This window comes from Dulcicalothrix desertica PCC 7102 (assembly GCF_003991905.1).
Lineage (GTDB): Bacteria > Cyanobacteriota > Cyanobacteriia > Cyanobacteriales > Nostocaceae > Dulcicalothrix > Dulcicalothrix desertica.
Genome location: NZ_RSCL01000014.1, coordinates 115343 through 311656, shown reverse-complemented (window position 1 = coordinate 311656; position 196314 = coordinate 115343). Strand labels below are relative to the sequence as shown.

At 38.8% G+C, this 196314-nt stretch carries 189 protein-coding genes, 2 tRNA genes and 5 pseudogenes; 103 read left to right on the top strand and 93 right to left on the bottom strand.

Going from position 1 to position 196314, the window contains the following annotated elements:
- Window positions 1-315: 315 nt before the first annotated feature.
- Both DSM106972_RS28560 and DSM106972_RS28555 read left to right on the top strand, forming a co-directional pair.
- Window positions 316-564, top strand: a complete 249-nt coding sequence (locus DSM106972_RS28560; RefSeq protein WP_127083849.1) for a hypothetical protein — start codon at window positions 316-318, stop codon at window positions 562-564.
- 72 nt (window positions 565-636) lie between these two features.
- A complete protein-coding gene (locus DSM106972_RS28555) occupies window positions 637-873 on the top strand; it encodes a hypothetical protein (RefSeq protein ID WP_127083848.1) in 237 nt (78 codons plus the stop codon).
- A 56-nt stretch (window positions 874-929) separates the two neighbouring features.
- On the opposite strand, the gene DSM106972_RS28550 is transcribed toward DSM106972_RS28555, so the two are convergent.
- From DSM106972_RS28550 to DSM106972_RS28515, 8 genes and pseudogenes are all read right to left on the bottom strand, one after another.
- Window positions 930-1304, bottom strand: coding sequence for a group I truncated hemoglobin (locus DSM106972_RS28550; protein ID WP_127083847.1), 375 nt, complete (start codon window positions 1302-1304; stop codon window positions 930-932).
- 78 nt (window positions 1305-1382) lie between these two features.
- Window positions 1383-1457, bottom strand: a pseudogene (locus DSM106972_RS53940) (hypothetical protein); the annotation flags it as partial.
- 95 nt (window positions 1458-1552) lie between these two features.
- Entirely contained in the window at window positions 1553-1945 is a 393-nt protein-coding gene (locus tag DSM106972_RS28540; RefSeq protein ID WP_127083846.1) for a DoxX family protein, read from the bottom strand.
- A gap of 11 nt (window positions 1946-1956) precedes the next feature.
- Window positions 1957-3000 carry a hemerythrin domain-containing protein gene (locus tag DSM106972_RS28535; protein ID WP_127083845.1) on the bottom strand — a complete coding sequence of 348 codons (1044 nt, stop codon included), beginning with the start codon at window positions 2998-3000 and terminating at the stop codon, window positions 1957-1959.
- A 20-nt stretch (window positions 3001-3020) separates the two neighbouring features.
- Window positions 3021-3581, bottom strand: coding sequence for a general stress protein (locus DSM106972_RS28530; RefSeq protein WP_127083844.1), 561 nt, complete (start codon window positions 3579-3581; stop codon window positions 3021-3023).
- 144 nt (window positions 3582-3725) lie between these two features.
- Window positions 3726-4604: an isoaspartyl peptidase/L-asparaginase family protein gene (locus DSM106972_RS28525; RefSeq protein WP_127083843.1), complete on the bottom strand. Its 879-nt coding sequence runs from the start codon at window positions 4602-4604 to the stop codon at window positions 3726-3728.
- Window positions 4605-4697: 93 nt separating this feature from the next.
- Entirely contained in the window at window positions 4698-5945 is a 1248-nt protein-coding gene (locus tag DSM106972_RS28520; RefSeq protein ID WP_127083842.1) for an ATP-grasp domain-containing protein, read from the bottom strand.
- Window positions 5946-6022: 77 nt separating this feature from the next.
- Window positions 6023-6826, bottom strand: coding sequence for a phytanoyl-CoA dioxygenase family protein (locus DSM106972_RS28515; RefSeq protein ID WP_127083841.1), 804 nt, complete (start codon window positions 6824-6826; stop codon window positions 6023-6025).
- Between the two features lie 354 nt (window positions 6827-7180).
- Here DSM106972_RS28515 and DSM106972_RS28510 point away from each other — a divergent pair, with 354 nt between their 5' ends.
- Window positions 7181-7681, top strand: a complete 501-nt coding sequence (locus DSM106972_RS28510; protein ID WP_233787036.1) for a Crp/Fnr family transcriptional regulator — start codon at window positions 7181-7183, stop codon at window positions 7679-7681.
- 33 nt (window positions 7682-7714) lie between these two features.
- Here DSM106972_RS28510 and galE read toward each other — a convergent pair whose 3' ends face one another.
- From galE to DSM106972_RS28485, 5 genes are all read right to left on the bottom strand, one after another.
- Window positions 7715-8704: a UDP-glucose 4-epimerase GalE gene (gene galE, locus DSM106972_RS28505; protein ID WP_127083840.1), complete on the bottom strand. Its 990-nt coding sequence runs from the start codon at window positions 8702-8704 to the stop codon at window positions 7715-7717.
- Between the two features lie 3 nt (window positions 8705-8707).
- Window positions 8708-10933, bottom strand: coding sequence for an SDR family oxidoreductase (locus tag DSM106972_RS28500; protein WP_127083839.1), 2226 nt, complete (start codon window positions 10931-10933; stop codon window positions 8708-8710).
- A gap of 92 nt (window positions 10934-11025) precedes the next feature.
- Window positions 11026-13410 (bottom strand): UDP-galactopyranose mutase, encoded by a 2385-nt coding sequence (glf, locus tag DSM106972_RS28495; protein WP_127083838.1) that lies wholly within the window; start codon window positions 13408-13410, stop codon window positions 11026-11028.
- Between the two features lie 861 nt (window positions 13411-14271).
- Window positions 14272-15057, bottom strand: a complete 786-nt coding sequence (locus DSM106972_RS28490) for a BRO-N domain-containing protein (RefSeq protein ID WP_127083837.1) — start codon at window positions 15055-15057, stop codon at window positions 14272-14274.
- A 60-nt stretch (window positions 15058-15117) separates the two neighbouring features.
- A complete protein-coding gene (locus DSM106972_RS28485) occupies window positions 15118-15405 on the bottom strand; it encodes a hypothetical protein (protein ID WP_233787035.1) in 288 nt (95 codons plus the stop codon).
- Between the two features lie 174 nt (window positions 15406-15579).
- Between DSM106972_RS28485 and relB the strand changes: the two genes are divergently transcribed.
- Window positions 15580-15786: a type II toxin-antitoxin system RelB family anti-toxin gene (gene relB / locus DSM106972_RS28480; protein ID WP_233787034.1), complete on the top strand. Its 207-nt coding sequence runs from the start codon at window positions 15580-15582 to the stop codon at window positions 15784-15786.
- A gap of 326 nt (window positions 15787-16112) precedes the next feature.
- Here the strand turns inward: relB and DSM106972_RS28475 are convergent, their stop codons facing one another.
- Complete coding sequence (locus DSM106972_RS28475; protein WP_233787033.1) at window positions 16113-16763, bottom strand: TetR/AcrR family transcriptional regulator; 651 nt, start codon at window positions 16761-16763, stop codon at window positions 16113-16115.
- Between the two features lie 195 nt (window positions 16764-16958).
- Here DSM106972_RS28475 and DSM106972_RS28470 point away from each other — a divergent pair, with 195 nt between their 5' ends.
- Together DSM106972_RS28470 and DSM106972_RS28465 are read left to right on the top strand one after the other, a co-directional pair.
- Window positions 16959-18425: an amidase gene (locus DSM106972_RS28470; RefSeq protein ID WP_127083835.1), complete on the top strand. Its 1467-nt coding sequence runs from the start codon at window positions 16959-16961 to the stop codon at window positions 18423-18425.
- A gap of 2 nt (window positions 18426-18427) precedes the next feature.
- A complete protein-coding gene (locus DSM106972_RS28465) occupies window positions 18428-19903 on the top strand; it encodes an amidase (RefSeq protein ID WP_127083834.1) in 1476 nt (491 codons plus the stop codon).
- A 183-nt stretch (window positions 19904-20086) separates the two neighbouring features.
- On the opposite strand, the gene DSM106972_RS28460 is transcribed toward DSM106972_RS28465, so the two are convergent.
- The 5 genes from DSM106972_RS28460 to carA all read right to left on the bottom strand — a co-directional run bounded on the left by DSM106972_RS28460 (window position 20087) and on the right by carA (window position 24371).
- Window positions 20087-20389 carry a DUF1816 domain-containing protein gene (locus DSM106972_RS28460; RefSeq protein ID WP_127083833.1) on the bottom strand — a complete coding sequence of 101 codons (303 nt, stop codon included), beginning with the start codon at window positions 20387-20389 and terminating at the stop codon, window positions 20087-20089.
- Window positions 20390-20498: 109 nt separating this feature from the next.
- Window positions 20499-21542: a 23S rRNA (guanosine(2251)-2'-O)-methyltransferase RlmB gene (gene rlmB / locus DSM106972_RS28455; protein ID WP_411675345.1), complete on the bottom strand. Its 1044-nt coding sequence runs from the start codon at window positions 21540-21542 to the stop codon at window positions 20499-20501.
- Between the two features lie 413 nt (window positions 21543-21955).
- Complete coding sequence (locus DSM106972_RS28450; RefSeq protein WP_127083832.1) at window positions 21956-22450, bottom strand: Mini-ribonuclease 3; 495 nt, start codon at window positions 22448-22450, stop codon at window positions 21956-21958.
- A 297-nt stretch (window positions 22451-22747) separates the two neighbouring features.
- Window positions 22748-23110, bottom strand: a complete 363-nt coding sequence (locus DSM106972_RS28445) for an STAS domain-containing protein (protein ID WP_026093148.1) — start codon at window positions 23108-23110, stop codon at window positions 22748-22750.
- Between the two features lie 94 nt (window positions 23111-23204).
- Entirely contained in the window at window positions 23205-24371 is a 1167-nt protein-coding gene (gene carA / locus DSM106972_RS28440; protein ID WP_127083831.1) for a glutamine-hydrolyzing carbamoyl-phosphate synthase small subunit, read from the bottom strand.
- A gap of 143 nt (window positions 24372-24514) precedes the next feature.
- On the opposite strand from carA, the gene DSM106972_RS28435 reads away from it, so the two are divergent.
- Entirely contained in the window at window positions 24515-25576 is a 1062-nt protein-coding gene (locus DSM106972_RS28435; RefSeq protein ID WP_127083830.1) for a retropepsin-like aspartic protease family protein, read from the top strand.
- On the opposite strand, the gene trpD is transcribed toward DSM106972_RS28435, so the two are convergent.
- The gene (gene trpD, locus DSM106972_RS28430) at window positions 25521-26600 is read right to left on the bottom strand and encodes an anthranilate phosphoribosyltransferase (RefSeq protein WP_127083829.1); all 1080 of its coding nucleotides are present in this window, start codon (window positions 26598-26600) and stop codon (window positions 25521-25523) included. The two genes, DSM106972_RS28435 and trpD, sit on opposite strands and share 56 nt — an antisense overlap.
- A gap of 174 nt (window positions 26601-26774) precedes the next feature.
- Between trpD and DSM106972_RS28425 the strand changes: the two genes are divergently transcribed.
- The 6 genes from DSM106972_RS28425 (at window position 26775) to DSM106972_RS55440 (ending at window position 31251) form a co-directional block, all read left to right on the top strand.
- A complete protein-coding gene (locus DSM106972_RS28425; protein ID WP_073622907.1) occupies window positions 26775-27047 on the top strand; it encodes a TIGR02450 family Trp-rich protein in 273 nt (90 codons plus the stop codon).
- A gap of 441 nt (window positions 27048-27488) precedes the next feature.
- Window positions 27489-28355, top strand: a complete 867-nt coding sequence (bchL, locus tag DSM106972_RS28420) for a ferredoxin:protochlorophyllide reductase (ATP-dependent) iron-sulfur ATP-binding protein (RefSeq protein ID WP_127083828.1) — start codon at window positions 27489-27491, stop codon at window positions 28353-28355.
- Window positions 28356-28384: 29 nt separating this feature from the next.
- Window positions 28385-29146, top strand: coding sequence for a DUF5331 domain-containing protein (locus tag DSM106972_RS28415; protein WP_127083827.1), 762 nt, complete (start codon window positions 28385-28387; stop codon window positions 29144-29146).
- 89 nt (window positions 29147-29235) lie between these two features.
- Window positions 29236-30630 carry a ferredoxin:protochlorophyllide reductase (ATP-dependent) subunit N gene (locus DSM106972_RS28410; RefSeq protein ID WP_127083826.1) on the top strand — a complete coding sequence of 465 codons (1395 nt, stop codon included), beginning with the start codon at window positions 29236-29238 and terminating at the stop codon, window positions 30628-30630.
- A 118-nt stretch (window positions 30631-30748) separates the two neighbouring features.
- The gene (locus DSM106972_RS28405; RefSeq protein ID WP_127083825.1) at window positions 30749-31000 is read left to right on the top strand and encodes a hypothetical protein; all 252 of its coding nucleotides are present in this window, start codon (window positions 30749-30751) and stop codon (window positions 30998-31000) included.
- A gap of 47 nt (window positions 31001-31047) precedes the next feature.
- Window positions 31048-31251, top strand: coding sequence for a type II toxin-antitoxin system YoeB family toxin (locus DSM106972_RS55440; protein ID WP_325052223.1), 204 nt, complete (start codon window positions 31048-31050; stop codon window positions 31249-31251).
- Window positions 31252-31289: 38 nt separating this feature from the next.
- Here the strand turns inward: DSM106972_RS55440 and DSM106972_RS28395 are convergent, their stop codons facing one another.
- Both DSM106972_RS28395 and DSM106972_RS28390 read right to left on the bottom strand, forming a co-directional pair.
- Window positions 31290-31820 (bottom strand): hypothetical protein, encoded by a 531-nt coding sequence (locus DSM106972_RS28395; protein ID WP_127083824.1) that lies wholly within the window; start codon window positions 31818-31820, stop codon window positions 31290-31292.
- 311 nt (window positions 31821-32131) lie between these two features.
- Complete coding sequence (locus DSM106972_RS28390) at window positions 32132-33256, bottom strand: sensor protein KdpD (protein WP_127083823.1); 1125 nt, start codon at window positions 33254-33256, stop codon at window positions 32132-32134.
- Window positions 33257-33588: 332 nt separating this feature from the next.
- Between DSM106972_RS28390 and DSM106972_RS28385 the strand changes: the two genes are divergently transcribed.
- Window positions 33589-33768 (top strand): hypothetical protein, encoded by a 180-nt coding sequence (locus tag DSM106972_RS28385; RefSeq protein WP_127083822.1) that lies wholly within the window; start codon window positions 33589-33591, stop codon window positions 33766-33768.
- A gap of 21 nt (window positions 33769-33789) precedes the next feature.
- Here the strand turns inward: DSM106972_RS28385 and DSM106972_RS28380 are convergent, their stop codons facing one another.
- The 4 genes from DSM106972_RS28380 to DSM106972_RS28365 all read right to left on the bottom strand — a co-directional run bounded on the left by DSM106972_RS28380 (window position 33790) and on the right by DSM106972_RS28365 (window position 36835).
- Entirely contained in the window at window positions 33790-34212 is a 423-nt protein-coding gene (locus DSM106972_RS28380; protein WP_127083821.1) for a response regulator, read from the bottom strand.
- A 342-nt stretch (window positions 34213-34554) separates the two neighbouring features.
- The gene (locus tag DSM106972_RS28375) at window positions 34555-35073 is read right to left on the bottom strand and encodes a hypothetical protein (protein ID WP_127083820.1); all 519 of its coding nucleotides are present in this window, start codon (window positions 35071-35073) and stop codon (window positions 34555-34557) included.
- Between the two features lie 153 nt (window positions 35074-35226).
- The gene (locus DSM106972_RS28370; protein WP_127083869.1) at window positions 35227-36393 is read right to left on the bottom strand and encodes an LL-diaminopimelate aminotransferase; all 1167 of its coding nucleotides are present in this window, start codon (window positions 36391-36393) and stop codon (window positions 35227-35229) included.
- 112 nt (window positions 36394-36505) lie between these two features.
- A complete protein-coding gene (locus DSM106972_RS28365) occupies window positions 36506-36835 on the bottom strand; it encodes a thioredoxin family protein (protein WP_073622900.1) in 330 nt (109 codons plus the stop codon).
- A gap of 136 nt (window positions 36836-36971) precedes the next feature.
- Between DSM106972_RS28365 and DSM106972_RS28360 the strand changes: the two are divergent.
- The 4 genes and pseudogenes from DSM106972_RS28360 to DSM106972_RS55005 all read left to right on the top strand — a co-directional run bounded on the left by DSM106972_RS28360 (window position 36972) and on the right by DSM106972_RS55005 (window position 39353).
- A pseudogene (locus DSM106972_RS28360) lies at window positions 36972-37687 on the top strand (DUF488 domain-containing protein).
- Between the two features lie 15 nt (window positions 37688-37702).
- A pseudogene (locus DSM106972_RS28355) lies at window positions 37703-38068 on the top strand (DUF488 domain-containing protein); the annotation flags it as partial.
- Between the two features lie 64 nt (window positions 38069-38132).
- Window positions 38133-38849, top strand: a complete 717-nt coding sequence (locus DSM106972_RS28350) for a hypothetical protein (RefSeq protein WP_325052221.1) — start codon at window positions 38133-38135, stop codon at window positions 38847-38849.
- Window positions 38850-39182: 333 nt separating this feature from the next.
- Window positions 39183-39353, top strand: coding sequence for a hypothetical protein (locus DSM106972_RS55005; RefSeq protein WP_127083868.1), 171 nt, complete (start codon window positions 39183-39185; stop codon window positions 39351-39353).
- Here the strand turns inward: DSM106972_RS55005 and DSM106972_RS28340 are convergent, their stop codons facing one another.
- Window positions 39354-40298, bottom strand: coding sequence for an N-acetylmuramoyl-L-alanine amidase (locus DSM106972_RS28340; RefSeq protein WP_127083819.1), 945 nt, complete (start codon window positions 40296-40298; stop codon window positions 39354-39356).
- A 301-nt stretch (window positions 40299-40599) separates the two neighbouring features.
- On the opposite strand from DSM106972_RS28340, the gene metH reads away from it, so the two are divergent.
- Entirely contained in the window at window positions 40600-44163 is a 3564-nt protein-coding gene (gene metH, locus DSM106972_RS28335) for a methionine synthase (RefSeq protein WP_127083818.1), read from the top strand.
- 342 nt (window positions 44164-44505) lie between these two features.
- Here the strand turns inward: metH and DSM106972_RS28330 are convergent, their stop codons facing one another.
- Window positions 44506-45780: an McrC family protein gene (locus tag DSM106972_RS28330; RefSeq protein ID WP_233787032.1), complete on the bottom strand. Its 1275-nt coding sequence runs from the start codon at window positions 45778-45780 to the stop codon at window positions 44506-44508.
- Here DSM106972_RS28330 and DSM106972_RS55435 point away from each other — a divergent pair.
- The 5 genes from DSM106972_RS55435 (at window position 45674) to DSM106972_RS28305 (ending at window position 48140) form a co-directional block, all read left to right on the top strand.
- The gene (locus DSM106972_RS55435) at window positions 45674-46210 is read left to right on the top strand and encodes an ATP-binding domain-containing protein (protein WP_325052222.1); all 537 of its coding nucleotides are present in this window, start codon (window positions 45674-45676) and stop codon (window positions 46208-46210) included. The two genes, DSM106972_RS28330 and DSM106972_RS55435, sit on opposite strands and share 107 nt — an antisense overlap.
- Window positions 46211-46283: 73 nt before the next feature.
- Entirely contained in the window at window positions 46284-46529 is a 246-nt protein-coding gene (locus DSM106972_RS28320; protein WP_127083817.1) for a hypothetical protein, read from the top strand.
- Between the two features lie 5 nt (window positions 46530-46534).
- Window positions 46535-46939, top strand: a complete 405-nt coding sequence (locus tag DSM106972_RS28315) for a type II toxin-antitoxin system VapC family toxin (RefSeq protein ID WP_127083816.1) — start codon at window positions 46535-46537, stop codon at window positions 46937-46939.
- A 41-nt stretch (window positions 46940-46980) separates the two neighbouring features.
- Window positions 46981-47163, top strand: coding sequence for a hypothetical protein (locus DSM106972_RS28310; protein WP_127083815.1), 183 nt, complete (start codon window positions 46981-46983; stop codon window positions 47161-47163).
- 359 nt (window positions 47164-47522) lie between these two features.
- The gene (locus DSM106972_RS28305; protein WP_127083814.1) at window positions 47523-48140 is read left to right on the top strand and encodes an FMN-dependent NADH-azoreductase; all 618 of its coding nucleotides are present in this window, start codon (window positions 47523-47525) and stop codon (window positions 48138-48140) included.
- A 246-nt stretch (window positions 48141-48386) separates the two neighbouring features.
- On the opposite strand, the gene DSM106972_RS28300 is transcribed toward DSM106972_RS28305, so the two are convergent.
- The 3 genes from DSM106972_RS28300 to DSM106972_RS28290 form a co-directional block, all read right to left on the bottom strand.
- The gene (locus DSM106972_RS28300) at window positions 48387-51161 is read right to left on the bottom strand and encodes a peptidase domain-containing ABC transporter (protein ID WP_127083813.1); all 2775 of its coding nucleotides are present in this window, start codon (window positions 51159-51161) and stop codon (window positions 48387-48389) included.
- The gene (locus DSM106972_RS28295; protein ID WP_127083812.1) at window positions 51110-51868 is read right to left on the bottom strand and encodes a foldase protein PrsA; all 759 of its coding nucleotides are present in this window, start codon (window positions 51866-51868) and stop codon (window positions 51110-51112) included. The genes DSM106972_RS28300 and DSM106972_RS28295 overlap by 52 nt, the downstream gene beginning before the upstream one ends.
- 298 nt (window positions 51869-52166) lie before the next feature.
- Complete coding sequence (locus DSM106972_RS28290) at window positions 52167-52955, bottom strand: TIGR00297 family protein (protein ID WP_127083811.1); 789 nt, start codon at window positions 52953-52955, stop codon at window positions 52167-52169.
- A gap of 257 nt (window positions 52956-53212) precedes the next feature.
- Between DSM106972_RS28290 and DSM106972_RS28285 the strand changes: the two genes are divergently transcribed.
- The 3 genes from DSM106972_RS28285 (at window position 53213) to DSM106972_RS28275 (ending at window position 58808) form a co-directional block, all read left to right on the top strand.
- The gene (locus tag DSM106972_RS28285) at window positions 53213-55105 is read left to right on the top strand and encodes a S8 family peptidase (RefSeq protein WP_127083810.1); all 1893 of its coding nucleotides are present in this window, start codon (window positions 53213-53215) and stop codon (window positions 55103-55105) included.
- A 373-nt stretch (window positions 55106-55478) separates the two neighbouring features.
- Entirely contained in the window at window positions 55479-56924 is a 1446-nt protein-coding gene (locus DSM106972_RS28280; protein ID WP_127083809.1) for a C2 family cysteine protease, read from the top strand.
- Window positions 56925-57374: 450 nt separating this feature from the next.
- Entirely contained in the window at window positions 57375-58808 is a 1434-nt protein-coding gene (locus DSM106972_RS28275; RefSeq protein ID WP_127083808.1) for a S8 family peptidase, read from the top strand.
- A gap of 54 nt (window positions 58809-58862) precedes the next feature.
- On the opposite strand, the gene DSM106972_RS28270 is transcribed toward DSM106972_RS28275, so the two are convergent.
- Window positions 58863-60359, bottom strand: a complete 1497-nt coding sequence (locus DSM106972_RS28270; RefSeq protein ID WP_127083807.1) for a beta-barrel domain-containing protein — start codon at window positions 60357-60359, stop codon at window positions 58863-58865.
- Window positions 60360-60376: 17 nt separating this feature from the next.
- On the bottom strand, window positions 60377-61252 hold the full coding sequence (locus tag DSM106972_RS28265; RefSeq protein WP_127083806.1) for an SDR family oxidoreductase: 876 nt from the start codon (window positions 61250-61252) through the stop codon (window positions 60377-60379).
- A 150-nt stretch (window positions 61253-61402) separates the two neighbouring features.
- On the opposite strand from DSM106972_RS28265, the gene DSM106972_RS51580 reads away from it, so the two are divergent.
- Window positions 61403-61567 (top strand): hypothetical protein, encoded by a 165-nt coding sequence (locus tag DSM106972_RS51580; RefSeq protein WP_158632887.1) that lies wholly within the window; start codon window positions 61403-61405, stop codon window positions 61565-61567.
- Between the two features lie 161 nt (window positions 61568-61728).
- Here DSM106972_RS51580 and xth read toward each other — a convergent pair whose 3' ends face one another.
- Window positions 61729-62511, bottom strand: coding sequence for an exodeoxyribonuclease III (xth, locus tag DSM106972_RS28260; RefSeq protein WP_127083805.1), 783 nt, complete (start codon window positions 62509-62511; stop codon window positions 61729-61731).
- 535 nt (window positions 62512-63046) lie between these two features.
- Between xth and DSM106972_RS28255 the strand changes: the two genes are divergently transcribed.
- From DSM106972_RS28255 to DSM106972_RS28240, 5 genes are all read left to right on the top strand, one after another.
- Complete coding sequence (locus tag DSM106972_RS28255; protein WP_127083804.1) at window positions 63047-64117, top strand: glycosyltransferase family 4 protein; 1071 nt, start codon at window positions 63047-63049, stop codon at window positions 64115-64117.
- A gap of 74 nt (window positions 64118-64191) precedes the next feature.
- Window positions 64192-64368 (top strand): zinc ribbon domain-containing protein, encoded by a 177-nt coding sequence (locus tag DSM106972_RS52280; protein ID WP_170213606.1) that lies wholly within the window; start codon window positions 64192-64194, stop codon window positions 64366-64368.
- Between the two features lie 68 nt (window positions 64369-64436).
- Window positions 64437-65465, top strand: a complete 1029-nt coding sequence (locus DSM106972_RS28250) for a zinc-dependent alcohol dehydrogenase (protein ID WP_127083803.1) — start codon at window positions 64437-64439, stop codon at window positions 65463-65465.
- A 157-nt stretch (window positions 65466-65622) separates the two neighbouring features.
- Complete coding sequence (locus tag DSM106972_RS28245; RefSeq protein WP_127083802.1) at window positions 65623-66687, top strand: J domain-containing protein; 1065 nt, start codon at window positions 65623-65625, stop codon at window positions 66685-66687.
- Between the two features lie 243 nt (window positions 66688-66930).
- Window positions 66931-67524, top strand: a complete 594-nt coding sequence (locus tag DSM106972_RS28240) for a hypothetical protein (protein WP_127083801.1) — start codon at window positions 66931-66933, stop codon at window positions 67522-67524.
- A gap of 87 nt (window positions 67525-67611) precedes the next feature.
- Here the strand turns inward: DSM106972_RS28240 and DSM106972_RS28235 are convergent, their stop codons facing one another.
- The 4 genes from DSM106972_RS28235 to DSM106972_RS28220 form a co-directional block, all read right to left on the bottom strand.
- The gene (locus DSM106972_RS28235; protein WP_127083800.1) at window positions 67612-67956 is read right to left on the bottom strand and encodes a Dethiobiotin synthetase; all 345 of its coding nucleotides are present in this window, start codon (window positions 67954-67956) and stop codon (window positions 67612-67614) included.
- A 100-nt stretch (window positions 67957-68056) separates the two neighbouring features.
- On the bottom strand, window positions 68057-68854 hold the full coding sequence (locus DSM106972_RS28230) for a PspA/IM30 family protein (RefSeq protein WP_127083799.1): 798 nt from the start codon (window positions 68852-68854) through the stop codon (window positions 68057-68059).
- A 202-nt stretch (window positions 68855-69056) separates the two neighbouring features.
- On the bottom strand, window positions 69057-69737 hold the full coding sequence (locus DSM106972_RS28225) for a PspA/IM30 family protein (protein ID WP_127083798.1): 681 nt from the start codon (window positions 69735-69737) through the stop codon (window positions 69057-69059).
- A gap of 63 nt (window positions 69738-69800) precedes the next feature.
- A complete protein-coding gene (locus tag DSM106972_RS28220) occupies window positions 69801-71051 on the bottom strand; it encodes a hypothetical protein (protein WP_127083797.1) in 1251 nt (416 codons plus the stop codon).
- 87 nt (window positions 71052-71138) lie between these two features.
- On the opposite strand from DSM106972_RS28220, the gene DSM106972_RS28215 reads away from it, so the two are divergent.
- Both DSM106972_RS28215 and DSM106972_RS28210 read left to right on the top strand, forming a co-directional pair.
- A complete protein-coding gene (locus DSM106972_RS28215; protein WP_127083796.1) occupies window positions 71139-71690 on the top strand; it encodes a DciA family protein in 552 nt (183 codons plus the stop codon).
- 371 nt (window positions 71691-72061) lie between these two features.
- Entirely contained in the window at window positions 72062-72355 is a 294-nt protein-coding gene (locus DSM106972_RS28210) for a hypothetical protein (protein WP_127083795.1), read from the top strand.
- 224 nt (window positions 72356-72579) lie between these two features.
- Here the strand turns inward: DSM106972_RS28210 and menB are convergent, their stop codons facing one another.
- Together menB and DSM106972_RS28200 are read right to left on the bottom strand one after the other, a co-directional pair.
- Window positions 72580-73413, bottom strand: a complete 834-nt coding sequence (menB, locus tag DSM106972_RS28205) for a 1,4-dihydroxy-2-naphthoyl-CoA synthase (RefSeq protein ID WP_127083794.1) — start codon at window positions 73411-73413, stop codon at window positions 72580-72582.
- Window positions 73414-73585: 172 nt separating this feature from the next.
- The gene (locus DSM106972_RS28200) at window positions 73586-74188 is read right to left on the bottom strand and encodes a hypothetical protein (RefSeq protein WP_127083793.1); all 603 of its coding nucleotides are present in this window, start codon (window positions 74186-74188) and stop codon (window positions 73586-73588) included.
- Between the two features lie 143 nt (window positions 74189-74331).
- Between DSM106972_RS28200 and DSM106972_RS28195 the strand changes: the two genes are divergently transcribed.
- Window positions 74332-75048 (top strand): class I SAM-dependent methyltransferase, encoded by a 717-nt coding sequence (locus DSM106972_RS28195; RefSeq protein WP_127083792.1) that lies wholly within the window; start codon window positions 74332-74334, stop codon window positions 75046-75048.
- On the opposite strand, the gene menD is transcribed toward DSM106972_RS28195, so the two are convergent.
- Entirely contained in the window at window positions 75041-76759 is a 1719-nt protein-coding gene (gene menD, locus DSM106972_RS28190; protein ID WP_127083791.1) for a 2-succinyl-5-enolpyruvyl-6-hydroxy-3-cyclohexene-1-carboxylic-acid synthase, read from the bottom strand. The two genes, DSM106972_RS28195 and menD, sit on opposite strands and share 8 nt — an antisense overlap.
- Window positions 76760-76874: 115 nt before the next feature.
- Between menD and folB the strand changes: the two genes are divergently transcribed.
- The 3 genes from folB to hypE all read left to right on the top strand — a co-directional run bounded on the left by folB (window position 76875) and on the right by hypE (window position 80125).
- Window positions 76875-77237, top strand: a complete 363-nt coding sequence (folB, locus tag DSM106972_RS28185; protein WP_127083790.1) for a dihydroneopterin aldolase — start codon at window positions 76875-76877, stop codon at window positions 77235-77237.
- 518 nt (window positions 77238-77755) lie between these two features.
- On the top strand, window positions 77756-79039 hold the full coding sequence (locus DSM106972_RS28180) for a diguanylate cyclase domain-containing protein (RefSeq protein WP_127083866.1): 1284 nt from the start codon (window positions 77756-77758) through the stop codon (window positions 79037-79039).
- 15 nt (window positions 79040-79054) lie between these two features.
- Window positions 79055-80125 carry a hydrogenase expression/formation protein HypE gene (gene hypE / locus DSM106972_RS28175; protein ID WP_127083789.1) on the top strand — a complete coding sequence of 357 codons (1071 nt, stop codon included), beginning with the start codon at window positions 79055-79057 and terminating at the stop codon, window positions 80123-80125.
- 68 nt (window positions 80126-80193) lie between these two features.
- Here the strand turns inward: hypE and DSM106972_RS28170 are convergent, their stop codons facing one another.
- On the bottom strand, window positions 80194-80379 hold the full coding sequence (locus DSM106972_RS28170) for a hypothetical protein (RefSeq protein ID WP_127083788.1): 186 nt from the start codon (window positions 80377-80379) through the stop codon (window positions 80194-80196).
- Window positions 80380-81133: 754 nt separating this feature from the next.
- Between DSM106972_RS28170 and DSM106972_RS28165 the strand changes: the two genes are divergently transcribed.
- The 11 genes and pseudogenes from DSM106972_RS28165 (at window position 81134) to hypB (ending at window position 90658) form a co-directional block, all read left to right on the top strand.
- Window positions 81134-81529: a hypothetical protein gene (locus tag DSM106972_RS28165; RefSeq protein WP_127083787.1), complete on the top strand. Its 396-nt coding sequence runs from the start codon at window positions 81134-81136 to the stop codon at window positions 81527-81529.
- Between the two features lie 562 nt (window positions 81530-82091).
- Window positions 82092-83156, top strand: a complete 1065-nt coding sequence (locus DSM106972_RS28160) for an AAA family ATPase (protein ID WP_127083786.1) — start codon at window positions 82092-82094, stop codon at window positions 83154-83156.
- Window positions 83146-84930: a vWA domain-containing protein gene (locus tag DSM106972_RS28155; RefSeq protein WP_127083785.1), complete on the top strand. Its 1785-nt coding sequence runs from the start codon at window positions 83146-83148 to the stop codon at window positions 84928-84930. Before DSM106972_RS28160 ends, DSM106972_RS28155 begins: the two co-directional genes overlap by 11 nt.
- Window positions 84931-85466: 536 nt before the next feature.
- Window positions 85467-86456 (top strand): hypothetical protein, encoded by a 990-nt coding sequence (locus tag DSM106972_RS28150; protein WP_127083784.1) that lies wholly within the window; start codon window positions 85467-85469, stop codon window positions 86454-86456.
- Between the two features lie 277 nt (window positions 86457-86733).
- Entirely contained in the window at window positions 86734-87180 is a 447-nt protein-coding gene (locus DSM106972_RS28145; RefSeq protein ID WP_127083783.1) for a DUF6932 family protein, read from the top strand.
- Window positions 87177-87695, top strand: coding sequence for a helix-turn-helix domain-containing protein (locus tag DSM106972_RS28140; RefSeq protein WP_127083782.1), 519 nt, complete (start codon window positions 87177-87179; stop codon window positions 87693-87695). Before DSM106972_RS28145 ends, DSM106972_RS28140 begins: the two co-directional genes overlap by 4 nt.
- Before the next feature lie 141 nt (window positions 87696-87836).
- The gene (locus DSM106972_RS28135; protein ID WP_127083781.1) at window positions 87837-88166 is read left to right on the top strand and encodes a hypothetical protein; all 330 of its coding nucleotides are present in this window, start codon (window positions 87837-87839) and stop codon (window positions 88164-88166) included.
- A 499-nt stretch (window positions 88167-88665) separates the two neighbouring features.
- The gene (locus DSM106972_RS28130; RefSeq protein ID WP_127083780.1) at window positions 88666-89109 is read left to right on the top strand and encodes a hypothetical protein; all 444 of its coding nucleotides are present in this window, start codon (window positions 88666-88668) and stop codon (window positions 89107-89109) included.
- A gap of 10 nt (window positions 89110-89119) precedes the next feature.
- A pseudogene (locus tag DSM106972_RS55905) lies at window positions 89120-89428 on the top strand (DUF2332 family protein); the annotation flags it as partial.
- A 61-nt stretch (window positions 89429-89489) separates the two neighbouring features.
- Entirely contained in the window at window positions 89490-89831 is a 342-nt protein-coding gene (gene hypA, locus DSM106972_RS28120) for a hydrogenase maturation nickel metallochaperone HypA (protein WP_127083779.1), read from the top strand.
- Window positions 89822-90658: a hydrogenase nickel incorporation protein HypB gene (gene hypB / locus DSM106972_RS28115; RefSeq protein ID WP_127083778.1), complete on the top strand. Its 837-nt coding sequence runs from the start codon at window positions 89822-89824 to the stop codon at window positions 90656-90658. The genes hypA and hypB overlap by 10 nt, the downstream gene beginning before the upstream one ends.
- Here hypB and DSM106972_RS28110 read toward each other — a convergent pair.
- From DSM106972_RS28110 to DSM106972_RS28095, 4 genes are all read right to left on the bottom strand, one after another.
- Entirely contained in the window at window positions 90653-91111 is a 459-nt protein-coding gene (locus tag DSM106972_RS28110; RefSeq protein ID WP_127083777.1) for an aspartyl protease family protein, read from the bottom strand. The two genes, hypB and DSM106972_RS28110, sit on opposite strands and share 6 nt — an antisense overlap.
- A gap of 330 nt (window positions 91112-91441) precedes the next feature.
- Window positions 91442-93559, bottom strand: a complete 2118-nt coding sequence (locus DSM106972_RS28105; RefSeq protein ID WP_127083776.1) for a xanthine dehydrogenase family protein molybdopterin-binding subunit — start codon at window positions 93557-93559, stop codon at window positions 91442-91444.
- On the bottom strand, window positions 93556-94539 hold the full coding sequence (locus DSM106972_RS28100; RefSeq protein WP_127083775.1) for an FAD binding domain-containing protein: 984 nt from the start codon (window positions 94537-94539) through the stop codon (window positions 93556-93558). The genes DSM106972_RS28105 and DSM106972_RS28100 overlap by 4 nt, the downstream gene beginning before the upstream one ends.
- The gene (locus DSM106972_RS28095; protein ID WP_127083774.1) at window positions 94536-95258 is read right to left on the bottom strand and encodes a 2Fe-2S iron-sulfur cluster-binding protein; all 723 of its coding nucleotides are present in this window, start codon (window positions 95256-95258) and stop codon (window positions 94536-94538) included. Before DSM106972_RS28095 ends, DSM106972_RS28100 begins: the two co-directional genes overlap by 4 nt.
- Window positions 95259-95723: 465 nt before the next feature.
- Between DSM106972_RS28095 and DSM106972_RS28090 the strand changes: the two genes are divergently transcribed.
- Window positions 95724-96287: an arsinothricin resistance N-acetyltransferase ArsN1 family B gene (locus tag DSM106972_RS28090; protein ID WP_127083773.1), complete on the top strand. Its 564-nt coding sequence runs from the start codon at window positions 95724-95726 to the stop codon at window positions 96285-96287.
- A 66-nt stretch (window positions 96288-96353) separates the two neighbouring features.
- Here the strand turns inward: DSM106972_RS28090 and sir are convergent, their stop codons facing one another.
- Together sir and DSM106972_RS28080 are read right to left on the bottom strand one after the other, a co-directional pair.
- Complete coding sequence (gene sir, locus DSM106972_RS28085) at window positions 96354-98144, bottom strand: sulfite reductase, ferredoxin dependent (protein WP_127083772.1); 1791 nt, start codon at window positions 98142-98144, stop codon at window positions 96354-96356.
- A gap of 301 nt (window positions 98145-98445) precedes the next feature.
- On the bottom strand, window positions 98446-98979 hold the full coding sequence (locus DSM106972_RS28080; RefSeq protein WP_127083771.1) for an outer membrane beta-barrel protein: 534 nt from the start codon (window positions 98977-98979) through the stop codon (window positions 98446-98448).
- A 281-nt stretch (window positions 98980-99260) separates the two neighbouring features.
- Between DSM106972_RS28080 and DSM106972_RS28075 the strand changes: the two are divergent.
- Window positions 99261-100200, top strand: a pseudogene (locus DSM106972_RS28075) (ADP-ribosylglycohydrolase family protein).
- Between the two features lie 59 nt (window positions 100201-100259).
- Here DSM106972_RS28075 and cutA read toward each other — a convergent pair.
- The 4 genes from cutA to DSM106972_RS28055 form a co-directional block, all read right to left on the bottom strand.
- Window positions 100260-100577, bottom strand: coding sequence for a divalent-cation tolerance protein CutA (gene cutA / locus DSM106972_RS28070; RefSeq protein WP_127083769.1), 318 nt, complete (start codon window positions 100575-100577; stop codon window positions 100260-100262).
- A gap of 144 nt (window positions 100578-100721) precedes the next feature.
- Window positions 100722-101756, bottom strand: a complete 1035-nt coding sequence (locus DSM106972_RS28065) for a transposase (RefSeq protein WP_127083768.1) — start codon at window positions 101754-101756, stop codon at window positions 100722-100724.
- A 14-nt stretch (window positions 101757-101770) separates the two neighbouring features.
- Complete coding sequence (locus DSM106972_RS28060; protein ID WP_127083767.1) at window positions 101771-102649, bottom strand: hypothetical protein; 879 nt, start codon at window positions 102647-102649, stop codon at window positions 101771-101773.
- A gap of 131 nt (window positions 102650-102780) precedes the next feature.
- Window positions 102781-103440, bottom strand: coding sequence for an Npun_F0813 family protein (locus DSM106972_RS28055; protein WP_127083766.1), 660 nt, complete (start codon window positions 103438-103440; stop codon window positions 102781-102783).
- A gap of 291 nt (window positions 103441-103731) precedes the next feature.
- Between DSM106972_RS28055 and DSM106972_RS28050 the strand changes: the two genes are divergently transcribed.
- The 6 genes from DSM106972_RS28050 to DSM106972_RS28025 all read left to right on the top strand — a co-directional run bounded on the left by DSM106972_RS28050 (window position 103732) and on the right by DSM106972_RS28025 (window position 109261).
- Window positions 103732-103805: transfer RNA gene (locus DSM106972_RS28050), tRNA-Arg, on the top strand.
- A 352-nt stretch (window positions 103806-104157) separates the two neighbouring features.
- Window positions 104158-105672 carry a hypothetical protein gene (locus DSM106972_RS28045; protein WP_127083765.1) on the top strand — a complete coding sequence of 505 codons (1515 nt, stop codon included), beginning with the start codon at window positions 104158-104160 and terminating at the stop codon, window positions 105670-105672.
- Between the two features lie 284 nt (window positions 105673-105956).
- Complete coding sequence (locus DSM106972_RS28040; RefSeq protein ID WP_186538389.1) at window positions 105957-106220, top strand: hypothetical protein; 264 nt, start codon at window positions 105957-105959, stop codon at window positions 106218-106220.
- A 100-nt stretch (window positions 106221-106320) separates the two neighbouring features.
- The gene (locus DSM106972_RS28035) at window positions 106321-106725 is read left to right on the top strand and encodes a hypothetical protein (RefSeq protein ID WP_127083764.1); all 405 of its coding nucleotides are present in this window, start codon (window positions 106321-106323) and stop codon (window positions 106723-106725) included.
- A 183-nt stretch (window positions 106726-106908) separates the two neighbouring features.
- Window positions 106909-107598, top strand: coding sequence for a conjugal transfer protein TrbI (locus DSM106972_RS28030; RefSeq protein WP_127083763.1), 690 nt, complete (start codon window positions 106909-106911; stop codon window positions 107596-107598).
- A 409-nt stretch (window positions 107599-108007) separates the two neighbouring features.
- Complete coding sequence (locus DSM106972_RS28025) at window positions 108008-109261, top strand: S-layer homology domain-containing protein (RefSeq protein ID WP_127083762.1); 1254 nt, start codon at window positions 108008-108010, stop codon at window positions 109259-109261.
- A gap of 23 nt (window positions 109262-109284) precedes the next feature.
- On the opposite strand, the gene DSM106972_RS28020 is transcribed toward DSM106972_RS28025, so the two are convergent.
- Window positions 109285-110589: a sensor histidine kinase gene (locus DSM106972_RS28020; RefSeq protein WP_127083761.1), complete on the bottom strand. Its 1305-nt coding sequence runs from the start codon at window positions 110587-110589 to the stop codon at window positions 109285-109287.
- A gap of 317 nt (window positions 110590-110906) precedes the next feature.
- Between DSM106972_RS28020 and DSM106972_RS28015 the strand changes: the two genes are divergently transcribed.
- On the top strand, window positions 110907-111224 hold the full coding sequence (locus DSM106972_RS28015; RefSeq protein WP_127083760.1) for a DUF3155 domain-containing protein: 318 nt from the start codon (window positions 110907-110909) through the stop codon (window positions 111222-111224).
- Between the two features lie 396 nt (window positions 111225-111620).
- On the opposite strand, the gene DSM106972_RS28010 is transcribed toward DSM106972_RS28015, so the two are convergent.
- Together DSM106972_RS28010 and DSM106972_RS28005 are read right to left on the bottom strand one after the other, a co-directional pair.
- Window positions 111621-112148 (bottom strand): cofactor assembly of complex C subunit B, encoded by a 528-nt coding sequence (locus tag DSM106972_RS28010; protein ID WP_127083759.1) that lies wholly within the window; start codon window positions 112146-112148, stop codon window positions 111621-111623.
- A gap of 56 nt (window positions 112149-112204) precedes the next feature.
- Window positions 112205-112552, bottom strand: a complete 348-nt coding sequence (locus DSM106972_RS28005; RefSeq protein WP_019492178.1) for a PadR family transcriptional regulator — start codon at window positions 112550-112552, stop codon at window positions 112205-112207.
- A gap of 584 nt (window positions 112553-113136) precedes the next feature.
- On the opposite strand from DSM106972_RS28005, the gene DSM106972_RS28000 reads away from it, so the two are divergent.
- From DSM106972_RS28000 to rpsN, 5 genes are all read left to right on the top strand, one after another.
- Window positions 113137-113697, top strand: a complete 561-nt coding sequence (locus DSM106972_RS28000) for a DUF3611 family protein (RefSeq protein WP_026093157.1) — start codon at window positions 113137-113139, stop codon at window positions 113695-113697.
- 110 nt (window positions 113698-113807) lie between these two features.
- Entirely contained in the window at window positions 113808-115088 is a 1281-nt protein-coding gene (serS, locus tag DSM106972_RS27995; RefSeq protein WP_127083758.1) for a serine--tRNA ligase, read from the top strand.
- A gap of 126 nt (window positions 115089-115214) precedes the next feature.
- Window positions 115215-116282 (top strand): RIP metalloprotease RseP, encoded by a 1068-nt coding sequence (rseP, locus tag DSM106972_RS27990; protein WP_127083757.1) that lies wholly within the window; start codon window positions 115215-115217, stop codon window positions 116280-116282.
- The gene (gene nth / locus DSM106972_RS27985; protein ID WP_186538388.1) at window positions 116279-116950 is read left to right on the top strand and encodes an endonuclease III; all 672 of its coding nucleotides are present in this window, start codon (window positions 116279-116281) and stop codon (window positions 116948-116950) included. The genes rseP and nth overlap by 4 nt, the downstream gene beginning before the upstream one ends.
- A gap of 96 nt (window positions 116951-117046) precedes the next feature.
- Window positions 117047-117349 (top strand): 30S ribosomal protein S14, encoded by a 303-nt coding sequence (gene rpsN, locus DSM106972_RS27980; protein WP_026093156.1) that lies wholly within the window; start codon window positions 117047-117049, stop codon window positions 117347-117349.
- A gap of 67 nt (window positions 117350-117416) precedes the next feature.
- On the opposite strand, the gene DSM106972_RS27975 is transcribed toward rpsN, so the two are convergent.
- Window positions 117417-117749: a DUF8822 family protein gene (locus tag DSM106972_RS27975; protein ID WP_019492172.1), complete on the bottom strand. Its 333-nt coding sequence runs from the start codon at window positions 117747-117749 to the stop codon at window positions 117417-117419.
- A gap of 44 nt (window positions 117750-117793) precedes the next feature.
- Here DSM106972_RS27975 and aat point away from each other — a divergent pair, with 44 nt between their 5' ends.
- Together aat and DSM106972_RS27965 are read left to right on the top strand one after the other, a co-directional pair.
- Window positions 117794-118384 carry a leucyl/phenylalanyl-tRNA--protein transferase gene (gene aat, locus DSM106972_RS27970; protein ID WP_127083755.1) on the top strand — a complete coding sequence of 197 codons (591 nt, stop codon included), beginning with the start codon at window positions 117794-117796 and terminating at the stop codon, window positions 118382-118384.
- A 169-nt stretch (window positions 118385-118553) separates the two neighbouring features.
- On the top strand, window positions 118554-119915 hold the full coding sequence (locus DSM106972_RS27965) for a pentapeptide repeat-containing protein (protein WP_127083754.1): 1362 nt from the start codon (window positions 118554-118556) through the stop codon (window positions 119913-119915).
- Between the two features lie 50 nt (window positions 119916-119965).
- On the opposite strand, the gene DSM106972_RS27960 is transcribed toward DSM106972_RS27965, so the two are convergent.
- Both DSM106972_RS27960 and DSM106972_RS27955 read right to left on the bottom strand, forming a co-directional pair.
- Entirely contained in the window at window positions 119966-120421 is a 456-nt protein-coding gene (locus DSM106972_RS27960; RefSeq protein ID WP_127083753.1) for a pentapeptide repeat-containing protein, read from the bottom strand.
- Window positions 120422-120850: 429 nt separating this feature from the next.
- A complete protein-coding gene (locus DSM106972_RS27955; RefSeq protein WP_127083752.1) occupies window positions 120851-121714 on the bottom strand; it encodes an alpha/beta fold hydrolase in 864 nt (287 codons plus the stop codon).
- Between the two features lie 81 nt (window positions 121715-121795).
- On the opposite strand from DSM106972_RS27955, the gene DSM106972_RS27950 reads away from it, so the two are divergent.
- Window positions 121796-122920 (top strand): glycoside hydrolase family 10-like protein, encoded by a 1125-nt coding sequence (locus DSM106972_RS27950; RefSeq protein ID WP_127083751.1) that lies wholly within the window; start codon window positions 121796-121798, stop codon window positions 122918-122920.
- Between the two features lie 64 nt (window positions 122921-122984).
- Window positions 122985-123392 (top strand): C6orf136 family protein, encoded by a 408-nt coding sequence (locus tag DSM106972_RS27945; protein WP_127083750.1) that lies wholly within the window; start codon window positions 122985-122987, stop codon window positions 123390-123392.
- On the opposite strand, the gene DSM106972_RS27940 is transcribed toward DSM106972_RS27945, so the two are convergent.
- Window positions 123382-124575, bottom strand: a complete 1194-nt coding sequence (locus DSM106972_RS27940; protein WP_186538387.1) for a sensor histidine kinase — start codon at window positions 124573-124575, stop codon at window positions 123382-123384. The two genes, DSM106972_RS27945 and DSM106972_RS27940, sit on opposite strands and share 11 nt — an antisense overlap.
- A gap of 70 nt (window positions 124576-124645) precedes the next feature.
- Entirely contained in the window at window positions 124646-125443 is a 798-nt protein-coding gene (locus DSM106972_RS27935) for a DUF8832 domain-containing protein (RefSeq protein WP_127083749.1), read from the bottom strand.
- 240 nt (window positions 125444-125683) lie between these two features.
- Between DSM106972_RS27935 and DSM106972_RS27930 the strand changes: the two genes are divergently transcribed.
- Window positions 125684-126508: a CBS domain-containing protein gene (locus DSM106972_RS27930; protein ID WP_127083748.1), complete on the top strand. Its 825-nt coding sequence runs from the start codon at window positions 125684-125686 to the stop codon at window positions 126506-126508.
- A gap of 11 nt (window positions 126509-126519) precedes the next feature.
- Here DSM106972_RS27930 and DSM106972_RS27925 read toward each other — a convergent pair whose 3' ends face one another.
- Together DSM106972_RS27925 and DSM106972_RS27920 are read right to left on the bottom strand one after the other, a co-directional pair.
- Window positions 126520-126753, bottom strand: coding sequence for a hypothetical protein (locus DSM106972_RS27925; RefSeq protein WP_127083863.1), 234 nt, complete (start codon window positions 126751-126753; stop codon window positions 126520-126522).
- Between the two features lie 253 nt (window positions 126754-127006).
- Window positions 127007-127351 carry a hypothetical protein gene (locus DSM106972_RS27920; protein WP_127083747.1) on the bottom strand — a complete coding sequence of 115 codons (345 nt, stop codon included), beginning with the start codon at window positions 127349-127351 and terminating at the stop codon, window positions 127007-127009.
- 209 nt (window positions 127352-127560) lie between these two features.
- On the opposite strand from DSM106972_RS27920, the gene DSM106972_RS27915 reads away from it, so the two are divergent.
- Window positions 127561-128460: a DMT family transporter gene (locus DSM106972_RS27915; RefSeq protein ID WP_127083746.1), complete on the top strand. Its 900-nt coding sequence runs from the start codon at window positions 127561-127563 to the stop codon at window positions 128458-128460.
- Window positions 128461-128469: 9 nt separating this feature from the next.
- Here the strand turns inward: DSM106972_RS27915 and DSM106972_RS27910 are convergent, their stop codons facing one another.
- Window positions 128470-129231: a phytanoyl-CoA dioxygenase family protein gene (locus tag DSM106972_RS27910; RefSeq protein ID WP_233787193.1), complete on the bottom strand. Its 762-nt coding sequence runs from the start codon at window positions 129229-129231 to the stop codon at window positions 128470-128472.
- Between the two features lie 533 nt (window positions 129232-129764).
- On the opposite strand from DSM106972_RS27910, the gene DSM106972_RS27905 reads away from it, so the two are divergent.
- Window positions 129765-130631 carry a thermonuclease family protein gene (locus DSM106972_RS27905; RefSeq protein WP_127083745.1) on the top strand — a complete coding sequence of 289 codons (867 nt, stop codon included), beginning with the start codon at window positions 129765-129767 and terminating at the stop codon, window positions 130629-130631.
- A gap of 78 nt (window positions 130632-130709) precedes the next feature.
- The gene (locus DSM106972_RS27900) at window positions 130710-131402 is read left to right on the top strand and encodes a uracil-DNA glycosylase (RefSeq protein WP_127083744.1); all 693 of its coding nucleotides are present in this window, start codon (window positions 130710-130712) and stop codon (window positions 131400-131402) included.
- 656 nt (window positions 131403-132058) lie between these two features.
- Here the strand turns inward: DSM106972_RS27900 and DSM106972_RS27895 are convergent.
- Together DSM106972_RS27895 and DSM106972_RS27890 are read right to left on the bottom strand one after the other, a co-directional pair.
- Window positions 132059-133780 carry a serine/threonine-protein kinase gene (locus DSM106972_RS27895; protein WP_127083743.1) on the bottom strand — a complete coding sequence of 574 codons (1722 nt, stop codon included), beginning with the start codon at window positions 133778-133780 and terminating at the stop codon, window positions 132059-132061.
- Window positions 133781-134056: 276 nt separating this feature from the next.
- Window positions 134057-135184 (bottom strand): P-loop NTPase family protein, encoded by a 1128-nt coding sequence (locus DSM106972_RS27890; RefSeq protein WP_186538385.1) that lies wholly within the window; start codon window positions 135182-135184, stop codon window positions 134057-134059.
- Window positions 135185-135711: 527 nt separating this feature from the next.
- Between DSM106972_RS27890 and DSM106972_RS27885 the strand changes: the two genes are divergently transcribed.
- A complete protein-coding gene (locus DSM106972_RS27885) occupies window positions 135712-138459 on the top strand; it encodes a cation-transporting P-type ATPase (RefSeq protein WP_127083742.1) in 2748 nt (915 codons plus the stop codon).
- A 74-nt stretch (window positions 138460-138533) separates the two neighbouring features.
- On the opposite strand, the gene DSM106972_RS27880 is transcribed toward DSM106972_RS27885, so the two are convergent.
- On the bottom strand, window positions 138534-139670 hold the full coding sequence (locus DSM106972_RS27880; RefSeq protein WP_127083741.1) for an Alr2735 family protein: 1137 nt from the start codon (window positions 139668-139670) through the stop codon (window positions 138534-138536).
- A 270-nt stretch (window positions 139671-139940) separates the two neighbouring features.
- Between DSM106972_RS27880 and DSM106972_RS27875 the strand changes: the two genes are divergently transcribed.
- The 4 genes from DSM106972_RS27875 to DSM106972_RS27860 are packed head-to-tail and all read left to right on the top strand — an operon-like array spanning window position 139941 to window position 142958.
- Window positions 139941-140207, top strand: coding sequence for a helix-turn-helix domain-containing protein (locus tag DSM106972_RS27875; RefSeq protein WP_127083740.1), 267 nt, complete (start codon window positions 139941-139943; stop codon window positions 140205-140207).
- A gap of 31 nt (window positions 140208-140238) precedes the next feature.
- Window positions 140239-141270 carry a FecCD family ABC transporter permease gene (locus tag DSM106972_RS27870; RefSeq protein ID WP_127083739.1) on the top strand — a complete coding sequence of 344 codons (1032 nt, stop codon included), beginning with the start codon at window positions 140239-140241 and terminating at the stop codon, window positions 141268-141270.
- Window positions 141271-141330: 60 nt separating this feature from the next.
- Window positions 141331-142107, top strand: coding sequence for an ABC transporter ATP-binding protein (locus tag DSM106972_RS27865; RefSeq protein ID WP_127083738.1), 777 nt, complete (start codon window positions 141331-141333; stop codon window positions 142105-142107).
- A gap of 2 nt (window positions 142108-142109) precedes the next feature.
- The gene (locus tag DSM106972_RS27860; protein WP_127083737.1) at window positions 142110-142958 is read left to right on the top strand and encodes an ABC transporter substrate-binding protein; all 849 of its coding nucleotides are present in this window, start codon (window positions 142110-142112) and stop codon (window positions 142956-142958) included.
- A 60-nt stretch (window positions 142959-143018) separates the two neighbouring features.
- On the opposite strand, the gene DSM106972_RS51575 is transcribed toward DSM106972_RS27860, so the two are convergent.
- Complete coding sequence (locus DSM106972_RS51575; protein WP_158632886.1) at window positions 143019-143186, bottom strand: hypothetical protein; 168 nt, start codon at window positions 143184-143186, stop codon at window positions 143019-143021.
- A 788-nt stretch (window positions 143187-143974) separates the two neighbouring features.
- Between DSM106972_RS51575 and DSM106972_RS27855 the strand changes: the two genes are divergently transcribed.
- Window positions 143975-144925, top strand: a complete 951-nt coding sequence (locus DSM106972_RS27855; RefSeq protein ID WP_127083736.1) for a hypothetical protein — start codon at window positions 143975-143977, stop codon at window positions 144923-144925.
- Here the strand turns inward: DSM106972_RS27855 and DSM106972_RS27850 are convergent.
- The 3 genes from DSM106972_RS27850 to DSM106972_RS27840 form a co-directional block, all read right to left on the bottom strand.
- Window positions 144863-145198, bottom strand: a complete 336-nt coding sequence (locus tag DSM106972_RS27850) for a hypothetical protein (RefSeq protein ID WP_127083735.1) — start codon at window positions 145196-145198, stop codon at window positions 144863-144865. The two genes, DSM106972_RS27855 and DSM106972_RS27850, sit on opposite strands and share 63 nt — an antisense overlap.
- Before the next feature lie 82 nt (window positions 145199-145280).
- Window positions 145281-145353 (bottom strand) — tRNA-Arg (locus tag DSM106972_RS27845).
- 121 nt (window positions 145354-145474) lie between these two features.
- Window positions 145475-146683, bottom strand: coding sequence for a murein hydrolase activator EnvC family protein (locus DSM106972_RS27840; protein ID WP_127083734.1), 1209 nt, complete (start codon window positions 146681-146683; stop codon window positions 145475-145477).
- 173 nt (window positions 146684-146856) lie between these two features.
- Here DSM106972_RS27840 and DSM106972_RS27835 point away from each other — a divergent pair, with 173 nt between their 5' ends.
- Window positions 146857-147192 carry a hypothetical protein gene (locus DSM106972_RS27835; RefSeq protein WP_019492146.1) on the top strand — a complete coding sequence of 112 codons (336 nt, stop codon included), beginning with the start codon at window positions 146857-146859 and terminating at the stop codon, window positions 147190-147192.
- A 167-nt stretch (window positions 147193-147359) separates the two neighbouring features.
- On the opposite strand, the gene trmFO is transcribed toward DSM106972_RS27835, so the two are convergent.
- Entirely contained in the window at window positions 147360-148670 is a 1311-nt protein-coding gene (gene trmFO, locus DSM106972_RS27830; RefSeq protein ID WP_127083733.1) for an FADH(2)-oxidizing methylenetetrahydrofolate--tRNA-(uracil(54)-C(5))-methyltransferase TrmFO, read from the bottom strand.
- 796 nt (window positions 148671-149466) lie between these two features.
- Between trmFO and DSM106972_RS27825 the strand changes: the two genes are divergently transcribed.
- From DSM106972_RS27825 to DSM106972_RS27815, 3 genes are all read left to right on the top strand, one after another.
- Window positions 149467-149730 (top strand): hypothetical protein, encoded by a 264-nt coding sequence (locus DSM106972_RS27825; protein WP_127083732.1) that lies wholly within the window; start codon window positions 149467-149469, stop codon window positions 149728-149730.
- Complete coding sequence (locus tag DSM106972_RS27820) at window positions 149731-150192, top strand: type II toxin-antitoxin system VapC family toxin (protein WP_127083731.1); 462 nt, start codon at window positions 149731-149733, stop codon at window positions 150190-150192.
- 150 nt (window positions 150193-150342) lie between these two features.
- Entirely contained in the window at window positions 150343-150978 is a 636-nt protein-coding gene (locus tag DSM106972_RS27815) for a hypothetical protein (RefSeq protein WP_127083730.1), read from the top strand.
- Window positions 150979-151184: 206 nt separating this feature from the next.
- Here the strand turns inward: DSM106972_RS27815 and DSM106972_RS27810 are convergent, their stop codons facing one another.
- The 13 genes from DSM106972_RS27810 to DSM106972_RS27760 form a co-directional block, all read right to left on the bottom strand.
- Window positions 151185-151559 carry a hypothetical protein gene (locus DSM106972_RS27810; RefSeq protein ID WP_201800793.1) on the bottom strand — a complete coding sequence of 125 codons (375 nt, stop codon included), beginning with the start codon at window positions 151557-151559 and terminating at the stop codon, window positions 151185-151187.
- A 374-nt stretch (window positions 151560-151933) separates the two neighbouring features.
- Entirely contained in the window at window positions 151934-152596 is a 663-nt protein-coding gene (locus DSM106972_RS27805; protein WP_127083729.1) for a glutathione S-transferase family protein, read from the bottom strand.
- A gap of 105 nt (window positions 152597-152701) precedes the next feature.
- Entirely contained in the window at window positions 152702-153436 is a 735-nt protein-coding gene (locus DSM106972_RS27800) for a glutathione S-transferase (RefSeq protein ID WP_127083728.1), read from the bottom strand.
- 88 nt (window positions 153437-153524) lie between these two features.
- Window positions 153525-154127, bottom strand: a complete 603-nt coding sequence (locus DSM106972_RS27795) for a TetR/AcrR family transcriptional regulator (RefSeq protein WP_127083727.1) — start codon at window positions 154125-154127, stop codon at window positions 153525-153527.
- A gap of 178 nt (window positions 154128-154305) precedes the next feature.
- Window positions 154306-155037: a Rossmann-fold NAD(P)-binding domain-containing protein gene (locus DSM106972_RS27790; protein ID WP_186538384.1), complete on the bottom strand. Its 732-nt coding sequence runs from the start codon at window positions 155035-155037 to the stop codon at window positions 154306-154308.
- Between the two features lie 216 nt (window positions 155038-155253).
- Entirely contained in the window at window positions 155254-155466 is a 213-nt protein-coding gene (locus DSM106972_RS27785; RefSeq protein WP_233787030.1) for a cupin domain-containing protein, read from the bottom strand.
- A 431-nt stretch (window positions 155467-155897) separates the two neighbouring features.
- Window positions 155898-156296 carry a hypothetical protein gene (locus tag DSM106972_RS53930; protein ID WP_233787029.1) on the bottom strand — a complete coding sequence of 133 codons (399 nt, stop codon included), beginning with the start codon at window positions 156294-156296 and terminating at the stop codon, window positions 155898-155900.
- A gap of 25 nt (window positions 156297-156321) precedes the next feature.
- A complete protein-coding gene (locus tag DSM106972_RS27780; RefSeq protein WP_233787028.1) occupies window positions 156322-157275 on the bottom strand; it encodes a transposase in 954 nt (317 codons plus the stop codon).
- Between the two features lie 1295 nt (window positions 157276-158570).
- Complete coding sequence (locus tag DSM106972_RS51570) at window positions 158571-158717, bottom strand: hypothetical protein (protein WP_158632885.1); 147 nt, start codon at window positions 158715-158717, stop codon at window positions 158571-158573.
- Window positions 158718-158764: 47 nt separating this feature from the next.
- Window positions 158765-159346 carry an ATP-dependent Clp protease proteolytic subunit gene (locus tag DSM106972_RS27775; RefSeq protein ID WP_127083726.1) on the bottom strand — a complete coding sequence of 194 codons (582 nt, stop codon included), beginning with the start codon at window positions 159344-159346 and terminating at the stop codon, window positions 158765-158767.
- A gap of 144 nt (window positions 159347-159490) precedes the next feature.
- Entirely contained in the window at window positions 159491-160039 is a 549-nt protein-coding gene (locus DSM106972_RS27770) for an SRPBCC family protein (protein ID WP_127083725.1), read from the bottom strand.
- Entirely contained in the window at window positions 160024-160359 is a 336-nt protein-coding gene (locus DSM106972_RS27765; protein WP_127083724.1) for an ArsR/SmtB family transcription factor, read from the bottom strand. The genes DSM106972_RS27770 and DSM106972_RS27765 overlap by 16 nt, the downstream gene beginning before the upstream one ends.
- Before the next feature lie 100 nt (window positions 160360-160459).
- On the bottom strand, window positions 160460-161614 hold the full coding sequence (locus DSM106972_RS27760) for an iron-containing alcohol dehydrogenase (protein WP_127083723.1): 1155 nt from the start codon (window positions 161612-161614) through the stop codon (window positions 160460-160462).
- A 114-nt stretch (window positions 161615-161728) separates the two neighbouring features.
- On the opposite strand from DSM106972_RS27760, the gene DSM106972_RS27755 reads away from it, so the two are divergent.
- A complete protein-coding gene (locus tag DSM106972_RS27755) occupies window positions 161729-162160 on the top strand; it encodes a DUF6006 family protein (protein WP_233787027.1) in 432 nt (143 codons plus the stop codon).
- Between the two features lie 163 nt (window positions 162161-162323).
- The gene (locus DSM106972_RS27750) at window positions 162324-162680 is read left to right on the top strand and encodes a DUF6464 family protein (protein ID WP_127083722.1); all 357 of its coding nucleotides are present in this window, start codon (window positions 162324-162326) and stop codon (window positions 162678-162680) included.
- Between the two features lie 67 nt (window positions 162681-162747).
- On the opposite strand, the gene fmt is transcribed toward DSM106972_RS27750, so the two are convergent.
- A complete protein-coding gene (gene fmt / locus DSM106972_RS27745) occupies window positions 162748-163749 on the bottom strand; it encodes a methionyl-tRNA formyltransferase (RefSeq protein WP_127083721.1) in 1002 nt (333 codons plus the stop codon).
- Between the two features lie 937 nt (window positions 163750-164686).
- On the opposite strand from fmt, the gene DSM106972_RS27740 reads away from it, so the two are divergent.
- On the top strand, window positions 164687-165967 hold the full coding sequence (locus DSM106972_RS27740; protein WP_127083720.1) for a hypothetical protein: 1281 nt from the start codon (window positions 164687-164689) through the stop codon (window positions 165965-165967).
- A 249-nt stretch (window positions 165968-166216) separates the two neighbouring features.
- Here the strand turns inward: DSM106972_RS27740 and DSM106972_RS27735 are convergent, their stop codons facing one another.
- Together DSM106972_RS27735 and psaM are read right to left on the bottom strand one after the other, a co-directional pair.
- Window positions 166217-166651, bottom strand: a complete 435-nt coding sequence (locus DSM106972_RS27735; protein WP_127083719.1) for a slr1601 family putative cell division protein — start codon at window positions 166649-166651, stop codon at window positions 166217-166219.
- A 225-nt stretch (window positions 166652-166876) separates the two neighbouring features.
- Window positions 166877-166975, bottom strand: a complete 99-nt coding sequence (gene psaM, locus DSM106972_RS27730) for a photosystem I reaction center subunit XII (protein ID WP_019492223.1) — start codon at window positions 166973-166975, stop codon at window positions 166877-166879.
- A gap of 210 nt (window positions 166976-167185) precedes the next feature.
- Here psaM and DSM106972_RS27725 point away from each other — a divergent pair, with 210 nt between their 5' ends.
- The gene (locus tag DSM106972_RS27725; RefSeq protein ID WP_127083718.1) at window positions 167186-168466 is read left to right on the top strand and encodes an FGGY-family carbohydrate kinase; all 1281 of its coding nucleotides are present in this window, start codon (window positions 167186-167188) and stop codon (window positions 168464-168466) included.
- A gap of 217 nt (window positions 168467-168683) precedes the next feature.
- Here DSM106972_RS27725 and DSM106972_RS27720 read toward each other — a convergent pair whose 3' ends face one another.
- On the bottom strand, window positions 168684-169232 hold the full coding sequence (locus DSM106972_RS27720; protein ID WP_127083717.1) for a shikimate kinase: 549 nt from the start codon (window positions 169230-169232) through the stop codon (window positions 168684-168686).
- A 37-nt stretch (window positions 169233-169269) separates the two neighbouring features.
- Complete coding sequence (locus DSM106972_RS27715; protein WP_127083716.1) at window positions 169270-170829, bottom strand: NB-ARC domain-containing protein; 1560 nt, start codon at window positions 170827-170829, stop codon at window positions 169270-169272.
- Between the two features lie 481 nt (window positions 170830-171310).
- Between DSM106972_RS27715 and DSM106972_RS27710 the strand changes: the two genes are divergently transcribed.
- Window positions 171311-171550: a hypothetical protein gene (locus DSM106972_RS27710; protein WP_233787026.1), complete on the top strand. Its 240-nt coding sequence runs from the start codon at window positions 171311-171313 to the stop codon at window positions 171548-171550.
- Window positions 171551-171579: 29 nt separating this feature from the next.
- On the opposite strand, the gene DSM106972_RS27705 is transcribed toward DSM106972_RS27710, so the two are convergent.
- From DSM106972_RS27705 to DSM106972_RS27695, 3 genes are all read right to left on the bottom strand, one after another.
- Window positions 171580-172275 carry a LapA family protein gene (locus DSM106972_RS27705; RefSeq protein ID WP_127083714.1) on the bottom strand — a complete coding sequence of 232 codons (696 nt, stop codon included), beginning with the start codon at window positions 172273-172275 and terminating at the stop codon, window positions 171580-171582.
- Between the two features lie 94 nt (window positions 172276-172369).
- Window positions 172370-172978 (bottom strand): flavin prenyltransferase UbiX, encoded by a 609-nt coding sequence (locus tag DSM106972_RS27700; protein WP_127083713.1) that lies wholly within the window; start codon window positions 172976-172978, stop codon window positions 172370-172372.
- Between the two features lie 224 nt (window positions 172979-173202).
- Window positions 173203-175602, bottom strand: coding sequence for a ribonuclease R family protein (locus DSM106972_RS27695; RefSeq protein ID WP_127083712.1), 2400 nt, complete (start codon window positions 175600-175602; stop codon window positions 173203-173205).
- A gap of 741 nt (window positions 175603-176343) precedes the next feature.
- Here DSM106972_RS27695 and DSM106972_RS27690 point away from each other — a divergent pair.
- Window positions 176344-177402: a slr1353 family protein gene (locus DSM106972_RS27690; protein ID WP_127083711.1), complete on the top strand. Its 1059-nt coding sequence runs from the start codon at window positions 176344-176346 to the stop codon at window positions 177400-177402.
- Window positions 177403-177485: 83 nt separating this feature from the next.
- Here DSM106972_RS27690 and clpP read toward each other — a convergent pair whose 3' ends face one another.
- Window positions 177486-178094: an ATP-dependent Clp endopeptidase proteolytic subunit ClpP gene (gene clpP, locus DSM106972_RS27685; RefSeq protein WP_127083710.1), complete on the bottom strand. Its 609-nt coding sequence runs from the start codon at window positions 178092-178094 to the stop codon at window positions 177486-177488.
- 299 nt (window positions 178095-178393) lie between these two features.
- On the opposite strand from clpP, the gene DSM106972_RS51565 reads away from it, so the two are divergent.
- The 15 genes from DSM106972_RS51565 to DSM106972_RS27615 all read left to right on the top strand — a co-directional run bounded on the left by DSM106972_RS51565 (window position 178394) and on the right by DSM106972_RS27615 (window position 196272).
- Window positions 178394-178546, top strand: coding sequence for a QAALIT motif small membrane protein (locus tag DSM106972_RS51565; protein ID WP_158632884.1), 153 nt, complete (start codon window positions 178394-178396; stop codon window positions 178544-178546).
- A 54-nt stretch (window positions 178547-178600) separates the two neighbouring features.
- The gene (locus tag DSM106972_RS27680; protein ID WP_127083709.1) at window positions 178601-180667 is read left to right on the top strand and encodes a thioredoxin domain-containing protein; all 2067 of its coding nucleotides are present in this window, start codon (window positions 178601-178603) and stop codon (window positions 180665-180667) included.
- Window positions 180668-180679: 12 nt separating this feature from the next.
- Window positions 180680-181294, top strand: a complete 615-nt coding sequence (locus tag DSM106972_RS27675) for a molybdenum cofactor guanylyltransferase (protein ID WP_127083708.1) — start codon at window positions 180680-180682, stop codon at window positions 181292-181294.
- 71 nt (window positions 181295-181365) lie between these two features.
- Window positions 181366-181884, top strand: coding sequence for an acetolactate synthase small subunit (ilvN, locus tag DSM106972_RS27670; protein WP_019492237.1), 519 nt, complete (start codon window positions 181366-181368; stop codon window positions 181882-181884).
- A 1083-nt stretch (window positions 181885-182967) separates the two neighbouring features.
- A complete protein-coding gene (locus tag DSM106972_RS27665; RefSeq protein WP_233787025.1) occupies window positions 182968-185010 on the top strand; it encodes a nucleoside-diphosphate sugar epimerase/dehydratase in 2043 nt (680 codons plus the stop codon).
- A 29-nt stretch (window positions 185011-185039) separates the two neighbouring features.
- Entirely contained in the window at window positions 185040-186419 is a 1380-nt protein-coding gene (murJ, locus tag DSM106972_RS27660; protein ID WP_127083707.1) for a murein biosynthesis integral membrane protein MurJ, read from the top strand.
- Window positions 186416-187567, top strand: coding sequence for a glycosyltransferase family 4 protein (locus tag DSM106972_RS27655; protein ID WP_127083706.1), 1152 nt, complete (start codon window positions 186416-186418; stop codon window positions 187565-187567). Before murJ ends, DSM106972_RS27655 begins: the two co-directional genes overlap by 4 nt.
- A 45-nt stretch (window positions 187568-187612) precedes the next feature.
- The gene (locus DSM106972_RS27650; protein ID WP_127083705.1) at window positions 187613-188716 is read left to right on the top strand and encodes a glycosyltransferase; all 1104 of its coding nucleotides are present in this window, start codon (window positions 187613-187615) and stop codon (window positions 188714-188716) included.
- 73 nt (window positions 188717-188789) lie between these two features.
- Window positions 188790-190037, top strand: coding sequence for an O-antigen ligase family protein (locus DSM106972_RS27645; RefSeq protein ID WP_127083704.1), 1248 nt, complete (start codon window positions 188790-188792; stop codon window positions 190035-190037).
- Between the two features lie 10 nt (window positions 190038-190047).
- Window positions 190048-191241 (top strand): glycosyltransferase, encoded by a 1194-nt coding sequence (locus DSM106972_RS27640; RefSeq protein WP_127083703.1) that lies wholly within the window; start codon window positions 190048-190050, stop codon window positions 191239-191241.
- Window positions 191242-191375: 134 nt separating this feature from the next.
- Window positions 191376-192485 carry a glycosyltransferase family 4 protein gene (locus tag DSM106972_RS27635; RefSeq protein WP_127083702.1) on the top strand — a complete coding sequence of 370 codons (1110 nt, stop codon included), beginning with the start codon at window positions 191376-191378 and terminating at the stop codon, window positions 192483-192485.
- A 121-nt stretch (window positions 192486-192606) separates the two neighbouring features.
- Window positions 192607-193554, top strand: a complete 948-nt coding sequence (locus tag DSM106972_RS27630) for an SDR family oxidoreductase (protein WP_127083701.1) — start codon at window positions 192607-192609, stop codon at window positions 193552-193554.
- A gap of 10 nt (window positions 193555-193564) precedes the next feature.
- Window positions 193565-194719, top strand: a complete 1155-nt coding sequence (locus DSM106972_RS27625) for a glycosyltransferase (protein ID WP_127083700.1) — start codon at window positions 193565-193567, stop codon at window positions 194717-194719.
- Between the two features lie 93 nt (window positions 194720-194812).
- Complete coding sequence (locus DSM106972_RS27620; protein ID WP_127083699.1) at window positions 194813-195508, top strand: sugar transferase; 696 nt, start codon at window positions 194813-194815, stop codon at window positions 195506-195508.
- Between the two features lie 101 nt (window positions 195509-195609).
- Window positions 195610-196272 carry a PIG-L deacetylase family protein gene (locus tag DSM106972_RS27615; protein ID WP_127083698.1) on the top strand — a complete coding sequence of 221 codons (663 nt, stop codon included), beginning with the start codon at window positions 195610-195612 and terminating at the stop codon, window positions 196270-196272.
- Window positions 196273-196314: the final 42 nt, after the last annotated feature.

The window sequence follows — 196314 nt, the reverse complement described above, 5'->3', positions numbered from 1 at the left end:
CTTGTATTTTTTAGTTGTGTTGTTATATATTTAAAAGTATAGCACAACACCCCAAAACTAATGACACGGACTACTAGTAGGCGGATATGAGTTGTTGCGGCTTCACTGCTTGGCGCCTTTGAGTATGCAAAATAACTAGAATTTTAAATAGCTTAGAGTCAATTATGTCAAGATTTGTTAACTTATTGAGGTAAATTAAGCTATCACCCTCAAATTCTGTAAAAATGAATACAGAAATTATTTGGATTACTTCTCTCTAGTTTGATTAAAGGAAAGTTTTTCACAAGTTTCAATGGATTTGACATCAGGAAAGTTATGTCCCTTCAAACAACCCATCCAGTTTGCTCACCAACACCCGCCCTCCTTAGAGCGATAGTTTCAGGTTGGAACCCGGTTTGCCACATCACCTACACTCGCGATACCTGGGTTAAACTATTGCAGGCGCCTAGTGAATACGCATTTGATGAAGCTAAATTACTCTGTCAAGAATCCCCAGACACTTGGGTTGCCTGGGTACCAGACTATGGTGAAGTTATTCTTGATAGAAGCCATTTTTATTGTTAATTAAAGGGTGCGTTCATACAGGACGCTATGACAAGTTAAATCAATATATAAATTATTTATTCTTTGACTGGTATGAACACTGACTTATCTATAGATTGGGATGAAATGTTTGAGTATCTACCGGGAACTATTGTAGAAATCAAAAACGAGCCGGGAGTTTTGCATCAGATTGATTACTATGAAGCTATGATGGTGCCACCAATCTGGTTAGTGAATAATCCGCGTCCACGTTACCCCCATGAATTACGGCTTGTGTCGCGTCGAGAAGTCCAAGTTTGTGAATTAAAGCCCCAACCCGTTTCGGTTTGAGTAGGTTGAAGAATGTTCTAGACAAATTTATATCCCAGAACATTCTCCCATTAGTTTTAATGATTTAAAACATCTTTCTTATGTTGGGGTGCAGCAGCTACTTCAGCAACTTCTGCGAGTAAATCCTGAGAAACTCCCATTTCTTTCAAGGTTTCCATCAAATCTTCTGCAACTGCATCAAAATGTTCGCTGTTTAAACCTTCCTTTTCTACCAGTTCTTTGTGGGCTTCCCGCATATAGCGACCATCATATTTATCCGTTCCACCAAAAGCATAGGTAAGAAAAGCTTTCTGATGTGCCCGTTGCTTTACCATGTTGACATTGGCAAAGAAATGCTTTATGCGGTCGTCCTGCAAGACTCGCTCGTAGAATTTGTCAACTGCTAGGTCTACAGCAGCAGCGCCACCGAGTTTTTCAAATAAAGTAGTCATAATTCTCTTGATTAATGGATGGAAGTTGTCTCGTCTATACTGTTAAGCATAAGCGAACAATTCTTGAAAGTCTTTGACTTAAGTCAAAACAGACCGTTCAGGCAAACGATAAAAGAATAAATTAATTTCTACAGTAGAAAAGTGTTGAGCGTAAAATTGTAGCTGCTAGTCGCTATGCAAATGCATTGGATAGAAAATATCCATCCAATGCTTATAAACCCATCCACTAGTACCTATTTGCAGCTGACTCATTCAGGCGCCTCATTTATATCATCTCTTGTCAACCACCAAGCCCAACTAACTAATAAAGCCAGAAAAGGAAAGCGCAACCAGATTAATGGTGAGTCATGTGGTAATCCTGCAACCTCAATATTATTAATAGCTTGATAAAGATTAGCGGGGAAAATAACAATATAAAATACAGCAAGAAACCGTGCAGCAAAACGGCTGACACTAGGAATTAATAACCCTACGCCAGCCAAAACTTCTAAAAACCCACTACCGTAAACTAATGACAAATGATAGGGAAGAAAATCCGGTACAACCTTCTCAAACCTCTCTGTGTGAGTAAAGTGCAAAATACCAATCACGACCATTGCGATTGCGAGTATGATTTGGAAGACGCTTTTGTACCTTCTCATATTATAAATCTTCACCTTCCACTTTCAGAATTAACATCAGCCATTTGAGAAAGCAGTTTACTTTTAGCTGTTTTAAAATCAGTTGCCATTTGAAGAAGCTGCTTATGATTAAAGTTTTCCCTAAGTTGGGGAAATATCTCGTTTTCTTCTTGATTAATATGAGTTCGCATTGCAGTTCTTAGCTGCTCGATTTTGGGTTTGAATTCAGACGAAGAAGGACTAATAGATTGAATTTCATCTAACATTTCCATTACTTCGCCAGTCTGGTCATATATCTCCTCTGTGTGTTCATAATACGGACGAACTGCTGGGTAAAGAATTTCTTCTTCGGCTGTCCCATGAGCTTTTATGTCTTTGTACAGTTGCCCAAAATACTCTTGGATTTTTTGCGGGTCATCAGTACTAAAAATCTCTGCAAATAGAGTATCAGCCTTGGTATGATCCATTAACAGTAGTTCACGAATACTCATTTCATCATCGGTACGTGTTACTACACTACCGACCACACCAGTTAAAGCAGCAACAGCATCTTGAACTCGTGCCCAAAGTCCCTGTTTTGCTTCTTTTCCCGTCAGTTCCCGAACACCCAAAATTTCTAAAACACCTTTGAGTTGCTCTTGATGCGCGCGGTTTTCAAAGTTAACAGTATTTAAAGGAGTAATTGCAGCTTCGATATCGGCGCCAACAACTTGAGCAGCTTTATGGATAAGCAGTCCAGTCATCGTTTGTTTATGCTTGAGCAATTCATGCTCTTGTACTTTCTCAAACAAACTCAAATCGGAACTTTCCATTAGTTCCTGAACTTGCTCAATCATTTTTTGGGTACTCTTATTAGCCTCACCCTTAACACCGTACTGAACAATTACAGTATCGAGAACACCTATATTTTTGCTATCGTCTTCGAGCATATGCTGTAGGCGCCCGCGAATATCATCATCAGTACAATCATTGATGAATCGTTGCTCATTGCTAATCAGCAGATTTTGAATTAACTTCATATCCGCCAATTTTGCTGCTATTGAAATACGCTTGGTGTCATTAATAGTCGTTACCATTTTTTTACTATTCTGAGCCTTTACACATTTTGAGTTTGCAGAGAATTGTAAATACCCCAATATTCAATATTTTGGTCACGTAGTATTGGTTCCGCGCGATTAATATCTTCTTTTGTACCATCTACTATAAGCATATAATTGCTCTGCTGAAGACGGTCGCTATAAACTCTAGCACGGTCTTCGGGAACACCCAAATCAGCTAGTGCCTTCACCAAATTTTGAGTTGCTGCTGCTCCCACAGCAACACCACCTATACTAGCTACTAATGCCACACCCACAGAACCAGCTGCCAAAATAGCTCCTAAACCAGGAAGTGCCAAACTACTCAACCCCACTAATACACTACCCCAAGTAGCTCCTGCCAGCGTATCTCCTACCACTCCCGTGGTATTGACATTTTGTTCACCAATCTGGTCGCTTAATGGAGCCTCACCAATACTTTCGCCTTTCTCTACATCTTTAGCAATAACAGAAACTTTCTCCATCGGAAAGTCAGAAGCTTTAAGTGCATTAACAGCTTGCTCTACTTTGTCAGTACTAGCAAACACTCCGATTGCATGAATAACGTCTTGATTTGCCATTTTACCCTCACTTAAAATTGTAAATATCTTGTAGCATAGGCCTTCTTCGCCTGTGCGCTTTACTTTTTAATAACCCGATTACATTAAATGCTACTTGTTATTACGATTACATTTCTCTGTCTTTAGGTAAATCGTTGTACAATACTAGTTCTTCTTTGTGAATACAGCTGGTTTTTCAAGTGAATCAGTCATATAACCACATGCCATATCAGATGAATTATGTGCCCAGCCAACACGCCCAGTAGGGTCTATAAGAATACACCCAGCTTCTCCAGTCACTTTAGATTTCAGAGTCTCAATTGCCATTTGCGCCGCTTCATCAGGATGTCTGTCTCCAGCTAAAAAGTCAATTGCTGTCTTTGCTAAAACCACTGGTATAATCGATTCACCATCACCCGTTGTTGAACAGGCGCCATTATTATTATCAGCGTATAAGCCAGAGCCAATTATAGCACTGTCGCCAACTCGACCTTGATACTGGTTCATAAGGCCTCCTGTTGATGTACCCGCAGCTAAAAGTCCTCGACTATCTAACAATACACAACCAACAGTATTAGGACGGTCAATAACTTCTTTCTCTTCTTCCCACTCTTGTCGTAGTTCTTCAACAACTAGGTCTTCTTTATGACACATCTCAATACCGTGTTCTTTGGCAAAGCGTTCTGCACCATGAGATACTAAAAACATCGGTTTTTTATCCATTATCTTGCGCGCGACTGATATGGGATGGGGCACACCTTGAACAGCTGCGACTCCTCCCCAACCGAAATTAGCACCTTCCATAATTGCTGCATCTAGCTCAACTTCTCCTTGGTTATTAAGAACGGCGCCCATTGAAGCGTTAAATGTTGGGTCAGCTTCCAAAACTCGAACTGCGGCTTCAACCGCTTCTGGAGCAGTACCGCCATTTTTCAAGACCTTCCAACCCGCTTCTGTTGCAGCTAAACAACCCGCATTATTAGCTTCTACTTTGTCTTTTGAAATAGTCTTGGCGCCACCATGTACAATAATGCTAATAGTCATAAATTTCTCCTATTATGTATAAAATAAAACTATTGTGGAACATGCGTCCCCGCCTGTTGTCCTTGATTATGTAGGAAATCTCAGACAGATATGCTACAGCGACAAACCCTTATCTTTAAGTCCTTGCTCAATACGCTGCATATCCTCCAAAGTCTCTCCTGTCAAAATTCCATAGATATAGGTGTAAATCTTTCCATAGCTTACCGACTCTTGGGCAGACAGAATAATAAAATCTTTTCGTTCCAATTCTGATTTGAGAGTTTTAAGAGTCGATTCCAAAGTTCCAACAATGCGATAGTCACTTGAATAGTTCGCAACCTCTTTACCTAGCTTCAATAAAGTATGACGCTGCAAACACAGAGGAGTCGAGCCATTAACCCGAAAATTCGCATCAATTACATAAAAATATCCGTCTCGGTCTTGAAGAACATCAAAACCAATAACCCCAAAATAGCCACATGAGTGTGCATACTGACCAATAGCAGCAATCATATCAAAGAATATACTCATGTCATGACGATAATTAATCAATCCTCCGATATAATTACCTTCATCAGTGACTCGCTGATTTGTTACACCAATAAGCTTTATATCTCCCGTCTTACTAATGTAAAACTGGACACAATAATTTTTTACAACATTATTAATGAACTCAGAAACAATAATTGTAGAAAGCAACCTACTTTCGACGTATTTCTTAATTTCAGCAAAGCAATAATCTAAATCACTTTGACTTTGTATAATATAAGTTCCTTCTCCTGAAAGCCCGTGGGATGTTTTAATTAAATATGGAAATTCTGGTAACTCAATGTCATTGATACTTATAGAATCAAGATTATAAGTTTGGTATTTTGGACATGGCACTCCTAATTCAGCTAACGTTGGTTTACTAAGTATGTGGTAATGAGTATCAGGCGCCACTGCGTGTTTTTCAGGTTTGAGATAATCAAAGGGAAATAGAGTGATAAGTTTTTCAATCCGCGCGCTTTCGTTGAGACAATCTAAATAAAGAGATTCTTTTAGTGTTTCAATATTGCTATCCCTACCAAAATGCTCGTGCCAATACTCTAAAAGTAACTTAGGCGCCGGACTAATGACAATACCTGGAATTGCATTACCTAGTACAGCAAGATTTTTCCAAGGTTCTTTTTGACAAATCTGACTATAAGAAGTTTTGCTTGCTTCATCACTGCCGTCTTGAATTAAGTATTTTTTTGTGTTGGGATAAGTTACCCAATTTGCAGTAGCAGGATAATTTAAGATAAACGCATAATTCGCATCTGTAACATCAGCAGCAAACAAATCAGAAAGAGAATTCCCCTGGAAGTAATCAAAGTTCATAAAAAATTTTGGTCTTTTCACATGACCATATTTTAGAGACACCTGGAGTCCAGGCATCTCTATCTTAAAAAAGAAAATTAGTAAGCGAACGACTGATAAACCTCTGTCTCACTCTTATTATCAAGAGATTCAACAACTGGGTTGAAGCGTAATAAATGGCGCCCTCTTTCAGTCAGTGTATCCAAAGCAGCGCGTGGAATTTGAATCGACACTTCAGGACGATATAGCCAACGACGACTATAACCAATTACTACCATTGGACGAGGTATTTCTGTTCGGTTCGGTGTGCCACGGTGAAGACCACGTACATCGCGAATCATCACATCTCCTAATTGCATCGTAATTGGTTCAAGCTCAATTTCACCCGACTTAATACGCCGCAATCCTTCTTCTTTGGACATCATATGTGTACCGCGCGCAATCTCAATCGGTCCATTATCTAAAGTGACATCCACCAAAGGAAAATTGATAGCCAATTGATAAGGGGGAGTCTCCATACCAGTTTCGGGGAAGAGCGGTGGAGTATCCCGATGTGTATCTTGAAACTCTGAACCTAGTAGAGGTGTATCTGTTGCCAATTGGCAGATCACAAAATCCTTACCTACCAAACGTTCGACAATGGCTAAAATCTCTTCATCTTCATAAATACTGGTATCAGCGAATGGAGGTTCAAAAGGTAAAGTTACATAATAGCGGGCTGTGCCTCTATTGAGTAAGTGTCCTTCACGCGCGATATGTTCACTAAGCTTAGGGATAAAAGCAGAGTGCCATGTCTCAAGTGTTGCTTTGGAAAAGTGATTAGGCAACACACAAAAGCCGTCTTTAAGTACCGATTCGGTAAACGACTCTATTTTTTGAGGGTTAAGCAAGTTGGTAATCATACTTTTGATTGTAAACAAAACCAACAAACTAGGCGCCTTTTTGTAACCCAGCTTTATATATAGTCTCTGTACGGTGGGCACTGCCCACCATACTATAGCCAGAAGCCAAGTACTAGTAACGTCAGCTATCTAATAGAGATACAACTGGCGCCTATGAATAGGCTTTTTATGTCATCCCAAAATCTCTATAATTCCAAAAATCGACTCCTTGCTGCGTTACCTCAAGAAGAATACCAACATCTACTGCCTCATTTTGAGTTAGTCTCTTTAGAGTTAAAGTACATAGTTTACGCACCCAATGAACCCATCGAGTAGATATACTTTCCTGAAAACGGTGTTATCTCTTTGATTACTATGATGGAAAATGGTGAATCAATTGAAGTCGGAACAGTGGGTAATGAAGGAATGGCTGGTCTTCCAATATTCCTAGGAGCAACTACCATTCCGGGTGAGGCTTTTTCGCAAGTCCCTGGCAGTGCAATGCGGATGAAGGCTTCGGTATTTAGACGCGAAGTTACTCCAGGTAATGTAATTTATAGTTTGTTACAACGCTACACTCAAGCACTGTTTAATCAAGTTGCTCAATCTACTGCCTGCAACCGTTTACACTCGATTGAAGAACGCTTTTGCCGTTGGATGCTGATGACTCAAGACCGAGTTGGTTCAAACGAGTTTCCTATGACTCACGAGTTTTTGGGACAAATGCGCTTGTGTGCGTCGCGCTTCGATAAGCGTAACTGCTGCGGTTCTTCAAAAAGCGGGAATCATCAAATACAGTCGCGGCAAAATGACAATAACCGACAGTCCGCAAATGGAAAACATCGCGTGCGAGTGTTATGCAATTATCAAGACTGAATACGACCGCTTGCTAGCCAGTAATCAAAATACCTAATTCACATGTCGCTTTTGATGCCATTGCCAAGCGTGGCTAATAATTTGTTTTAAATCTGCATAATTCGGGCGCCAATCTAAAACTTTACGTGCTTTCTCACTACTACCAACCAAAATTGGTGGGTCGCCAGGTCTTCTTTCACGTTCGACTATTTTAATGTCTTTTCCTGTCACTTGCTTTGCAGTTTCTATTACATCTCTGACAGAAAAGCCATTGCCGTTACCTAAATTAAAGACTTCACTATCTCCACCTTTAAGTAAATACTCTAAACCCAGAACATGAGCTTGTGCTAAATCAGCTACGTGAATATAATCGCGCATACATGTACCGTCTTCTGTAGGATAATCAGTACCGAATATAGCAATAGATTCGCGCTTACCTAAAGCAGCAAATAACACGAGTGGGATGATGTGAGTTTCCGGTTCGTGGTCTTCACCTAAGTTACCATCTGGGTCGGCGCCAGCAGCATTAAAATACCGAAAACGAACAGATTTTAAATTATAGGCTGTATCAAAATCAGACAAAATTCGCTCTACCATCCACTTGCTAGTAGCATAAGGACTAATAGGGTTAATTGGATGGTCTTCGGTAAGCGGAATAAACTTGGGTACACCATAAAGCGCACAAGTTGAAGAAAAGATAAATTTCTTAATAGAAGCATCAACCATTGCTTCTAACAGCGTTAAAGTACCTGTAACGTTATTACGGTAATATTTGGCTGGGTCTGTCACCGACTCACCTACAGCAATAAAAGCAGCAAAATGCATCACTGCTGCTATATCATGAGTAGAAAATATTTTATCCAAAAGTGCGCGGTCGTTCGTATCGCCCACTATTAATTTAACCTTTAAAACCTCTTCCACTAGTTCCCGATGTCCATAAGACAAATTATCAAGAACTATAACTTCATAACCTGCATTTAAGAGAGCTAATACCGCATGGGCGCCAATATATCCGGCACCACCTGTAACTAAAATTGTAGACATATATTAACAATTCACTTCTTGGAAGTAACGCTCAATTGCACAATCAAGACTTGGTAGTAACTCACCTCTATTGCTACCAAGAACACTGTAGCTAGGACGAGGAGCAGCTAAACCAAGTTCTTGTGTTGGCAGAGTAATTAAACCTTTAATACTTACACCCGCGCGCTTTGCTGCCAGTCGCGCAAAGTCTGCCCAAGATACGGCGCCAACATTAGCTAAATGCCATATTCCAGACTCACCATCTATTAATAAATCAAGACTGGTATTAACTAAGTCAGGAACATACGTAGGCGAGACAGTTGAATCAAACGCGGCAGTAAATGTATTTCCTGCACTCAACTGACGCAAGGCAATTGTGACAAAGTTATAATCATCCCACGGGCCAAAAAAGGCACTAGTACGAATCACCAACGATGCAGCATTAACTTCTAATACTCCTTTCTCAGCCAAAGCTTTACTACGCCCATATACATTTAAAGGCGCCACAGGATTATTTTCGACATACGGATTAACAACAGTACCATCAAAAACCAAGTCTGAAGAGAAAGTTAGAAAAGCGACATTATGTTGCGCGCACGAAATAGCTAAGTTTTTTGCACCTTCAGTATTTACTCGTAGGCAAACATCAGGCTCTGCTTCTGCGTCGTCTACTCGAACGTATCCAGCAGCATTAATAACTGCCCAAGGTTTCAATTCAGCCAAAACGGCATCTATTGAAGTTGGGTTAGTAATGTCCATTTCTCGACGTGATAATAAACGATATGTAATACCGCGTCTTTCACACAACCGCGCAAAAGCCTTTCCAAGAGTTCCTGTGGCGCCGACAATTACAACAGGAGATAAAGACTTGAGAACAGTAGCTCCCCCCTTATCAAGGGGAGTTGGGGGGGATTCAAAATTACTACGACTCACTGCTGGGTACAATAAACGCTCTTGTCGATGCCACCATCCAGGTGTATCAAGTAGTGGATGATTAGGGTTTTGCCCTGTTGCTAAATCTTGCACCATTTTGGCAATTGCCGTTGGTCTAGGAAATTCCGACCTTAAGTCAAATACCCCTGGTTCGTAATGACCAATAAAACGAGTTAATAAGCTATTCCAATCATAACTACCTAGTAACGACCAGGCAGTAATAGCACGCACATCTACATTTTCTTTTCGTAATTCTTGTACGGCATTCCAAGCTTCAAGAAACCAGCGTAGTTGTTCCTCACGAGTACAACCAAGATGAACTTCTGTAATTGCAAGTGGTAGCTTGTAACGCTCCCATGCTTCTAACAACAATGCTTTATGACCCGTCGTACCTTCTGCACAAACTCGTACTGCTTCCACATCGGCATACTCGTGCTGATTATTACCTCCGTGCAATGAAGCAGGATAAAGTTCTTTACGCTCATCTAAAAAGCGGTCACTTGTTAGGTAATGATTAATGCCTATAATGTCTGGTGGACAAGGATTTTCTAAAAACCATTCAAGTTCAGCTTGAGTTATTCCACAGTAAAGTAAATAACCCCACATTGGATGATTTTGATTAATTCGACCGCACAGTAAATCAAAGCTCAACCAGCGACGTTCGTTTTCAAATTCTGCTTGATAAGCTAATGTTGGTGTACTGTAAATCTTTCCTAAATCATCGGTTTGTACAAGTTTGGCATTTGGGTTTACTTCACGAATAGCTTGCATCGACTTAGCTACACCTTGACATTGCCCAAAAAAAGCGCGTGCGAAAGTACGCTCCGAACGTCCATGAGGATACCAATGTCCGTATAATCCACTAAAGCGCGCTGTTGTTAATGGTTCATTAATTGGTGTGTAATCTGTTACCCAAGGATAGCGTTCTGCAACTGCACGAGCAAAAGTCGCCAGTTTCACAGGAAATTCTGGGTCTACCAAACTTGTGTAACGGGCGCCGCTACCATGATGTACTAACCCTACAATTGGGCGAATACCAAGTGAGTGTAATCTCTCTAACCGTTCATCCGTCCATGACCAGTCTGCATTTTCAACTCCAAGGGGCGCCACTCGTTCCCATAATACTGGGTAACGAATAGCCTGTATACCAAGTTCGGCAAACAAATCTAGGTCAGATAAACGCACATCATGACCATTGCGTTCTAACTGGTCAAAATATTCTTCACCTACACGATTAACCGTACACTCTAAACCAGCCCACATTTCTAACGGCTGTTTTGAAGTATTATCTTTATTTGAATTAGATATAGAAGTCATATTTAGGTGAAAACACTCAAAATTAACTCGTAGCAAACATTACAAAGCCTCAAGCCCCCCTTGTTAAGGGGGGTTGGGGGGATCATCCAGTCTTAAAACGTCTTAACGGCAATTTGCTTGTACATAGCCAAAGCTTGCGCTACACAATGATCCATATTCAGATACTTGTATGTAGCTAGTCTCCCTACAAAGTACACTCCAGATGTCTCATCAGCCAAAGCTTTATATTGCTTGTAAATTTCTTGATTTTCAAGACGCGGTACAGGGTAATATGGGTCTCCCTCAGCTTTGGGAAATTCGTAAACAATACTAGTTTTAGAATGTTCTTGACCTGTCAAATACTTAAACTCAGTAACGCGCGTATACAACTGGTCGTTTGGATAGTTAATTACAGGCGCCTGCTGAAACTTCGGGGTATTATGAGTTTCATGTTTGAAATCTAACGAACGATATGGTAGTTTACCGTAGCGATAATCAAAAAACTCATCTACTGGACCTGTATAAACAATTTCCCGGCAAGGTATTGCTTTTTGAATTTCACGATAATCAGTATTTAGCATCACCTTGATATTCGGATGATTCAACATATTCTCGAACATCCGGGTGAAACCGTGTAACGGCATTGCTTGATAACTATCTGTAAAATATCGGTTATCGCGGTTGGTGCGAGTTGGTACGCGCGCTGTTACTGATTTGTCTAATTCAGATGGGTCAAGTCCCCATTGTTTGCGAGTGTAGTTACGGAAGAATTTTTCGTAGAGTTCTCTACCAACTTTGCTTACTACTACATCTTCGCTAGTACGGATGTGTTCGCGTGGTTCTGCGACAGATTGAAAGAACTCCTCGACCTGAAATGAAGTTAAATTCATTCCATATAGTTGATTGATTGTGTCAAGGTTAATTGGCATGGGAACCAATTGACCATCTACACTAGCAAGAACGCGATGTTCATAAGAGCGCCATTGCGTAAATTGTGAAAGATGTTCAAAAACTTCACGCGAGTTAGTGTGAAAGATGTGGGGACCATATTTATGGACAAGAACACCGTGGTCGTCGTAATGGTCGTAAGCGTTACCACCAATATGGGTACGTTTATCTACTACTAAAACTTTTTTGCCAGACTGGCTAGCAAGTCTTTCTGCAATCACACTACCAGAAAATCCGGCGCCGACAACTAAGTAATCAAATAAAAATTCTCTGGTAATGACGTTTGGTGCAGTTGAGACACTCTTCGGTGTTGAGGCTCTGCTATTGCCCTGAAGTTGGGTGTCTAATGTTTCATTTATTAATTGCATCATCGAGTTCCAAGTTCTATCCCAAGATATTTGTTCTAAGAAAGCATCTACCCGACTCAACCAATTGGATGTTGGGGTATCTTCTTGCATTGCCTTTTCGGCTTCAAGGACAAATTCACTCGCAGTATCAGCTATTCGTACTAAATTTAAGTCTCCATAAGGACGTACCACATCTCGAATTGAAGTTGATACTACAGGTTTAGCTGCGGCAAGATACTCTGGAGTTTTTGTTGGACTAATAAAGCGTGTTGACTCATTACGCGCAAATGGCAACATCGCTAAGTCCCACCCACCAAGATAAGCAGGTAAATCTTGATAATCTTTCCCACCCAGATAATGAATATTTTCGTGTTTGGGTAAAGTTGCTGGGTCTATTTTTACAACTGGCCCAATCATGACTAAATGCCAGTCGGGACGCTCTTGTGCAATACCAGCAAGCAACTCAATATCCATACGTTCATCTATAACGCCAAAAAAGCCTAGACGAGGATGAGGAATATTTGCTTGGTCAGCTGGTTCGTCTTTAATAGTTCGTGCTTGTGCAAAGTGTGGAACATCAACACTGCTAGGAAATGCATAAACGTTTGAATGTTGATTAACCTTAGTTTCGTAAAGGCTTTGTCCTCCAGTAAATACTAAGTCCGCGCGCTGGAATAGTTCTGCTTCGTAATCTCTCAAAGTAGTAGAGGCGCCTTTGAATGCAGCTAACTCATCCATACAATCATAAACTATAGCTTCTGGTTGTAAGTGACGTGTAAAAGCTATAGCCATTGGTGTATAATACCAACAGATATATTTGTTAATCTTATGTTCAGCAAACAACTGATCAATCAGTACTTTTAAATCTTCGTTTACAGCATTAGAGCTTAAATTTTGGGGAAGGTAAGGTACCACAACCCAAACTCCATTTTTATCTTGACTCACTTCAAGGCGCCAGACTTCTTCAGGTGTAAAAATTGGCTCCTCAATAAAAAACACCCTGCTACCAGCAGCACAACGACTGAGAAGATGCTGCGGTCTTTGGTAAACAAAGTTCCAACGCAAATGTGATAGACAGACTATATCTGGTGTATATGAAGCAATTGATCGAAAGCTTTTATTCGATATAGTTTTCGATATACTTTGTTCGGTTTCGACTATATGTGTTTTTCCGTTACTGGTTTGAGGTTTTTGGGCTACCATAAATTTTCTCTATTTTTGATGAATATCGAATCAGAGTATTTTACAAATGATATAAGTTGCAAAAGTTCACAAAATAAGGGCAGACAAGTCCCTGTAAGATATGAAGTGAAGTTTAGTAGTTTTTGATTTTACTTAATTACCTTTGGAAATTCGTGTGTCCTTATTTGAAGTTTTATTCGTAAAGCAATAAACATAAAAGTACTTTACATCAACTTATTTATCGTCTGCCCAAAGTTTTGAACTCTTTTTTTGCAATCTATACCTTTAGTAGTAATTCAACAAACTGTAAATTAATTTTATAATTCAATTTAAATCAATTTCATGAAATTTTTAACATATCATTCAAAACTGCAATAGTTTATTTTGTATCTATAGTCACAAAATGATTTAATATAAATACATTTACTTTTAAGCGATAATATATTCTCTGCGAGACACTAGGTGAACGCATCTCCATAATCTATCGCTAATATAATAATTATTTTTCTAACTTACGAATGAGATTATATTAATTATTTATGTCTTCATCAATAGATGATTTAGGCGCCGAAGTTGAGGCATTACGTCAAAACAAAGAGTTTATAAATTTTTTGGCACAAAAGTTACGCTCGAACATGTCCCAAAGGAATTAGGTATTTTCTGATACACTATAGCTACAGGCGCCTTGTTTATATTGCAAACAGTAAAGTTATGAGCCGTTATCAGCATAAATTCATTAGTATAAATATAAAATATTCAAAAATTAAATAAAGCTGGAATTAATACTAAAGATAAAAATCTCTTCTGCTTTATAGAGAAGAGACTTTTATTTTATCCATATTTGCTGTTATCGTGCCTAAAGGATGTTGTCAAATGAGAAAATCACGGCACCTCCACAATTTCAAGTACCGACTCAAACCATCTCAAATGTTGAACTGTCTTATCACGCCCTTTGGCTGTACCAAGTGTCATTTGTGAATGTGCTTTTCCTTTATCTGTTGGTAGATAATCGGGATTTCCTTCTGAGTTACGCATTTGAAAACCCTTTTCAATCAACAATTTATTAACTCGCTGCGCCGACCATTTTTCATTAGTGCGTTCTGTAAGTATTTCACCTAACTGTTTGGGTGCCAGCAATTTATCTTCCACTGAAATAAGCAGCATTGACTTAGCTTCCTCTGCTTCTTCTCGCAGGTGAGGGTGCCTTTTACAAATTGCATTCAATTTGGCGCCTGCTACTAGTTTTGGCTCAAGTCCAGCTTTACCAAGTGTCAAATCAAGCAAGGTTGAGATTTCTTCCAATGATGGTATTGGAAATTTGGACTGTGGCACCTCAACTTGTGGTAGCTCGTATTTCCCCGTTTTGCGGATGGTTGGAATCACGGAATGAAAAATCCACCGTTGGAATCTTTTAGCTACAGGTTTGCGAGATTTAAAAATTAGCTTATAAAGACCAGCTTCTTTAACAGTCGCTAATTCCTGAATTCCGCCAGGGGTGTATATAGTGCATACACCCTTTTCATCCGAGTCGAACTCTGCTAGATTCTGACGAATATTTTGTATTTCTAACACCTCGCCAACATCGGTTGCAATCCACTCTGGTTCCAACGCTGTACCAACAAAACGAACTTCGCGTGACTCAAAATTGAAAATCGTTAAATTACTCATGATTTTTTACCAAAAAAGAGGCGCAGTAGATGGCACCTCGTAAGTAATAGGTTTGGAAGTTTACGCGCTTTGTAGCTGCGGGTTCTCGTGAATTGCAACAAGAACCAGGATTGCTTTACTCTCAGTGCTAAAGCTGCCCTTGATTGTAGCTTTTGTAGATTGTGCTACCCATTTACCATCAAGTGCTTGGTAAAAAGTTCCAATCAGGCAATAGCTCCTCCAAACGCGGTACAGCTCACCAAAATCAGCATCCTTTACGCCGTCTATCTCATAGTCAGACGAAGCATTACCACCCTGATAACACGTTATTAACGTGTCAAATTGGGCATCAATCACAGATTGCGCCATAATATAGGTGTCCTTTTTCTTAATGTTTTTGGACTTAGAGGAGCGCTTTAGATTGGTAGTCGGGGCGCCTTCTCTATGCTTATTGTGCGTTAACTTTTTCACAGTGTCAACTAATTCACATGAATAAATTCATGTTATATTAATGCTATGAATAAATGTATGGGAGAAAACCACGTGTCTAAAATTGCAAAACTCCGAGAAGAACAAGGCCTAACACAGCGTCAAATTGCTGAAAGGCTAGGGGTTGATGTGTCTACAGTTCGGAACTGGGAAAAAAGCAGAGACGGTGTAAAAATGTTTGTTAGGGTTGCTAGGCTGTGTGAACTGTTTAACTGCCAACCAGTAGATTTATTTGAAGAGGAAAATATAGCGAATGATTAATCCTTCACAAATCAACCTTTGCTCTCTACCGTGGCTGCCCTTAGATGCTCTCATCTGCTTTTCCTAAAAATCCTGTGCGATTACATGATGAATTTTTCTGCTACAAATCTTTTATTGTTTGCATACGCTCCCCAACTAATAAACAACATATATATATAGTGAGGTGAGGAAGCACCTATTTATATATTTTTATATCTTGCTCTAAAAAATTAATGTTGTATATTCCTAGAAATTTCTCTAGGAATGTTTGCTTAGTTGAATTAAACTTTTATTGTAATATTTTATTCTGGTGAGCTATAGTTTATCTAAACATACTTTGCTCATGATTAGCTTGTTGAACGGATATGTTCAATTGCGACCAGCAACGCATCAAGCATCACTTCATAACTTTCATCGGTTGAACGTCCGAGTGTCATTAATCCTGCTTGCTCTATAGAAATAAAACCTGTTATGGCAGCATTGACCATCCGCATTACATCAATTAGTTGATTTTCGTTTAATTCATATAAACGTAGTGAGTTTTTTAAAAAACCAAGCGATTTCTGAATTACTACACCTGCATCTGGGTCACTAGGTTGTAGCTGATATTGCATCATCAACCTGTAAAATGCCGGATATGTGCGTGCAAAGTTACGTGTTGCGTGTCCACCTGCAAGCAACATCTCGCGAGGTGTACTTAATTGTGCGGTTTGTTGTTCACAATACATCAAATATTTTTGCCACACTTCTAACACTACAGCTTTCCGTAATGCCGCGTTTCCATCGAGATGCTTGTAAATCGCGGGTGGTTTAATACCTAACTCTCGCGCGACTCGATTTACACCAAGCGCTGCTTCTCCTTCTTTTTCCAAGCAGCAAATTGCCGCCTCTATTACATCCTGTCGCGTTAACGAATTTTCTTTAGTTGGGCGCCCCATGTCAAAAATAGTTCTGAGTACTGAGTTCTGAGTGCTGAGTTCTGAGTGCTGAGTTAGCACAATTACTAATTAGTTAACACAATTAACTAAAAGTTAATATAATTAACTTAATATCAATTAGAGCGAGTTGCATCAGTTGTGTACGCTCCTCGATCTCCTATGGTAAGGGCGGGTTAACAGATATCCTAAAACCGTATTAAAAATTTTGTAAACCCGCCCTCCCTACGCTAGCCCCCTACGATAATCCAAAACTCTATGAATGATCTAACCTTCATGCCCGTTCACAAGCTTGCTCGAATGATACAAGAACGGCAAACCTCGTCGCTAGAAGTAGTAAATGCTTATTTACACAAAATAGATAAGTATAATTCCGAACTCAACGCAATTTGTACTCTCAATACAGAAAACGCGCTCAAAAATGCAAAGCTTGCCGATGAAGCAACTTCACGTGGCGAAAGTTGGGGAATTTTACACGGAGTCCCCATAACTATAAAGGATGCATTTGAAACTGCTGGGCTTCGTACAACAGCAGGTTACAAACCACTTAAAGACTATATACCCAACCAAGATGCAACAGTAGTGCAAAGAATGCGTGCGGCTGGAGCTATTATTCTTGGCAAAACAAATTTAGCTACCGCAAGCGGAGACTATCAGGGTAACAACGAAATTTTCCCGCGTGTAAATAACCCTTGGAATTTAAATTATACACCGGGTGGAAGTTCAAGTGGTGGCGCCGCAGCAGTTGCCGCAGGTTTATCACCCTTGGATATTTGTTCAGACTTTGGTGGTTCAATTCGTCAACCTGCACATTTTTGTGGCATATTTGGACTCAAACCAACAGACCGAAGAGTTCCAACAACGGGTAATTTGCCTGTTGGAGTTGGAAGCATTCGCTCTATGATGACCGTAGGCGCCTTGACTCGTTCGGTAGAAGATTTAAGACTTTGTTTATCAATAATTGCAGGCGCCGATATTCGTCAACCTGATATTCCACCAGTACCTTTAGATACTCCAAGTCAGCGTAATCTTGAGGATTTACAAATTGGATGGATTGATGAAATATCAATATGGACAGTTGCAGAAGATATTAAATTAGCCATACAAAGCACAATTAAAAAACTTACAAATGCAGGCGCCCAAATTGAGCGCGCTTTATTAGAATTCGACTTTTTAGCAGCATGGCAAATTTATTACGCGCTAGGTACATATATTGTACCACTTACACAAACTCAAGATTTAGATTATTTTCGTCATAACATTAGATTTTTATTCCGTGAAGCAACAACAGGAGATAAAGCACTACGGCAAATCAGCAATATTCCTAACATCGCATTTCCAATTGGTATTAATCCAACTTTGAAAGGATATTTTGAAATTTTACAAGAACGAGATAAGTTGATTTCACAAATGGATAAAGAACTAGAAAAAAGTGATGTATTACTGTGTCCAGTTGCAATAACACCAGCATTTACCCATCGACCTCAAGGAGTAGCTATTGAAGTTGATAATCGAAAAGTGCCATATCAAATGGCTAATGGCGCCTATGCAGTACCATTTAATCTTACAGGTCATCCAGTTGTTGTAATTCCGATTGGACAAACTAAAAATGGATTACCGATAGGAATGCAAATAATAGGTAAACGTTGGCAAGAAATGGAATTACTAGCAATAGCGCAGAAAATAACCGAAGTTATTCAAAGTTTTCAACATCCACATCTTTAATTATGAATAATATAGTTTTTTTACCTGCTCATAAAATAGCAGAAGTGATACGCACACGCGAAGTCTCTGCTGTTGAAGTTTTAGAAGCACATCTAGCTCAAATTTCTAAACATAATTCTAAACTAAACGCCATATGTACACTTGATGAACGCGCACGCACAACAGCGAAACAAGCAGACGAAGCGTTAGCAAGAGGTGAAAACTGGGGAGTTTTACACGGTGTTCCAATGACCGTTAAAGATGTATACGAAACAGCAGGACTAAGAACAACCGCAGGATATAAAAGGCTTAAAGATTATATCCCCGCTCAAGATGCGACTGTTGTAAAAAGATTACGCGCAGCAGGAGCAATTATTATAGGAAAATCAAATCTGGCTAAATTAGCAAGTGATTATCAAAGTACAAATGATTTATTTGAAAGAGTAAATAATCCTTGGAATTTAGATTGTACAGCAGGTGGAAGTTCAGGTGGTAGCGCTGTTGCGGTCGCGACTGGAATGGCGCCTTTAGAAATAGGAGATGATATTGGTGGTTCAATGCGCCAACCAGCTCACTTTTGCGGTGTGTATAGTTTAAAACCAACAGACCGTCGTATATCTACTGCCGGACACATCCCAGAAGTGCCTGGACAGCCTAAATGTATTCGACACATACTCACACCAGGATGCTTTGCTCGCTCAATAGAAGATTTGCAATTATGGTTCTCAATCTCATTAGGTACAGATTCAAGGCAACCTGATGTGGCGCCAGTTCCTCTGGATACTCCATCAAACAAATCTTTACAAAACTTAAAAATTGCTTGGACTGATGGCTGGCAAGAAATTCCAGTTGCTTTAGAAATTCAAGCTGCAATTAAATCATTTGTGAGTAACTTAGCTCAAACAGGCGCCTATGTAGAAAACTGGAGTCCAAAAAAGTTTGATTTAGCAAAAACTTTACAATTATACAACTTACTTGTGGCTCTCAGCATGGGATATGCGAAACCTTGGGACTTTGATGATTTGTGGCAAGTGCTTCCGTTTATGTTTCGCGAAGCAACTCAAGGTGATAAAGCTCTACGCGACCTCAGCAACTTGAGTCAGCTTTTGCCAAACTTATTAAATCCTAATCCTAAGAAATATTTTGAGGTGTTGACACAACGTGACCGAATTATTGCCCAGATGGATGAAGCGTTGGAAAATTGGGATGTTTGGTTGTGTCCGGTTGCAACTTGTACTGCTTTTACTCATCGCGCGAAAGGGTCAGCTATTTATGTTAATGGTAGAAAAATACCATATTTGCTGGCTAGTGGCGCCTATACTATGCCGTTTGCTTTTACTGGGCATCCGGTTATGGTGATCCCCATTGGTAAAGATAATACAGGATTACCTATTGGTGTACAAGTTATTGGTAAACGGTGGAGGGAAATGGAATTATTAAGTATTGCGCGGCAACTTGCTGCATTTACTCAGGGTTTTCTAATTCCACCTGGTTACTAGTTGACTCTTGTGGGATGGGCATCCTTGCCCGTCCTAACAAAAATATACACCTTGAAGGAACAGGCAGGGATGCCTGTTCTACAAGATGTTATTGAAAGGTATCTCAAGTTTGTATTTCTGTGTTGATTAAAGACTTAATGCGTTCCCCAGAGCAAAAGCTGGGAAACGGTAAAAAGCCTTTGGTTACATTTGACCGCTAAAGATAGGCCGAACTTTACGGTCAGTCAATTCCCCCAAGTCATCTGCTACTGTTAAAACACCGGGTTTGCAGCGCTTGACTGTAACAGATACCCCTGTGGCGCCTTCTTGTTCAAGGTCATCGATGTAACCTTTGCGAGAGGCACTAGCTTCTGCTGAAGTTAGGAATGGACCGAAATAATAGGTGCAGCGGGGGGACTGAGTTTTAACCTCGACCCACCACGCCATACCAATATTTTGATATACGTTGATCAACAATTCTTTGAAGTTATTCCAAACGCTTGTCATGGCTTTCACCAAGTAGATGTTTTGAGTAGTGTGTAAAAGGTACGTTGAAAAAAGTGTGTTTACATTTCTTTATACTCTTTTACTCTAACTTTTTCCAAGAATTTGTCGCTTACTTATCAGGATGTAAGGTATTTACCCAACGTTGACGATAAATTTCGTAAAGTGTCATACCTGCTGCTACGGAGGCATTAAGGCTAGGAGTCTTACCGGATAAGGGAATTGACACCAAAACATCACATGCGCGCTGTGTCAGCAAACTAAGACCTTCACCCTCAGAACCAATAACAATAACGATGGGGCTGAGTTTTTTGTCGTCTTTGGGGTTGCCAAAATCAACTGAGTGCAGTGGAACGCTAGCATCATCGGCAGTGCCGTAAATCCAAAAGCCCGCTGCTTTTAAATCTTCTAATGCACGGCTTAGGTTTGTCACCCTTGAAACGGTAAAGTTTTCTAACGCACCTGCTGCGACTTTCATGACAGTGGAAGTGATACCAGCACAACGTCGTTGTGGTATAACCAACCCGTGGGCGCCAATAGCTTCAGCAGTACGAATAATGGCGCCGAGGTTATGGGGATCGGTGATGCCGTCTGCGACCACAATTACTGGTGCATAGCTCTTTTTAAAGGCTTGAGTGATTAAATCATGCAAATCAGCATAGTTATAGGGAGCTACTTGTGCTGCTACACCTTGGTGATTTGCTTGCTCAGTAATTTGATCTAGGCGCCTTGGTTCAACTTCATCGATTACTGTACCATTTTCTTTCGCCTGAAGAATCAACGAATGAAAACGGGGATCATAACGTAAACGAGGAGTAATCCAGATACGGTTGAGATGACGTGTACCTTCTAATGCCGTCAAAACAGGGTGACGACCATAAATCATGTCACTAGTTTCTGACTGTGTATCTGTATCAAATTCGGCGATGTCGTCTTTGACAAACCGACTTGCGGCGCCAATGGAATGTGGAACGACTCGTTTGCCTTTAATTCTCACACCTTGGCGAGTTGGAAGGGCGCTTTCACCTTTTCGAGCCTCAAATTTGCGACCCTCGAATTTGCGACCCTCGGATTTACCCTCAAATTTACCTTCATATTTTCTACCTTCATCTCGCTTGCCGTCGAATTGCTTGTTCTCAACTCGCTTGCTATCAATTGGCTTGACTGATGGAACTGAAAATTTACCGTTTAAGCGAGGACTTGGAACGGGACTATCGATATCTCTATCTCTGTCTCTGTCTCTATCTCTATCTTTATTTTTGTCAAATCCCTTTTTCGATACATTTGGCAGCGATAACTTAGCTTGTGGACGTGGACTAGGAGCGCTACTACCGTTGCCATTAGCTCTTCTTGGAGTTCCAACTGAATTCCCAACTACGCGCTTACCCTTAATTTTGAGGGATTGCCCGCGTTGCTGTTCACGGGGGGCGTTAATTTTTTTGGTTTTGTTAGCCATGATAAGTATGATAAGTCCCTAATTTCATGTGCGTTTCCGGCACTTCTATCACTACAATTCAACCCAAATGCAAGCGCAAGAGGTTATTTTAGGTAGAAATACCACTACTTGTTCTAAATATGTGATTCGATTGATTCGGTCGGTATTTTGTGCAGGAGTTCTACTAAACGCGCTTCGTCAGTTAAATATAAGTAACCAACTAAGGTCTCTAAGCTTGTTGCTTGTTGATATGTTTCGGCACTCACTCGCTTTGGTCTTCCGGTAGTAGCATTGCGGCCTCTACGGACGATTTCTAATTCGTTATCGGTCAATTCTGGTGCTAGCGCTTGCAAATGGCGCGCTTGCATCTCCGCTCGTACTTGTGCAACTACCGAACGATGATAACTATCGATTCGCTGCGGTGGTAGGAGATAGTACATTCTAAAGTACAGTTCATAAACTGCATCCCCCAAATAGGCTAAAGCAGTAGGAGAAATTTGTCGAAGTTCGGCTAGAGATATTTGAGTCGGTAACTTGTTACAAGCAGCTTTCAGTACTTGGTTCCAAGGGTTATCATGACACCTACTCTCTGAGTCATCTTCAAATGGTTGTTCCTCCGATAATTTCACAAATTCATCATTCCTCACTGTTTACATATCGCGATTAACGCAGCACAACTTGGGGGTGGAACCAAACTACTTTGCCCGCAATCTCCCATTACGGGTCAAAAAGGCATCATTAGGGATTACATAAAATTACTTTTAATATCAGGCTTTACGATTCAAGCGATCTGTAGATAACACTTTAGCGCATTATCACACTCTAAACAGCTTATTATATCTAAAATTTACGTAAAAATTAAAGCTATCCAGATTTTTGACATCGGATAGCTGGTTGTAATTTGTCGTTACAATCAAGCAACAAAGCTACTTGATATTCTCTAAAGCCGCGTCAACACTTGTTTGCAGGGCGAGAAATTTCTCTAGACGTACAAGTTTGACTGTTTGAGTGACGCGGGCGTTTGTGACAATTTGTAAGGTTCCTTCGTTATTCTGTGCCTGCTTGGCGAGTTGCACAAGGGCGCCTAACCCAGAACTGTCTACAAAATCAATTTGTGAGAGGTCTAAGATAATATTCTTTGGACCCTCATCAATTTTGCCTCCAATAACCTTGCGGAATGTAGGTTCAGAGAAGGCATCTAATAAGCCTGTGAGACGGAATAGCTGACAGTTATCCCGAACTTCGCGGGTACCTCGCAGGCTAACGGTTAAATTTAGTGGTTCAGCAATAACTCCCTCCTCGTCTTAAAACGAACGCTCAAGTATAGATGAATTTAATGCATTTTGTCTATAATAGACCCCAAACAAAGTTAATTGCCAATGGTCAACAAACATTTGCCGTTTGTGACTGTCTTGCTTTGCTCATTTCTTCCACAAACTGCTCAAACAAGTAGTCAGCATCGTGGGGTCCAGGACTCGCTTCGGGATGATACTGCACTGAGAATACTGGCAGTTGTTTGTGACGAACACCTGCTACTGTACGGTCGTTCAGGTTTAAATGGCTGACTTCGACCTGGGATGTTGGTAGTGAGTCTGGGTTTATGGCAAAGCTGTGATTTTGACTGGTAATTTCTATTTTCTCAGTTAAGCCTGCGGGTTGATTTAAACCGCGATGCCCAAATTTGAGCTTAAAGGTCTCTGCCCCCAATGCGTGACCTAAAATTTGGTGTCCCATACAAATTCCAAACATTGGCTTTTCGGCTTCGAGTAATGCCTTTGTCGTCGCAATACCCTCTAAAACAGTCGCAGGGTCTCCTGGCCCATTCGAGAGAAATATACCATCTGGGTTATATTTTAAAATCTCTTCTGCACTCGTGGTGGCGGGTACTACGACAACACGGCAACCGTAAGAAGCTAATCGTCTCAGAATGTTACGTTTTACGCCAAAATCTAAAGCTACAACTGTAAAACTATTTTTTGAATCACTTTTACATTTAGGGTTAAATTCCCAAACCGCTGTAGTTGGGTCTGACCATTCGTATACAGATTGTGTTGTTACTTCACGCACCAAGTTCAAACCTTCCATATTCGGCGCCGTTTGAATTTGTTCAAGTAATTCGTTCTCGTCGAGAATGGACGTTGAGATACCGCCGTTCATTGCTCCAAAATTACGGATTTTACGAGTTAGTGCGCGTGTATCTATACCGTAAATACCAGGTATTTGGTGCTGCTTTAGATAATCAGACAGTGACTGGGTAGAACGCCAGTTACTAGGACGGTGGCAAATGTTACGAGCAATGGCGCCGCGAACCTGTGGACGGTCAGATTCCTCATCAAGAGGATTGACACCAGTGTTTCCCAATTCTGGATAGGTAAAAAGAACTATCTGACCACAGTAGCTGGGGTCTGTCAGGACTTCTTGATATCCCGTCATACCTGTATTGAAGACTACTTCTCCAATAGTGGTACCAATGGCGCCAAAAGACCAGCCACGATAAGATGTTCCATCTGCTAGTACGAGTAAAGCAGGTATAGCGTCAGACAGTGACATATGCTGCACAGTAAAAAAGTTAAAGTATTTAAGAGCGAATGGTTCCGATGGTTAATTATGCCATAAGTATATTTATTGGATTTTGTGGAACAAAGGAAAGCAGGTAGAATTTAAACTATAAGAGCAAAAATCTAATTACTTCGATGCGTAACTCGTGGTACCTAATATTAGTTACGATAGCAGTCCTGACTACTAGTTGTGACAAGCAAACTCAAATTAAAAGTGAAAGGCAATCTGTTTCAATGTCAGCGACTACAGAGACTGACGGTCAAATAGTGGAAAATTCCACTTCAACATCAGAGTCGGCGCCTCAAACCATAGACCAAGCCAAGACGTTTGAGTTAGGTTTAGATAAAGCGGCTGGTGCATATACTATAAGTCAATCGGCTCAATCGGTTAATGATTGGCTGTTAGTAGCTGGTCAATATCAAGACGCAATTGTGCTAATGAAACAAGTTCAGCGCGATGACCCTTATTATTCAATCGCACAGCAAAAAATTAGCGAGTACCAACAAAGAGCCAAGCAAGCACAACTGAGAACCATTGCAACCGCAAAACCAACCCCACAACCCCAAGTGACTCAAGTTGTTGTCGTTCCTGAAACTATGAACAAACCACAAGTTCAAGCGAACGCCAAAATTGCAACTGCTCCTAAACCTCAAAAAATTATTGCTCCAGTTTACGCACTCAAACCCAAGCAACCACAAGTTGAGCAGCAAGTTCAACCAATTATTCCCCCCGAAGCTTTCATTAACCAAGAAACAGAAGAACAAGTAATTACAGTCCCAATTAAACGCAGGATGGGAGGTACACCAGTTATTGAAGTCAAATTTAACGGCAATCAAAATTTTGAGATGATAGTCGATACAGGCGCCAGTGGAACTGTTATCACTCAAAAAATGGCTGACTTCCTTTCAATCGTACCTGTTGGTCAAGCTAAAGCTAATACGGCTAGTTCCAAAGCAGTAACTTTTCCCATTGGTTATGTAAATTCAATGGAAGTTGGCGAAGTCAAAGTTGGACAAATTCCAGTTGCCATCGCAGGAGCAGGACTAGAAACTGGACTTTTAGGACACGACTTTTTTGGAGACTACGACATAACCATCAAGCGCGATGTCGTCCAATTTCGACCTCATACTCCCACCGATACTAAGACCGTAGAAACTCGACCAAGCATTCCAATTTATCCCAAGCTGCGCCGCTAGCCAAAATATCGAGTGCTAACTCTGTACCTTTTTGATGCTCACCCCAAGGTACAGCATCGCCCACTTCTAGCGCTAACCCAGCATTAAGCGCAACAACAGAAGTTTGTGCGGTTGTGCCTTTACCCTGTAACACAGCTTTCAAAATATCAGCATTTTCTTCAACATCTCCACCTCGCAGTTCCGTAACAGGCGCCTTTACAAGTCCCAAAGCTTGAGGGTCAACAGTTTTCATCTCTACCTTACCATCACTAAGAACCGCTAAATCAGTTAAATCTCCTAAAGAAGCCTCATCAAGTCCTTCACGTCCATTTAAAACAATAGCCTTGTGCGTTCCTAATTGCAGCATCGCATTCGCAATCGTTTCTAGTAATTTAGGGGTATATACTCCCATTACCTGTCCAGTTGGACGCATTGGGTTTACTAGAGGACCTAGCAAGTTAAATACAGTTCTTACCTTTAAATTCTTTCTAATTCCAGCTACTGCCTTCATTGCTGGATGCCAACCAGGAGCAAATAAAAAGCTTATACCTACAGAATCTACAGCAGCTTGCACCTTATCGCCAGGGGCACTTAAATTTACACCTAAATATTCTAGTACATCCGCGCTGCCAACTCGACTTGATGCAGAGCGATTACCATGTTTTGCAACTCGCACACCTGCTGCTGCTGCAACAAATGCTACCGCCGTAGAAATATTAAATGTAGAGGCGCCATCACCTCCAGTGCCACAAGTATCAATTAAAGGAGTAGTTGTAGGTTCTATTGACCCTTCGCTCACCGACAGAGATTGTAGCACCTGTGCCATTCCTGCTAATTCGTCGCAAGACACACCTTTGGCTTGAAGTCCAATTAATATTGCTCCTGATAATTCTAGGGGTATAGCTTCGTTCAACCAGCCCTGCATCAACTCAACAGCTTGTTGGCGTGATAATGATTGATGGTCGAGAATTTGTTGAAGTAATGAAGACCAGTTGACTGTAGTAGATTCAGAAGAAACTTTTAAAGTGGTAGGCGAACTGCTCATAAACCGCACAGGAATAGTTAGATATCGCAGTTATCGTACCTAATAATCAACCTCTGGTGCTTAACTTATATATTGTTTGTGCATATCTAAATTTTCTATAATCACCATTCTTTACTATAATTAATAATACTTAACATTTCTTAATAAAATTTTTGAGTCCAAATTTAAGTAATTATGCCTAAATCAAAAAAACAAAAGTTTCCGTATTTACTCGGTTCAAAATGGACGTCACAAAAAAAAGTTGATGGTTGGCGCCATTTTGAAGTTGTCAACCGTAAAAACCAGGGAAAATGGGTTTATGCCGAAATGGTTTCATCTTGTGACCCGAACGTTCGGTTTTGGACTAACGCAGCAATATTACAAGACCAAGAACTTTGGCGCCCAGGCTGGTTGACTTTAGAAGATATGGAATTGATCCCCCCAACCCCCCTTAATAAGGGGGGCTAAGAACCCCTCTTGTTCCCCCCTTAATAAGGGGGGCTAAGAACCCCTCTTGTTCCCCCCTTATTAAGGGGGGCTAGGGGGGATCGTCAATTGTGATAATTATTTACACTCACTGCATTCTCACTACTATTAACCACACTATCACCCCAAATATATAAGTCTAAAAGGCTTTTACGTTAGGGGTTTTAGCTTTTTGTGTATTGTAACTAATTTTATAAAATACATAATATAAAGATACTTTAAAAACATTTTGTAACCATTATCGCGTGATTTAAGAAGATATGTGACAAAAAAGAATTGAATGAGTACAAGCACTTGGAATTAGACTACTATTCACAGAGCAAGTCCCTTTATTTCCTGAGTGAATTGAACAATAATGACACTCATGAACCATCAAAGCTTCAAGACACAAAGTTTTATAAACAAGAATTAAGAGGTAAAAACGTGAAACTAGCAGTTTATGGAAAAGGTGGCATCGGTAAATCTACAACTAGTTGTAATATTTCTGTCGCCTTAGCCAAGCGGGGTAAAAAGGTATTACAAATAGGCTGTGACCCAAAGCACGATAGTACATTTACTCTAACTGGATTCTTAATTCCCACAATTATTGATACGCTGCAAGAAAAAGACTATCACTACGAAGACGTTTGGCCCGAAGATGTAATTTATAAGGGTTATGGTGGTGTCGATTGTGTTGAAGCAGGTGGTCCACCAGCAGGCGCCGGATGTGGCGGTTATGTAGTTGGGGAGACCGTGAAATTACTCAAAGAACTCAATGCCTTTGATGAATACGATGTCATTTTGTTTGATGTTCTTGGTGACGTGGTTTGTGGTGGTTTTGCGGCGCCTTTAAACTATGCTGATTACTGTATGATTGTTACAGACAACGGTTTTGACGCATTGTTTGCAGCTAATCGCATTGCCGCTTCGGTACGTGAAAAAGCACGCACCCACCCATTGCGTTTAGCAGGGTTGATTGGCAACCGTACCAGCAAGCGGGATTTGATAGAGAAATACATCGAAGCAGTGCCCATGCCAGTTTTGGAAGTTTTACCATTGATAGAAGACATTCGTGTTTCGCGTGTTAAAGGTAAAACATTATTTGAGATGGCAGAGCAAGATCCCTCGTTAAATTACGTGTGTGACTACTATCTCAGCATCGCCGACCAAATTTTAGCGCGTCCGGAAGGAGTTGTGCCTAACGATGCTCAAGATAGAGATTTATTCTCTTTGTTATCAGATTTTTACTTAAATCCGGGTAAACCCGCAGTCACTAATCCGGAAGAGCAATTAGACTTGATGATTGTATAAATCATTATTTCTTTTCGGGATGGGGCTATATGGCATTCTTTTACAGTTTTACAGAATCGTTGAAACAGAAGTGGTTGCAATTTTTTCAGGCTAACCGTGAATGGATAACCTTGCAGATGCAAGTGGAATCGGTTTACACACCTGATGGTGGCAAACGTCCATCGAGTTACCTGATTTTGGGCGTAGCAAACGCGCTAGAGCCGAAATTAGCTCAGTTAATGTTACCCTTTTCAAAATTGAACCCAGATGCCGATACCCTCGTCGAAGTACTAGGTTTACACTTCGACCCAAATGTTGCACTAGGTAATCATTCCATACCTTATCAGCAAGATAGCGATATGGTTATGAACGAATCAATTGAAGAATCAATGGCTGAACAAGAAAGTCAATCAATTGACGTTGATGATGCACCAGGAATTCTTACTAGTGGCTTTGAAACAGGAACAGCTAGGAATAGTTTCTCAATCGATGCTGTTGATACCAGTGAGATACATACTATGTCTCTAAATGGTGTTGGCACCAACGTAGAAGAAACAGCACAAAAATTGTCTTCAGTATCATCAGATGATGATTTTGGTGGTGATATCTCTTTTGACAGTGATTTGCCACTAAAAAATGATAGTTACAACGAACTTGAAGACCTCAACACTTCAGACGACGACCACGGATTTAGCGACGTGTTAATCGACGTTTGGAGCGAGGAAACAAAAACTCAGAATAGCGTTGATGGGGATTTCGGCGCTAGTTTTGAAGAAGACTCAGAAATAGCTCGTCTTTTCCCCAACGGATAAAGCCATTTTGGATTTTAGATTTTAGATTTTGGCTTTAAATCCAAAATCTAAAATTCCAAATCATAAAAATAAGGGGAGAAACTTTTAAAATGACTGTTGCAGAATCACAAGCTTTAACATTCGACTGTGAAACCGGCAATTACCACACTTTCTGTCCAATTAGCTGTGTAGCATGGTTGTACCAAAAAATAGAGGATAGTTTCTTTTTAGTTATTGGTACAAAGACTTGCGGTTACTTTTTGCAAAATGCGATGGGGGTAATGATTTTTGCCGAACCTCGTTATGCAATGGCAGAGTTAGAAGAAGGTGATATTTCTGCCAAACTCAACGATTACGAAGAGTTAAAGCGATTATGTACACAAATTAAACGTGACCGTAACCCCAGTGTAATTGTTTGGATTGGCACCTGCACTACTGAAATAATTAAAATGGATTTAGAGGGTTTGGCGCCTAAGCTTGAAGGTGAGCTAGGCATACCCATAGTAGTAGCGCGTGCAAATGGTTTAGATTATGCTTTTACACAGGGCGAAGATACAGTATTAGCAGCAATGGCAGCACGTTGTCCAGATAAGGCGCCTGTTGCACAAACCGAAAAAGAAGAACGTGGTTTGTCTAAACTACTTAATTTTGGTAAGAAGAAAGAAGAAATAGTTCAAGAAGAATCTGAGTATGTAGCTCATCCACCCTTGGTTTTATTCGGTTCACTCCCCGACCCCGTAGTTACACAGTTAACACTCGAACTGAAAAAACAGGGCATTAAAGTTTCAGGTTGGTTGCCCGCAAAAAGATTTACAGAATTACCAGTATTAGAAGAAGGTTACTACGTTTGTGGTGTTAACCCATTCCTTAGCCGTACCGCTACCACCTTAATGCGGCGCCGTAAGTGTAAATTAATAGGCGCCCCCTTTCCAATTGGTCCCGACGGCACACGCGCTTGGGTAGAAAAAATTTGTTCGGTATTTAACATAACACCCAAAGGTTTAGACGAACGCGAAGCGAAAATTTGGGAAGGTGTAGAAGACTACGTAAAATTAATACGTGGTAAATCAGTATTTTTCATGGGCGACAACTTGCTAGAAATATCTTTAGCGCGTTTCTTAGTGCGTTGTGGCATGACCGTCCAAGAAGTAGGCATTCCCTACATGGACAAACGCTACCAAGCTGCGGAACTAGCAATGTTAGAGCAAGCTTGTAAAGATATGGACGTACCATTGCCAACAATTGTTGAAAAACCCGATAATTACAACCAAATTCAGCGCATTAATGAAAGAAAGCCTGATTTAGTAATTACCGGAATGGCACATGCAAACCCATTAGAAGCACGCGGAATTAATACCAAGTGGTCAGTAGAATTTACATTCGCTCAAATTCACGGGTTTAGTAACGCACGCGACGTCCTAGAACTAGTAACTCGTCCACTACGTCGCAACAACAACCTCAAAGACCTAGGTTGGGACAAACTAGTCAAAGAAGCCCATGTATAAATTTCTCTTCTAGAGCAAATCTTGTGGAACGGGCATCCCTGCCCGTCCTACCCAACCTAGCATAATTAAACTTCAAATATGGTACAATAGCATTAGCTAAATTCAAGATATCAGTTATATGCTTAGTGGAATTAAACAAAAAGCGATAGTAGGGAGAGATGGCAAAATCGAACTATCTACAACTGAATTTGAAGAAGGAACAATTGTAGAAGTAATTGTTTTTGCTGAACCGCAAATAGAAGAGGATGCAACAACCTATCTTTTGAAGTCGGAGGCAAATAAAAAACGACTACTTAAAGCGATAGAAAACGTAAATAAAGGAAACTTAATTTACGTAGATTTAGATGAATATGAAAAAGATAGCCTTTGAACCATTAGCCTTTGAGCAATTTAGCCAATGGGCATTAGGATAAGAAGATTTTCAAAAAAATACTAAAACTTCTTGAAGACATAAAAAGAGATTCCTTTTCAGGAATAGGTAAGCCAGAAGTAGCTCAAATATGGGCAGAAGAAGCTAAATTTCGTAATCAGCAAATGGAGAATGGTCAACTTGCGGGTATTTCTGCTGAGGAAGTATTTGAAAGAATTCGTTTTATAGGCACAACTAACGTCATGCCTTAATAATGTGGAAAATTTAATTTGAAACGACTATCATTGATTTATTTTTTGAAAAGTCGCATTACAGGGTTAGAAGATTTTGAGGTAGAAGTATTTTGTTCACTTTCTACAACAGGCGCCTCGACTGTATCATTTGGGATAATGAACATAACTTTAACTTTATCTGGCTGATTCTCTTCACTAGGATATAACTTTAACCACTCATCAAATTTAATTCCAAGTCTTGATATAGCTTTTATTTCTTCCTGGTAAACTTCAAAACGCTGATTTGTCTCAACCATTGATTCGATAGATTCAAAAACTTGAGGAAGACGAGCATATATATTTGGTTTAGGGTCTTCCCAAAATACTTTTCCTGCCCAATCTGCCTTTGAATCCCAAATAGCTGCTGGTAGAGATTTAACCCACTTGTTAGGGTCTTGAGAAAATGTGATAATATTTTCGCGTTGCAAGTCAAATACAGCATTTTCATCCCAGCTAGGACTTATCCATTTATAAACTTTAGTTAATCTTCTTAAATCTATCTTGCCTTTAAATTGCGGTTGTAAGTAAACGGCAGGATTGCTAGTCAATTCCTTTATGTACTTTGTGGTAAAGTTTTTCTAACTCTGTGTCTCTGTGGTATACTCAAAATGGGTTAGAACTTTACTTTTAAACAAAGTTACAATTTTAAGATGCTACCCTGCGGGAAAACTGCGTTAACGTTCCTCAGCATGACATCAGAATTTTAAGATGCTACCCTGCGGGAAAACTGCGTTAACGTTCCTCAGCATGACATAATGCTTATATTTTAAGCGTTTGCAGTATAAAAATAATAATTCATATGTTAGAAAACTGCACTGCACAGGCAAGATGCCTGTGCCACGTGTATAAAATGTGTGGGTTATTTTTCGGTAGCGATGATGTGTAGGTCTATGTTTTGGTGTCGTATTAATTCCATTAGGCGTTGGGTGAAGGAGCGTTTAAAAAATCGCTTCCATCCTGATTGTTGACTTTCACCGATAACTATTTGAGTAATGTGAAGGTCAGATGCTATTTTGGCTATTTCTGTGGCTACGCTATGACTGTTAGCTTTGACAAATTCACCACCAAATTCTTTACAGAGTTTTTCACAGGTTTCTATGTGTAAACTTTCTTCTTTACTTAAAAAACGGTCGGGGTCTGCAACAAATACTGTGTACAAGCGAGCATTCATATAGCTGGCAATTCTGGCGCCACGACGTAATAATTGCATAGAATTGGGATACGTCGAAATACAAACTAAAACTCTTTCGTGGATATTACAGCTTAACCCAGCCAAGTTAGAAGCGTTTCCATCGTCTTCTACTGTATCTGCAACTTCTCGTAATGCTAGCTCTCGCAATGCAATTAAATTGCGTCGCTGGAAAAAATTCTCTAATGACTGCTCTATTTTATCGAGTCTGTAAATTTTGCCTTCTCGTAGTCTTTCTTCTAAAGTTTCTGGTGTGACATCTATCACTACGACTGCATCCGCTTCATCGAGTAGACGGTCGGGAATACGTTCGCGAACAACAACGCCTGTAATTCTTGCTACTAGGTCATTTAAACTTTCTAAGTGTTGAATATTAACAGTTGAGTATACGTCTATTCCTGCTTGTAAAATAACTTCTACATCTTGGTAACGCTTTTCGCATGCTGAACCAGGGACGTTGGTATGAGCTAGTTCGTCTACTAAAACTAGTTGTGGGCAGCGTTGTAAAACTGCATCGGTGTCAAACTCTTCTAAGGTGACGTTTTGGTAAAAAATGGCTTTGCGTTGAATTGTTTCGAGTCCAGTCGCTTTTTCTGCTGTTTCTTTACGTCCGTGGGTTTCGAGAATACCAACAACTACATCAATTCCTTCTGCCTTGAGTTGATGCGCTTCTTCAAGCATTTTATACGTTTTGCCTACACCAGGCGCCATTCCAATAAAAATTTTATGCTTACCGCGTCGAGCAGGACGAATGTACGTATTGTTAGGGGAAGGGGAGGCTGAGGAATGATACATAGTAGTTTGAGGTAACTAACTTTATATTAGAGCTGCTAGCTTGTCAAAGATTTCGTAAACTAATGTCAGTATTTTTAAAGTACGGTTACTTGCTACCTCAACGGTGCCAACCCGAAGGTCTGCATAGTGCAATATTGTTGATAACTTAGTAATATAGAGGCGTTTGTTTATATTTTCTTGTCAAAACAAAATAAATATATTGCTATGTCTAGTGGGGATTTCGGAAATTTGCGAAAAACCTTGTGATTCGGCGGTTCAACGGATTTATATATTCATACTCAACGTTTATCTTGAATACAGCGACAAATAAAGTTGAATGTGAGGATAGTATCATGAACGTGCAAGAATTTGAATCTCAATACCGCGACGCAATGACTGAAACCCTTAATGAATTACAGACGGCTGTTTTACTACTGGCACAAGTACAGCGTAAAATCTCCCAAATTGGCAGTTCTGTACAGAGCTTGAGTCAAAGCGTCGAAGAATATATTACCAATCAAACACCTGATTAATAATGAGAGAAATTAACTATACTAATTTGAGTGACGAGATAACTCCTCTTCAATTGCTGCCACTAGTTCGTTAAGATTCACAGGCTTTACGAAGTAACGACAGGCACCTAATTTCATAGCTTTATCTTGGTCAGCTTTAAATGCGAAAGCTGAAACAACGATAACAGGTATTTCTGAATACTTTGGCTTCTGCTTTATTTGTGTTAAAATCGAGTAACCATCAATATCTGGCAACTTTAAATCTAAAAGTATCAATTCTGGTTTAAATTGCTCGACTGTTGAGAAAAATTCCGATGCTTCAGGCAAACCAATAACATCGTAATTAAAATAGGCTAAATAATCACTTAGCAACATTCGATTCATGTCATTATCTTCTATTAACAGAATACGTCTAGAAGGATATGACTTGTACTTTTGTTTATTTTCAAGTAATTGCGCTGTCATTTCTCCCTATTCAATTAGGTAAAAACTCAACGATAACTACTGGACTCAAATATAACTGCACAAAACTCGTTGAATTTGTAATATTTAGTTATTTATTTCATGCAGCCTGAAGTAATGACAACAATTTACATATAAAATTATTTATGTTAACCAATATTAACTCAAATTTTAAATTTAAGCAAAGTTTCTAAATTAACTTACTATCCAAGCACAGAAGGCAGTTGAGACGTATTATTGCTTAATACAAAAAATATCAATCTATTTTTCTAAAAAAGGCGATTTACGATAAGAATATCTTATAATTATTCTTTTGTCTTGGCGCCTTGCCCTAAATATTTACAGTTAAAATTTCTGTACCCGTTTTAACGAATATCGTGCAGCAAAAGCAATAAATGCTAATACTAAAGCAAGACCTGTAGAAGGTTCTGGTACTTTTCTTTTTCGTTTTGGTGCTTGTAATTTCCAAGTAACTTGGTTCGCTGGTAAAATATTTGCATTATTACTAAGAGCAACAGGCTTTATCGTTTCTAGCTTATAAAGATATACAGTTTTACCACTAATGTCTTCTTGAATAACTTTATTTGCTTCTCTGACTTCATTTATGGTATCTTTCGCTTCTGCAAGTAAGCGTGATTCAAGTTCATTCTTCTGACTTTCAGGGTTTTTACTGAATGACTTTGAGCCAAAAGGCACTATTTGAATCAATGGAGTATTTAACCTTGTATTATTATTGAGTTTTAATTGTTGTGTAAATGAACCATTTTTTAACGATATTGCTTGGGCTGGTATAGAAAAACTACCCAATATTAAAACTACAAGTATGTTAAGACTTGTTGTAAAAATTGTACTTAAATTTCTCATAAGCAATTAAATTAGCTATAGAAACTTGGTTTCTTTATGTTTAATATAATACGATAATATTCAGTAATCCCTCTGTAGTCTAGCTTGGGAATACTGAAAATTTAGGTAATCTTTATAAACTTATTGTTAATTCCTAATAAAGTATTAGTAAATTTACTTTAGAAATTCGGCTATACGTTGAACCGCTATTTCCAAAATTAGAGGTTCCCGAACAAGCGCAAAACGGACATAACCTTCTCCTGACTTACCAAAACCTGCACCTGGTGATGCAGCTACACCTGTTTCTTGAACTAGTTTTGTACAAAATTCGATTGAGTTATGGCGCCAAGCATCCGTCAGTTTTGCCCAGACATACATTGTTGCTTGGGGTGTTGGTACATGCCAACCAATATTATCTAAAGCACCAATAAAAGCATCACGGCGCCTTTTAAAAGTTGCGACAGCAGTCTGTACTCCTGTTTGGGGGCCAGTCAAAGCAGCAACGGCGCCGTTTAGAATTCCTCGATACTGGTTAAAGTCAACGGCAGCTTTGACTTGACGCAACGCACGAATTAAGTCCGCGTTGCCAATAGCAAAGCCAATACGGAAACCGCCCATATTATAAGACTTCGAGAGTGTAAAAAATTCAATCGAGACGCTTTTTTCTGGGTCAGCTTGAAATATTGATGGGGCTGTTTCGTCGGAGAATATTAAATCAACGTAGGGAAAATCATGAACGAGAACAATATTATGATTTTGGCAAAAGGCAACTGCTTCTTTAAAGAATGATAGTGGCGCCGTTGCAGCGGTTGGATTATGTGGATAACTTAACACCATCATCCGCGCCTTATTAAGCACATCGACTGGAATATCGCTAAATATAGGTAAAAATTCATTTTCCGCGCGCAGTGGCATTGGATAAATTAATCCTGAAGCTAAATAAACTCCACCTGCGTGAGAAGGATAACCAGGGTCTAACAGTAAAGCGTAATCACCAGGGTTAAGAATTGCTAGAGGTAAATGAGCGGTTCCTTCCTGTGAACCAATTAAAGGTAATACTTCAGTTTCTGGGTCAATGGAAATACCGAACTTTTGCTCATACCAAGTTGCCGCAGCAGTCCGAAATGCTATCGTGGCGCCAAAAAGTAAGTAACCATGAGTTGATGGGTCATCTAATGATTTTGCGATAGCATCAATAATATGTGGTTGTGCCGCTAGGTCACTTGAACCCAGCGACAAATCAATTAATTCTTTGGAAGCTGCCAAAGCTTTGGTTTTAGCAGTGTCCATATCCGCAAACACATTACTTTGCAGAGGTTGTAGACGTTTAGCGAACTGCATTTCGGTATCTTGCATAACATTCAACTATATTATGCACTATAGAAACCGGGCTTCTGGAGAAGTATTTTGCTAGATACCTAAATTCCCTTAAAGAAGCCCGGTTTCTCGCAAGCTAATTTAGATGACTATCAATGAAGTTAAACAGCTTGTCTTTACCAATGGCGCCTTCAGTAGCAGCTAAAAGTTGACCATCTTGAACTATCCGAAAGGCAGGTACACCTTCAATTTGGTACTGCTTGACAGTAGTAGGGTTAGGGTCAACTTCCATTTTAACTACTTTCAGACGGTCGCCATAAGTATTGGCGGCATTGTTAACCGTCATAGTCATTAACTTGCAAGGACCGCACCAAGAAGCCCAGAAATAAAGTAATACGGGCTGCTCAGATTTCAAAACTTCTGTTTCAAACTCAGTATCAGTGATAGTAATTACACCCGTACTCATGTGCTTCTCCAATCAGGTGATATCGTTAATAATTTACACATAACTTAATGTATAACAAACTTGCCCATATTCCCAAGCTATTCACGATTTTTTATTCGTTGAGCGAGTAAAATCGTAAACAAAAAGTTTGCATACCATGAATAACCATAAAGAATTATTTACGATTGGTCACTCAAACCATAGTAGCGAAGCTTTTATTCAATTACTCAAGCAACACGAAGTAACAGCCATTGCGGACGTGCGTTCCCATCCCTATAGTCGTCAAAACCCCCAATTTACCCAAGCTGCTCTTAAAGCTACTTTGCTCGAAGTAGGTATTTACTACGTTTTTCTAGGTAAAGAGTTAGGCGCTGTTTGTCAAGTAACCCTAATTGTTATGTAGATGGTAAAGCTTTATACGAAAGAATTGCAGCAACCGAAGAGTTTGCCATCGGTATACAACGTTTGCTCAAAGGCGCCCAAAAGCATCGAATAGCCTTAATGTGTGCCGAAAAAGACCCAATGACATGTCATCGTGCCATTTTAGTATGTCAAAACCTACGTCATCACGACATAAAAATTAACCATATATTAAGTAACAGTACACTTCTTACGCAGCAGCAAATAGAATCCAGACTGTTACAAAAATTCGGACTGCAAGACGAACAAGTTAATCAACCAGTACAGTTATCATTGTTTACAGACACGAATTCTGTAGAAACACCAATGTCAAATAGTACCTTAGAAGACAGACTAAAAATTGCATATCATCAGCAAAGCCAAGAAATTGCATATCAAGAAAAAAATATGACCCATCAAATTAATATATATACAATTGGTTTTACTAAAAAATCCGCTCAACATTTTTTTTAAACTTTAGCTAAAAATGGTATAAAAAGAGTTATAGACGCAAGATTAAATAATAATTCACAACTAGCAGGGTTTACTAAAAAAGCCGACTTTGAGTATTTTTTAAACAAGATAACCAATATTGAATATGTCCACTTATTAGAACTGGCGCCGACTTCAGAAATATTAGACACGTATAAAAAAAATGGTGGTGACTGGCAAACTTACGAACGTCAGTTTTTATCCTTAATGCAACAACGTGCCATAGAAAAGCAGTTCTCACCAGATACCTTCGACAGTGGATGTGTATTATGTAGCGAAGCAACTCCTCAACACTGCCATAGGCGCCTCATTGTAGAATATCTATATGACAAATGGGAAAATATAAATATCCAACATCTTTAAAATCCTCTTGTGGAGCGGGCATCCCTGCCCGCCCCCATAAAATTAATCAAGTAATTAGCCTAGTATGAATTTTACATCAAGTACAAGCTACCATCCACAAGCAGAGGATACAAGTATTGAAGCTGATATCTATTTATTTAATCGATTACGTCAATTATCTTTCAAAGATAGACTTGAGATTTTTGCAGCACATGACCGAGGTGTTAAAAAGCTTTCTCTCGCAGGTGTTAAAATGCGTAATAGAGAGGCGCCTATCGAGACAATACGATTACACTTTGCCCGTGCTGTTTTAGGAGATAAATTTCCAGAAGGGTTTCAACCTAAAGGTACAGATGAAAAAATGTGGATTCAAGATTCTATTGCGCTTGCAGGCGAATTACATCAAATTTTTGAGTCAGTAAATATTTTATATTATGTCAGTGGGGGTGTTGCAAGTTCCATTCATGGTGAAGCACGCTCAACGCGCGATTTAGATTTAGTAATTAGTTTGGAAGTTGGACGAGTAAATATTGTTGTACAAACATTAGAAACTGCTGGTTTTTATTGTCTAGCTTTGTCAGTTGAGAATATCAAACAAGGAAGAGAACGTAGTCTTAGCATTACTCATACTGTAACAATTGCTAATGCCGACCTAATTATAATGGATAATTCAGCGTTTGCAATATCTCAAATGTCGCGACGTATTTTAGCATTAGTCGAGGGTGTTTCCCCATTTTGGGTTGCTTCAAGAGAAGATATGGTGCTGCAAAAGTTGATGTGGGGAAGAGGTAGTCAATCATAAAAACAGTGGCGTGACGTTTTAGGTATAATTAAATTACAAGCTGAAAATTTAGATTATGGTTATCTTGTTGAATGGGCAGAAAATCTAGATTTAGTTGATGCATTAACAAGGGCTTTTGCTGAAGCTGGAGTTTAGTTTCATGTATTGGCGCCTGTATATGATAAAAATAGATTCACTTGACCATCTTGCAAAAATACCGCTTTAATGTAAAACTAGCCAGGTAGTTTTATGAGAACGGGCAAGGATGCCCATTCCACCTTGAGTATGAAATTATTGTAAATTCTTGATTCTAGGTTTGATTAGTCTTAAATTCTGGGAACTGTATAAGTAGTAATCATATATAGATATACAGATAGTATAAATTCAATAATTTTTAGCCAAGATGGAGAATTAATAGCAAGCAGTAGTAAAGATAATCAAATCAAGCTATGGAAACTAATTAAATCACATCAAGAACATTGTGATTACTCTTGTGGAATGGGCATCCCTGCCCGTTCCATATAATTAATTAATAGCAAGTTCTCTAAAAGAGTGGAGTATACTGTAAAACTTATCAAAATCAAAACTTACGGGGTCAATTCTTTGTCCCGAACGGTCAACTGTACGGTGAGTAGTAATGCGTTCATCAGGAACATCGCTTTGTGCGACTAACCAAGCTAATGAATTATATTGCTCATCTGTATAACCGCTATGACTAGATACATTTTTATCCCATGCATCGGGTGGTGTCTCTAGCGAAACATGATAAGCAAAGTTGTTGACAGAAGGTTTTAAAGTTGGGTTAGTTTGTACTGTTTCGGGACCATTAAGACCATCGAATACTGAGTTGCCGGCGCCGAACGCACGTTTATCTGGCGGAACAAGATAAACAACTAACCCATTACGTGCGATTAAAGTATGGTAGCTAACTTGTCTGTTTTCGTCCTGTGAATTATTGCTTCTAAACGTATTAACAGCGCTTTGTGCAGAATTTGTAGTTTCGTGTAGAACTATAATTGGTGGGTTGCTAATAGGAGTGCCATTAATATCAGTAGCGAACCTATCCCCATAATTACTTGGGTCTGCCCAGGCAACTACATATTTAGGTGTGTAACTTTTAAATGCATAAGTAGTAGTGAACGTGCGTTTGGGTGGTTGCTTATTAGTTGGCGCCTTTTTTGGTGCAGCTTGTGCGGCAATAGTTTTGGCAGGAGTTGGTTGTACAGGCGCCTTACTCGCTTGTAATGGTTGATTATTTACAGGTTGGTTAGGTATTTGTGCGGCGGGTGGTTTAAGATCAGATTGGTACTGCACTTTAGCTGGACTCCAATCTGCTTGCTCTGACGAACCAAGTTGCTCGCCTAGCTTATCTGAACTAGAAACGTCTTTGCTACCAATAAAAAACACAATCACACCCAAGACTACTAAAGAAATAGCCAGCATTCTAGTTATCCAAGTGCTATCTCGCATTTCTAATAATTACCCACACTACTCTATGTAATTTTAGTATCAACTCTCTGTTATAAATAGGCAACTTATATACAAGCAAATAAATTTGTTGGGTTACGTTCCTCTACCCAACCTACAATAAAATGTAGCTTATAATACTTTTTTTTTGGATATCAGTATTTAGACGGATAGATATGATTGTTAGGCAAGCAAAATCTTTAAACATTTCAGTAGAAATTCAGTTACTCAAAAGCCCTAAAAATTTAGGAGAATATTAAATAAAGTGGAACAAAACCACAATAACTCAATTTAGTTTGAAAGTATGCCTAATTCCTTTCTCGAACACTTACATAGTCCCAACCGTCCGGTCATAGTGTTTGACGGTGCGATGGGTACAAACTTACAATCACAAAACCTGACTGCTGATGACTTTGGTGGCGCCGAGTACGAGGGCTGTAACGAGTACCTTGTCCACACGAACCCCGAAGCTGTGGCAAAAGTTCACCGTGACTTTTTAGCAGCAGGGGCCGATGTTATCGAAACAGATACTTTTGGTGGTACATCTACTGTACTTGCTGAGTATAACTTGCAAGATCAAGTTTATTACCTCAATAAAACGGCGGCAGAACTGGCGAAACGTTGTACTGAGGAATACTCTACACCAGAAAAACCTCGTTTTGTTGCTGGTTCGATGGGTCCAGGTACTAAGTTACCAACTTTAGGACACATCGACTACGACACGATGAAAGATGGCTTTGCTCAACAAGCCGAAGCGCTTTGGGATGGTGGTGTAGATTTGTTTATTATTGAGACATGCCAAGACGTGCTGCAAATTAAAGCTGCACTCAATGGTGTGGAAGAAGTTTTTGCTCAGAAGGGTGATAGGCGCCCGATAATGGTTTCTGTAACGATGGAAACAATGGGGACAATGCTAGTAGGAACGGAAATTAACGCCGTTGTGACTATTTTGGAACCATATAAAATAGACATTCTTGGTTTGAACTGTGCGACTGGGCCCGACTTGATGAAACCGCACATCAAATATTTAAGTGAGCATTCGCCGTTTATAGTTTCCTGTGTGCCAAACGCGGGTTTACCAGAAAACGTTGGTGGACAAGCGCATTATAAGCTTACACCGATAGAATTACAGATGCATTTGATGCACTTCGTTGAAGACCTGGGTGTCCAAGTGATAGGGGGTTGCTGTGGGACAAGACCGGCGCACATTCAACAACTTGCAGAAATTGCTAAAAAACTAAAACCTGCTGAACGTCATCCACAGTTACAACCTGCGGCAGCGTCTATATACAGCACACAAAATTACACTCAAGATAATTCTTTCTTAATTGTAGGGGAGAGACTCAACGCCAGCGGTTCTAAGAAATGCCGCGAAATGCTTAATGCTGAAGACTGGGATGGACTTGTGTCGATGGCACGCGCACAAGTTAAAGAAGGCGCCCACATCCTTGATGTTAACGTAGACTATGTAGGACGCGACGGTGTCAGGGATATGCACGAGTTAGTATCCCGCATTGTTAATAATGTAAACTTGCCTTTAATGCTTGACTCAACCGAATGGGAAAAAATGGAGTCAGGATTGAAAGTTGCGGGTGGTAAGTGCATTCTCAACTCTACCAACTACGAAGACGGCGAAGAAAGATTTTTTAAGGTGTTGGAACTTGCTAAGAAATACGGCGCCGGAGTAGTTATTGGTACAATTGACGAAGAAGGAATGGCGCGCACCGCTGATAAGAAATTTGAAATAGCCCAGCGTGCCTATAGTGCAGTGATTGAATATGGTATACCTGCACACGAAATATTTTTTGATACCTTAGCTCTACCTGTTTCTACTGGTATTGAGGAAGATAGAGAAAATGGAAAAGCCACTATAGAGGCAATTAAGAGGATTCGTGAGAATTTACCTGGTTGTCACTTTATGCTTGGTGTATCAAATATATCCTTTGGTTTAAATCCAGCCGCGCGGATAGTATTAAACTCAATGTTTTTGCACGAAGCAATGCAAGTAGGAATGGATGGAGCAATAGTCAGTCCCAATAAAATATTACCGCTAGCGAAGATTGAGGAGAAGCATCAAGAAATTTGCCGCGATTTAATTTATGATAATCGCAAGTTTGAGAATGACATTTGTGTATACGACCCCCTCACAATACTCACGACATTATTTGAAGGGGTAACAACCAAGCGCGATAAAGGTGTTGACGAAAATCTCCCCGTTGAAGAGCGTCTCAAACGTCATATTATAGACGGTGAGCGCATAGGATTAGAAGATGCTCTCAAACAGGCACTCTTAAAACACCCAGCTTTAGACATTATCAATATTTTCTTACTCGACGGCATGAAAGTAGTCGGTGAGTTATTTGGTTCCGGACAAATGCAGCTACCATTTGTACTACAGTCCGCCGAAACCATGAAGTCAGCGGTAGCTTTCTTAGAACCGTTCATGGAGAAAAGTGAAACTGAGGATGCAAACAGTGGCAAAGGAACGTTCATTATTGCCACAGTCAAAGGAGACGTTCACGACATCGGCAAAAACCTAGTAGATATTATCTTGTCGAACAACGGTTACAGGGTAATTAACCTGGGTATTAAACAACCTGTAGAGAATATCATCGAAGCATACAACAAATACAAAGCCGATTGTATCGCGATGAGCGGCTTACTCGTTAAGTCAACGGCGTTCATGAAAGAAAACTTGGAAATATTCAACGAAAAAGGCATCACCGTACCTGTAATATTAGGAGGCGCCGCCTTAACACCCAAGTTTGTTTACGAAGACTGCCAAAAAGCCTATAAAGGCAGAGTCGTATACGGCAAAGACGCATTCTCTGACCTCCACTTCATGGACAAACTCATGCCCGCCAAAGCATCCACACAATGGGATGATATAAGTGGCTTCTTGGGAGAATATGCCAGCGAAAACGAAGTAGGCAGAAACGCGCTTAAAGAAGAAGAGAATGCGAAGAAAAAGCCAGAAGAACCAAGGGAAATAGATACTCTTCGTTCTGAAGCAGTCGATATAAACATCGAACGTCCCACACCACCTTTCTGGGGAACAAAACTACTACAAGGAAGTGATATTCCTTGGGATGAAATATTCTGGCATCTTGACTTGCAAGCACTTGTAGCAGGTCAGTGGCAGTTCCGCAAACCCAAAGAACAAACTAAGGAAGAGTATCAAGCTTTCTTAGAAGAGAAGGTTTATCCTATTCTTGAAAAATGGAAAGCGCGTGTTGTTGAGGAGAATTTGCTGCACCCGCAGGTGTTATATGGGTATTTTCCTTGTAATGCTGAGGGGAATACACTATATATATGGGACGGGCAGGATGCCCATTCCACAAGAGAGGATGCCCATTCCACAAGAACAAGTGAGGTTGCTGCATTTGAATTTCCTCGTCAGCGTTCTGGGCGCCGTTTATGTATAGCCGACTTTTTTGCACCAAAGGAGACGGGTATTGTTGATGTGTTTCCAATGCAAGCGGTGACAGTAGGAGAAATAGCTACCGAGTTTGCACAAAAGCTATACAAAGATAACCAATATACCGATTATCTGTATTTCCACGGTATGGCTGTGCAAATAGCAGAAGCTTTGGCTGAGTGGTCACACGCTAGAATACGCCGTGAATTAGGGTTTAGCGCGCAGGAACCCGATAATATTCGCGATATGCTCGCACAAAGATATCAAGGTTCACGGTATAGCTTTGGTTATCCTGCTTGTCCGAATATTCAAGACCAGTATAAACAGCTTGAATTGTTGGGCGCCGAACGTATTAAGATGCACATGGATGAAAGCGAGCAATTGTACCCAGAACAAAGTACAACTGCTATTATCACCTATCATCCAGTAGCCAAATACTTCAGCGCATAAATTTGTATTCGTAGCACAGGCATCTTGCCTGTGCAGTAAATATAATTTTTTACCACAGAGACACAGAGGACACAGAGTAGAGACGTGATATATCACGTCTCTACAGAGATTAAAATAGGCGCCAAATCTGAAAACTAATCACATAAACCTTCCTAAGTGCAATTTCTCCGATTAATTATCTCTAAAGGCAGAATATAATTTTTGAGTTCGAGATATAATTTTAAAAGAAGGAGTCTATACCGGAACACCCTCCGTTTGGGAGAGTTAAGCTACAAAGCTAGGGATAAACTCTTTTATTATATTAAGCATATGAAGGTAATAAACAGTGCCCTAGGTATTGGCTTATTCAATATGTTCAGAAAATAACTCATTCAAAAAAGTATTGCCTGCATATTCAAAATCATCATTAAGTGAAAAAGTTAAACTGCGGATCCGTATATCCCCAACGTACTGGTTTAAAGGCTGCTTTAAAAGAGTTGGATATAGTAAGATAGCTTCTTTACAATTTTTGGAAACAGCATAAGCTATAACTTGTGCAACATCATCGGATGATACGCTTGCTGTATTTTTATATTTTGTATCAATGATAAAGCGAGGAATACTAGTTAAGCTTTCATAAACGACTAAATCAGTTTTAAAATACAAACTTTTGACTATATCAATCCTTTCTTGATACTTTAGCATCAAGTTTTTGGGTAAATTGACTTTAAGCCATTCAGCAATAAATAATTCATATAATCTTGCCATATCCACAAGGAAAGGTAGCGATATATGTTCCCCTTTTTCATGGGTAGGTACAGAATTATCTAAAAATAATCGAGAAAGATTGTGTAACAGTTCATAATCTTGGTTTAAACTATTATAATTTATTCCAATACAATCTTTTGAGCTACAAATTTGTAACGTCACAAAACCTTGTAGTGCATGAAAAGCTCTTCGTACAGTCGAAGATACTTTTTCTGAACACAAACCGCTACGACCGATAATATAAACTGTCCATAGTAAAATTCGGTTTTCTACAATATCTGTAGTCTGTTCCTGATAGTGACATCTGAATTTAACATTCCACGGATTTTTAATTGTCTCTTCAATATCCAAGCGTCCTCTCGAATATGTAAGCTGCTCACTTTTGTGAAGATAATTTTTATATAACCCTCTACGGCAGCGCTCTAAAAGCTTTTGGCAAAGTAAATAAGCAAGCTGACTATAAAAATCCTTTACAGAATCACAATTTATTATTCCTTCTAAAAATTTAAAACTCTTAATAGTGTAAGCATACTCTAGCATTCCAAAAATATTTTTTATAGGTATTTTCGGATTAAGCTTTAAGCAAATATGAGAATTAACAGGAATATAACCTACCCATCCTTTCGCTTTTAATTTCCACTGATTTCCTGTTCTATAATTTGGAAAATCAACCTCCAACTGATTTTTATATTTTTTATACAAGTCAATTCCGACTAACTCAGGTATTTCATCTTTAAGAAAATACTTTTCCTCATACTCTTTAATTTCAATAATTCGTTGCTCACTTAGCTTAATAGTTGTATTTTTTGCTTTTTGGAAATCACCTTTAGAAGAAGCTCCTTTTTGTTTAAATAAAAATTGCCGCAACACTCAAAAAATACATGAATATGTTTTAAAGTTTCACCCAGAACCACATTCAACAGCGTCTTTTTGTCCATTGGGGCAGGATGTAGAGTTTCATAACTATAATGGTGATGCTCAATTGAAAAAAATACTTGGGCAAGTGCTTCACCATCTAGTAATTAATGAAGGTTTTGCAACTAAAGATATTGTAATCCTGACAACTACACGCAAACAAGCACTTCAAAACCAGATGGTAGGGCAATTTCGTATTAAAGCAGAACCTGATATCAGCAGAAAAGAAATTCTATGTAATACAATTTATCACTTCAAAGGACTTGAAAGCAAAGTGGTTATTTTAGTTGAAACCGAGTCTCAAACTCCAAACCATCAGCAATTACTTTATGTAGGAGCATCGCGCGCGCGTCACCATTTGATTATTCTTCAACCCCTATCTTAGATAAAAATAAAAGGCTATAAGCAATAATAATGTATAGGTTATAATATAGTCATCTTTAAGCATTCATAAGAATATGAACACTGTAACAAAACATTATCACGTTGGAGAAGATGGTATTTTACATCTAGATGTTCCTATTGGACTATCTAATGTTGAGTTAGAAGTAACTGTTACGTTCCAACTTATAACGCCAATTAGCCAAAACGTTGGTAAAAAAGCAAAAGGCTGGGCGCCTGGATTCTTTGAAGAAACTTATGGCATTTGTAAAGATGACCCTATTGTAATTGATTCTGAGGGAATTATTGAAGATGTCGAGTAATTATTATGAGATACTTATTAGATACTAACGCATGTATAAGATACTTAAACGGTGAATCTCAAATACTACGTCAACGTTTACAGGAAGTTGATTTAGAAGATATAGTAGTTTGCTCCATTGTAAAAATGGAATTATTCTATGGTGCAATGCGAAGTGAAAATCCTGACTTGTCTTGGCGACAACAGCAAAGATTTCTTCAAGTATTTGTTTCATTACCATTTGATGATATTGCGGCTTTATTCGCTGGAAGAATTCGCGCTCAATTAGCTGCTTATGGTACGCCCATAGGAGCTAACGACTTACTAATTGCTTCAATAGCGCTTGCCCATGATCTAACTTTGGTTACACATAACATCGGTGAATTTAACCGAATTGAAGAGTTGCATATAGAGGATTGGGAAGCGTTGTAAGATATAAAAATATGTTTGTAATCAAATTGTAGAAGTGCAAAATGACTGAAGAAGAAGCGATAAATTTACACCGTAAAATAGAAGCTGGGGTTAAAGCCGCTGTTGCTCAAGCGATTGAAAGGCATCGTCGTCTTGGTGAGTCTATTAGTTTTATGAAAGATGGAAAGATAGTGACTTTGACTGCGGAGGAAATTCCTCAGATACAAGTAGATGAGAAACTATAGGTTTCTACCCCAAATGGCTTTAGCTTGACTTATACAGTTTTACATGTTAAAACGCTACTTTTTTGGAAGAGTTAGATAATAACGATAGTTATAATGAATAAGCAGTAGATATTATAACGGTTTTTATTTAAATTAAGTGCATGAGGGCAGGCAAGGATGCCTGCTCCACAAGAAGCTTTACTAATTAAATCTGTATCTTATGGGCGCCCTTATACTAGTTTTAGTAGGGTAATGCAAATGCTCTACACGCTATAATTTAGTTAAATATCTAAAGAATTGCCTGTTATTACCGAAGGAAATAAACACACGTGTCTAAAATCATTATGTACTATTGTATAGCACTATAACTAGGCTGCACAATGGCAAATATTCTACATGTAGATACAAGTCCTCGTGGTGAGCGTTCGATTTCTCGTGGTTTGACTAAGCAGTTTGTTAGTACTTGGCTTGCTGCTCATCCTGGTGATACGGTGACTTACCGAGATATTGGGCATGACCCTGTTCCTCATGTTGATGAAGCTTGGATAGCAGGCGCCTTTAGTCCAGAAGATCAGCGCACTCCTGAGTTAGAAGCTGCTTTGAAAATTTCTGATGAACTTATTGATGAGTTATTGGCAGCAGATATTTATGTTTTCGGCGCCCCAATGTATAACTTTGGTATTTCCTCTGTTTTCAAAGCATATGTAGACCAAGTAGCGAGGGTGGGAAGAACTTTCGCCATTACCCAAAATGGATTTGAAGGTTTGCTCAAAAATAAGAAGGCTTTTGTTATTACCGCGCGCGGAGGTAGTTTTGCCCCTGGTACACCATTTGCACAGTATGATTTTCAGGAACCTTACCTGCGAACATTTTTTGGATTTATAGGTGTTACAGATGTAACCTTTATTCATGCTGAGAATTTATCGGGTGATGAAGCACGAGAAAAAACTTTAATAGCGGCGAAGGAAGCAATAGAAAGATTAGTTGCTACGCGGTAATTTTAATAGTTTTGGTGGGTAGGGAGTGCAACGGATGTTGGAACGGATGTAATGGATAGTTGATTCGTTTAAGAAAGGCGCCGCAAAATCAAATTTTGTTTATATCAAATAAATCATCCGTTACATCCGCTCTCATCCGTTGCTAATCAACTCCTCTCTGTGCTAACAGTACAAATGCACATAACACAGGCGGGACGCCCATGCTACAAACCCACTCAGCACGAGCGCACTCAGCACTTTCCACTCTTAGACGTTAGCTTGCTGACGTTGATAAAGTGACCAATATAGTCCTTTGTCGCGTAGTAGTCCTTCGTGTGTTCCGCGTTCTGCTATTACTCCGCGTTCCATTACTAAAATTTGGTCGGCGCGCTTCAGTGGGGCGAAGCGGTGAGCAATAATAAAGACGGTACGGTTTTGTGAGACTTTTTGCAGGTTTTGCAGTACTTGTTGTTCGGTTTCGGCATCGAGTGCGCTTGTTGCTTCGTCTAGTATTAATATCGGCGCCTTTGATAAAAATAATCTTGCTAGGGCAATACGCTGACGTTGACCTCCCGACAATGCAGTTCCTCGCTCACCTGCATTTGTTTCGTAACCGTGGGGTAGTTGACTGATAAAGTCGTGTGCAACGGCAAGACGCGCAGCTTCCACTACTTGTTCGGCTGAAATATCGGGGTTTCCTAATGTGATGTTTTCCAAAATGGAAGCGTTAAATAAAAAGTCTTCTTGGAGAACAACAGCTATTTGCTGACGCAATGACGCTAAGTCTACACTCTTTATATCAAACCCATCTATTAAAATACGACCCGATTCGATTGTATATAGTCGCTGGAGTAATTTGGAAAGTGTACTTTTTCCAGAGCCACTGCGACCAACTATACCGATAAATTGTCCTGGTTCTACGTTGAAGGATATTCCACGTAACACAGGTTCGGTACCTTCTTTGTAGCGGAAAAATACTTGCTCGAATGATACTTCACCTTTGAGTGGGGGTAATACTAAGCCAGTTCCTGGTTCCGCTTCTGGCGCCACGTTCAAGATATCACCTATTCTGTCTACAGATAGTAATACTTGCTGCAGGTTTTGCCACAGTTGCACTAAACGCAGTAAGGGCCCGGTTACACGTCCCGAAAGCATCTGAAACGCTACTAACTGACCAATTGTTAGTTTTTGCTCAATTACTAACTTGGCGCCGAACCATAATATTAGCAAGCTTGACAAGTTTGTTAAAAAGTCACCAATATTGCTACTAATATTTTGTGTAGTAGAAGCTTTAAAACCTGTACGAATAAAGCGAGCAAATAATCCTTCCCAACGGTCGCGTGCTACTGGTTCTGCAGCATGGGCTTTGACTGAGTGTATACCTGTAACGGTTTCTACTAAGAATGATTGGCTGTCTGCACTACGGTTAAAGGTTTCGTTCAGCCAGTTACGTAATATTGGTGTTGCAACTAGTGTCAGTGTGGCGAATAATGGTAGTACTGCTAACCCAGCAAAGGTTAAAGGAATGCTGTAGTAGAACATTAACGCCAAATATACGACGGCAAATATACTGTCTAGTACAACAGTTAATGCTGTTCCTGTTAAGAATTGACGTATTTGTTCGAGTTCCTGTACCCGTGCGACTGTATCCCCAACCCGACGTGATTCAAAATACGCTAAAGGTAGCCGCATTAAATGCCGGAATAATTGGGCTGATAAACTTAAATCAAGGCGCCGTGCAGTATGAGTAAAGATAAATAAACGAAGTACACCGAGTAATGCTTCAAATAATGCTACAGACAATAAAGCGATTGCCATAACATCAAGAGTCGGTAGACTCTCTTGCACCATTACCTTGTCAATAACGACTTGGGTAATTAAAGGTGTCGTAAGTCCAAGTAACTGTAATGTAAAAGAAGCTAACAATACCTCAGTTAATAAACCTCGGTACCGCATTACTGCTGGCAAAAACCAACTGAGGTTAAATTTCTCTTGCTTGTTAACTACTTCAGTTTGCCAAAGATTACCATCCCAAGCTTCGACGACCATTTGTTGCGGTAAACTTTCAGTTTTACCCTCTTGATTAAGAGGGTTAGCAACAATGAGTCTATCTCCCTTCATTGCATAAGCAACAACCCAGGCGCCTTCTTTTGTTTGACCTGTGTTCAAACGCATTAAAGCAGGGAAAGATAATTGTCTCAGGTCTGCCCAAGTTACCTGTACTCGTCGTAAAATAAACCCTAGTTTTTCTGCCGCTTCAACCAAATTTTTCGGTTTTTGTCCTCGAAGTTGACGCTGCACCCATTCAAGCTGCACCGGGTTCTTTAGCTGAATAGCTGCCATCGTCAAACATGCTGCTCCTGTATTGTGACTTGCCACAAATGGGTAACCAGACGATGAGTGAGATGATGCAGTTGCAAGCAGTTCGCGCTGAAATTGAGACTGTTGTGTTCGGGTTTGCGGTACAGAATCTTCTCGCTGTGTATCTAATGACTGTTGCGGGTTATATTCAACTTGCTCAAATCTATTTTCATCTTGGCGAGGTGGTGAGTAAGTAGTGATGCTACCATTACCATTACTCTCTTCTGATATTGAATCAGATGTTGAACCTTCCCAAAAAGCATTAATTTCTGGGTTGGATAACTTTTGCCAAACTTCAACACCCCAGCAAACTACTATTACTTCTTTGCTAGCAGCTACAGCTTTACAGTCAACCGCACACAGTAATAAGTCCCCAAACCAATCACCAGCTTCCATTGTTGCCAGTGGTTTGCTTGTTTCTTCCTCGCGCAGCCTAACTTTACCTGCAACAATAAAATAATGTAAGCCAGGGTTCGTTCTAGACCAAATTTTTTCACCTAACCCATAGCGTGATACTTCAGCAGTATTTTTTAATACGCTTTTATTATCAGGTGTTAACCAGCAAAACGGTGCTTCCTGCCAAGGTAAAGATGCTAGCACTTCGGAGTGCAAGTCTTTATCCGTGGTACTTAGCCCACTTGCAGTCTGACTGTAAGCTTTTGAATTTTCTCTGCTAGCCATTTCTCAAACAACTCGTTTTGTAGTGTCTGCTTTAGTTGAGTATCATCTAAGGATGCTGTTAAGAATTGTTCCACACGGAACAACCCAAAACGCCCTTCTAATTCCAAAGGTCCAATTACTGTACCTGTAGAAGCTACATCGACTGCCGCTCTTAGTATATCCGGTAACGTTCCCCGGCTTACTGGTCCCATCATGCCGTTTACAACCTTGTCATCTGCGAGGGAATATTCACGCGCAATTTGCTCAAAACTGGCGCCTTCTTCAACTTGCGCGTGCAGTTCCTCCGCGAGTTCGTGATTCTCAACGATAATTCGGGATAACACTACTCTATCGAGAAAAATCTTACGTTCAATAAAATATTCTTGAAGTTTGGGGTCGGAAATTGCGGCTTTAAGTTTCTCTAATTTAAAGCTAGATGCAACTGACGAGTGAAAAGTCTCGTAATTAGTACCGTTACTTTTCAACCAGTCGTTGAAACGCTGCGAGTCTGTAAGCTGGTTTTTTAAACGAAAATCGATTATCGCTTGCTCTGTTAATGCTGGACTGATAACAACATCAGCGCGGGTGGCAATTTCCTCGTCAATCACGTATTGACGAAGAATATCACCTATGAACTGCCCCAATTTCCCTGACGCTTGCAGGTATTTCACTGCCTGTGCCACAGAAATTGATTGTTCATCGACGGTTATAAATGAAAGAGATTCCATTGACATAAATACGTATTAATTTATACGTCCAAAAATTATACTATTGTTTTTGAGCAAAAATAGGAGTTAATGGAAGCGCGTGAAGCTACAACCTTAGCCCGTTCTATACTTTAAATGCTCTGTTATAAAAACAGCGCACTTTAATCGTAAGCAAGAATCGCCGAAATCAGCAACTGTACGCTTGCTTTAAGTCAAGCCAACTGCTGGCTGTGTAAGTAATATCTACATCGTAATATTAGTCAAGAAATTGCAAAAAAATTAACTTGATTTTTATGATATAGTACTTATGAACTGTATACTAGCGTGTGAAATAGAGCCACAACACCGACAACAGCATTGCGACGGCGGCGCCTATCAATGTATTTAAAATATTTACCAATTCATTTGTCAGCCATGTGTACCTCGATTGCAGTGTTGCCCCAATTACACTTTCAATATTAGTGGCAATAAAGGCAGCGAGAACACACCACAATACATCAAAACCATTAATCAATCCAACAGCTAGCCCTATTAACGCTTGTGCCAAAGAAGCAACTGCTCCAGCAACAGTACCTTCTAAACTAACGGCGCCTTCTGTTCCCCGTGCTACAGGTTGTAGCGTTGTAATTAGAAATGTTCGCTGCCCATATGCTTTACCTATTTCGCTAGCACAGGTGTCCGAAAGCTTAGTGCTGAAACTCGCGACGTAACCTAACACAAACAGCGAGTGAAGATTATCGAATTGTGAATTTAATGAAAGTGAATTTAATGTGAATACGGCGCCAAGCGCGCATAATGTAGCAGTTAATGCTGAACCCCAAACGTTTTCTGGACCTCTTGCCCCCGAACGTTTTTCTGCGATACCCTCCGCTTCCTTCTGCGAATAACCAACTTTTGTAACAAAAGAACCAACTAAGAAATAGAACATTACTACTATATAACCTGAGAAACCAAGAGTTCCCCAAATTAAGACACCCAGTAACCAAGCGTTAAGGTATCCAGCAACAGTCAGCAGTTTTTTTGGCAAAAGCCATGCGACAGCGAGTAAAGCTGTATTGAGTCCGATCGCTATAACCCAAGGATTGAAATCATTAATTAAAGATAGCATTTGATTCGTTGAGTTCGGAATATTAAAATTTTAATGAAGAAAGCCCATTTATAGATATTTTTTTTTCTAAGTAATATCACTTAGAATGTTGTTTAACCGACAAAATTTAAAATGCTGGATTTAAACTATACGTGAAGGCTCAGTAAAAATATGATGTTTTTTTTGTAAATTTAATCACTATTAATTTTTTTTGCCGCCAAAGCAAGCGAATATCGATTTTGATAGTATTTGTATCTCTCCTGAAAATAAACTAACATATGCCTGCTGACGTTCCCGGTACTTTGTTAAGTACAGCACTAGATATTAAAGTTTCTAGCAATGTACAAGTATTCACTGATACAATTAATTCATCGCAATCAAGCGATTTCTACAAATTTGGGTTACAGGGACGTAGTAGTTTTTACTTATCGCTCAATCGCTTTCGGGGTGACTTAGATGTTGAACTAATAAAAGACAGCAATAATAATGGGTTGGTAGAATCAAGCGAAGTAATTGCTTTTTCACGTTCACCTGCCCGTCGAAGAGAGTTTATTGATGCAAACCTTGATACTGGCACCTATTTCATTCGAGTTTATAGTAACGGTGATGCCGACAGCTTTTACAACTTGTCAGTGTCAGCAACTCCTGAGAGTGATGCTTTACCACCAATATCATCTCAGATAAGTGATGTTGCTTTATCAAGTAGTGTAAATACCACTGATAATAGTGCAAATGTACAGATAACTCCACAAAGTGTGGCGCCTGCAACTCCTACTACTTCTTGGAAAGTAGGAAAATTGAGTGCAGAGACTTTTACTTATAACGGAAGCAGTCAAATTACATACGTGTCTGGAAACGGTAATATTGACTTTGGATTGGGTAAGCGCGACACACTCGATTTTAAAACTGCTGGCATTAGTTCGGGGCAAGTTAGTTATAACTGGGCAACTTCAACAGCAGGTGGTGTAGTTGGAAATCCTGGTAATGGTAATCGTGTTTTTGATTTGATTACAATTAATGCTGGCGCCTACACAGGTTATCAAATATTGTTTGAGGGTATCGAACAACTTGAATTTAGCGACCAAACCTTTGACTTGGCTTCTGTAGTTCCTGGTGCTGCTGCTGGCTTTAAGGGAACTATTATAACTAATGACCCAAAGTTCAACGAGCAAGTCAACTTGTTCACAAGCGGAATTCCTAATGCTTGGCGGTTTACGACTGGCAATGACAGTGTACTAATTGGAATTGAGGATTCAGGGTTGGGTGTAGATGCCAGTGGTAATATTCATCCAGATTTGAGAAGCACAATTTTTTCAGGTACTAACTACATAGATGAGTCAGGTACTGATTTCCACGGTACTAAAGTACAAAGTGTAATTGCAGGCGCCACAAATAACGGTATAGGCATAGCAGGAATAAATTGGGCTTCAAGAGTCAAACATATCGACGTGTTAGGTGGAAATGCCGATGACAAAGATTTGGCAACTGCCACGCAATTACTCATCGACCAAGCAACCTTAAACGGTCAGAACCTAATTGTTAACTTGAGTTTATCGGGTGGAGATAGCCCAGCGTTTAGAAATTTAGTTGCTCAAAACTCAAATAAAGTTTTGTTTGTTGCGGCAGTTGGTAATAGCGGTACTATCTCATCCCTTGGCGCCTTGGCTGAAACAAATCCCAACTTTATTACTGTTGGTTCATCGTGGGGTACTGTAGATGACTATGGCTATGCAAAAACACCTGGAACTAGGGTTGATTATAGTCAAAACAATCCCGAACTGACAGCAACTGGGCAGCCACAATCTCCTTACCCAGAATGGTGGCGTAGTAGTTATGTTGATAATACAACTTTCTTAGCTGGTAAAAAGCCACTAACTTTAATGGCATTAACAGAATATCCAGCAGCTAACGCAACTCAAAATTCAAACGGTGCATTTAGCTTTGGCTATAAAGACAAATTTAATGGTACTTCGGCATCTACACCTATTGTTTCGGGTATAGCTTCGCTTGCTTGGAGCTTAAATCCAACTCTTACTGCTGCACAAGTTAAAGAAATTCTTGCACAAACTGCTGTTGATTTAGGCGCCGCAGGTTATGACCAATATTACGGTCACGGTTTTGTTAACGCTGAAGCTGCTGTGCGTGCTGTTGTAGCGATGGCACGAGCATAAAAATAATCAGTAAAGATGTTACATGTAACGTCTCCTACTCCTCTTTATAAAGAGCTTATAAAGGGGAGTTTTTTTGTCAGTTAACATACTGTCACACTCATTATCCGTATGTTATAAAAAAAAGAGTAGAATTTAATACTTTTTTTTCAGTATAAAATTTATTAGCATAATTATTTTTAACCTGGTAATTACTTAGTATATTAGTAAATTTTATCACGTATATTTCGCGTGGCTGTTTGGTAAATTTAAGCAGCAATATAGAAATTCAACAATTTCATGAAGATAGTAGTGGCTGACTAGCAAGTCCCTTTTATTACAAGGGGCATAGGGTGCTTTGTGCTTAATTCATATAATTTATAAAGCAAGAGTAGTTATGTCGGTTAATTTATTTGAACAGAATGTAAGTATTCAAAATTTGAGTATTAATCAAAGTACACAAATTGTCGCAGGTTCTATATCAGCAGCAAATACAGAAGACTATTATCGATTCAATTTTAGTGGTCGTAGTAGTCTAAATCTTGCAGTCAACGGTTTATATTCAAATGCCAACCTACAAGTATTGAACAGCGACGGTCAAGAATTAGCTGGTTCTTACAACCGACGTAAGCGAGATGAATCTGTAAATATAACGTTGGAAGCAGGTAATTATTACATCAAAGTCTTTCGATTCAAAAACGCGACTACCACATACAATCTCCAATACAGTACTAACTTGATTCCAGAAGTCCCACCACCAACTCAAAGCAGTCCTTCTTGGTTAGATACGATATTTCAAGATGCACAACTGCGTGCGGATATAAAATCATTTTCTATCGATGGTGTAATTGACCGTAGTGAAGTAATTAGAATATTACGTGCATCTGAAGATAATGGTGTAGTTGATAGCACTGAATTTAGAGACTTACAGAATTTGGTTAGTAATGCATCAAGACTAGGGATACCAGAATACGTGCAAGTATTAACGAATAAAGTAGTCAACGGTGATGTCGCAAATCAGAGATATCAGAATAATCCATTAGGTAATCTGACTGCGGGTAGTAGTAGTACTCTAATAGACAATCTTGTAAATAAGTGGTTTTTAGGACGTGACTATCCGACAAGTGCGTATACGTACCAGCAGGCAGGCGGTGTACTATTTCAGAATGGTGTAAATTATCAAGATATTAAACAAGGTCTGATAAATGACTGTTTCTTTCTAGTCGGACTTGCAGCAACAGCAATTCAATCACCAACTACGATTGAGAACATGTTTATCGATAACGGTGACAACACTTACACTGTTAAATTCTTCCGTAATCAAGTCGCAGACTACGTTACAGTCGATAAATATTTACCGACAGACTTAGCCGGAAAATTTGTTTATGCTTCTAAAGGTAGTAGCTATAACAATCCTGCGAATGAACTCTGGGTGGCATTAGCAGAGAAAGCATATGCACAACTGAACGAATCTGGATGGATTTATCAAGACAGTACTAATTCTTATTCGGGTATCGGTAAGGGTGGCTATATCAGTGATGCTTTTTCACACATTACAGGTCAAACAGTTTCAATGAGTAATGTTTTAAGCCTAGAATCGCTTACAGACGCAATTAGTATAGGTAAATCAATTGGCTTTGGGTCTAAGTCAAGTGGAGTGGCGCCAGATATTGTTCCTCTTCACGCATATGCGTTAGTAAATTATGATGCTTCGACACAAACATTCACTCTATTCAACCCGTGGGGAATAGAATTATCATCCAAACCCAGCATCTTACAACTCAACTGGAATCAACTTTTAGCCAATTTCAGCTATTGGGATGGCGCCTTTTTAAGCACATAACGTGACGCTACCAGAAACCGGGCTTCTTTATCCATATCTTGTAATCAAAATCATAACTTTGGTCAGAAGCCCGGTTTCTTTTTATATAAGGTTAATAACCTGATCTTCACCATTAACAATAAAATTTTTAAAAAAACTTATTTCATTCAACTGTTTTTGTAAAACTAGCTGCAAATTTAATATTAAATTCCTAGTTATTATTTACTAGGAAATATTAGCTTTTGTTTTAAATATATTGCCAAAATAAATTCAGCAACAATTAAAAGTTGGTGCATAACTCATTTCTTGTGGGGTGGGCATCCTTGCCCGCCCAATAGTTTAAACGGGCAAGGATGCCCGTTCCACAATCTGTTCCACAATATGGATAATTAAATTTTTGGAAGTTTGTTAGCGTAAGTCCTATAAATATTTAATGTCGCCACAGGAAGTAATTTTTGAGGATAAATACCTATGTTTATTAATAATAAGAATAATGATTTAGCATTACAAAATAGTCTAAATCTAACTTCGAGTTCTTCATTTGATAGCTTAACTACTGATACATACACAGATTTAAGGCGCCGCAGTCGTTCTTATAATAATTTCAATGACAATAATAATACACCTTCGTCTCAGTCATACAGTTCTAATAATGGTTACGGGTTAGTGAATGCCGGAGCAGCTGTTGCATCATCTATTGGTCAACAACCTTTTGCGGATGTGCCTGATACAGGTGGTAATGGTTGGGGCGCCGATATGTTGAAGGCTCCTGAATCTTGGGCAAAAGGGTACACAGGCAAAGGTGTTGTCGTTGCTGTTCTAGATACAGGAGTTGATATTAATCACGTAGATTTAAAAGATAATATTTGGATTAATCCCAACGATGACCCAAACGATGGCTATGCAGGAGACATTCACGGTTGGAACTTTGTAGATAACAACTCAGATGTAATGGATAGAGACGGACATGGAACTCACGTTTCTGGAACGATAGCAGGTGAAAAGAATGACTATGGTGTAACGGGAATTGCTTACGATGCCAAAATTATGCCAGTGAAAGTACTTGATGATAATGGTTCTGGTTCGTATGATTCAATAACCAAGGGTATTTACTATGCAGTAGACCACGGCGCCAATGTTATCAATTTAAGTCTTGGTGGTGGTGGTGCTAATCAAACAATGCAAGATGCCCTTAATTATGCCAGTGGAAAAGGTGTCATAGTTGTCATGGCAGCAGGTAATAGTGGTGGAGCATCACCTATTTATCCCGCACGCTATGCCGAAAAGACGGGTGTAGCAGTTGGAGCAGTCGATAAAGATGGTAATTTAGCGGACTTTTCCAACCGTGCCGGAAATCAACAGCTTACTTATGTAACGGCGCCGGGAGTTAGTATTTATTCAACAGTTCCCAATAATAGCTATGAAAGTTACAGTGGCACCAGCATGGCAACCCCTCACGTTGCAGGTGTGGTAGCGTTGATGCTAAGTGCAAACCGTAGTCTTAACGACAGTCAAGTTCGACAAATTCTTGCCGAAACATCTAAAAACTCTGGACAAGGTAACAATACTATTCCAAGCTTCAATTTTGGTGATATATTCTCAGGTTTTAATCCATTCTCCAACAGTCTCAAATCGACCAATCACAGCAGCAACATTTATAATTACACAAGTGGAATAGATACAGCAGAAAACACCATTGTTTTTGACGGTGCCACTAAAAACACCAGCGTTAATAGCACTTCAGCAATTTACCAATACAGCACAGAAAATACAATTTACAAATCTGACGACTACTCAAGTATGACTACCACAGACCCACAAGACCCGCAAAATATCTTTGAGCGCTACGGAAAAATATTTATGGCGCCATATGAACCATACTTACGTTTATTACCTTCTTCGTAGGATATTGGGAGAGACGTTACATGTAACGTCTCTACAACATGTAACGTTTGTAAATTACCTGACAGAGAAAGCTTCGCTAAATCTGCGGGTAATTGGCTCCATAATGAAGGTTAAAATTGATTTTTGGCGAGTTACTATTTCGCCATTCGCGGTCATACCAGGCGTAAATTGTACTTCTTCTCCCCGTACTATCACTGAGTGTCTATTCAGTTTAATTCGGGTCGGAAATACTAATCCCAGTTCTTTATCTACAATCGCATTCGGGCTGACTTTAGCAACCTCACCTTCAATTGTACCGAACTCTTGGAAGGGGAATGTTGCCATTTTGACTTTAGTTTTCATTCCCTGACGGATAAAACCAATATCGCGGTTAAGAACTTTTACTTCCAGCATTAGCTCTTCGCCATCAGGTAATATTGATAATAATTCTTCACCCGCTTGTACTGGACCCTTGGTTGCTTTAACTTTATATACAGTTCCTGCAACTGGTGATTTAATGGTTTCGTACTCGGTTTGTTTACGGGCTTGTTCTAGTTTCCCGCTTATATCTGTATATTCTTCACGGCGCCTGTTGATTTGCGTTAATACTTCGCTTTGACGTTCAGATGCAAGACGGTCAGATTGCTTTTTAGCGGACACAAAAGCAGCTTGCGCTTGGCGTATCTCTTGAACCTGACCGGCAATATCTTTTTGTAGTGAGGTTACTTTATCTTGTGCTTCGGTAATTTTATTTTGGTTATTTGTAATTTCATCGGAAGCACGGGTCGTTTCAGCATTTGCACGGTTGAGTCGGTCTTGTGCTTCGAGGTAGTCTAGTCGTGGAACGGCGCCATTACCTATTAAAGTACGCATACTTTGCTCACGCTGTTTGGCAAGTGCTACGTTTTGATCTACTTTTTCACGTAGTTGTCGAGCGTTTGCAAGGTTTGTTTGAGCATTGGTAAAACTAGTTTGAGCGTTTGCGAAGTTTTCTTGCAAGCGAGTCAACCGAACTTTTGCTTGCTCTATTAAAGCAGCTTGTTTATTTGCTTCAGCTTCCGCAGCAGCTTGTTTTGCTTCAAAATCTCGTAAGCGTGACGCTAAAAGCTCGTCTTGAATTGGATTTCCAGAACTTTTATTGCCTGTGCGCTCGGCATCAAGGCGCCGTAAATCTTGTTGAATAAGTTTAGCAGACTGCGCTAACCGCGTTACATCTAATTTCTGAAATTCTGGGTCACGTTCGACTAATACTTGGTCTTTAACTATACGTTGCCCTTCTTTTACACGTACTGCGGTAATAGAACCATTACCAATTGATGTTACAGGACGTACTTGGGTTGAAGCTATCAGTTCTCCAGGCGCCGTTGCCACTTCATCAACTTTAGAAAAATGTGCCCACGCGATAGTGCCAAAAACTATAGCAGTAATTGTACCAGCTAGTAATCTTGTATACAGAGGTGGTAACTCTTGTACGGCTTTGCCTAATTCAAAAGATAACTGTTCCTCTGGTCGAGCGAATACTTGTTTTGTTTGACGTGCTTGTGCAGCGTTTGCAGCTAAGGGAGAACGCATAAAATTTTTGATTGGTATTATATTGAAAGATAGCGTTTTAAGAAGCTTTCCAACGGTTCCAGGGGGAAAGTGAAAATAGCTTCTAAATTAGTAATTTCTTCAGTTTTACAGAAAAACTCGTTTGCTAGCAATGTTCTAAAGGTTCCCAAGGATTTTTGCGCTTGGGGATTAATCAATCCTAATGCACCCCGGAACCCATCGACTAAAAATAATGGTGCATTGATTATAACTGGCTCTTTATTAAAAATACGACTGAATGTACGCGGTATATCTTCACGGGTTAATATTGAAGGCCCACCGACAGGAAAAATTTGATTACGGGCGCCAATAACACTAACTGAATTAACTGCTATTTTCGCCAAATCATCGGTAGAAACTATCGAAGTTCGATTTTTAGCGTCGCCGATAAGTACATATATCCCGGTTTCACGAAAACGTTCGGCAAGCGGTAATAAATTAGATGCTAAACCAGCCGGACGTAAAATAGTGTAATTTAAGCCACTAGAGACTAAATACTTTTCTACTTCACGTTTTGCCTTAAATACAGGTGCATCTTCATAACCTCTATCTGCACCTAGTACAGAAATAAATACAAAATGCTCTACTCCATTTACTTTGGCTTGGTCAATTAGTTCTATGTTCGCGCGGTAATCTAACGCCAGTGCATCACCATCAGAACCATGAGTACTAATGATATATCGAACACCTTGACAAGCTTTTTTTATGTCGCGCTCAAAACGTAAGTCACCGATAAATAACTCGGCTCCTCGATGTTCTAACTCTCCATAATGTGAACTTAAACGAACGAACGCACGTACTTGTTTGTCAGATTCGCGTAAAAGCCTCACTACGCGGCGCCCGATATCACCAGTTGCTCCTGTTACCAAAAACATAAGGGTTTTAGATAGATTTTGGGTTTGGGGTCTTCATCAATTTTAATAACTTGTAAAAGAATGAGCGAATTAATGCTCCAAGTGCTTTGACTGAACAATGATAGATACAATATTAGCTATCATTACTTTGTTATATACAAATGTATGAGTATGGAACGTGAAGCTGTCGAACGAGAAGTACGACGACGCAAAGCGATTGCTGCACATCAACGAATTGTTGCCCGCAGTGAAATAATTAAAAGCAGAACTGGCTTACAAGAAAGTTCAATCTCACTAATCCGCAATATCAGAGAAGGTCAAGAACGACATGAGTAGTAGTTCATGTCATAAGTTTTGGTGGGTTGTAGAATTAAATCCCCCAACCCCCCTTAATAAAGGGGGCTAAGAATGACCCTATTTTCCCCCCTTACCAAGGGGGGATAGGGGGGATCAAAATCTGTACCAACTCCCCAAAATTAATGACAAAGACCAGTAGATTAAAATTCTACGATGACTGGCGCGTGGTCGCTGGGTTTTTCAAGCTTACGAGGCGCCTTATCAATTACACAACTTACTGCGCGTTCGTATAGTTCGGTTGTTAAGTAATGATGGTCGATGCGCCAGCCCATATTACGACGGAATGCCATTGCGCGGTAGTCCCACCAACTGTAATGACCTGCTTCATTCGTAAATTTACGAAAAGCATCCGCAAAACCTAGTTCAAGAACATTTTTGAGAGCTTGACGTTCGGCATCAGATGACATAATATGATTTTTTATATCGGCTTTTTCGTGAATATCCCTATCTTCAAGGGCAATATTAAAGTCACCACACATACAAATGTTAGGATTCTCTAATAATAAAGCTTGCAGGTATTTTCGCAGTACGGTCAGCCAACCCAGTTTAAATTCGTATTTATCACAACCGACTTCGGAACCATTAGGTACGTAGAGATTTAAAATTCGACAAGAATCAATTACACCTGTAATAACTCGTTTTTGTTCATCCCATATTGGGTCTAATTCGGGAAGTATACTCGTGAAACCTGTACTTACTTGTTCGAGTGGCTTTTTACTGAGTAGCGCAACTCCGTTATAAGATTTTTGTCCATATATATATGTGTGATAACTTAATGCCTCAAACTTGGAGTGCGGAAAGTCTTTGTCAACAACTTTGGTCTCTTGCACGCAAAGCACATCAACAGGGTTTTGTTCTAGCCAGTCGGCAACATGTTCTAAGCGTGTGCGAATTGAGTTAACGTTCCAAGTAGCAATTTTCATTATTTTTTATCTAGGTAATTTTTTATATATTGATTAACTATTAGTATTTTTGATATGACTAATAACGATATATTAATAGCGCTAATATTACAAGTTAGTGATGAAATTTTGTAGTGCATCTGACTAAAATCTTAATTGATATTTGTAAAGTTATATTTTTTTTTCGTAGTTTTTTTGTTGTTCACAGGCGCCTCTCCATTTTGTGAGATTTTGCATAGGGTATAATATTCGCGCGATAAATCGTAATTCATGTTGTTTCGCCTATATTCTCGTGCTGCTTTCAATGATCCCCAGGATAGATGAAGTGTATTCATAGTTGATTGTAATGTTATTAATGTAGTTACCTAATGATTAATGACTGGTTAGCAGAACTCAGTAAATACCGAAAACGTCAAGTACGGTTAACTGGAAAAATCTTTTCTAGTAGGTGCCTTGATTTAATGTAAACTGTTGGTGGCTGAGTATAAATGCTCTACCACATCTGAAATATTGGTTCTGAAATATCAGACCTTTTCACCTGTACCTTTCACAAGTTATGAAAATCGCTCAAGTAGCTCCCTTATGGGAACGGGTTCCACCTCCAACTTACGGAGGCATCGAACTGGTAGTGAGTCGTCTGACAGATGAATTAGTACGTCGAGGTCACGATGTTACTTTATTCGCGTCAGGTGATTCATATACACTAGCGAAGCTCGAAGCGGTTTGTCCGCGTGCATTACGTTTAGACCCAAATTTACGGGAATATTCGGCATACGAAACGCTCGAACTAAGCCAAGTTTATCAGCGCGCTGAGGAATTCGACATTATTCACTCCCATGTAGGGGTTCCGGCATTACTAAGCGCTAACTTTGTACCAACACCAACGGTGCATACGTTGCATGGCAGTTTTAACAGTGAAAATATCAACGTTTACACGCATCATAAAAAGCAACCATTTGTTAGCATTAGCAACACTCAACGTCAAATAGACCTTAATTACGTTGATACAGTTTACAACGGTATTAACCTAGAAGACTATCCATTTATTGCTCAACCGCTCTTAACTAAGCCTTACTTAGCATTCTTAGGACGCTTTTCACCCGAAAAAGGCCCGCAACATGCAATTAACATTGCGCGTGCAACTGGATGGCACCTAAAAATGGCTGGAAAAGTGGATGTAGTAGATGCAGAATTCTTTGAACGCGAGATAGCTCCACATATTGATGGTGAGCATATCGAGTTTTTAGGAGAAGTTAGTAATGCCCAAAAAGTCGAACTTTTAGGTAATGCTGCACTCGCACTATTTCCAATTACATGGCGAGAACCTTTTGGTTTGGTTATGATTGAATCAATGGCAACTGGTACGCCAGTGATTGCAATGAATATGGGCGCCGTACCAGAGGTTATTGCCCACGGAGTGACTGGAATGGTTTGTACTAGTTATGAGGAAATGGCCGCAATGGTTCCTGTCGCGCTGCAACTTAGCCGTCATGACTGTCGCAAACATGTAGAAAACAACTTTAGCGAGCTTCGCATGGTTGATGGATACGAGCAAGTGTATGAAAAAATCATTCAAACTCGCATTAATCAGAACGGACGTATTCACGCAGCCAAAATCAAATTTTAATCAGTTGGGCGTGCATGGCCCTTAAATCAAGAACAAATCAACAACGTCAAATAATTTAAAAGGAGAACAATAGTATGAGTATGAGAGCTAACAGTTGTCCCTGTTGCGGTAGTTCCATGCTGTTGCGTCACGTTCGCCACGGTAAAGTTTACTGGTTATGTCAATCTTGTCGCCAAGAAGTTTCTTTACTAACAGTTAGTCGTGTGCCCACAGGAGAATCTAAAAATCTTGGAGTTGTTTCGCAATCATAGGAGCGAAACCGGGTTTCTTTATTGATATTGTAGTAAAAAAACAATTTCGGGTAGAGACCCGGTTTTTTATGCTCGCTGCTTTACTTTACGGTCAAGAAGATTTAAGACTTGAACACATAAACGACCCCATACCTAATACAGGTGAAGTCGTTATCAAAGTACATGCTGCAACCACTTGTGGCACTGACTTAAAGGTATGGCGCCGGGGTGGTCATGCGAAAATGCTAAAACCTCCGACTTTATTTGGACATGAAGCAGCAGGAGAAATTGTTGCCGTTGGTGCTGGTGTCACCAAATGGAAAATTGGTGACGCTGTGGTTGCTAATAATTCTGCACCCTGCGGCAACTGTTTCTTTTGTAAAAAGCAAGAATTTTCGCTTTGTCCGAATTTAACTTGGAATAACGGTACATTCGCACAATATCTTAAAATTCCTGCTCAGATTGTTGAGCAGAATTTATTATTGCTGCCTGATGTACCATATCAACTCGCAGCAATGACGGAACCGTTAGCATGTGTATTGCATGGTGTTGCCCGCTCGAATATTAAACCAGGTGATAGAGTTGTTTTGCTTGGTGATGGCGCCATTGGTTTAATGTTTGTTGCTAAACTCGTTTTAGACTACTATGCATCAGTACTAGTTTTTGGTGGTAATGATCAAAGATTAGAGATAGCGAAGAAATTTGGGGCAGCAGAAACTTTTAATTATCATGGGGTGCCAGATATTGCAGAAAGAGTCAAAGAATTAACAGATGGTTACGGCGCCGATATAGTTATTGAAGCAACAGGAGATAAAACTGTATGGGAGACAGCTATTGCTTGTGCCCGTCCTGGCGCCACTGTAAACTTATTTGGCGGATGTCCTAAAAATACAAATATTTCTGTAAGTACAGAGGTGTTACATTACAGCGAACTGACAATTAAAGGTGTATTTCATAACACGCCTTATTTTGTACGTGAAGCGTTGTCACTAATTGCGAGTCGTAGAATTCCTTTTGAATTACTAATTAGCGAACAACGACCTTTAAAAGATTTAGAGCAGGTCTTCGTAGACATGCGTGAGCGTAAAGTAATTAAAGTAGCAATAGGGTCTGAGTAATTACTGCTGGAAATAAATTTGTAATTTGGGATTAAAGTAGTACAATAGGCAATACAGTAAAATTAATTTTGTGTTTTGAAAAGTAACTTTTGTAATAATTTGTGTGAATTTAGTTCAAAATGTTCGGTAAACACCCTCTGTAAAACTCGTTGGTCTCATGTCTCGAAAATCTTCACCAACTTTAAAACGCACGACTAGTAGCACTACCGCGACCACCACTTTGGCGCCGAGCCAAGTCCACCTACGTTTGGAAGGTCTTGAAATTGAACACCAAAAGCTGCTGAAGCAAATAAAGAAGAAACGCACGGAGTTAGATAAATTTATAGAGCAAATGCGTACTGTTGCAACAGAAGTGTATGGTCGAGCAACTCCAAATATTCAGAAAATAGCAGTTATTGATAAAGAAATTCACGCGATATTTAATGAAATTCTTAAAAATAAAAAGCTAAACAAGCAAAATAAAAACAAAGTTGAAGAAATTTATCGTAGTTTACAATATGCAGAAATCATTAGTCCTCAGCCTATTGAACTTGAAGAAATAGAAATAGAAGAAAAATTTGATGGTGACGAAGATTTTAATGAATCAAATCAATCACACCAGCACTATTATTATCAATCAGATACAGAAGCACAATCTGCGTCTGCAAGTCGTAGCGAATCTTCTAAAAAAATTCGTCATATATTTTTGCGGTTAGCTGAAGTTTTTCACCCAGATAAAGCTAGTGACAGTGAAACTCAAGAGCGTCATACAGAAATAATGAAAGAAATTAATCGAGCGTATACTGAAGGAGATTTAGCAAGACTTTTAGAAATTGAGCAACAGTATCAAGTTGGAGAACAAATAGATAGTAGTAGTGAAGATGACTTAAGTCGCAAGTGTCTACGTATCGAGCAGCAAAATGGAGTTCTCAAAACGCAATTTGAAAGTTTGAAGAAATCACTTAGAGAAGCGAAAAAGACACCTCAAGGGGGAATGGTAACAGATTTCCGAAAATTTAGAAAACAAGGAGTTGAGCCGCTGGATACAATTACCGAACAACTCGAAAATCAAATCAATATAATATCTCAGATACGTGATTACGCCCAAGACTTTAACCAAAGTAAAATTTCTGTCAAGCAGTTTCTACAGGGGCCTGAGATTTTACGCTCATTACAGCAAGAAATGATGGATGAGCTTTTAGAGGATATGTTTGATGACTTTGATCGGTATGTTAGGTATTGATAGTCTTGTTAAGAGTGCTATAATTCATCTACCCTAAATTATTGCATATGTTCTAGGGCGGACAATTTTATTTTGTCTGCCCTTTCGTTTTGTTATTTATATCGTTGATAAAGTATTTGGTTATGTAGTACATAAAGGTTTTTGCCTGTGTGAAGAGAATTCTATCAAAAAAGGGAAAACTAATATTACCCCATATTGATACCAGGGGTATCTCAGTATAATCCCTTAACTTGATAAAGAAATATGAAACTAAACAAGCAATTAATTTCCCTCTGGCTATTACCTTTTACTTTTTTAGCTTTTACAAACCATGTGCTAGCATTGCCAGGACAAAGTACCGAAGAAGTAGGCGCCTGGTTAAAAGGACATGCTACACTCAAACCGAAGCCAGGTGAACGTTTTTTAATAAACAGAAGTGACACCGCAGCACAACGATTTACTTTCCAAGCATCTGTACTACCTCCAGGCGCCGTTAGTTTTTCCAGAGACCGTAGTAAAATACGTACAGAAAGACTATCAATGTATGATGCTATTAACGGAATGAGTTTTGAGCGTTTACAGGAATCACTAAGAATAATTTATGGTTTAGATGTATATCAAGATTTTAAACGCGCGCAATTAATTTACGATTATCCAAACCAAAGTGCAATAAATTCAGCACGTTTAGCTTCGTCACCTGTTCGTGAAGCATTACGCGGTCAGTTAAGAATGGGAGACCGCTATGCTTACTGGATGGAAATAGCTAAACCCAAAAATGGTAAGGCTTTTACAGGACAGATGACTGTACTATTAAAAAGCGATATCGATAAACTCGAAGCAGAATTAAGAAACCGATAAGAAAGTGAGGAGTAAGGAGTGCGCTCGTGCTGAGTGGAGACGCGCAGTTCTTTGACTTACTACTCAGAACTCAGCACGAGCGCACTTTCAACTGTTTTGCCAAGTTCCAGAAAAAATGCTTTCGCAAGCTGCGGAAATTCTTAGTAAGTCTTCTTTGAATAAAGGAGGCCAGTCAATACCGTTTTTACGCCCAATTGCAAATAACTGTTGTGTTCTTAAAGATAATAGGTATAAAGCATACGTAAGTTCTCGGTCTAAAGTAGTGGCTTCTTTAAGAGCTTCAAACGCCACTTTTAAAGCTAATAGTATGGATGTTATTTGACCTGGAACGGGAGGTTTACCCTGCTGCATTCGTGTCAGCAAGGCATCGGGATTGTCTAAATTTGTAATCGCTTGGTCAATAAGGACTTTGCGCGCGGTGTCGTAATTCATTATTAAAGATTATCGCAGATTAGATAACAAAATCCCACAAATATAACTTTGTGGGATTTAAAAATGAAATATTTTGTAAAAATACAAACTGTATATATTCTTACATGTTGTCTAGTTGTTTACGGAGCGATTCTAGTTCGGCATCAACAACTTCTTCTGATTTTGGCGTTGATGTTGATGACTGTGGTTGTGCGGTGGTTTGTCCGGGTAGTTGGGGTTGATTTGGCGCTTGCGCTGGGCCTAATGTCATTTGGGCTTTGAGTGCAGCTAACTCATCGTCAACGTCGCTACCTGCTTCTAATTTAGCAAACTGAGTCTCTAAATCGGCGCCTGCCAATTCTCCTGCGGACTGAGCGCGTGCTTCTTGCATCAGGACTTTTTCTTCCATCCGCTCAAAAGCTGACATCGCGCTAGATGTATTCATACCGCGCACCATACCCTGAAGTTGTTCTTGTGCTTTAGCTGCGGTAATACGAGCTTTGAGCATCTCCTTCTTAGTTTTGGCTTCAGAAATTTTGCTCTCAAGTTGAATTAAACTACGTTTGAGAGTTTCAACTTGGGTTGTTTGCTGGTCTAAGCTTTCTTTCAGCGCGCTTCCAGAATCTGTAAAAGATTTTTTCCTTTCTAAAGCTTGACGAGCTAAGTTCTCGTCACCCTTTTGTAAAGCTAGCTGTGCGTTACGTTGCCACTTATTGATTTCGTTTTGGGCATCGTTATATTGCTTTTCAGTACGCTTTTGTGCTGCAATAGCCTGTGCAACACCCTGACGTAACTGTACCAAGTCCTCCTGCATTTCCAGAATCGCTTGTTCCAGCATTTTCTCAGGGTCTTCAGCTTTGCTCACCATGTCGTTGAGGTTTGAACTGACCACTCGTCTAATTCTGTCGAATAAACCCATAATTTTTTCCTTTGAGACTTACGCTTACTTTCAAGAACGATTTGGATTTTTACTATTAACTATCTGCCATTCTTTAAATTTAATCTTTCTTATGCGAGATTGTGCAGCAAACACCCCCCTTAATATCTTTCTTCTTAAGATACGCTCAAATTTCCGCACATGCGTATTAATATTATTTTCATCATTACAGTATTATATATTACTAGTCACTCTCAGTAATAGTGCTTTTTGAGATTTGAGCCTTAATTGCTTTAAGTTCAGTATCTATATCATTATTACTTAATTCCAAAGCTAAAAATTTCTTTTCTAAATTATCTTCATGAGTAATATAGGATACTTCTTTTTGAGCTTCGAGTTGTATAATTTTATCTTCAACACGCTCAAAAACGCTTGTAGAACCACTTTCTAGCTCTCCCACAAGTTGTTGGAGACGTAATGACGCTTGTGCCGAACGCGCACGCGCAATATACATGTCCTTTTTAGTCTTGATTTCAGCTATTTTAAGTTCGATAGCTCGCATATCCTTTTTTAGTGTAACAACTACACTGTTTTGTTGCTGAATTTGGGTATTCAGCAAAATTGCGGTATCTTGATAACTCTTGCGTTTAACAAGCGCTTCACGGGCAAGGGTTTCGTTACCTTGTCCAAGAGCAAGTTTTGAACGTCTGTACCATTCTTCGGAAGCTTCAGTAGCATTAGCAGCTTGACGTTCAGTACGTTTTTGTGTAGCAATAGCGCTAGCAACAGCCTGTCGTAACTGAATTAAATTATCCTGCATTTCAATTACGGCAGAAAGCAAAACTTTTTCTGGGTCTTCCGAAGCAGCGGCCCAACTATTGACGTTTGAACGCACCACACGTGTAATTCTATCTAAAAATCCCATAATTATTTCCTACTTTAATAATGAGACGTGAATAATGAGACTGTATGAATACAGTCTCTACATTTATTTGACTCTGCCGTTGAGGCCTTTTTGCCTAACCTCATTAAGCAATTCCTGAACTTTCTCTTTGTTTTTAATTGCTCCGAGATAAATTAACTTGCCATCGGGTGACAAATATGCATCTGGCACTACTTTACGAGCGTTAGCAAAGGCGCCTTCGCTAGTGTTGTCTATAATTACATGATAAAACCCATCACTTGAAGGTTTAATTTCAGAGATAGGAATATCTGTAGGTGTGGGTGTAGGTGTAATAGCTACTGGTGCCTGAGTTGTTGGAACGGATATGGCAGGGACTACAGGAGGCGCCACATTTTGAGGAGTTGGAGGAGGCGCCACAGTTGGAGTAGGTTTTGGTTTGGGGGTCAAGCCAACAACATCATTAGGACTCTTAACCTCTGGGAATTCGTATGAAGCAAGGTTGGGATATCTAGTTATAGGTGTTAGCTGTGGTTGAGCGACTGTTTTTGTATTGCCGTCACTACTTGGGCTACCTATATCACTATTAGTTGCAGTTGAACCATCGCGTTTAAACAAACCACCAAGACTAAATTGTGGCAGAAGTTTTGGATTTAGTACAACAGCGCCCAAAATTATACTTGCCATTAAGAATAATAAAATAGAACCAATACCTAAAGGCGAAAGCAAACTATCACTGTTGCTTTTTGGTCGCTTTTGTGGTTTAGGCGCCTCTTCTGTCAAACTCCGTAATAATGCCTCCGATGACTCTAAATAATCATCGGGTTGATTTTGATGAGTGCTAGACTCTACACTTTCGTCTGTAGAGGCTTTGATTGTAGTAACTGGAACAATGCTAGCACTACTAGATAATGGTGATGGCGCCGTCTCTTTTATTGGGTCAGGTATTGGGTCAGGTGTAACCGCAACTCTGGGACTTGGTGGAGGTGGGGGTGGTGGTGGGGGCGTCGTGGTTATTTCGTTTATATAAGTTACTGGTGTAACATTCGTTTCGGATATAGCAGTTTCACTAATATTTTCGTCTAAACTCGGTATAGCTGTATCAAATGGTATCGTGTCAGCTACCGGAGTTAAATATTGTAGTCCAATTGCACTACTATTTTTGTCTTTTGAGCTTTGGGCAGAAGCACGATATCCACCAGTTCGTGTACGCCTGTATCTTGCTAACTCTCGGTCGAGTTGTACTTCCAAACTAGCTAGTGCTGCTGCTAGTGGTGGTTTCAAGCCGGGTGTTTTAGAAAATTGACTACCCAGATGCATCAGGGGGTTTTGACTCATGAACAACTCACTTTCAAGCTATAAGACTTTAAAAAGTAAAAAAATAATTTACGCTTAGTCTTTATAATATCCCTCAAATTAAATTCGATGGCTTTCAGAACTGTAAGCGATGTATTAAAACTTTTACAAGCGCGGGGTCACTGGCAAACTCCACCTTTACAAATTTTGCTCAAATGCTGGCATGATATTGTCGGTAGTTCTATTGCACTACATACTCGTCCTATTTCTATCCATCGTGATGTTTTGCGGGTTGCAACATCTAGTGCTGCATGGGCACAAACTTTGACGTTTGAGCGCAAAACCTTACTTATAAAGGTAAATCAAAAACTATCGGCACCGTTAACCGACATTCATTTTTCTACTGCTGGTTGGAATAGTAGCACCCGCATCATAAAACCAAGAAGAGCTTCACATCAAGAACATCCATGCTATTTAGAACAAAATATCTCTAAAACTGTAGAGAAGGATATTCCAGCAATAGGTAGTAATGCTGTAAATACAGCTTTTGATAGCTGGGTTAAAAAAGTACAAACTAGTTCACAAAACTTACCACTTTGTCCGCAATGTCAAGCTCCGACTCCTTCGGGTGAACTAGAACGTTGGGGAGTTTGTGCATTATGCGCGGCAAAAAGGTTTTAGCTAGATTTTAGATAAAATATACATACGTCAAATAAGTCAAAAGAGGTAGAAAAAGTTAAAAAAGCTATAAAAATGTAAAAACTTTCTATCTAATGGATGATGAGCGAATTTAGGACAAATCTATAGCGGTAATGTTAGCTTTGATCCCAATTGCTTTTAAAGGGTGATTCCCAAGAGTCTAATTTAGCTTTATGTATCGTAATTGTAACCAAAAAGTTGAAAAATATAACACAAACATAAAATAAATATAAAGGCAAAATTGGCTTGGGGATCGGTAAAACATATGCTGAATAATGGTTTGTTGGCAATAATCCGTATTTGTATCTAGGAGGAAAATAAATAGTGAAAACTATTTGCCTACGGCGTTGACCATGAAGAGCATCAATTTCTTAACTTCTGCCTGTAAATATTGTCGTCATTACAATCCAGAAGGTCGTCGCGGTGGAAACTGTCAGCAGCTAGGGGCGCCAGTTCAAGGACATTGGAAAGCTTGCTCATTGGCTTTACCAGCGTTTGCACCATCTTGGGAAACCTTAGAAGATTCATGGAGCTTGCCAGAAGCCATACCTGTTGTAGCATCAAATTTGAAGCAAGATGTTCTTCCATTAGAAGAGTTAGCAGTTCACCGCGCTGAACTTTCTGTGGCAAAAACAGTATCAGTTTAATACCTCCTATTTATCAAATGTTACATTTTCTTAAATAAATTCTGAGTAAATAATCTGAATCTAGTTAACCTTCCTGGTTACCAATCACCTGGATATACTGATTGGTGCAACTGTGTAAAAAAAGTAAGAAGATACGCTTGGGGCTTCATGTATTTATGTTGATCAAAAAAAATCGCACCTTGAATATAAAGGTGCGGTTTTTAGGATGAAATGTTAAAAAATAATTAAGGTAGCCAAGGAAAAGAACGGAAATTTGGCGGACGCTTTTCTAAAAAAGCTTGTTTACCTTCGGCGCCTTCAAGAGTCATGTAATAAAGTAGAGTGGCGTTTCCAGCAAGTTCTTGTAAACCAGCTTGTCCATCGCAGTCAGCATTAAAAGCAGCTTTGAGACAGCGAATAGCAATGGGACTTTTTTCTAAAATCTCTTTTGCCCACTGAATACCCTCTGCTTCAAGCTGTTCAACAGAAACAATTGTATTGATTAATCCCATTTCTAGAGCTTGTTGAGCGTTATACTGACGGCAAAGGAACCAAATTTCGCGAGCTTTTTTCTGTCCAACGACACGCGCAAGATAACTGGCGCCGAAACCACCATCAAAGCTACCAACTTTGGGGCCAGTTTGGCCAAACACAGCATTATCAGCGGCAATTGTCAAGTCACAAATTAAATGTAGAACATGTCCACCACCAATAGCATAACCAGCAACCAAAGCGATTACAACTTTAGGCATCGAACGAATTAAACGTTGTAAATCTAATACATTTAATCGTGGAGTACCTTCATCATCAATATAACCAGCTTGTCCCCTCACACTTTGGTCGCCACCCGAACAAAAAGCATACTTACCATCAGTATGTGGACCATATCCAGTAAATAAAACAACTCCAATAGTAGTATCTTCGCGAGCATCACAAAAAGCCTCGTAAAGCTCAAATACCGTTTTAGGACGAAAAGCATTGCGTTTATGAGGACGGTTGATGGTAATTTTCGCAATGCCATCAGTTTTATGATAAAGAATATCTTCGTAAGATTTAACAGTTTGCCAATTGGTTTCCATTACAAGCGTTTATTATTGCCGAACCAAAAAATTTTATCGCATAGGGCAACAAGAGCATCAAAGGCGCCAAAATCACATCATTAATTTGTCAGTCTTGTAGCACAGGCCGGAAAGCCTGTGCTGTAAGTAATTATTTTTTACCACGTAAACACAGAGTACACAGAGAATTTTCCTAGAGGATATATTTTAGATGTGATTTATCCTCGCTTGATTTTGGCGCCTCCGTTATGTCAATTTTCCTAGAGGATATATTTGGATGTGATTTATCCTCGCTTGATTTTGGCGCCTTTGCATTAAAATTACCATTGCTATTAACCGTTACTTTCGATGATTGTAAATATTTATCGTAAGCTGCCTCATCACCTCCAAAGGAATCTAGACTAACTACAACACCACTTTCGTAAATAGCTTTTCTAAATTCATCGAGAGATAATGGTACTTGTTCGCAATAAGCAATTATAATTTCTCTAAAACCTGGTATCTCGTTTTTTGGTTCGTAGGTTTCAGCTTCTGTAACAACCCAGTCAGTAGGAATGGTTCTGACTTTAAGTCCCCCTCCTATAGCAGCGCTAACTGTTAAACGTTCTCCTATTTTCACTTGCCGTTTATGAACTGGACGAAAATCATAAGAATCTTGAAGGATGCGGGTACACCGTCCCATCGCTAATAGATTACCGTCAATAGTAATTGATTGCTCCTCATGTTTAGTCATGTAAACAATCAAAGTTTCTCTATCCGTAAGGTGGTCATATATTTCATATGTATCAGTTGTCATAAGTGGTATCCTGCTTTGTTTTAACGCAAATGTAGAGACGCAAAATCGTTATTAAAATATATTTTGGCAAAGGTATTGTTACAAAAGTTAGATTTTTTAATTTTTCGTAAGATAATTAAGTCAGATGCATTTACTTAAAATCCATGTCACAAATATATCCTGGTGAGGTCTTCGCTAACACTTCAGACTTTGACGCTGGTATTCGTCAACTTTTGCCGCGTTATGATGAAATGCTCGAAGTAATTACTCGCTGTGTACCATCTGCAAGTAAAAAAATTCTAGAACTAGGTTGTGGAACTGGGGAGTTAACGCTCAAAATACTTAAACGTTGTCCAGATGCGGAAATTATAGCGCTTGATTATTCGCCACGCATGATTAACTTCGCTAGCTCGAAGGTTAGTTCTTTTGGATGTGAAGAAAGATGGTCGGGACAAGAAGCTGATTTTGGTGAATGGGCAAGTTATCCTGATAAATTTAATATCGGCGCCGATTTTGATGCGTGTATATCGTCACTTGCAATTCATCATCTTACGGATGAAATGAAGCAAAATTTATTTACACGTATTCATGAAAGTCTTATTCCATCTGGTTGCTTTTGGAATGCTGACCCAACTTTACCATCTTGCCCTACTTTAGCAGAGGTGTATAAATTAGCGCGAGAAGAATGGGCAAATCAACAAGGTACTACGCTTGCTGATGTTCGTGCAAGAATAGGAAACAGCACTACTTATGGGTATTCCAATCAAGACCAACTAGCAACTTTGGACGCACACTTACAAATGCTCACGCAAGCTGGATTTTCAACTGTAGCTGTTCCCTGGAAGTACTATGGTTTAGCGGTCTTTGGTGGCATCAAATAATAGCAAATTTGCCTAAATTATCTTTACGCCATTTTGCATCATGTTTACGGTTTGTTGGTAATTCTAAAATCCGAATTCCTGATGTAGGTAATGGATTTAATTTTTCTTTTAATAAATCCCATGATGTAATTATTTCATGCTCAATATCATATGTAGCAGAGAGTTTGGCAAAATCAATCTCTTGGGGAGTTGCAAAAAGTTCTTCAAATGGTGGCTCAAATTGAGAAATTGGTAACATTTCAAAAATACCACCACCGTTGTTATTAATTAAAACAATTGTCAAATGACCTATAAACTTTTTTCTAATCAAAAACCCGTTTGTATCATGTAGTAAAGCTAAATCACCTGTTAGCATAACACTACTTTGGTTACGGTGAGCTACTCCTAAAGCTGTAGATAATGTACCATCAATACCATTGGCGCCTCGGTTAACAAAAGCTTTAATACCAAGATTATTGGGTTTCCAGAAAAACTCAATATCACGTACAGGCATACTGTTGGCAATAAATAAAGGTGTTTTTGGTGGTAGTATCTGTGAAAGTAACCAAGCTGCTTTACATTCAAGCATCTCGCTGCAAAGTTCAAAAGTTTTATCGAGTGTTATGCGCGTTTTCGTTTCAATATGGCGCCAATCTTCAAGGTAAGTAGTAGTTGGTAACGTGGGAAATTCGCTCAATTCACAAATGTCTACTCGCAGGTGTGAAGTTTTTAAGTGCAGCGAATCAAGATTGCGAAAGCTTTTATCGATGATTAGTAATTGGGGTTGGGTTTGCTGTAACCAAGTTCGTAACTCCTTGCTAGTTGGCATTTCACCTATAAGGATGACAAATTCAGGTGCAAGCTTTTCTCTAAAGTCAGCATTACGAAGAATTGAGTCGTAAGTGGAAATTATATAGGGATTTAGATGAGCGTGGTTACGAACGGGAGAAAGTCCTTCTGCCAATACAGGATAATTTAAAGCGTGAGCAAGAAGAGCAATGTGATTACAATATTGCTCGTCTATAAGCGGTTGAGCAATTCCAGCAATAATAATACCGCGAGAAGAAGAGGGGAGGGGGGAGGGGTAAGGTGTAACGGGTAAGGGTGAAAGGGGTAAAGGTTGGCGCCAAAAATCTTCGCTATCTATTTCTAACTGTAAGCTAGTTAAATCAATACCATCTGAAACAGGGGCTAGAGGGTCGCGAAACGGTATATTTAAATGTACGACACCTGGTTGAGGAGATAAACAACGCTCCCATGCATGAATTATTGTTTGCCTTAAATATGTTAGTAGATTTAATGTGGCGCCAGGAATTGCGAGTTCGGCTTGCCAGTTGGGATAATTACCGTATAACTTTACTTGGTCAATAGTTTGTCCAGAGTGACAAAAGCGTAATTCTTGCGGTCTATCAGCAGTCAGTAACAATAACGGTACACAACTTTCAAACGCTTCAATCACCGCAGGATAAAAATTTGCCCCCGCTGTTCCAGAAGTACAAACAACTGCCACAGCTTTTTTGGTCGCTCTTGCTCTTCCTAATGCAAAAAATCCTGCTGAACGTTCATCGAGAATAGGAATCACTTCTATTTTTGGCGCTTTTTGAGCAAACGCAACAGCTAAAGGAGTTGAGCGAGAACCCGGACAAATTACAGCACAAGTCAACCCTAACCTTTTTAGAGTCTCGACAAGGACAAAAGCCCACAGTTCATTTGTATTACGAATTAATGACATTATGGCAGTGGTGAAATCAATATTGCTCTATCTAGTATCTAGTACTTGATTACCATTACCCAATACCTATTACAATCCAACCAGGCAATTTAACGTTTTGACATAATATATGAATATGGACAACATTCATGTGACAGGTATTCGTGCTTATGGTTACACTGGGTACCTACCAGAAGAGCAAGTGCTAGGACAATGGTTTGAAGTAGATGTTAAGTTGTGGCTAGATATCTCGAAAGCAGGAAAAACAGATGCCATTGAAGATACTTTAGATTACCGTAGCGTAATTAGTATAGTGAAGCATTTAATACAAACATCGAAGTTCGCACTGATTGAAAAGCTAATTGCGACAATTGCAGAGTCGATTTTAGCCGAATGTCATTCTATCACACAAGTACAAGTGATTCTCAGTAAACCAGCGGCGCCTATTCCTGATTTTGGAGGCAGAATTAGTCTCGAAGTGACTCGTACTAGAGTTTAAAGTTTTATTACCAAACGTCAAAAGTTGTTCAGCAAACCGGGTTTAATGTTAACCCGGTTTTTTTATACATTAAAACTGTATTGTAAATACAGTTTACTTGTAAGTGTTTGGTTAATATTTTGTTAGTGTATGAATGATTTTCTCTTGGCGTGAGCAGTATATCAAATCAACACATAACTAAATTATATGTTAATATAATATTTTTATTTAGCTAAGTAAAAACCGAGTATTATTGTATTTATGAGGTAATAAATAATAACCCTGGGATGATATTTTTTATACAAGTATATGCTGAATATAGCTTGGAAAACTAGATAATGATTGCACAGATGGATTAGAGGTAAGTGCCGAAATTAACGGTTAATGGAACCCAAATTGCTTAATATAATATTCTGCTTAACTTTGTACTAACGACAGATGTAAGCAGTATGGAGATTGATTATGATAGAATTATTTTCGCTGCCCTATGGTTCGTGTCGTTAATCGCATCTGAACCGATTCAAGCAGGTAATTTTAGTATGGACTGCCCAAAAATCCTAGTTGTGGAGGACTCTAGAGTTCTCGCAATAGACATAATTGATAGTTTGCAGAAATTAGGGTATGCGGTTTCAGATATAATTGATTCAGGGAAAGCAGCTATTGAAAAGGTAGCAGAAACGCGACCTAATTTAGTATTAATGGACATCTGCTTGGCTGGTGATATTGATGCGATTGCGGCAGGTAATATTATCCGGACAAACTTTCACATACCAGTATTATATTTAATGGAGTATACGGTAGAACCGAATTTATCTCAAAATCGCCGGAGCGAACCGTTTAGTCATATATTTAAACCGTTTGCAGAAAAAGATTTATATAACGCTGTAGAAATGGCACTTTATAAGCATCATATTGAAACTAAATTTGAAGTAGAACAGCAGCAGATGCTGTCAGTTATTAACAGTATGGGTAGCGCCGTCGTGATTACTGGTATCAGTGGAGACGTGCAAGTCATGAACCGAATTGCAGAAACTCTAACTGGTTGGAAAGAAGAAGAAGTTATTGGAAAGCACATTACACAAGTATTGAACTTAGTAGATAATGACACAGGAGAAGAAATCGACTATTTGGTAAGGCAAGCAATTAAGCAGGGTCAAGTTTTAAATTTGCCAGAAAACTGCGTGTTAATCAATAAAAATGGCGATTTGATTTCCATTGGAGACAACGTTGCTCCAATTCGCGACCGAGATGGTAATATTACAGGCGCCGTTATAGTATTTCAAGATATATCGCAGCGTAAACAAAAGGAAGAGCATTTAGTACGCAACGCTTTTTACGACGCATTAACATCATTACCAAATCGAGTTTTATTCTTAGACCGTTTAAGGCAAGTTTTCGAGCGTGCAAAAAGAAGGAATAATTATCATTTTGCTATCATGTTTTTAGATTTAGACGGTTTTAAAGGAATTAATGACCGTTACGGACATTCGATGGGAGATGATTTACTAGTTCATGTTGCTTCTCGGTTAAACTCGTGTGTGCGAAGTGGTGACACGGTTGCTCGGTTTGGAGGTGACGAATTTGCCGTGTTATTAGAAGACATCAAGAACGTGAATTTGGCAACAAGTGTAGCAAGACGTATTCAAGAATCTCTCAAAGAACCATTACATCTTAAAGGATACGAGCTTATTGCTACCGCTAGTATTGGAATTGCCTTAAGTTCAAAAAATCATGAAGAACCTCTTAATTTGCTCAACGATGCGGATATTGCGATGTACCGTGCCAAACAGCAAGGCAAAGCACAGTTCGCAATTTTTAGTTAATTGTCCCGCTAATTTATGAAAAACTCGGATTACGGTATTAAACTTAATAAGCGCGCTCAGTTACGAGATAAAAATATAACCCTCGCGCATGGCAGTGGTGGTAAAGCGATGCACGATTTAATCGATGATATTTTTGTTAATACATTTAATAACTCATATTTGGCGCCACTTGAAGACCAGGCAACTTTTGAGATAGCGGCTTTGATGCAACATGGTGATAAACTTGCCTTTACTACTGATTCCTATGTTGTAGACCCGTTGTTTTTTCCTGGTAGTGATATTGGTGAGTTAGCTGTAAATGGCACAGTCAATGATTTAGCTGTAAGTGGCGCCAAACCATTATATTTGACTTGTAGCGTTATTTTAGAAGAAGGGTTTCCAGTAGAAACACTAAGGCGTATTGTTAAAAGTATGCAAAATGCTGCAATTAAAGCAGGTGTACAAATAGTCACAGGTGATACTAAAGTCGTGCCGAAGGGCGCCGCAGATAAAATATTTATTAATACAACTGGTATTGGAGTAATATCTAATAAAGTAAATATATCTACCCAAAATATTCGACCTGGTGATGTAGTCTTAATTAACGGAGAATTGGGTAATCATGGTACATCTATATTAATCGCACGTGGTGAGTTAGCGTTGGATAGTAATATAGAGAGTGACTGTCAGCCTTTGAATGATTTAGTCGCCACTATAATTGAAGCGTGTCCTGATATTCATGCAATGCGGGATGTTACACGTGGTGGTTTAGCAACAGTTTTAAATGAATTTGCTTCAAGTGCCAATGTCAGTATTCGTCTTGATGAAGCAGCGATACCAGTTCAAGAACAAGTTAAGGGTGTATGTGAAATTCTTGGTTTCGACCCTTTGTATTTAGCTAATGAAGGAAAACTAGTAGTTGTCCTCAAACGTGAAGACGCGGATACAGTATTATCAGCAATGAAATCACATCCAGCAGGTTTAAATGCGTGTGTAGTTGGAGAAGTAATTGAGAAACCAGAAGGAATTGTTTTGTTGAAGACTGGTTTTGGCGCCGAAAGAATAGTTGATATGTTAGTAGGTGACCAATTGCCTAGAATTTGTTAGTTTTGGAAATTGCCACAAAAGGACTTGATAGCTTAATATCAATGCTACCAAGCTTATGATATCACTAACTATTCTTCCCACTCTTCAGCTGTAAATCCTATATTCTTTTCATTGGGAAACTTTTTTTCCATTTGTGCGATTGCATCTTCTATAGAGTTAGCTTTGATATAGTGCCCTTGGCGAGAGGCAGTTTCAGTTTTGCGTGCAATATCGTTAATATAAGGTTTATTGCGCGTACATTTGTAAGTTATCATGTATCAATTGTGCTAGTACCTCTACAGTATAGCTTTTTAAGCGATTAAGCGCAAGTTAAAAGCAATTATTATAGAGATTTGAGCGGAATAATGCCCTTGCAAACTATTCTAAGTGAGATTGCGTATATTAATTATCAAGTAAGTTTATTTTAGGGTCGTAATTTAAATGTAGATGCAAGCATAGCTTTATTCTAAATTATTGCTGCTTGTTAGCTTTGCTTTAATCTTCTAACCACAGTCAGTGATTTATAAAAAACTGATATCTTTAAAAGATATATCGAGGATTCTTATCCTAAAATAATATAATTATAGGTTTTAAGATTTTGACTCAAACCCGCATTTCATCAAAATGATAAAGTCCTAATTCTTAAATCAGCACTTGTCAATAATATTTAATAAATTATAATAAACTATATATATGACAGGCGCCGGAATCTCTCGCAGAAAGAGTACAAGTAAAAGGTTGAGGTGGTACAGTATTACAACCAGGATTGATAATGGCACCTAACGATAAAACGCTTTTGATTTGACAACGATGCTAACTTATTTAGTTGTTATGAGCTATTTAGTTGAAATGTATTGTATTTATCAATCCGGCGCCATTCGTGAGATGTCATTTGGCAGGTATAAAATAGAGTGTCGCCTTCTATAGAACAAAATTTCAACCAAAATAATCTAATCGACTTTTCCGTAATAACGAAAACGTGTGCTGAAGAAATTAGTATCAAATTCAACCACACGCATCATTATAAATATGCAAGTTAATTCTAAAACAGTCGCTCAGTTAGTTTTATCCGTTGTTGGTGTCTGCTCGCTTTCACTCCCCTTCGCACAAACCGCTCAAGCTGGAGAAGTTCGTAGTCTATGTGGTAAATACGACAGTACATTTGTTGCGGCTGAGACAAAGAATTTTTTAGTAAGCATCTGTGGAGGTGATACACCACATAATTATGTAGGTTTAGACAAAAAGACTGGTAAAAAGATAAGTCTACCTTTGACCGTAAATGGCGCTAAAAACAGAGGAAGGTACTTTGAAGCTGTTAATGGTGAATATACTTATGGTGTAACTGTCTCCAGCACAAACAAAAACTTGACTGTGAAAAGAAACAACCGCACAATTCTACGCGAAGCAATTGTTAGAGGATTTTAATAGCACTTTTATAAACGTAATTAAGTTTTAAAAGCTATTTATCTAACTCTTTTAAAACTAATTTAATATTCCACATTATTGCACCTTATAGGGAATGTATAATCTACATTCCCTTTTTTTATTGGATACCTAGGTTTAAATCAGGCACATTTAATTGAAGTAGAATGAACCTTTATACTCACCTGTCACGGTTTTTTATGCTTTTTATAGCTCTTATAGAAGCAAGTAACTTAATGTAAGCATAGCTAAATTGTTCAATATTGTGTTATCGTCCATCAGACATTCAAAAATGCATCTCCCAGATTGCTCATAATCTTACCAAAACATACGGCGCCTGCAACCGCAAAACGAGTCACTACTCACGCTTCAAGATAAGCTTCTGACGGAGCAAGCTAAAATCAATATAATGATTTTAGGTTTTGATGCAGTAAGCAACCGGGAGCACGCTATAAGCGATGTATATGACAGACGCCGTTCTAATTAATCCGGAATCATCCTCTTGCAAGGTGTTATAAACAAGATACGCCTACTGTTTATATAAATCTATACAAATTGGTATTGAATGAACCCAGCAATTGCACTTACCCAAAAACAACTATCCGAGTTTCTGTTGAATGTGGCTGTAGTAAGACCAGTGTTTATTTGGGGGGCGCCTGGAATAGGTAAATCATCTTTGGTGGAAGAGTTTGCAAGGGAAGTGGGAATACCTTGTGTTTCATTACTTGGTAGTCAACTGGCGCCGGAAGATTTAATCGGTGTGCCGCAAATTATAGATGGAACCAGTCGCTTCTGTCCCCCAAAAATAATTGCACGCTCAGAACCATACTGTTTGTTCTTAGACGAACTAAATGCTTGTTCTCACGAAGTACAGAAAGCATTTTATAGTCTTATTCACGAACGCCGAATTGGTGAGTATCATCTTCCTGCTGGTTCTATTGTAATCGGCGCCGGGAATCGCGCATCTGATAATGCCATTGTTAAGCCGATGTCTTCTGCTTTGCTCAACCGCATGATTCATGTACATTTAAAAGCTTCGCATCGCGATTGGTTGGAATGGGCAAAAAATAATAACATTCATCCTTGGGTAATAGAATACATTCAAACTCGTCCTGACCACTTGTGGAGTCAACCTCCAAAACATGAAGAAACTTTTTCTACACCACGTTCTTGGCATATGTTAAGCGATGCTCTTCATGAATTTGGTGAGCGTATTACTGATGATTGGCTGGAAGTTTTAGCTATTGGGTGCTTATCTCCCCATCATGCGACCCAGTTTAAAGGGTTTATCAAACAAATTAAAAGTAAGTATCAATTGAGTGCTATTCTTAAAGGAGATATTGGTTGGCCAACAAAGCCTGAAGATAGAGATGTTTTGTATTTCTTGGCACAGTCGTTACGCGCGCAACTTATTAAAGAATTACCTCAAGAACAAAAAATAGCTACAGGTAGTCAAAAAGATTTAGCTCACCGAGCTAAAAGTCTGCTCAAAGACCTCGCATCTATTAGCTTAGAGATAGCACAAATGGTTGTTGCCCAATCAGAAAAAGGTGATGCTTTACCCAGTTGGCTCATGGTAGAAATAGTTAGAGATTTGCCGCGTTTGGTGCAAAAAGAAAATGCCAAGTAAAAAAAATCAACCGGGCAAAGATATTGGATTAATTAATTTTAATGAAGGATGTGGGATTATTCGGTGCCATCCCATGTTTACAGAGCTATTTTATCACGCTAATATTATACGTAGAGAAGGAAATCAATGTCCACCCAAGGGTTGGGCTGTTGTTACAAGTAACGGCGCCATTCATGTACACCCTACCAGACGTGGTTTAGAAGAAGAGTGGGCATATGTACTAGCTCATTGTCTATTGCATTTAGGATTTGGGCATTTTCAGCAAAAAACAAATTTTCGAGAATGGAATGCCGCATGTAACTATTTTATAGCGAAATTTCTAAACGATTTAAAATTAGGACGCGCTCCAGATGAATATAATTTCTCTATAAATGCTTCTACTCGTAATGAAGAAAGCTTATATCAGGAATTTTGTGAGAGTGGGATTCCTGGGTATAACTTTACTGATATGATTATAGAATCCCCCAAAAATAATAATTATTATCTAAATCGTAATTTTGACTGGCAAGCTAGCTTTGGCAGAGGGTTAATTAGTGCTGTGACAAGTGCCGTAAATGTTGCGGGAGGACGCGAAGCTTTTTTGGGAGCAAATATTGAAAAAGATACTCCAGCTAACAGAGCGAAGTCATGGTTCATTAACAGTTATCCACTTTTAGGCGCCTTAGCAGCAAACTTTGAAATTATCGAAGACCCATTAATATGTCAACGTTTAGATATTTCGGTTGCTGCCGTTGATATTCAAAACAAAGAAATTTTTATTAACCCTGCTGCTAAACTCGATGACCAAGAATGCCGATTTGTCATTGCCCATGAGTTATTGCATGTAGGATTAAGACATGATACGAGGCGCCAAGGAAGAGACTTTTACTTTTGGAACGTTGCTTGTGACTATGTAATTAATTCCTGGCTGATAGAAATGGGTTTAGGAGAATTACCAAAATTTGGTTTATTATACGACCCTGAGTTAAAAGGGTTATCTGCCGAAGCTATCTATGACCAAATAGTTACAGATTTACGTCGCTTCCGTAAACTTGCTACATTACGAGGTGTCGGGCAATGTGACATTTTAGAGGGAGGAACACCAGATTGGTGGACTCATGATGATGGTATGGGACTAGATGATTTTTACCGTCGTTGTTTAAATCAAGGACTTATCTATCATCACGAACAAAACAGAGGTTTTCTGCCTTTGGGGTTAGTCGAAGAAATTCGCGCTTTAAATCATCCTCCTATTCCTTGGGATGTGGAATTAGCAAGATGGTTTGATAATTATTTTTCGCCATTAGTTCATGTTAGGTCATATGCTCGCCCAAGTCGGCGCCAATCTTCCACTCCAGACATTCCCCGTCCTCGTTACATACCTGATACTAGTGCCGAAGAAGGTCGAACATTTGGAGTAATATTAGATACTTCTGGTTCAATGGAGCGGGAATTATTGGGGAAAGCTTTAGGCGCCATTGCCAGTTATAGTATTTCTCATGATGTGCCTTATGTACGGGTTGTTTTCTGTGATGCATTTGCTTATGACCAAGGATATATGGCGCCGGAATCTTTAGCAGAACGAGTTCAAGTTAAAGGTCGAGGTGGTACAGTTTTACAACCGGGGATAGATATGTTGGAGAAAGCAGAAGATTTTCCCAAAGATGGCCCCTTACTAATTATTACCGATGGATTTTGTGACCGCTTACACATCCGCCGAGAACACGCTTTTTTACTCCCCGCACAAAGATACTTACCTTTTGTACCCAAAGGGAAAGTTTTTAGAATTAGTTGATAAACTTTATATCATCAATTTTGCAGTCTTGTAGCATAGGCGTCTCGCCTGTGCAGTGATAGAGTTTTTTTACCACAGAGACACAGAGTACACAGAGAGAAGAAAGAGAGATTTAAAATAAGATTTAGCATTGAGAAAATAATTAAACAACCCTCAATATAAATCAAACTTATCTACACCGCTCTAATGCTTCTACACATAAAAAAAGTATAAAGCTGTATCAAAATTACAGCAATTAGTTATATTGACTCTATAAAACAGCGCTTTTTTTGCGACAAACACGTAATTTATAAAAAACTTAGTAATAATTTTTACATCTTTACATCAAAATACTACATTTATTGTTTTCAGGCATATTTTTTGATTATCAACTGCCCTTGATATTGTGTAAAGTGACAAGTTCGCCCTTAAAGCTTCATTAATATATTCTAACTAGCTTACTCGTATAATTTATAAATTTTATTAAGTATTTTAGTGTAATACATAACTATATATATATTAAGATAAATAGTATAAAATTTGCTTGTAGAAAAAATATGAATGCATCGTGCTATCAAGCCAAGGGTGTAGGCAATATAGTTACTTTATTTAAAGCGCGCGAAGCGAAAGCTCCATACAATGTAACTCCCACTCGTAATGTAGTTAAAGTTGAAGTCATTGATTCTGATGACTTATCATATGATGAAGAACAAGAACGGATTATATTAGAAAATCTTGTTGAACGCGCGTTTTATGAAGCGGGGAAGGCATTACGTTGCTTGCGCGACAAAAAACTATACAGAAGTACTCATAAAACTTTTGAAGAGTATTGTAGGAAAAGGTTTGGTTACACGCGCATTGCTGCTGTTTACAAAATAGCAGCAGCTAATGTAGTCGATAATTTGTTAACCAATGGTTATCAAAATCCACCGGATGTACAAGAACCAGATTTGTTAACCAATGGTTATCAAATTCTACCAGATGTACAGGAACCAGATTTGTTAACCAATGGTTATCAAATTCTTCCTACTAGTGAACGCCAAGTTCGCCCTTTGGTTGCTCTTGAACCTGATGAACAACGTAATTGTTGGAAACTCGCAGTGGAAAAGGTTGGTGGGAAAGTACCATCAGGACGAGTAGTAAAGGACATCGTTGACAAGATTCGAGAAAGAACGGAAGTCAAGAACCCTTATCGTAAGGGAGAAATTTGTGTTTTGCTTCCTAAAAATAATCCAGATTTAAAAGGTAAAGGTGGATGCTGGGGTGCCATAACCCATGTTGGCGATTATTCTTGTACAATTGAAACTTGGGATGGTGAGTATACAGTTAAAATCCAGCATTTACTATCACTGAATTTATATGATGATGGATGCAAATTCATGCAAGACTTAGTTTTACGGTTACGACGATTACATGCTTCACCAAACCGTGATTCTGCCACTGATAGCTTGTTAGCATTTTTTGGCAAAGAGCATAAAACATATCTTACAGATGCACAAGAAGAGTTACTTACAATTCTTGAACGTAAGGCAAAATTAATTCAGTGATTGTCAAGAATATTTAATAAAACGTTTTGATATTTTGAAAGCTGTAGAGACGCAGAATTTTACGTCTCTATAGTCTCAAATTGCATGAGTGATTGGTCTTGCTCCTATTCGCCAATTAAATCGCATCTGTGCGTTTTTACATCTACACATCCTTTACAAAACATATCGTATTTAAATATTTGTGATAATTTATATATGTTAATATTGATTTTTGTTGAGTTTTTAACCTAATTTGCCTATTTATATTTGATAATAAAAATATGCTAGGGTGTCATAAATAATTCCAGAATTTGATGAAAATGGAAATTTACCAACAGGGGTACATTTTTGTGAATGGGAAGAATTGGTAGAGAGATTTGGTTATACTGTACAAAGGCAGCGTATGATAACTGGTCTCGAATTGGCAATGAAGCAATTACAAGAAGCTGGTTGTAGAACTATTTATATAAACGGTAGTTTTGTGACTAGTGAACCAGACCCGAATGATTTTGATGCCTGCTGGGACACGGAAGAAGTTGATATGGATTATCTGCGAAAAAATGCGCTTCCGATATTCACATCTTATAATAGTCAAGCACAAAAGGCTAAATATAGAGGTGAATTATATCGGTCAGATGAACCTGTGGGCGATTTAGGCTTAAATTCATTTGATTTCTTCCAGCGTGACAGAATGCAAAATCGCAAAGGAATTATTGCTATTGATTTAATGAGGTGGGAATTATGATAAAGAATGAAAAACAATATAATTATAGTAAAGAATGTGCGAAAAAATTTGAATATTCTATATCAGTGATACAGCAGGATGAAGCTTGGATGCAAAATAATCCTGAAAGCTGGCAATGTGATATTGATGTTAAAAAGTCTCATTTGATGGCTTTACAAAAAGAAATTAATGAATATGAAAGTTTAATCAATTGTGAAAATAAACAACCAATAAGAATAAAAGTAGAAAATTTTAATAAGCTTCCAGACACCCTGATTAAAGCGCGCATTGCTGCAAAGATGAGCCACAAAGAGTTGGCTGACATAATAGGGTTTGAAGAAGAAAAAATTAAAGATTATGAAGCAAAAAATTATAGGTTTGCCAGCTTCAGTGAAATTACTGAAATTAGCACAGCTTTAGGTATTGAGTTTGATAATGCGTTTGTAAAAGTAGATTTTGATGAGATTGAAGAGGTTAAAAAAGTTGCTGAACAATGGCGTAGACGCAGCAAAGGTAAAGAATTACAACCAAAGTAGAAGTTGAGGTTTGCGATAGGCGCCAATCCTTACGATTACTGTTGACTTAACGAAGATGAGAATCTTTGTTTGGCTTGCCCATAGGAATAAACATATATTTTATAGTTACACAACTGAATATTAACGATACAGAACGTACAAATGTTTTTAAGCATTCAACAGTTGGATGAAATCAACGCGCGTGCTTGCGCTCTCTGGCATTATGAGGCGCCACTAAACTTCTATAATTTGAATCCTGATGAAATCGAACAAAACGTACAATACTTTCTTGACCCTCAAAATAACTTCTACGGTATATTTGAGAAGCTAGAATTTATTGGCTTTTGTAGTTTTGGAGAAGACGGGCAAGTTGATGGAGGTAATTACAGCGCGCTTGCTCTCGATATTGGAATGGGTATTCGTCCTGATTTAACAGGGCAAGACCGTGGGAATTACGGCTCTTGCGTACTTAGCGTGCTAAACTTGTGGTAAAATAAGCTTAAAACTCTTGCTGGGTTTATCTTACAGCCATTGTTACCTTCAGAACGGTTTTTTATCGCTTAAATTTAAACTATAAGTGCCTATAAGCCTTGTAAATAAAGCATACTTGTAAATTTTAATTAAAATTTAGCACGCTATGTACGAAAGAACCAGTTTTAGACACTAGTAAGTCTCCTCATACCGATGCCTGATTAAAACAACCAAACGTTTTAAGTCAACCCTCTCAAAAGTGAAAATTATACCGTTTGGGTTGTTGGCGCCCATTATCAATCCGTAAAGTGGCATATTTACTGACGGTGTAACAGTTCAATCTGAATCTTTCCGTAACAAGGAATTTCTGCCACAGCTTGTGGCAGATTTTGAGCATCGACACCTGCAACAATTTTTGGACTAACTCAATAATACATGTTTACTTAACTATGTCGATAGGAGCGAAATTCAAATTCCTTACCAGAAGCTTGATATTAACAGCATATCTGTTAATATTCCGGTGCCACCACAGTTATTACTAGACTGGTTAGGCACCGTACCAGGTGATGAGCAAGCAGCAATATTAAGGATGCGTGAGAAAATTTTGGGTTTTGACACGCGTATCAAAGAGGAAATAGAAAGCAAGAAAACTATTCGATATCAGGGTAAGGGTAAATCAATAGCAGAGTTTTGTTTCTATCGACAACTTAATAAACCTATTGTGTTTGTTTGGTTGCCTACACCACGCTCACTTGTGTTTGAGCATAAAAAACAAACTATTGCTAGAATGCGATTATGGATAAATAATGGCAATGTTACTTATGCTGGTCATATAAGTGAAGGCTTAGGTCGGATGAAACTAGAATCTGAATGGGATGCAATACCTGGAGAAAAAAGGCCTTCTGGGCTAATTTATAGTTTAAGTTACAAGTCATTTTCTCCTGTAGACATAACTATATACTAGGGCAAATGCACTAACAATAATTACTGGAGATGCTCTTGGGCGCCTTCCTGAAATTTTATCATCTGTACCAGAGGATGTAGCATTATGTATTTTTCATACTTTCACTCTTAATCAGTTTTCTTTAGATTCATCTGAAAAGCTTTTCTCTCTTCTTGCTCAACATTCTTTAAAACAGGATTTATTTATAGTTTCTATTGAGATGAAAGCAAAAGCAAAGGCACTGGTTGAAATTAGTTTTTTTGAAAGAGGAGTCAAAACCTCACAATCTTTAGCTTATTGTAGCCCTTATGGAGATTGGATAAAGTGGCTCGTTAATTAAATATGACGATAATATAAATATATGTTGGGTTTCTCTTCGTTCCACCCAACCTACGGTAGATATGCATGAGTTGAGTATTACTCAAAATATTGTAGCGATTGTTTCTGAATATGCTGAAGGTAAGAAAGTACAGCGTATTTTATTAGAAGTTGGTAAGCTATCGGCGATTTTACCTGATGCTATTAAATTTTGTTTTGATATTTGCTCGCAGGGAACTGTTTTAGAAGGCGCCATGTTGCAAATTAGAGAAATCCCTGGTTTGGCAAATTGTCGCAACTGCGGTACACAAATTTTACTTGAAAAGCCTTTTGGTCGATGTACGTGTGGTTGTACTGAGTTAGATTTAATTGCTGGTGAAGAGTTAAAAATAAAAGAAATTGAGATAGAGGAATTATGTGTGTAAATTGTGGATGTTCGGATGATGGAGATGTAAAGGTTACTAATTTAGAAACGGGTAATGTTGCTATGATTGATTTATATCATAATCATACACATGTTTTACCAGATGGTAGTGTGGTTACTCATACACACCATCATGAAGAACCTGCTCATATTCATGCCCAAGTCCACAGCACCACAATATCGCTAGAAGCTGATATTTTATCTAAGAATAATTTACTTGCGGCTCAAAATCGCGGTTGGTTCAAGGGACGAAATATTTTAGCTTTAAATTTGATGAGTTCACCAGGCGCCGGTAAAACGACTTTACTTACTCGCACTATCAAAGATTTAAAGGAAAAGTTACCTATCAGCGTTATTGAAGGCGACCAAGAAACAATTAATGATGCTCAAAAAATCCAAGATACTGGCTGCAAAGTTGTACAAATCAATACTGGAACAGGTTGCCATTTAGATGCAACAATGATTGATAAGGGTTTACAACAGCTTAACCCACCTCTAAATTCTGTTGTGATGATTGAAAATGTAGGTAATCTTGTTTGCCCAGCATTATTTGATTTGGGTGAGAATGGCAAAGTTGTAATTCTCTCTGTAACGGAGGGAGAAGATAAACCTATCAAATATCCTCACATGTTCCGTGCTAGTCAGATAATGATTATCACTAAACTTGATTTACTTCCTTATGTACAGTTCGATATACAAAAATGTATTGAGTACGCGCGTCAAGTAAATCCACAAATTCAGGTTTTTCAAGTTTCGGCACAAACAGGTCAGGGTTTAGATGATTGGTATGATTGGTTATACACAAATATAATGACGGTGCATTTATAAAACTGTAAGATAACTTTGCTCAGAATTCATAGGTAATAATCGCAACTTATGGTTTGTTAAATCTGGCTCAAGTCCCAAACGTTGCATTGGTAACACACTTAATAAAGCATATGGTACTTCTGTTAGCTCTAAGCAGTCAAAAGTACTTTGGCGCCCTTCAATGGACAATTCAGCATTTTTAAATATTCGTCCTTGTTGTAGCCCAGCAGTGGTTTGAACGCTTGCTTCTCCTCGTTGAGCTAAACCTAATTGAGTAATAACAGATGAGGGTAAACATAATAATGTTGCACCTGTATCGACTAAAACATTTGTTAATGTAACGGAACGGACTTCTTCTGGGGAAATAAAACCACGCTCGGCTAAGATTTGATCAATTTGATTGGTTACGTTTAAGGTTATTATTACTTGACCTCTTTGTCTCTCAGGAAAATATGGTATCGATAGCTTCCTCATAATATTCTACCTTTAAGCATTTACTTAATTTTGCAGGGTTGAAAAAATTAACCACCAATGCATAAGTTACACGTTTGTAAGAATTATTAAAAAATTAACATATCAAAATTAATTAAATTAGTTTTAGAAGTAGGCACCAATATATAACTCTTTTAACTCTTATCTTTGTGTACGAGCGTGTCTAAAGAGTGGGAAATTCCTCGCTCAGGAATGTGGTTTATTTCTCTTCTCTCCGTGTCCTCTGCGTCTCTGTGGTAAAAAATTATATTACTGCACAGGCAAGGATGCCTGTGCCACAGCAACATAACAAGGGGATTTTAATTTGTATTTCTACGCTAATAGTTTGTCTGGTGTTAATGGTAAACTTCGCAGGCGCCTACCTGTGGCATGATACACAGCGTTGGCTATGGCAGCAGAAACTCCTGTAATACCTATTTCTCCTACTCCTCTAACTCCCGCAGGGTTAAAGTTTGTATCAGGTTCCCCAACAAATATTACATCTATACGGGGAATATCGGCGTGTGCTGCATAATGATATGTTGCTAAGTCATATACAACGGGATAACCAATGTTGGGGTCAAACTGACATTCTTCCATTAAAGCTTGACTTATACCCATTATCACACCACCACGTATTTGACTTGCTGCGGTTTTGGCGTTGATGACTTGTCCTATATCCATTACTGACAACCAACGAGTTACACGCAGCCTACCAATACTCTCATCAATGGCTACTTCACAAAAATGGGCGCCCCATGATTGAAAGGCAAATTTTTTACTTTCTTCTCCTGGCGCCGAAGATGCTGTTGCTTCAAATGCGGCGCCACCAGTTTCTTCAAGCAGTGCAAATGCTTCTTGGGCTGTTTCAACTCCTGCTTGTTTTAAAACTTCTTGACATGCTGCCATTACAGCAGGCGCCATTGATGCACTCATCATTGAACCACCTGCCATACCTCCATCTGGAAGTCGTGAGTCACCAAGTTCAACACGAATTTTTTCTACAGGTATTTGTAGGGTTTCGGCGGCAACTATTGCTGCTACTGTGTAAGCGCCAGTCCCTATATCATTACCAGCAGTTAAAACATGTGCTGTACCATCTTTTAACAAACGAACTTTGACAGATGCTGCACCGCGTAAACCTGGGAATGTTGATGCTGCCATTCCCCAGCCAATTAACTTTCCATCACGATGTACTTCGCGCGGTTCTTTTGCTCGGTCTTTCCAAGCAAACTTCTGGGAACCAACTTTCAAACAGTCCGCAAAATGTTTTGCACTAAAAGGAAGGTTTTTACGCTGATGAATTTTGGTTTCGTTTTTGAGTCGCAACTCTACAGGGTCAATTTTTAAACTCCATGCGAGTTCATCCATCGCTGATTCTAACGCCCACATTCCTGGATTTTCACCCGGCGCCCGCATAAAAGTGGGTACTCCAACGTTCATTACCGCCAATTCCTGCATTATCTGCAGGTTGTCAGTTTTGTACATGACGGGGGTAATATTTGTGCAAGGCTCAGTGAAAACCTCTACAGGCGATGTTACTGATTTTACTTCATGGTCAATCGCTGTAATCGTACCATCCGCAGTGGCGCCCAAACGAATTGTTTGTTCTGTTTCTGAACGATGTCCAGTTAAAGCCGTCATCTGGCGCCGACTTAAAACTAATTTGAGCGGTCGTTGAATTTGTTTTGCTGCTGCTGCACAAAGAACAGCGTGAGACCAAGGAAAGCCTTTAGAACCAAAAGCACCACCTATATATGGACTAATAATTCGTACTTTTTCAGTTGGTACACCTAGTAATTCTGCGTAGGTACGTTGTGAACCTAAAACGAATTGACTATGCTCATATATAGTAACTCCATCGCCTTCTTGCCAGTCTACGATGATAGCATGAGGTTCCATTGGAGCATGAAGTTCGGTTTCGGTTTGATAAGTTTCAACAACTTTTGCGGTTGCAGTTTCCATTCCTTTCGTAACGTCACCAATAGAAAACTTCATTTCTTCGCCAAAATGTGGTGGCGCCTCTTTGAAGTTTGCAAGACTAGCATCAATTACGAGTGGTTGAGTACTATAATCAACCAGTACACGCGAAGCTGCATCGCGCGCACGCTCAAAAGTATCAGCAACTACAAGCCCAATAATTTGTCCTGCGTAATGAATTTGATTATCAGATAAAGGCAAACGAGCTTCATAAATCTTCGACTTCGCAAAGTTGTTAGTCGGTTTAAATACTTTGGGCGCATTCAAGTGCGTAAATACCGCAATAACTCCTGGTAATTCTTGAGCTTTACTTGTATCAATACTACGAATTTCTCCACTAGCTATTGTCGCAGTTACAAGATACCCGTGAACTAAATTAGCTAGTTGATATTCTGCTGAGTAAGTCGCGGCGCCAGTAACTTTTGCGATACCATCTTTACGACTAACCGATGTCCCTATAATTTGACTCATGCTATCCCACCTCCATTAGCTGATACCATTAATGCGCGACGAATAGCACGTTTGCTCATTTCCACTTTGAACTTGTTATGTTCTAACGGTTGAGCATTACGAAGTGCTAAGTCAGCAGCTTGTTGAAATAATGTTGTATCAACAGCTTTACCAACTAAAAACTGTTCTGCTTCTTGTGTACGCCAAGGTTTGTGTGCAACACCACCTAGTGCAATTCGGGCGTTACAAATCTTGTTATTATCAATATCTAGAATAGCTGCTACTGAAATGAGCGCGAAACTATAAGAAGCACGGTCACGCAATTTCAAATACACTCCCGATTTGGCGTTTATATTTGCTGGTAATATTACAGCAGTAATAATTTCCCCCTCCTCAAGTGCAGTATCACGTTCAGGTTGATTACCTGGTAAACGATGAAACTCGCTAAAAGGAATTTGGCGCCGACCCGAAACACCCTCAACTTCAACAACTGCATCCAAAGCTGCTAATGCCACACACATATCTGAAGGGTTTACAGCAACACATTTATCGCTTGCCCCAAAAATTGCGTGCATCCGATTTATTCCCGTTGCTGCGGGACATCCACTTCCTGGCTGTCTTTTATTACAACTAAACGCAGTATCATAATAATAAGGACAACGAGTACGCTGCATCAAATTTCCACCAACACTAGCAACGTTACGAATTTGCTGCGATGCTCCTGCTAATATTGCTCGTGACAATATTGGATAGTTTTGCCGCACAACAGGAAAGTCAGCTACTTGGGTATTAGTAACCAAGGCGCCTAACCGTAACCCGTCACCAGTAGTTTCAATCTTCTTTAGATCAAGACGAGAAATATCAATAACTTGCGTCGGTTCGTCAAGAAAAACCTTCATCCGGTCAACTAAATTTGTACCACCAGCAATAAGCATTGCTGGTTCCGGTCTATCGACAACATCTTGTATTGTATTTGCCCGTGTGTAGTTAAAATTCTTCATGCTTGTTTTTCTTTTCCTTGCACCATTAAAAACGCAGCTGGTTCTGGTGGCACTTGTCCAGCTACTTGCTGTATTGCCGCGACAATACCGTTATAAGCACTACAACGACATAAATTACCACTCATTCGTTCGCGAATTTCTAATTCTGAAAGATTTGCTAATTGCGGCGCCCCACCCAAAGTTTCAGTAAAATCTTCTGAAACTACACTCGCACAACCTCGCTTAACTTCATCAATTAACGCTACCGCAGCACAAATTTGACCTGGAGTGCAATAACCACATTGAAAACCATCATTTTCAATAAATGCTAACTGCATTGGGTGAAGGTCATCACCTTGAGTCAAACCTTCAATTGTTGTAATTTCTTTACCTTCCTGCATTACAGCTAGCGATAAACACGAATAAACGCGCTGCCCATCTATTATGACAGTACAGGCGCCGCATTGTCCGTGGTCACAACCTTTTTTACTACCTGTTAGCTGCAACCGTTCACGTAAGGCATCAAGTAAAGTTACGCGAGGCTCTATCGCGAGTGTATACTTCTCGCCATTAATATTAAGGTCAACAATGATTTCTCCGACTTCTACTTTCACGCTCTGTTTATCTTGAGTAGCTCTAACTGTTGATGCAAGGGCTACGGCGCCGACTGATGTGGCTGCAACCTGCGTCCTTAATCCTTGCTGTGAAGCTAACTTAAGTCTATCATCGTTGTTACTCATGAATTATCCCACTGCCTTTGTAAGTTTAATATGGTAAATATGTCGCACGATAGATGTTTCAAAAATCTGTTTAGCGCTAACAGTAGCAATAACTCCCTTGTTGTTAGTTCTCTAATATAAATATAGATGATTGCATCAATAAATAACTATTTTCTCTAATGCAAGCTTTTATTATAAGCAACATTCTAGTTTCTTTCCTTCGCGTACTTTGCGGTTCGTTATATAAATACGATTTTTCACGAATATTAAGGACTATTTATTATATCAATTGAATGTTTAATAATTTAGATAAGATATGATTTCTATATCTTAATAAAAAATTTTATTGAATAACAAACTCTGAAAGACGCAAATAAAAATAAATTACTATATTGAAATTTGTGAATTATTAAAAAAGTTGCTAATATGATTGTTCAAAAATGATTTAGGATTGCTATATTAATCCTTTGATATTCTGATTTTTCTATGATTCGCCTTGCCACAGTTGATGACGCTGCCTCTATTCAAGCTATATACGCTCCATTTTGCCTATCATCACCAATAACATTTGAAACTGAGGCGCCTACTATTGAACAAATGCAACAACGTATAACCAAACTGCTTCTTCAGTATCCCTGGCTAGTATATTGTTCTGATAATCAAGTTTTAGGTTATGCTTACGCGGCGCCGCATCATGAACGTGTAGCTTATCAATGGTCAGTAAATGTCAGCGTTTACATACATGAACGCGCACGACGTATGGGAATTGGAAAAAGTTTATATACTACTTTATTTGATGTCTTAAAGCTTCAAGGTTACTACAATGCATACGCAGGTGTAACACAACCTAATATACCAAGTATGCGCCTACATGAATCATTAGGCTTTCAGCACGTTGGTACTTATAAAAATGCCGGATATAAATGTGACGAATGGCATGATGTTACTTGGTTAGGACTAATACTACTACCAACGGCGCCTGACCCGAAACCACCTACTAGCATTAAATTATTGCAAAATACTAATTTGCAACGGATACAACGGATGTAACGGATGAGTTATTCGTGACGAACAAATTTTTGTTCTATAAAATTACCTATCCGTTACATCCTAGAATCATCCGTTGCCAGCTTCTACTCCAGGTTGATAGTTTTCGCTAAAGGAACGAATAGCATCAAAACCAACGCGCGCACAAAAATCACCAAAACTTTCTTTTTTCTTGCGCGACTTTTTGAATAATACAAAAATCGGTTCAAGGAAAGTTTCTAAGTCGTCCACGTGCATTTTTTCGGTGTACGGTTGTGCCAGTCGAGTTTGATTTGGACATCCACCTAACCAAACTTGGTAGGATAATGGCGCACTACCCACAAATCCTAGTTCTGCCATATAAGGACGCGCACATCCGTTCGGACACCCTGTCATTCTAGTAACGAAATGCTCGTTTGGCAAACCGACTTTATCTAATAATGCTCGTATCCGTTGTAAAAAGGATGGTATTGCACGCTCAGACTCTGTTACAGCTAAACCACATGTGGGTAAAGCAGGACATGCCATAGAGAATCTTTCTAACGAGTCAATTTTTTCTAAGTCTGTGACTACACCATTACGATTCAGAATTGCTTCAATTTCTTCTTTGTGTTCAGGTGCAATATTACATAACAGCGCGTTTTGATGCGGTGTTAGATGTATTGGTAAGTTATACTTCTCAACGATTTCGCGCAATGCTGTTTTAAGCTTAAAGTCACCTTCGTCTTTTACACGTCCATTGTCGATGGAAACACCCAAAAATAATTTACCATCGCCTTGTTCGTGCCAACCCAGAAAGTCATGATATCTAAACTTGATGAGTTTCTTAAATGGTTCGACAGGTTTACCAAAATATTCTTCAACTTTCGTGCGGAACTTGTCAACACCCCAATCATGTATTAAATACTTTAATCGAGCATGGCGCCTGTCGGTTCTATCACCATAATCGCGCTGTGTGGCAACAATTGCTTTTACCAAGTCGTAAACGTCTTCTTTTTGTACATAACCGATAGGGTCTGCGGTACGTGCGAAGGTTTCTTCTTTGTTATGAGTTCTTCCTAAACCCCCACCAGCAAATACATTAAACCCTTTAAGCTCACCTTTTTTATTGGTAATGACTACCAACGTCAAATCTTGACTATATAAATCAATTGAATTATCTCCTGGTACTGTCACACTCACTTTAAATTTACGTGGCATGTAGTGCGTACCATAGATAGGTTCTGGGTTATCATGAACAATTGTACCCGTACCATTCTTTTGACGTGCTGCTACGACTTCTGGATTTTCTTCAGCACTAATAGCTTTTTCGCCATCCAACCAAATTTCGTAGTAAGCTCCTGTTTGTGGTGTTAGTAGCTGGGCTATATTTTCGGCATATTCCCAGGCATACTGATAATCGCGTCTATTTTTGAAAGGTGCTGGTGGCGCCATTACGTTACGGTTCACGTCTCCACAGGCGCCTAATGTTGAACCCATGCTTTGAACTATAGCAGCAATCGAAGGCTTGAGATTTTTCTTTAAAATCCCATGTAACTGAAACCCTTGGCGAGTGGTAGCACGTATTGTATGATTACCGTATTCGTCAGCCAGCTTATCTAAAGTCAAATATAACTCTGGTGGCACAAAACCACCTGGGTTACGTGTCCGCAACATCATCTGATAATCTTTCTCTTGACCTTTAGCACGGTTATCACGATTATCTTGCTGGTACGAACCATGAAATTTCAGAATTTGTACAGCATCTTCGCTAAAGTGATTCGTGTCTTGAAGTAACTCAGTAGCAACTGGTTCACGTAAAAAATTACTACGTTCTTTGAGTCCTTCGACTTTAGAAGGTTTGCGGGTTTCAACGGCAGGAGGAGGAGCAGATTGTACCATTTCTGTAAAATAAAGTGTTCTTATTAAGTCATCACTACACGCCGAAACATGGTAAGATTTAGCACCCATTCGGCTACGGATGTACGGTAATCCGGTCGGGATTAAGTTGAATTATTTATATTCTACCACGTCAAAAAGCCGACTTGACTAGTGATGTAACACTAGAACAAACCCGGCAATAATACTTATTAATTATTTATAAATAGTCAATAACTCGTTGCTAATAGTTAATAAGTGGGCAGCAAATACCATTCTATATTGATAAAGTATTAACTATTAGCTAATGGAGAAGGGTAAATTTCTATCTAAAGCGATAGCCAACACCACCGTTAAGGCTAACACCAGAAGCGGAGCTATTCTGATAAGCGTTGACACCAACAGTCGCGTTGCTATAGATAAGGAAATTTTTAGCTACTTCTGATTCAACACCAGCTACAACAGCAACACCGTCTTTGTTTCCACTAGGAGTTGGCTTGCCGTCTTCTTCAACAAATTGATAACCAGCACCAACATAGACGTTAGTACCTTTTGCGACAGGTACGTCTACAGTCAGGTGGGGAATAATTGCGCTTGTTTCGTCACTGAAGTTGATTTGAGTGCGTGCTGATACTGGTCCACCCAAGTTAAGACGACCATGAATATTACCACCAAAAGTTGCAGCGTCTCCATTTTGACCACCATTGGTGACACCAGCAGAAATACCAACACCTACATAGCTTGCATTAGTACCTTTTTTAGGCGCCGCACTAGCGGAACCAGCAGACATAAAAATTGGAGCAATTGCTATCATCGATAATGCAGAAATTGTCACACAAGACTTCATCACACCTTTCATATTTTTAACCTTTTTTGTAAGTATCGCTTTATATTCAATGTCGAAAAAAATACTAAAAGGTTCCAGTTAGTTTTCGACTTTTCGCGCGTCAAACTTGCTATTTAAAATTTGTATTTATCAGTAGATAAAATTACAAAAGTATTATTTATACAGCCTTTTAGCGAAAACACAGGAAAATTATATGTTTCAGATGACACTTTTTAATCTGTCACACTTTCGGGAACAAATAAGTTATAAATGATACGACCATTATTTATATGGTGAGTATCCAAAGAATTATTATGTTAAACAATCAAGTGTTATCTGGTTTAATGGGTGTTTGTGTGGGTGATGCTTTAGGAGTGCCTGTCGAATTTACCAGTCGTGTAGAGAGAACAGCATCACCAGTAACTTCAATGCAGGGTTACGGAACATGGGATCAACCACCTGGCACTTGGTCTGATGATAGTTCCTTGACTTTTTGTTTAGCAGAAAGTTTATGTAATGGTTTTTCACTCGATGCTATAGCTAAGTCTTTTTGGCAGTGGTACCACGAAAGTTATTGGACTGCTAGGGGTGAAGTGTTTGACGTTGGTAATACAACTTTTATGGCTATTGTAAATTGGAAACAAGGCGGCTCACCCGTAGACGCAGGTGGTAAAACTGAGAACAGTAATGGTAATGGGTCGTTGATGCGAATTTTACCAATGGCTTATTTATATAGAGAATTAGAATTTTCTGAATTAATTAAACGAGTACATCAAGTCTCTTGTATCACTCACGCTCATCCCAGGTCACAAATGGCGTGTGGTATCTATATTAGTATTGCAGTTGCTTTACTAAAAGGCGCCGATAAACATGCAGCTTACCTAAAAGGCATAGAAAACGTTAAAGATATTTATAGTACATCTGAATGTAATCTGGAGATGCAGCATTTTGAACGAGTATTTAATGGCGCCATTAATAAACTACCAATAGAGAAAATTAGTTCAAATGGATATGTAATTGACACACTAGAAGCATCACTGTGGTGCTTTTTAAATAGTTCTTCTTATGCCGAAGCTGTACTAAAAGCTGTGAATTTAGGATTTGACACAGATACTACGGCAGGTGTTACAGGTGGGTTAGCAAGTATTTACTATGGTTTTGATAATATACCTAATGACTGGGTAGAACTAATTGCACGTAAAGATGACATAATTGATGCGCGCAAATCGATTTCCTAAAATTATATATAAATAAGATTTCTTCACATTAGGTGCCCAAATTCCTAGAGGATAAATTACGTAAAAATATATCCTCTAGGAAAATCCGGTGTTTTCAGAAATCCAGTTTAAATAGAGTTGTGAACCTGCAATAATGGGAAGAGCGATAATTTCGGGTACTTCGTAGGAGTGTAATTCACGAATTTTAGCTTCTAAGGTACTAAACAGGCGCCTGTCGGTTTTGATAAATAATTGAAATTCAGGTTCATTGTGAACTTTATCTTGCCAAGTATAAATTGATTGAATAGGGAAAATGTTGACGCAGGCGGCAAGCTTTGATTCTACAAGGGTTTTAGCTATGGTTTCTGCTTCTTGCTGTGAACTCGTTGTCACCATTACTACACAGTAATCCATAAAGTATAAAATCTATGGTTTTTATACAAGTAAACAAACAATGAGGGTTAACTGGTTGTCAACCCTCAAGGTAGCGAGCGCTAATAATGTAGTTCATTGCTCATAGCCCATCTCTCGTATTGAGTACTGACTAATGATTAATAACTACACAGAGGATAATGAATAAACCTGACCGTCGATTAACAAGCGGGTTATGCCTTTAGCTTGTAATTGATAGCGGGCTTTGTGCAACATCCGGCTGTCAGGAACTTTAATCACGCGGTCGCGTTTGGTCGAAAACCGTTTGGCGACTCTATGATTATCGAATATGGGTAAGGTACGTTGCTGGGTTTCGGGGTTAGGTATTTGCCCTAAGTCACCAAAATCACGCAATGGACGGGTGATTAGTTCTGCGGCGCGGTCGATAACGAGATAACAAGTTCTAGGTAAGCTAGCTGCTGATAGAGGTAAAACTCTAACTAAGCTATCACCACGTCGAGTTACTAATGGTCGAGGCGCCTCCCATTCTTCATCGTCGTCCTCGTCTTCATCATCGAGGTCGTCCAAATCATCTAGGTCGTCCCCTTGGTCATCGAGTAGTTCCTCGCCAAACATCTCAGCAAAAGTGTTTTGCGTTGCCTCTAACTGCATTGCTGTTGTATCAGCACGTATATCCTCTGGAATATCCTCCTGATATTGAGAATTTTCATAAGAAGGTACATTGGATGATTTTGTTTCTAGCAGTTCTAACTGTTTTGCAACAGGTCGAACAGGAAGAGGCGCCTCTAGTTCTGCGGAAGAGCGTTTTTTACGTACCCTGCGAACCCCAACTTCGCCTTCAATTGCTTCTGTTGGCATCGGAACCTCTGGTTGTGGTTCTTTTAGTGCTACTGGAGGCAGTTTAGTTTTGCGAGGAGTTGCTGGTTTTTCAACTTCTACAACAGGTTCGGGAATTACGGGTTGTAAGCTAAACTCTGGGATATTTTCGTAACTTACCGTAGCTCTTCCTTCTGGTGTACGCGCTGCTCGCTTAAGCGAAACAAGGTACTCATACTCATCTTCGGGTAAAGTACTTTTTAGCAAACGACTAATTGTTGAGTTGCTAACGTCGTACTTCTCCGCTAAGGTTGAAGTTGTTTCAGCACTTTCGCGATAGCACTTAAGTATCTCTTGTTTGTCTGACTCTGTTAGTTTTCTCACGGTAGATACCAAATCTAGGCTCGTTTTTTTGAACGTTCGCGCCGCGAACGATTGAGAGATGCGTCATATTCTAAGACAGCACCCATACCAAATAACACTCCACTCCATACATAGAACACTTCTAGTATCCCTCCACTTTGATAATTTTGTATCCACGTAGTAGCGTATTTTTGCCACATATCTGCGATATATAGCGAAAATGCTGCGGCTGCAATCATTCGCCAAGATAAAGAAACACGCCCACCCCAAAATGCTAGCAGTAAAGCAGTAGCAATGATTAATAACAACACGTCACTAATCACATAAAACCAGTTTAATAGCGGAGCAATTTGAACTGCCCACTCTTCAACCTTGTCTTTTTCTACACCTGCTGGTTGATTTGATATTAACCATGCAAGCGCACTACCACATATAGCAATCATCGCTATGATAATCCATTGCCAAGACTCTAGTTTTATTCGTCTCGAAGCCACTGCTAAAATCATTGCGGAACCCACAACTATATAGGTAATCACGAAAAACACATCGCCAATTGAAGGGAATGGCTCTTGCTTTAAAACAATTTCTGTGTAGCCAAAGAATACTCCTCCTAAAAAGAAAGAAAGCATACCTATGCCCATCAACAGCCAAACATTGCGGTTGCTCACCAAAACTTGGCTGCGCCAATTTCTTAAACATAGAACACCTGCACCAAGATAAGCCACTGCTTCAAAAATATTTGTACCAATTATGTACCAATCCGCGCGCTTTAAACTCCCGTCACTAGAAGGAACCTCAGCGCTAAATAACAGAAAGTACAAAAGCGTCAGCACACCCCAACCTAGACTAGCTAATACGATATTCTGGGTTGAAAACAGCGTAGATGGATACGAATTCTTATAAGTGTTACTCATACTAATTTATTTGTGCTATGCATGTTGTAGTTTTTTTAACTCAGTTTGATTCACTGCTTGCAGTTCAAACCGCTTAAACCCACAATATACTCGCTTTACCCAAACTTAAGCCTAAGTAAAACTACTAAAGACTAATGCCAAATTTTATTCACAGGTGATTGATTGAGCCAACTTATAAAAAACGAACGGTCACTTTCTGACATCTCTTGTAATTTATCAACAACAGGATGAGCAAAGTTTGTGTTCCCAAAATAAACTTTGCCCAACCGATGGAGTTCCTGTAAAAACGTAACTACATGATTTTCCTGCCAAGTTGGCAATTGAGCTGCCTGTAATGGGTTGACGTTTAACAAATATTTAAATAACTCAGGTGAAGATGCTTGGGGATATTGCTTTTGTCTACACACTTCTGCCATATCCTTTTCAAATAATACGGCTTGTCGGGCGCCTAGAAATTCTTCAATGTCAATATGTATCGACTGTAGTAATAAAATACTAGCTACAAGTAAAGTCGTCGTCTTTGTCGAATCTTCAGTTTCTGTACCTAATTGCTCAAGACGAACTTTTCCCCAAACGCTGTAACGGTCTGGTTCTTCGAGAAGAATACAAGCTTTACCTCGATTATCCGTCAACTCACGCCATAATGCCTTGGCTTCTTCTTCTTGATTTGCTCTAAATACACTTATCAACCGAAAAGTTTGCCCCTGGTAATAAAGAATGGGCACCTGCTGGTCGCGCTTTGGGTGCTGAATGGTTGATATTTCAACATCCTGCCGCTTTAAAATGAACATGACAAACGCTTCACTACTCCTGACAGGGGCATTGTTATTTTTTATAAACAGCATACTGACTCTGAAAGCCAATTGCGTTTACTTTGTGTCTTGTATATCAATATACTGGATACAAGTTAGCATATTTTTAGTTTTATTCAACTTAACTATTCACCCGGCGCCTCATCAATGCTATCCTGTGATTATATAAGTAACAATATATCTTACACCTAGATTTTAGTCTGGACTAAAATCTATAAAACCCTATTGCTTTTTTTCAAAAATTGATATAAAATAATTGTAACGTAGACTGGGCGTGTAACTCAGGTGGATAGAGTAATTGCCTTCTAAGCAATCTGCCGCAGGTTCGAGTCCTGCCACGCTCATTTTAAAGGCATTTTAAAGTCTTTGCGAAGCTTTCTTAATTTAGTAATATCGTACCATACTTATGGTAGATTTACCAACATAAGAAGTTTGGTTTAAAAAAAATTGAAGCATCATACAAAAAATAAGGGTTAAATACTGTTGTCAAATAACCTAGGTTTTCCTAGGTTCAATCAACTACAATCAGCGAAAAATAAGAGTAAAAATACGTCTCTATTGAGTCAGCACAACAGATAAAGGTATAAGTGTAATCAAAAAAATTCCAAAAGTTGAACAAAATATCTTGACACAAGCGAAAATATAGAATATATTCAAGAGTGGTGGAAAAATAAATGCACTATAGAAATTCGGAAAATGGTAACACTCACCTATGTGAAAGGATTGCCAACGCCAGAGTCGGAAATGAACCAGCTTGGCTTTACTGAGTTCGAGATGTTTTTAAATGCTTTTTCAACCATATTTAAACAGGCAGTTAGTGAAACTGTAAATGTAATCTTGTCCAAAAAAGATTTTCAAAAAGGCAAGAGCAAGTTTAATACTTACTTACAAAGCAAATACAGTCTAAATAAAAGGCAAGCGACTGGAGTTATTACAAGTGCTTTAGCTAAAGTCGATTCAGCAAAAAAATGTAGATTAAACCATATTAAACAGCTAGAAGGTAAATTAAAGTCTGCTCTAATTTGGTTAAAAAATGCAGAAAAAAGAATAGTTGATAGCCAGAAATTTTACGCTCAGAAAAATTGGGAAAACTCTTTAACAGGATGCAACTTACCACTATGCTGTGATTTGGAGACGGGTCGCTCTAACTGGCATGGTTTAAAGTTTCAGATTCATAACAAAAAACGTTATATTTATCAGTTGTCAAAGAAAATAGCTGATTTAAAAGTTGCGACAATCAAAGTCAGCGTTTCAAGTTCAGAAATATTTATAGTTGGTTCAAAAGATGAATCCTTTGGAAATCAATCTTGTCAGTATGATGGTACGAAAATTCGTTTAAAAGTACCTTATTGTTTAGAATCAAGATTTGGTAAATATATTGAAACAGAAATAGGTAATTTTGATAGAAATATTAATAGACTTCCTTCATTCGGAGCTAAAACTTGGCATTTTTATCGAAAAAATGGTCGTTGGGTAGTAGCTGTTCAATTTACTCCTAAATCAATCAAAGCAGTTAGTAGACCGATTCAATACGGTGCGATTGGAATAGATATTAATCCAAAATCTATCGGCTGGGCTTATGTTGATAGCTATGGTAATTTATTTGATAGTGGCACAATTCCTTTATTAACTGGCTTATCGAGTAACTCAAATCAGCAACAATTAGTTGATGCGTGTCTAGAATTAGCGAAATTAGCCAGTAAATATGCAAGTCCTGTTGTATGTGAAGAATTAGATTTTTCAGCTAAAAAACAAAGATTAAGAGAGAAAGGTAAGCGATATGCTCGTATGCTTTCTGGATTTGCTTACAGTCAGCTATATCAATTGCTAGAAAGTATTCTTTCAAATCGTGGCATTGCTTTATACAAAAAAAATCCGGCATATACAAGTTTAATTGGTTTGGTTAAATACTCTCGAATGTATGGCTTAAGTAGCGAGATATCCGCAGCTTTAGTCATTGCAAGAAGAGGAATGAATTTGTCTGAGAAATTACCCGCATCCACAAACACTTACCTTGAGGTGAATTCGAGGAAACATGTGTGGAGCGGTTGGTCTAAACTCAATAAATTAATTCGTCAAAGCGTTGATGTTGTGTCTAGGCATGACTATTACAATGTTCCTAACTGGAGTGTTTTGGTCAAGGTTCATGTTGAGCGAGTAGCTAGTAGTAATACTAGTAAAAGTCGAGCATGTTCCAAGCGAAAGCGTTAAAACATTTTGACGTCAAGTTACACCGTAGACTTATGCCGAGGTTTACCTAGGTTTTTAGAAGCGGTAGATAAGAATCGTAATCATTACAAACCTTATAAGCCTGATGATTTTGATTATTATGCTTTGTATCTGCCCCATTTAGATAAAGTTGTGATCCATCGATTAGTTTTGCTGGATGTAAGATAACCACTAAAGTACCATTATCTACTCAACCTTTTTATTGGTGGGAAGACTTTACAGAATTTACGCAATCTGCATCAAAACGTACTTATAAAGACTTTGGTGTGGATTTGCGACAAAGAAAAGTGAATCCAGATGCAGGAATTAAACGACGTAAAGTCGAAAGACCATCAAAAGAAGAATTGGAAGTTATGGTCCGGCAAATACCAATGAATCAATTAGCTAAAAAATTCGGTGTTACCCCACAAGCAATAAATAAATGGTGTAAATCTTATGGAATCGAGAAGCCACCAAAAGAACATTGGGATAAAGTCGCTGAAACATTCGCTCAGTTTGGTATTGACCTAAATAATTACTACACCACTTAAGTTTTGTCAAAAAAGTAGAGGCGCCCACAATAGTAACCATTTAGGCAGGCGCCTCTCCCTTATTATTAAGATGGTAAGTCTTAAAAAAGGAGCAGTGATAATGGTTCGGTTAATTGTAATAGCTGTGATGGTAGTGTTACTAAGCGGATGTAACAGTAACCCACTGACACCGACAAACAAATTGGTCAAAAAAGCCATTGCAGTTCAACTAGAGCAGACTCAACAGCAGCTTGAGCTACAGTTAGATTTAGATGTAAAAGGATTTAACGTTAAGCATCTAGCAATTAAACAGCTACAATCTAAAACAATCAACACCTTACCTGCTTACATAGTTAAAGGAACTTACGATTTATCGTTAAAACTGAGCGAGCGCGAACTGACGCAGCCTAAAAAGCCATTTGAAGTTTACATGCAGTTACAAAAGGAAGGCAAGACATGGCGCCTGCTGCAACCACAAAAGAATAGTGACGGTGAAACTGGTTGGTATAGCTATCTAATTGAATAAAGTAAATAAACTAGTTAGCTCTGATATTTTGGAACAACTTTACAATAGTTACGTCTTAGCAGTTACTCAAAAAATACATTCAATAGATATATATCGTAAGACAGGTTGTAAAAATATTAGAAACTTTCGTCAGTACCTCCGCGTCAATAAATTTAACGCTCATAAAATTGAGGAAACTTGAACATGAAAAGCCTTCGCCGTTGGAAATCTGGTGCTGCTGCCATGATGGCAATGGCAATTACCACAGGTACAGTTGCTCCTATATTTATATTGTCACCAGCTAACGCTCAGTATAGAATCGGGCAACCAAGAAACGGTGGTAACTATAACCGTGACATTACAATTAGTTCCGGAGCAAGAATTCCAACTACATACGAAAAAGATAAAATTATTGTATCCAAAGATGAAACTGTAGATATTACCCTTACAGTACCTAATAACATTACTGATAGTAGAGGAAATGTATTGATTCCTCGCGACAGTAAAATTAGAGGTAAAGTTCAGCCAGCTAATAGAAACTCTCAAAAAGGCGCCCAATTTGTCGCGCGCGAAATTGAGTTCCCGAATGGACGCAAGCAACAAATCTACGCAGAATCGAATATTGTTACTAGTACAGAGAAAATTACAAAAAGTTCTAATACTGGTCAAATTCTCACAGATGCGGCATATGGTGCAGGCGCCGGTGCTATTATCGGATTGATTACAGGTAACAGAAAGATTGAAATTGGCGAGTTATTAGCTGGTGGTGGTGCAGGCGCCTTAGCAAGTATCTTACTACGTCGTAACAATGCAGAAGTAATATCTATAGATACACAAAGAGACTTGACGTTAAGACTAACTGGTCCGTTGACTGTATCTTTAAACAACAGATAACACCTCAAAAGCGCACGTGACTTTTAACATCCCTAGAAAGCAGCGGTCGTACTCAACAGAGACGACCGCTTAATTATTGGTATAAGCTCAAAATTTTTTTAATAGCTATGCAACTATTTTTTTTATACTGCGTCATTCAATACATCAGGCTCAGAAAAGAGTCTTAGAAACCGGGTTTCTATGTAAAATTTTCATTTTCATTACAGATATTGGAAAAGAAACCCGGTTTCTAGGGGATTTTTTAATGTCTTTAATAAGCAGGTTTGGTATTTATATATTCAGTACTTCATTAAATAATTACATCTAAATGATATTACTGAAATTAGCGTAAAATTTGGAACATTCAAACCCCAAGAAAGTCAAATTAACTAACAAACAAAAGCAAAAAGTGTTGAGGAGAAATAAAAAAATGGCATACAGAAATCGTTTATCATCGGGTATGGCAGCATTCATGGCTATGGGTATTACCGCAGGTACAATTGCCCCAATGGTCGTATCAGCACCATCATTCGCTCAAACAGCAACTACATTTACTGATGTGCAGTCCGATTATTGGGCAGCGCAGTTCATTCAACAATTAGCGCAACGAAATATTATCGCTGGATTCCCTGATGGTTCATTCCGTCCACAAGCTCCAGTAACGCGCGCTCAATTTGCCGCGATGATAAACAAAGCTTTCCCGAAAAATTCAGTTCGTCAAGGTACAACATTTACAGATGTACGCAGCAATTACTGGGCGAGTAGTGCAATTCAACGAGCTTACACTACAGGGTTTTTGTCTGGGTATCCTAACAATCGTTTCGCTCCAGAAGAACAAATTCCTCGCCAACAAGTATTAGTTTCACTAGCTAATGGCTTAGAATTTAGTCCTCAAGGTAACGTTGAAACCACACTACAAACCTTTAACGATTCTACAAATATTGCGAATTATGCTCGCTCACCAATTGCAGCAGCAACAGAAAACCGAATTGTAGTTAACTATCCTAATGTTCAGTTCCTTAACCCTGAGCAAGTAGCAACCCGCGCTCAAGTAGCAGCATTTATTTATCAAGCATTAGTTAGTACTAATCAGGTTGCTGCCATCAACTCGCCATATATTGTCGCACTTAACGAAGTTGAAAAACCTCCTGTCGCTGTTGTAATTCCTCAAGGTACTACAATTCCAGTTAAATATGACAAAGCAGAAAAAATTCTTGTTACTCAAGATGAAACGGCGCCTTTAACTTTAACAGTTGCTCAAAACGTAGTCACCGATAAAGGAACAATTGTAATTCCAGCGGGTAGCCAAGTTATTGGTCAACTTAAACCAGTTAAAGGTACAAAAGGTTCACAATTTATAGCAGACAAGTTAGTAACTACTACTGGTCAAGAATATAAAATTACTGCTCAGTCTGAAACAATCACTAAAACTCAAAGAATCGAAAAAGGTAGTCGTATTGGTTCTGCACTTAAAAATGCAGCATTAGGCGCCGGAGCAGCAGCAGCAGTTTCTGCCGTAACTGGTGACCGCGCTATTGCAACAGAAGAAGTTCTTGGTGGTGCAGCAATTGGTGGTTTAATCGGCGCCTTCTTTGGTAGAAAGAGCGTTGACCTAATTGTTATCGACCCCGACACCGACCTCCAAATGACTATCGGTCAAAACTTGCAGATTTCCCTCAAATAAGTAAGATGGGCAGTACCCCCAACTTACGAAGCAACTGGCAACCATACAATAAAAGTGGTTCCTACAATGTCGGACGATTTAATTACTGAATTAATTGCAGGGCTTATTACTTGAATTTCGCCCTGCATTTGCTCTATTAACTGTTGAGCAATAGAAATACCTAATCCTGTTCCCGGAATATCTGTTTGTGCTTGCACCCCTCGGTAATGACGTTCACCAAGATGCTCTAAATCTTGTTGTGGAATACCTGGACCCGTATCACTAATCTCTACTCCTTGCATATTCCCCTTAAAAAGCCCCGCTTCAACTAAAACTTTTCCTCCACTAGGAGTATATTTCAAAGCATTATCAATAATATTGCTGAAAACTTCGCGCAATGCTTTACTCGACGCTCGTAACAAAGGTAACTGACTTGGTATATTACTAATTAACTGTAAACCTCGCTCTGCAGCAATGGCATTTGCAGAGTCTAATAGTGGTAAAAGTATATCTTTAACATCGCAATCAGTTTCTAGTTCATCAGAACCAGGTAATAATAATGCTCTTCTTGGTGAATTTGATGAAGGCGCCGAAGCTTGTAATTGTTTATTAGACTGTAACAAAGGAGCAAATTCAGAAGCTCTTAAATCAATCACTTCATCAAATTTCTGAAGCAATTCTTGCAAACGGTCGCTTTCACGCACAATCGATGTCGCAACCTCACGATTTTTATCTCCTGGTTGCAACCGCTTCATTAATAATTTGCCAAAAGTTCGTAATGCAGTTAATGGGTTACGAAATTGATGTAACAAGCTATCTAGTAGATCTTGTTGTTTTTCCTGAATAATTTGAGACGAATGTAACTGAGAATGCAACCAGGCTCGTTTCTGGTCTAAAATGCACGCTATTGCCAGCGTTTGTACAACCCGTTTAATTTCGCCTCGCTCTTGTTCATTCCACATTCTTCCAAGAGTACATGTTGTCACTAAAACGCCCAACATCATATTTTCATGAACCAACGGCAAAACCAACTGGTTATCTATATTATCTATATTAGGTAGAAAAATCGCATTCACATTTTTAGTACTATCAATTGTACTACTATCTGTTGCATTATTCCGTACTAAAGAACTAAAAGTGTTTAAATCATCCTCGTTTGTATCGGCGCCGATTATCGCTGCTGTTTCGGGGAAAATCACCACAGGAACTAATTTTGCCTCAGTTACATGGGCTTCAACAAGTTCAGTAGTCAAATATAAAATACTCAAAGAGGCTCCCAGCCCTTGGGCCAACAGCGCCATCTGCTCCCTTACCAGAGCAATAAACTCCGTACTGGCGGACATTAACATTTTTAGCTACTGCTTGGCAATTACGCTCCAAGCCACAAAGGTACTTAACAATAATAACGCTCTCCGGATTATTGTGTTAACTGACCCAGGCATAGGTTACACCTTCACTCCTACGATATTTTTGTTATCAATCTCAATTTATCAACCTGCTTTGGTATTATTTTTGGACATTCTACTAAAAAAGTTTTACGCCTTGTCCTAAAGAGTTGTATCATTTACTTAAAAACAGTTGATTTTTTAATTTATAAATTTTATAATTACGACGGATTTTGTAGCTATAACTACAATCTTTTTGCTTGAAAGAGGAGGAATTTAGCTTGGCAAGGAGACGCAAGCGGAAGAGCCGTAGGCGCCAGGAAGGACGGCGAATTCTTGAGCACGTGCCTCAATATAGCATCGACAGCGGTGAGGAGAAACCTGTAACGGCAGCCAGAAGGTTCATACAAACCGAAGGTATTCTGCCACCTGCTTTGTTACTCGTAAAGCGTAACGAACATACTACAGATCGATACTTTTGGGCTGAAAAAGGTTTGTTCGGTGCTCAGTACGTTGAAGAGAATCATTTTCTATTTCCTAGCCTGAGAACATTGGAGCCTCCTTTGGGGCAGGAGGTACTGGCTATCGCAGGTAGATAAAAAATCAATTACCAAATGTCAAGGACAGTTGATATTTTTGGTCATTGACAATAATTAACTGGCAAAGAGGCGACCTTTATTTAAAAATTTATTTTTTCTTAATTATGTAGCTCGCTTGCCAGCCATATTACAATTGTGTTAACACCCCGAAAGCCTCAAAGTGACTAATGTAAGAGCTACAACGGGTGAAATAATCGCCTTTATGAACGTTGCCCAAATCGCTATCGTTATATAATGGTGCCATTCTACCGTAAGTACAATTGATTCTCCACGATGTAACATCATGGAGAATCATATTTGCTTTGCACTGGTAATTTTCACAGGTTTGTCGAGACGATTAAATTAAGCACTTGCCTAAACAATCTGAACGAGTAAAATCTGGGAAACACTATTTATTCAAATATCTTCTAACTGTAGTGCCTCTCGTAACTGGATAATTTCATCACGATGAGCAACTACAGTTATTCGGCTTGAGAAAGTTTCATTGCTTGATGTCGGTTCAACCCGAAGCAAAACTTTCTCAAGCCTTCCAGCTTTTCTCCAATAAAATAATCCACTTAAAGGCGCGAGAAGCAGCAACCCCAAACTGAGGGCGCCGATGTTCGGAAAAAGCTGCGACAAAACCAAGGCAAGGCATAATGTACCGACAGTAGATAGAAGCGTTAGGAACACTGCTAAAAACAGGCTAGGTCGGACAAAACCTTCAAAGGTAACTTGGTTTTGGCCCGGGTCTACCGCTGCCACCCGGTAAGACCGCGCTTGGAAATATTCCTTCAACTGCGGCAAAAGTATTGCTTCAAGTTGCTTTGAAGTTAGTTGTGCTGTTTCGGTACGGTCTTTAGTCGAGGCACGGATGAAAAAAAATTGCCCAACCAGTAAAAGTATCGTTAGCATCAACGTCGATGGCAGAATTGCACTATCCATAACAAGCAGTCAGGTTCAGATTAGAGACGATTTATTCATTATCAATTATTCGTCAATTAAGACCTCTCCTTGATATACTTTTGCCATAGCTGGGCTAACGAATTTGCGTGTTCCTGCCATTCGGGAGAAATTTGGTACATCCGTCTAGGACGACCTCGCCCTTCGAGCTTTTTCCAGTAACCAGTAATTGCCTTTTCGTCTTCCAAGAATTTAATTGCACTATATAGTACAGTGTCTGAAAGTCGATAAGTTGGGTATTCGTTTTCTAGTTTCTGGATTAACTCAGTACCGTAAGATTCTCCCTCGTTAAGCAAAACTGATAAAATGTAGCATACCGCAAGTTCTTGGCACAAGTAAGTTGGCGGAGGATTGTCAAAAAACTGATATATATCCTCTAGTTTCATGGTTGGTGAATGGCTATAAAAATGCCTGAGGGTTAAGCATACGAGTTATGCTAGTCAGTATATAGTGCTACCCCCTGATTATGTAAGTATATAACGTTACTTAGGGTAAAATGCCACTAAGTTTCCGATACATACAACTCCCATGCTGACTATCATGGGATGGGAGAGACAGTCCTTAAGACACTGTAAAACAGAGCCTTAATCAACGCGAGCATCTTGTGTGGTGAGGAGCGGTACTAGTAACAGCAGATGCCGTTACCTTTGTGTTAAGTGACGCCAGGTCTATTAGGACTGCTTAAGCATAAAATGCCACTCAAGATATTTTAAAGGTAAAATGCAATATTTATTGTAAAACTTAACAATCACTTTCTATGACAGTGATTACCGAAAGCAACACTGTTCCAAAAATCAGCTAAAAATCAGTAATCGTTGGAGTTTGTAATATCAAATTTATACCTATTTATACATTTTGATTTCCGTATAATACTGAAACATTGTATTTAAGTAATCTAGAAAGAATTTTCGTAATGTGATATGTGATAGTAGACGAAAGTGACCGCGCATTATATAGCGCAATAGAAGCTATGACAGAAAAATACGATTCTCAACTGCGCGCAATTGCACAACTTTTCCGCCGTATCGGTTGGATTACTTTTTGGGCACAATTAGTTCTAGGTGTTGTTTCTGGCGGCATTTTACTATTTGCCAGCATTAGTCCAAGACCAGCAAATGCATCTCCTAACACAGGCGCTGGACTAGGTGTATTTTTTGCCATTAGTGGACTCGTTGCCTTGGGTGTAGGTATTTTTATTTCTTTTCGATATGTTCAAATTGGTAGACGACTTGACTCTCCAAACTCCAATAACCGTCCTCGTAAATTAGAAACGGTTCAAGTTGTGCGTTTAGGCTTAATCGTACATTTAGTAGGTATTTTGCTAACACTTGTCGGCGCCCAGGCTATTGTAGGTGTACTACTAACCAAAGCTTTAACATCAACCCAACCAGGTGTCATCACCCAGCTTGACCCTAGTCGAGTTATACAACCACTAGATATATTTGTAGTCCAAGCCAATACCAATACAGTTTCCGCACACTTTGCTGGACTAATTGGGTCAATCTGGTTACTAAATCGAATTACAAAATAAATTGCGATGTACTATACTTTATTTGCGTCATATGAAGCCAAAATTAATATATGGTGGTGTATTGGCAATACGATATTAATTATTTAGATAGTTAGAGCTAGAGAAAACTTGTGCTAGATATCAAGCAAATACGCGAAAATCCTGAATTAGTACAGCAGCGGTTAAACACGCGCGGCGGTAATTTTGATATTCAACCCATACTAGAATTAGATAAACAGCAACGCGAACTCGAAGCAACCCGAAATCAACTTCAAGCACGCGGAAACGAGATTGCCGCATTAATTCCACAAAAAATTAAAGCAGGTTCCAACCCGTCATCTACTGAAATCGCTACGTTAAAAGAAGAAGGCAAATCTGTTAAAGAACAAATTAGTTCATTAGAACCACAAGAAAAAGAAATAAAAGATAGAATCCAAGAATTTCTACTCGCACTCCCGAATTTGCCCAGTCAATCTACACCTGTTGGCAAAAATGAAGATGAAAATGTAGAAGTCCGAAAATGGGGTACTGAGTATATACCTCAAAACAAAAGTATTATTCCTCACTGGGAAATTGCTGATAAACTCGGCATAATGAATGTTGAACGGGCGGTAAAAGTAGCTCAAAGCCGCTTTATTACACTTGTTGGAGCAGGCGCCGCATTAGAACGAGCATTGATACAATTTATGCTTAACACTCAAATAGGCGCCGGATACATAGAAGTAATTCCACCAATTTTAGTTAATACCGAATCACTAACAGCAACAGGACAACTGCCAAAATTTGCAGAAGAAAGCTTTAAGTGTGCAGCAGATGACTTATGGCTCATACCAACAGCAGAAGTACCCGTCACAAACCTTTATCGAGGAGAAATCTTAGCAGCAGAAAATTTACCCATATATCACTGCGCTTATACCCCCTGTTTTCGACGTGAAGCAGGAAGCTATGGACGCGATATGCGAGGTTTAATACGTTTACATCAATTTAACAAAGTTGAACTTGTTAAATTCGTAAATCCTAGTACTTCGTTTGAAGAACTCGAAAAATTAGTAGGCAACGCCGAAGCTATATTACAAGCATTGAAATTACCCTACCGCGTTATAGAGTTATGCACGGGTGATTTAGGTTTTGGTGCGGCAAAAACCTATGATTTAGAAGTTTGGCTACCTTCCTCTGAAAAATACCGCGAAATTTCCAGTTGCTCCAACTTTATGGACTTCCAAGCAAGACGTGGAGACATTCGTTTTAAAGAAGCTGGAAAAAAAGGAACCTCTTATATTCACACACTTAATGGTTCAGGTTTAGCTATTGGCAGAACAATGGCAGCTATTTTAGAAAACTACCAACAAGCTAATGGTACTGTACGGATTCCCGAAGCTTTACAACCATATCTAGGACGCGAAGTGCTTTAAAACGCCTATCCGTTACATCCGCTCATCATCTGTTGCCCTAATTAATACATTCTGTAGAGGTGAGAGCTAGTTACTGGCTTTAGAATGGAAACATAGCGTCCTAAAAGATTAATTAAAGTTCACTCTATGTCATTTTTAGCGGCAATCGCAGTCTTAGCTGTTTTAATCCTGGTTCATGAACTAGGTCATTTTATAGCAGCAAGGTCACAAGGCATTTATGTTAACCGCTTTTCGTTAGGCTTTGGACCAGTAGTCTGGAAATACCAAGGCCCGGAAACCGAGTATGCAGTTCGTGCTTTCCCGTTAGGCGGTTTCGTCGGGTTTCCAGATGATGACCCGGATAGCGATATCCCTCCCCAAGACCCAAATTTGCTGCGTAACCGTCCAATTTTAGACCGGGCGATTGTTATCAGTGCGGGTGTAATCGCCAATTTAATATTTGCTTACTTATTACTAGCTTTACAGTTTGGAATTGTTGGAGTGCCTGAAGGTTTTAACTTTCAACCCGGCGCCATAGTCCAGCCAGCTTCGGAAACATCTATTGCTTACCAAGCGGGTATTAGAGACGGTGACATTATTCTGGCAGTTAATAATCAGGAAATTCCTGCTTCTAAAGAGGCATTGTCCGTACTTAGACAACAAATTCAAACTCGTGCTAATCAAGAGTTAAATGTAAAAATTCAGCGCGAACAAGAACAACTCAGTTTTAAACTGACTCCCGAAGCTGATAAGGATGGTAACGGCATAATTGGGATTAAACTTATCTCACCCAACGGTAAACCCATTTATCGCCACACCGGAAATATCGCTGAAATTTTGAGTATCGCCGCAAATCGTTACCAGCAGATATTTTTTGGCATCGTTCAAGGTTTTGGACAGCTAGTTACTAAATTCGGTGAAACTGCCGGACAAGTAGCAGGCCCTGTCAAAATTGTCAAGATGGGCGCCAATATCGCTCAAAACGATGCGGGTAACTTGTTCACCTTCGCAGCACTTATTAGCATCAACTTAGCCATCATCAACATTTTGCCTTTACCAGCTTTAGATGGTGGACAACTAGCATTTTTGTTAATTGAAGGATTACGTGGTAAACCTTTACCTACCCGTATTCAAGATGGTGTTATGCAAACAGGTTTAGTGTTACTTTTAGGATTAGGCATTTTTCTAATTGTCAAAGAAGCATTGTTCCAGTGAACCTTACTCGCAATCGGTCATCTAAAAAACAACGGGCACACGAAGTACTCGTCCGCTTAAATCGTTTATACCCAGACGCGACCTGTTCTTTAAACTATTCAACCCCTGTACAACTGCTGGTAGCCACAATTCTATCAGCACAATGTACAGACGAGCGTGTAAATAAAGTCACACCAGCTTTATTTGCCCGTTTTCCAGATGCCAAAAGTATGGCAGAAGCTGACATCGCGGAAATTGAAGAATTAGTGAGAACCACAGGCTTTTTTCGTAACAAATCAAAAAACATCCAAGGTGCCTGTCGAATGATAGTTCAAGACTTCAATTCGCAAGTGCCCAATCGAATGGATGATTTATTAAAGCTGCCAGGAGTTGCCAGAAAAACGGCAAACGTTGTTTTAGCACACGCATTTGGTATTAACGCCGGAGTCACAGTTGATACTCATGTTAGCCGCCTTAGTCACCGTCTAGGCTTTACAAAACACGAAGATCCCATCCGTATCGAACGCGACTTAATGAAATTATTACCGCAACACGACTGGGAAAACTGGTCAATACGGTTGATATATCATGGTAGAGCAATATGTAAAGCCAGAAAACCCGCATGTGAAGCTTGTGAACTGGCGCCAATATGTCCCACCGGAAAGAAATTATTACCAAACCCAACGTAGAGACGCGATTAATCGCGTCTCTATAGATTAATCGCGTCCCCACAAATTTATGTATACAATAGGGAATGCTGTCAAAAAATTAATCTTGAGACTGTAATGGCAAAGAAGAGCATGATAGAGCGCGAGAAAAAGCGCACGAAAATGGTTGAGAAGTACGCAGCAAAGCGTGAAGCTTTACTTGATGAGTTCAGAACAACCGAAAACCCACTACAAAAGTTGGAAATTCACCGTAAAATTCAACAATTACCTCGTAACAGCGCACCCACCCGTCAGCATAACCGTTGCTGGGTAACAGGGCGCCCAAGAGGATATTATCGTGATTTTGGTCTTTCCCGTAACGTATTACGCGAATGGGCACACCAAGGTTTACTGCCAGGTGTCGTAAAGTCAAGCTGGTAAAACGATTTTAGATTTTAGATTTGCGATTTTGGATTCAATCTAAAATCCAAAATCTAAAATCCCAAATCTACTGTCCGCAACATTTATTATCAATACCTAAACTTTCTAAGAGAATATCGCTGACTGCATTAGCAATAGCAAACTCTCCATAGAAACTTTTAGAAAAATCAAACGCCTGCATCTCGGTTACAATTGCTAAAACCAAAGAACCGAGGTCATTTTCCCCTTCCATACGTTGACGTATAAAGATTTGCGCTGCCCGCTCCGCGATTTTTTGGTTCACCGCTTCAGGGATAAACTGACTATCAAGCCATTGATGTAAATTTTGTTGTAGCCAACGACCTTCTTGTATTGGGTCAGAAGCAGGTAATAAAGTTATAGCTGGAATTGGTTCTGTCATAAGGATTGCATATAGCTATTTTTTATTAGAAGACTACTATTCTTATGCAGTACGACGTTGATAGTATTATTCACGGTTACGCTCAAGGCTATTTTCTCATGGCTGATGATGATAATCACCTGGGTTGGTACCAAAGTCGTGACCGTACTCTTATTCCTCTTGATGAACGCTTCCGTTATCCGAAGTCTCTACGTCGAGTTTTGAACAAAGATACATTCAGTGTAGCAATTAACCGAAATTTTCCAGCGGTAGTAGAAGGCTGTGCGAACCGAGATACTACTTGGATTTCTGACGAGTTAAAAGATGTGTACTTAAACCTCAATCAAGCAGGTTGGGCATATAGCTATGAAACTTGGCTCGGCTCGGAACTCGCTGGTGGTATCTTAGGTATTGTTATCAACGGCGCCTTTATTGGTGAGTCAATGTTCTTCAATATTCCAGATGGGTCTAAAGTCGCAATGGTCAAACTTGTACAACACTTACAAGCACGCTCATTTGTATTATTCGATGCCCAAATGATGAACCCACACCTCGAAAGATTTGGCGCCTATCGTATCAAAGATAAAGAATACCAGCGTTTACTCGAAAAAGCTTTACAAGCTAATTGTTCTTTTTTATCACAAGTTGGTGCATGACGCTACATGTCTTGTCGCTACGTTGAAGTTTCTTCATAGCGTCACGCACCCTACATTAAATTTTAATAAATAAGAAGGTCTTTATAAAAGGTTACACTAGCAAAAATATGTTTGTAAAGTGTTATCCTACAAACGTATTTTGATTGTTCCAACTCTGTTGTAAATTTACATGGCTCAAGATTATCGCCGTGCGAAGCTCAGAGGTAAATCCTTTAAAGGCAAAGACCTTAGTGGCGCCGACTTTTCTTACTCCAATATCCGAGGTGTAGACTTTAGTAATGCTAATTTAGAAGGTGCAAACTTTAGTCACGCTAAATGCGGACTACAAAAACGCTCTTGCCTTGTCTTAATATTCACTGCGTTACTACTTTCGGCTTTATCTGGTTTACTTTCAGCAATAGGTGGCTCATTAGTCGGAATTTTATTACTCGATACCAATCGTGAAAACCTTTATGTCGGTATTATTAGTTTAGCTGTATTACTAATATTCTTTCTCATCACTCTATTTCGAGGAGTTAGTGCTGCATTTGGATTTATGGCATTATCGGTAACGTGTGCTGGACTTGCAGCAGTTGGATGGGCTGGAATAGTCGCAGTTACATGGGCAGGTGGTACTGCACATGCTGGAGCAATGGAATTAGCGCAAGTTGTAGCTGTCATTGTTACAGGCGCCGTAGGAGTTGTCGCAACAATTCTTGGTACCGTTACAATAGCAGGCGCCGTAGCACTTGCTGGTACCATAGCTGGTATGATTGCCGTTACTATTGCCATTTCTATTGCAGCAGCACTTTCTGGAATCATGGCTGTAATGGCAGCAAGAGTTAATCCACTTGCTGGAGGAGTTGCTGTTGCAATTGCCGTAATTGTAATTCTACTATCTGCTTATGTCGGTTGTCGTGCCTTATTTGAAGACGAAAAACAAAGTGCAATTCGTAACTTAGCTTTATCAACAGTTACTCGTTATGGTACCAATTTTCAAGACTCAAATCTTACCGATGCTGACTTTACTCGCGCTTCAGTCAAAAACGCCAACTTTCTGAGAGCTAATTTAACACGTACCTGTTGGTTTGAAGTTAAAAAGCTAAACCAAGCAGTCGTAGGTAAAAGTTATCTTGCAAATCCAACAATTAGAAAAATCGTAATCCACAAAGACCTCCACAACCAAAACTTTGACGGTTGGGACTTGCAAGGTTTAAACTTGCGTGCAGCAAACTTGATAGATACCAGCTTAGTTGGCGCCAAACTAAACAACAGCGACTTACGCAACGCCAATTTAATGAGAGCAAATTTAATGCGCTCCCAAGTCGATAATACAGACTTTCGCACCGCAACCCTTACAGGCGCCTATATCGACAACTGGGGTATAACACCTCAAACCCAACTTGAAGGCGCCGAGTGCGAATATATATTTATGCGCGTACCAACAAAAGAAAACCCCAACCCCCAACGTTTACCTGCCAACTGGGAGGAAACATTCAAACCCGGAGAATTCGCCCGATTCTTCAGTCCTTTATCAAGTACATTTAATTAGCTTACAATCAATGCACAGGCTCTTGGATGCCTGTGCTACAAGAAATATAATTAATCCCAATCTGGAATTACAGCGTCTTCACCACCAACACCGATACCAGTACCATAGATATCAGCATCACTGATATTCATATCGTTCATCGATGCCTGATAAACGTTAGCGTTGTGAATTATCGCTTGCGAAAAGTTAACCTTATCGAGGTCAGCTTGTTTAAAATTAACGTTTGTAACAAAAGCTGAAGTTAGATTAGCACCTTCTAGGTTCGCCCCTGTTAAATCGGCGCCTTCTAAGTTAGCTTTACTTAAGTCTGCTCCTTTTAAATTAGCACCACGTAAGTCGGCGCCAATTAAGTGGGCACCTTTTAAGTCAACCCCTACTAAATTACATTTAATACATTCACCAGTTTGTAATAGTTGTTGTAACTGGTTTGAACTCTGCGCGCTTACTGTACCAGCTAAAAATAGGGGAGTCGCTAGAACCACAGCCGCAAATAATTTCATTTTCATAATAATCCCCCGTGCATCAAAAATAATGCTTTCGTTTTTTCCTCACGGATTCATTATCGCACCTTTTTCTTTTCAGGTCATTAGTTCAGTTAACAAACTGTCCATATTTTTCTCATGGAAAAAATTTGACAATTCTCTATTCTTCTCATCTGTAAACCCAATCCCCGTAAGCAATAGAGCTTCTTTCTACTCATTTGAATTAATTACTCTTAAAGAATTATTTAAATATTCTTAACAATAATAATTAGTTCTCTTCATGATTATGATTTTATCATCGTTATATTGACAAGTATTTATACTGAGATAATTACAAATTTCTTAATAATATAATAGAGTCAAAATGTAATAATTATAAAGTTATATAAATTTATGACTTTAGATATAGGCGCCTTATGTAGAAGTAGAGTAATAAGGCACCGTTTTGATTATTCAAACAAAAGCAGCAACACCGAGAAAATCTCGCATATACTGATTTACCAAGCTGGGCTGTTCTTGCTGTACCCAGTGGCTACAATTAGTAATGTACTTAATTTGGAAGTCTCTGACATACGCTTCGGTACCATAAGTTAGTTCTTTACCCAAAGCGTCATCTTTTTCACCCCATATCATAAGTGTGGGTACTTCTAATACACCCAAACTTTGATTAAAAGTCTTTGGTTGAAAAGCATTGCGGTAATAATTAATCGTAGCAGTTAAGGCGCCGCGTTTAGCTGCTGCGTCTTTATAAGCGTCAATATCAGCTTGACTAAAAGCACTTTTATCAACAGCCATACCTTTGATAGCGGTTTCGATAAACTGGTAGTCATTAGACTGAACAAACAGTTCTGGTAACAAAGGCAGTTGAAAGAAAAACACATACCAACTACGCTGTATCTGTTGAGGTGTGCGTAACCCTTCAGCAAATTTTGCAGGATGTGGAAGGTTGAGAACTATTAACTTGTCTAACATGTCTGGATGTTTATAAGCAAAATTCCAGGCGATGGCGCCACCCCAATCATGTCCTACGAGCGTACACTTGTTATATCCTAGTCCTTTAATTACTCCTTCTATATCTTTTACTAGTTCATCCATAGCATAAGCAGACTGTGCTTTTGGCTTATCGCTATCGTTGTAACCGCGTAAGTCCAGTGCTACGACCTTATAGTATTTGGCAAATTCGGGTATTTGATGGCGCCAAGAGTACCAAAACTCTGGAAATCCATGTAGCATGAGCATTAAAGGTCCTTCCCCTTGGGTGACGTAGTGCAGTCTCACACCATTAGTAATTATATATTCGTGGCGCCAGTTATTCATGTTTCTGTCCTGAAGTGGTTATTTGTTATTTTTTCTTGTTTTATAGTTAAAATCCTACTTCTATGGGTTGATATCTAAAGTATGGAGATACGTGGAGTTTGGTTAACGACTACTGATAGTACTGTTCTCAACTCACGGGATAATATAGTTGAGGCGATGGAGTTTTTGGCTGAAACTGGTTTTAATGTGGTTTTCCCTGTGGTGTGGAATAAAGCTGCAACTCAATATCCAAGTCAAGTTATGCAAAAAACGTTTGGTGTTGAGATTAGTTCGCTATGTATTGGACGTGACCCTCTAGCTGAGGTGATAGAAGCTGCACATAGTGTTGGGTTGAAAGTGATACCGTGGTTTGAATATGGGTTTGCGAGTTCGTATAATCTCAACGGTGGGATGTTGCTTGCGAAAAAACCTGAATGGACTGCACGAGATATACAAGGAAATTTACTCAAGAAAAACGGTTTTGAATGGTTAAACGCACTTGACCCCAACGTACAAGCTTTTATGTCCAACCTTATTCTCGAAGTTGTAAATAACTATGATATTGATGGTATCCAGGGAGATGACCGTTTACCAGCATTTCCGTGTGAGGGTGGATACGACGCAGTAACACAACAACGTTATTATTCCGCATTTGGTAAAAACCCTCCATCCAACCCCAAAGATACCCAATGGTTAAACTGGCGTGCGGATATATTAACTCAATTTTGGGCATCACTCTACCATCAAATCAAAGCAGTCAACCCCAACTTAATAATTTCCATCTCACCCAACATACATGATTGGGCATACAAAGAATACTTACAAGACACTCCCACTTGGTTACAACAAAACATAGTCGATATAATCAACCCCCAAATATATCGACGTGACATCAACAGCTACAAAACTATAGTAGACACAACAACCCAACAATTCAAAGGCGCCTTACAAAGAATGGCGCCGGGTATACTAACTAAACTAGGCTCATATATAATTAGTCCAGACCTATTAATCAAAAAAATCGACTACAATCGTTCTAGCGGCATTAACGGAGAAGTACTCTTCTTCTACGAAGGACTACGAGCAAATAATAACCAACTAGCAAAACTCCTTAAAAAACACTTCTATAATAAATCAGCAACATTCCCAACGATATCAGACCTAACCAAACCAAAATATAACACCAACATAACCTGGTGGCAAAAAATACAAGAATTGTTCAAATAAACCTCTTTTCTTCCTTCTTTCTTCCTTTGCGTTCTTTGTGTCCTTTGTGGTTCATACATAAAACATGCAAAAAATCATAGAAACCCTAAACCAAGATTTACCCACACTATTTCAAAAAGATATAACCTACGACATCTACACTCAAGATATCTTATTTAAAGACCCAGTAAACAAATTCAAAGGCAAACCGAACTACCGAATAGTATACTGGACACTGCGATTCCACGCACGCTTATTCTTCACCGACATCCACTTCGACTTACACAACATCGCACCATCCGACGAAAAAACCATTATCGCAAACTGGACGGTACGAGGAACTCTTCGTCTACCCTGGCAACCCAAATTATATTTCAACGGTTACTCAACATATAAACTCAACCAAAATCAACTAATATACGAACACATAGACACATGGGACAGAGAACCAAGTGAAATCTTAAAACAATTCTTCCAAAAACCTACTTCTTAATTGTAAATACAAAATTACTCCCCACCCCTACCTCAGACTCAACCCAAACTTTTCCATCATGTAATTCCACAATCTTCTTAACCAAAGCTAACCCAACACCCGTACTATCAGAATCTTGTAAACTAGTTAATTTTTGAAACAATTGAAATATCTTCTCAAAATGCTGTGATTCTATCCCTATCCCATTATCAGCCACACTAAACTTATAATATTCGGGAGCATCCACATAACTAATCTTAATTAACCCTTCTGGCTTATCAATAAATTTTATTGCATTAGTAATCAAATTTTGAAAAAGCTGCTCAATCCTGGTTTTATCGCATTTAATAGTCGGTAATTGATTAGGAATCTCAACTTTAATATTTTCGGGTATACTTAAAACTTCAACTAACTCAGATACAACTTTATTTAAGTTTACATCTTTCTTCTCAACCTTTGCACGTCCGACTCGTGAATACTTTAAAATATCATCGATTAATTGATGTAGTCGTTGAACTCGACTAATCATTAAATTAACCATCTTTTTGCCTTCTTCGTCGAACTCTTCACCATAGTCAGCTAACAACCACTCAGATAGTGAAGTAATTCCTCGTAACGGCGCCTTCAAATCGTGCGATACTACATAAGCAAAATCGTTCAACTCTTGATTGGCACTTCTAAGCTGTGCGTTTGCTGACTCTAACTCAACAGTACGAGTTTGAACAATTTCCTCTAAATGTTCTTTATACTGACGCAATTCCTGCTCTACACGTTTACGCTCTATAATCTCCATCATCAAAGCTTGGTTCGTAGTTTCAAGCTGTGCAGGACTTGGTAGAGCTAATGCTCTTGGTACTAAAGGTATCAAAGTTAAAGCTGTATAGAACGATATTAATGCTGTTAGTGCTTTTAAGGCGCCTGCGAACCAGTAGTCAGGATGCCATAATGTCCATACCTCCATAATATGAGTTGTACCACACGAAATAATAAAGGCGCCGAACAGTAGAAAAATATTCTGAAACGGAATATCTTTACGCTTACGAATAAAATACACAAGCGTTATGGGTATTGAATAGTAAGACAATGCAATTAGTACATCTGATAGCATATGCAGCGATACCAACTCAGGCTTCCACAAGTAACAATGCCCATGTGGGATAAAATTACCTGAGTAGAAAAAATTGTGTAAGTTTTGTAAGTCCACGTTAATGCTCCACCTTTTTACAAGTGGATACAACGTTATTGCTACAAAGCAAATCTACCTTTGGAAGTAATTATTTCACATCCACCCAAAAATCAGCCGTGTTGACCTTGCTATTGCGGTTAAATTGTAACCAAAGCTTATAAGTTCCTTTTTGAGGAAAACTTGACGCAAAGCTAATTTGACCGTCGGGTGAGTCTTGGAGCAACGTTGCTGGTATATAGTCTGTAGTTTTGAGTGGTGATGAACTGCGAACTATAAATAAACGTGCATTACCGAGCGTTTTTTGATTTGGATACGGTTGTAATTTTACTGGTTGTTTATTTTTCGTATCCTGCAAGTCAAATCTTAAATTTACCTGTTGTCCCGATTTAAGATTTGATTCCGGCGCTAAGAGTGTTATTTTTGTATTAGATAATGTTTTTGTATTACTAAATTTTTCAAGTTCGGTGGGTAAAGGGACATCCCCTGGAATCTTGATTTTTTGAATTGTAAGCTGTTTATCATAATCGCTAAATACAGTATAGTTCCCAGGCGCCGGGAAGTCGGGGTTAACTTCAAACTTTCTTGATTTATATGTTGGTGTTTCATGTTGGAAGAACCGCAAGTCATCACTGACTACCACCAAATGCATTTGCTTATTAGATGAGTTTGTTGATTTTACTGAGTTTGTAGTAGTAGCTTTTGGTTTATCTGGAACTTTGACTGCTAAGGGTACCGCTTTAGTTGATTTTACTTCTTTTACTTGTTCTGTTTGGGTTGATTGATTATTGCTCGTACTGGTTTCTTGCTTTACATCCTTTTGTGGTGATGAACAACTTGAAGTTAGTAAAAATATCCCTAATAAACTAGTTTTCAAGACTAAATTCATAATTAATTACTGTCGCTAAATGTATTAAATACAACATGCAACATCATTACACATAAATTTTCAAATCGGTACTGAGAAACCCGGTTTCTAAGCGAAATCGTTGTTTTTATTACAAGACTTCAATTAAGAAACCGGGTTTCTAAGGGTTATCATAGATTGAAGTATAAAAATGTATTAAATACATAGAGACATTTTGATAGAACTGTTGCACAATCTTATCTGCTGTGTATCTTCTGTGTTATGGATGTATCAACCCAGCGATTGGATGAACTTAATTTGAAATTGAGTTCTGTTTTAGGAGACTTACCACTGTGGGATACAAGTTTAGAAGTAAGCTGTGTAGGTAATAGTTTAATTAAATTGTTTGACAACGAACCTTTAATGCCTGGGGTAATCTTGACAAAAAATCATGATTATGCAGGGATGATTTCTAGGCGCCGTTTTTTCGAGTTTATGAGTCGTCCCTATAGTTTGGGTTTGTTTAACGAGCGTGCGATTGAGAACTTGTACGATTTTGTTAAATCAGATACTTTAATTATGGGCGCCGATACAAAGGTTGTTGATGCTACAAAACAAGCATTGTCAAGAAATTCTGAGTTTGTTTATGAACCGATTGTTGTTACAGGTAATAAACTGCTTGATATTCAGCAGCTACTTTTGGCAAACTCGAAAATACATGCATTGACGCTTGCACAACTTGAAGAAGCTCAAAAACAATCTCAAGAAGCTGAATTTAACTTGCACGAAAGCGAACAGAGGTATGTGGAATTACTACAAAAGCAAAAGACTCTAGCTTTAGAAGAATTAAATTTGAGTTTAGTGCGTGAAGTTATTAGTCCTGCCAAGCTTGTTGTTGGTAATTTAGTTCACGCTAGTCGTTATACTCAAGAGTTAATTCAATTGGTAGGTCTTTACCAGAAGTACTATCCACATCCTGTGGAAGAAATTCAGATTGTTGCTGAGAGAATTAATGTGAGTTCGGTAAGTAATGAGCTTCCTCAGTTGTTAAGCGTTATGAAAGGTTATGTAAAGAAGATTCAGGAGTTTGGTGGAAGAAAGCACTGAAGTGCTTATTACTAGGCAGCAGCTTCTTCGGTTTGGCAATCAAAAACTAGCATGAAATTCGCATCTGGTGTTACCCGGAGTAATAGCTGCATGTGTCCGTCTGCATCTGAACGACGACGAAACCGCGCGACTATTTCACGTTTCATATCTGGAAGCATACGAGCTATTGCCCAGGAATTTAGTCGGTTTTTATAATTTGCTGATTCGTTTTGCTCGGAATGGCTGGTGTGAGTGTCTTGTGCCATGATGATATTACACAGATTTATTTGGTTAACTTTTGTCAGCAAGTCCCATATATGTGTGAGAATTGCTGACGTTTTTTTATCGAAGCTGTCACTTGAATAGCACACCAAAAATTGAACGTCAATGGTTTTGGGAAACAATTCTTCAAAATCGTTTCCCAGACCCGAAATTATATTTTTGTCAGATGTATACAACCACACACATTCGTAATGCCACACACACATTCGTAATGCAGTACTTCAGTACTGCTCTTCACTATTTCTGAAACAACATATCAAACTCAGCTTGCAAAGCTTGGATTTCTGCAACTCTCGTAACGATGAGGTTGTCTCTACCTGCGTCGAGTAAGCGTAATTTCCAGTAGCGGATGCTTTCTGAATTATTCATCCAAAAGTCAATTACTGTTTTGACGACTTCATCCATTTCCCAAGATTCTTTTGTGGGAACCGATTCGACTGTTTCGAGAAATGCGTCGAGTGTACAATCAGGCGCCCCTAAATATTCTATACCTTGTGGTTGTCCAGACACTGAAGACTTTTGTTGATGATTAAAAAAATCTAAAACAGGAGATACGCCAACGATATTAAATGCATATTTCATATCTTTGTCCTCTTGGTAATTTGTTAAAACAAATAATCAGGTTTAAATTAGCAATCACAAACCGTCAGTGCTAAATATTATTAGATAGAAAATTAGCAGTTAATAGAGGTGAGTGCTAATATTTATTGGTGTCTTTATCTTAATTTATGAGATATTTCCAAGAAATGCAAATTGCTATATAGTAATTTTAATATTTTGTTTATATTTTGATGGTGATAAATTACCAGGGTGAGATTGCAGCGCTAGTTGCAGCGGTGTTATGGGCTTTTGCGTCGGTTGTATATGGACGTGTTGGCGCCCATATTCCACCACTGCACTTAAATTTAATCAAGGGAATAATTGCAATTGTTTTACTCTTAATCACAATAGTTGCCACAGGAAAACTATCTTTAGTAATAGCTCCTGTGCCTTTATGCTTACTTTTGCTGAGTGGGGTTATAGGTATTGGACTAGGTGATACTGCATTTTTGGCAGGAATCAATAGTTTGGGTGCTAGGAGGTTATTACTTTTAGAAACACTGGCGCCACCAATGACGGCAGTATTCGCCTTAATATTTTTACACGAACGATTAAATGCGAGTGCTTGGTGTGGTGTACTGTTAACTATTTTGGGAGTCGCTTGGGTAATTAGTGAACGTACCGAGAAGGAAGTTAATTCTTCGTTGCCTTTGCGTGGGGTGATATTTGGACTACTTGCGGCAGTTGCCAATGCATCAGGCGCCGTTTTGTCGCGTGCAGCGTTGGTCAACACAAATATTAACCCATTGTGGGCTGCTTTAATACGGTTAAGTGCAGCGACATTATTTTTATTGCCTTTAATTGTATGGCAGCAAGATAAATCTAAAACTTCTATACTTAGTTACTCGAAACAAGGGCGTGTAGTTGCTGCCACATGCTTCGCGGCATTTTGCGGAACTTACTTAGGTATTTGGCTACAACAGACCGCAATTAAACTGGCGCCTGTAGGAATTGCTTCAACATTATTACAAACTAGTCCAATATTTATACTACCGTTAGCATTGTGGACGGGTGAAAAGGTAAGTATTAGGGCAGTCATAGGAGTAATAATTGCAATCGCAGGAATCGCTTTATTGTTTTACCTCAAATAACGCATATTGTTACTTAACTTTATAATTTTGCCATAGTAAGCTTTGCAGTTGGTGTTGTGTAATTTTTCTTGAGAGTGAGAGTAAATAGTCTTGTGGCAATGAGTAACGATTGACAAACGGATATTTTGGTAAACGTGACGTGTAATCAAAGAAAAGTGAAAACCTGTCTGATGCTACTGGTATCTTGCCGCGATGAAAAATATGACTCGTAGCAGCAAATATAACTGTGCCAGCGACCCCTAAGCAAGACTTGTAATCTGACGAAGAAACGTTTTGCTGCATTACGGTGTCTTGAATATAACCTTGTCTATACTTAAGTCGCTCAACTAGTTTTTGAGTAGTACTAACAGGGATATACTGAAACGGCCCTTGGTCTTCGTTAACATCGTGTAAGTAGATAATTACTTTGAATACCTGCCTGTCTTCACCATCTAAGTGCCACAAGCGAGACTTTCGCTGTACTTTATTAGCTATATCTCTACGAAAATAAGCTCCATGATATGCAACAGGAAGATTAAAGTAATTTTCTGCAATATTAAGTATACGTCTTTCTAGTCCCCAAAGAAATATTTCTGGATACTCCATTATTTGCTCATTTGTAGCATGAACTACAAATTCATTCTTTTTTGTTATACATGGAATTAATGGCATTAATTTTTTTGCTGCTGAGGTCATCTTTGACGAGGAAGGAGTTGCTAACTCTTCTAATGAACTAATTGCCACTCCTTCATTTTTCAACGTCTCGACTATCTTCAAATCTCCCGTGGACATTGGTGGTAGGTTAACAGCATGTTGTTGTACTGCTGTTTTATAGATAGAGTCACTATATTTTTCCAGTGAAGGTATTGTGTATACATGTTTCAGAACTCGGTTGTAGATTCTTTTGATCAAGTCCACGCTTCTATTTATATTTTGTTAACAATTAATCTTTGTTTTATTGTAAGTATTTTCATAAATATTTGTCTAATTCTTAACAATTACTTTACCTGCTACTTCATCATTCCTTCATCAAACTCACTTAATAAATAGCCAGCTTTATATTATCTATATTCTACAATTACAAATTACAAAATAGGACTGACGCGAATAAATCAGAAACCGGGTTTCTACGTAAAATCATTATTTTTATTACAAGACTTCAACAAAGAAACCCGGTTTCTCTGTTTTTAGTATAAACAATGACAACAGCCCTAAGTGTATTTTCAAAAAAAATTATTAAATAATTGATATAGTTGGAAAAATTGTCTTACTTGCTGTAGAACTATGTGTTGTAGCCTTAATCACAGCAAGGAGCAACCGAGACAATGCCACTAATTTTAATTCAAGGTAAGTATAAAGTACTATCAACAGCCCCAGACGGAGACTCAATCCGTTTTTACCCGAATAACCCAGAATTGTGGAAAAAATTATCTACAAAAGTTCGTCCTAACAATTTTGGTGGTGCCCAATTACGCTTAGATGCAATAGATGCACTAGAAACTCATTTTTCGCCAAGGGGAGGTAGTGCGGGAATGCAGCATCAACCCCTAAAGTACGGTCAGGGTGCAGCGTCCGAACTGCTAAATTACTTAGGATTCAAAGATGTAACGCGCAGTAAAAGTGAGAAAATAACCTCAGTTACTCCATCCGAGGCGCCGGGTTTTATTTTAACCAGGTTTGCAGACACTTATGGTCGAGCGGTTGCGTTTGTATTCAAAGGTGAAGCGACACAAGAAGATGGCAGCGAGGTATTTATAGATAAAGCACTTTTACTTCGTAGTGCTAACCACCATTTATTAACCCAAGGACTTGCTTACCCGACTTTTTACTCAAAGTTATATCCAGATATCCGCAAAGAACTAACGAAAGCTGCCGAAAAAGCGCGCAAAGAATCAAAAGCTTTATGGAGTGAAGATAAAACCAACACAGGTTTCACTTTAGAGAACTCTAAAACCATTATCGATGATGTAGTGATTTTGCCTAAACTATTTCGGCGCCTGTTAAGTTATCTTGCGATAAACGACGATAGCGTAGCACTGGATGGCTTTTCTGCATACCTAGACTCGCTCGATGATAAAATAATCATCTTGCCAGATGGTCACATCACAGGTTTTGATTTTGTCGTCAAAGTTGAAGGGCAAAAGATTATGATGACACAGCAACCTGAAGATATTGTGTTTGTTGAGAAATAATTAGCAACGGATGTAACGGATGCTACTAGTAAACTATCCGTTACATCCGTTTATCAAATGATTTAGGTGGAAAATAACATGGAAATTACCAAACTTCCAATTTCTTGGCAGGTTGTTCTCGCAGAAGAATTTGAAAAACCTTATTTTAAACAACTTCAAGAGTTTCTTGCTCTGGAACGTCAAACACAAACTATATATCCACCAGAAGAAGATGTTTTTTCAGCTTTTGAATTGACTCCTTATCATGATGTCAAGGTTTTACTACTTGGGCAAGACCCTTATCACGATGAAAACCAAGCACACGGTTTATGTTTTTCTGTTAAACCTGGAATTAAAACGCCACCATCATTAGTAAATATGTACAAAGAACTTAAAGATGATATTGGATGTGATATTCCAAGCACTGGATATTTGGTGGAGTGGGCAAAACAAGGTGTGCTAATGCTCAACGCAGTTCTAACAGTACGCGCACATACAGCTAATTCGCATAAAAATAAAGGTTGGGAAAAGTTTACAGATGCGGTTATTAGTCAAGTAAATCAAAAATCTGACCCAGTTGTATTTGTTCTATGGGGTGGTTATGCACAGAAGAAGCTTAAATTAATTGATACCACACGACATATAGTTATTCAATCCGCGCATCCCTCACCTTTGTCAGCACACAATGGTTTCTTTGGTAGTAAACCATTTTCTAAAATTAATGCTGCATTAGAAGCGTGTAACAAATCACCCATTAATTGGGAAATAGGGAATAAATACATCGAGTACTAGCTATTTAATATAGTACGCAAAACCAAATTTGTTAGTACAGAGATTAATTTACTCATTATAGCATTTTTTAAACAAGTGAGGTATAAATTGAGTTAGTAAAACTTTTGTGGAACGGCGATCCCTGCCCGTCATTATGTGCTTTATTTGAATGAAAACCGCTATATTAATAGTTTAATAATATTACTTTAATTTAATATTAAACTAACTTAAGCTCATTCTTGTACCATTGTGACTATGAAGCGGTACCAATCATTTTTGAATACTCAATCTACAATTTTATTTAATATAATCTTGACTTAAATATTGCTGCTAATTATTTTTTAATTGAGTATTAGCAAGATCACCAAAGCACAAAAAAAATAATAAAAATAATATACTTGTACTTAAAAAGTAAATATTATTACTTCTTTTCAAGAGAACTTAAGTATTTATCTCAAAAAAGGCGCTGTTTTACAAAGCAATTTTTTAAATTAAGTATTCTTTTTATACAGGATAATATTTTTTTACTATCTAAATTCCTAGAGGATATATATGATTTATCCTCTAGGAAAATTTGCGTGCCTCACTAAAGCAAGGAACTATACATCTCTGTGTCTCTATGGTCAAAAAATACATACAATGCACAGTTCGTATGCCTGTGCTACAAGAGTTTATAATTAATTATCGGTGGAAGTTGTATCTACGGAACTTCGTTCTTGTGATTGTTGTGTTGGAACTACAACATCCGAACGGTCAGACGATTTGGGCGGCGCCTCTGTTGTTGGGACTACTACAGAACCAGATGATTTTGGTGTACTTTGTGATTTACTGCTGTCTGGTGATTTTTTTATACGAGAATCACGTACTGTTCTTAGTCTATCTACTAAAGATGGACTTGGTGGGCTTGATGGTGTTTGTGTGTTAGGACCATTTGAATTATTATAATTGTTAGTGTTAGTACCAGTATTGACGTTATTGGTGCGCGTTGGCGTGCTGTCGCTATTATTGTTGTCGTTGTTATAGTTTCTGCGTTTCGTTGTTGTAGTTTGGTTATTAGAATTATTTGAGTTATCAGTTGAGGGATTGTTTCTAGAATTGCTGTTGCTGGTGTTGGAATTATTATTGTTGTTATAGACGCGGCGCCGTTTGCGTCGTACTGGTGTTGAGACGGGCGCTTCTTCAACACGGTTAGAGGTTGTAGTTTGTTGAGTTGATGTTGCCTGGGTTGTTGGTGATGGAGTAGGAGTCTCGCCTGGTGTAGTAGTTGTGGATGCGGGGAAAATATTGCTTGGCTGCTCTACTACTGGTTGTATAGCTTGAGGATTGGAAACACTTCGCATAGCGCTAAAACCTGCCGCAGCAGCTAGCATTGCAATACCTGTTCCAATGAATACTTTTGGTTTAAGGACTTTTTTGGCAATGACTTTAACGGCTTTGGTTTTGTCTTCTTGTTTTTGTTGTAATGGTTCTTCTGTACGTAATTGTGTTACTGCTACAGAAGCTGCATCCAAGTTTGAAGCTTGTTGACTAGATAAATCGATTGTTTGTACTGCGTGTGTTGGCAGTGGTTGCGGCGCCGGAATTGCTCCTGACACAGGTAATAATTTTAACCACTCGGCAACAGTAGAAGGTCTAAATCTAGCGTCAACTGCCATACCACGCATCACTGCTTGGTTAACAGCAGCACTCAAATGCGGTTGCAGTTCACGTGGAGAAGGCATTTTTTCACGGTCGCGCAGTAATGCTGGTATTGGCACCTGCGCTGTTAATAAAGTGTAAAGCGTCGCTGCTAACCCATAAATATCAGTTGCAGGTGAGCGGGCAGCTTGCGATAAATATTGTTCGATAGGAGAATATCCTTCGGAAACCATACCTGTATGCGTTTGCCGAACTCCACTATTAAACTCGCGCGCAATACCAAAATCAATTAGCACCACAGATTGAGTGTCGCGACGAAGAATAATATTATCGGGCTTGATATCACGGTGTAATAAACCGTTTTGATGTACTACTTCTAATGCGGCGCCAATTTGGCGAATGTAGTGAATAGCAGTTGCTTCTGGTAAAGGAACTCCTGGCATTACATATGCTTCTCCCAAAGTTTCACCTGGGATATATTCCATCACCATGTATGGTAATGCGGCCTCGACAAAAAAGTCGCTGACTCGAACAATATTAGGGTGAACACAAGTTGCTAACCGTCGAGCCTCATCCTGGAATTGCTTCTCGAATTTGGCAAAATCTGGATGTTGTCGCAGCTTTTCATTCAGGGTTTTAATCACCACCACTTGATGCAAGTAGTGATGAGTAGCTTTAAAGGTTATCCCAAAGCCACCCCGACCAATTTCGTGGTCGAGAGTATATTTGCCACCCTGCAAGGTTGTACCAGCAGCTACCATAGCGATTTTAGATTTGAGGTTTTCTTGAGTGAGTTCGTCAACTGTTCAGTTTATATGATTGTAGATGACCCAAAGCCATTCACCTAGTTCCTAAGTGCCAATTTTTGAGATTTGCTACTTAAGGTAGAAGCGCTTATAGATAAATTATGCACTTCTAAATTACGAAAACAGGTTACAGATGCTAAGGATATAACATTTATTTAAATTTTTGATGAAATTTTTGATTAAAACTATAGTACAGGAATTTTATCCGAACAATGTAAAAATTCCAATATCTTAGTCCAAACGCTGCTTTAACCATAATGCTAGTAATGGAAGTGCTAATTTATAGCCTTGTTCGGCGCCATAAATTAGTCCTTTGTGCTGAAGTCCCATTAAGGCGCCTTGAAGGCTACCTCCACGTGATAGACCATGTTTTTGAATATACTCACGGCTTTGTGGTTTTTCGGTGGGGTCACAAGCTAATGCTTCGAGCAGATGCACTTGGTTAGGAGGCAGCAACATTAATAATGATTCAAAGGTGATAGATAAATCTTTGAGTAGCCCTTGAATGGCATCATGCACTGCTTTTTCGGTAACTAACCCATCTGGGCGCCGTACTGATTGTATACGACGAATTAATGCCATTGCGTCCCCAATATGTCCTTGTACTGCATCCAAAAATAATTGCAGCGCTTTAGAACGCGAATCAAATGTTAACCCCTGAGTATGTAAAATCTCTCTTGCCCATACCGCAATTACATCTCTAACCAAAGGCGCCAATTTCAAAGTTAAGTATGGATAATCGTTTTCTTCTGCATTAGTAGCTTCGGCAATTGTGGCAACTAATACATAACTAACAAAAGTTTGAGCTTTGATTTCACGTCGCAGGGTTGCTTCCCACTCCCCATTCTTATCCCATGAACGAATATGGGGAAAAGTATGTAATATCAACACCACGCGCTTGGAGTCAGCTTCTGCTAACTGCTGCGGTAATTTTAACAACAATTCAAATGCTTGCCATAACTGCTTCAAGTTTAAACTGCGTATCAATTTTAACTTGCCTGTAGTTTCATCTGAATTAAATACAAAATACTCTCTGGCTTTTGTATTTACCCAATTCTTAATTTGTGCTGGTTGGAAATTTTGACTTACCGCTTCTGCGAGTAACTGCAAGAAACGCTCACCATCGCCAGCACGGATGCAGTCGATTTCTAAAATAATCGCTCCTACTTCCTTTGCTGCTGAACGCACTAAGGTACGGCGCCCGCTTCCAGGCACCCCCGCAATCAATACATCACCGTCCTGTGCTAAAACCTCAACAATGCGCTGAAATTCCGCTGAACGTCCAATAAGTTCCAATCGAACAGACAAATTCAAATACACGCGCTTTCTGCCTTCAACCCAAGCTGTATCGCAAAGCATACTCACTCCACTACTTTATCGGCAACAACCATTGGTAAAATTTATGCAATTTATTCAAAATCAAAAGTGTCATAAACACAATAGCACTAATTAAAAGTGCTAAAACTTAGTTAACACATATTTCTTAAATTAACTCAGGCGCCACTATTGTTGTGATGACGAAAAATGTGGCTTTAAGATTTTTACCGCAGCAAATTCTAGCTAACGGCGCCATTCCATACTTAGTTAAATGAATACATTTTAGTTAATAAATTACCAAGCAACTAAGTAATTACTCATAAATTATTTTTAATTTTTCCATTTGTAAGCATTCAAAAACATCAATATACATATAGGAAGATATTCTATTGATACCCGCTGGCAAGAGTGGGTAATACAAGCTTTGTCAAGTCAAATATAAACAAACTATTAAGAAAATCTATGCAAATTATCGAAATAAAAAGTGTTTAACTCTAATCAGCACTATAAAAACGTGCTAAAAATGAAATAACACAGATTTTTTGAAACTAGCTCAAAGGAAGATAATCATGGTGCAGGTAGTATCTGCGGTGGGACTGCCCTCTAGAGAGCCAAAAGTTTGGCATTCAATGGAGGTCGAAGAAGCACTATCACTCTTGAAAAGCACTTCAGATGGTGGTTTAAGCCATTTTGATGTAAAGCAGCGAGTCGAAAAGTACGGTAGAAACGAACTAACTGCAAAAAAAGGTAAACCTCTTTGGTTGAAGTTTTTACAGCAATATAACCAACCGCTGCTAATTGTATTACTGTGCGCGGGTTTATTGAAAGCGCTATCAGGGAGTTATGTAAACGCGGGAGTGATTTGGGGTGTTACGACTACCAATGCAATCATTGGGTTCATTCAAGAGTCCAAGGCAGAAGGTGCGATTGAAGCACTGGCAAACGCAATTACTACCGAAACCACAGTTATCCGTGATGGACAGAAAGTTCGCATCCCTTCGCGTGAGCTAGTACCTGGAGATATAGTTTTATTAATCTCTGGTGATAAAGTTCCTGCTGATTTACGATTAGTCCAAGCTAAAAATCTTCAAATTGACGAATCTGGTTTAACGGGTGAATCGGTAGCTGTAGAAAAACATGTAGATATTTTAAAACCTGACACCCCTCTTGCCGAACGTAAAAACATGGCGTATGCGGGTGGTTTTGTCACGTTTGGACAAGCTGTAGGTATTGTTGTCGCAACAGGGAATGAAACTGAGACTGGAAAAATTTCCCAGTTAATGGATCAACACACAAACCTGACGACACCACTAACTCGCAAGTTTGATAAGTTTAGTCATAACTGGTTGCGTGTAGTTTTAGCGTTAGCAACATTAACATTTGTTGTTGGACTGAATACAAGAAATTTCACTGAAGCTCTCGAAGCTGCTGTTGCTTTAACTGTCGGCGCCATTCCTGAAGGTTTACCAGCGGTAATAACAGTAACATTAGCAATTGGTGTTTCCAGAATGGCAAAGCGGAACGCAATTATTCGTAAATTGCCTGCTGTAGAGACTTTGGGTAGTGCGACAGTAATTTGTTCAGATAAAACGGGCACACTAACTGAAAATCAGATGACTGTTCAAGGCATTTATGCGAGTGGGCATCAATATGCTTTGACAGGAGTAGGGTATGCACCCGATGGTGAAATACTGCGTGATGAAAAACCAGTTAATTTGAATAGTGATAAGGGTTTACAAGAAACTTTATTAGCTGGAATTCTTTGTAATGATTCTTTAATTGAATACAAAGACGATAGATGGACGGTAATGGGAGACCCTACCGAAGGCGCCTTAATTGCTTCGGCAAACAAAGCAGGATTCAATCAAGCTTCGTTAACTCGCCAAATGCCAAGAATTGATACGATTCCTTTCGAGTCAGATTATCAATACATGGCGACACTGCACACCACACCTGCAGGAAAAATCATTTACGTCAAAGGTTCGGTTGAGTCAATATTGAAGCGCTGTAGCGGAATGCTTAATAGCGAAGGTCAAAAGCGACCAATGGATTGTGTAGAAACATTAAACCAAACCAGTATTGAGCGTGAAGTAAATATCATGGCACGCCAAGGTTTGCGCGTGCTAGCACTAGCGAAAAAGAATGTACCCGATAGCCAAAACAGTGTAGACCACCACGATATTGAAAAAGGATTAGTTTTCCTTGGCTTACAAGGAATGATTGACCCACCACGCGAAAGTGCTATCAAAGCAGTACAAGCATGTCAACAAGCAGGTATTCAAGTCAAGATGATTACTGGAGACCATGCTGTTACAGCCCAAGCGATTGCTCGACGCATGGGTATGGGTAAAAATGGTTCAGTACTGGCATTTACAGGCGCCGAGTTATCTAAGATGGATAAAACAGAACTCGCGCAGGTAGCAGAAGAGGGTGTAGTATTTGCCCGTGTGGCGCCAGAGCAAAAGCTGCGTTTAGTTGAAGCACTACAATCAAAAGGCGAAGTTGTAGCAATGACGGGTGATGGTGTGAATGATGCACCAGCATTGAAACAAGCTGATATTGGTATAGCAATGGGTGGGGCAGGTACAGAAGTAGCGAAAGAAGCATCAGACATGTTGCTTACCGATGATAATTTTGCCTCAATTGAAGCAGCAATCGAAGAAGGACGCTCTGTATATAAAAACCTGCTCAAAGCAATCTGTTTTATTCTCCCTGTGAACGGTGGGGAATCGATGACAGTCTTACTGAGTACCTTATTAGCAAGAGACCTACCAATTCTTTCTTTACAAATACTCTGGTTGAATATACTTAATTCCATCACAATGACTGTACCTTTGGCATTTGAACCCAAAGCAGCAAACGTGATGAACCAGGCGCCGAGAAACCCGAACGAACCATTACTATCAGGGAACCGCATCAAACGAATTCTACTAATTTCCTTATTCAACTGGATTGTGATATTCGGTGTATTTGAATACTTCCGTGCCACAACAGGTAGCTTACCATTAGCGCGAACAATGGCAATTAACTCGCTCATTGCCGGACGGATATTCTACATGCTCAGTATCAGCCAATTAATTCCCAACTTAATCGCTAAGATGGACGGAACAATTGAAGAAAACGTAGATATCCCCGCAATTGGATTTGGAATAATCGGAGCAATATTACTACAAATCGTATTCGCTCACGTCCCATTAATTAACTACGTCTTTGAAACGGCGCCTCTAAGTTTTCAACAATGGTTACTATGTTTAGCAATTGGTTCACCCATGATTTTCTGGGCTGCCCTTGCCAACAAAATTGACCCTCCAAACTAATTATCTTCCATTATCAATCTTGTGGAACAGGCAAGATGCCTGTTCTTCCATTTATTTGTACAATAGTGAGTTGCCTATCCCACATATGCCAAAAAATTATCCAGCCATGATTTATACACAATTTCCCAAAACATACACCCATTCAATAAAACCTCATAAACACCCTCTCTTAATTCTCTAAAATCAGCTATTTTACCAAACCTCTTTGCATCACGAAGCCTACGTATTGCTTTAGGCATTATTTCTATAACCTGGCGCCGTTCCAACGGTGTGAGCGCTTCCCAAGCCTCATCTTTATACTGTTCATAGTTGTGTAACATCTCCGAAATTTCTTCCCATGACTGTGCTGATTGAAAAGTTTCTATTAACCTTTCAACAGGAGTCATTTCATTTTGAAGCTCCAAATCAGCTAACGTTAATAAATCGTAATCTTCAATATCATCACGCCACAAATCTGAATCTAAAGTTTCATCAATTGGTACAAAAGATGTAGTTGAATTACTTGTATCAATTACTTCCTCACTTGTAACTAGGTTAACAACTTCAGAATCATTATTTACAGGGAGAGGACATTCTTCTTGTGCTTTAAGTGCATCTAACTTTTGTTTAACAAGCGCGATACCTTCTGCAATAACACTTTGCGCGCTTCTGCCTTCAGATTTCATTATTTGTTCGAGCATCACACCCGTTGCATCGTCATACATTGGAGGTGGTTGGAAAAATCTTCCATTGTCCGGCGCCGTCATCCAAATAGTAGGTTCCTTCTTTTCTCTTTTTGCTCTTGGCTTACGACAGTTTTGTATCAAATTACGAACTATATCTTGGGTAATTAAAGGTAACGTAACAAGTTGTGTAAAAACTGACTGATATTTTTTGAAGTTTTCAGCCAATTTGAAAATAGTTCTTGGCTCAACTTGTGCTAAATCTTCTGGGAAAAATCCACTAAAAGCCTTATCTACCTTTAAAAAAGGCTTTTCTTCACCATTCCATTTTAATTTACTTAACAATTCGTTAAAATCTTTTTTACTAAGTGTCGCTTTTTGCTTCGCTAACCAGAATGAGAAGCGTAAAAGACTCACGGTCGATGTATAAACGGCGCCAATGGGATTAACGATATCAAATGCATCCGACATCAACTCATCGAACTGTACCGAGGATAAAACTAGTTCATCTAAACTGGTAATGCTGAAACCCTTAATGTGTGTCATCATAAAACTAAATAAATTAGTTAGCTAGGGTTCGCAGTTGCAAGCTGCTACCTAGCTGTTGTTGAGAGCGGTCGCTTGTTCCGCTAAGAAGTAGGCGACCGCTTTTATTATGTCTTATATTATAGCACAATTGCTAAATATAAGCTTATTAATATATATTTAGATTTAGGATGCTATGATAAAAAGCACTTAGAGAGTCAATAGTTTGAGTAGGCTATAAAAGCATTTCTGAAGGAAACTATCAAGTAAGGATAAAAAAGGAAAGTATAAAAAATGATTCGCTGGCGACTTCGAGTACTAATGGCTGAAAAAAAAATCACGAATAGAGAGTTATCTGAACTATCAGGAGTTCACGCAACTTCGGTTTCAAAGCTCAAAAACGTTGATGAGATAGAACAAATTAGCGGTAGAGTTCTCAACAATCTTTGTAACGGTCTATCCAGGGCTTACCGTAAGCGTGGTGATAATCGAATCATTACCCCTACTGATTTGCTTGATTACACTTACGACGGAGATGAATATACATCTGCTTGTTCTTAATCGAGCAGCCTATTATTTAGGATATATTTAGATGAAAATGTTATCAAAGCAGTCGGGGAAGCAAGTTCCGGAAACCTTGACACAGCGTCGTGTTTTCTTCGCTGTTATGGTTCTGCTGTTGGGACTTGTATTAACGTTATTATTATCGCTATCTCAAGGCGCCGTTCCCCTAAGCTTTGATGAGATGTTACAAGCGCTACTGCGTCGAGGCGACCCACTCAAACAAACGATACTTTGGGATTTACGTGTTCCCCGCATTTTTGCTGCGATGGTAGTTGGCGCCGCATTAGGAATGTCAGGCGCCTTATTACAAGGGATGTTGCGTAATAGTTTGGCAGACCCTTTTATTTTGGGAATTTCCGCAGGCGCCGGACTAGTGGTAATTGTGATGGTAGTATTACAAGTGTTTCAAGCTTGGATACCTTTAGCTGCTTGGATAGGCGCCATAATTACAACTGCAATAGTAATATTTCTTGGTCGAAGTGGTTCAAAACTTTCGGTAGAGCGATTAATTTTAGGTGGTGTTGCTGTAAGCTCATTGTTTGGAGCAGTGCAAAGTACTTTACTACTACTTGCAGAAGACGGTCAAATTCAACAAGCTTTAAACTGGCTAATTGGTAGCTTAAACGGTAGAGGTTGGCGAGAAGTTAATGCAGCGGCGCCTTATATAATAATTGCCTTAATTGCAGGATGGTTACTTGCCCGTTCTTTAAATTTATTAGCTTTAGGGGATGACTTGGCAGTAAGTTTAGGTGTTAACCTGGGACGGTCGCGTATATTAATTGCTGGTGTCGCAACACTTTTGGCTGCTGGAGCAGTTAGTGTCAGCGGACTAGTTGGTTTTATTGGTTTAGTAGTTCCTCATGGAGTTCGTTTGCTAGTGGGGAATGACCATCGTATATTATTACCCTTATCTGCACTTGGTGGCGCCTGGTTATTAATGTTCGCTGATTTACTTTCTAGACTCGGTTCCGTAGAACTCCCAGTAGGTTCAGTCACAGCACTTCTAGGTTCACCCTTGTTTATTTGGTTACTCTATCAACGTAAAACTGGAACCGAGTAAGGGCGGGTTAACGAGATAGTGAGTTCAGTTTTAAGATATTTGTAAACCCGCCATACCAAAATGCCCTTAGAAATTCAAAACTTAAGTGGTGGATACACCACAGTACCGATAATCAAAGACGTAAACCTAGATTTACAAACCGGAGAATGGCTAAGTTTAGTCGGCGCCAACGGTTCAGGTAAATCAACTTTTTTAAAATTACTAAGTCGAATTTTATCACCCTCACAAGGCGCCGTGCTACTAGATGGAAAAGTAATTCACTCACAACCTCCGAATGTAGTAGCTCAACAACTAGCACTACTACCTCAACAACAAACAGTCCCCACAGGTTTGAGCGTTCGTCAACTAGTTAGCTTAGGACGCACACCCCATCAACCTTGGTGGCAATGGGAATTAAGCGGGGAAGATAAGCAAAAAGTAGAAAACGCTATTCAAAAAACGCGCTTGGAGAACTTGAGCAATAGACCAGTAGAAAACTTATCAGGTGGAGAAAGACAACGCGCGTTTCTAGCTTTGGCACTCGCACAGGAACCAAAAGTATTATTACTCGACGAACCAACAACGTATTTGGATATAAACTACCAACTACAATTACTAGAACTACTCAAAGAATTAAATCAACAACAGCAATTAACGATTGTGACAGTCTTACACGAATTAAACCTAGCAGCAAGATATAGTGACCGTATAGCACTATTTAATCAAGGTAATCTTTGGGATGTCGGGACACCGGCAACTGTTTTAACACCCGAAGCAATAAGCCAAGTATTTGGAGTAAAAGCTTTAATTATTGATACACCTGTTGGATTACAAGTTTGTGCAGTATCCTCTCTGTAAAAATGAAAAAACTACTTCTTTTCACACTCACAATCATCTTATCAGCTTGTTCAAACAATCCCCAAACACAAATCACTCAACCAACGCAAAAATCGAAACGAGTAGTAGCATTAACGCCCTTAGCAGCAGATATAATATATAATCTAGACAAAACCAAACTAGTTGGCATTCCCAACACCAGATATACAGACGTAATAGCAAAAACCAAATTTAATAACTACCCAAGAGTCGGAACTAACACAGCAATTAACATTGAAATAATTGTATCACTCAAACCAGACCTAGTACTAGGCGCCGAAGGGTTCCACGATAAAATCATCGCCAAGCTTCAAGAGTTAAAAATACCTACCCTTGTGGGAAAAATCCGCAGTTGGCAAGACCTAGAAGATAGCACAACGCAAATAGCACAACAAATAGGCGCCGACCCCAAACCAATACTAGATAAATATGAATCTTATACAACTAATATACCTAACAACGGAAAAACAGTATTAGTATTACTCCGCGCGCAACCAACATCATCACCGAATAAAAACAGTTGGGCAGGGAACTTGTTAGAAAAATTCAAATATAAAAATTTAGCGGCAGACTTACAAGGAAAAGGTCGCTTTAAAGGATATATAACGCTTTCACAGGAAAATATACTCGAAGCAAACCCCGAAAAGCTTTTTGTTATTGAGTCAGCAAATTTAAAACCTGATGATTTTAAAAAGTTACCTTACTGGAGTAAGTTAAAAGCTGTGCAAAATAATCAAGTATATATATTTCATCACGATGGGCTAATTACTCCTATAAGCATTGACAGTATAAATGATGTATCGAAAAAATTACGTGATGTAGGCGCAAAATAAATTCCTAGAGGATAAAAGATTAAGAAGGCGCCTGGGTGGAAAACCAATAACGAATATTATCTATATAATTGCTTCAAAGGCATCTTTAACTGCCACATTCGGCGCCACTCTGGAATGCCATCGCTGTAATAAATCTGGTATATCATTCTCTTGTACAGGTTGACGTTTATCATCAAGAGATAAACCATCTGCGGTCATGTCGTAGGTTAAGAAAATTCGGTAAACCACAAACCTTGTAGAGACGCGTTCACGGAGTGTACCGCAGGTAAATTTCGCGTCTCTACATGCCCAAAACCATGAAAAAAATCGTTAACCGAGCAGTATTGCTTAGACGTTTGATTTTCAATCCCTGACGGAATTTATATAGGTAGTGTTAGAATTGCTGGCTTATAGAAAATACCCGCGCGCGTTTTTATCTACCCAGAAGCATCTATATGAGCAAGTTAAAGAATAGCCACCGATACCTTTTCGTTAACAATTCCCAACGCATGTTAACAAATACATAAGCTGAGATTTTCTCTCAACCAAGGCGTATGATACAGCAATTTGCGGGCTTACAGGCAAAGTTAGATACTCTTGAGGGGTGGGTGCGCTTTGTTGCGTAAGGCTGTAATTACTTGCAAGCCCCTACAACTAGGGGTTGGTTGTCGGATATGTTCTGAGTATTCACTGCCAGTATCAGAATTAGTCACCATATCTAATGCTACGTATCAACAACCTACTATTCAGAAAATTTACGCAGTTTTAAGACTATCAACACAGAGAGAGATTGATTTCTCCCAAAAATTATCGAGTCGAATCCTCTACATGTATACTTCTTTCCAACCCCTCTTAAAGGTGAAAATACTGTCCAATAAGAGACTTTAAAACTTGCAATAAAGATTTAGAGAGTAATGTTGTCAGTTCCCATTAAGAGTGATTAGAGTGTGTACATAGTAAAAAAAATACGCTGCTGTGTTCGGAAAAGACATCTGTAAGCGGCTAACACTCTTAGTATTTTAAAGGGAACAGACAAAATGAAGCTTAAAGAAATTGGTTTGGTTGTAACTAGCTTAACAGTCACCATAATTGGAATGGGTATCAACAGTTCTTCTGCTCAAGCAGCCTCATTTTTAGGCGAAGATATTCAATATTTTGGAAATCCGAATACCAATAGAGCCGCTCAAGACGCACCTGACGTATCTAAATTAACAAATAGCTATAATGCCGAGCAACAGTTTTTGAAAGCTCTCACTGGTAGGTCTTTTAAGACAGTTAACTTTGAGGCTTCGGAGGGCTTTGATCAAATCAACGAAACAGGCGTTAAACTCGATTATAACGTCGATCTGACGAAGAATGATGGCAATATTGTCAGGATGAATATTTTTGACAGTAATAGTGGAAGAGATACAAGCTTGCACACCACAATACAAAAAACCAATGGTAAGAGCAACGGCAGCAATACAAATGTTTCTGGTGGTCGTTATGGCATCAGTGACGCTGGTTTAACCAAGCAACAGCGTTTAAATAACCAGTTTTTGAACACGAATGCAGGAAAAGATAGTAACCTAATATTTTCTTTCTCAGAAGCCATATCTGGCTTTGGCTTTTACGGTACTGACTTTGAGCGTGGTGCGATTATGGGTTATGAATTAACCCGCTTAGATGGCAGCACAAAATTCGTCAACCTACCGCTAACCTTATCTGATCCTAATGCTAAAGTAAAGATTCGAGGAACAGCATTCTACTCTGGTTACATCGCTGACTCGCAAGAAGACTACTTTACCAAGGTTCAGTTCAAAATCAAAGATGGTGAACAAGGAACTAATGATATAGTTGCTTTCGACCGCATGACTTTTGCCTCCGCACCAGTGAAGACTAATTTGAGTAAAGCTGTACCCGAACCTAGTCTAGGATTTTTGGCTCTAGGGGCTGTTATTTCCGGTGCTGCTTTCAAGCGACGTAAGCAATTCTGTAACATGAGCTAATTCTAAAAGTATTGGTGCGATTAATACTTGTTGTCTGGCAGATTCGCTAGTTAAGCTTACCCTAAAAACAGCTTCTTCAAGTCGTTGACGTAGTGATAATAAACGCTCAGGTTCTGTTGTAGAGCTTTTAGGGAAATTAATATTGCTTTTATTAAAATGAACTCCTAACTCCCATAAAATATCCGTTATGGGAAAGCGCATCTCAAAGTAACTACGAAACGTATAAGATTGATTTGGGTTAAGAATTCTTTGTTTTCTGGCGCCAGAACTCATATATAATCACAGTATCAGAGCATTTAGCCATAATGGCTCAATTTTTAACTATCATTACGTAGTGTCAATATGTAAAATAATACGAGCGTGGAGGGACTCGAACCCCCGACCTACAGGACCGGAACCTGACGCTCTATCCACTGAGCTACACGCCCTCGTTCCATAAACTATATCATAGTTTGGAATAATGAGTAAAAAGTGCTGAGTGCTGAGTGCTGAGTTTTTAACTCCTAACTCCTAACTTTACTCAGCACTCAGCACTTTCCACTCACCACTTTATAAATAGGGTGCTGGGTCGGTTGGTGTGCCGTCTCTACGAACTTCAAAGTGTAGGTGGGGGCCTGTTGATAAACCTGTGGAACCTGTTACTGCTATATGTTGTCCACGTTGTACTGTTTGCCCTTCGGATACATATAACTGGCTACTGTGACCATATAAGGTTGTAATTCCTTTGCCGTGACTGATTATTACTGCGTTTCCGTAACCACCGTACCATCCTGCAAATATTACGGTACCTGCATCTGCCGCACGAATTGGACTACCATAGGCGCCTGCAAAATCGATACCCGTATGTAGGCGCCGATAGCCAAGTACAGGGTGAGTTCTATAGCCAAAGGGACTACTAATAGGTGCATCGCTAGGAAAGCCAAATATACCTGTACCTTCGGTAAATCGTTTACCAATTGCTTTTTCGGCAGCTTCACGCGCTTTTTGAGCAGCAATTCTTTGCTGAATTAAGTTACCGATGGCAATAGAATCTTGTTCTAGTTGGGTTTGTGCTGCTGCTAATGCTAAACGGTCGTTATTTAATCTCTCTATTAATTCTGATTGTGATGCAGCTTGAGACTGATAGTCATTTTTTTGCGCTAAGAGTTGCTGACGAATTAAGCTTATCTCGTTTTTTACCTGTTCAACTGCTGTTTTTTGCTCGATGATGCGATTTGCTTCTTCTGTAAGTTTTGCTAGTATTTGCTGGTCTGCCTGATATACCATCTTTAAATGTCGGCGCCGACTTAGAAAATCGTTTATACTTCGACTTTGTAGTAACACAGTCCACCCATGACTCGCTGTTGAACGCTGTAAAAACCTTAATCTTCCTACAGTCGCGTCTTGTCTTTCTTTGAACGAACGTTCAGCCACTGATAAATCGACGATTAGTTGTTCGAGACGTTCGGTTGCTAACTTTAAACGGTTTTCGCTGTCTTGAATTTGTGTGGTGGTTGTTTGTAAATTTTGTTCTAAATTGTTGAGTCTATCTTGGGCGACATTTTGTAAGTTGTCCAAACGGTTACGTTCTTGACTAACTTGCCCACGCTGTAATTTTAGTTGTTGCTGCTGTTTCTGTAGTGCATCAATAGATGTATTTTTTGTCTGTGCTTGTAGAGATAATGCTGGAAACCATGTAAAAACTATACATAGAATAGATAGTAAAGCAAGAGTAAATCTTAAATAATTCCGTCTTTTTGGGATATATATAGCTTTCATATTGTTAGACTACTGAGGATTTTAAATCCAAAATTCAACCAACCACGAATATTATTCCCAAAAAAATCTGTTCGCTAACGGCAGAAGCTAATTTTGCAATTGTTTGCCAGATACTAACGCAAAAATACGGGTATGTCAGCATTAATTGCATATATTACCTGACATGAGGTCGTATGAATTCAGGCAGAGGCATACTTTTAATCGCACTTGTGATTCCCGGCTTAATTGTCATGGGGTCATCACTTTATGCTTACGATGTTGATTATAACGCTTTAGAACGAACTGAAGATTACATCGAAAGACTTGCGCGCGATGGTAACGGCAGTACTCGACAACTCGATTTTGCTTACCACCGTAGCTTATCACACCGCATCAATGCTTTCACCGATGGCACTTGGGGATTTATCGGCGCCGCAATTGCAGCCCTCGGTGTACACGGTATGATTACGATGAAAGAAGATGACTTCGGATTTATTGGTAAAAAGCAAGATAAAAAGAAAGCTCAATAATCATTATCACTACCGTAACAATTGAAAATTTTATACTGCCCGCTTCTACTTTGAGGCGGGTTTTAAGTATTTTATTCTGTATCTTGTGGAACGGGCATCGCAAGCCCCGTCACATCTCAAATTTATTAAGAGGCGGGCAGGGATGCCCGCTCCACAAGAAGAAGAAATTATAGTAAATGCTTCCAGTTTTCTAAATCTTGCAATGACCTGTCGCGATATTTTCCATAACGCTCTGGTTTGCCTTTAATTTTTACTCCCAAATCGGGTAATATTCCGAAATTGGGGGGCATGGGTTGGAAGTGTTTGGGTGATGCGGTACTGATGAATTCAAATAAGGCGCCCATCATGGTTGTAATTGGTAACGTTACTGGTTGTTTACCTAATGCAACACGTGCGGCATTTGTTCCAGCTAGCCAACCACCTGCGGATGCTGCTGTGTATCCTTCGGTACCAATTATTTGACCTGCGGCTAATATATTTGGATGCTCTTTGAATTGCAGTGTTTGATGCATTAATTGGGGAGCGTTAATAAATGTATTGCGGTGCATGACACCCAAACGTACAAATTCGGCATTTTCTAAACCAGGTATCATTTGGAAAATACGTTTTTGCTCGCCCCAACGTAAGTTAGTTTGGAACCCTACCATATTCCATAACTTGCCTTGCTTGTCTTCTTGGCGTAGTTGAATAACTGCGTAAGAACGTTCGCCTGTACGGGTATCAGATAACCCTACAGGTTTAAGGGGGCCATAGCGCATGGTATCTTCTCCGCGCAGTGCTAGTTCTTCGATTGGTAAACAAGCTTCAAAAAACTTAACTTTTTCTCTATCAAAATCTTTCAACTCGGTTTGTTCAGCTTTGCAAAGTTCTTCTCTAAACCGAATGTACTGTTCCTTATTCATTGGACAGTTTAAGTAAGCGGCTTCGCCTTTGTCGTAGCGCGAAGCCATAAAAGCAATATCCCGATTTATTGATTCTCCCACAATTATAGGACTTGCGGCATCAAAAAAACTAAGATACTCCATTCCTGTAAAACGACGCAAATCTTCTGCAAGCTCAGGACTCGTTAATGGACCGCTCGCTATAACTACAACTCCAAGAGGAATGGCAGGTATTTCACCTCGTCGCAGTTCTATTAATGGATGCTGTGCGAGGGTATTTGTTAAATCTTCGCTAAATTGTCCTCTATCAACAGCTAAGGCGCCACCTGCGGGAACTTGATGTTCGTCAGCTTTTGCAATTACGATAGAACCAAGGCGCCGTAACTCTTCGTGCAATAAACCCGATGCTCTATCACTTGCCATTGCCCCAAACGAATTACTACAAACCAATTCGGCGAGATGAGATGTATGATGGGCGCCGCCGAAACGTTGCGGGCGCATTTCATGTAAAACTACTGGTATGCCAGCAGCAGCTATTTGCCAAGCTGCCTCAGTTCCAGCTAGTCCACCTCCGATAACGTGAATTGGTTGTTGCATTGGGTTTTAGTATATATAGTTTGGTACTTGTGTATGTATACTACATATAATAGATTATTTGCTGTGGAGTGAAGATATTTACTCTTCGCTTAAAAAAGTTTATAAATGGCTTATTCTCAATATTCCCTCCTACAAACTAAAAATAAACACAGAATGCTCATTAAATGCTCTTATTATTAGTCCGTGATGCCAGCATTGTTTTTAATTTGTCTTTCTAAGTATTTACTCGTAGAAATGTCATTACACATATGTAACTTGTTCTTTAACTACAATTTGAGGGCGCCACAAGCTTCTTTCACGAACAATAATATATCCAATTGTAATAAGTTATACATAAAAGCTGTTCGATTTTGTCCTGATACCCTACAGTCCATAGCGGATATAGAGATAGTAGATGCACCCTGATTCAATTTTTACCTCAGTCCGTTAGGGACTGGGGTTTTTTATTTATTGATGAGCAACAACCTGTGTTAGTACTCATGAATTGATAAATGCTTTGACCACACGTTGGTGATATATAGCATCGAAAGGTCTGTATACATTATGGTGAAATAGAAAATAGGCCTGCTCGTTTCTTTGATGAAAATGATTCTAGAGATTGACTTGCTGCAAGACTTAAAAAACGAATGTTAGACCCTTAGCTTAGAAGAAGATGAAAAATTATCTTGACCCTGCTTACTTGGTTGTAAATGATGTTACAGTCTAACCGTCCTGGAATTCTAACTATTCATAAATCAATTAAGCATGTTATATTATAAAAAATATAATTAGTTAACTTACAATTATTATAAAAATTATGGCTCAAGCAATACTTCAGAATATTATCGACCAACTTCAAGAGCTTGAAACAGAAGAATTACATCAACTCAACCAAGTAATTGAGCAACACATTACTGTTAAAATGCAAACGGAATCAGAAAATGCATTTGAGCAGGCATTGTTAGAGTCTGGACTGGTCAAAGAGATTAAAAAACCTACTTACCGTAATGTAACAACGGAGCAATTAATAAAAGTGGATGGTAAGCCACTGTCTGAAACTATTATTGAGGAACGGCGCTAAATGGCGGTTTATTTCATTGATAGTAGTGCCCTCGTCAAACGTTATGTGAATGAGGTTGGCTCCGCTTGGGTCTTGGAATTATTTAATTCTGAGCCAAGCAATAAAATATTTATTGCAGCTATTACAGGTGTTGAAATAATTGCTGCAATTACACGAAGGTCACGAGGTGGAAGTCTCAATTCTGTAGATACAAAGATACTGTGTAACCAATTTCGTAGCGATTATCAGACTGATTATCAGATTGTTCAAATTACAAATAATATTATCACATCTGGCATGACAATGGCTGAAACTTATAGTTTACGTGGCTATGATGCAGTTCAGCTAGCAGCAGCATGTGCAATTAATGCATTATGTTTGACTAATAATGTATCTTTAACATTTATGTCGGCTGATAATGAGTTGAATACAGCTGCATTAGCAGAAAATATTATAATTGACAATCCCAATAATTATCTGTAAAAAGTAATGTGTTTTATTCCATCGCTTTTGCTGCATGTACCTATTAATCCGGAAATAGCTGTTCTCCAGATAAAGAAGCTTTGATTTTGGCGCCACTCATAAACAAGTGCTAAAAAGGAATAAGTGAGTGAATGGTTATAGCAAAAGCATATGGATGAGGTAGCAAAGAAAATAGCTGCTTTAGGATTACCTGGTATTATTTTAGTCCTAACTATGGCAGCAACAGGTTTAACAGGCGCCGCAGCAATTACGGCAGCTCTAGCATTTCTCGGTGGTCCTGCGGGAATGTTGGGTGGTATTGCTGTATTAGGTTTAACAGGGCTGATAACAGATGCTTTAGCCAAAGTTGGATTAGAAGATTTGTTAACAGAAGTATATTGCCATCGGCGCCAATCTGAGCCACACGGAAAATTATTAGAAGAAATTGATACTTTATCTTTATTCGACGGTGATTTAAAAGAAAGATTAAAAATAACTATTATAGATGGGTGTGGTTGTGGAACTGTAGTGACACCCGATACAACAGGTGATACCCAAGAAGTTATAGCTATTTTAGAAAGGGTACCTGGTATTACACGCGCACACCATAGAGATTTTAAAAGCTCAAGCCCAATAATAAGGCTACGAGATGGTTCAACTGTGAGAACTTGGAAAAATCCTTTAGGAGTAGACCATGTATTTGTCGCAGACAGAAACGACCGAATGGTTTATGGTGGTTTTGTTGGTTGGGTTCATAGTCCAGGGTTAGATTCAGCTATTACCCGTATTCGGATATATTTTACTTGACAACGTAATCTTTGAAAAACTTTATTACTCATAAGTATCTTCCACGCCTAATATTTTGTATTCTTGGCTTAAACTGTTTGATTTTGTCCTGATATGCAATAGACCATAGTGGATACAGAGATTAGTAGATGCACCCTGATTAAACTTTTGGCCTCAGTCCTTTATTGGGCTGAGGTTTTCTGTAGAAACCGTATAAACCCAGTTTATTAACTAAGTTTTTCTAGAGATTCGTTTTTTTCTGGTACTGCTTGGATAATTTTTTTACGGCGCCCAAAAAATATGTAGTAAAAGATTAAACTTTGTAACAGGAACATCAAAACTTCTAGTCTTGGGTCTCCAATATCTTTTGCCGTCCACATTGCAGGTACTGCGAGTACAGAATCTTTTGTGGTCACGAATAAAAAACTAAGGTTGTTTGCTGCATGGACGCCTAATGCTAGTTCTAATCGATTATCTTTAAGAGTTATTAAAGCAGTTAAGGCGCCGAATCCAAAGTAGAACAGTGCTATCCATGCTCCCCGCTGCATTTCTGGGTTGAATAAATGGCGGCAGCTACTAATAATTTTCTTCCTAGGCGCCAATTAATATTGTGATGAAACATACATTAAAACGTAATAATAATTGTTCCTAATGAGTGATGTTTTAGAGCCACAAAAATATTTACGTTATTAAGCGAACAATTTTGGTATTAATTATGCAGCATTACTTTCAAAACCATACATCTGAGTTTGCCGAGTTTATTCAGGAGTACAATTGCTTCTTAAGGCATTACGCAGAATCACAAGCATTTTGTAAAAAAAAACAACATTGAAGTCCAAGATAATACTGATTTTTGTTTAGAGTATACACAAGCGGTAGACGCACATCTTGATGCAACAAAGGCTTACATACGACTTGTTAGCATATACGAACGTCTTGTTCTAAAATGCTGGCATAATGCCCACATGCAAGATTCTTAAGTTCTACTCGCTTGCCTAATTTTTCTGGTCTGTATTATCAGAAAAACTCTTTTAAATTGCTCAAATTCTTCTGTACTTAATTGGGTATGAACCCATGCTTCGCGTTCCATTAAGCGCTCATACCAATCATTCAATTTTGGATATTCACTTAAATTAAAGCCAGATTTTGCTAGTAAATATATATCAGTCCCCGCAACAATATCAGCCAAGCTTAAAGTCTCACCTCCAAAATATAGATTTTCTCCTAGTGTTGTAGTAAAAAATTGAAATACAGTATGAATGTGTTGCTTGGCTTGTATATATATTGGTGAATCTGGCTCTTTGAAAATGAATGAAATGGCTTTTGGTAGTAATTCATTGCTGGAAACTAATTGCACCATTTTAACTGTTGCTTTTTGTTGCGGTTCTTTTGGTATAAGTGCAGGCGCCGGATATTTGGCTTCGAGATAATCTAAAATTGCTAGTGACTCTATTACTCGAAAACCATTGTCAACTATTACAGGGACATGGTGGAATGGGTTTAACTCTAAATACTCAGGCGCCATCTGGTCGCCATTCAAGTTTACTACTATTGGTTCAAACTCAATTTGCTTCTCTAGTAAACCACGCCATACACGTCTTGCCATTGGTGAACGCTTATTGTAATAAAATTTCAACATTTTGCTTTACTCCTTGATAAAAAAAGACTGAACGGTCTGTTTATACACAAAAAAATACGTCTATAATTCCCAGTCTGTACTGCTGATTTTTCATTGCAAACCTGATTAATTATTTCTTTCACGATATAAACGTAATACAAATTGCCCTGCTGGTGTTTTGCGAAATTGATTTATCTCTTTTGCCATGTTTACAGGAAAGTTATCTACGCTACCTCGTGTCGCTGGGTGTTCAGGGGGTGCAATAGTAGGTGCAGCTAGTGCGGCAAATGTTATATCTGCTGCGGAAAGTTTATCTCCTACTAAGTAACGGCGCCCGTCTGCTAATATATTGCTAACTTGTTCAAAAATTTGCTTTATTTTTTCACCTGTTTCAACGTTGGATTCAGGAGTTATATTAAATTTTTTACAAGCTAGTGTGCGAGTTTTCGGAAAAATTACTGGAAATAAAGCACGCTCTATCCAAGGTACATTTCTACACCATGCTTGTTTTACTAGTTTGGGGTCATTTATTACGTGAGAATAACCCCAAAGTCTTGTTAACACTCCCAATTGCTCATCAAATAGTTCTTCTAATTCTTCAACTTTTTGTTCTACTTGATTGGGGTATAGCTTTTTATCAACTGAAGCAATGGAATCAAGATATTTCAAACAATCGGTTGAGTCTAAAAATATACCATCTTGTGTTATGAGAATTGGTGTTGTTTTACCTCCAAAACGAGGTGCCACTAATAAATGGAATGGTGGAGAATGGCATTCTTCAACATATGATATTTTTAAGTAGTCTAATGCCCATCTGACTTTTTCGCAGTAGTGGCTGATTGGAATTGTGATTAAACGCATAGGATATTGAATTTTTGATTGTTGTGGAAACTGGTTTATAGATGCCCAGAAAAGACCGATTGGTCTGTTTTTGTGCAAAAAATAAAGTCTATATCCTCAAATTACTATTAATATAATCATTTAAATGTTTAATTGCGCGCTCGAGGTGTATAGAGTCACCGTTAAGTTTACTCATCATCACAGAACCTTCAAGAATTGAGATAATTATTGATGCGACTTCATCACCATCAACTTTTGGATTAATTTCGCCTTTTTTTATACCTTTCTCGATAATACGACGAAAAAGTAGGCGCCATGAGTCCATTGCTTGCTGCGCGCGTGCTTTTAAAGCTGGGTGCGCGTCATCGCTTTCTATTGCAGTATTTAGTAATGGACATCCACCCCGCATAATAGGGTGTTGTGGATTATCGATAAAAATACGAAACACATCAATAATTGCTTGCAAGCGTTCTATCGCATTTTGCTTGCTTGCCCAAGCAGAGCGATATTGCCTTTGAATTTGCGAAACCGCATAATCAAAAGCTTGCAGCGATAAATCGTCTTTACTGTGAAAGTGGTTGTAAATTCCTCCTTTCTGTAACCCAGTCACCCGCATGATATCTGACATCGAAGAACCTGCATATCCTTGTTGATTAAACAAAGCTGCGGCTTTTTCGATAATCATCGCTTTCGTATCATCGCCTTTCGACATGTGTGAGTTAAAAGTGCTGAGTGCTGAGTGCGGAGTTGTTAAGACCGATTGGTCTGATATTAGCATGTAGATAATCAGAAGGTCAAGAGCCAATATTAAGCTAGCTCAATAGAAATATTTACCTTGTTTAGATACTTGCTAATAGCTCCCTCTTGTGAAATGGGCATCCTTGCCCGTTTCAAACAAGCGGGCCTAAAATCTCATCTTCAACTGCATAATCTAATAAGTACGGCGCCGCAAACTGAGTAGGTTGTTGAGGTACGTTAGCACGCTGCCAATTAATTGTTCGCTGCAATGCTTTATCAGGAGAGACAATTTCTTTGTATCCTAACTCCTGACGAATACGAGTTGAGTCTACTAGCCAATCTTGTTTTAGATTAAGTGCTAATTTCCATTCTGGTGGTAATTGACTTTCGGGTACAGTCACAACTTTACCCTGCCATTGAGCTATTTTCCCAACTTGAGTAATGCGTTCAGCTTCATTTTGATTTTCTATATCAGCAACGTGATAAATACGATTTGTTGCACGTGCGTTTGTAACTGCTAGTGCTATTGCATATGCGACATTTTCTACATAACCGTAAGAACCCGGCCAATTAGCTACACTTTCTGGCAATACAATAGCAGGACGGTTCTCATCTATACGCTGTAAGTACGGTAATAAACGATGTAATGGGTCATTTTCACCATATACCATTGGCAACCGTATAACTGTTCCAGGTAAATTTGGGTTTGACATTACAACCTTTTCAACCAAGATTTTTTCATAATCGTCTGGCGCCTGTAAAGGTTTATTTGGCATTTTCCGAAATGGGTAAAGTGAAGTACGCAAAGGAGAATCTTCGGTTAATGGTACTGGTACAACATTTAGTTCTTTACCTAGAAGCACATCGTAAGCTTGATTATACATCCATACTACTAACTGTCACTACACGTGCTGGTATGTTTTCGAGTGCTTCAAATAGCGCGCGCACATCATGCTCAGTATACGCAATCATATCTAGTACGACTTCAGGAGAAAGCTGCTGTAACTTTTCTTTTATTTGGATGATATTCTTGCGTTCTCCAATAATTTCATTTACACCTGCTGGTAACTGAGCAGTTGTTTTTCCTCGATGAAATATAGTTACCTCTCAAATACTCCTATTGCGCCTAAACGAATTGTGACTATCTCTACATCTGTAATTGCTTGATGAGGCCCGTTTTTTGCATTAGCAGGTGTTGTCCAGAATGTTCCTGCTGTATACTGGCGCCCACCTGTTTCAATAATTCCATCTAAAACATATACATATTCATCGCAAGGATGATAATGAACTGGTATTACTGTACCTGCTGCCATTTTGAGTCTATGAATTGAGCCTTGTGGTACTGGGACTGCTAGTGGCAGCCCTTTCAACGCGAACTAGTGAACTAGTGTAGCAAGGCAGATGGCAGATGGCAGAGGGCAGAAGTGAAAAGCCTTATGAAACATACGCTTTTTACTATTTCAACTGTGCTACTATTTTAGTCAAGCTGCACTAGGAACATAAGTATTAAAAGCTTAAGTAATTGGTTGCTTAAAAATAAGATATTTTTTATAAAATATTAAATATACGAACTTTCAAAGTGGCAAGTGCGTTTTCTTATTTATACATCTTATCAAATACGGTTTTATTCATAACTTTGTCTTAGATAAAACATCATATTTGATAAATTGTTGACATGAAAAATATACACTCGTCAAATATTTTACGTGCGGTAAGCAGTTAAAAAATATTCTTTCTTTTATAACTAACTTCGTGATTTCTTTTTTTGGTGGGTCTCTAAAAGTCGTGCGGTAGAAACATGGCGATGGTTACTATTAACTATTAAAGGTTCTCGTTTTTTTTTCTTACCTCTCGTTGCTTTTAAAAAACGTTTCAAATGTACACCATCTGCAAGTCGTTGTAGAAGTTCTGCTATTTGGTCAAGAGAATATGTACCAAACACTTCCCACTTTGGTGGTGGTATCGCAATCATCATCCCTCTATATATTCCTTGAATCTCATCTACCAAATAAAAATCAGATAAGCCAACTTCAATTTTATTAACTCCATGTACACTTCCCAAGGCGCCTCGTAAAGTTGCAAGTATATTGTATGCAACTAATGCCATTGAAAAAGAGAATAACGCAGCCTTTGGATAAGCCAAAGTTTGAATTTCTCCATTAAAGTTCTCAGTTACAGTTTGAAAAAGTGTTTCTCTGAATCCAACTATTGCGGTATATTTCAGCAACTTCGACTGCGCTTGCATCGCTACTTGGTAAGTTAGTAAAAATGGCTATTTCCCATTCTTTATCTCGCGTCGGTACATTTAGCTTTACCAGAATCCGTCTGAGTTGTAGGATTTCTCCTTCATATGATATTTCTATTTTCTGCTCGAATACTTTTCCTGTTTCAGTTTCTCCTGAATACTTTAATTCACTTAATTCTTTAAATCCTAATGACCCATGTTGACGAATGACAAAAAAGGCTCCTTTCAATATGATTGTATACAAAAACTTTGCTGTACAAAAATTACGGTCTCCACACCAAACTTCTTTTGGTTTAACTAAAGAAAGTATTTGGTTAAATGACGCGCGCTCTTGAGCGTGACCGTCCTCAACTAATAAAACATCTGTTACTAATTTTGATGGTTGGTCTAATATTGCTATTGCTTTACCTGGTAATGAAGAAGCTGCATAAGCACGGATTGCATCTAGTCTATGGTCTGTTGCCGCAAGGCAGGTACCATCTACAAATTTCAGTTTATAACCTGGTAATAAATCTGCTTGTTCTCCACCCATTGCTTGAATTAAATACATTAAATCACTTGCTGTTTCTCGTAATAATGCTTGACTTACATTTAATTCAATTCCAGAGAGCTTGTTATATAATGCGGTTGTACTTACTATTTTTTCTATTGCTTTCGCTCTATAAGCAGCATGGACTGACTTATGAATTCCACATACAACCAAACTCATTAAATCGACCTGACTTGAAAACAATAAATCTTGCTGATATTGAACAGTCGCATGTGCCTCAAATATTTTATCCAAGCGTTCTGGCATAAAAATACGTTCCATTAAGATTCGTGCCATCACACTGAGGGGACTTTCTTCTACAAATTGCTCAAACACTGTAGATAACATTTTGATGCACTGTAATATTGATATTGTCAAGAATACCTTAAAGTCGTCCCTAATAATCGGAAGCATCCAGTGAAGGGCAGAAACACTCAAACAGCGAATAAAAACTTGAATTCTAAATACGGGTAGTTACAATCACCACTACATATACTACAAAAATCTCACAATACTCATTTAAACTTGATTCATTCAGTTAATAATAATTATTAATAAACTCAAAATTTTAAAAAAATAAAGAATCCCCGTCTCAATGAAGATTTAGTAGCAAAAAAAACTAAAAATAACAGTGTGGCTTTAAGCACACCAAAACCAGATAGTATCCGGAGAGCTTGTGGTCTTCTTTGAAGATGAATGTCATCTGTTGTGGTCTGTTGTGGGGAGATATTTGTGGTAAAAAAGTGCATAGTCCAAATTCCAGTATTAAACGAACGAGAGAAACAAACTTACGGGGCGCGCCTTGAACTGTTATTATTTGCCCAAAGCTCTTTATAGTCTTGTTTTTTTCAAACCTGTTTTTGACCGACTGAGTGAACGACAGTGAACTCAAGGAGTGTCAAAAATAGGTAACCGGAGGGGGTTTGGGGGACGGGCGGTAGCTCTCCCCCATCATGTTGGGGTATTATAAATAACTGTGAATAACTAATTGTTTAGTTCGTTGTGCTTATCTCACATCTTGCACCTCTACGTATAAATCTTTAATTAGAATAAAGCACGTTTCTAATATTACTATATTTTTTAGTCCATTTTAATGGACTTGTGCTATTAGCCTATAGCTTACAGCTATAGGCGGGTGTGAGCATAGTTAAAATTTAGTAATAAATATTACATGCAAAAATGTAGGTGCAAGATATAAGTTATCGCTCTTGGCTTATTTGCCATTGAAATCTAATATCTTTCTAAAAGCCTAAAAACATCAATGCTACGGAGCATTGGTGTTAGTAAAATATACAAATATTGAAAACAAGTTACGATGCTGTATTGGTATTTTACAGTATCAATCGCTTTGAGTACGTTGACGAGTAGGCGCCGTGGCATCGTTACAAGCTAAAGCTTGTAAACTCCGCTTGTGTTGAATATATTTTTTGTTATAGATTTGAGTTTATTAATAATTATTCTTAATTGAATTGATCAAGTTTAAATGAATATTGTGAGAATTTTGTAGTATCTGTCGTAGTGATTGTAACTACCCGTATTTAGAATTTAAGTTTTTATCATAGGCGCCACGCTGTTTGAGTGTTTCTGCCCTTCACTGGATGCTCGCTAATAATCTGTGCTAGGAGCGGCTTACAGGCGCCGCCCTAGTAGTGCTTATGTTCGCGTTGAAAGGGCTGGACTGCTAGTGGTAAGATTTGGGCGTCGGGAAAGTCTTTTAATTCTTGCCAGTGTTGATTGTTAGAGTCTATAAAAACTTGTTCAGTTTGTTTGGTTATTTTGTTATTGAACATTTAAATCCCCCCTAACCCCCCTTAATAAGGGGGGAATAAGAAAATAATTATTTTTGAATGATGCTGTCAATCAATCCATAAGTTTTTGCTTCAAGAGCGCTCATTACTAAATCTTTTTCAGTATCAAGCTTTATTTTTTCTACCAACTGATTTGTATTAGCAGCTAATATGTTACTGATAGATTCTTTTAAGTAAATAAATTCTTCAGCAGCTATTTCAATATCACTGGTTTTGCCCTCAGTACTTAATATTGCTTGACGTATTGAAATCCGTGCATTTGGAAGTGCATATCTTTTCCCTTTAGTACCTGAAGATAGTAAAAGTGTTGCTGTTGCACTGGCATTACCAATACATACAGTAGATATATTACTACGAAGTTGAGTGATAACGTCGTATACAGCGAGTGCAGTTGTTAAGGCGCCTCCGTTACTGTTGATGTACAATGCAATATCTTTATCTGGGTCTTCTGCATCAATAAATAGCATTTGAGCTATAATTAAATTTGCTACTTCTTCTGTTAACTCTCCCCGTAAAAAAATAATTCTTTCTACAAGTAATCGAGAATAAATATCAAACTGCTGTGGAGTTGAAATTACAGTAGCAAATCCAAGTTGTGAAGAATTATTCATAATACAAGAAACCTGGTTTCTGTTTTTAATGTTGGAGATAGTCGTGCTTAGTCAAGAAGAAACCAGGTTTCTAGATTTTTTTGTGAAGGATTATTCATATACAAGAAACCTGGTTTCTGTTTTTAATGTTGGAAATCGTCGTGCTTAGTCAAGAAGAAACCAGGTTTCTAGATTTTTAAGTTTGTCTTCCCATCCACCATCGAAATAAGCGTTCATAATAATGCTTATGGGTTGTTCAAAGTTGTTATTTAAGCCGTAGCTAGGATAAGTAAGAGTGGAAGTTGCTAATTGGCGATTCAATGAGGCTGAAGGCATATATTTATTTGATTGTAAATTGTAATGTTCTTGACGTTGTTGTGAATAAGCGGTTTCAAGAATGCGATGTTCTAGTTTTAATATAGTTCCACCATCTACTGCTTCTAATGTCCAAGTTACAATTGAAGGCTGACACATTAAGTTATCTTTCCAGGTAAATGAAAGGCGCCTTGGTTCATCAATTTCTATAATCTCACAATTTATATGCGCGTTCATCCCTGGTAGCGATGAGTAGATAAATTTAAATTTGTGTCCAAGACGCGCTTCAAAGTCGTTTTCCATTAACCAAGCTGCAAGCGCTTTTTGATTGGTAAGTACTTGCCAAACTCTTTGTAATGGATATGGATAAAAAACTTTTTTATTTAAGTGTCTGAGCATGGATTCTCCTCCAAATAATTGCCAAGGGCGCCTAATTTGTCTTGCCAGAACTGTTCATAATCACGAATCCAGTCAGATATTTGTTTCAATGGCTCTGGATTTAAACTATATAAACGCTGGCGCCCAGATTTTCGCATTTGTACTAAATCAGCTTCACAAAGTATTTGTAAGTGCTGAGATATTGCTGGCAAACTCATGGCAAAGGGTTCCGCCAACTCTTTTACTGGTTGTTCTCCTAAACGTAATTTATCTAATAGCGCGCGCCGAGTTGGGTCAGCTATGGCTACAAAAATATCGGCACTGGCAAGGGGTCTACTCATTCAATCTAACTATATATTTAAGCAATCGCTTAACTATATTCTAGTATATATAAGCGATTGCTTAAATGTCAAGTACGATAAGCACTGCCCACCATACGTACTATGCACAAAGTTGTAATATTTGCTCTACTGTTTGTAAATTTACATCTTGATGTTCGCCTAATGCTGTGTAACCGTAGTTTTCTAAGCGTTCCAGCACTAAGGGAATAGTGTCTAAAGTTACGTCGTAGTCGGAGAGTTTAGTGTGTACACCTACTGACTCAAAGAATTCGCGCGTTTTATTAATAGCTGTATTGATGCGTTCTTCTTCGATACCTGTAGTAATTCCCCAAACACGTTCAGCATACTGTAAAAGCTTTTGCGATTTTTGAGCGCGCTTTACTGTTAGTGTACTTGGTAACACAACAGCTAGTGTTTGACCGTGGTCTAAACCGTGAAGTGCTGTTAACTCATGTCCAATCATGTGGGTCGCCCAGTCTTGGGGAACACCAACCGCGATAATACCATTGAGTGCCATTGTTGCACACCACATGAAGTTCGCGCGCGCGTCATAATCTTGTGGGTTAGCTAAAGTTTTTGGTCCTTCTTCAATCAATGTTTTTAAGATACCTTCAGCCATTCGGTCTTGAAGTGGTGCATTTACGGGATAAGTTAAATATTGCTCCATCGTGTGAGTAAACGCATCAACGATACCGTTACTCACTTGGCGTTGGGGTAACGAAAAAGTGGTTTCAGGGTCAAGAACAGAGAAACGAGGATAAACTAACGGTGATGCGAAATGACGTTTTTCTTTATTTGCTGCTTTAGTCACAACTGAGTTTATATTCATTTCTGAACCTGTAGCAGCTAAAGTTAGTACTACGCCAATAGGTAACGCCGATGATATAGGCGCCCGTTTTGATAAAATATCCCAAGGCTCACCATCAAAATTAGCTGCGGCAGCGATAAACTTTGTGCCATCAGCGACCGAACCACCACCAACGGCTAGTAGAAAGTTTATATCTGAGTTGCGGACAATTTCTACAGCTTTCATCAAAGTTTCATATGTAGGGTTTGGCTCAATACCACCAAACTCGATAACATCATGCTCACCAAGTGCTGATTTTACTTGGTCGTAAACACCATTTTTCTTGATGCTACCACCACCATAAGTCATTAATATTTTTGCATCTTTCGGTATTTCAGTAGCTATGTTCGCGATTTGACCTTTACCAAACAAGATTTTAACGGGGTTGTAGAAAACAAAGTTTTCCATATTAGCCTCTATTGATCTAGTGTTTACTCAGCAACCTTTATAATTTACCTCCTTTGAAAATCAATGCATAAAATTTTCATCTCCTACATATAAGCAGTAGAAGATAAAAAATTTATGCTGAAAACGATGAAAATTAAAGCTGTACTTGCAAGCTTGGCTATTATTCCCTTGAGTTTCTTGGCGCCTACGGGAAATGCTCAAGCTGGACTAGTTGCTACACAGTGGTTTTTCGGTAATTGGGATTGTTTCATTGACGGTAGACCAGCAAAAATGCAGTGGCTTGTTGTCGATGACCCTCAAACACAGTGTAATGGTAATGTTTGTTCTACTACTTCTGGTGTAAAAGTTGTTGGAAGATTTAGTGATAACGGTAGTGCATGGGTTCCTTTAGCGCAACGCTATGTTCGTGGTACTGATTTTGGCATTCGTTACCAAGGTAGAGAACAAGATAATTGGTTTTTGAGATATGACTCGCGCGTTAAAACTGCCAATGGTTGGACTACTTGGCGCGGAAATCGTTACCCGTTGCAATGTCGCAAGGTTTAATGATGGTTTAAATGTTGTAGAGACGTTACATGTAACGTCTCTACGTGGGTTTTTGTTACATTTTGAAAATACAAATGTTACAGAAATTATTGTGTGGTTAATTATGTTGCGTAGGTGCGTTTATCCTATATATATATAGAGTCGTCACCGAAACATGTATTTTATGGAGCTAGATTCATTGCCAACTGAGGTTATTTTGACGCATCCACGTAAAACTCTTGGCAATGTCCAACTTGACTGGATGCCACAACCAGGCAATTATCTTGATTTAGAAGGGAAAACTTACGCTGTTTTAGAACGTAGCCATAAGTATCAGCTTAAATCTGGACGCTACCGTTTACACAAAATTGCTCTCTACGTTCAATCAGCACAGCGTCCTTCTGAAAAAAGTTTAGTAAATGGATGTTGGGTAGTTGGCGATGCTACTTGCCGTTATAATGCTAAGTCAGAAATTATACGCTGTGCTGTTAATCCAGAAGGTCCCTGTGAATCTTGCCGCTACTATGAAAGTGCTGAGTAGAAAGTGCTGAGTGCTGAGTACAGACCGAATTAATACGGTCTGTACAGTTAGGAGTTAGGAATAAAACTCAGCACTCAGCACTCATCACTTCTCCTATATTTAAGCGTGTTCCATTTACAAAGTCCCATCCAGATTGCGGACGTTTACCAGAGGGTTGAACTTCTAATAGCAGTAGCATTCCATCTCCAGTTTGGACTAATGCTCCCATTCCTTTAATAATGCTAACTACTTCTCCTGGTTTTGCATTCTCTAATTGTTCTGGTACTTTGTCTAATATTGATTTATATTCTTCGGGTAAATCAATTGGGTGTGTAGTGCTAACGGGAATAGTGACGGTTATTTTTAGCGCTTGGTCACGAAAGCTGGTGGTACAGTTGGGGTAAAATCCTCGGATTTGATTGTGTAGTGCAAGCGCACTTTTTGTCCAGTCTATTTTATAGTCTTCTTTTTTTATTAGTGGTGCATAAGTTGCTTTCTCGTTATCTTGGGCAACTGGTTCAATTTGATTATTTTCTAATGAGATTAAAGTGTCAACTAATAAGTCGGCGCCTAGTGTTGCAAGTCTAGATGCTAGTGTATGAGCATTGTCAAGTAATAAGATCGATGTTGTTACTTTCTTTAACATCGCTCCTGTATCCATACCCGCATCCATTAACATTGTTGTTATGCCTGTTTCGGTTTCTCCGTTGTACAAACACCATTGAATTGGAGCGGCGCCTCGATAGTACGGTAATATCGAACCATGTACGTTGATACAACCAAGTTTAGGCATGTCTAATATCTCTTGCGATAGTATTTGCCCGTATGCTACAACTACAAATGCATCGGCGCCTGATTTCCTTAATTTGGTTAAAGTTTCTTCGTCTTTTTTGATGCGCGAAGGCTGCCAAATGGGTAAGTGATGAGTTAAGGCTAAACTCTTTATGGGCGATGGTGTTAATTTATTCCCACGCTCTCGACGTTTATCTGGCTGAGTTACTACTGCTAACACCTCAAAACTTGGGTGACTCAGTAGTTTCTCTAAAGTGGAAACTGCAAACTCTGGTGTGCCAAAAAATATTATTTTCATGCAATTGAGGAGCAAATTTTATTAGTTTACAATTTTTAATATATTCTTACTATGATGACTATATATAAGGTTAGCCTAACTTCATAATCATACTAACGCTACTGTCAGTGACACAAAACACAATTATCCAGTAGTTATTCGGTTGAGCATCGTCTGACAGTGAAATAAATTAGATGTCTAAAGCAACACTTACTGATGTTTTTCACAAAAAGGAGAGACAAAACATAACCTTGTCAGGTTATAATAAGTTAACTATATAGCTAGGCAGTACATCTACCATGTCTTTTGATATCTAACTTTAATGTCTGAGTAGTGCTTGCAACAAAAGTTTACTCTTTTGGTAGATTGGATTAATGGTTCAGTTAATCTAAATTAAATTAAGCCCTACTATTCTGAGTTCATATACCGAATAGACAATTCTTATTATTTTTTATCTACCAGTTTATCCTATAGGTGTTTCTTTGAACCAGGATAAATAGTATATTTGCGAATTTAACCACGTTTGTTTTATTTTTGAGTTTACATTCGAGAAATGTGAGTTTAAACTCAAATAAGTCTCGATAAAACACTTGTTCGGATTTATACTTACTTGCCTGCGTTCGGGTAGCTGTATTGACTTTGTGTTACATAGTGTGCAGTTTTTAAACTTGAGCTTATAATTGACTGGTTTATACTTTTGGAGGTTGTGTAACCCATACAACATTTATTTGTTTTCGGGAATTACACGCACCGAAATGTATCTATATATTGTTCGTTATCGTTAATTATTCAAGGTGTAGTTTAAAATACCCATTTATGTAAAACTATGGTATACTCAGGCGGATTTCCATCCGATGCTTTAGTTGCCTGTTATACATAAAAGCTATAGCTTGCCTGGTTTCGCTTTCTCAGTATTCGTATAAAGCACAGCAACACCCCCAATCTAGAGAGTCAGCAGATGTTGAAAACCCTTTTGTTGTCTGGATGGTTCCGCACAAAGCCATTCCTGAAGTACGCTGTAGTTGTGATGCTAATTGCCCCTTTAGCGGCTGCAAGTAGTCACGCTACTTCATCAACACCATCGGAAGTTGCAAGCACTTCTGTTGTCACAACTGATTCTATCCCAACACCTAATACGGATGTTGAGAGTATTGGTGTTAATTCGCAATTGCCTGCAACTCCAGATACCTCCTCACAACACGATAACTCAACAGAAGCACAGCTTGCTGCTGTTACTGCTTCACAAGAACCGAAGCATACAGATAATTCATTTAATTCATTTGAAACTCCTGATAGTTCTACTAACGAATCAACTAACGATTCGCTAGCGGCTGTTGAACTGGCGCCACCTGTAAGTCGTTCTTCATCTATTGTCGAAATTCCAGCAGAAAAAAGTGACTTAATTGAGAGATTGAAAGCTTACAAAGCAAACTCTATCACTTTGAAAGACGGTTCTATCATAGTCGCAAAAGTGGCGCCTGTACTGCGAGAATCAAGTAATGGCAACAATTATTCTGCTCCTTCTCAACCAACTCAAGCACAGCAAAATCCTGATGACCCACTGGGTAGTGCTTACCCTATCCCGATGAAATGGATTAGCGCCACTACCGAATCAATGGCGCCACTTGGTGGTGGTGTACGATACTACCGTAGTGTACCTGTTATTTCTCCTGATGGTCGCTATGCTGTTTACAGCCGAATTCAACTCGAAGTTAAACCAGAAACACATAACAGTCGCGTTAGCAGCGTTTTATTTATTGAAGACCGTCAAACCAAAAATTTAAGGGTTCTTTCATCAACATCGCGCAATAGCGATGTTTTAATTAATGTGAAGGCGACACCTGACGCAAACGGCGAAGGAACAATAGGAGTTTTAGTACCAGTAAGTTGGTCAGAAAAAGGAGACCGCTTTTTGGCACGACGTTTTGAAGGTGTAATGAACACATCTGATGTATCGGATTATGCGGTAATTTGGCATCGAGAAAAAAATCTCACAAATACCGTTAGTCCCGCACATAAAGAAACCGACCACGAAAAAATATCTATTTTATTAGGTTGGAGTAAAGCTCAACCTAACCACGTATTGTTCCGTGCCGGAGAAATGGGTGAAGAAGACTGGGCACTTCTTTCTGTTTCTGACGATGGCAAAACTAATAATGCCAACGAAGTTGACCAACCTGTAACTTTTGGTAAACAAGCAACAGATGTTTGGGCTGGCCCACAAGTTGCTTATCGTTAATCAGTAAAATATTTAATCAAATTTACAACTATTTAGGTTCCTGGCTTCTAGAAGAAATCAGGAACCTATTTATTGATATTGCAACCTATAACCCGATTTTTTTTAATAATTTATAATTCTTGAATTTATTACTGCCATTAAAAGATTACTTAATAGTCAAATAGTAATAAAAACATTTAATTCAAAATAATCACAACTAATTTTTAGTACTTAGGTATTAGCTGTTTATATTTTAGTTGATATTTAATTTTATGGAGATGACTGAGGTACATCTAACGATTCAGAAGAATCAGCTTGTTGATCAGTAAATACGATACGACGTTGATTTGGGTCAAATCGATAACCTTGTTGCTGCATAATTTGATTAGTTTGACCAGGGTCAAAGTTGCGGCTAAAGTCGGCTTTTAGAGTACTGACACGTGTTTCTGCAAGACTAACTTCGGTACGAATTGCACGAAGTTTCTCTTGCTGTGACCAGTGATATGGTAGAAGCTGAGTTAGAGCAGATACCGCAGCTACGGTTAGGGCAACATTGACGCCAATTTTAGCTGTTGTTTCAAGCGCCATAACTTGATAGGAGCGTGCCCTGAGATGGCGTTTTGGTCTAGGAGACTTTAACCGCTTTGGAGTCGGTTGTTGGATGGGCTGTTCAGAAGAGTGTCTAGAGGGTTGGATTGCGTTCATAATATTACCTAGAACAACCTCGTTATATTGACGAAAATAAGAGCGCCAAATAACTATTTATTCTACTGATTACGGCAGTGGTTTGCTGTAATATTACTCCATTTTTAATATTTTGCTACTGTAATTTCACTGGCAAAAAATAAACCTGCCAATTTAGGTAAGTATTTGCACTCATTTTTATTATAGAAACCGGGTTTCTTCCTAGAAACCCGGTTTCTGGGTTTTCTAGTTGTTATATAGTTCGGATGCTAAACGCCAAGCTAATATGCCTGGAATTAAAGCAACAACGAGAGCTACATATACTTGAGTATCTGATATAGACATGTGTGATAGCCTCCTAATTGGATTAAATACCTCGTTTACTACTTTTCACCTTTTTACCGAAAATGGGGAATAGGTTGTTACAAGATGCAACAATTGGAGTTTGTTGGAATTGTTGTTGTAAGCCGTTGTAAGCACTGGAGTGCTTGATATGAAAGCACTGAAGTGCTTACAACGAGGTTTTTTAAGTTTTGTTAAGAAAATATAAGAAAGATGGCTTTGTATTTGGGTATTGATTTTGGAACCTCCGGCGCCCGCTGTGCAGTTATTGATTCTGAGCAGAAAATTGAACAATCTGGGCGTTACGATTTTGATGGGGCGACAGATAATTTACCTGCTGGTTGGCGGACGGCTTTGTTTACATTAATTGAACAAATTCCACGTCCGCTCTTGAAACAGGTAAAGGCTATCGCTATTAATGGTACTTCTTCTACTGTAATGCTATGCTCGGAGACTGGGCAGCCTGTCGATGTTCCATTACTTTATAACGATGCACGTGGGGCAGTAATGCTCAACTATTTGAAGCCAGTGGCGCCACCGCATCACACCGTGTTAAGTGCCACTTCTAGCTTAGTAAAGTTGCTGTGGATGTTACAGCTACCTACTGCTAATACTGCAAGATATTTTCTACATCAAGCTGATTGGTTAGGGTTTTTGCTACACGGAAAAATAGGTATTAGCGATTACCATAATGCTTTAAAGCTAGGATATGACGTATCGAATCTAGAATATCCCCAATGGTTAAAAAATTTGAATTTACCTATAGAGTTGCCTACTGTTTTAACGCCAGGGAGTATTGTGGCGCCTATTAAGCCGGAATGGGTGGATTATGGTTTTAATTCGGAATGTGTAGTGTGTGCTGGAACAACCGATAGCATTGCTGCATTTATTGCCAGTCGTGCATTGTTACCAGGTGAGGCAGTAACGTCGCTTGGTTCGACACTTGCTGTCAAGTTATTAAGCCATACCAAAATTGATAATTCCCAGTACGGTATTTATAGCCATCGTTTTCCCAATTTCAAGCCGCAAGATACACAAAACTTATGGCTGGTTGGTGGCGCCTCTAATACAGGAGGTGCAGTACTGCGGCAATTTTTCTCTAGCTCGGAGTTAGAAAATCTTAGTAGTCAAATAGATATTTCCCAAAATAGTAAACTTGATTATTATCCATTAATTAACAAGGGAGAGCGTTTTCCTATTAATGATGCAAATTTACAACCGCGATTAGAACCACGTCCAAGCAGCGATATTGAATTTTTGCATGGTTTGCTAGAAGGAATTGCTCGTATTGAAGCACGGGGATATGAATTATTACAGCAATTAGGAGCAGATAAACTCATCAGTGTTTATACGGCAGGAGGTGGTGCCAAAAATCAAGCTTGGAGACAAATCCGCCAAAGAAATTTAAACGTTCCAGTACAAGCATCAGTTTATACCGAAGCCGCTTATGGGACTGCCCTGCTGGCTCATCGTAATAAGCACTTCAGTGCTTAACCCCCACCCAACTAAACTTTATCACTTCTTCGCAAATATTAAATATTTCAGTATCTCTACGAGTGACAATCAAAATATATCGGTTGATACTGGGATGGTTAGACACTGGGCGTAATGGTTCCAGGTTAATAATCTGGGCAGCAATTTTGGGATGGATGTTTCGCACTTGAGGCGAGTATCATCTATCCCTTTAATTTTACTTTGAATTTGATACTTCTTAATTTAAAGATATATTGGATTTTAAAACGCTTGGTATCGCAGTGATGATTTTTTGAGCTACTTGTTCTGGGGTTTCGTCGTGTGTAATGGTGATATGTAAATCTGCTTCAGAATATAATGCTTGGCGCCCAGCAGCAAGGGTACGTAGTTTTTCTTTGGGGTCAGCATCTTGTAGCAGTGGTCGAGTTGTGTCGGCAGCCAAGCGGTCATAAAGTACATCTATGGGAGCATCTAACCAAACAACTAAGCCATGATGCAGGTAACTCCAATTTCGGCGCCGTAGAATAATACCTCCACCTGTGGCAACTGCTAATTTAGTGTAAGCGCAAACTTGAGACAGTACATCACTTTCGAGATTGCGAAATGCCTCTTCTCCATTTTCTGCGAATACTTCGTTAATTGTTTTACCCGCAGCTTTAGTAATTACATCATCTGTATCTAAAAATCCATATTGCAAATGCTGTGCTATCAGGCGCCCGACTGTTGTCTTTCCGGTGCCCATCATGCCAACCAAGTATACATTTAAATCTTGTAATAAGTCTGTCATCTGTCAAATTGTAGTTACCCTATTTTCCACTTTAACCTCAAAGTCCACTATTAAAGCGCAGCTCACGAATATAGTTTTTGAGTTGTGTCTCAAAAATGGGATGGTTAATTAATAGGGATGTTATCTGAGCATTACTAGAACGCATGTTCTCTTCAATTAAACGTTCAGCGATATACTCGATTAAAACTGGAGATTGCGAAAAGGTTGAAGAATATCGCTCAATCAAAGACCTTCTTTGTAATAATTCGATTGCTTCTAAGATAGACCGTTGTGAAACTCTTGGCACAATGTCTTTTTGTAGTTTCCGTACTGATACAAAATTCCGGTTAAGTGCTAACCAATACATTACCTGCTTTTCGATATGGGACAAGCGCTCAAATTGCTCATCTAATACTGCGCGTATTTCACCAAAAACAACTGTACCCTGCTGTAAAAATTCATACAAGCTTCCATCGAATAATTCTTGAATTGCTGTTGCTACTAGCTTTAAAAATAATGGATTTCCAGCATACCAATCGATTAAAGTAGTTGCTTCTTCATCTTTAAGGTTGTTTAATCCTTTAGCTCTGAGAATAGATAAACTGTCAAAATGATTTAAGCCTGTTAATTTTAAAGCTTTTACGGGCAGGTTTTCACCTGATAGTGCTGCAATAGCTTGGGGTTTTTCTCTACTGGTTAGCAAAACACAACTTTGGTGCTTTGACTCTCCTAAACGTCGAATTAATTCACCATACCCTTCGTAGCCAGGACGGTATTGTATGGTGCTTAATGTGCTACTATCGCTTTGATTTTTATTTATATCACCTGCTAAAATTGTATCAATGGAGTCTAGAACTATTAAACAGCGTGCGTTTCGTAAATAGTCAATTAGTTGAGAAATGGCGACTTCGACTGTACTGTCTATTTCTACATCTGGTGGCGCCAAAAATTTAATTAGTTGATTAACAATCAGTTCTAAAGGTGGTTCACACAGTAGTGAGCGCCAAATTATAAATTCAAAATCATCTTGAAATAAGTGTGCAAGTTTGACTGATAATGTTGTTTTGCCAACACCTGCCATTCCTAGTAGTACTATTAATCTACTGCCTTCAACTACCCAATCTTGGAGTTGCTTAAGCTCGTGACTTCTTCCATAAAATATAGAGACATCAACAGCTTCACCCCAATCTTGTTTTACTGAAGCAATTGTTACTGATACATGAGTTTCTTTTTTGCGTGCCATTGCTGAGTTAGCGATTGCTTCAATAGATGCCCAATTTTTTTTGTAACCAGCTTTTTCCAACAGTTGTGTGACGCGGCTCCAGTTTTTGACTTTAATGTTACTCCCTGATAAATTACTCAACATCTCCTCTATATATTTATATAACCCATTCGATAAGTAAACTCGAACGGTGCTACTACTGCGAGTTTTATATACAGTGTTTGCAATTTCGGCAGGACTAAAGCCACAAAGTAACCCGCGTAAAAATTTTTTCTCTACAGGCGTTAGTGCTTTACCCTTTGCGGATGCTAAATCAACGTATAGCTTTTCTAATTCCCAGTTATTTTTAGCTTCTACAAATTCCTCTTCGATTGCATGTGAGTCGCTAGCAGTCATTCTTTTAACGTTTTTCCTTTGATTTGAGCAATATAATAACTATTTTTTTGTGAAGCTAGAATAAATAAAGAGTAAAATCCTAACGAATTTAATAACATTCGTTAGGTGACTTGGTAATTCTTGCTTCGGTATCTTAAGTCTTAACAGGAATTTTAAAATTCTTGATTTAAACTTTATTTATTTTATGGTTGTAAGCAATGAGACGACGAAACAAATTTTAGGTGGAGTAATTATAGCTCACTCGGTGACGTTATTACTATCGATATAATAGGAATACTTTACTTATTTTGAGGAAAGTTATATCTCAAGTAATTAAGTTAACGAGTGTTTGTTCGAGGCATCGTTACCGTCAACAGTTGTAGTGTGACACCAAGATTTTATTTTTCTCTTGCTGTTCCTTACTGTAAAGCGGCAATTAGCACTGCATAACTAATCTAGAAAAGTCCGAATGTATAAGTGTGGTATGAAAGAGGTTCCTACAATGACTCGGATTCGTGATGTTGTTCAAGAAGCCCTACTTACAGGTTATTTAACCTTGGAAGCGGAAAATCAACTTCGTCAGCTACTAACTACCCGCTACGACACTGAAGACCTAAATGCGTTTATGAAACTGCAAGAAGCCGCAATGGGTGGTGAAGTTAGACAACAGTCTCGTGAAGATAGTAAGCACGAAGACGCAGCACCAAGTGTAACCGTTCATAAGGCGCCTGCTCAAGCGTAAAAATGTATAAGTACGAATGTGAAGGACTTTTACTTAATGTCCTTCTCGTTATCATCGTCGAAAAAGCTCCAGTCGTCATCCGAATCGCCTGACTGTTTCTTTTGAGGTGGGGTTGAAGGTTGAGTAGGTTCTGTATTTGGATTAAAGGGTGGGACTATTACCCGGTAATCAGCATCGTAGATTGATTCGGTTTTGCCAACTCCTGAATTTTTGGGTTCGCGTGAACTATATGAATAAGATGTATCTGCCTTTGAAGAGTTGGTCGTGGTTTGCCGACGCTCGTATACTTCTTCCTCGCTAACCCTTCTATCAAAATTTTCTTGGTTTGAAGATGGTCTTCTTTGCCCCTCTTCAAAATCCCATTCTTCACTTACTCCATCTAAGTCCCAATCATCCTCTTGGGAAGAACTTTTAGTATTTTTGTATGTATTTTGATTTGGTGCTGAACCGCGACGTGTCGTATCTTGTTTACGGTTAGAGCTAGCACGATTTGAAGTTTGGGGTTTGACTTTTGTAAAGTAACCAGCGAATCCAAATAAGCTATTAACTATTAATGATGTAGTGGCGCCTGCGACTATGCTGAATAGTAGCCACATTGCGAGAGGGAAAGGTTGAGTTCTGGCGCCGAGAAACACTAGCGGTAATGCAGGAGAAAAATTCTGCGCTAGTAGTAGCGTTAGTCCTCCCAATACTACGATTAATATAATTAAACGAATTACAGCCATAAAAGTTCGTATTATAATATAGGGTAATGGGAATTTAGATTCCTAGTTATTTTCCTCTTCCCCATTACAATTTTATTTTCGTTTATTGTCGATTTTATTTTCGACCCTCCCAACGTTGAATGGGTATACAGTCAATATCCAGTTGGTCAAGCGCACGGGCAACAACGAAATCAACTAAATCTTCTATTGTTTTCGGGTTATGATACCAAGCGGGAATAGCGGGAACAATACGGGCACCTGCTTCTGCCAACGTTGTTAAGTTTCGTAAATGAATTAAACTAAAAGGTGTTTCGCGAGGAACTACTACAAGTTTACGCCCTTCTTTGAGTTGTACATCGGCTGCGCGTTCGAGCAAATCGGAACTTAAACCGCCTGCAAGTTTAGCAACAGTACTCATACTACAGGGAATAATAAGCATACCTAAAGTACGGAACGAGCCACTAGCAATGTTTGCTCCAACATCACCCCAAGCATGGCAGTTGAGCTTGCCTGTATCAACTTGACATTGTTGGCGCCAAAATAATTCTTGTTGGGTAGGTTCAGAAGGCATTCTTATATCTTGTTCAGATTGCCAAACCATATAACTTGATTTAGAAGCAACTAACTCCACAGAATAATCAGCAGCAAGAAGATATTTAATTGCACGAACGGCGTAAATTAATCCAGAGGCGCCGGATATACCGATAATTAGAGATTTTGACACAGTAGGGGGCGGGTTAACCGAAATTTCTGATTGTAACGCTAATATCACTAAACCCGCCCTCGCTACATAAGGAAGTTGCACCAGGCGGGGCGGCGAGGGGAGGGGAGGGGAGGGGAGAGGCACCTGCGTGGAGGGGCGACGGGATGAGGGGCGACGGGAGGAAGGCGGGTTTATAGAGACCTTTTATCTAATGGGATATGGGTTAACCCGCCCTTACCCCGCCCTTACTCGTCTTCTTCGTAGTCCTCCATGTCATCGTCGTCGTCATCGTCATCGTCGTCTTGGTCGATGTCGTCACGCATGTACATAGAACGCATATCGCCTGTGTTGTAGTCTTTACCAATTATAGGAGTTCCATCACTACCAACTGTGACTAAATCGATTTGTTGACGGTAGTAATCGACACTCTTAACTTGGACGGCAACACGGTCACCTAATCGATATGATGCTCGATTTTTTCTTCCGAACAATGCTTGCTGTCGTGCGCGATACTCGTACCAATCGTCTTTTAATGAGCTTACGTGAACTAAACCCTCTACTCTCAAAGGATTTACAGCATCCTCATCTTCGGTTGCCACTTCAATTTCTACGAAAAATCCGTATGATTGAACACCCGTAATTACACCATTGAAGACTTCACCAATGCGCTGTTTCATTAAAGAAGCGCGCTGTAAACCAGCTAAATCAGTTTCAGCTTCTTGAACTTCTTTTTCACGGTCGTTAAGTTGGGTAATTACACGCGCTAAGTCGCTATGTAATTCGCTTTGCTGTTCAGGTGCAAGAACGTTCCAGTTAATTTCAGCATGAGATGTTGAAGAACGTAAATTAACTCGTTCTTTAACACGAGTATTACGACGGTCGCGTCCATTTTGAATAAGACTATAATAAACACGCTGCATTAGTAAATCTGGATAACGGCGCAACGGAGAGCAAAAATGCGTGTACCCAGATAACAATGACAAACCAAAGTGCGGTGCTAATTTAGTACTGTAATTTGCGGGTTTAAGTGTGTCTTGAAGAAGATACGTTAACACCTGCTCGGATGCTGACTCAGCAAATACTCGCGTTAGTTGCTGATAGTCAAGTGGCTGAACTTCTATATCTTCTGGAAGTGAAAGTTCAACACCTAAATTAATCGCAAGTTTGAGCATTTCTTGAACATCTTCTGAATCTGGCACACCTTGAACACGCCAAATTGCTGGAACTCCCAAGGCGCTTAAGTGCGTTGCCATAAGTTGATTAACTAATAATACCAACTCGGTCAACAGCATTCGCATCGGAGAATCGCTCTCAATAAGGCATCCCAAACTACCTTCGTCATAATACGGGTTTTGTACTGGTGGTAAATTTAACTGCAAACTACCACGTGTTAAGCGAATTTGTTTGAGAGCATTACTAAGACGAAGCAGGGTTTGCAGCAAGTCAATAGTTTCGGTGGAGTCTTTGGGTTTTCTACCTTTGGCAGTAGTGCCCTCATTAGTGCCATCGAGAACCGCATTTGCTTGTTCCTCAGTCATGAACTTGTCTACTTTAACAACACTAGGTTGAATTTCCCATTTCAGGACATTACCAGTTCGTGCTTCTAAAGTAATCAAAAATGAAATTGCTAAACGGTCGTTACCAGGAAGTAAAGCACATTTTTCTGAAACTCCTGGAGGCAACATTGGCAATACAAGTTCTCCGAGATATACTGACCGTCCACGTTTGAGGGCTTCGCGGTCGAGAATTTCGTCGGGCAAAATAAAATGTGTCAGGTCGCTGATGTGGAAACCTAATAACCAATTACCATTTGGTGTTGGTTCCAAAGTTAAAGCGTTTTCAATATTATTTGAATCAACTTCGGTACCAATTGCAATAGTAAATTTCTCTCGCAAGTCGAGCCGATTTTTCAAATCTGCTTTTAACAGCTTTTTCGGTAACTTCGATGCCGCATCTAGTACTGCATCAGAAAAAGTACGTGAAAGGTCATGTTTGCAAGTTACCAAATCGATGTCGGCAGCAGCTTCTGCATCGCTACCAAGAACTTGAACGACTCGACCGAGTGGTGGGTACTGTGCAAGTGGGTAGCGTAACACCTCAACATGAGCTAGGTGATCTATAGCTTCCCCTAAAGCTTCGAGATTACCGTTACTCGCTAAAAGTTTTAACTCAAATAGCAAGCGGTCATCTAGAGGTACCGCACGATAACCACCTTCGACCTGTTTTATTCTGGCTAATAAAGTATGGTTAGAACGTTCTAAAATTAACTTGACTTCGCCTTCTGGAGAACGGCGCCTTGAGCCTTCTTTTAAAACCCTGACCAAAACGCGGTCGCCATTCCAAGCATTACTCAAATGGCTCTCGCGAACGTAAATATCTTCTGCCCCTTCCACATCTTGGATAGCGAAGCAAAAACCCTTACTCGAACAACGAAGTTTAGCTTCAATAAGTCCTTCCTCGGTTACACGGCGATATTTGCCCCGCTCTTTCACCAATATCCCGATTTTTTCGAGGACCTCCAAAGCAATATGAAGTTTTTGCAAGTTGGCTTCATCTTCGCAGCCAAGTTTTTTCTCCAGCAGTTTACGAGCTACCAATTTATCATCGGTGAAATTGGCAAGGAGTGTAGCGATTGAAAATTCCATGCAGTGAACCGACCTTTGGTCAAAACATCATTTGTTGTTGTGTTGTTGAAACGGGTTCATGACTCACTCCACATGCTTGTACATTTTAATTTGCCCTCAAATATATATGAGAGGACAAACGAAGTCGAGTAAAAGCACTTTGGGGCTATATCTACACACGTAAGTATATATATAGATATAACCTGTAAGCGTCTACCAACTCTTACTGCACGCCACTAAGAGCGAGTTTGGTTCGTCAAAGTTTTAACGCTTTCATGAACAATCGTACAAAGCACCCCTAAAAATACAACACAGTTTATCTAAAAATCACTGGTTTCCGGACGGTCGCGCTCAAGAACGCTGTTCTGTGCTTTGAATGAATGCTCATGGAGCATTTTAACTACGAGAAACATTGGCGCGAACCCAACTGTACCACATGTAGAATCGGTAACAATTAGGTAAACAGTTCAACAAGCTGTGAGGGTGAACCTTACCTTCACTATTGTAGATTTAGAGCGTACTTCCAGAAAATACTTCTGGATATCAAATCAGGTAATTAGTATAGCATTGCTTTTTGTAACACCTAGAAAAATTAGTGCTTCTCAAAAAAAATCATTTTGTACTGCTACAATCGTAAGCGTGTACTCATATCATTTAAGAGTTTGTGGCTGTAAGTTGATTACTGTATAAGGTCGCGTTGCAACCAGCACACCCGTTCATGCTATTTCACGCAATATTTGAAGAGTTTGGTAATAATTATTTATGTTGGGTTCGTTTCTTAGCTCATATCCCACGGGCAGTCTTTTAACCGAACTAGTCCAAATCTACAACGGTAAGTATATTGTTAAGGCAAGTTTACAAATTGAGGCTGTGACTCGCGCGACCGCAATGGCAGCTGCCGAAACTTTGGAAACAGCCGAAGATTCTGCAAGGCAAAGAGTTATTACATTTTTTGGCGGTGATGCAATACAAAAAGAAGCACATTCAGAGAGTATTATTACTCATCAACCATTACCTGTACCATTAGAAGAAGCAAAACCTGTACAAGCTTCTTTAAGTATTGATAATTCTCTCCATCAAAATAATGGCGCCATTAAACATTTTGAAACAAATCTTGATACAACTTTGCCAGTAGAGATAGAAAAATCCGATACATTTGATTTTAGTGCTGTTTCAACCAATGAAGACAATAATGTACCGGATGAAACTAGTGTTCCAGATATTCAACTACCACCAGTAGAAGAAATTGTGGCGCCATCTAAAACAAAAGCAAAAAGCAAAAACACTCAACAATTACGGCAATATACAGAATTAGATTCGCAGGCGCCTGACATACCAGCAATAAGTCAAGTATCAGAAGCTACAGAGCTTAATGGATTTAAAGAGCCATCATTTGATACATATGACGAATTTTCGCCAAAAGAACCATTGTTTGAGCCATTAGAACCAACAATTCCCACAGTAAATACGTTACCGAACAACGTTACACCTTTTACAGGACGTAATTACAACCCGCCTGAAGAAATTGAACTCCCACCAGTTGATATACCAGCAGAGGTACCAACTTCTGCAAGTACAACCAAACGTAAAAAGAAAACCACCGATACTACCGACCAGTCAGACGACATCGCCAAAATCGGTATTGAAATGCAGCGCTTAGGGTGGACAACCGAACAAGGAAGAGATTATTTAATTAAACAGTACAACAAACGTTCGCGTCATTTATTAACATCTGATGAGCTACGCGATTTTCGGCAATACCTCGAATCTCAGTCAACACCCGATGACCCTCTTGCTTTTGACCCTATTGCTGGGTTTTGATGGCGCCTAAAAAATCTGGATTATATACACACGTAGAGACTAAACATGTTTAGTCTCTACATCTATATATATGGGTTATTGTGTTAGGCAACAACAGCCATCGGACGACTACCAGCCGAGTGACGGTTAATAACTTCGTCGATTAAACCATATTCCTTAGACTCTTCAGGTGACATAAAAAAGTCACGCTCGGTGTCTTCAGATATTTGCTCGTAGGGTTTACCTGTATGTTCTGCAAGATATTCATTCAGGCGCCGTTTGTGGTAAAGAATTTCTTTAGCCTGAATTTCTATATCGGTTGCTTGACCTTGGGCACCACCTAAAGGTTGGTGAATCATAATTCGCGAATGAGGCAGACTCATACGCTTACCTTTAGTACCAGCGCTTAAAAGAAAGGCGCCCATACTTGCCGCAAGTCCTGTACAAATTGTACACACGTCCGAACGGATGTACTTCATTGTATCAAATATACCCATACCCGCTGTCACTGAGCCACCGGGAGAGTTGATATACATATAGATATCTTTTTCTGGGTCTTCAGCATCCAGAAATAAAAGTTGAGCAACAATTAGGTTAGCCACATTGCTATCAATCGGTTGCCCTAAGAAAATAATCCGCTCACGTAAGAGTCGTGAGTAAATATCAAAGGCGCGCTCGCCCCGACCCGATTGTTCAATAACGATAGGAATCATGTAGCTTTATTGAGTTATTTTAGGTACATTTTATCGATTTAAACGCGAGTGTCGCTGTCCAATTAACCGAACAACTAAACAAAGAAACCGGGCTTCTTGATCAAAAGCTATCATTTCTAGCAAAATTTGTAATGTAGAAGCCCGGTTTCTAGGCTTTACGTTAACTATATATAACTTTACTAGCTTCTTCACTATCGTTTTCCGGATTTAATCATCCGAAAGAGGTAGATAAATAGTACAAGCTGCATTATGATGTGGTACCCCATGCTGCCCCTGCTATCTATCCAGAGAGAGAAGCTATGTTTGAAAAACTTTTCCAGGCTGCTGTAGCAACTTGTTTGCTTCAATTGTTAGCGACAATAAGCACAACTTCTATAAGTCCTACCAAAACATCACCAACCCTGGTAGAAAGACCTGAGCCAATTGCCCAAACATCATTATATATTAAATAAATAGTTCGTTGCGCTAAAGTAAATAAGAAGGCTTATAGAAGTGCATCGAAAACTATGACTAATCGCCTTGCTCAAGCAAAAAGCCTCTATCTTCGCAAGCACGCAGAAAATCCTATAGATTGGTGGTACTGGTGTGATGAAGCCTTAGCCACTGCATTATCGCAAAATAAACCTATATTTCTTTCCATTGGTTACTCAAGTTGCCATTGGTGTACTGTTATGGAAGGAGAGGCTTTTTCAAATCTGGAAATTGCCTCTTATATAAATGCGAATTATTTGCCCATTAAGGTAGACCGTGAAGAACGTCCCGACCTTGACAGTATTTACATGCAATCGCTACAAATGATGAGCGGTCAAGGTGGATGGCCTCTAAATGTATTTTTATCACCAGAAGACTTAGTACCATTTTACGCTGGTACATACTTTCCTATTGACCCTCGCTACGGTCGCCCGGGTTTTTTACAAGTCTTACAAGCACTGCGTCAATATTACGATACAGAAAAAGCTGATTTACAAAAACGTAAGGCGGTTATATTAGAAGCATTACTTGAAGGTGCTGTTTTAGATGCAGGTTCTGTAACTAAGGCTGAAGATAATGAGTTATTACATCGAGGTTGGGCAACTAGTGTAAAAATTATTACGCCACAACAGCCAGGAAATCGTTTCCCAATGATTAGTTATGCTGAGTTAGCATTACGTGGAACTCGATTTAACTTTGAATCAGATTTTGATGCAAAAACTTGTTGCCGACAGCGCGCTATTGATTTAGCATTGGGTGGAATTTTTGACCATGTAGCTGGTGGATTTCACAGATATACAGTTGACTCAACGTGGACGGTGCCACATTTTGAGAAAATGCTTTATGACAACGGGCAAATAGTCGAGTATTTAGCCAACATCTGGAGTGCAGGATTTACTGAGCCAGCGTTTGAAAGGGCTGTTGCTTTGACTGTAGAATGGTTAAAAAGAGAAATGACGGGCAAGAGTGGTTACTTTTATGCAGCACAAGACGCTGATAATTTTACCAGTCCAAACGAAGCAGAACCAGAAGAAGGCGCCTTTTACGTATGGAGTTATAGCGAATTAGAAAAATTACTCACTATTGAAGAACTAACGGAATTACAGCAGCAGTTTACTTTTACTACTAACGGGAATTTTGAAGGTAAAAATGTACTGCAGCGGCGCCATGCAATAAAACTTAGCGATACAGTAGAGACAGCTTTACAAAAATTATTTATTGCGCGTTACGGTGCAGCGAGTAAGGAGATAAAAAGTTACACACCCGCACGTAACAATCATGAAGCCAAAACTATAGAGTGGCAAGGACGCATTCCTCCTGTCACCGATACAAAAATGATTGTTGCCTGGAATAGTTTAATGATTTCAGGTCTAGCAAGAGCTTATATAGTCTTTCGTTCTCCCGATTACTTAGAGCTAGCAACCAACGCTGCTAATTTTATCTTGAATAATCAGCGTGTGGATGGGCGCCTGCACCGTTTAAATTATGAAGGAGAGGCAACTTTACCAGCACAGTCAGAAGATTACGCCTTTTTTATTAAAGCACTTCTCGACTTACACAACACTCAGCACTTAGCACTCAGCACTCATAACTTTCTCGAAGCAGCGATTTTGCTGCAAGAGGAATTTAATAAATATTTATGGAGTGCTGACTTGGGTGGGTACTTTAATGCAGCTAGTGACAGTGTAAGCGAGTTGATTATTAGAGAACGCAATTACCAAGATAGTGCAATTCCTTCAGCGAATGGAGTTGCAGTTGCAAATCTTGTACGTCTTGCTTTGCTTACTGATAATTTACATTATTTAGATTTAGCAGAAAAAAGTTTGCAAGCTTTTAGTTCTGTAATGAGTAGCGCTCCCCAAGCTTGTCCTAGTTTGTTTTCTGCTTTAGATTGGTATCGGAATTCAACTTTAATTCGCACTACTTCAAATCAGATAGAGTTATTAATATCTCAGCATCTACCTACGGTGGTATTTTCTGAAATATCTAATTTACCGTCCGGTAGTGTAGGTTTGGTTTGTCAAGGATTAAAATGTCTTCCGGCGCCTAATAATATAGAGCAGTTGTTGAAGCAGGTGAAGCAAAGTTCGCAACGGATGTAACGGATGTAACGGATGAGTGAAAAAGTAATTGCGATTATATTGGCGGGTGGAAAAAGTTCGCGCATGGGGCAAGATAAAGCGATGCTCCGCGTGGATGGGGCGCATTTGCTATTACGAGTTTATCAAGTTGCTGTAGCTTGTGCTGATAATGTTTATGTAGTTACTCCTTGGCAAGAACGTTATGAAGATTTGTTGCCAGTGGGTTGTCAGTTTATTCGTGAGGCGCGTTATGAGGGTGATGATGTTAAACAAGTAGAAACACATGGCCCTTTGATAGGTTTTGCTCAAGCTTTAGCAGAAGTGAATGTTGATCCGGAGTGGGTGTTACTTTTAGCTTGTGACTTACCTAATTTAGAGGTGGAAGTGTTACAAGGGTGGATCGAAGGATTGGAGAATAGTAGGGCAGAAGCAATTGCAGTTTTGGCGAAGCATGAAAAAGGGTGGGAACCTTTGTGTGGTTTTTATCGCAAAAGTTGTTTATTGGGACTTAATAAATATATTAGTGAAGGCGGACGTTCGTTTCAGCAATGGTTAGACCAAAATACTGTTGATATTTTGCCTGACTGTAGTACAGATATGTTTTTTAACTGCAATACACCTGAAGATTTACGGCGCCGTTTATTGTAGGGAAACATCTTTAAGTTTACAATTATTATCTAAACTTTAATTTATCTTTAAGGTTGCTGCCGCTGCCTACCATGAAACATACACTTTCCGTACTAGTTGAAGACGAAGCGGGAGTCCTTTCCCGTATATCAGGTTTATTTGCGCGTCGTGGTTTTAATATCGAAAGTCTCGCTGTTGGGCCTGCCGAACAATCGGGTGTTTCCCGAATTACGATGGTTGTACCTGGTGATGACCGTATTATTGAGCAACTAACCAAACAGCTTTATAAGTTGATTAATGTTCTGAAAGTTCAGGATATTACAGAAACTCCTTGCGTTGAACGCGAGCTAATGTTGCTGAAAGTTAATGCAACAAGTAGTAACCGCTCAGAAATTGTTGAGCTTTCTCAGATATTTCGTGCGCGAGTTGTGGACGTTGCTGAGGATTCGCTGACTTTAGAGGTTGTAGGCGACCCTGGTAAGATGGTCGCGATAGTACAAGTATTGCAAAAATTTGGGCTTAGGGAAATCGCACGTACTGGCAAAATAGTTCTGACTCGTGAATCTGGTGTGAACACGGAGTTGTTAAAGTCATTAGAAGCTAAAGTTTAGGCAAGTAAATACTGAATATATTGAACGTTTCATTGTGGAATGCTGTTTAGATTCAAAATGGTATTCTGCAATGATTAGCTTTATTTATTGGAGTCATAATTTTTACTTGTGTGGTTTTGTTAATTTATGATTGGTGAGTTTTTATTTTAATTTTGCATTTTATATCTTGCTTTAGACAGATACACGTAATTAATATTACTAATTTTTTAACCGTATGAGGTTGTAAAGCTATAAGAGTCTTAAAGATAATATGATTTTTTGTAACCTGATATTAGTTGATGTGTAGTTTTTGCTTAGAGGAGTAAGACACCATTCATAAAAGTTATGCCAAAATGGCACACTTGATTTAGATAAAACTGTTACAAAAAAATAGGAAAGATTAAGACACAGAACAAAGCTTAACAAAGCGCAATGTTTGGGTGTTAGCTTTCCATACCAAGTAGCGTTCTAGCTATCTCAGTTCTCACTCATAGGCAGTGGGGACAGTTAAGCGTTAATTACGACTTCTGAACGTTTGCTTGGTACAAATAAATTAGAACTCAGAGCATTTTAGTTTTGAGGTATCTGTCGTAATTACATTAGTTCATGATTAGTGTCGGTGACAGAAACTAGTAAAAGCATGTTTGAAAAGTATTTTTTTAAGTATTATCACTTAAGAAAGGTGTAGTGTCTGAGGGTGCATAATCATATGTTCGTTTTAAATACAACACATAAAAGTAACAAAAGTCTAGAAACCCGGTTTCTGAGTTGAGATATTGTAATAAAATCGACGATTTTGCTTAGAAACCCTGTTTTTTTAAGTTTTTGAGTGCAGGTTATCTACCCATCTACTAGAATATAGCTGCTTTAGTATTTGTAACGATGCAGCTTTAGAATAGCTTGCATAGGCACTTAAATCAATTTTAAATGCATATCAATGGGCTAAGTTTTAATAACTAGTCGAGTTTTAATTGTGTAAGTTTTACAACTACAAAGTTTGCTACCAAACGGTTAGTTATACTAGCGCACTTAGCTTGAACATATGTTTATGAACGTGTGTTTCGTGGAAGTGCGTGCGGATTTTCCCAGAAGGACTGGACGGATATGAACATTTTATTTTTCGTTTCTCACTGGTTAGTCAAAAATACTTTAAATATAGTTTCAAAACTGTTGCTAAAGCTACGCAATCGTGATTTATTTGTTGTTGACGTATTAATATTTTCCATAACGCCGTTACTAGCATTACTTTTGCGTCTAGACGGAAAAATTGATATAAAATCGTATGCAGAAAGTTTACCGATAGCAACAGGGCTATTTTTAGTAATTAAAATAGCTGTTTTTTGGAGCTTTGGATTTTATCGTCGCTATTGGCGCTATGCGAGTATTGAGGAACTGGTATATGTAGGTGTTCTTACAACTGCGGCAGTAATTGTTCAGGTAATACTATTTGATACTTTGATATTTGTTTTGCCAGCAACTGTAAATGGACTACCAGAGTCACTACCATTCATTGATGGATTGCTTACATGTCTGATGATTGGTGGACTTCGCTTTAGTTTTAGAGTCACTGAACGTCTTCAACAGCGACGTGCTAGTTTTGATTTAGAGGAGCGTGTTATAGTTATCGGCGCCGGAAATGCTGGAGTGTCTTTAGTGCAAGAGATGCAGCGTAATCCTCATCTTGGTTTGCGTCCGGTTGCTTTTATTGATGATGACCCACAAAAGTTAAATACACGCATTCGCGGTGTGAGTGTTGTCGGCGCCCGAAGTGTGATTCCTGAAGCGGCTAAAAGACTGTATGCTCGTAGAGCGATTATTGCGATGCCAAGTGTTGCAGGGCAAGTAATTCGAGATGTTGTTGATATTTGTAAAAAGGCTAATATTCAAACCAGTACAGTACCTGGACTTAATGAGATTTTGAATGGTCGTGTTCGCGTTGAAAGCATTCGCGATGTCAGAATTGAAGACTTGCTACGTCGTGAACCTGTCCAAACTGAAACTGAGCGTGTTGCAAAGTTTATTCGAGGCAAAAAGGTTCTAATTACAGGCGCCGGAGGTTCGATAGGTAGTGAATTATGTCGTCAAATTCTTAAATGTCGTCCTAGTGAAATTATATTAGTTGGACATGGTGAGAATTCGGTATTCAACATTCAGCAGGAGCTTGAGCAGGTAATTCAACTACTCAAAGAGGAAAGTAAAAGTTTACGTTATAACCCACGTTTATCGGCGTTTATCGCAGATATTCGCTTCCGAGACCGTTTACAGCACGCCTTTGAGCGTCATCAGCCGGATGTAGTTTTCCATGCTGCTGCACACAAGCACGTACCTCTAATGGAAGTTAATCCTGCTGAAGCGGTAAGTAATAATGTTGTGGGTACTAGAAACTTAGTTGAATTAGCTTTGAAATATAATGTTAATCACTTTGTAATGATATCCACTGATAAAGCTGTGAACCCTACTAATGTGATGGGCGCCAGTAAGCGAGTGGCTGAGATGTTGGTATTGCAAGCAGCGAAGCAAAGTGGAAAGCCTTATGTAGCAGTGCGTTTTGGTAATGTATTAGGAAGTCGTGGCAGTGTTGTTCCTACATTTAAGAAACAAATTGCCGCAGGTGGTCCTATAACAGTTACTCATCCAGATATATGTCGTTACTTCATGACCATTCCTGAAGCGGTGCAATTAGTGTTGCAAGCAGCAGTACTTGGTAGAGGAGGTGAAGTTTTGATGTTAAATATGGGTCAACCAGTGAAAATTGTAGACTTAGCAGAGGAGTTAATTAGGTTGTCGGGATATGAGGTCAATAAAGATATTGATATTGTGTTTACAGGGTTGCGACCGGGAGAGAAGTTATTTGAGGAGTTGTTTATAGAAGGTGAAGAGTATGACCCTACAGAGCATGAAAAGCTATTCATGGTGAAGAATGCAAGTCAAATAATTCCTGATAATTTGAATACTGCTGTGAATGCACTTTGCCAAGCTGCTGCTAAGAATGATGCTAATTCTATTATGTTTTTGCTTGAACAGGTGGCGCCGGGTTATAAACCTAAGTATTTGGACAACAATCCACAAGTCGATGTTTCAGCTAATGACAAGGTACCGTTAAATAATATTAATAAGTATCCGAGAACAGAGGCAAAAAGTGCTTAAAGTAGCTTGAGTCAAATATATAGAGCATCATGTATCTAACAAAAATACTGAGTTTATGGAATAGACTGACAACTGGTTCAACTAATAGAAAAATACTCGGTGCAGCAATTACTGTTGGTCTAGGAGTTGGATTTAGCAAAGGGATAGCTGTTCTTAAAGAATTAGTAGTTGCCTGGAAATTTGGTACTGGTGATGAATTAGATGCTTACTTTATTGCTATAATGGTTCCTTTTTTTATCATTAATATTGTTGCAGGAGCATTAAATGAAGCCTTAGTACCAACATACATTCAAGTTTTGGAAAAAGAAGGCAAAAAGTCAGCTCAATCTTTGTTATCTGGAGCTATGTCTCTAGCATTGTCGCTATTAGTTATTACGGCTATTTTAATAGTAGTAGCTGCGCCAATCTATGTACCTTTAATTACGAAAGGTTTTAATACACAAAAAACAGAACTGACTTTTCATTTAATTTATGCAGTATCGCCATTTGTTTTAATTAGTGGTTGTATCATAATTTTTAGTTCCATTTTGAATGCGAGAGAGCGTTTTGCTCTTTCAGCTTTTACTCCAACACTAACACCAGCAGCAACTATAGTATTCCTACTAAGTTTAGAGTCTTGGAAAACCTTTTCCTTAGTTGCCGGGTTACTTGGCGGTACGACATTAGAGATCATAATTTTGGGGCTAGAACTTAAAAGGCAGGGGATTTCGGTACTACCAAAATGGCATGGTTTTAGTAAAAACTTGCGTCAAGTAGTTGCTCAATATTTACCATCTGTTACTGCTGCTTTTTTAATGTGTAGTACTGGTATAGTAGACCAGTCAATGGCAGCAATGCTAGCTCCAGGAAGTGTAGCAGCACTGAATTATGCGGATAAGGTGGTTGTATTGCCAATATTCTTAACTACCACAGCGCTAAATACCGCAGTAACTCCCTATTTTTCTAAAATGGTTGCTCACCATGATTGGCAAGGTGTTTTACACACACTAAAGCATTATCTAAGGTTAATATTTCTTGTGACTTTGCCATTTACGGCATTATTATTATTGGCTTCTGAGACAATAGTAAAATTACTTTTACAGAGAGGTTCATTTACACCGGAAGATACTCAATTAGTATCCCAAATTCAGAATTGTTATGCCTTGCAAATTCCTTTCTATGTTGGAGCAGTTTTTCTAGTTCAATTAATAATTTCTATCAAAAAAAATCGTATTTTAATGTGGGGTTCTGCTTTAAACTTAATAGTTAATGTGATAGGTAATTATACATTAATGCATTTCTTCGGTATTCAAGGTATTGCTCTATCAACTAGTATTGTTTATTTAGTGTCATTTATTTTTTTACTCTTATTCTCTTTTAAGTATTTGAAAGAAATCACTAGTAATAGTAAAAGTGAGGTAAATTTATGAATATTACATTAGTAGTATCAGCGCTATATAGTGGTGGAGCAGAAAGAGTTGTAGTATTAATTGCAAAAGGATTAATTGACAGGGGACATAAAGTCACAGTAATCACGCTTTACGGGAGAGAGACAGATTTTTACAGCTTGCCAGAGGGTGTAATTAGGGTCGCTTTAGGGATTATGAGTGATTCTATAAATATCTTTCAAGCTCTTTACAACAATTTGCACCGTTTAATCAAGTTAAGACAAGCTATAATTTCTACTAAACCAGATATAGTTCTTTCACACTTAACATCAACAAATATCCTCACAATAGTTTCTTTGTTCCATAGTAAATTACCTGTGTTTGTAACGGAACACTCAGACCCAAAAATGTTTTCTTACGGAAGAATATGGGAATTGCTACGACGTCTTTCTTATCCTTATGCAGATCGAGTTGTGAGCGTAAGTAAGGGAGTAGATTGTGCTTTCGATTGGCTAGCAAAAAGTAAAAGGGCAGTCATTTATAATCCTTTTATATTGCCAAACAAACAAGACAACAAAGAAATTATTAATTTTCTGAATAGAGACGTTGACCCAGGAAAAAAATGGGTTGTAGCAATGGGAAGATTACTACCTCAAAAAGGATTTGATATCCTATTATCTGCTTTTGCTAAAATTGCTCATCTTCATCCGGACTGGCAGCTATTGATATTAGGAAAAGGAGAACTATATGACGAGTTGGAAGAAATGAAAGAAAATCTAGGTTTATCTGGTAAAGTAGTTTTTGTAGGGGTTATAAACAATCCATTTGCAATTTTAAAGAGAGCAAAATTATTTGTCATGTCTTCCCGACATGAGGCTTTTCCAATGGCTCTTGGTGAAGCAATGGCTTGTGGATTACCTGTAATTTCAACTGATTGTCACAGCGGACCCAGAGAAATTATTCGTGATGGTATAGATGGAATTTTAGTACCGAGCGAAGATGTCTTATCGTTGGCAAAAACTATGGATCATTTAATGTCTGATGAAACAATTAGACAACGTTTAAGCACTTACGCACCAGAGGTAACGGAACGCTTTAGTATAGAAAAAATATTAAGTGAATGGGAAAATTTATTTAAATTAGTTTTGCTTGAAAAATATAAATATAACCTCAAAGACATAATTTCATAATATTTTCAATAAATAAAAGTTTAGTAATATCTTGTGAGTAAAGCTATGAAGACAAAAAAAATTGCCTGTTTTCTTCCCAGTTTATTTGGTGGTGGTGCTGAAAAAGCTGCAATTAAGCTTTTCAAAGGTATGTCAGGAAGAGATTTTACTTTAGATTTAGTTTTAGCTAATGCAATGGGTCCCTATTTAAACCAAGTACCGAAGGAAGTACGTATTGTAGATTTAGGTGCAGGCAGAGTATTAAAAGCTATCTTACCTTTAGCTCAGTATTTAAAACATCACAAACCAGACGTTCTAATTTCACATATAGAATATGCAAATGTGGCAGCTGCCTTAGCAAAAGAGATTTCTGGTACAAACACTAAATTGGTATTGGTAGAACAAAACAATTTATCTGCCTCTATCAAAAATTCAAAATCACTGTTAAATAGAGTATTTTCGCTGCTTGTGCATACTCTTTATCCTCGTGCAGGCGCCATTGTCGGAGTTTCTAAAGGTGTAGCTGAAGATTTGGAGTCTGTACTTGCTTTTCCAAAAGGAAAAGTTCATGTTATCCACAATCCAATAGTTGATGATGAAATCTTAAAGAAAGCACAAATGCATGTAGAACATCCTTGGTTTAGGCAAGAAGAACCACCAGTATTTGTAGCTGTAGGGCGTTTATCTGAACAGAAAGATTTTCAAAATCTAATTCATGCCTTTGCACTGTTAAGAAAACAAAGACAAGCTAAACTGATTATTTTAGGTGAAGGTGAATTAAGAGCAGAGTTAGAATTAAGTATTAATGCACTAGGTATTGCAGAAGATATTTCCTTACCTGGGTTTGTTGACAACCCTTATGCGTATATGTACAATGCCAAAGCATTTGTACTTTCATCTCGCTGGGAAGGATTACCAACTGTAATTATTGAAGCAATGGCTTGTGGTTGTTCTGTGGTTTCTACTAATTGCCCTAGCGGACCAGACGAAATTTTAGACGAAGGTAAATACGGTTATTTAGTGCCAGTTCAAGATGCTGTCGCACTTTCTGAGGCGATGCTCGCTGTACTTGATGATACTGTAAGTAGAGAAACATTGATGAAGAGGGCACAGGATTTTTCTGTCGAACGTTCAGTTTCCGAGTATTTGAGTTTATTGTTTGCGGCGTAATTTTTTCTGAACTAACTTTTTTTAAAATATTGATTGAGATACTCCTTCAGATAATCATTACGGTATTCTACTTATGACTATTTCATCTTCTAAGAAAACTAATAATTTTCTTGTGTATTATCAGTGTTTTTTAGCAGTGGTAGTTGTTGGGGTTTTCTTCACAGCGGCAGATATTTATTGGTTTGATTCTGGTTACACTCCTCCTCCTTACGTATTAGTCCTAGCTGTCGGTTTAGCTGCTATACCTTTAGTACCTTCGTTTCTCTCTTTTAACTATAAATACTTTCCTAATGCACTTTTAGGATGGTGTATTTTTTATATTGTTTTTTCTTTCCTTTCTTACTTGCTCACTATCAAAAACGATTTAGTTAACCAAGAATTAGATGATCGAATTTTAGTAGTAATTTTTTTGTGTGTAAGTTCGTTTGTTTTTTGTGGTAAAGATATTATTATTAGAGTTACTAGAATAAGTATATTTTGTGTTATTTTCTGGAACATTTATACCTTCATAGCTGAGTTGTTTCAACCAGAAATATGGCATACCTTAACTACATTTAATCCAACCGGACGTCCAGCAGGCTTTTATACAGATCCAAATAAAGCTGCTTGCGTACTAATTAACGGTTTAATCTTGACTGTTGGTTTGTTACCTCCGAAATACCGCTTACCTTTTTGCTTAATCGTATTTTTGAGTGTGTTTACCACTTTCTCTCGAGGTGGTATGATTTGTATGATAATTTTAATGACGTTATTTTTTATTAAAAAAATATTACCAAAGCAACAGTTAATTTTTATTTTTGCAGGTGTTTTAGCTTTAATTTTAAACTTTTCAATTTTAGGAGAATTTCTTGAATCTGAAGCTTCAAATTTAGGAATTATTAATCACGATTTACAAACTCGAATTTCAACTTTTACTAATCCTACCTCGCGTCAGGCTTCTGATGATACATCTCGCTTAGATGTAGTTACATATTCTTGGCAAAAAATTTTAGAAAGCCCACTTTCAGGTCATGGTTTTGGCTTTGTCAAAACTTGGGGTGAGATTCTACCGCATAACATGTATTTGTCATATATGCTCGAACATGGAATAGTGGGAATTATTATTTTACCTTGGTTAGTTTTTGCTGTTCAAAATAGAGCTAATGGTGAAGCAAAGAATTTGGGTTTGTTCTTAGTAGTTTTTACTTTAATTTGGTCAATATTTAGCAACACAGTTGTCTATGATCGCGAAACCCTTACTATTTTTTCTTTAATGGGTGTCATGTCCAAAAAAAGCCAAACAAAACAATTAAGTAGCACAAGTTTGAATTATCAAAATTAGGATATTGTCTATGAAAATTTTATATATCACAACTGGTCTTTACACTGGTGGCGCCGAAGTAATGCTGTATCAATTGTTAACACGAATTAATCGAGAAAAATTTAGCCCCGTTGTTCTTTCTTTAATGGATAATGGTACAATTGGTGAACGTATACAATCTTTAAATATACCAGTCCATACGATTGATATGGAACCGGGAAAACCTACATTAGTAGCTGCTTGGAAGTTAATACGTACAGTCAATGAGATTAAGCCTGATATTATCCAGGGTTGGATGTATCAAGGTAATATGGCTGCACAGTTTGCAAATCTTTTTAACTTCAAAAAAATACCTGTCATTTGGTGTATTCACCATTCTATTAATTCTTTAAAGTCTGAAAAAATACTTACGCAAATTCTGATTAAATTAGGTATTTTGGTTTCCAAGCTTAATTACAAAGTCGTTTTTGTATCTCATAACAGTAAAAAACAACATGAAGTATTGGGATATTATCCAGATAATACTTGTGTTATTCCTAATGGTTTTGATACGTTACACTTTCAAGCATCGCTGGAAAATAAATGCCAATTTCGCACTGAACTTGGTTTAGAACCAAATACATTTTTAATTGGATTGATTTGTCGTTATCATCCAATGAAAGACCATGCTAATTTTCTTAAAGCGGCAGCACTACTATCTGAAAAATTTCCTCATGCTCGCTTTGTTCTAGCTGGTAGAGATGTTGATTATAGCAATCAGAGTTTGTTAGAGTTAATTCAGGATTTAGACATTAGCAATAAAGTCTATTTACTTGGAGAACGTCGTGATACATCTAATATTTTTTCTGCACTAGATGTGTTAAGTGTTTCTTCTGCTTATGGAGAAGCTTTTCCCTTAGTCATAGGAGAAGCTATGTCTTGTGGTATTCCTTGTGTAGTAACAAATGTTGGTGATTCTGGATGGATTGTTGGTAATACAGGTCGAGTTGTACAACCACGGAATCCAGAAGCTTTGGCTAATGCTTGGCAAGATTTGATTGCTATGGGTTTAGCGGGTAGGGAAGCTTTAGGAAAAGCAGCTAGAGAACGAATAATTAATTATTTTTCTTTAGAAAATATTGTCTGGCAATATGAAAAGTTGTATACTGAAATTATTGACAAAAAATCACTAATAAAAATAGAGTATTTAAAAAATAAACTAGAATTATCATCTCCTCATGAATAGATAAAATCAGAAAATAAAAGTTATTTTGCAATTTGTTAATTAAGGACTAGTCAACTAAATGTTACTAATTAGTTTGTATTGAAGCTACGTTGTACATTTAAGATTTAAATAATCAATTACAGAGGTCAATAATTATGAGCTATCAAAATGTATTAGTAACTGGCGAAGAATTATTTTTAAAACGTCATAAGTATTTGTTTACTCAATTATCTAATTCTTTTAAACGTATAGATTACTTGCCTATAGGTTACTTATATGAACCGAAAAACTATCGTAGATTTAGAAGATTACTATATTGTCTTAATCATGGAGTATCTTTGAGTAATTCTGATGGGTTTTTTAAAAATTCTCAAGCTTTTATAAAACGTTCTCAAAAGCTTGAAAAAGAAATTCAAAACCTTGACTATAAACCTGATTTAGTTTTTCATCTTTTCAGTCTATGTTGCCCATTCTGGAATAATTATGAAATTCCTTATACAATGTATTTAGACTATACAATGGCTTTAGCTCAAAGAAATTATCCTCCTTTTGCACCTTTTCAGACAGACAAAGAATTTAAATCATGGTTGGAATGTGAAAATAAGTCTTATGAGCAAGCTCAACATATTTTTACTATGAGTAACTTAGTCAAAAATTCATTAGTAACCGATTATAATATTTCAACAGATAAAGTGACAGTGATTGGTGCATCTGGAAATTTTGCTGAACCTTATATGGGGGAGAAAGCAATTGGTTCTCAGCAAATTTTATTTAATGGCTCTGATTTTGACCGAAAAGGTGGAGATGTAGTTTTAGATGCATTTAAGATGGTTAAAAAAGTTTTTCCTAAAGCCAAGTTAGTTGTAATTGGAAAAAAGCTTACCCAGACCATTGACGGAGTAGAAAATCCAGGAGATATAAGGTCTGAATATACTTTACAAAATCTATTTCTTCAAAGTGATTTAGTTGTTGCTCCAGCAAGATGTGAACCGTTTGGGGTTTTCCTAGTAGAAGCGATGAATTATGGAGTTCCTTGCATCGTTTCTTCTAATGATGCGAATGGCATAACAGATTTTTTAGCTGATGGTGTAGATAGTATTATTATTAATCAACCAAATCCTGAAGATTTAGCTCACCATATTATTAATCTTTTCAAAAATTGCAATGTCTTAAAATCTATTTCTAAAGCTGCTCAAAATAAGGTACGTAGCCAACTAAATTGGAATAAAATTTCTGACCAAGTTTTGCAGGTATTACTTGCGTAAACTTAATAATTATTGCTTTTAAAATTCCCTCATTTTAATCAAACACACTGTTACAAAGCACAATGTTTAATTAACCCGTAGGCTAATTCAATTAAATTGCCACTAAGGAGAAATCATAACAATGGCTAAAGATAAAAAAACAATCCTAGTGACTGGTGGATGTGGCTTTATTGGCTCACACATTGCAGAAACTTTAGTCAAAAAAGATTATAAAGTCCGAATTTTAGATAATCTTTCCACGGGAAAATTAGAAAATATTGCTGCTATACCTTCTCAAAAAATAGAGGTATTACTTGGTGATATTACTGACATAGCAACTGTTGAGATTGCGATGAAGGGATGCGAATATGTTTTTCACGAAGCAGCTATAGCTAGTGTTCCAAAGTCTGTTAAAGACCCCATAGGAACAGATAAAATCAACTATGCCGCCACTCTCAATGTTTTAGAAGCAGCACGCAAGCACAGTGTTCGTCGTGTTGTCTTTGCAGGAAGTGCTGCGGTTTATGGCGATGAACCAACTCTTCCTAAGAAGGAGTCGATGCCAACTAACCCGATTACTCCTTATGGAGTAGATAAGCTAGCATCTGAACTTATGGGTCACTGTTATAACAGGACTTTTGGAGTGGAATTTGTATGCTTACGCTATTTTAATGTATTCGGTCGGCGCCAAGACCCGTCTAGCCCTTATTCAGGAGTGATATCTATATTTTGCGATCGCATTTTTCAAGGAATTGCTCCCGTTATATTCGGTGATGGTCAACAAAGTCGGGATTTTGTTCACGTTTCGGATGTGGTAGCAGCAAATATTTTAGTGATGGAACACCCCGATGCAGCAGGCAGAACTTTCAATGTTGGTAGAGGTAAAGCAACCTCTTTACTTGACATTGCCCATTTACTCAATGACTTAACTGGTCAAAACTTGCAACCCATTCACAAAGAACCTCGACCTGGAGATATTCGCCACAGTCTCGCTGATAACACAGCACTGACAGCATTGGGATGGCTGCCGAAAGTTACTATTCGTGAAGGGTTAGCGGAATTAATAAAAGCTACGCAGATAGCAGCATGAGGAGAAAAAAATGACAAAGCTTTTAATGGTAACAACGGTTCCCATAACTTTGAACGGCTTTTTATTGCCATTTGCTCGGTACTTCCGCAATCAAGGTTGGCAGGTAGACGCAATGTCCCTACAAACTTCTGCCATGTCTGAATGTGTGGAAAATTTTGACAATGTTTGGGATGTAGATTTTTCTCGTAATCCTTTAGACCCACAAAATTTAATAGTTGCCCCCCGACAGATTCAGCAAGTACTAGAAAAACAAGAATATGACATAGTACATGTACATACTGCCGTAGCTGCTTTTGTTACCCGATTAGCCTTTAGTCGTCTCAAAAAGCAACCCAAACCGAAACTTATTTATACAGTCCACGGTTTTCACTTCTTCCGTGGGAATAAATTCACCAAAAATGCGATTTTCCTGACTTTTGAAAAAATTGCTGCTCCTTGGACTGATTATATGGTAGTGATTAATGGAGAGGATGAAGAGGCAGCCAAGCGTCATCGTTTAATTTCTCCAGAACGCCTTTATTATATGCCTGGAATCGGAGTGGACTTGAATTATTACAACCCCGATCAAGTTTCTCAGGCTGATATCCAAGCAGTGCGTAAGGAAATTGGGCTGGAATCAGAAGATGTAATGATTTTAGCCAGCGCTGAATTTAACCCAGGAAAACGCCATAGAGATATGCTTAGAGCATTTGCAAAACTAGGCAGACCAAACGTACATTTGGCATTTGCTGGTACAGGACCACTTTTTGAAGAGATGCAGGGTCTTGCAGCAGATTTAGGCATTAAAAAACAGGTACACTTCTTAGGGCATCGTCGAGATATGCCAACTTTAATGCGTGCCTCGATTGCGACTTTGATGGCTTCCGAGCGAGAAGGATTACCGAGAAGTGTGATGGAATCATTGTGCTTGGAAACACCTGTCATCGGCGCCGATACTCGTGGAATTCGGGATTTGCTCGCGGATGGATGCGGGTTAATAGTTCCGGTAGGAGATATAGAGGGATTTGCTGCTGCTATGACTTGGGTAGTGAATAATCCAGAAGCAGCTAGGCAAACGGCTAAACGTGGAAAAGAGCGCATGAATAACTATGATGTGCGCCACATTATTAAGCTTCACGAAAATTTGTATGCCGATGTTATGGAAAAGCAACCTGTACACTGTTAAATTTTTCGGAAACAAATAATTCTGAAAAATCCTTTTTTTGCTTTATCGATTTTTGATTTAGTTACTTTTTGTATTAAGACTAGGTTTTGAATTATGGCAAATAGCACTTTGTTTGCAATCGAAAATAAGCCCTTTAGTAAATTTCTCAAAACCATATTTGATAAAATAGCTGCTACTGTTGCTTTAGCAGTATTTGTACCTGTAAGTTTTGTGATGGCAATTGCTATCTATTTCAAAATGGGTAGTCCTGTAATTTTCACCCAAGTTCGTGCTGGCAAAAATGGAGACCTTTTTACTATCTATAAGTTTCGCACCATGACTAATGACCGTGATAGCGAAGGTTATCTGTTACCAGACGAAGACAGAGTAACTGCTTTAGGTGAATTTTTACGAAAAAGTAGATTAGACGAAATCTTACAATTTTGGAATATTCTTAAAGGGGAAATGAGCTTCGTGGGTCCACGTCCGACTATTCCCGAACAAGTAGAGGATTACGATGATTTCCAAAAGTATAGGCTCCTCGATACTCCAGGTATGACTGGTTGGCACCAAGTCAATGGAAATAACGAATTAACTTGGGAAGAACGCATTTGTTTAGATATCTGGTATTTAAAAAATTGGTCGCTGTGGCTAGATTTTGTTATCTTAATCAAAACTTTCGCGGTAATTACTTGGGGAGAATTCAGAAATGAAAAATCCCTACTTGAAGCAAGAAAACTAGAAGCTACAATTCGTCCTAAGAGTTACGATATCGTCAACAATCGCGCTCTCATTGAGACTTTAAAATAGAATAGTTTTGCCGTAACACGTAAAAATTTACGGCAAAATCAATTAGATAGTATCAGCTGACTTAAATATAATTTTTTTAAATATTAAAGGAGTTTTGCAAAATGAAGATTTTAGTAGTAGCACCACACGGAGATGATGAAGTTTTAGGAGTGGGAGGTACAATAGCAAGATATGCTTTGGAGGGAGCAGAAGTTTATGTGGTAATAGTTGCTCAAGGTTTCCCACCTGACTTTACAGAAGAGCAGCGAATTCAAGACCAAAAAGAAGCTCTCGCTGCTCATAAAATTTTGGGTGTTAAAGAGACAATATTTCTTTCATTCACAGCGGCAAGGTTAGATACTGTACCTCACCGTGATGTTAATAAACAAATATTTGATACACTTAAAAAATTTCAACCAGATATACTCTTTGTTCCTTTTGTGGGAGATATTCACCTTGACCATCAAAGAGTATTTTTATCATCATTGGTAGCGGCAAGACCTAATAGTCCTTTTGCTCCAAAAACTATATACGCTTACGAAACTCTCTCTGAAACAAACTGGAATGCTCCTTATTTAGCACCAAATTTTGTTCCTAATGTGTTTATAGATATTTCTGCTTATTTGGAAACAAAACTTGAAGCTATGCAAGCATATTTATCACAAATTAAACGCTTTCCCGATGAGCGTTCTGAGGAAACTATTAAGGCACTAGCAACTTTACGCGGTAGTACTGTCAATCGATATGCTGCTGAAGCTTTTTATTCGATTAGGCAGATCCTTTAGTGTAACTTAAATATTACATTTATACAGCAATTTATGTTCATA

Bases quoted from the DNA above. Each gene is read 5' to 3' on its own strand.
- DSM106972_RS28560 (WP_127083849.1), top strand. From the start codon at position 316: ATGTCCCTTCAAACAACCCATCCAGTTTGCTCACCAACACCCGCCCTC.
- DSM106972_RS28555 (WP_127083848.1), top strand. From the start codon at position 637: ATGAACACTGACTTATCTATAGATTGGGATGAAATGTTTGAGTATCTA.
- DSM106972_RS28550 (WP_127083847.1), bottom strand. From the start codon at position 1,304: ATGACTACTTTATTTGAAAAACTCGGTGGCGCTGCTGCTGTAGACCTA.
- DSM106972_RS28540 (WP_127083846.1), bottom strand. From the start codon at position 1,945: ATGAGAAGGTACAAAAGCGTCTTCCAAATCATACTCGCAATCGCAATG.
- DSM106972_RS28535 (WP_127083845.1), bottom strand. From the start codon at position 3,000: ATGGTAACGACTATTAATGACACCAAGCGTATTTCAATAGCAGCAAAA.
- DSM106972_RS28530 (WP_127083844.1), bottom strand. From the start codon at position 3,581: ATGGCAAATCAAGACGTTATTCATGCAATCGGAGTGTTTGCTAGTACT.
- DSM106972_RS28525 (WP_127083843.1), bottom strand. From the start codon at position 4,604: ATGACTATTAGCATTATTGTACATGGTGGCGCCAAGACTATTTCAAAA.
- DSM106972_RS28520 (WP_127083842.1), bottom strand. From the start codon at position 5,945: ATGAACTTTGATTACTTCCAGGGGAATTCTCTTTCTGATTTGTTTGCT.
- DSM106972_RS28515 (WP_127083841.1), bottom strand. From the start codon at position 6,826: ATGATTACCAACTTGCTTAACCCTCAAAAAATAGAGTCGTTTACCGAA.
- DSM106972_RS28510 (WP_233787036.1), top strand. From the start codon at position 7,181: ATGATGGAAAATGGTGAATCAATTGAAGTCGGAACAGTGGGTAATGAA.
- galE (WP_127083840.1), bottom strand. From the start codon at position 8,704: ATGTCTACAATTTTAGTTACAGGTGGTGCCGGATATATTGGCGCCCAT.
- DSM106972_RS28500 (WP_127083839.1), bottom strand. From the start codon at position 10,933: ATGACTTCTATATCTAATTCAAATAAAGATAATACTTCAAAACAGCCG.
- glf (WP_127083838.1), bottom strand. From the start codon at position 13,410: ATGGTAGCCCAAAAACCTCAAACCAGTAACGGAAAAACACATATAGTC.
- DSM106972_RS28490 (WP_127083837.1), bottom strand. From the start codon at position 15,057: ATGAGTAATTTAACGATTTTCAATTTTGAGTCACGCGAAGTTCGTTTT.
- DSM106972_RS28485 (WP_233787035.1), bottom strand. From the start codon at position 15,405: ATGGCGCAATCTGTGATTGATGCCCAATTTGACACGTTAATAACGTGT.
- DSM106972_RS28470 (WP_127083835.1), top strand. From the start codon at position 16,959: ATGAATGATCTAACCTTCATGCCCGTTCACAAGCTTGCTCGAATGATA.
- DSM106972_RS28465 (WP_127083834.1), top strand. From the start codon at position 18,428: ATGAATAATATAGTTTTTTTACCTGCTCATAAAATAGCAGAAGTGATA.
- DSM106972_RS28460 (WP_127083833.1), bottom strand. From the start codon at position 20,389: ATGACAAGCGTTTGGAATAACTTCAAAGAATTGTTGATCAACGTATAT.
- carA (WP_127083831.1), bottom strand. From the start codon at position 24,371: ATGTCACTGTCTGACGCTATACCTGCTTTACTCGTACTAGCAGATGGA.
- DSM106972_RS28435 (WP_127083830.1), top strand. From the start codon at position 24,515: ATGCGTAACTCGTGGTACCTAATATTAGTTACGATAGCAGTCCTGACT.
- trpD (WP_127083829.1), bottom strand. From the start codon at position 26,600: ATGAGCAGTTCGCCTACCACTTTAAAAGTTTCTTCTGAATCTACTACA.
- DSM106972_RS28425 (WP_073622907.1), top strand. From the start codon at position 26,775: ATGCCTAAATCAAAAAAACAAAAGTTTCCGTATTTACTCGGTTCAAAA.
- DSM106972_RS28415 (WP_127083827.1), top strand. From the start codon at position 28,385: ATGGCATTCTTTTACAGTTTTACAGAATCGTTGAAACAGAAGTGGTTG.
- DSM106972_RS28410 (WP_127083826.1), top strand. From the start codon at position 29,236: ATGACTGTTGCAGAATCACAAGCTTTAACATTCGACTGTGAAACCGGC.
- DSM106972_RS28405 (WP_127083825.1), top strand. From the start codon at position 30,749: ATGCTTAGTGGAATTAAACAAAAAGCGATAGTAGGGAGAGATGGCAAA.
- DSM106972_RS28390 (WP_127083823.1), bottom strand. From the start codon at position 33,256: ATGTATCATTCCTCAGCCTCCCCTTCCCCTAACAATACGTACATTCGT.
- DSM106972_RS28385 (WP_127083822.1), top strand. From the start codon at position 33,589: ATGAACGTGCAAGAATTTGAATCTCAATACCGCGACGCAATGACTGAA.
- DSM106972_RS28380 (WP_127083821.1), bottom strand. From the start codon at position 34,212: ATGACAGCGCAATTACTTGAAAATAAACAAAAGTACAAGTCATATCCT.
- DSM106972_RS28375 (WP_127083820.1), bottom strand. From the start codon at position 35,073: ATGAGAAATTTAAGTACAATTTTTACAACAAGTCTTAACATACTTGTA.
- DSM106972_RS28370 (WP_127083869.1), bottom strand. From the start codon at position 36,393: ATGCAGTTCGCTAAACGTCTACAACCTCTGCAAAGTAATGTGTTTGCG.
- DSM106972_RS28365 (WP_073622900.1), bottom strand. From the start codon at position 36,835: ATGAGTACGGGTGTAATTACTATCACTGATACTGAGTTTGAAACAGAA.
- DSM106972_RS28350 (WP_325052221.1), top strand. From the start codon at position 38,133: ATGAATTTTACATCAAGTACAAGCTACCATCCACAAGCAGAGGATACA.
- DSM106972_RS28340 (WP_127083819.1), bottom strand. From the start codon at position 40,298: ATGCGAGATAGCACTTGGATAACTAGAATGCTGGCTATTTCTTTAGTA.
- metH (WP_127083818.1), top strand. From the start codon at position 40,600: ATGCCTAATTCCTTTCTCGAACACTTACATAGTCCCAACCGTCCGGTC.
- DSM106972_RS28320 (WP_127083817.1), top strand. From the start codon at position 46,284: ATGAACACTGTAACAAAACATTATCACGTTGGAGAAGATGGTATTTTA.
- DSM106972_RS28315 (WP_127083816.1), top strand. From the start codon at position 46,535: ATGAGATACTTATTAGATACTAACGCATGTATAAGATACTTAAACGGT.
- DSM106972_RS28310 (WP_127083815.1), top strand. From the start codon at position 46,981: ATGACTGAAGAAGAAGCGATAAATTTACACCGTAAAATAGAAGCTGGG.
- DSM106972_RS28305 (WP_127083814.1), top strand. From the start codon at position 47,523: ATGGCAAATATTCTACATGTAGATACAAGTCCTCGTGGTGAGCGTTCG.
- DSM106972_RS28300 (WP_127083813.1), bottom strand. From the start codon at position 51,161: ATGGCTAGCAGAGAAAATTCAAAAGCTTACAGTCAGACTGCAAGTGGG.
- DSM106972_RS28295 (WP_127083812.1), bottom strand. From the start codon at position 51,868: ATGGAATCTCTTTCATTTATAACCGTCGATGAACAATCAATTTCTGTG.
- DSM106972_RS28290 (WP_127083811.1), bottom strand. From the start codon at position 52,955: ATGCTATCTTTAATTAATGATTTCAATCCTTGGGTTATAGCGATCGGA.
- DSM106972_RS28285 (WP_127083810.1), top strand. From the start codon at position 53,213: ATGCCTGCTGACGTTCCCGGTACTTTGTTAAGTACAGCACTAGATATT.
- DSM106972_RS28280 (WP_127083809.1), top strand. From the start codon at position 55,479: ATGTCGGTTAATTTATTTGAACAGAATGTAAGTATTCAAAATTTGAGT.
- DSM106972_RS28275 (WP_127083808.1), top strand. From the start codon at position 57,375: ATGTTTATTAATAATAAGAATAATGATTTAGCATTACAAAATAGTCTA.
- DSM106972_RS28270 (WP_127083807.1), bottom strand. From the start codon at position 60,359: ATGCGTTCTCCCTTAGCTGCAAACGCTGCACAAGCACGTCAAACAAAA.
- DSM106972_RS28265 (WP_127083806.1), bottom strand. From the start codon at position 61,252: ATGTTTTTGGTAACAGGAGCAACTGGTGATATCGGGCGCCGCGTAGTG.
- DSM106972_RS51580 (WP_158632887.1), top strand. From the start codon at position 61,403: ATGGAACGTGAAGCTGTCGAACGAGAAGTACGACGACGCAAAGCGATT.
- xth (WP_127083805.1), bottom strand. From the start codon at position 62,511: ATGAAAATTGCTACTTGGAACGTTAACTCAATTCGCACACGCTTAGAA.
- DSM106972_RS28255 (WP_127083804.1), top strand. From the start codon at position 63,047: ATGAAAATCGCTCAAGTAGCTCCCTTATGGGAACGGGTTCCACCTCCA.
- DSM106972_RS52280 (WP_170213606.1), top strand. From the start codon at position 64,192: ATGAGTATGAGAGCTAACAGTTGTCCCTGTTGCGGTAGTTCCATGCTG.
- DSM106972_RS28250 (WP_127083803.1), top strand. From the start codon at position 64,437: ATGCTCGCTGCTTTACTTTACGGTCAAGAAGATTTAAGACTTGAACAC.
- DSM106972_RS28245 (WP_127083802.1), top strand. From the start codon at position 65,623: ATGTCTCGAAAATCTTCACCAACTTTAAAACGCACGACTAGTAGCACT.
- DSM106972_RS28240 (WP_127083801.1), top strand. From the start codon at position 66,931: ATGAAACTAAACAAGCAATTAATTTCCCTCTGGCTATTACCTTTTACT.
- DSM106972_RS28235 (WP_127083800.1), bottom strand. From the start codon at position 67,956: ATGAATTACGACACCGCGCGCAAAGTCCTTATTGACCAAGCGATTACA.
- DSM106972_RS28230 (WP_127083799.1), bottom strand. From the start codon at position 68,854: ATGGGTTTATTCGACAGAATTAGACGAGTGGTCAGTTCAAACCTCAAC.
- DSM106972_RS28225 (WP_127083798.1), bottom strand. From the start codon at position 69,737: ATGGGATTTTTAGATAGAATTACACGTGTGGTGCGTTCAAACGTCAAT.
- DSM106972_RS28220 (WP_127083797.1), bottom strand. From the start codon at position 71,051: ATGAGTCAAAACCCCCTGATGCATCTGGGTAGTCAATTTTCTAAAACA.
- DSM106972_RS28215 (WP_127083796.1), top strand. From the start codon at position 71,139: ATGGCTTTCAGAACTGTAAGCGATGTATTAAAACTTTTACAAGCGCGG.
- DSM106972_RS28210 (WP_127083795.1), top strand. From the start codon at position 72,062: ATGAAGAGCATCAATTTCTTAACTTCTGCCTGTAAATATTGTCGTCAT.
- menB (WP_127083794.1), bottom strand. From the start codon at position 73,413: ATGGAAACCAATTGGCAAACTGTTAAATCTTACGAAGATATTCTTTAT.
- DSM106972_RS28200 (WP_127083793.1), bottom strand. From the start codon at position 74,188: ATGACAACTGATACATATGAAATATATGACCACCTTACGGATAGAGAA.
- DSM106972_RS28195 (WP_127083792.1), top strand. From the start codon at position 74,332: ATGTCACAAATATATCCTGGTGAGGTCTTCGCTAACACTTCAGACTTT.
- menD (WP_127083791.1), bottom strand. From the start codon at position 76,759: ATGTCATTAATTCGTAATACAAATGAACTGTGGGCTTTTGTCCTTGTC.
- folB (WP_127083790.1), top strand. From the start codon at position 76,875: ATGGACAACATTCATGTGACAGGTATTCGTGCTTATGGTTACACTGGG.
- DSM106972_RS28180 (WP_127083866.1), top strand. From the start codon at position 77,756: ATGGACTGCCCAAAAATCCTAGTTGTGGAGGACTCTAGAGTTCTCGCA.
- hypE (WP_127083789.1), top strand. From the start codon at position 79,055: ATGAAAAACTCGGATTACGGTATTAAACTTAATAAGCGCGCTCAGTTA.
- DSM106972_RS28170 (WP_127083788.1), bottom strand. From the start codon at position 80,379: ATGATAACTTACAAATGTACGCGCAATAAACCTTATATTAACGATATT.
- DSM106972_RS28165 (WP_127083787.1), top strand. From the start codon at position 81,134: ATGCAAGTTAATTCTAAAACAGTCGCTCAGTTAGTTTTATCCGTTGTT.
- DSM106972_RS28160 (WP_127083786.1), top strand. From the start codon at position 82,092: ATGAACCCAGCAATTGCACTTACCCAAAAACAACTATCCGAGTTTCTG.
- DSM106972_RS28155 (WP_127083785.1), top strand. From the start codon at position 83,146: ATGCCAAGTAAAAAAAATCAACCGGGCAAAGATATTGGATTAATTAAT.
- DSM106972_RS28150 (WP_127083784.1), top strand. From the start codon at position 85,467: ATGAATGCATCGTGCTATCAAGCCAAGGGTGTAGGCAATATAGTTACT.
- DSM106972_RS28140 (WP_127083782.1), top strand. From the start codon at position 87,177: ATGATAAAGAATGAAAAACAATATAATTATAGTAAAGAATGTGCGAAA.
- DSM106972_RS28135 (WP_127083781.1), top strand. From the start codon at position 87,837: ATGTTTTTAAGCATTCAACAGTTGGATGAAATCAACGCGCGTGCTTGC.
- hypA (WP_127083779.1), top strand. From the start codon at position 89,490: ATGCATGAGTTGAGTATTACTCAAAATATTGTAGCGATTGTTTCTGAA.
- hypB (WP_127083778.1), top strand. From the start codon at position 89,822: ATGTGTGTAAATTGTGGATGTTCGGATGATGGAGATGTAAAGGTTACT.
- DSM106972_RS28110 (WP_127083777.1), bottom strand. From the start codon at position 91,111: ATGAGGAAGCTATCGATACCATATTTTCCTGAGAGACAAAGAGGTCAA.
- DSM106972_RS28105 (WP_127083776.1), bottom strand. From the start codon at position 93,559: ATGAGTCAAATTATAGGGACATCGGTTAGTCGTAAAGATGGTATCGCA.
- DSM106972_RS28100 (WP_127083775.1), bottom strand. From the start codon at position 94,539: ATGAAGAATTTTAACTACACACGGGCAAATACAATACAAGATGTTGTC.
- DSM106972_RS28095 (WP_127083774.1), bottom strand. From the start codon at position 95,258: ATGAGTAACAACGATGATAGACTTAAGTTAGCTTCACAGCAAGGATTA.
- DSM106972_RS28090 (WP_127083773.1), top strand. From the start codon at position 95,724: ATGATTCGCCTTGCCACAGTTGATGACGCTGCCTCTATTCAAGCTATA.
- sir (WP_127083772.1), bottom strand. From the start codon at position 98,144: ATGGTACAATCTGCTCCTCCTCCTGCCGTTGAAACCCGCAAACCTTCT.
- DSM106972_RS28080 (WP_127083771.1), bottom strand. From the start codon at position 98,979: ATGAAAGGTGTGATGAAGTCTTGTGTGACAATTTCTGCATTATCGATG.
- cutA (WP_127083769.1), bottom strand. From the start codon at position 100,577: ATGGATTACTGTGTAGTAATGGTGACAACGAGTTCACAGCAAGAAGCA.
- DSM106972_RS28060 (WP_127083767.1), bottom strand. From the start codon at position 102,649: ATGAGTAACACTTATAAGAATTCGTATCCATCTACGCTGTTTTCAACC.
- DSM106972_RS28055 (WP_127083766.1), bottom strand. From the start codon at position 103,440: ATGTTCATTTTAAAGCGGCAGGATGTTGAAATATCAACCATTCAGCAC.
- DSM106972_RS28045 (WP_127083765.1), top strand. From the start codon at position 104,158: ATGGTAACACTCACCTATGTGAAAGGATTGCCAACGCCAGAGTCGGAA.
- DSM106972_RS28035 (WP_127083764.1), top strand. From the start codon at position 106,321: ATGGTTCGGTTAATTGTAATAGCTGTGATGGTAGTGTTACTAAGCGGA.
- DSM106972_RS28030 (WP_127083763.1), top strand. From the start codon at position 106,909: ATGAAAAGCCTTCGCCGTTGGAAATCTGGTGCTGCTGCCATGATGGCA.
- DSM106972_RS28025 (WP_127083762.1), top strand. From the start codon at position 108,008: ATGGCATACAGAAATCGTTTATCATCGGGTATGGCAGCATTCATGGCT.
- DSM106972_RS28020 (WP_127083761.1), bottom strand. From the start codon at position 110,589: ATGTTAATGTCCGCCAGTACGGAGTTTATTGCTCTGGTAAGGGAGCAG.
- DSM106972_RS28010 (WP_127083759.1), bottom strand. From the start codon at position 112,148: ATGGATAGTGCAATTCTGCCATCGACGTTGATGCTAACGATACTTTTA.
- DSM106972_RS28005 (WP_019492178.1), bottom strand. From the start codon at position 112,552: ATGAAACTAGAGGATATATATCAGTTTTTTGACAATCCTCCGCCAACT.
- DSM106972_RS28000 (WP_026093157.1), top strand. From the start codon at position 113,137: ATGACAGAAAAATACGATTCTCAACTGCGCGCAATTGCACAACTTTTC.
- rseP (WP_127083757.1), top strand. From the start codon at position 115,215: ATGTCATTTTTAGCGGCAATCGCAGTCTTAGCTGTTTTAATCCTGGTT.
- rpsN (WP_026093156.1), top strand. From the start codon at position 117,047: ATGGCAAAGAAGAGCATGATAGAGCGCGAGAAAAAGCGCACGAAAATG.
- DSM106972_RS27975 (WP_019492172.1), bottom strand. From the start codon at position 117,749: ATGACAGAACCAATTCCAGCTATAACTTTATTACCTGCTTCTGACCCA.
- aat (WP_127083755.1), top strand. From the start codon at position 117,794: ATGCAGTACGACGTTGATAGTATTATTCACGGTTACGCTCAAGGCTAT.
- DSM106972_RS27965 (WP_127083754.1), top strand. From the start codon at position 118,554: ATGGCTCAAGATTATCGCCGTGCGAAGCTCAGAGGTAAATCCTTTAAA.
- DSM106972_RS27960 (WP_127083753.1), bottom strand. From the start codon at position 120,421: ATGAAAATGAAATTATTTGCGGCTGTGGTTCTAGCGACTCCCCTATTT.
- DSM106972_RS27955 (WP_127083752.1), bottom strand. From the start codon at position 121,714: ATGAATAACTGGCGCCACGAATATATAATTACTAATGGTGTGAGACTG.
- DSM106972_RS27950 (WP_127083751.1), top strand. From the start codon at position 121,796: ATGGAGATACGTGGAGTTTGGTTAACGACTACTGATAGTACTGTTCTC.
- DSM106972_RS27945 (WP_127083750.1), top strand. From the start codon at position 122,985: ATGCAAAAAATCATAGAAACCCTAAACCAAGATTTACCCACACTATTT.
- DSM106972_RS27935 (WP_127083749.1), bottom strand. From the start codon at position 125,443: ATGAATTTAGTCTTGAAAACTAGTTTATTAGGGATATTTTTACTAACT.
- DSM106972_RS27930 (WP_127083748.1), top strand. From the start codon at position 125,684: ATGGATGTATCAACCCAGCGATTGGATGAACTTAATTTGAAATTGAGT.
- DSM106972_RS27925 (WP_127083863.1), bottom strand. From the start codon at position 126,753: ATGGCACAAGACACTCACACCAGCCATTCCGAGCAAAACGAATCAGCA.
- DSM106972_RS27920 (WP_127083747.1), bottom strand. From the start codon at position 127,351: ATGAAATATGCATTTAATATCGTTGGCGTATCTCCTGTTTTAGATTTT.
- DSM106972_RS27915 (WP_127083746.1), top strand. From the start codon at position 127,561: ATGGTGATAAATTACCAGGGTGAGATTGCAGCGCTAGTTGCAGCGGTG.
- DSM106972_RS27910 (WP_233787193.1), bottom strand. From the start codon at position 129,231: ATGTCCACGGGAGATTTGAAGATAGTCGAGACGTTGAAAAATGAAGGA.
- DSM106972_RS27905 (WP_127083745.1), top strand. From the start codon at position 129,765: ATGCCACTAATTTTAATTCAAGGTAAGTATAAAGTACTATCAACAGCC.
- DSM106972_RS27900 (WP_127083744.1), top strand. From the start codon at position 130,710: ATGGAAATTACCAAACTTCCAATTTCTTGGCAGGTTGTTCTCGCAGAA.
- DSM106972_RS27895 (WP_127083743.1), bottom strand. From the start codon at position 133,780: ATGGTAGCTGCTGGTACAACCTTGCAGGGTGGCAAATATACTCTCGAC.
- DSM106972_RS27890 (WP_186538385.1), bottom strand. From the start codon at position 135,184: ATGCTTTGCGATACAGCTTGGGTTGAAGGCAGAAAGCGCGTGTATTTG.
- DSM106972_RS27885 (WP_127083742.1), top strand. From the start codon at position 135,712: ATGGTGCAGGTAGTATCTGCGGTGGGACTGCCCTCTAGAGAGCCAAAA.
- DSM106972_RS27880 (WP_127083741.1), bottom strand. From the start codon at position 139,670: ATGATGACACACATTAAGGGTTTCAGCATTACCAGTTTAGATGAACTA.
- DSM106972_RS27875 (WP_127083740.1), top strand. From the start codon at position 139,941: ATGATTCGCTGGCGACTTCGAGTACTAATGGCTGAAAAAAAAATCACG.
- DSM106972_RS27870 (WP_127083739.1), top strand. From the start codon at position 140,239: ATGAAAATGTTATCAAAGCAGTCGGGGAAGCAAGTTCCGGAAACCTTG.
- DSM106972_RS27865 (WP_127083738.1), top strand. From the start codon at position 141,331: ATGCCCTTAGAAATTCAAAACTTAAGTGGTGGATACACCACAGTACCG.
- DSM106972_RS27860 (WP_127083737.1), top strand. From the start codon at position 142,110: ATGAAAAAACTACTTCTTTTCACACTCACAATCATCTTATCAGCTTGT.
- DSM106972_RS27855 (WP_127083736.1), top strand. From the start codon at position 143,975: ATGAAGCTTAAAGAAATTGGTTTGGTTGTAACTAGCTTAACAGTCACC.
- DSM106972_RS27850 (WP_127083735.1), bottom strand. From the start codon at position 145,198: ATGAGTTCTGGCGCCAGAAAACAAAGAATTCTTAACCCAAATCAATCT.
- DSM106972_RS27840 (WP_127083734.1), bottom strand. From the start codon at position 146,683: ATGAAAGCTATATATATCCCAAAAAGACGGAATTATTTAAGATTTACT.
- DSM106972_RS27835 (WP_019492146.1), top strand. From the start codon at position 146,857: ATGAATTCAGGCAGAGGCATACTTTTAATCGCACTTGTGATTCCCGGC.
- trmFO (WP_127083733.1), bottom strand. From the start codon at position 148,670: ATGCAACAACCAATTCACGTTATCGGAGGTGGACTAGCTGGAACTGAG.
- DSM106972_RS27825 (WP_127083732.1), top strand. From the start codon at position 149,467: ATGGCTCAAGCAATACTTCAGAATATTATCGACCAACTTCAAGAGCTT.
- DSM106972_RS27820 (WP_127083731.1), top strand. From the start codon at position 149,731: ATGGCGGTTTATTTCATTGATAGTAGTGCCCTCGTCAAACGTTATGTG.
- DSM106972_RS27815 (WP_127083730.1), top strand. From the start codon at position 150,343: ATGGATGAGGTAGCAAAGAAAATAGCTGCTTTAGGATTACCTGGTATT.
- DSM106972_RS27805 (WP_127083729.1), bottom strand. From the start codon at position 152,596: ATGTTGAAATTTTATTACAATAAGCGTTCACCAATGGCAAGACGTGTA.
- DSM106972_RS27800 (WP_127083728.1), bottom strand. From the start codon at position 153,436: ATGCGTTTAATCACAATTCCAATCAGCCACTACTGCGAAAAAGTCAGA.
- DSM106972_RS27795 (WP_127083727.1), bottom strand. From the start codon at position 154,127: ATGTCGAAAGGCGATGATACGAAAGCGATGATTATCGAAAAAGCCGCA.
- DSM106972_RS27790 (WP_186538384.1), bottom strand. From the start codon at position 155,037: ATGTATAATCAAGCTTACGATGTGCTTCTAGGTAAAGAACTAAATGTT.
- DSM106972_RS27785 (WP_233787030.1), bottom strand. From the start codon at position 155,466: ATGGCAGCAGGTACAGTAATACCAGTTCATTATCATCCTTGCGATGAA.
- DSM106972_RS27780 (WP_233787028.1), bottom strand. From the start codon at position 157,275: ATGTTATCTACAGTGTTTGAGCAATTTGTAGAAGAAAGTCCCCTCAGT.
- DSM106972_RS51570 (WP_158632885.1), bottom strand. From the start codon at position 158,717: ATGTTCAATAACAAAATAACCAAACAAACTGAACAAGTTTTTATAGAC.
- DSM106972_RS27775 (WP_127083726.1), bottom strand. From the start codon at position 159,346: ATGAATAATTCTTCACAACTTGGATTTGCTACTGTAATTTCAACTCCA.
- DSM106972_RS27770 (WP_127083725.1), bottom strand. From the start codon at position 160,039: ATGCTCAGACACTTAAATAAAAAAGTTTTTTATCCATATCCATTACAA.
- DSM106972_RS27765 (WP_127083724.1), bottom strand. From the start codon at position 160,359: ATGAGTAGACCCCTTGCCAGTGCCGATATTTTTGTAGCCATAGCTGAC.
- DSM106972_RS27760 (WP_127083723.1), bottom strand. From the start codon at position 161,614: ATGGAAAACTTTGTTTTCTACAACCCCGTTAAAATCTTGTTTGGTAAA.
- DSM106972_RS27755 (WP_233787027.1), top strand. From the start codon at position 161,729: ATGCTGAAAACGATGAAAATTAAAGCTGTACTTGCAAGCTTGGCTATT.
- DSM106972_RS27750 (WP_127083722.1), top strand. From the start codon at position 162,324: ATGGAGCTAGATTCATTGCCAACTGAGGTTATTTTGACGCATCCACGT.
- fmt (WP_127083721.1), bottom strand. From the start codon at position 163,749: ATGAAAATAATATTTTTTGGCACACCAGAGTTTGCAGTTTCCACTTTA.
- DSM106972_RS27740 (WP_127083720.1), top strand. From the start codon at position 164,687: ATGTTGAAAACCCTTTTGTTGTCTGGATGGTTCCGCACAAAGCCATTC.
- DSM106972_RS27735 (WP_127083719.1), bottom strand. From the start codon at position 166,651: ATGAACGCAATCCAACCCTCTAGACACTCTTCTGAACAGCCCATCCAA.
- psaM (WP_019492223.1), bottom strand. From the start codon at position 166,975: ATGTCTATATCAGATACTCAAGTATATGTAGCTCTCGTTGTTGCTTTA.
- DSM106972_RS27725 (WP_127083718.1), top strand. From the start codon at position 167,186: ATGGCTTTGTATTTGGGTATTGATTTTGGAACCTCCGGCGCCCGCTGT.
- DSM106972_RS27720 (WP_127083717.1), bottom strand. From the start codon at position 169,232: ATGACAGACTTATTACAAGATTTAAATGTATACTTGGTTGGCATGATG.
- DSM106972_RS27715 (WP_127083716.1), bottom strand. From the start codon at position 170,829: ATGACTGCTAGCGACTCACATGCAATCGAAGAGGAATTTGTAGAAGCT.
- DSM106972_RS27710 (WP_233787026.1), top strand. From the start codon at position 171,311: ATGACTCGGATTCGTGATGTTGTTCAAGAAGCCCTACTTACAGGTTAT.
- DSM106972_RS27705 (WP_127083714.1), bottom strand. From the start codon at position 172,275: ATGGCTGTAATTCGTTTAATTATATTAATCGTAGTATTGGGAGGACTA.
- DSM106972_RS27695 (WP_127083712.1), bottom strand. From the start codon at position 175,602: ATGGAATTTTCAATCGCTACACTCCTTGCCAATTTCACCGATGATAAA.
- DSM106972_RS27690 (WP_127083711.1), top strand. From the start codon at position 176,344: ATGTTGGGTTCGTTTCTTAGCTCATATCCCACGGGCAGTCTTTTAACC.
- clpP (WP_127083710.1), bottom strand. From the start codon at position 178,094: ATGATTCCTATCGTTATTGAACAATCGGGTCGGGGCGAGCGCGCCTTT.
- DSM106972_RS51565 (WP_158632884.1), top strand. From the start codon at position 178,394: ATGTTTGAAAAACTTTTCCAGGCTGCTGTAGCAACTTGTTTGCTTCAA.
- DSM106972_RS27680 (WP_127083709.1), top strand. From the start codon at position 178,601: ATGACTAATCGCCTTGCTCAAGCAAAAAGCCTCTATCTTCGCAAGCAC.
- DSM106972_RS27675 (WP_127083708.1), top strand. From the start codon at position 180,680: ATGAGTGAAAAAGTAATTGCGATTATATTGGCGGGTGGAAAAAGTTCG.
- ilvN (WP_019492237.1), top strand. From the start codon at position 181,366: ATGAAACATACACTTTCCGTACTAGTTGAAGACGAAGCGGGAGTCCTT.
- DSM106972_RS27665 (WP_233787025.1), top strand. From the start codon at position 182,968: ATGAACATTTTATTTTTCGTTTCTCACTGGTTAGTCAAAAATACTTTA.
- murJ (WP_127083707.1), top strand. From the start codon at position 185,040: ATGTATCTAACAAAAATACTGAGTTTATGGAATAGACTGACAACTGGT.
- DSM106972_RS27655 (WP_127083706.1), top strand. From the start codon at position 186,416: ATGAATATTACATTAGTAGTATCAGCGCTATATAGTGGTGGAGCAGAA.
- DSM106972_RS27650 (WP_127083705.1), top strand. From the start codon at position 187,613: ATGAAGACAAAAAAAATTGCCTGTTTTCTTCCCAGTTTATTTGGTGGT.
- DSM106972_RS27645 (WP_127083704.1), top strand. From the start codon at position 188,790: ATGACTATTTCATCTTCTAAGAAAACTAATAATTTTCTTGTGTATTAT.
- DSM106972_RS27640 (WP_127083703.1), top strand. From the start codon at position 190,048: ATGAAAATTTTATATATCACAACTGGTCTTTACACTGGTGGCGCCGAA.
- DSM106972_RS27635 (WP_127083702.1), top strand. From the start codon at position 191,376: ATGAGCTATCAAAATGTATTAGTAACTGGCGAAGAATTATTTTTAAAA.
- DSM106972_RS27630 (WP_127083701.1), top strand. From the start codon at position 192,607: ATGGCTAAAGATAAAAAAACAATCCTAGTGACTGGTGGATGTGGCTTT.
- DSM106972_RS27625 (WP_127083700.1), top strand. From the start codon at position 193,565: ATGACAAAGCTTTTAATGGTAACAACGGTTCCCATAACTTTGAACGGC.
- DSM106972_RS27620 (WP_127083699.1), top strand. From the start codon at position 194,813: ATGGCAAATAGCACTTTGTTTGCAATCGAAAATAAGCCCTTTAGTAAA.
- DSM106972_RS27615 (WP_127083698.1), top strand. From the start codon at position 195,610: ATGAAGATTTTAGTAGTAGCACCACACGGAGATGATGAAGTTTTAGGA.